Origin of the sequence: Streptomyces pluripotens (assembly GCF_000802245.2) — a bacterium.
Lineage (GTDB): Bacteria > Actinomycetota > Actinomycetes > Streptomycetales > Streptomycetaceae > Streptomyces > Streptomyces pluripotens.
Genome location: NZ_CP021080.1, coordinates 7,061,444 through 7,292,129, shown reverse-complemented (window position 1 = coordinate 7,292,129; position 230,686 = coordinate 7,061,444). Strand labels below are relative to the sequence as shown.

Sequence of the window (230,686 nt, the reverse complement as noted above, 5' to 3'; positions counted from 1 at the left end):
GCCGGCGCTGCCGGTGGAGGCCAGTTCGGCGAGGTGGTCTTCGTCGTCGTAGGTGAGGGTGTCGGTGCCGGCGCGGGTGGTGCGGGTGGTGACGTTGCCGTCGTTGTCGTAGGTGTAGGTGTTGGTGGTGTTGGAGGTGGGGTCGGCTGGGGTGACCTTGTCGACCTGGGAGACTGCGTGGGCCGGGTGGCTGGTGCCGGGGGTGGAGAAGGGGGTGTAGGTGGCGGTGGTGTCGTGGGAGGTGTCGCCGGAAGGGTCGTGGTCGACCTGGCCCTGGCGGGCGCCGGTGGCGTCATAGGTCCAGCTCTGCCAGTACGGGGAGGGTCCACCCACGGTGGCTGAGGCGCCGGGTGTGGGGGTGGTGGCGCAGTTGTCGGTGGCCGTCCACGCTGTTTTCAGACGCTGTGCCCAGTCGTAGGCGAAGCACTGGGTGTCGCTCTGACCGGTCTCCAGCTTGTCGGCGATCTTGGTGACGTTGCCGGAGGGCTGGTAGGCGTAGGTGGTCTTGTCGGCGATCGCGGCGCCGGACTGGGTGACGAGGGTGTCACCGGTGAGCCGGTGGGTCTGGTCGTCGTAGCTGAGGGTCTGCTGGGCGAAGTTGCCGGAGGTGCCGTAGGTGACCTGCTGGGGTGCGTCGAACTCGGTGTAGGTCAGGCCGCTGACGTAGGCCCAGCCGTTGGTGTCGCCGCCGACGCCGATGGGCCGGTCGTAGGCGTCGTAGGTGTAGGAGACCGTCTCCTTCGGGAGCTTGACGCTGGACGGGTCCTGGTCGGTGTAGGACTGCAGGGTGCCGGTGTGGTTGTAGCGGTTCTGGTGGAGGTAGGTGCCGGCCAGGGCTCCCTCGGCCGAGGGGACGACGAGTTCGGTGGCCTGGATCCATCCGTGGCTGTCGTAGCGAAGGATCTTGCTGGTGTAGGCGCTGCCCGAGGTGCCGCCCACGTAGCGGGTCGAAGAGGTGGGCTTGCCCTTCTTCAGGGTGTCGTAGGTCCAGGTGGCGAGTTCGTTGCCCGGCGCGGGGTCGACGCCGCCGGTGGTGTCGTACTCGGCCTTCTTGCGGCCCAGCTCGTCGTAGCTGTAGCTGATGGTCTTGCCGCGGTTGTCGGTGGTGGACTGCAGCTGGCCGGCGTTGTCGTAGGCGGAGGTGGAGGTGCCGGTGTCGGGGTCGGTCTGGGAGGTGCGGCGGCCCAGCAGGTCGTAGTGGCTGGTCCAGGTGTGTCCGTGGCCGTCGTCCTGGCCGGTCTGGTGGCCGGCGGCGTCGTAGGAGTAGGTGACGGTGTCAGCGGCCCCGGCGGGAGTGCTGCCGTGGTAGCGCAGCAGTTTGACGGTCTGGCCGCGGGCGTCGGTGTAGGTGGTGGTGGGTGTGGCGCCGTTGGGAGGGGTGAGGTCGACGCGGTCGGAACCGGGGTAGGCGGTGGTGGTGCGCCAGGTCTCGGTGGCGAAGTGGTAGGCGATGGAGGCGGTGACGCGGCCCGCGCCGTCGTACGCCGTGCCGGTCTGGGACGGGGTCTGGTCGTCGGCCGCGTCCACCAGCGTGCTGGAGGGGGCACCGCTGTTGTAGTAGGGGCTGGAACTGCTCACCGCCCAGCCGTGGCTGTCGTAGACGGTGTCGGTGATGACCCGGCCGCCGTCCACCGTCGCCGTCTGCGTCTCCCGTGGGCGCAGCATGGCGTCGTAGAGGGAGATGGAGGTGCGGTAGGTGTTGTTGTCGAGCAGGGTCTGGGTGGTGACCGTCGACGGGGCCTTCGGGTCGAGGTCGTAGCTGTATTTCGTGTTGGGGTTGTTGCTGGTGGCGAAGCCCGGGTTCCAGACGGCGGTGAGGCGGCCCAGCGGGTCGTAGGTGCTGGTGGTGGAGTAGCCGGCGGCGTCGGTGGTCTTCAGGTCCAGGCCGCGGCCCGGGTCAAGGACGGTGGTGGTGCTGAATCCGGCGGACTGGCCGGTGACCTTGGGCCGGGTGACCTTGATGGAGGTCGGTGTGGCGCCGGTGGCGGGGGTGTAGGCCGTCGTGGTGGTGCGGCCGTCGGCATCTGTTTCGGTGAGTTCGCGGCCGTAGGAATCGTAGGTGTTCTTCAGCGCGGTGATGTAGTGCGCGGTGCCGTCGCCGGTGACGGAGTCGGCCTTCTGCACCATGGTGACGTCGCCCTTGGTGGGCGGCGCGGTGTTGTCGGTGGAGTTGTCGAAGAAGGTCAGGTCGTCACTGATCAGGTCGCCTGGATAGGACGGGGTGGTGGAGCAGGAGACGGCGACCTGCTGGACCCGGCGCGGGACGGGCAGGGTGTTGCCCGAGGCGTCCTTGGCGTACCAGGTGCGGGTGCACTTGTCGTCCGCCGCGGTCGAGGTGTCGCCGCGGTCGTCGACTGACGTGGGCAGGCCAGTTGCGTCGTCGATGGTGTAGTCGGTCTCGGTGGTGCGCTGGGTGCCGTCGGCTTTGGTGGTGATGGCGCGGGTGCGCTTGATGTTGGTGCGGTGGGCGACGAGCGCGTCCAGGCCCTGTGTGGTCCGGGACTGGGTGGCGGTGGCCGGGGAGCTCCAGGGGTCGGTGATCTCGTCCGACAGCAGGGCGCCGCCGGCTCCGTTGAAGCCTTCGGTCTCGAAGGCCTGGCCCGCGAGCCAGTCCGAGTCCTTCTGGGGGTCGTCGCCGGCGTGGTCGTTCAGGGTGACGCTGCGGGTGCCGGAGGACGACTTGTCGCCGTCCATGCCGCGGAAGTAGGTCTGCCGCTGCAGCGTGATCTTCCCCGGGGAGGTGCCGGTACGTGTCTCCACCGTGCCGTAACCGCGCCATTGGTTCCAGGTCCGGTACTTGGTCTGGGTGAGCGGGTCGTCGTTGAAGTGCCAGGCCGGATCGCCGAGGTAGGTGTAGGACGTTTGGACGGGCAGGCCGCCCGCGGTGGGGTCCTGGGTGGTGACGGAGTTGACGACGAACTTGTTGAACCAGTCCAGTTGCGGGGAGGACTGGCCCGGTGGGGTCCAGTACGACGGATAGCAGCGGTAGGTGTTGTCGTCCTGGCTGGCGGGCAGCACCGTGGTGCCCTGGCGGTGGCACTGGGGGCTGGAGTAGTTGACGGTGATCGTTTCGCCGGACTCGGTGGTGATGGTGGTCAGGCGGTATCGGGTGATCGGCTGGTAGCCGTCCAGGCCGTCGACCCGGTTGGCGAGAGCCTGTCCGGCGAATTTCACCGGGGGCATGGCGAGGCTGCCGCCGTCCTTGCCGGTGTGGGTGATGGACGACAGCCACAGCGCGGGGGTGGTGGTGTCCCCGGTGGAGGGGAAGGTGTGGGTCAGGGACCAGGCGTCGACGTCCTGGTAGGCGGTGCCGACCAGGGTCTGGGTGCGTATGCCGGTCAGACGCTTGGTGGTGAAGAACGCCGGCCCGTGGTTGTCGCAGGTGCCCGTCGAGGAGCAGGTCTGGTCGACGGGGACGTCGGGCCAGTGCGAGGCGTTGGCCGTCGTCATCTTCGCAGCGGCGCAGTCGAAGTTGGCATCGGGCAGGCAGCGTTCAGAGGTGTCGAAGAAGACCTGCGCGGCGGCGGGCGAGGTGGTGTCGTAGACCTTCCCCGCCAACTGCCCGTACTGGATCTTGGCGAGGTAGCCGCCGCGGGTGTACGGGGTGGCGGTCGTGGCGTTGTCACGGCCGTAGTAGCCCGTCTCGGGCGTGTACCAGTAGCTGATGGCGTTGCCGTGGGCGTCGACGACGTAGTCGAGGTTCCACCGGTAGCCCTGCTGGCACCAGGAGGTGGCGAAGGTCGAAGCGTGGCACGGTTCGCCGGTGTCGTTGCCGTAGACCGGGGCGGTGAACACGGAGTTGGTGGTGGCGTCGCCGGAGGCCCAGCCGGGCAGGCGGTTGCGGCCGAAGTAGTAGTGGGTGCCGTCGGCGGTGGTGACGACGAAGTACTCGTGGTCGTTGTCACCGTTGACCGTGTCGGTCTTGATCTCGATCTTCTCGCCGTTGTCGCCCTGCGGGTGCCAGGTGTCCGTCTTGTCGTCGTGGACGAGGGTGTTGGACGAGCCGTTGAGCGAGAGGGTGAGGGTCTGGGCGGCATCCGACCAGCACTCGTCGGCGGTCTTCGGGGTGCCGTTCGCCGTGTCGTCGGAGCAGGACGGATAGGAGCGTTCGACGAATCCGGGTGAATAGTCCCAGCCGTCGCCGATCCAGGAGGACTGGGCGTTGGTTGATGAGGTACGTCCGTCCACGCTCTGCGAGCTGTAGCTCAGGCCGACGCTGGGGACCAGGCTGCCGGGGACGTCGGGCACCGTGATGGGGTACGAGTAGGAGAAGCCGCCGCCGGAGCCGCCGCCGGACCATTGACCGGACGGGGACAGCGAGGTGGCCGCGTAAGAACCGCCGCCGCCGGCGGTGCCGGCCACCGCCGCCAGCACCATCGACGGTGCGGTGGCGGACTTGCGGACCCCGCTTTCGGAGCGCGTGGTGGGCAGTGCCACGTCGGCTGAAACCGTCTGGGACTTGGTGTTGTTGGCGGAGGCCAAGGGGCTTTGGGTACGGCAGGCGGGCTTGTTGGGAGTGGTCAGCGCGCAGGTCGGCAGCCGCACCAGGTGAAGGCGTGTGGACCAGTCTCCGCCGTAGGCGTTCTTGAACGCCGAGTAGTCCAGGTTGAGGTGAGTGCTGCCACCGCGGGTCTTGGGGGCAGGCTGAACGGCGAGAACCACGCCGCGCAGTCCGAGCTTCTGTGCGGCCTTCTGGCCCAGCATGCGCACGTGCAGCTTCGTGCCCGGCCGTGCGCGGTGTCCCTTCTTGGCAGCCGTCAGGGTCACCGGCAGGTGGCCTGCGTGCAGGGCGGAGGCACCGCGGGCCGGCACCGCCACATTGGCACTGCCGGCAGCGGGCCAGGTTCTGCGTGCCTTGCCCGGGCTCCAGCGGGCCATCCGCGGCCCGGCATGGCCCTTGCCCTTGACGGGCGTCACCGGAACGGAGTGTTCCTTCTTCGCCTTGACGAGGTAATTGGGCCGGTGGTCTGCGGCGAGTGCGGCCTGAGCATTGACCAGCCCGGCCAGAAGCCCGAGTGCGGTGATGAAGGCGATCCAGAACCCGGGGACCCTCCGCACCCGCATCGCTCTTCCGTAAATCCGCCACAGCGAATTCCGACGCACCTCTGACCCCCCAATTCAGCGTGACTACCGAAGGGATATTCGATCAGCGTGAAGCCAGATTTCACAGGGCCCCCACAGTATGGATTACGCATAGAGATCACCATGAGCAACACCTGGAACAGTCAATAAATGCCATACCTGGCTTGAATACACCCATGAGATCACCCGCCAGTCCAAGGAATCCCCCAACACATCAGATCACCGACAAGTTGCGCATACCACACATGCGTTACGCGACGAAGCAGACAGATTTTCAGCCACCGGTTGTCCGTGTGACGCAATCGCGGATAGCCTCCTCGCGCCTATCGGCTCTTTTCTCATCGGACGCACCATGGGGGACAGATGTCCGGCGTTTTCCGCCCACGCCACGCGAACAGATCACCCAAAAGGAAATCGCGAATACCGAGCCGTTTTTTGGTCACGGCCGCTGTGGGCGCACTGGTACTGTCTGTGGCGCCCGCTCTGTCCGCCGCAGCGGACGCGGGCGGTACGCCACCGGTCTCCACGCCGGCCCCTGCCCTCCCCGAAGGCCACCCGGTCGGCCCCCTGGGCACCACGCGTGCCGCGGACGACTCAGGACTGACCAAGGGCCAGCAGGCGGCGCTTGCAGCAGCTCAGAGCAAGGCGGCCTCCACCGGTATCCCCGTGAAGGTGGAGGCGCTGACCAGCGAGACCGACACCGTCCAGGCCAACCCCTCAGGCACCGTCACCTGGACCACCAGCCTGCTGCCCGAACGCGTCCGCAAGAACGACGCGTGGGTGCCCGTCGACGCCACCCTCCAGCAGAACGGCGACGGCAGCTACAGCCCCAAAGCAGCGGCCGAACCCCTGACCTTCTCCGGCGGCGGCAACACTCCTCTGGTTTCCATGACCAGCGGCACGGCGAAGCTGGCCTTCTCCTGGCCCCAGGCACTGCCCAAGCCGACCATGTCCGGCGCCACCATCACCTACCCCGACGTCCTCAAGGACGTGGACCTCCAGCTCACGGCCAACACCCTCGGCGGGTTCTCCGAACTGATCGTCGTCAAGACCGCCGAAGCCGCCTCCAACCCTGCCCTGGCCACGCTGGAACTCACCACACACGCCACCGGCGTGAGAGTGTCCGACGACGGCCACGACAACCTGCAGGCCGCCACGCCGGCGGGACAGGTGATGTTCAGCGCGCCCCAGCCCATGATGTGGGACTCCTCCACCAGCGGCACCAGCACCCAACTGCTCGCCGCCCCCGGCGAGGCGGCCGGCTCCGCGTCCGCCGACAACGAAGGTCGGAACGGCGCCTCCGGGCCCGGCATCGGCGCCCGGGTGTCCCGGGTCTCCGACGACGTCACCGGCAGCACCCTGTCCCTGACACCAGACCAGGAGCTGCTCGCCGGTTCGACCACCCACTACCCGGTCTACATCGACCCCACCTGGAACCCGCACTACGCGTCTGGCAGGAAGCAGCACTACGTCGAGACCCAACAGGGCTGCCCGACGGCGAAGAACTACGACTCCACCCAGTACGGTGACCCTGGCGTCGGCTACAACAGCTGGTCCGGCTGCATCGGGATCGAGCGCTCCTACTTCCAGCTCGGCATCCCCTCCACCGTCTGGGGCACCCACATCGTCTCCGCCACGGTCAATGCCAAGGAGAACTACTCGGCCAGCTGCAGCCTCTCCTCCAGCATCAAGCTGTACCTCACCGACGCCATCGGATCCGGCACTACCTGGAACAACAAACCCGGCCTGTCAAGCTACCTGGCAGCCAAGAGCTTCGGTCCCGCCTGCAGCAGCGAACCCTCCGGCGGCTTCTCCGTCACCTCCGCCATCGCCAAGAAGGCCGCCACACACGACTCCAGCTGGACCTTCGCCCTGGTCAACAGCCACGACGGCAGCAGCAACGGCGCCTACTTCAAACGCTTCGCGAACAACCCGTCGATGTCGATCGAGTACAACCACGTCCCCGGCAAGCCGGGTAGTCTGGCCGCCAAGTTCGGCAGCCACTCGGTCGGCTGCGGCACCACCGCCCCGTACCCGGTCATCGGCAAGACCCTGGCCACCACACCACCGACGCTCAACGCCACGGTCAGCGACGGGGACAGGGACGCCCTGGCGGCGACCTACACGTACTGGGTCAACGGCGGCAGTTCCACCACGACTACCAGCGCCGCCGTCTCCAGCGGGTCGAACGCTCCCAAGCAGTTGTCCTCCAGTTTCATGAGCGGGCTGAAGACCGGTGACACCGTGGGCTGGAACGTCCGCTCCAGCGACGGCAAGGACACCAGCCCCACCTCATCCAGCTGCCATTTCACCATCGACCTCACCGCACCCGCCGCGCCCACCGTCAAGGACGAAGACGGAACATATCCCGAGGACTCCCCCGGCATCACTCCCGCCGGCACCCCGGGCCATTTCACCCTCAGCACCAACAGCGCGGCCAAGTTCCTCTACCGTCTCGACGTCAGCCCGCCCACCTCCAACACCCCCTCCTCCGAGGTGGCCACGGCCTCCCACAACGCCGCGACGATCTCCGTCACACCGACCGCTCCCGGAACACACACCCTGTACGTCTACGCTGTCGACTCCGCCGGGAACGTCTCCACCCAGCAGCAGTACCAGTTCACCGCCCTCGGCCACGCAGGCAAGACCTACACCAGCCTCAAGGACGCGTTCAACAACACCGCCGTCACCGACGACAGCGACCAGGCGGCCGCCGACGCCGACGGAGTCGGCGCCACCATGTCCCTGCAGGACCTCAAGGCAGCCGGCTGGCAGCCCGGCGGCAAGATCACCGTGGACGGCGCCACCTTCACCCTGCCCGACTTCGCCTCCGCATCCGGCGACAACGTCATGGCCGCCAACCAGACCATCCAGACGAACGGCAGCGGCAAAGCCCTGGTCTTCCTCGGGTTCTCCACCTACGGATTCGTCAGCTCCCAGCACGCCGCCGACGACTACTCCAGCCCCGCCGTCCCCGACGGCACCTCCGTCAGCGGCACCGAGTGCACCCTCGGCAACGGACAGTACGAAGACTGCCGGGCTGGCGGCCCCTACGGCTCCGTCACCTACGCCGACGGCACCGCCTCCGCCTACCACCTGACCGTCCCCGACTGGGTCTACGGCTCCAACGCCCTGGCCGCCGTCACCCTCCCCCACCGCAACCACACCAGCGGCACCCAAGAGACCCGCAGCACCAACATCTACGCCTTCGCTGTCCCCCTCAAACCCGACGCCCAGATCAGCTCCGTCACCCTGCCCGACCTCAGCGACGCCGCCCGCCAGGACGTCCCCGGACTCCACCTGTTCGGCATGGCCGTCCGCGACACCACCACCGCCCCCAACAGCGCGAAGTGGACGGGCGCGTGGAGCTCCCCCAACGAGGGCGCGTTCAACTACGAGGGCACCGACTACAAGGACCAGACCTTCCGCATCACGGCCGACCCCAGCGTCGCCGGCTCCCGCGTCCGTATTCGGCTCTCCAACGCCCTCGGCCGCACACCGCTGACCATCGACCACACCACCATCGCCACCCAATCCTCCGGCGCCGCCCCCACAACGACACCCGCCGACCTCACCTTCAACGGCGGCAGCAAAACCGTCACCATCCCGGTCGGAGGCGAGGTCTACAGCGACCCCACCGACTACGCCGCCACACCCGGCAAGCGCATCATGGTCAGCCTCCACCTGGACAATGACGTGCCCTACCTCGTACAACACAGCTGGACAAGCGCAGCCACCCAGTACGTCAGCGCCGTCGGCTCCGGCGACCACACCACCGACACCACCACCACCGCCTTCACCGGCACCGGCGTGCAATGGGGCTGGTTCACCGACATCCTCACCGGGATCGACGTCACCACCAGCGGTAACCAGCCCACCATCACCGTACTCGGCGACAACCTCACCGACCCCTTCGCCGCAGGGACCAAGCCCCTCAACGTGCCACGGATCGCCGACGACCTCACCGCCGCTCTCCGAACCAACGACCAAGGCCTCCCCCACTACGGCGTCGTCTCATCCGGCATCGAGAACAACCGCCTCACCAACGAACAGACCAGCCAAGGCGGACCGGCCGTGCTCACCCGCCTGGATCGAGACGTCCTCGCACTGCCCGGCATCAGCACGGTCATCGTCGACGAAGGCCTCAAAGACATCATCACGGGCACCGACGACACCAAACTCGAACAGGCCTACGGCAACCTCATGAACCAGCTACGCGGCTGGGGCATCAAAGTCATCTTCACCACTCTCACCCCCTGCCACGGCTACGCCCCCTGCACCACCGACGCAGACACCAACCGCGTCACCACCAACACCTGGATCACCGACCAAGTCGACTTCAGCACCCCCACCGTCACCTACCTCGACGCCGAACAAGCCGTCGCCACCCCCGACCCCACCAGCGCCGCAGACCCCACACCCCTGATCCTCAACACCGACACCGCCCCCAACGACTTCGACACCGGCGACCACATCAACCTCACCACCGACGCCTACAAAACCATCACCAACACCATCGACCTGACCACCCTCGCCCCCGACAACTAACCACCACCCACCACGCAGACAGCGCCCCCGCACGCAGACAGCCACGCGGGGGCACCGTCGCATCCGCTCAGGCCGATGTGCCGACTTCGCGGCAGTGAACCAGCCGGTGCACCCTGAACGGCTTCGCCCGTTGTCGCCCGTTCAGCGCGGGGCTTCGGCACCGCCGCCGTGGCGGACCCGTTCCAGGATCTGCTCGTGCAAGGCGGCCAAGCCTTCCAGCGGCGCCGGAACGGAGCCCCCTGTGAGGGCGTGCCACTCGTCTGCGTCCGTCTACTGGATGGCGGTGCCGGCACGCCCGTCGGACATCAGCCGGGTTGTGACGGTGCGGTCACCGGTGATGACACTGACCTCGTCCGTCATCGCGACGCCGGGTCCGGTCTTCACCTTGCTCACGAGCTGCTCCGGCTGCGGGGCGAGCGTTCATGGGCAACGGCTGCCCGGCATGTCGGTGAGCGTGGTCTTCTCGTTCACCGACGCTCGTAGGTGGACTTCACCGACACCCATGCACAGACATGGGTGCACCAGTACGATTTGGGCGGCGGCTGCCACTCGTCCGGGCCTTGGTCGCCCTTCGACCGGTTCGAGGCCGCGAAGAGGGCAAGCAGCTGCGGGTACGCCAGGTCATTCGCGAATGCCTTCCCTTCTCCTGCGTCCACGTGTTCGTGCCGATTGGTGGGGTGTCAATCCCCGAGTGTGGTAGTCGGGGCGGTCCACGGGTAGTCGGCGTCGGGCGAAGCGGCTTCTTGCCCCCTGGTCCCAAAACGCCGTTCCTCCTCCCGCTGCGCGGCCACGTCGGGGATGACGGCGATAGCCTCGGAGAAGCGGTGCTGCCAGACCAGCAGTTCGGCCAGGTCGGTTGCGGCCCGCTTGCCAGGCAGCGGACGCAGACGGGCGATGGCCTCCTCGACGCACCCGTCCTGGGCGAGCAGCCACGCGATGGTCAGCTCGCGGTCGTCCACCTCGCCGACCGGCACGGCCTCGACCTCGGCGATCGCTTCCCGGGCAGGTCCCGACTCTCCCCTCAGCCACCACCGGTTGGAACGAAGCCAGAACACCTCGTTCTCCGCGAGGAACTCGGGGCTGCGTCCTTCCGTGAGTCCAAGCGCTGTGCCGTGCTGGCCCTGTTCGGCGAGAAGGATCAAGGCCGCCTGGAGAAGGTTTCCGTCATAGAGGTCGTCGAACGTGTGCTCCACCGCCTTGATGGCGTCGTCGAACCTGCCCTGGCGGATGAGCAGTTCCATCAGCACGTTCTCGTACCAGCCCGGATGCACGGCGGCGATGAGGCCACGCAGATAGGACTCCGCCTCCGACCCGCCCTGCGTGCTCCAGCACCCTCACGTACGGAGTCACGACAGTCTGCTCTGGGAGTCGGCGAGTTCGCGCAGTTCCTCGATCCGACCGTGTCGGGCCAGCAACTCTGCATAGGACTCCACGTTGTTCTGCGGCCCATAGCGACGTGCGGCCACGTCCGCACCGAGCAGCCGGATCGCCTCGTCCACGCGGCCGGACCGTTCCATTACGCGAGCCCCTATGCGGGAAGGATCTCCCAGAGGTCACAGACGCCGGACTGTTTCGGGTCGCGCCGGAACTCCTCGGCGATCGGGGCCAGCAGCTCCAACACCCGCTCGTCGCACCCCTGGCCTTCGGTCATCTCCACCAGGCCCCCCAGCACCCGCCCGCCGCGGAGCTGCGGGCCGAGTGCGCCGATCGCCTCCTCCACCCGCCCAACCCGAACCAGCACCTCGGCATAGTCCCGCAACGCGTCGACCGCGTTCTCCTGCGGCCCCTGCGGACGCGCCAACTCCAACGCCTGGTCGACGCGGCCCCACCGCAACAGGACGTCCGCGCCCACCCGCACCGCCGGCTGCCAACGGGTGGCCGCGAACGGTTCCACCACCGTCCAAGCCCGCCCGAACTCTCCCACCTCGCACAGCTCCCGCACCGCGCCCGCAGCGCAGAACCAGTCCTCACGCTCCCGCGCTGCCTGTACCAAGGCCTCCAGGCCACCGCGTTCGCAGATCTCGTCCACGATCCGCGGCAGGACGCCGCCATGGCTGCCTACCCGCCGTGCCCACGGCGGCGCTCGGGCACCAGCGTCAGATCCACGGCCGAGACGACCGGCCCGTCAGCGCACAGCAGCGCGTCGGTCAGTCACGGCAGCTGTAGTTCCGATCATGGTTGGTCGTTGAGAGCGTGTCGGCGCTGGTGACAGGATTGCGCGGCGGCTTGATGGCGGCGGCGCCAGGCCATCCAGTGCAGGACGTGTTCCGCGTCCCGGACGGGTGGCGTGAGGACGAACGCCCTGAGGAGACGGACGAGTTCGGGGCAGGTCAACGGGATGAGACGGGCTGGGGCGGAAGGGCCGACCGTGGCGGCGGTGAGGGCCAGGACGGCGGACGCGATGAGCGAGAATAGCGACCACCGCATCCAGGAGTTCCAGCAGGTCACCTGCCCCTCGTCGAGGCCGGCGAAGGTCTTGCCGAGCTGGAAGGTCTCCTCGATCCGCCACCTGCGGCAGATCACCTCCACCAGCTGGGCCAGGGTGACGTTCCTGGGGGCCCAGCATCGGTAGAAGGAGATCTCGCCGGTGTAGCGGTGCCGGCGGGCGACCAGAACACTGACGCCGTCGTCTTCGTGTCCGTCCGGGCTGTCGTCGGCTCGGACGTCCGCCCAGGCCCAGTCGTACTCGCGGGTTCCCTTGGTGCCGTATCCGGTGCGCATGCGCATCCATCGGTGCGGCAGCACCCTGCCGATCATCTGTCGGGCGCTCTGCCTGCGGCCCGCGCCGTCGGTGACCGTATGCGTGTGGGAGACACCGACTGTGTAGCCGAGTCCGAACTCCCGCATGGCCTTGCGGAGTTCGCGGCCCGAGTAGACCTCGTCGCCGGCGAACCAGCGTGCCCGGACACCCAGCTCGAGCGCGTTCTTGACCATCGCGATGCTCTGCTCGGGCTTGGTCGCGAACATGACCTCCTCCGGGACGCCGGCCGCGTCGCGGCGTTCCTCGTCCGCGGCCCAGTCCTTCGGGAGGTAAAGGGCCCGGTCGATGACCACCCGCGCCGAGTCGGTCACCGCGGCCAGGTGCACGGCGACCTGGCAGAGCCCGACGCCCCTGATCGCGCCGGAGTACTGGCGGCCGGCGCCCACGCAGCCGGTCGAGGACTTCGCGTCCCCGGTCTCGTCCGCGACCAGCACCACGTCCTGACCTGCGAGTTCCCGCACCACCAGACGGGCGATCTCCTCCCGGGCCCGGTCGTGGTCAAACCGCGCGCGGGACAGCAGGTGCTGCAGCCGGTGGGGGCCTGGGTGCCCCAGCGCCTGAGCCAGGGTCCAGCAGTTCCGGGTGTCCACCTCCGTCAACAAGCCCGTGATCATCTCCGCCGCCGTCGAGCGGGCCTCAGGCCGTGCGAAACAGTCTGCGATCGCCTTCATCGCCGCCTCGAGAACCCGGTCCCAGACCGCCTGGGCTATCGTGACCTCCACGGCCACCTGCTCTTGATACGTCGTCACAAACGTTCATGATCATGGTGGCCGTACCCATGCCCGCATCCACCCTCACGAGCTGCTGACCAGCACAGACGTTGGAACTACAGCTGCCGTGTCAGTTCGAACAGTTCGTCACGCCGGGCGGTCAGACACTCGTAGAACTCGGCCCGGAAGCGTGACGCTTCCGCGAACGCTTCCTGCCGGACATCATGATGCACCGGACTCGCCGGTACGGCCTTCGTCTCGGTCACGTGCACTCCTTGGTCGGAGCACAGGATCAGGCGAAGGCCACCCCCACGTCCGGCGAACCCCTTGGTGAGTGACCCCGTTCGGGACGTTGTTCGAGACCAGAAGAAAAAGAACAAGCTAAGCACGATAGGTGTGACCAAGGCAGGGTTTTGTCACCGAGCCCGCCGGCCGAAGCGCGCCGGACTGAGTATTGCTGTCATCTCGCCTTGAAGCTGTCGGATTCTTACTTCTCCTCATTCACGCTGGCAGACCCACAGCGCAGGCAGAACGGCCGCCCCGATTGTCCGGCTACGGGGTTGGGGTGCGTCGCTGCGGTGACCGCTTTACGCTGGGAACACCGGTTGGAGTCGCCTGCCACCGAGCCGAGAGGGGGCGAGGCCGGTGGTGAAAGTGCTGGTGGCTGGTTTCGAGCGGTACGGCACGACCCCGGTCAATCCCGCTCAGGGTGTCGCTCGGGCTGTTGCAAAGTCTTTTGATCTTGCGTGGGAGCGCTGGTCAGGCAAGGCCGAGGAGGTCCAGTGGTCGGCGGAAGCCGTCGTAGGACATCTCGCGGAGTCCGGCCGCGATGTTCGCGTGGCCGGAGGCTCGCAGTGTGTTGATCGCGAAGCTGCGGAGGGTGGCCATGTTGTCCAGGCCGTGTCCGGTTCGGACCGTGGAGGCGTCCTCGGCGAAGGCGGTGTCTCGGACGAAGTGGAGACGGTTCTCGATGATCCACTGCGAACGGACGATCTTCGCGATGCGCTCGGGGGAGGCTTCGCGGCTGGCCAGGTCCGTGATGACGTAGACCGTCTCGCGGCTGCGTTTGCCGGTCTTGCGCTGAGTGCGGTGCCGGACGATCTTCGCGACCTGGACCGCGTGGGGGAAGTCGACGCCGAGGTCGGTGATGGTCAGGGCCTGCACGACGCGGGTCTCCAGGCGTCCGTGGGCATCGGTGCGGTCGTAGAACTTCGCACTCGCCTTCTCCCAGGGCAGGGTGGCGAGTTGGCGGTGCAGGTTCTTCTGGTTGCGCTTCACGGTGAAGGCGTAGTGCGCCTTCTTCTCCTCGACGAGGAACCGGGCGTGATCGCGCTGGCAGTGCAGGGCATCCGCGGAGACCGTGACGCCGGTCAGGTCGTAGGGCGCCAGCAAGGCGTCAAAGCAGGTGATTTCGTTCGTCTTGCCGGGGACCCGCAGTTGGGTGACGGTCAGGCCGGCGCCGGTGATCGCGGCCAGCAGATGGGCGGCCGGGATCTCGCCGTGGCGCGAGCCGCGGGCGCTCTTGCCATCCACCGCGAGGGTGTCCGCCCCAGCCGGATCGGATCCGAGCAGGTCGGCGAGCCCGCCGGGGCAGGCGGCGTTCAGGACGCGGCGGATGGTCGCCGCACTCGGCGCGATGCGCACGTTCAAGACCGTCGTGGCGCGGGCGCCGAGCCGGGCGAGCGTGTCCTGCGGGGCGCTCGCTGCCCACTGGCCGATCGCGGCGAAGGAACGGGCTCCGGTCAGCACCGCCGAGCAGGCCACCAGCAGCACGCTCACGAACGAGTGACGCTTCCCGCGCCGATGCCGGGGGTCGGCCAAGGTCCGCAGCCGCAGGGCCAGCGGTCCGATCAACCGGTGCTGACGGGTGGGCGACTTGATCAGGCAGACGGTGGCAGACTGACGGCACATCGAAGCTCCGGGCGGTGCGGGCGACTTGATCGGTCACCGGCATCAACCGGAGCTTCGTTGCGTACGGACCGGGCCGACCGCGCATCGTCATACCGTCGCGACCTGCGCACTCACGTGATCACCGGGACTTTGAAACCGCCCTGGAACACATGCGCACCTCGCTGGTCACCGACGCGCTCCGGGCCACCGCCCGGGTCCGCGGCAGCCTCGCCGGCGCCGTCTTCCACAGCGATCACGGAGCCCAGTACAGCTCCCATGATTTCGCCGGCATATGTGTCGAGTTGGGAGTGAAGCAGTCCATGGGTGCGGTCGGTACCAGCGCGGACAACGCCCTGGCTGATTGTTCAACGCGACCCTCAAACGCGAAACGCTCCGTGGCGCCCGCCGCTTCGACGGGGCCCGCGCCTGCCGCCTGGCGGACTTCCGCTGGACCAGCCGCTACAACACCCGCCGACGACACTCGGCGAACGGACAGCAGGCGCCGATCGCCTACGAACAGCATGCAGCTACCCTGACGCTTGCCGCATAACGACACGAACAGGTGTCCATTCCTCGGAGACAAGGTCCGTTCGCCGGCTTCGAGGACCAGCCCTGCGCCTGCCGGGAGGCGTCGGACGGCGACACCGCCGGTGTGCAGCGTCTCCACCTGGTCGCCACCGCGCCCGGCGCCGTCCACGATGTCGCTGAACGCGGTCGACCTGACCGGGGAACGGGTGCGGTAGCGGAACTCCCGCGCACACGCGAGGCTGCTCTGTCGTGCGGGTCCGGCAAGCGAGACGGAAAGGAGTACGCGAGGAACCCATGCCTTGACCCGTGTACGGGCCACCACCGAGGACGTCGACCGCGGTCGACACTGATCGCGCAGGTGGGCGTGGCCGGGTGGTGCTGACACCTGGCTCGCCGCGCGGCAGACGACCCGCCCCGGCGCGGGTCCCCTGCGCCGGGCGGCAGAAGGGGCGGCAGGCACCCGGCAGTTGGCGTGCGAAGGTGCCTCCGGGCGCCCCCCGTTCTCCCTTGTGATGCCCGTCGCCGGGGTGCGACAGTGGCACGGCGACGAGCCGCGGAGCTCACCTCGCCCGACCGACGGACCGAGCGACCCGGAAGCCAGGCATGGGAATCATCCTCACCCGGAGCCGGGGCGGGCCCCACCGGGAGAGCGGCTGTCGTGTCGCGGACGAAGCCTTCGACAAGGGTGTGCTCGGCACCGCGTGCGGACGCCGGATCCGGGCGCCCACCCGGACGACAGCGCGCCTCCGCACGTTCGCGGAGCGCGCCAGGGCATCGACCTGCATCCGGATGTCGCCCGGTCCCCCGCACTCCCGCACCGGTGAGGCCCGCCGATGTGCGGCGGCGGCGCAGCGTCGTGCCACCCTCGAAAGGAACCACCGTGCCGCATGCCAGAGCCTCGGACGGAATCCGCATCGCCTACCAGGTCCGTGGGGACGGTCCCCCGCTCGTCCTACTCGCCGGCCAGGCGAACGACCACCACTGGTGGGACGGTGTCCGCGGCGACTTCTCAGGCTCCCGGAGTACGGTCACCATCGACTACCGGGGCACGGGCGACAGCGACAAGCCTCAACTGTCCTACTCCACCGAGCGCTTCGCCGACGACGTGGTCGCGGTCCTCGACGAACTGGACGTGGACCGGGCGGACGTGTACGGCACGTCCATGGGCGGGCGCGTCGCCCAGTGGCTGGCCGTCCGCCACCCCTGTCGGGTACGTGCCCTGGTGCTCGGCTGCACCTCGGCCGGGGGGCGGCACGGCATCGACCGCGGCGACGGCGTCCGCAGGTCACTGATCCGGTCCGATCCGGCCGAGGCGCGACAGGCCCTGCTGGAGCTGATGTACACCCCGGCCTGGCTCGCAACGCACCCGGGCCCCTACCGCACGCTCGGCGACCGGAGCATGCCGGCGCATGCCCGGCGCGGGCACCTGGTCGCGAGCGACGGGCACGACGCGTGGGACGCGCTGCCCGGCGTCCTCGCCCCGACCCTGGTGCTGCACGGCACCGACGATCTGCTCAATCCCACCGCCAACGCGCCGCTGCTGGCCGCCCGTATCCCGGGCTCCCGGCTGGAGCTGATCCAGGGCGCCCGGCACGCCTACTTCGAGGAGTGCCGCGAGCTCGCCGGCCCACTCGTCCTCGAATTCCTCGACCAGAAAGTGCGCTCCCGGTGACCCGTATCGATGATCTTCCCGTCCGGAGCGAGCTGCGCGGCCAGACCCCTTACGGCGCTCCCGCGCTGGAGGCTCCGATATCGCTGAACGTCAACGAGAACCCCTACCCGCTGCCGGAGCCGCTGGTGCGAGCGATGGCGGAACGGGTACGCGAGGTCGCGGGCGGCCTCAACCGTTATCCGGACCGCGACGCACGGGAACTGAGGGCCGGGCTGGCCGGGTACGTGACCCGTGCCACCGGTCACCCGGTGGGCGCCCGGCAGGTGTGGGCCGCCAACGGGTCGAACGAGGTGCTCCAGCAGTTGTTCCAGGCGTTCGGCGGCCCCGACCGTCGCGCCCTCGGCTTCGAGCCGTCGTACACGATGCACGCGCTGATCGCCCGTAACAGCGGTACGACGTGGGTCCCCTGCATGCGGGACGAGCGCTTCGACATCGATCTGCGCGCCGCGCGCGACATCCTCGCCGAGCAGCGGCCCCACCTCGTCCTCATCACCTCTCCGAACAATCCGACCGGGGCCGCAATCCCCGCCGAGGCCGTGCTGGAGTTGTACGACGCGGCGCAGCGGGCCCGTCCGTGCATGGTCGTCGTGGACGAGGCGTACGGGGAGTTCTCCGACCGGCCGTCCCTGGTACCACTGGTCGAAGGCCGCCCCCACCTGGTGGTCACCCGTACGATGTCCAAGGCCTTCGGCGCTGCGGGGCTGCGCGTGGGCTATCTGGTCGCCGATCCCGGCGTGGTCGACGCGGTGCAACTCGTCCGGCTGCCCTACCACTTGTCGACCGTGACCCAGGCACTCGCCATGGTGGCGCTCGAACATTCCGACACGCTGTTGGGCTACGTGGAACGGCTCAGGTACGAACGCCGCCGGATCGTGGTCGAGTTGAGGGAAATCGGCTACGACGTCGACGAATCCGACGCGTCTTTCGTACAGTTCGGCCCGTTCGACGACACCCGTCGGGCCTGGCAGGCCCTACTAGACCACGGAGTCCTGATCCGCGACAACGGTGTACCGCGTCGGCTGCGCGCCTCCGTGGGAACACCGGCTGAGAACGACGCCTTCCTGCGGGCGGCCCGTGCGGTGCGGCACGAGGCGAGGCCGGCGGGCACCTCCCGCTGACGCCCCTCGCGCGTCATGGGCTCGCCCTCACCCGCCGTCGCAGGGAACAGACCGGTCCGCCGGGTACGAGGCCACACGGCGCAGCAGGCCGCCTCTCGACGCCGTGGTGTCCGTGTAGTCGAGGCCGAACTCCGCCGCGAATCCGGCGAACGGCTCCGACGCCATGAGGGCGCGGTGTACCTCCGACGTGTCCGCGCCGCCCAGCCCCGTGTTGACGTTGAACTCCAGCAGTTTGAAAGCCGATCCGACCCGGTCCAGGTCCGCACGCCCGGGCGTGGGAGGCCCCGCGTGACGCGATCGGGTGATCAGCGCCGTGCGTTCCTCGTCCATCCCGATGGCCGAGCACTACGTGCCGAGGTCCCCGCCGAACAACCGATCGGGCAGCGACACGACGATGCCGAACGGGTCCCTGGCGTCGAGGCCCAGGGATGCCATGGCGTCCCGGCCGCCGAAGAAGGGCCGGGACACCACGTCGTAGGCGGCATGGAACGACGGAGGTGTCCGTGTGGTGGACATCGTCCGCCGGTACCGCTCGGCGCGCTCGCAGCGTCGCACGAACTCATGCGTCACACGGTCCGCCATGGCGTTCCCCACCGTCATGCTCACTCTCCGTCGGTACGCCGCCGTGACGGTTCCCAGTAGGTGTCTCGGGCCAGTCACTCCGCGGTGATGGACACCGTGATCCCGTTCTTGACCTCCGCTAGCCGGTTGACCACCTCACGCGCGTCCGCGCCGTGGACGGTCGCGATCGCGATCGCGTCCGTCGACCGCCTGGGCCGCCCGACGAGGTCACCCGGACGGTAGGGCGTGGTGAGTTGCAGCAACCAGTCGCGCCGCGGAAGCGTGTGGTAGCCGCAAAAGCGGCCCGGCATCGGCGGGTAGATCATGGACCAGCCGGTCGCGGGCCCCTCCGACCGCTCGTGGCCCGCGGGAACGCGGCGCCCCAGCTGCGGCAGGACGCTGGCGAGGAGCAACGAGACCCCGTGTCGGTACTGGAAGGCGGCTTCCGTCCCGGCGCCGCCCGGCCGGCCACCCAGTTCGCAGAAGACCGGGTTCCCGCCGGCATCGAGGAACGCCTCCAGGTGTGTCGCGCCGCTGAACCAAGGGATGCAGCCGAGCACCTGGCGGTTGAACGCAAGGAGCGACTCGCGGTCGGGGCCCTCGTCCAGGGTGTGCGACCTTATCTGCCCGCCCAGCGGGAACGTCTCGTGCGAGTCCAGGTACTGCGAGACGGAGACGGCGACGGGGACTCCGTCGTCGACGACGCTGTCGATGTGGAACTGACGGCCCGCGATGAACTCCTCGGCCTCGTAACGGTCCGTGCCCGCGAATCCGGTGCGCTGGAGGCGGATCAGCTCGTTGCGGTCGCGGACGATGTGCACGTCCATGGAACCGGCACCGTGCACCGGCTTGACCACGATCCTGCAGAACCTGTCCAGCAGTTCCGCCGCCTGAAGAGGCTCTGAGATCTCCGTGAACTCCGGCACCCGGATGCCGTGCGCGGCGAAGTGGCGCTTCATCGCCACCTTGTCGCGGAGGAGCAGCGTGTGCCTCGTCCCGGTTCCGGCGACGCCCAGGGCCTCGCGCAGCCGCGCCGCGGGCAGGAGCAGCCGCTCCTGGGTCGCCACCACCCGATCGAAATCGCGCTCCCCGGCCAGCGCGGCCGACAGCACGGACTCCGGGGACGCATCGATGTCCACGGGGACACAGCGGCTCACCTGTCCGGGAGCCAACCGGGCGATGTCACGGGGTCGGGCGAACAGGGTGACGTCGAACTCGTCCCTCGGGAAGAAGGGACTGCCGTCGGCATACCGGTAGGCGTCGTAGCCGACATGGCTCAGTAGAGCCACCCGCTGGCGCGTCACAGTGTCGTCGCCTTCCTGTCGGCCCGAGTGCCGACACCGGGCGTGCTTTCCCGCTCCGCCGGTGCGGCGATCAGGGCGAGGTGCGCCAGGCCGGCGCCGGTCGCCAGTGCCAGCGCCGCGAACACCAGCAGCCCGCCAGGTCCGGATACCCGGGCCACCACACTGCCGAGCGCGGCCCCGACGGCTCCTCCCAGCGACATGAACGAGCTGTTCCAAGCCATGGTCTCCGCCGCTGTGTTCGCCGGAGTCAGCTCGCCGGCCGTCGCCCACAGGGCCACGAAGCTGGGCCCCAGCGCGACGCCCATCAGCGCCGCGGTCACCGCCAGGACCGCCGTCCCGGTGAAGCTGGCCGCCGCCACCAGCAGGGTCCCCACGCACAGGACGACCAGGGTGACGGGCAGGGTGGCCCTGGCGGACCACCGGGCGGGTAGCGCCCCGAGAACGAGCCCTCCGGCCACGCTCCCCACTGACATACAGCTCAGGAGCACGCCGCTCATCAGCGACATGCCGTGCCGCTGCGCCCAGACGGGAAAGGCCAGCTCGATCGCGCGGACCCCGAGAAAAAAGAACACCGCCGCCGCCATCGTCCTGCGCACCGCACGGCTGCGCAGCGGTCCCAGCCAGTGACGCTCGGTCTGCCGCGGCGGCCCGGACCGGCGCGGCACTCCGCGCAGGAGCAACAGGAGGGTGGCGACCGTGCACAGCAGCGCGGACGCAGCCACTCCGGCCCAGGGCGCCACGGTCACCACCAGGAAGGCGGCGATCGTCGGACCGACGATGAACCCGAGGTCCGTCAGCATGGTGTCCAGCGACAGAGCGGTCGTGCGGAGGGCGTCCGTCGTCATGTCCTGCCAGATCAGCCGGGTCGCGGTCTGGATGGGCGGCGCCGATGTCCCCGAGACGAACGCGACGGCCAGCGTGACGGCGAACGGTCCGCGCACGTGCTCGTTCAGCACCAGGACAGCGAGCGACATCAGGTACACCATGAGCGCGGGCGCCATCCCGTGGGTGTAGCCATGTCGGTCCATGAGCCTGCCCCTCAGCGGGAGGGTCACACCGGCTAGCGCGGTCACCGAGACGGCCACGGCCGCCTGGCCCAGGCCCCGGTAGTGCGCGACCTCCAGCAGCAGGGCGAGCGAGGACACCCCCGGCTTCAACTTCCCCGCGACCGCCGCGACCAGGGTCGGGCCGAACTTCGGCAGGTACCGCAACTGCCGGTACGAGGCCAGGACGCTCATCGGTGCCGGCCGACCGGTTCCATCACCAGCTGGACGCTCTCGCGGACCGCCGTCAACCGCTCGACCAGCGTCGCGTGGTCCGGCGCGGAGACACTCACCCTGACCGGAATGGTCCTCATGCTGTCGGTCGTCGGCACCACGTCGCCCTGCTGGTAGGCCACCACCAGCTTGTCCACGCCGGGCAGTCGCTCCACTGTGTCCAGGCCGCGGATCTCCACCAGCCGGCCGGCCGGCCCGTCGTTGCGGATGGCGTTGGCGCCACTGAGGCGGTCGTGCCGCACCGGCGCCTTCACGATCTTCGGTACCTCGCCCAGTCGGCACACCAGGGTCTGGCGGTGCGGGTCGAGGTCGCTGTGCGCGATCCACGCGTCGATCATGGGGTAGGCGGGCAGACGGGCGCCCAGTTCGATGAGGTAGGCGTCACCGCCCGAAATCTTGATCTCGGTGTGACTGGGGCCGAGATGCACGTCGAACGCGTCGAGCACCTGGCGCACGTAGTCGACGGCGGTCTGCCAGTCGGGATCGTCCTGGGGTATCTGCGCCCAGTCCCAGTAGGGGAACGAGTAGTCCCGGTCGTCGGGCTGCCGGTACTCCCAGATGTCCACCACATGGTGCTCGCCGTCGTGCGAGACGCAGTTCACGCCCAGTTCCCGGCCGCGCACGTACTGCTCGACCAGCCAGGCCTGCACCGGCCGTCCGAAGTGGTCGGTGCGGTGCAGGGATGAGAGGTCCTCGGCGTCCCCGGGCCCGCTCAGCAAGCGGGTGCCGTGCGACGCGGCCCCGGCCGTCTGCTTGACGAACGCGGGGAAGCCCACGGCGTGCGCGGCACGGGCGATGTCACTCGGGTCCTCGACCAACTCGTAGCGGGGAATGCGTACGCCCGACCGCGCGGCGGCCTCCCGCATCTCGGACTTGTCCCGCCGGGCGGCGGCGAGCCGCGCACCGTTGCCGGGCAGACCGAGTTCCTCGGCCAGCGTGTCCGCCTTGTCGACCGCGACGTCGAAGGCGGGGACCACCGCGCGGATGTCGGCGTCCAACTCGGCGAGTCTCGCCCGGATCTCGTCGAGTTCCGCGGCGTAGAGGCTGACAGTGTCACCCAGGGTGTGGTCGGGCCAGCGGGTCTGGATGTACTCCCGGGGCATCGTGTAGACGGAGATCACGGCCATTCCGCGCTCGGCCACCTGGGGTTTGAAGTTGATGCTCGCCCCGACGGGATCCATCAGCACAACAGCGGGTGTCCCGCTCAGTGGGCCGGTCATGATTGCTCCTTGGTGTCTCTCGATGCGGAGGGTCGGGGTGGCCGACTGCCCGCGCCGCCGGGCCCTTCCCAACGGTTTCTCTCGACCGGTTACTTGCCGAGGGTCTACGCCGGTGGCCCGGCCATGGCGTTCAATCCGGTGAGCGCGGGGACTCCCCTCGGCCCGCGGGTCGCCCATGTCTCCGCGATCGTGGGGAGCGGTCGCGTCCCGTACCGACTCCCACCGGAGACGGATGCACGGTCGTCACGTAGGCGCACACGGAGCCGTGGTGGTGCCGCGCGCACACCGCAGACGGTCACCGGACAGGCTGGAGACCGGCCCGGCACTACGGCGTGTACCGGGATCGGCCGCCACCTCCTTTTCCACCTACCGTCGTTGGCGGCAGTACCTGCGGCTCACATCGTGGCGGTCGCCGTACCTTCCGTACCTTCCTCGTGGGAGAAGTATCCGGTCGACGACTTTGTCCCGTCGCTCACGTGGGAGCCTTCCTGGATCTGGTACAGGGAGTTGAACTCCGCCTGCGCGATCGGAAGCTGCCAGAGGCCGGCCTCGCCGCGTACGGCCCTGGACGCGCTGCCGCGCACGACCTTCGCGGTCGGCTCGTTGTGCGCGGCGTGCGGACCGTAGTAGATGGGCAGGGCGTCGGCCGCGCGGTAGGAGGGGATGAAGACGCGGCGGTACATGTCGGAGAGGTTCTTCTCCGACGAGTGCAGGAGCAGGGGGTGGATGAACACCACCGAGCCCGCGGACCCCTCGCAGTCGGTGATCGCCGAGTCCTCCAGGCCCACTTGTGCCGGCGACGAGACCTTGCCCACGAAGTGGCCTCCCGACTCGTGCTTGAAGAGGCCGTGCCGGTGGGAACCGGCGACGACGCGCAGACAGGCATTCTCCCGGGTCGCGTCGTCGAGGTAGATCAGCGTGGCGACCAGATCGGTGTTCGTGTGGGGGTAGAACGCGAAGTCCTGGTGCCACTCGACGACGCTGCCCACGCGCGGCGGCTTCACGTTGAGCTTCGAGTACTGCAGCACGATGTCGGGACCGATCAGTTGCTCCACCGCGTCGAGGAGCCGGGTGTCCTGCGCGATGCCTGCGAAGAGCTCGTCCCGTGACGTCGGGGCCCAGATGCGCCGGGCTTTGGACCCGTCCTCCGGCTCCGCCTCGGCCACACTGGCGAGGTCGGCAAAGGAGAGCAGGCCGTCCACGACGGAGCGGGCCTTCTCCACCAGCTCGCTGTCGAACATCCCGTCAACGACGCAGAATCCGTTCTCACGGTAGAAATCGACCTGGCTCTGACTGAGGATGCTGCCCATCGAATTACCCTTCTGCACAACCATCTCGAAGCTCCCGCAGATTCGTACAGCTCAATTCGTACACGCCGCTTGCCGTATGCCGCAAGACGCGACCAGCCGCCCGGAGAGGCAGCTTGAGTCAGGCAATGCGCACGATTCTGCCGAGCTTCTGCCGGGCTTCTGCCGCTGCTCAATGCGCACTTCATGACCTAGTCTCGACGCAACGCTTGCCCCGCACTCCGCCGCTTGAGGTATCCACTATCGGAGACATCACCGCAGTACGAGCAGTGTCCGGGGAACTCGGTGTGGAGGCGACCCTGAAACGGGATCACTTCACCGCACCTGTCGCCGAGCGCGAGTGACGCCCTGGTATTACTCAGGTCGGCAACTGGCTTCGCCGCTCACGCACTGCCCAAAGGTAACGGAGAAAGCCATGAGATTGCCGACACCAAGAACGATCGTGCTCGGCGGGATCGGTGCCGACGCTCATTCGGTGGGTCTCACTCTGCTGAAGCACGCCATCAACGAGGCAGGCCATTCGATCCACTTTATGGGCACGCAGAACAACCTGGAGGACTTCTTCGAGAACGCGGCGGACGCGGATGTCGTCATGATCTCGTGCATGGACGGCCATCTGCGCCACTACCTGAGAAAGTTCCCGGACCTGACGCTCAAGTACCCGGGCATCGATGCGCTCTGGTACGCCGGCGGAAACCTCGACGTGGGCAGCGCGGAACGGATAACCGGTGAAGCGCGTCGTCTGGGCTTTCGACGAGTGTTCCCGACGTACGTCGACATCCCGACGGTTCTCTCGGTCCTGGACGAGGACCTGCTGACCAGGCCTGCCCCGGTGCGCGGCAAACCCGCCGCTCCCCGGTGGCCCACCCACCCCGGCACGGCGCCGCCCGACCAGCGGCTCACCATGACCGAGCTGCGACAGCAGCGAACCGGGGTGCTGGAGTCCTGGCCGACCGGCGCGCGCGCGAGGGACTTGGCGGACAACGCGGCGTTCCTCCTGCGGCAGCCGTCGTTCGCACAGGCGCACGCGCCGCGCCCCCGGGCGGAACGGCCGTTCCTGGTGCAACCGCGCTCGGGCGTGGCGCTCGCCGCCGCGCAGCGCACGGCGTTCACGGCCCTGCGCCGGGCCGGCGCGGACGTGCTGTCCTACCAGATCGACTCCCTCACCAGGAACAACGAGTACCAGAAGGCCGCCGACGGGATCGCGGAGAGCCGGGAGCGCGGCACCTCCACGCTCAACGGTTTTCCCATGGTGAACCACGGGGTCGACGTTCTCCGACAGATGATCACAGAGGTGCGGGCGCCGCTGCAGACCCGGCACAGCACACGCGACCCACGACTCCTCGCCGAGATCTCGTGCGCCGGTGGCGTCACCGGCTTCGAGGGTGGCGCGATCACGTACAACATTCCCTACTTCAAGGAGTACTCGCTGGCCCAGTCGCTCAGGCGGTGGCAGTACGTCGACCGGCTGGTCGGCCTCTACCGCGAGAAGTTCGGCGTGGTGATCGACCGTGAGTTCTTCGGCACCCTCACCGCGGTCCTGATCCCCCCGAGCCTGGCGATCGTCGTCAACGTGATCGAGGCCATGCTGGCGGCCGGCCAGGGCGTGGGCTCGGTTTCGCTCGGGTACGCCGAGCAGGGCCATCGGTCACAGGACATCGCGGCGATCAGGGTCCTGCGCGAGCTGGGGCAGAAGTATCTGGCCAACCTGGGATATCCAGGGGTTCAGGTCAACATCGTGTTCCAGCAGCACATGGCGGCGTTTCCACCGGAACGCGCGCGGGCGGCGCAGTTGATCGTGGCCTCGGCGACCACCGGTCGGCTGTCCGGCGCGTCTCGGCTGATCACCAAGACTCCGGTCGAGGCGACCACCATTCCCTCGGTGTCCGACAACCAGGAGGGCTTGCACCTGAGCCGCCTGGGCGCGCTCGAGGCGGATGGCGTCGAGGTGGACGAGCGGACGGTACGCGAGGAGGCGACCGTCCTGCGGGCCGAGGTGGACCAGATCCTCGAGAGTGTCCTGACGGCCGGCGGCGGCAGCCTCACGGACGGCGTGGTGAAGGCGTTCGCGCTCGGCCACCTGGACATTCCCTTCTCGCCCAGCGTCTACAACCGTGGCGAGGTACTGACGGCTCGGGACGTCCAGGGCGCGGTGCGCTACCTGAACACGGGTCGGCTCACATTCAGTGCCGACGTGATCGACTTCCATCGTAGCCGCATGAGCGAACGCCGCAGGACCGCGGAACCGCCCGTGCGAAGCGACTGGCAGCTGGTCGAACGTGACGTGCTGCAAGTACCGTCCGGCCACTACAGGAAATGGCCACTCGACGCGTGAGCGACGCGCACACGCGCCAGCGCCGACCGGAATTGCGGGCGAGTCCACCCGGCGTGGTGGTCGACCTGTTCCGCCCCGACCACGCGACATCCCGGCCCGAAGCGTGGAACCTCCCTCGGGTCGCTCTCGTCACAGAAATGGAAAGTCAGGATGGCAAAGGAATTCACGATCCCCAACTCGGCGATCGCGACACTGCTGTCGCGGGAGGTAGACCAGGACGCGGCTCTCGACGACTGGCCGACGGAGGCCCTCGCGACGACCGACGCGGAGATCCTGGCGCTGCGTGACGGAATACGGTCGGCCATCCGCGGGGACGCGGGCAGCGCCGTCGTGCGGGTGGACCCGCGGGGACTCGGCGACCACGACGTCTGCACCCTGTACTGGAACTTCTTCACGGCACTCTTCCAGCCGATTCCGCAGTACAGCTCCGGCGAACTCATCTATCCCGTCGAGGTGAGGGCCGGGGCCTCGGAGACTAGTCACTACTCGAATTCGAACAAGACGGGCAACTATCACACCGACGGCACCCTGCTGCCGCGGCTGCCCGACGCCGCGTTCCTGTTCGGCCTGTCCGCGGCGACGGGCGGGAAAACCCTGCTGATGGACGTCAACGCGCTGGTCGAGCAGCTCGACCCCGCGCACGTCGCCGAACTGAGCAAGCCCGTGCCCTTCGACGTCAAGGACCAGATGGCGGGCGTCAGGATCAAGCGTCAACCCGTCCTGACGCACACGGCGGGCGGCTACGTACTGCGTTATGTCCGCATGTACATCGAGCAGGCATTCGCCACGGAGAACACGCCCGTGCCGCCCGAACTCGTCGCGGCCATGGACGCGTTCGACAAGGTCTCCGCCGTCGCGGCGGAGGACGCGAAGTGCGTGCTGCTGGAACGTGGCGTCGGCCTGCTGTGGGACAACGGACGGATGCTCCACGGCCGACGGCCGTTCCAGGAGACCGGCTCCAGCCGCCGGCTGCGCCGCATCTACGGCGTCGAGAAGGCCGAACGTGCCAACTGACTCGAGCGAAGTTCACGCGCCGCGCCACACCGCGGCGCACAGCAAGATCGTCAATACGAAGGAGAGCGCACCGCATGCCACGTACCGTTGATCTCTCGCACCCGCTGGAATCGGGCATGCCGCACGCGCGCACCATCCCGGCACCCAAGTTCACGCCCACCAGCACGTGGGAGGAACACCGGATGCGGGTCATGCGACTGGACATCCCGACGCATATCGGCACCCATGTGGACGCCCCCTCGCACTTCGTCGAGGACGGCGCCACGCTGGACCAGGTGTCGCCGTCGGCGCTGGTCGGTCGGGCGTACTGCCTTGAGGTACCTCGGGAGGGCGCCGAACCGATCACGGCAGCCGACCTGAAGGCCGCCGTCGACCTCGAACCCGGTGACGCGCTGTTGATCCGCACCGGCTGGGACGACCGCTACAGTGAGCCGGCCTATGTCGACAGGCACCCCTACCTCACGGTCGACGCGGCCGAATGGGCCGTGGCCAAGGGCCTTCGGCTCATCGGCATGGACACGATGAGCCCCGAGATACCGATGAGCATGCGTCAGCCGGACTTCCCCTACGACGTGCACCGCACACTCCTGGGAGCAGGCACGCTGCTCGTGGAGAACCTGGTGCTCAGGGAAATCTCGGACCACTGGTGCACGCTGTTCGTCGGCGTTCTCAACGTCCACGGTGGCGACGGGGCGCCCGCGCGGGCGCTGGCGGTGCTGGACTGAAGGACGGGACGTCCTTGAAGACCGGACCGGCGTCCTCGCCACCTCACCGACCTGGGGTGCGCGGCGCACCGGGTCCGGCGACCGCCGGACTGCGGGCCGAGGCGTGGCCGGGTGCGTTCCGCCGCACCCGGCCGCCCCGTGCCGGGCACCGCGCGCGGCGGCGTCGCGGCCGTCAAGGACATCGTCTTCCCGTCCCAGGCTTCCGTGTCGCCTACCGCATTCCACGCCGCCGGAGGAGCAGTTGGACCCGGAATCGCGCTCCCCTTTCTGCCGGGCTTCTGCCGCCGGCGAATATGCGCTCCTCGATGAGTGTCGACGCAGCGCTTCACCCATATCTTCCTCTGCTTGAGGTGTTCAATGTCAGAGACATTGCCGATGGCCGCCAAGGACCGGCGATCATCCACCGTCGAAATCCTGGACTGCACGCTTCGTGACGGTAGTTATGCCGTGGACTTCCAGTTCACCGAAGGCGCGATCAGAAGTGTCCTGACCGGTCTTGAGGAGGCAGGTGTCCGGTTCATCGAGCTGGGCCACGGGCTGGGTCTCAACGCCGCCGAGTGCACGCCTCATCCCACTCGGGTCTCCGACGCCCGGTGCTTCGGCATCGCGTCCGAGGCACTGTCGAGTGCGAGTTGGGGGATGTTCTGCATTCCGGGCATCGCCGAGCTGGATCACCTCAGGCAGGCCGTGGCCGCCGGCATGCGGTTCGTCCGGGTCGGAGTGGACATCACCGATGTCGCACCGGCCGAGGCCTTCATCGCCCTCGCCAAGGATCTCGGCATCACGGCGTTCGCCAACCTCATGAAGACGAACGTGCTCGGCGCCGACGGTGTCACGGAGGCGGTCCGGCGCTGCGCGGAGTACGGCGCCGACACCGTCTACCTCGTCGACTCGGTGGGTGGATACCTGCCGTCGGAGGTAGGCGAGCTCTTCGAGAAGGTCGGGCAGTCGGTGACGGTTCCGCTGGGCTTCCACGGACACGACAACCTGAGCCTGGCCAACGCCAACTCGCTCGTGGCGGCGACGAGCGGCGCACGGTTCGTCGACACGACGCTCGACGGCATCGGCCGCGGGGCCGGCAACACCGTCACCGAGACATTCGGGGCGGCCCTCCACGCCCAGGGCCGTCGCACCACGTACGACTTCCGGGCGCTCGCGGAGCTGAGCGAGTCCGTCATCCGCCCCCTGGAGCGACTGCACGACGATCGCACGTACCAGCTCGTCGGCGGCATCACCCGAACCCATTCCAGCTTCTTCCCGCTGATCAGCAGGTGCGCGAAGACGGCGAATGTCGACGTCTTCGAGCTGATGGCTGCGGTCGCCGAAATCGACCGGGTCCACCCCGCAGAGGCCATGGTGCTGGAGGCGGCCAGCACCATGGCCGCGCGCTAGTCGTCGTCACCGAGAGCTCCGGTGACGCCTCGCACGGAGCTGTCCGCCCTCCCCCGCCCCTGACCGTTCGCATACCCGGCCCGAGAAGAGTTTCCGTGGAACCGAAAGCCCCAGTGATCCTGCTGATCGACCCCTGTGACACCGGGAATGGACGCGCATACCGAACCGCCATCAGCGATCTCGGTTTCGACGCGCTCTCGCTGTTCACAGGCCTGTCCGCACGCGCCATGCGGCAGGCCGACCTCGACGACGCGATGTCGCTCCGGGTCGGCGACGCGGAGGACGCCGTCCGGCGGGTCCGTGCAACCGGGTTCGACGTACGGGCCGTCGTCCCCGCCAGCGGGACGAGCCTCCACGTGGCCGACGAGATCGCGGCACGGCTCGGCCTGCCCGGCAACGACCCCGATCTGGGCTGGGCGCGGCGGAACAAGGTGGCGATGCGGCACAGGGCCGTGCGAACGCAGGTCCGCGTCCCGGAGTTCCGGCTGGTCCACTCCCCCGGTGAGGTGGCGGCGGCCGCACGGGGCATCGGCTTTCCCGTCATCGTGAAGCAGACGATGGGAACCGGATCCTACGGCGTTTCGGTCATCAGCGACGCTGCGGACCTGGACGAGACGGGCAAGGTGTGGACGGTCGACCCGTCCGGTCAGCCAGTCACCGAATGGCTGGTGGAGCGCTACGTACGCGGACGCGAGTACGCCGTGAACTTCTGCAGCTCCGACGGTGAGCACCGGCTGATCGACATCTGGGAGTACCGACGGCCCGACGACCGCGACTACGACTTTCCCCTGTGGGACATCGTCCAGATCGATGACAGCCATCCCGACCACGGCCGGGTGGAACGGTTTTGCCGGCAGGCGCTCGACGCGTTCGGCATCCGTCAGGGACCGGGACACATCGAGGTCAAGTGCAGCGGTGACGGGGACGACGTCTATCTGATCGAGCTCGCGGCCCGCTTCTCGGGCGGGCCCGCGGTGACGATGTGGTCGAGGCACTCCGACCTGCGGCCGTTCCACGACGCCGTGGAGTGCTTCCTCGGCCGCCGTCCGGGCGTAATCGACGGGGACCACAACTTCACAGCCGTGCTCGGCTCCGTCGTCATCCGCAACGACGACGCGCCCGGCACCCTGGTGGCCGTCCACGGCCTGGACGAACTGGGTGCCCTGCCAGGCGTCGCCGACGTGCTCGCGGGGTTCAGGCCCGGGGACCATGTGCCGATCACCGACCACAGCCTGTGCATCCCCGTCAGCGCCTCGGTGCACGGCCCGGACAGAGCGGCCGTACTGCGCACCATTGCCCTCGCCCGAGAGACGGTCAGGTTGGAGATCACACCCGACCCCGTCGATCCGACGGCGGTGCCACCGGGAGCCGGAGGCTGACAGGGGCGGACTCGACGGTTCACAGACCGGCGAGCGTGTCCATGTCGGCCCGTGTCCCGCCCACGGGCGCCCGGGACGCGGGCCGCCGGGGATCCGACCCCGCCGAGCCGGCATCCCCGGCGCTCCCGGGCGTCGTCCGGTCACCAGCGGGACCGAAAGCGACTACGCCGAAGCCCCGGGGTCCAGCCTGACGGTGTTGCGAAGGTCGCCGACGCCCTCGACACGTGCTTCCACGGTGTCCCCGTCCTGGATGACACCGGCGCCCGGGGTCCCCGTGGCAATCACCGATCCGGCTTCGAGAACCATCCCGCCGGAGAAGTAACCGACCTGCCAGTGGGGGTCGTACATCATCGCGGACACCTGGTTGGACGCGATCGTCCGGCCGTTGACGACGGTGGAGATCCGCACGGCGGAGAGGTCGGGTATCTCGTCCGGGGTGACGATCCAGGGGCCGAGGCTGCAGAAGGTGTCGAACGCCTTCGCCCAGGGAATGTGGCGGGCGTTGACCCGGATCGCGTCCTCGGCGGTCATGTCCAGCACCGTGGTGTAGCCGAAGACGACGGACGAGGCGTTCTCGGGCGCGACGTCGCGGCAGGTGGTTCCGATGACCACGCCCAGCTCGGCTTCGGCGGTGACGCGCTGCGACTGGCCGGGGAGCAGGATGTCGTCGCCGTACCCGATCACCGTGGAGGACGGCCGCAGGTAGGAGCCGGGGGCGTCGGTCGGCTGGCGGACTCCGAGGTCGTCGGCGTGGCGCACGTAGTTCAGGCCCACACCCCACAACTTCGGCGGGTACCGGTAGATCGGCCCGAACTCCGGCTCGTCGCGGGCGGCCGGCACACCGAGGTCCGGCAGCGAGGCGACCGCGGCCGCGAGCTCGGCAGCCTCGCCCTTGCGGATGACGTCCAGCAGGGTGGGGCCGTAGCTGGTTGTCACGGTGGCGTTGATGACACTCAGTGTGGCGATTCCGCCAGGCACCGACACCCCGACGTCCTCACCGGTCTCGGTGCGAAGAGTGCAGAGTCGCACTGTCTCATCCTTCCTGATGTATCCGGATCACGCTGCCGCGTTCTGTCCGGTGATGGCTTGCTGTCCGGAGATCGCGCTCTGTCCGGCCAGGCTGACGATGTTGAGCACCCTGAACATCGCCACGTCGTGATGGTCGATGCGGCGAAGGAGGCCCAGAATGACGAGGTGGTAGATGTCGTCGGCGCATTCCGCGGCCGTCAGACCCATCGTGGCCGCCACCTCCGGCACCGACCAGTAGCCGCCCGACTCCCGTGACGACCGGCGGGACATGGTCGCCACCAGGTCCCGTTGGCGGCCGCTCAGCGCGGCGACGGTCCGGTGGACCGACGCGTAGGCGTCCGGTCGTCGATGGCCGCCGTGGGGTCGTCGCGCGACGGTGAGCGGATCGGTGGTGAGCTGGTGGGCGAGCTGCCGCAGGGAGTAGACCAGAGTCCAGTGGGCAGCGGACTCGAGAGCGGCGGGAAGGCCGTCGAGCGCTCGGCAGATCCGGACGACGTCCGCGAGCATGCCGTCGTCGGGGCGGAAGGCCGGCTGAACGCGCTTCGTCTGGGCCAGCAGCAGCGCCACCGACGCCACCTCGTCCAGGTCCGCCGTCTCGGCGTCGGACGGGGGCACCGGAAGCGGCGCTAGAGGGAAGAAGGTGTCGAGGGGCATCTCGCCGGGCTCTCTCGTCGTGACGAGAATCCGCAGCCCGGGGCATGCGGCCGCGAGGTCGGCCGCGAGGTCCGCCGACTCGTCCCCCGGCCAGGCCCCGTCGAGGACGAGGAGGCTGTCCGAGTCCCCGATGGTATCGGCGAGGCGCCGACGGCTGTGGCGCCAGAAGTTCACGCCCTCGCGCGACCACGTGGGTCGCGCCGCAGCCACCACCGGTGCCCCGCCGCGGTTTCGGAGCTGGTCGTCGTCCAGGGACAGCCAGTGGACCGTGGTGCGCCCGGTCGTCTCGAGTGCGTGCGCCACCTCCCGTGCGAGCCGCGTCTTGCCGACGCCCTCGATCCCGATGATCGTGACCAGACGGTGGTTCTCGGCGCCGAGCATCGCCGTCAGCGCCGCGACCTCCTGTTCTCGGCCGATGAACGGGCCGCTCACGGCCGGCTCGGTCGACCCCGGCGGGAAGCCGAGCGAATGGTCGTTCACGAGCCGTGTCATCTGGGGAGCACTGAGGCCGAGGGCGTCGGCGAGCAGACGCAGGGAGTCCGCCCTGGGGTGCCGCACCCTACCGTTCTCCAGATCGCGTATCGCGCGAACGCTGAGGCTGCTGCAGCGCGCCAACTGCTGTTGGGACAGTCCGTTGCGCAGTCGCAGGTCGCGCAGTCGCCGCCCGAAGGATGTGGCCCCGCTCCCGCCGTCGTCGGCCCAGCCCTGACGGAGCCCCACCGGGGTGTCCAGCTGGGTCGACTCATCGGCGGCGACGGCCGGTTCGAGGCGCAGGGTCATCGGCGTCTCCCGTCCCGAGGACCGAGTGGTGATCCGGCCGATTCCTGACACCGATGGTGTTTCCATGGCACGTGCTCCTCGGGGCCGCAGCTGCGACCCGGTACGGGGCCGCGACGGCGGCCCCGGATCGGTATGACAGACAGGGCCGTGGCTACGGCCCCGGACAGGTCTCTCTCAGGGAATGCGGATCGGTCTCAGGGGCGCAGCAGGTTGAACATCTCGGCCCGCAGCGCCGCGTCCTCGCCGAAGGCCCCGCGGTAGGCGGTCGAGGTCATCTGAGCGGCCGCCTTGATGCCGCGCATCGTCATGCACAGGTGCTCGCCCCTGGCGATGACGGCCACGTCCTCCGCCCCGCTGAGCTGTGCGATGTCCTCGGCAATCTCGGAGACCAGCCGCTCCTGAACCTGGAGCTTGTGCGCGTGCCGATGGGCGATCCGGGCGAACTTCGACAGGCCCAGCAGGCGGTCGGTCGGCCGGTAGGCGATCGTCACCGAGCAGTTGAACGGCAGCAGGTGGTGCTCGCAGAGCGACCAGACCTGAATGTCCGAGACGATCACCAGTTGCTTGGTGTCGACCGACTCGAACAGGGTGCCGACCGAACCCGGCTCGTAGTTGATGAATTCGCGCCACCAGCGGGCGAACCGCGTCGGCGTATCGCGCAGTCCGTCCCGATCGGGGTTCTCCCCGATCTCCTTCAGGAGCTGCCGGGCGAGTCCGACCAAGGGGTCTTCCTCGCGCGGCTCCTCCGAGTCGACGTCACCCTCCTGCACCCAGGTCGTTACAGACATTCAGGCACCTTTCCAGACCAACCGGCACGGCCGTTGTTCGAATTCTGAACGGTCGGCTGGCCATCACCAGCCGACCGGGGTCCTCAGGGCCGGTACTCGGCCCAGGTCTTGGGGGTTTCGGAGATTCGCACGGATGTCAGCTCCGGGAACTCCTTCGACCACCGTTCGTAGAGCCACACCGCCAGGTTCTCGGCGGTGGGGTTGTCGTCCACCAGGTCGTTGAGGTGCCGGTGGTCGAGCGTCCGGTCGAGCCACGCCTTGAAGGAGGCCAACTCGCCGTAGTCACGCACGAAACCCGTCCGCGTCAGTTCAGTCCGGTCGGCGCTCAGCTCCAGCTCGATGACGTAGTTGTGGCCGTGCAGCCGACCACACTGATGTCCCTCCGCCAGACCGGAGAGCTGATGGCTGGCAGAGAACTCGAACTTCTTCGTGATGCGCAGCGTCATGTCCCCGATTCACCTTTCCGCTTGTTTCAGCCACGCGTTCAAACACCCCGCGTGTCGCCCCACAACAAGGTGTGCAGGCGTGTTGTGAGATTCCAGCCCCGTGCGATCACCGCGTCGGCCAGCCCGGCCATGTGCCGGCTGATCTCGGCCCCGGTCTGCCCCTTGGGCATGATCCAAACCGAACCGAGGGTGAACTCCTCGACCAGCGCGCCCACTTCGTCCAGGTCGTCGGTGTTGCGGCAGACGAATTTGAACGTGGTGCCTTCCGTGACCGCGAGGCTCCTCAGCGCGCTCGGCACGATCCGCCGTTCGACCGAGTCGCCCGAGTGGGCCAGCTTCGGGGAGACGTTGAAACGGACTTTGGCGGCCACCAGGGCCGGATCCGGGGCGTGCGTGCCGTTGGTCTCGATCTCGATCTCCAGGCCTCGTGCCGTGAGCAGCTCGACCAGCGGGATCAGTCGGTTCTGCTGACCGAGCGGCTCCCCGCCGGAGATGACGATCAGCCCGACACCGAACGCGAGGAGCTCCTCGGCCACCTCGCGGACGGAACGGCGGTGCAGCTCCTTGCGGGGGTCGTACGCGACCCCGGAGTCGCCCGCCCCGGTCCAGTCCCATGTGTAGGGCGTGTCGCACCACGTGCACGACAGGTTGCAGCCGCCAAGTCGCAGGAACGCGCATCTGCGGCCCATGGATCGGCCCTCGCCCTGGACGGTAGGACCGAAGATCTCATTGACTACGAGTTCCGTTTCCACCCGGCACCGCCCCCCTTCGTGTCGAAGCCACCGGTGCGGCGGTCGGCGCCGGTCACCGCGGTGTCAGCGCTTCGCGATAGTCCGTCGGGTCCGTGATGCCGAGATCCGCGAACGCTCCGCGTCTCTCCACGCACGCCGCACACGCACCGCAGTGGATGTCCTCACCGCGGAAGCACGTCCAGGTCTTGTCCCAGGGCACGCCGAGCCTCTGGCCGAGGGCGATGACTCCGGTCTTCGGCAGTTCGATCAGCGGAGCCAGCAGTTCGACCTCGGGCGCGAGCGAACCCTTGGTCGCCACGCGCTCCATCTCAAGGAACAGCCGCAGGAACTCCGGGGAGGTGTCGGACGGGCCCACGTCCTCGGCCATGACGCCGAAGGCGACGGCGTCGGCCCGCACGGTGACCGCCAGCGCGAACGCCACCGACAACAGCACGGCGTTGCGGTTCGGCACGATGTTGGGGTTCCCGCCGACCGGCCGGTCGGGGCGCGGCACGCTGACGGACGGATCCGTCAGCGAGGATCCGCGCATGACGCTGCGCAGCGAGCGCAGATCGACCTGCTCGTACGGCGCGCCGAGCCGCTCCGCTACGGCCGCGGCGAACTCGAGTTCCTTGCGGTGGCGCTGACCGTAGTCGACAGCCAGTACATGGAGCTCGTGGCCCGCGGTCGCGAGGTGATGCGCCATGGTGACCGAGTCGATGCCACCGGACACAACGGCAACGATTCTGCTCATGTCTCAGGCCACCTCCACCGAGTCGGGCGAGACGCCGAGCTTCTCCAGGACCGTCCGCCGCGCGTATGCCGGCGGCAGTCCTCGGCCACCACCGGCCGGAGCGGCCAGGGGCTCGATCAGCGTGTCGGGGTCGGTCTCGAAGAAGAAGACCAACGACAGCAGTTCCTCGTCGGGAGCCGCCGGGCTGGGGGGCAGCACACGGTGCTTCAGCGCCCGCCAGCGCCCGTCGGTCCACAGTTCCATCAGGTCACCGAGGTTGACGACGAGCGAGCCCGGGCTGTACGGCGGCGAGAACCAGCCGTCCTCCTCGTTCCACGCCTGCAGTCCGCCCACGCCTCGCTGCCGGCTCAGCAGCGTGACGGTACCCAGATCGGTGTGCGGCCCGTTGCGGAACTGTCCGCGGGCGACCTGCCCGATGCTCGCGTACGAGGGGTACCAGCTGGCGTTCTGCGTCCACGTCGCCATCCGCGCCCGCGAGGTGAAGAAGTCCTCCGGCAGGCCCAGGGTGACGGCGAGCAGCTGGTTGACCTGCTCCACCACCCGCGCCATGTGCGTCGTGTACGCATCCGCGGCCGCCCTCAACTCGGGCAGCTCGGCCGGCCAGCGGTTCGCCGGGTAGTTGAGGCGGTCGCGCCGCTCGTCGCCGGTACGATGGGCGGGCCCCACGTAGAACGACTCGTGTAGGTCCGGCGCGCTGGGGGCCTCCTCGCCCTCGCTCACCGGCACCCCGACCCCACCGGGTGGATGCATTTCGAGCCATCCGCCGTCGTACGCGGCCTCGATAGCGTACTGGGCCTTGACCTCCTTGCGCAGGGCGAAGAAGCGCTTGGCGGTGGCCCGGAAGTCGTCCATCACGGCTTCGGGCACACCGTGCCCGGACACGAGGAACATTCCGGTGCCGCGCAGCGCGGTGTCCAACTCCGCTGTGATGGAGGCGCGTTCGGTGTCGGACGCCGTGCGCCACGCCTCAAGGTCGACTTCGGGAATCTTGCCTGGCACAGCCGTGGCCTCTCACTTGCTCCGCGCGAGTACCGGGCCCACGCACGTACGGATGATGTCGAGACCCTCGTCCAGGTCGTCGTCGCTGATGGTCAGCGGGGGCAGCAGCTTCACCACGTCGCCGGCCGCACCGGAGGTCTCCATGAGCAGCCCCTCCTCGAAGGCCGCGACGCACACCGCGCGGGCCGCTCCGGGCGTGGCGAAGCGCAGTCCGGCCGCGAATCCCCGGCCCCGCACCTCCAGACCCGCCTCGGGGTGCTCGATGGCGATGGCGGCCAGGGACGCCGCGATCCGCTGCCCTCGTTCGCGGGTGGACTTCTCCAGCGTCCCGTCGCTCCAGAACGAGCGCAGTGCCTGGGCACCGGTCACGAAGGAACCGCTGACACCGCGGAACGTGCCACTGTGGTCGCCCGGCTTCCAGACGTCCAGCTCCGACCGGATGAGGGTGAGTGCCAGAGGAAGGCCGAAGCCACCGATGGACTTGGACAGACACACCATGTCGGGCGTGATCCCGGCGTCCTCGAAGCTGAAGAAGGATCCCGTACGGCCGCAGCCCATCTGCACGTCGTCCACGATGAGCAGCACCTCGTGCCGTGTGCACACCTCGACGAGGTCGCGCAGCCAGTCCGCGTCGGCGGACCTCAGCCCACCCTCGCCCTGCACGGTCTCCACGATGATGGCGGCGGGCCGGTCCAGGCCGCTGCCCCCGTCCGACAGCAGCCGGTCGAGATGGCGCGGGCCGGACTCCCCAATGCCCGGGTAGCCGTCGTAGGGCATCGGGGTCGTCAGGGTCAGATCCACACCGGCGGCCGCACGCTTCGCCCTGTTGCCGCTGACCGCGAGGGCTCCGAGGGTCATTCCGTGGAAGGAGTTGGTGAAGCTCACCACCGACTGCCGTCCGGTCACCCGTCGGGCGAGCTTCAGAGCCGCCTCGACCGCGTTCGCACCGCCCGGACCGGGGAACACCGTCTTGTACGGCAGCCCCCGCGGTGTCAGGACAAGGTCCTGGAAGGCCTGGAGGAAGTCCCGCCTCGCCACGGTGAACATGTCCAGCGCATGCGAGACGCCGTCCCGGGCGATGTAGTCCAGCAGGGCCTGCTTGAGGAAGGCGTTGTTGTGACCGTAGTTGAGCGCGCCGGCGCCCGCGAAGAAGTCCAGGTAGGGCCGACCGTCCTCGGAGAACAGCCGGCTGCCTTCCGCCCGGTCGAACACGACCGGCCACATCCGGCTGTAGCTGCGAACCTCGGAATCGAGATCGTCGAAGATTGTCATGTCGTCCTCCGTGCCTGGACCACGAACCAGTGCCGGTCGAGCCGGACACCACGGTCGCTGCCTGCCGACGCCGCATAGCGCTCGAACGGAACCCGGTCCGCCACCGTGTCGTAGTCCTCGAAGATCGGCACCTGGCGCAGGAACCTGTCGAGCTCGACCGGCGAGTGGTAGAACTCCTCGGTCCGGAAAGCCTTCTCCAGCACCACCGCGAAGCCGGCGGCGGTGAGCTCCTCGACCACTTCGTCCATCACCGGCCTGCCGTCCCAGCGGCCGTAGAGCTGGCCCCGGCCGAAGGTCTCCTTCAGCTCGCGGACGTCCGTCTCGCCGATGCCCATGTAGATCAGATGACCGCCGGGCTTGAGCACCCTGCGGAACTCCCCCGGGAACAACGGCCCACGCCGGCACGTGAGGACGTCGGCCTCGCCGTCGGGAAGGCCGGTACGCGAAGCGTCGCGCAGCTCGAACCTGACGTCGCCCAGGCCCGCCTCGGCGCGCTTGCGCTCTGCGGAGTCCCGCATGGACGCGGACATGTCGATGCCGAGCACGCTGCCGAACGCCGGGGCGATCCTCAGGAGGTTGCGCCCGTCGGCACAGCCGACATCGACCAGTCGGGCACCGGGACCGCCCAGGCCCCTCGCCAGCTCGTCGAACACGGCCTCCGGATCACCGTCCGGGAAGACGTCGGTACGCAGATCCCCGCTGGTGTATTCGCCGAACTCGTCAGCAACCCGCGAGTAGAAATCCGGGTTCATCATCACCTACCTAGGTTTGATCGAACCGGCAGAGCCATTACGCGGATCCGCTCGGCATGCGGGTCGTCCTGTGTTCGACCGCCGAAGGAGAATCCCGCGTTGAAGCGTTACCAGCCACGCGCTGTGATCGCGGTGCAGCGATTCTTACGCGGATCGGGATCGCCAACAATGTCCGTCCGTACGGACTTCTCGGGCAAGTCGGTGCACGTACACGTGCCGCAGGGGCAACGCACCGGGTCCCGGTCCTGGGTGCGGTGATCGAGGTGACGCCGCAGAATCCTGTCCGGTCGGTCACGCTCCGTCAGGTTCGTTACCCCGCACCGTCGATACCATTCCGACCACCTGCGAGGGGGATCCGGGGCGGGTCGTGCGCGGTCCCGCCTCGCGACTCGCGCATCGGCGCACGGAACCCGCGGCTGTCGAGCGGGGATCTCCCCTCGGGCCGACGCGGTCCGGCACGTGCCCGTACGCCACCGCGAGACCCTCGCAGGACGTTCCGCATGACCCGGAACCGCGCGGAAGGGGAGACCGATCCGGAAGCCGACGAGGCCGCCCCGCCCGGTCCGTTCAGGCCGCGACGGCTCCGTGGCGGGGGACGAGTGCAGGAGGCAGCCGACGAGCGGCCCCGCCGCCAGGACCACCATGTGCGGGGTACCGGGAGAGCCTTCGCAGAGACCGCCGCCCGGGGCGGGCCCGGTCGGCGCCCTCCCGGGAACTCCGGCGCCGCACGGCCGTACGCGAAGGCGATCGGGAGGGCAGAGCTACTCAAGCAACGCCTCTACGGCACACGGAGGATGACTCCCCTTCAGGAGCTGTCCCGTCAACGTCACCTATGCGTACGGGAATTCATTGTCCGCCTGTCCCGTGCCCGAGTCACGAGGGCGCGGCAGTCCCGTCAGCGCGGCGGCCGGCTCCGCTGTCACCACGACGTCCCGTTCGTCGTTCACGACGGCACGGCCGTGTCGGCGGGCCCGCTCGACCTCATGGATGCCGTGCGACGATCGAGCAGGTTCCGCCGACGGGTCCGCGGCGCCGCACGGCCGGTCGCGGGTCGGGGCACGGCTCGACGGCAGGCCCCCGCGCCTGCTCGTCCTCGCGGATCACGCTGTGGTCGGCACTCCGGATCCCGGCCGGCCCCACAGCCCCGCCGTCGCGCCGACCTCGCTGACGTGCCCGGACCGCCTCAGGCCGCCTCGGGCCACCTCGGGGCGGACCGCGCGCCGGAAGCGGCGCGCGCCGCCCCTTCGGTCAGCGGCGGATCAGATGTAGCCCGCCCTGACGGCGTGGGCCACGGCGTGGGCCCGGTTGCGCAGGTGCAGCCGCGCGGTCAGCCCGTGGATGACGTTCTTGACCGTGCGTTCGGAGTATGTCATCTTCCGCGCGATCTCCGCGGTGTCGAAGCCGTCAGCGACCAGCCGCAACACGTCCGCCTCCCGCGGTGTGAGCCCTGGGGCGGCGACACCGGGGCGTCCGGCGGAGTCCCGGTGCAGGGAGCTCACCTGGCTGATGAGCCGTCCGAGCAGGTCCGCGGGCAGGTCTCCGTCACCGCGGGCGGCCGCGCGTACGGCCTGCTCCAGGCGGGCGGCCGTCGCCTCGTGGCGCCACACGATGGCACCGATTCCGCACTCGATCACATCGAGCAACTCGTCCTCGCGCAGTGCGCCCACCACGAGGACGGCCCGGGCACCCTGGTTGCGCACCACCTTGCGCAGCCGGGTGAGGGTGGTCTCGTCCAGCGTGTCGCTGATGAAGAGGGTCACCGTGCCGGAGCCGGCGGCCGACGCGTCCCGCAGTTCCATGTCCGGGTAGCGGCGCAGCTGGGCCATGGCCCCCTCGCGCGAGATCGGGTCCCCGGCGTACACCGTCACGGGCACCCGGGCCGCCGACACGGTGGTGCCGTCCGCCGTGCCGGCATGTGTGGTCCGGATTGAGTTGAGCACTTTATCCCCTGTCCGCGAGCCCGCCACTTCTGTGGGGTCAGAGGCGGGCGAAGGTTGTCCACCCTCGTGTGGCGCCGTGACCAGCACAATCGTGGAGCACCACGACACGGACCACGAGATCGGTGGTCCGGAACCACGACACCGAGATTCGTGATGCAGGGACCGGCATTCCGGTTCCTCGTACAGTTAAGTGATCACGGTGGCCCTTCTCACGGTATGGGCATGACATCGATATCGGTCGAGCCCCCGTCATGGTGGGTGAGGACGTTCATGTCCATACAAGGAGGCAGGTATGGCCCGACCGGCATGTGCACTACGGGAAGCGGCACGGCTGTTGGCCACCGCGACCGAGCGCGCTCGTGCGGGCGCCGGCCGTCTGGTCCTGCTGCGCGGTGCCACCGGCACGGGCCGCACCACGGTCCTGGAGGCCGCCGCCGAGGACGGCATGCGCGTACTGCGCGCACGCTGCTACGTCGGCGACGCCGCGGTCCCCTTCGCCGCGATCCTGCAACTCCTCGGCCCCCTCGCGGTGTTCGCCGATCTGCCCTTAGACGGCGACGAGCGGGTGATCGGCGCCGGGCTGTGGCGGACGTTGCGCTCGTACGCCGAGGAGTCGCCACTGCTGATCACCGTGGACGATGTACACCTGGCCGATCCGGCCTCCCGCCGCTGGCTGGTGGAAACCGTCCGGCTCATAGACCGGCTGCCCATCGTCCTGGTGGCCACCGAACGCAGCCAGTACGACGTGGATCCGCCCGCACCCGGCCTCGCCCACTCCCTCTCCCCCGCCCTCGTCACCACCCACACCCTGACCCCGCTGTCGGACGACTCGGCGGTGGCGGCCGTCCGCTCGGCCTTCCCGGACGCCGACAACTCCTGGATCGCGGACTGTGTACGGGCCGGCGCGGGCAACCCCCTGCTGCTGCGCGCCCTGTTGGACGACCTCTCTGACGGAAGCCATCCCGTCGTGCCGGACACCTCGGCGGCGCTGTACCCAGGCGCGTTTCCGGCGGCCGTGCAGTGGTGGCTGGACTGCGCCGGGCCGGGCACAGCAGAGGTGGCGCGGACGCTGGCGATCCTGGACGAGGGCTGGAACCACAAACCCGCCCCCGGCACGGGGGGCCACTCGGCCGTCCACATACCCTCCCTCCTCGCCGAACTCTCCGACGCCGACCCGGCCCGGGTCACGGGCTGGATCACCGCGATGACCTGCCTCGGGCTGCTGCGCACCGACGACATGGGCCGCGCCCGCTACGCCCATCCGCTGCTGCGGGACGCAGTGCTCACCGGTGTGCCCGCGGCCCGACGGCGCGCCGCGCACCGGACGACCGCCGAGATGATGCTCCACCACGGTGCCTCCAGCGACCTTGTCGCCCGTCAACTACTACTCATCGACGCGGTGAACGCGCCCTGGGCACTGCCGGTGCTTCAGGACGCCGCTTCGCTGGCGTTGCATGAGGGGCAGATCGAGGACGCGGTGGCCTTCCTGCGCCGCGCCCTGAACGAGCCCCTCTCCGATGAGGTCAGACAGCGTCTGCTGACCGAGCTGGGGTCACTGGAGTACGCGGTGCCCGGGTCCTCGGCCGCGATCCTGAGGCTGACCGAGGCCCTGCGGCTGCCTGGTCCGCCGCAGGAACGAGTGCGTGCCGCGGTCGCCCTGGGGACCGCGCTGACCGGGCGGGGCAGGACCCGCGCGGCGGTCGAGGTGCTGCGCTCCCTCTACGACGGGCTCGCCGACCGTCCGGACCTGGTGCGCATCCTGCGGCAGGCGTGCCTGCAACTGTCCGACAAGGACCAGGCGGTGCGGCAGGAGGCGTACGAGCGGCTGGCCGACGTGGCCGAGCACTCGCCGGTGTCGATCAGCGCGGCCGGTCACGCGTTCCTGGTGAAGTACTCGGTCACGGCGGGGCTGAGGTCGGCGAAGGACGCGATGCTGCGCCTGCGCGGTCTGCTGGCGGAACCGACCGACCCGCTGTCCGAGCCGTACCTGCTGGGGACGGCCGCCGTGGTCGCCCTGTGGGCCGACGAACTCGACGAGGCCGAACTGCTGGTGGAGCGCGGCCTGGCCGGACAGCGGCCCGACGTTCTGCACCCCATGCACGAGGCGCTGCTCAACACCCGGATGGACATCGTCGCGGCACGGGCCGACTACGCGACCCTCCTGGCCGATCCGCCGCCCGTCTCCGCGACCCCGACCAACGCCCATGCGCACGCGGTGACCGCTCTCGTGGAGACGGGTCGAGCCCTTGAGGCCGAACACCTTTCCGACACCTTCGACTTGCGGACGGCGCCGGAGTCCTGGGAGCTGAACCGGTTCCTGTACGCACGCGGGCGGCTGCGCGCCGCGAACGGCGACCCGGCGGGAGCGCTGCACGACTTCCTGGAGTGCGGTCGGCGCGAGTCGGCCCGCGAAGCCTTCAGCCCGGTCGTCACTCCCTGGCGCACGGCCGCCGCCGAATGCCATCTGGCGCTGGGCGTGTCGCGGGAGGCGCTCGCCCTGGCCGCGGAGGAACTGCGTCTGGCCCGGGTGTGGAACACCCCCCGCACCGTGGGCCGGGCGCTGCGCGTGCTCGGCACCGCGACCGGCGGGCGCCGCGGTCTGGAACTGGGTCAGGAGGCGGTACGACTGCTGCGGGACGGCCCCGCCGGACCGGAGCTCGTTGCGGCGCTGCTGGCCCTGGGCCGTCAGCTGACCGCCTCGGGGGAGTCCTCGCGTGCCCGCGACATCCTGCGGGAGGCGGCCGTGCTCGCCGAACGCCACGGAGCCGTAAGACTGCGGGACCTGGCGGAGGAGGCGCTGCGGGTGGGCGGCGCGCGACGTGCGGCGACACGGACCGGCGCCGCCGCGCTCACCGACAGCGAGCGTCGTATCGCCGAACTGGCCGCGGAGGGACGCACCAACACGGAGATCGCGGATCTGCTGCATCTGGCCCGGCGCACCGTGGAGACCCATCTGACCCACAGCTACCGCAAGTTGGGTATCCGACGGCGCGGCGCCCTGAGTGCTGCCCTGTCTGGGAGCGACACGGCGGGCACGTCTCAGGTCGGCGACCTGGAGGACGCTCGGTGACCTCCCCTCGCAACCTCAGGAACCGTTGTACCGACCCTGCTGAAAGAGATCCGGGCCGCCTGCCCGCGCCTCGACGCCACGTTGGCGACTTCGCCGACATGATGCGCGATCTACGGGGCGAGGAACTGCCCGCATGGATGGACCGCGTCCTCGCAGACGACCTGCCCGCCCTGCATGGGACGCTGTGATCTTGATGGCGGGCTGGGGCCTGCCCCGGTAAGTTAGCGATCTTCGGGCGGTGCCAACTCCCGGAGTCCTCGAAGGCGAACGTCCATGATGAACCTCGACCGATCCCGCGCCCGACTTCGCCTCGACGCCGCAATAGATGGCCTGGCAGTCACCTTCCGGGGGATGACCGCCCACCCCGACGAGCATAACTGCGACTGCCACTGGGGCAGCGCGGACACGGCGGACCAGGTCGTCGTGCACCAGCGGGCCCGGCCTTCCTGCCCTTGCCGCGCTTCTTGCCGAACACGCTCCACCAGCGGTTGTCCCGGCAGATCCGCCACGCAGTCCAGTCCGCCATCATGGCCCCGCCGCCGCGCGCTTCGTCGGCCAGGAAGCGGCAGCCGAACTACGGGTCGTCACGGTGCGCGTCGAGCAGCATGTTCGTGCGATACGCCTCCTCCAGCATGGCGTCGGTCACCGGCTGGTCAAGCCGGCGGTGGTAGGGCCGTCTGGCGAGCTTCAGCACCCGGCACGCAACCGTGACGGGCACCCCGTCCCCGGTCAACTCCTTCACGAACGGGTAGATCCCTTCCCGGCAGATGCGCCTGCGACAGCTGGGCTGCGGCCCGTCGCAGGACCTCGTTCTCCTGGTCCAGCAGCTTGATCCGCCGACCCGCTGCCCGCAGCCCTGCGCTCTCCTGACTGGTCGTTCCGGATGTTCCGGGCATCCCTTCCCATAACCGGCTGACACCCACCCGCTGCCATCCCACCACCCCGTCACACGACCATCACGTGCCCCTGACGGAGCCGGACACCCTTCAGTCACGATTAGATTTCGGCCAGTCTCCGGCCCCTTGCATCGGCCCTGTGTAATCGATTTCAATCCCTCCTGCAACACGACGATGTAATCGATTCCATGAGGGGGCGGAGCCGCGATGGCAAGCATTAAGGACGTCGCTGCCGAGGCAGGGGTGTCCGTCGCCACGGTGTCGCGCGTCCTGAACGACCACCCGTCGGTCAGCGCGGACGCACGCACGCGCGTGCTGACCGCCGTCGAGGCGCTGGGCTACCGTCCGAACGCCGTCGCCCGGTCGCTACGCACCGACCAGACCCACGCCCTCGGCCTGGTCATCAGCGACGTACTCAACCCGTACTTCACCGAGCTGGCCCGCTCCGTCGAGGAGGAGGCACGCGCGCTCGGCTACAGCGTGATCATCGGCAACGCCGACGAGCGGCCCGACCTCCAGGACCACCATGTACGCACCCTGCTGGACCGCCGTATCGACGGCCTGTTGGTCTCCCCCACCGACGGCGGCTCGCCGCTAATGCTGGAGGCCGCGCGCGCGGGGACGCCGATGGTGTTCGTCGACCGGTGGATCCCGGGTGTCGACGTGCCAGTCATACGGACGGACGGACGGGCCGCCGTACGGGACCTCGTGGCGCATTTGCACGGGCTCGGGCACCGGCGGCTCGCGATCATCGCAGGTCCAGCGGCGACCACGACCGGCCAGGAACGCGTGGGGGCCTTCAGAGAGGCCCTGCGCGCGTATGGCATCGAACTGCCGGACTCCTACATCGGCCAGGGGGACTTCCAGGCCGAGAGCGGACGGCGGGTCACCGAGGAGTTCCTCCGGCTGCCCGAGCCGCCCGAGGTGGTCTTCGCCGCGGACAACCTGATGACGCTCGGTGCCCTGGACGCGATCCGCGCACGGGGGATGCGTGTCCCCCACGACATCGCCCTCGCGGCCTTCGACGATGTCCCGTGGTTCGTGCACACCGATCCGCCGATCACCGCGATCGCCCAGCCGACGGGTGAGCTGGGCCGGGCTGCCGTACGGGCCCTGGTCGATCGCATCGAGGGGCGGCCGTCCACGTCCGTCACCCTCCCCGCCCGCCTCGTCGTACGCCGCTCGTGCGGCGAGCCCTCCCAATCCCGAAGGAGCACACCGTGAGCAACCCGGACGAGTTGCTGCGAATCGAAGGCATAGGGAAGACCTTCCCCGGTGTGGTCGCGCTCGACGGCGTCGACTTCGACCTGCGCCGCGGCGAGGTGCATGTGCTGCTCGGTGAGAACGGTGCCGGCAAGAGCACCCTGATCAAGATGCTCTCCGGTGCCTACCGACCGGACTCCGGCCGCATCTTCGCCGGAGGGCAGGCGGTCCGTATCCACGGTGCCCAGGACGCCGAACGTCTCGGCATCGCCACGATCTACCAGGAGTTCAATCTCGTCCCGGACCTCACCGTCGCCGAGAACATCTTCCTCGGCCGCCAGCCGCGCCGCTTCGGCTTGATCGACCGCAAGCGGATGGAGGCGGATGCAGCACGGCTCCTCGACCGGGTCGGCATCCGCGTTTCCCCGAGAGCCAGGGTGCGCGAACTGGGCATCGCCCGGCTCCAGATGGTGGAGATCGCCAAGGCGCTGAACCTGGAAGCCCGCGTCCTGATCATGGACGAGCCGACCGCTGTGCTCACCTCCGAGGAGGTGGAGAAGCTCTTCCAGATCGTGCGCAGGCTGCGCGAGGAGGGCGTCGGCATCATCTTCATCACCCACCATCTGGAGGAGATCGCCGCCCTCGGCGACCGGGTAACCGTGCTCCGCGACGGCAGGAGCGTCGGCCAGGTGCCCGCCTCCACCCCGCAGAACGAACTCGTACGGCTCATGGTGGGCCGGTCCATCGAGCAGCAGTATCCGCGTGAGTCGGCCGGCCCCGGAGCACCCCTGCTCTCGGTGTCCGGCCTGACCCGCGACGGCGTCTTCCACAACGTCGGCTTCGAGGTGCGGGCCGGCGAGGTCGTCGGCATCGCCGGCCTGGTCGGCGCGGGCCGCACGGAGGTCGCCCGGGCGATCTTCGGCGCCGATCCCTACGACGCGGGGACGGTCGAGGTCGCCGGCCGCCGCCTGCCCCGCCATGACGTCAACGCCGCCACCGCGGCCGGGATCGGCCTGGTACCCGAAGACCGCAAGGGCCAGGGGCTGGTCCTCGACGCCTCCGTGCAGGAGAACCTCGGTCTGGTCACGCTGCGCGCGGCCAGTCGTGTCGGCTGGGTGGACCGCCGGGCTCAGCGCACCGCCGCCGCCCGGATCGCCGGGCAACTCGGCGTGCGGATGGCGGGCCTCGGCCAGCATGTGCGCACCTTGTCCGGCGGCAACCAGCAGAAGGTCGTCATCGGCAAGTGGCTCCTCGCCGACACCAAGGTGCTGATCCTCGACGAACCGACCCGAGGCATCGATGTAGCCGCCAAGGTCGAGATCTACCAGCTCATCAACGAACTGACCGCCGCGGGCCAAGCGGTGCTGATGATCTCCAGCGATCTGCCGGAAGTGCTCGGCATGAGCGACCGGGTGCTGGTCATGAATCAGGGCCGGATCGCGGGCGAACTTCCCGCGCACGAGGCGACCCAGGACACGGTCATGGCACTTGCCGTCACCGCAACACCAATGAAGGAAGAAGTGGAGGCCGGCCGTGACGACTGACACGCTCAAGCCCAGCCCCGGCGTGGGAAGCGCCACCGCGGTCCGTCGGGTCCTGCTCGACAACGGCGCGCTCAGCGCCCTCATCGTGCTGGTCGTGGCCATGTCGCTGCTTTCAGGCGACTTTTTGACCACCCAGAACCTGCTCAACGTCGGTGTGCAGGCCGCCGTGACCGCGATCCTGGCCTTCGGCGTGACCTTCGTCATCGTCTCCGCCGGCATCGATCTGTCGGTCGGCTCGGTGGCCGCGCTGGCCGCGACCGTCCTCGCCTGGACCGCGACCTCCCAGGGGCTGCCGGTCTGGCTGGCCGTGTTCCTGGCTCTCGGCACCGGTGTCGCGTGCGGGCTCGTCAACGGCACACTGATCTCCTACGGCAAGCTGCCACCCTTCATCGCCACGCTCGCGATGCTCTCGGTGGGCCGTGGCCTGGCGCTGGTCATCTCGCAGGGCAGCCCGATCGCCTTCCCCGACTCGGTGTCCGCACTCGGCAACACCCTCGGCGGCTGGCTGCCGGTGCCCGTGCTGGTCATGGTGGCAATGGGCCTGATCACCGCCGTGATCCTGTCCCGTACGTACATCGGCCGCTCCATGTACGCGATCGGCGGCAACGAGGAGGCGGCGCGGCTGTCCGGGCTGCGCGTGAAGAAGCAGAAGCTCGCCATCTACGCGCTGTCCGGCGCCTTCGCGGCCGTCGCGGGCATCCTGCTCGCCTCCCGCCTGGTCTCCGCGCAGCCACAGGCCGCCCTCGGGTACGAACTCGACGCCATCGCCGCTGTCGTCATCGGTGGCGCCAGCCTCTCCGGCGGCCTCGGCAGGGCCTCGGGTACCTTCATCGGCGCCCTCATCCTGGCCGTACTGCGCAACGGCCTCAATCTGCTGTCCGTTTCCGCGTTCTGGCAGCAGGTCGTCATCGGCGCGGTCATCGCGCTCGCCGTCCTGCTGGACACGCTGCGCCGCCGCGCCTCCTGAACTCCCCCCGATCCCCGCCCCGCCCACTGCAAGGAAGCAACCATGGGTACGAAGAATCTCGCCGTCGTCGCCGCAACCGTCGCAGCCCTCGCTCTCACCGCCACCGCCTGCAACTCAGCCTCCGGAGACAGCGGTTCCGGCGCCACCAAGATCGGCATGTCGCTATCGACACTCAACAACCCGTTCTTCGTGCAGCTCAAGAAGGGCGCCGAAGCGGAGGCCAAGGCCGAGGGCGTCGCCCTGACAGTGACCGACGCACAGAACGACGCGTCGCAGCAGGCCAACCAACTGCAGAACTTCACCGGCCAGAACGTGAAGTCGATCATCATCAACCCCGTGGACTCGGATGCTGCCGCGCCGTCGGTGAAGGCAGCCGGCAAGGCCGGCATACCGGTCGTCGCCGCCGACCGCACGGTCAACGGCGCCGACCTCGCCACCACCGTCGCCTCCGACAACATCGAGGGAGGACAGCTCGCCGCGAAGTCCCTGGCCGAGAAGTTGGGCGGCAAGGGGAAGATCGTCATCCTGCAGGGCACCGCGGGAACATCCGCCAGCCGTGAACGCGGCCAGGGCTTCACCGAGGGCCTCAAGGCCTACCCGGGCATCGAGATCCTCGCCAAGCAACCCGCGGACTTCGACCGCACCAAGGGCTTGGACGTCATGACCAACCTCCTCCAGGCGCACCCCGACGTGACCGGCGTCTTCGCCGAGAACGACGAGATGGCACTCGGCGCGATCAAGGCACTGGGCAGCAGGGCCGGCACGTCAGTCGCGGTGATCGGCTTCGACGGCACGCCGGACGGCCTCACGGCGGTCAAGGACGGCACCCTGTACGCGTCCGTCGCACAGCAGCCGAAGGAACTCGGCAAGCTCGCGGTGCAGAACGCGGTCAAGGCCGCGAACGGCGAAAAGGTCCAGAAGACGGTCAAGGTGCCGGTGAAGGTGGTCACGGCTGAGAACGCGGACACGTTCAGCGGCTGACACGGCATGGTGGCCGGGCGGGACACCGTCCGGCCACCCCGGCATGACCCGCACACGGTGCGACCGGCCGTCGTGCGGCTCCAACTCACCTGTACAGGGGACAGTTCATGTACGACTACGACCTGCTGGTCGTGGGTTCGGCCAACGCCGACCTGGTGATCGGCATCGAGCGCAGGCCCGGGGTCGGTGAGACGGTCCTCGGCTCCGACCTGGCCGTCCACCCCGGCGGCAAGGGCGCGAACCAGGCCGTGGCGGCCGCACGACTCGGGGCCCGTACGGCCTTGTTGGCCCGGGTCGGCGACGACGCGTACGGCCAGCTGCTGCTCGACTCGCAGCGGGCGGCTGGCGTCGACACGGCGGGCGTGCTGGTGGGCGGGGAGCCGACCGGCGTCGCGCTGATTACCGTGGATTCGTCCGGCGACAACAGCATCGTGGTGTCACCGGGCGCGAACCGCCGACTGATGCCAAAGGACATCCGGGCGGCGGCCGGCCTCTTCCGTGTCGCCCGGGTGGTGTCGGCACAGCTGGAGATCCCGCTGGAGGCGGTTGTGGAGGTCATCCGCAACCTGGCGCCCGGCAGCCGCTTCGTCTTCAACCCCTCTCCGCCTCGCCCGCTTCTCGCCGAAATCCTCGTGGCCTGCGATCCGTTGATCGTCAACGAGCACGAAGCGAAGGTGATCCTCGGCGACACGTACGCCAGCGTGGAACCGGAGGACTGGGCCCGGGCGCTGCTGGCCATGGGGCCGAAGTCGGTGGTCGTGACGCTGGGTTCGCGGGGCGCGCTGGCAGCATCCTCGGCAGGTGTCCAACGGATCCCGTCGGTGAAGGTCAAGGCCGTGGACACGACGGGTGCCGGCGACTCCTTCACGGCCGCACTGGCCTGGAAACTGAGCGCCGACGCGACCCTGGCGGAGGCAGCAGCGTACGCAGCGCGCGTCGGGGCAGCGGCGGTGACGAAACGGGGTGCCCAGGAGTCGTTCCCGACGGCGCAAGAAGTGGCCGCACTGTGAAGAAGGCAGGGATCCTCAACCGCCATCTCTCGGGGGCCTTGGCCGAGCTGGGGCACAGTGACGAGGTGCTGGTCTGCGACGCGGGCATGCCGATACCCGACGGCCCTCGGGTCGTGGACCTCGCCTTCCGGGCCGGAGTGCCGTCCTTCGCCGAAGTTCTGGACGGGCTCCTGTCCGAGCTGGTCATCGAGGGCGCGACGGCAGCGACGGAGATACGGGACGCCAACCCAGCGGCTTCGGCACTGCTCACCGGATGCTTTCCCGACCTGGCCCTCGTCCCCCACGAGAGGCTGAAGGAGCTATCGGCAGGCGCCCGGCTCGTCGTGCGGACGGGCGAGGCACAGCCGTACGCGAATGTGCTGCTGCGGTGCGGGGTCTTCTTCTGACCGCCCGCGACGGCTACTGGTGTGATGCGCCGGCCGCCCCAAGGGCGGTTTCGAATGCTGTAAAGTTTCGCATGTCGACTACCTGTGGGGGGGAAAGACACACATGCCGAAGATCGCCCTGTTCGGAGCGCCGGCTACGGGAAAGTCCACCCTGGCCCGGTGGCTCTCCGCAGAGCTGGACCAACCCCACACCGACCTTGACGACCTGCTGTTCACCCCAAACGGGCCGCTGCCGCTGGAGGAGTTCCGGCGGCAGGCAGGAGAGATCACCCGTACCGACGGATGGATCGTCGAAGGCAACTTCTCCAAGCTCGCCGACGTCGTATGGCACCGGGCCGACATATTGGTCTGGCTCGACTTCCCACTACCCCTGATCTTGTACCGGATCATCCGTCGCAGTCTGCGTCAGCTCTCAGGGCGAGAGGACAGCGCACAAGCCAGGCGCCTGACTTGGTCCAAGGCGTTTTTCGCCCGCCGATCCCTGCTCCGCAACGCCATCCGCAAATACCGGGCGAACCGCCCCCGCTACGTCCGCCAGGTCGCCGAGACGGCCGAACTCGGCGTTCAGGTGGTCAGGCTCCGCGGCCCGCGAGATGTCCGCCGCTGGAAGGAGCAGACAGCCAAGGGGCCAGCGGAGAGCCACTAGCGAGAAGCAGCCCGGCACACCACCGGCCCCTGACCAACATCTACGCCAACGTCACCGCCGACCGAAGAAGCCCCACCAGCGTAGCCCGCCCCACCGGAACACCCGAGAGAAACCCTCCCCCCGTGATCCCCCGCAACCGCCCCGTGATCAACGAATCCGACATCGCCCAGCAGGCCGGAGTACCCATCGCCACGTGGCGGCGTCGCGACGCCCCCGCCCTCCGGCAGCGTGTGCCGGCTCTCTTCCCCAGCAGCCGCGTACTGGTGTACGACCTCGCCCAGGCCCAGGCCTACATCGACGGGCGCCCCATCCCCGCTCTGCCCACCGGAGAACACCCCGACGACCGTCTCAACGACGAGGAGGCCGCCGCCGTGCTCGGCGTCGCGGCGAGCACCGTTCGCGCCTACGCGACCCAGGGCTACCTCCCGGCGGGCACCACCGTCTACAGCCTCCGCCTCTGGGCCCGCCGAGACATCGAGGACCGCCGCAACACCCCCACCCGGCAAGGAAAAGGAGGCGGGCGCCCCCCAGGCAAAGAGAGCAAGCTCCGCAAGGCCCACGCCTACGAAGGCGACCCCCGTCTGCGCACCGCCACCGCAGCACTCAAAACCGCCGAGGACACCCCCCGCACCCGCCTCGCGGCCACGCTCGCCGACCAGCACGGCGGATCCACCCGCACATGGGAACGGCTCCTCGCCCAAGCCGACCGCGACACCGGAACGGACCCGGACGCTCGACAGCCACATGGCGGCGCTACGACAAGGGCGTGCGCCGTTGGTGGCGAACGGTGAGGCCGTCGATCTGTTCGGCGAACGTGCCCTTTGGGTAGTGGGAGTTCTCGCAGTACAGACGCCGTACGGACAACTCAATACGGACGGGAGGGCCACCCAGCGCGGCATCGGTGGTCCGGGCATGGCTGCGGATGGGAGTCTTGGAGGGCGGGGTGACCTCTCCGACTGGGGTGGACCGGGCAGGGCTCACCGATCTCACCTCTGCTGGCGAACATCACCTTGCACGTCCTCAACGAGGCATGGAAGGTCGAGGGCCGCCGGCTGGGGGTACTGGTGAGGTACTGCGAGTACGTCGTCGTCCTGTCGCCGACCAGACAACGAGCCGAGCAGGCCCAGCTGTCGGCGACGGAGGTACCGGACCGGCTCGGGCTGCGGTTGCGCCCGGAGAGGTCCGGCATCACCTGCCTCATCCAGGGCGGGCAGGGCTTCGGGTTCCTCGGCTTCCACCACCGGAAGGTGGAGTCGTGGAAAGGGCGGGGCACGCACTACTCGCAGCGGTGGCCCCCGGCCGGAGCGATGCGGGTGCTGCGGGACAAAGTCCGTGCAGCCACCGTCATTGAGAAGACTGAACAACCGCTGTGCGCCGTGGTCGCTGACCTCAGAAGGTGTTGTCTTTCCGGACGTGATCGGCGCGTTTCCGCTGGTCGGGGATAGGACCGGTGGTTCCGTGGGAGTGGTGGCCTGTCGGGTCGTCGTTCCCCGGGAGGTCGCGGATGCCGTCAGTTGTTGGGCTGCTGGAACAGCACGAGGTCGCCGCTCGGCGTCGAGTCGACGGGCTGCGGGAGGAGGCCGACCGCATCCAGGCCGAGCTGGCCGCGGCCGAGCTGGAATGGCAGGAGTGGGCGATCGCTCGCAGGCGGGTCGATACGGTGCTGGCTCCGGACGACGGTGCCGCCGCCGAGGCGGAAGTCACCGCGGATCCGCGGGATGCGCAGGTGCCGTCGACGCCTGGGGATGCGGCGAAGTCGAAGTCACAGGTGCCGGTGTGGCGCCAGGGGCTGGCCTGGTCGGTGCTGTCGGTGGACTACCAGCGCATCCTCACGGCGCTCGCGGACCGGGCCCGGCTCCATCAAGGCCCTTTGAGCTGCCAGGAGATGGCCGCCGTGTTCGGCATGGACGTGGTGCCGGCGCGGGTGGAGGCCCTGCGGTCGAAGGCGAAACGCCTGGTGGCCCGCGGCTGGCTGGCCGAGCAGCAGCCGGGCCGGTTCACCCTCGCGGCAGGCGTGAGCGGGCCAGGCGGCGGGTCATGAGCCCGGTCATCGACCAGTAGACCATCGCCTCCGCGCTGGTGGTGCGGCGCTCGAAGTCGCGCACCAGGCGGCGGCTTCGCATCAGGTGGGCGAAGAGGCGCTCGACGATCCACCGCTTGGGCAGCACCACGAACCCCTTCTGGTCGTCGCTGCGTTTGACGATCGCCAGGACCAGGGCGAACGTGGCCAGGCAGTGCTCGACGAGGCTGCCGGTGTAGCCGCCATCAGCCCAGAGCAGTTCCAGCCGGTGGTGGGCGTCGGCGACCTGCCCGAGCAGCACCTGGGCAGCGGTGCGGTCGCCGACATCCGCGGCGGTGACCATCACGCCCAGCAGCAGGCCGAGGGTGTCGACCACGACATGCCGCTTGCGGCCGTTGACGAGCTTGCCACCGTCGAAGCCCCGGCTGTCCGCGCCGACGACGGCGTCCGCCTTGACGGACTGCGAGTCGATCACCCCGGCCGTCGGCTGCGCGTCCCGCCCCAGCTCCTCGCGGACTCTCGCGCGCAACCGGTCGTGGAACTCCTTGACCAGGGCGTGGTCACGCCAGCGGCGGAAGAATGCGTAGATGCGGTCCCACGGCGGGAAGTCGGCAGGCATCGCCCGCCACTTGATCCCGTTGTCCACGAGATACCGGATCGCATCGAGCATGACCCGGTGGCAATACGCCTCCGGCCGGCCGCCCCGGCCGCGCATCCAGCCCGGCACCGGCAGCAGCGGCAGGACCCTGGCCCACTCCGCGTCCGTCATGTCCGTCGGATACCGCCGCTCACGCGTCCCATTGTCGGCGGCATTTCCGAACCGGTGAGCCAGACAGTCACACTCCCAGGTGACCGCACTGGACTGCCCAGCCATCGGCACGCAAGACTGCTGCACCAGGGCCTCCTGCTGCTCGGTGATTCGACACCAACGAGCTGTTCAGGAGGCCCTGTTCGTATGCACCCAACACCCCGCGACCACCCGATCGGGACTCCCGTTCGACGCGCACCCCTCAAGATCGAAAAGACAACAGCTTCTCAACCCCGTGCTGCGGGACTGGGGAGCGTACTTCCGCAACGGGAACTCCGGGCGGACGTTCAACGCGGTCAACGGCTACGTCCACGAACGGCGGGCGATCCGCGCCAAGCGACAACACGGCCTGTGGTGTCGGAACTGGTCCACCCGTTTCACCTACGGGTGGACCACCCGGCTCCGGGTCTACCGCCTTACCGGAACCGTACGCAGGGCGACGGCGCATGCCAGGCGGTGAACGATGTCGGAAAGCCGTATGCGGGAGAACCGCAGGTACGGTTCGAAGCGGCGGGGACTGGAAACGGAGCCGAAGCCACCGCGCCAGTCCCCGACCCTCCTCAGGAGAGGTCCAGTGCCGTGTCGTCGATGACGAAGCTGGTCTGGAGGGAGGAGTCCTCGGAGCCGGTGAACTCCAGCGTCACCGTCTGCCCGGCGTAGGGCGTCAGGTCGAAGGTGCGCTGCGTGTAGCCGTTCGCGGCGTCGAGGTTCGAGTATGTGGCGAGGGTGCCCAGCACCTTCCCGGAGCCGTCGAGCACCTGGGCCGTAAGGGTGTCGTACGCTCTGGAAGTGGTCGTCTCCGAGGTGTCGACGTGCAGCCAGAACGAGTAGCCGGCGGTGCATCCGGCGGGGATGGTCACCGTCTGGGCGAGGGTATCGGTGTGGGTGGACCCGTAGCCGTCCAGCCAGGCGTACCAACTGCCGGAATGCGGCGTCTGGCTGGAGGCGTTGCTGATCACGCCGGAGGTAGCGGTCCAGGGCGCGGCGCTGCCGGTCTCGAAGCCGGGGTTGCCGAGGAGTTGCTGCGCGGTGCAGCCGCCTCCGGGCGGACTGGTGACCGTCCAGGTGAAGGAGACGCTGCCCGAGGCGCCGGTGGAGTCCTTGGCGGTCACGGTGACGTCGCTGGTCCCGGCGGTGGTCGGGGTGCCGGAGATCAGGCCCGTGGACGAGTCGGTGGTCAGTCCGGCCGGGAGGCCCGTGGCGCTGTAGGTGAGCGCCGCGCCGGCCGAGTCGGTGGCCTTGATCTGGAGACGCGCAGCGCTGCCGGCAGTGGTGGACTGATTCCCGGGGTCGGTGACCGTAACGGTGTTGCCGGTCTGCGTCGACCAGATGTCGGTGATCGGCGTGGCGGAGGAGGCGTTGCCGGTGGCGGCTAGGCCGTAGGCGTCCTCCAGCGTACGCAGCACGTTGTAGTGGTTGATCGTTTCGCTGTAGTCGCCCGCCTTGACCCCGGCGCCGTAGAAGATGGTCGGGATCTGATTAGAGGTGCTGCCGTCGTCCTCGTCCCACGTCACCGCGAGCAGGCTGTTGTGGCTCTTCGCCCAGGTCGCGTACGCGCCGAGGTTGTTCTTCAGCCAGGTGTCGCCCTGCTTCACGGTGCCGTCGTGCATGTCGTCGTCGAGGTTCGGGATCACGAACGAGACGTCCGGCAGCGTCGCGTAGTCCGTCGGGAACTGACCGAAGGTGTGCGCGGTGGAGGTCGGCACGTTGGAGAAGCCGAACCACGGGTTGTGCTTGCGTGCGTACGCGCCCGATGTGCAGCCGGTCCAGCCCTGTGACGGGAGCGATTCGTTGTAGCTGGCGAAGGACTTGCCGGCTTCCAGCAGCTCCGAGCCGAGGTTCGCCGCGGAGGAGAACCCCGGGGTGACGCACGAGTCGCTGGTGATCCCCTGGTTGCCGCCTGAGAACAGGTCGTAGTAGTTCGGCTGGCTCGGGTGCGTGATCGCGTGCGAGTCGGTGAAGTCGGCGCCCTGCGTGGCGAGGGAGTTGAGGTACGGGGCGTCGGTGGTGTCCCCGATGACGTCCCCGTAGGAGTGGTTCTCCTCGATCACGACCACCACGTGGTCGGGAGTGGGAACAGAGGCGGCCTGCGCCGGTGTCGCGGCGGTCAGACCGGCGGCGACGCCGAGGACGGCGGCGGCCGATACGAGCCGAGGTCGGCTGTGCATCAGGTCTCCTGACACTGAAGGGTGGGCTGGTCATGTCCATGAGGACAGTGCCGCCGTGTAGGAACCTCCACAAGCCCTTCAGGCAACAGTTCACGGACCGTTCGCACCGGGCCTCCGCGTTTACCGCGCGTTCCCGGTTCTCCGGGTCCGGCTTCGTCGTAGTGCAGGCGGCAGACCACCGCCGCGTGGAGGGCGGAGTTGGTCTGGCGGTCGCCACCGCGGTTGGGCCGGTGGCGCTGGGCCTTCCCAGAAGAGGCGTGCAGCGGGGCGACGCCGCACGCCTTGGCGCAGCGGGCCCCGTAGATGACCCGCTGCGGGTGGTCGCTGCAGGTGACCAGGAGCTGGGTGGTGTTCTCGATGCCGAAGCCGGTCCGTTCCAGCAGCGAGGGTGCCAGCTCGCGGACCAGAGGCTCGATCCTCGCGTCGAGGGCGGCGACCTCGTCGTTGGGCTCCAGGGAGCGGCGCTCAGGGGCTTGATCGCGATACGGGTGGCCGAGACGGGGTCGCGGAAGGCGTCCGCGTCCGGCCGCCAGGCGGCGCAGGTGCAAACGAGCCTCGTGCGCGTCAGGTTCCGTAACCGGTCGCGGAGTTCCTCAGGTGCGGAGAGAATCTGGCAGCGCAGCACCTGCAGAACCGCACAGCGGGCCCTGACGGCGGTGGAGCGGGTGATCCGCAGCACACGCAGGGACTCGACCATGCCGGTGCAGGTCTTGGGCATGGCCAAAACCCGTGCCGGTAGTCAAGTCCCGAACCGCAATGCCCAGTTCGGCTGAAACCCATCGGGTGCAACAGGTTGCCCACCACCGGGGCGCTGATCGGATGACCCGCCGTGCACCGTCGACCACAACGTGACCACGGCACTCCCACATCACTCGGGCAAGCCAGGTGTCAGCGACGGGGGCAGCCTGCTGAAGGTCGGTGCTGCGTTCGTCCCCGATGGCCCATGACTCCCGCACGGCCCGGCACCCGCCGTCGTGGCGCATTCGGTCGGTCCTATGCGGGCCGGTCGCGCGGCCGTCAATACCTCATCCGCTGTCAGTGATCAGTGTCATCAAACGTATGACGCATGTCAGCCGGGCTCTCCTTGCCGTTGTCCGCTCCCCGGGCGGCGACGCAGGATCGGCGGCGGCTCGCCCCGACCGCCCCGATCACGGCAGGTGACACAGCTTGAACCTGGATTCCGACTCCGTTGCAGTTCCGGCCCGTGCCCCAGGCGGCACCACCGGAGTCCGGCTCTACACCCGAGGGGGCATCAATCCCGAGTGGCTGGCCGGCGCCGTCCTTCCGGCCGTCCGGGTGCTCGACGAGGAACTGAACGCACCGGTGCTGTATGTGCGGCGGGGGTGGCTGCACGGACCGCACGTGGACCTGGTGGCCCGGCCGGCCGGGGGCGAAGGGGGTGCAGTGCTGCCCTGGGACGACCTCGCGGCGAAGCTGGACGCGGGGCCGCTGGCGCCGGAGAAGCAGCAGAGCGAGGAGGAATACCTCGCCCGCGCTCGGGAGTTCGGCAGGCTGGAACGGGTCGAGCCGCCCTATCTGCCGATGCACCCGCACGGCCGGCTCGAATGGCTGAACGCCACGCGGACCGCGACCTGGCCGGAGCCGCTGAACGCCCTGTGCGACCTGGCGCTGACCCGGATCAACCGGCCGTTGACGGCGGTGGTCGCGGAGGCCACCTCGGGGACGGGCACGCTGCCGACCCGGGTGGCCGAAGCAATGGTCGCGCTGGCGGCGGCCCACCACTCCGGCATCCCGTTCGGGGTGTTCTCGCTGCGCAGTCACGCCGAGGCGTTCCTCTCCTGGGCGGCGCCCCGCAAGGACGTACGGCCGGCCTTCGCGCGCCGTCTCGCGGGCGATGCACCGCTGCTGCGGGCCCTGGTGCAGCAGACGCTGGAGGACACCTGCAGCCCCTCGGCGGCCCGCTGGCGTCAGGCGTTCCAGTACTGCATGGGGGTCTTCGACTCGGCCGTCGCGCAGGAGGCGCTGACCCTGCGGACACTGGAGGAGCGGGAAGGCGGCTTCGACGAGCGCACGATGGGACCGCCCGGCCAGGAAGACGTCAGCGGCCAGCGGGGCAGCGACTTCCACGCGGCCGTGAACGCCTCCGGGGCGCTGGCAGGCACCACCAACTGGTTCGCCTCGTACCGGCTGTTGATCAACCTGTTCTACCAACAGCTCCTGCTGCTCGACGTGGCCCCGCTGCACCGCTACTACCTGTGTTACGCCATCGCGGAGACCGTGGACGAGGTGCTGGGGGAATCCTGGAGCGACCGCCTGTCCCGGGCGGCGGCCGGCCGGCCCGCCGGGTCCGCCGCGTGAGGCCCCGGTGTACCGGCGAGGACGCCCCCGCCGGTGAGCCGCTGTGGATGCTGCGCGTCAACCCGCTGCCCCGGACACGTCTGGCGGACTCCGTACTGGCCGCGCTGCTGGACGCGGTGTGCGCCGCGGAGAACGAGGTCGAGGCCACCGCGGAGGTCTGCTCCGCGGAGCTGCACCAACTCATCGGCGCAACCGCCGACCCCGGCGAGCGCGGCCCGCTGATCGCGCTGCGCCGGGACGTCCACAACGACCGCGTGCCGCGCACCGAGGACGATCCAGTGCCCGCGATGACCCGCTGGCGGGCGGCCCGCGACGCGCGGGACAGTCTGCGGGAAGCGCTGGACCGGGAGTACCCGCAGGCCGCGGACCGGGAACGGAAGCGGCTGGCCGGACTCCTCGCCGATGACGACCTGAGGCGCTCGCTCGCCCTGGTCGCCCCGGAGGTGGCCGCCGGCGCCGACCGCTACCGGGCCGCCCTGGAGGGCGGCGGGAAGCTGTCCGCCCGGCTGCGGAAGTCCGAACGCGGCCTGGTCCAGTACGTCACCCGCGCCATGGTCCGTACCAGTCCGCTCTCCCGGTTCACCGCAGTGGGACTGGCCCTTCCCGGTCCACAGGGCGTCGCGCTCGGTGACGTGACGCCCGTCGGCGCGGTCCCGGTCGTCGGACTCGACCGGATCATGCTGCACTACATTCTCGGCGGGCTCCGGTTCGAGGCCGCCCCGGACCGGCCGCTGGGCTCCGAGGACTGGGTACAGCTGCCGCCGACGTCGGAGTTCGGGCCAGGGCGCGAGAAGCTGATGTTCCTTCAGCCCGCCGGGGATGTCATCCGTCGACTCTCCGTCCCGGTCGCGGGACCGGTGCGTCCGCTGGTCAACGCCGTCGCCCTGGGTGCCAGGCAGGTGTCCGCCGTCGTGGCGGAGGTGGCCGGGGAGTTGCGCTGCCCGACCGAGGACGCGCTGACCGCCGTGCGCGGTGCCGTACGCGCGGGCATCCTCTGCCTCAGCGACGGCCCGGAGGACGGCACACTGCCCTTGGGCACGATGCTCGACCGCCCCGGCTGGCCCGGTGCCCCGCTGCTGGCGGAGGTGGACCGACTGCTCCCTGAGGTCGGCGCGGCCCCGGCCGAGCAGCGGGGCACCGTGCTCACCCGACTGCGCGGCACGCTCGCCGACCTCAGCCACCGTGCCGCCCGGCCCGCGCAGGTACTGGTCGAGGAGGACTACGTACTGCCGCCCCTGGCGGTGGACACCGCCCCCTGGGGCGCCGCCCTCGACGACATGGCGGCGGTCGTGGAACTCCTCTCCGTCTTCGACCGGCTGCACGACATCCGCGCGGTGCTCTCCGCGATCTTCGTGGAGCGGTACGGGGCGGGAGCCGAGGTACCGCTCGTCGAGCACGCCGAACGGATCGCCGCCGAGGTGTACCGGCGGGGCGGTTCGCTGGACGGCGACATCCCGCAGGACAGCGGCCCGGCCGACGGCTCCCTCGGCCGGCTGCACCAGCTGCGGCTGGACGTCCTGGCCCGGATGCGGGACATCCTCACGGCCGCCGGGCCCGACGCCCGGGAGGTGATGCTGTCCGCGCGGGAGACCCGCGGTCTGGTCGCCGGACTGCCGGACCGCTTCCGGCAGGACCCGCTGGCGTACGGGGTCCTCGTGCAGCCCTGGCGGGACCGGCTCGTCTTCAACGACGCCTACGCCGGGCACGGCATGCTCTACGGCCGGTTCCTCGGAGCCGACCGAGAGCTGGGCGGCCGGGCCCTGCCGTATCTGGCGGAGCGGCTGCGGCGGCAATACGGGGCGGACGGTCGGCAGGTCGCCGAAGACCGCGGGCTGCACCGGCTGAACGTCAACGCGCACGCCCAGGTCCTGCCGGACGGCATCGACGCCGACGGCTGGTCCGCCCTGCGCCTCGCCCACGACCCAGCCACCGACGCGCTGTGCGTCCGCGACGCGGAGGGCCGCGATCTGCGGGTGCTGACCCTGGGCAGCGGACACCCCGAATTCCTGCCCGTCCCGGTGCGCATCGCGGCCTGGCTGGTCAGCGGCGGGCGTCTGATGGAGGACTTCGTCGGCGACTGGCAGGCGTCGGCGGGCGGTCCGGGCACCACCACCCGGGCCTGCCCCCGGGTCGTGGTGGGGCGGGCGGTGCTGGCCCGGCGGCGCTGGTACGGCGGGGCCGAACTCGCCGAGGCCGTCACCGCCGGCCGGGAAGAGACCGACCGGCTCCGGGCGCTCGCCCTCTGGCGCACCCGGCACGGCGCACCCGCCGAAGTGGTCCTCAAGACACCGCTGGAGGCCACCTACGGAACCGAGGCGCTCCAGGCCGCCGCCGCGCTCGGCTTCGGCGCCGAGGAGCACCGGAAGCGGCAGAAACCCCAGTACACCGACCTGGAGAGCGCCGTGAGCGTACGTGTACTGCCCCGGCTCATGGACCGGCGGAGCCCCGGCTACCTCGAAGAGGCCCTGCCCGCCGTGGCGGACTCCCGGCACGCGGCGGAATGGGTGGTCGAGATCGCCCGGACCGCCGGCGCCCCCTTCACCTACGGAGGAAAGACCGCATGACGATGAGGTCACGGCCGTATCTTCACTACGCACCGGTCTCGGGAGGCGTCTATTTCAGCGGGCCGCACACCCAGTTCGTCGTCCTGGGGCCCAAGGTACTGCTCACGGTGGCGGACGTCTGCGTCCCCCTGCTGGAGACGGGCACCACGGAGGACGAGATGGTGACGGCCCTCGGCTCCGAGCGGGCCCGCCCCGCCGTGCGGAGGCTCACCGACGAACTGCGCGCCCGTGACCTGCTGCTGGACCCCGGACGGTTCAGCGCCGCCGCACCGGACGCGGAGACCCGGGAGCACTTCAGCGAAGCGCTCGCCCACCTGGAGGCGTTCAGCGACGACCCGTACGCCGCGTTCGCCGTGCTGCGCTCGGCCCGGGTCCTGCTGTACGGCCCTTGCGCGGCCGTGCTGCCCGCGGCGCGCGGGCTGGCGAGGGCGGGCGTGGGGCGGCTGGTGCTCGCCCCCACCGACCCGCACGACGCGGTGGCCACCGCCCGGCGGCTGGGCGCCACGCTGCTCACGGACGGAGTGGACGGCGCGGACACCGCCAACGGCGTGAACGCGGTGATCTGGTGCGCCGAGGGCACCGGTGCCGCCGACGCCGTCCCGCTTCTCGGGCTCCCCGACGGCGTACCGCTAGTGCCCGTACGGCTCGGCTCCACCGCACTGGTCGGCCCGGTGGTGACCGGCGGGTCCGGCGCGGACACCGCCAACGCGCTGGCAGCCCGTGCCGAGGACTGGGCCACGGCCCAGGAGACCGGGTCCGCGCCCCGACCCGGCGCCGACGCGCTGGCGGGGGCCCTGGCCGGACAGCTAGTGTTCGAGGTGCTGGCCGGTGTCGGTACCCCGGGCAGTGCGCATGTCGTGCACGGGGAGGATCTGTCCGCGGACGTACTGCGTACGGCGGCGGGTGACGAGGCGACGGAGCCCGCCCCGGCTTCGGCAAAGGCCGGGAACGCCTCGACGGCCGACCCGGCGCTGCAGGGTGTCGTCGCCCCGCTGCCCGCGCCCTGGACCGGGCTTCTGGAGCTGACCGAGGGCGGCGACCTGCCGCAGCTCCCGCTGGCCCTGCGCGAGGCGAGGCTGCCCGGCCGCCCGGGGGCCGGAGTCATCAGCTGGGCCGGAGACCAGCAGGGCGCCACCGTCGCGGTCGCCCTCGACGCACTGCGCCGACTGGCCGGACCGGACAGCGCGTCGGCGGTGGGCGCTGCAGGGACCACCGAGGAGCTGTGGCTGCTGGACGGCGCACTCCGGCTGCTGACGGAGCACGCCGTACCGAGCGAACGGCAGGTCCCCGAGCGCCTGCTGCCTGGTAGTCAGGTGGTGCGACGCGCCCTGGCCGAGGAGCACGGCCTCCCGGTGGCGGTGCGGCTGCTGGAAGTACCCGGCGTCGGCTGGGCGCTGGCCCGAGCGGTGCACGCCGAGACCGAAGAGCTGTACGGGCACGGATGGGGACCGACCGTGGACGAGGCCGTGCACGGTTGCCTCGGTACGGTGCTGGCCCGCCGCATCGCGGACCAGCTGCGGCCCGGCGCCGACGTCGCGGACGTGCACACCGGGGCCGTGCGCACGGCAGGGCCAAAGGCGCTGGCGCGGCTACGCGCGCAGATCGCCGCCCGCGCCGAGGCAGGCGTCCTTCCCGGGGAGCCGACGGGGACGCCGCTCCGTTCCGACCCGGTGCTCGGCACCCTGCCGGTCTTCTTCGGCCCGGTCTCACTGAACCCCGCCCCGGGCCCCGCCCACCTGGCTTCCCCCGAACCCCTGGCGCACGCCGAGGAGCCCGTACATGCCCGGTGAGATCATGACAGCCCCCGCCCCGCCGCCCCCCGTCCCCGGCCCGGACGCGGCGGTGCTGACCGGTCCTGACCTCGCCCGGCCCGCCGCCGGAGAGTGGGCGGAAGCGCTGCGCCCGCTGGCCGCCGCCCTGCCCGGCACGCTCTCCCTCAACCGCGGCTGGAACGCGGACTGGGAGCAGGCGCGGGTGGACGCCGCGTCCGCCGCCGGCCGGGCACATCTGTCGGTCCGGCTGTTCGGCGGCGAGGTGCTGATCGGTCCCTACTGGGTCCCCGGCGCGGAAGGCGGCTGCGCGGGCTGCGCGGAGCTGCGCTCCCGGGTGGTCGCCGGCCATCCTCTGGCGGCCGACCCCCTGCGGCCGGTCTCCCGCCCCGCGATGCGCCGCCCGTTCCTCCTGGAAATGCTGGCCCCCGCCCTCCGGAACTTGGACGAACGCCCGCTGGAGACCGGCGAGCTGTACGCGCTCGGCGGGCCTTCCTCGCGCCGCCATCTGGTACGGCGCAGCGCCCGCTGCCGGGTCTGTGCAGCCGACCCGGACGGGCTCGTCCTGGCCCCGCCCGCCCCGCTGGCGCCGCGCCGGATACCCGCCGGCCCGGACGGGCCGACGCGTGGCGCGGACGGAGCCCGGCTGCTCACGCCCGGCCGGCTCCGGGCACAGACGGTGGACCCCCGGTTCGGGCCGGTCGACCGGGTCGTGCGGGAGGCACTGCCCCCGTACGCCATGAGCCTGGCGTCGCTGCCGGACTCGCTGGCCATGGGCTTCGCCCGCGCGGGAACCTTCGCCGACGCGGAGCCGGTCGCCATTCTGGAGGCGTACGAACGGCTGGGCGGCTTCCCCCACGAGGCGGCCGTCGTCGGTCCGGTCAGCTACCGCGAGGTCGCCGACCGGGCGGTGGACCCCGGCACCCTCGGCCAGTACACCGAGGAGCAACTGGCGCATCCCGCCAGCCGGGTCACGCCGTACACCCCGGACACCCCGATGGACTGGGTGTGGGCCCGGGACCTGCACGGCGGGCCGTCGCTGCTGGTCCCGGCGGAGATCGGCTTCTACCAGTACGACCACAGGTTCCGGCGGGCATACGACACGGTGCGGCGCAGCGACTCGCGCGAGCGGACCTTCCACTTCCACGACTCCTCCAGCGGCTGCGCCCTGGGCTCGACGCCGGAGGAGGCAGTGCTGCATTCGCTGTTCGAACTGGCGGAGCGGGACGCCTTCCTCAATGCCTGGCACCGGGCGGCCCCGCTGCCGACGATCGCGCTCTCCTCCGTCGCCGATCCGGCCTCGCGGCGGCTGCTGGACCTGATCGGTGCACACGGCTTCGACGTCCATCTGCTGGTGGCGACCGACGACATCGACCTCCCGGTCATCTGGTCGCTCGCGGTGAACCGGGAACGGCCCTTCCCCGCCTGCTTCTCCGCCGCCGGCTCCGGCTCCGACCCGGTGGTCGTGGCGCGCACCGCCCTGTGGGAGCTGACGCAGCTGGTCACCGACCCGGTGACCTGGACCCGTGAGGACATCGAGCCGATGTTCGCCGACCCGTGGCTGGTGGACCAGTTGCACGACCACCTGAAGCTGTACTCGCTGCCGGAGGCACTGTCCCGCGTCACCTCGGTGCTCGGCGGGCCCGCGGTCGCCCTGCGGGACGCATTTCCGGCCTGGCCACACCGGTTGCGGGACGCGGCGGGCGACGATGTGCGCCGGGCACTGGACTTCACCGTGGGGCTCTTCGCGGACGCCGGCCTCGAACGTATCCTGACGGTGGATCAGTCCACCGTCGAACACCGGGACCTGGGGCTCGCGGTGGCCAAGGCGGTCGTGCCCGGCATCACGCCGATGTGCTTCGGCCAGCCCCAGCAGCGGCTGGCCGGTCTCCCCCGGCTGGCGGCCGCGCTCGCCGGCACCCCGGCGGAACACCGCACGGCGCCCTACGACCCCCACCCGTTCCCGTGACCGCGGAGGCAGCTGTGAACGTACCGGAAGCCTTCGCACCGCAAGAGGCGGGCCCGGTGCCGGAGGACGCGGACACCATGGCCCGCGACCGGATGTGGTACCTGTTCGCCGCCGGGGCCGACCGGCCCACGGTGCCGCCGATGCCCCCGGACGCCGAGCCGCCGTCCGGTGTGCCGGTCTCCGCGCTGCCGGTGGCCCCCCGGCTACCCGGCACCGCCCGGCTCGACGACCTCACCGTGCTGCCCCCGGGGACGGTCGAGCTCCTGGAGGACGCCCCGTTCCCGGCGGGCCGGATCACCGGCGTGCCGGAGGACCGGGCGCTGGCGCACGCGCTGGTCGCGGCGTTCGGGGTACAGCGACGCGAGCCGGAGAATCCGTTCAACGACCACCGGGGCTATGCCTCGGTGCGCGCCAAGTTCCCGGTGCAGGTCCTCGTCAACGACCGGGGCAGGCGGCAGGTGTTCGACCCGTACCGGCGGGCGCTGGCCGGCTTGTCCGGCGCCTCGTCCGCGCCCTCGTCGGCGCGGGAGGTGCTGCTGACCGGGCGTTTCACCCGGCTGCCCGCCACGTACCGCTGGTACCGGGGCTCCCTGGTGCAGCTGGAGCTCGGCATCGCGCTGCGCGCGGTGTGCATCGCCCTCCAACTGCTGGGGGTTGCGGCCCGGGTGCGGTTTCCCGGGCCCGGCGCCCGGGAACGGCTGGCGGAGTTCGGCCTGACGCCCAGCTGGGAGTGGACCCTGCCCTTGGTGGTCGAGCTGGCCGGCACCGCCCCGATCGGTCCAGGCCACGACCCGGCTCCGGCCGAGGCCGTGCCGGACGCGGTGATGGCCGATGTGGTGGAGATGAACCGCGCCCAGCGGTTCCCCGCCGCCCCGGCCCCGGTGGACACGGCCATCCCGCCCGGCACGCCGGACACCGGCCTGTCCTGGGCGGAGGTGCTGTGGCGCCGCACCTCGGGCCGGATGCCGCGCGGCTTGTTCGGGAACAACGCCCGGCCGCGCCCCGTACCGGGCGGGGTGCTGGACACCGCGCGCGACTGGCTGCTGACGCCCCCGCCGTATGCCGGGCTGCCGGCTGCGGCCGGGGCGCTACGGGTCACCGCCGTCACCCAGGCAGTGGCGGGCCACGCCGACGGGGTGTACGAGGTGACCCCGGCGGCGTACACACCGCGCGCCACCGACCCCGGCGTGCCGGCCCGATTGGAGGAGATCTACGGCTACCCGCTCGCACCGGGCAACGGGTGCGACGTGCGGCACGCGTCGGTGCTGTGGTTCCTGTCGTTCCGGCCGCGGGAACTGGCCGGGGAGCTCGGCACCACTGCCTGGACGGCGGCGCAGTACACCTGCGGCTGGGCCGTGCACGGACTGACCCTGGCAGCTGCATCGGCGGGCCTCTACGCGCGCCCGGTCCGGGCGTTCCGCGAGGCGCCCGCACGCCGCATCCTCGGGCTGCCGGCCGACGAGATGGTCGTACTCGCAGTGATCAGCGGGACGTCGCGGTTCAGCGGCCCGCTGCTCGACCTCCGGCAGTGACTAGAGAATGGAGACGACAACGGTGCAGTCCCCCACCACCGGGAGCACGGCGTCCCGGACAGCACGCTGGCTGACCCCCGAGGCACCGGCCTCCCGTGAACTGGGCCCCGCGGCCCGGTGGCGTTCCTGGCACCTTCATCTCGGCTCCATGGCGCGGTCCGCGCACGACAGGGTGATCACCGAGGTGATCGGCCCCGCGGTGGATCTGTTCCCCGACCGCCCCTGGTTTTTCATCCGCTACTGGCAGCACGGGCCGCACCTGCGGCTGCGGCTCGCAGGGCTGACCGCCTCCGAGACGGCGCGCACCGAACGGCTGCTCCAGGACCGGCTCGGCCGCGCGGCCCGGCTCCAGGAGGGCGAGGAGCCCATCGACCAGGACGCGTATCTGAGGCACGCCCGGCAGCTGTCCGTGCTGGAGGAACCGCACCGCGGCGCCCGGCTGGCCGGCCCCCGGGACCCGGGCGTGTACCAGGACGCCTATGTGCCGGAGACGGAACGGTACGGCGGTCCCGCCCTGATGCCCGCCACCGAGCGGCTGTTCCAGCTCTCCAGCGAACTGGTACGCGCCTTCCTACCCCGGCTGCCCGACTCGCGGTCGCGTTCGGCGATGGCACTGCGGGCGGCCATGTCCGCCGGTACGGCGCTGGGCGGCCCGACCGACCAGGCCATGTTCTACGCGCGCGGACTGGACGCGCTTCGGCAGATGGTGGGGGCCGGATTCCGGCTCTCCACCGAGCAGTTGGACCGGCTGTGCGGATCCGGCGCGGGCCCCGGAAAGCGCCCCGCCACCGCACCGCCCGCCGTGGACCCGGCCCAGCACGGCCCGTTCGGGTCCTGGCACACCCTGCTCTGCGACCTGGCCGACCGGGCCCGTACGGAAGGCACCGCCGAACACCCCGGGGAGGTCTTCTTCTCCCACGTCCACATGCTGCACAACCGGCTCGGGCTGACCATGGCCGAGGAACTGCAGACCTATGCCCGGCTGGTCCACCTCTTCCCGCTCGCGGAGCCCGGCACCGCCGACGCCGTTCCGCAGCCGGCACCCAAGGAGCACTGATGGCACGAACCCTGCTCACCGCAGCGGACCCTCCGGCCGCACCGTTCGTCGACGCACCGCCGGTGCCCGTCCGGACCGTGGGGATGTCCCGGTCCTACGACGGCAAGACCGCGCTGCACCCGATCGACCTGGAGGTCCGCGCCGGCGAACTGGTCGGCCTGCTGGGGCCCAACGGCGCGGGCAAGTCCACGCTGCTCAGCCTGCTCGTCGGGCTGCGGCGGCCGTCCTCGGGCCACTGCGAGCTGTTCGGCGGCGACCCGCGCAGGCCCGTGCACCGCAGGCTCATCGGGGTGACCCCGCAGGAGACCGGGCTGCCGCCCACACTCCGGGTCGGTGAGGTGGCCGACTTCGCCGCCGCCCACTACGAGAACCCGGTCCCCCGGGGCGAACTCCTGGACCGCTTCGGCCTGCTGGACAAGGAGCGCCGCCAGACCGGCGGGCTCTCCGGCGGCGAGAAGCGCCGCCTGGCAGTGGCCCTGGCCTTCGTGGGGCGGCCCCGCATGGTGTTCCTCGACGAACCCACCACCGGCCTCGACGTGGAGACCCGCCGCACCCTGTGGGAGGTGATCCGCGCCTTCCACAGCGAGGGCGGCACCGTGCTGCTGACCAGCCACTATCTGGAGGAGATCGAGCACTTGGCCAACCGTGTGGTGGTGCTCACCCGAGGCCGGGTCGCCGCCGACGACACGGTGGACGCGCTACGCGGGCTGGTGCACGCCCAGCGTGTCAGCCTGCTGGCCGACGAGGTGCCCCCGCTGCCCGGCATCCTCAGCTCCGAACGCGTCGACGGCCGAGTGCATCTGCTGACCCCCGACGCCGACGCGCTGGTGCGCGATCTGGTCAACAGCCGGGCGCCGTTCTCCGGACTGGAAGTCCGCTCGGCGACGCTGGAAGAGGCGTTCCTCACCCTCGCGGACGAGACCGGGGCCGACGACACCCCGGCCGGCGCGCCCGCGGCGACGACACAGTGGGGAAGCGGCCCGTGGCGATAAGCACGCCGGAGACGGCAAGCAGTTCCGATGAGGCGCCCGCCGGCCTGCTGCCCGGCGCGGCGGAACCGGACCAGGGGATGCGCGCGGCCCTGCGCACCCAGGTCCGAATGACCCTGATGCACGCGCGCTACCAGTTGCTGCGGACCATGCGCATCCCGATCGCGCTGGTGGGCACGGCGTTCTTCCCGAGCGCGTCGATGCTGTTCTTCGTCGTCCCGGCCGCCGGCGACGACCCCGTGGGCGCGACCTACGCGACGGCGGCGATGGTGGTCTTCACGACCATGATCAGCAACCTTTTCGGGCACGGCATCGGTGTGGCGGAGGAGCGCCAGCACCCGTGGGACCTCTACACCCGCACCCTGCCCAGCGGGCCGGGTGCGAAGTTCGCGGGGCGGCTGCTGTCCGGGCTGCTCACGATGCTGCTGTCGATGATCCCGCTGCTGGTCATCGCCGCCGTGGCGACGGAGGCCACCACCACGCTCCTGGGCTTTCTGACCGGCCTGGTCGTGGTGGTGCTTGTGTCGATCCCGTTCACCCTGATGGGGTTGGCGATCGGCTATCTGCTGCCGATCCGGGCGGCGTTGACGGTTGTCCAGCTGACGTTCTTCCCGCTCGCCTTCGCCGGTGGACTGTTCTCCGGGGCAGGCCAGGCGCCCGGGTTCATCGAGACGATCGCGCCCTTCACCCCGACTCGGGGCGCCGCCGAGCTGATGTGGGCGGCCGTGGGCGACTACCACTTGAACCCGGTCGCGGCCGTCTCCTTCATCGTGTGGACGGTGCTCCTGGCCGTGCTGTCGGTGTACGCGTACCGGCGCGACGAGGGCCAGCGCTTCCACTGACCCGGCACCGCGGCTCCAGGGACGGCGCGTAGCGGTCGGCCAGCTCCCGCAGCAGGGCCTCGGTCTCCGCCGGGTTCCGGGCGAGGCCGTAGACCCGGCAGTCCGGGCGGATGACGGCCGCCGTCGCGCCGAGCGACTCCAGCCAGGCCCGCAGCAGGTCGTCGACGGCGTCCCCGGGCCGCAGCCGGCGCAGCCGCAGTCGCCAGCGCTCCGCGCACGCGGGCAGGCCGAAGCCGTGCAGCGCGGCGGGATCGTCAGCCGTCAGCAGTACCGGGTCCGGGCCAAGGTGCCCGGCGGCCCCGAGCACCGACGGCGGCACCGGCAGCCCGGCACCGGGGCCCGGCGTGCCGTCGTCCCCGCGGTGGTACAGGCCCCCTTCCGGGGCGTGGACGCCGGGCTGTGCCGGGCGGGCGACGTCTGCGTCCGGCCGGACCGCCATCGCGTTGTCGCGGTGTGCTGCGGCGACCGGATCGGTCAGGCAGATCATCCGGCCGAGCGCCACCGACCGGTCGATGCTGGCCTGGGTGTGTGGGCGGCGCTCGGCCTCGTAACTGTCCAGCACCTCCGGACGCGCGGCACCGGCCAGCACCCGGTCCAGCTTCCACGCCATGTCTTCGGCGTCGCGTAGGCCGGAGCACATGCCCTGTCCGGCGAACGGCGGCATCTGGTGGGCGGCGTCCCCGGCGAGCAGCACCCGCCCGGCCCGCCAGCGGTCCGCGTTACGGGCGGTGAGGGTGTAGACGGCGTGGCGTTCCAGCGTGGCGGTGCCCGGTTCGACACCGAACAGCCCGAGCAGCCGCCAGGCGTTCTCGGCGGTACCGAACGTGTCGGGGAACTCGCCCGGTAGCCGCATGAACTCCCAGCGGCGGTGCCCCGGCCCGGCCGAGACCGCCACCCGGGGGCGCGCGGGGTCGGCGATCTGCACATTGCACGGCGGGAAGTCAGCCGCGCGGTGCGGTGTCACATCGCAGGCCATCCAGTCCAGCGCGAAGTCCCCGTCGCTCAGCTCGGCCCCCATCGCCTCGCGCACCATGCTGTTGGCACCGTCGCACCCGACGACCCAGCGTGCCCGCAGCACCCGCTCCGGGCCGCCGGCCGCACGGCGCACCGTGAGGTCCGCACCGGTGTCCCGGGCGGCCAGCCGGACCGCCTCATGGCCGCGCAGCAGCCGCAGGTTCGGGATCCGCTGGGCGCGCCGCTCCAATGCCTCCTCCAGGCCCGGCTGGTACATGGAGGTGGAGGCGGGCCAGCGGTGTGCGGGGTCGTGGCCCAGCCCGATACGGAGCAGGGTGCGGCCCGCGGCATCGACGACCACGTAGTCCTCGGAGGGCTCCCCGAACGTGCTCAGGTGGGGGCCCACCCCCGCTGCGTCGAGGATGCGGGCGGCGTCGGCGTCGAAGGCGACGGCTCGGGGCATCGGGTACGGCCGGGGCCATCGTTCGACGACCGTGACCTGCCATCCGCGCTGGGCGAGCAGGATCGACAACACCTGGCCGACCGGGCCGAACCCGACGACGAGCACATCGGCGGGGGCCTCTTGCGAGGCCGGGGGCGGCGCAGCGTTCAACTTTCTCTCCCTTCCCGGGAAGACCGGAAACGTGGTCACGCTAGCCCTCGTTCCACGCCGGACAGCCCCGCGGAACCCCCTCCGGGAAAGAACGTGATGAATGTCAGGGCGACCCGGGCAGCCGTTGTCCCGGCCGACCCCCGGCTGCCAGCATCAGCGCGTCATCGAAGCCCTCTGCACGAGCAAGGGAAGGGACCCCTACATGAGCACTCTTGCGAACGAGACCCCGGCCGGCGACCTCTTCGCCTCCTTCGACATCGCCGAGTTGGAGGTGCTGGAGGTCTCCGACAGCGTGGGCCTGCCGGAGATGGGCGCGAGCTCGTCCAGCATGAGCGTCGCCGCCGAGTCGACGTCGGCCAGCCTCTGCTGCTCGTCCTCCTCCTCCACCTGCTGCTGCTGCTGATCGCAGGTGCTCGCGTACCGGCCCGTCTTCCGTGCCGGTACGCGGGACCGTTCCGACGCACCTCCCGGAGAGGAGCCCTATGAGCGTTGGTCCCCCTGTGCGGATACCCCTGTCCTGGGCGCGGCACGAGCACTATGCCTTCCGCCTGCTGCACACCTGGACGGAACATCCGGACGCTCCGGCGGTGTACTGGTCGGGGCACTGCCTCACCGCGCGGGAGAGCCTGTCGTCCGTCCTCGACACGGCTGCCGCACTGCGTGACTCCGGTATCACCCCTGGCGGCACGGTCGCCCTCCTCACGGCGGCCAACCACCCCACGGCGCTCTTCGCGCGGTACTCCGCGCATCTGCTGGGCGCGGCCGTGGTGTCGGTCCGCGCGGCCAACCCCCGCAGCGACGCCGAGATGCTCCCACCCGAGGTCCAGGCCGAGGTGCTGCGGGACACCGGCAGCCGTCTCCTGGTCGCCGACGAGACCACGGCCGTACGCGCGGCCGCACTGGTGTCGCCCGCTCTGCGCGGCCTGGTACTGCCCGCCCCGGGCAGCACCGCCCCCCAGGCGGACAGCGCCCTGGCCAAGGTGGCCGAGGACACGGGTTTCGGCCCGGACGAGATGGCGCCCTACGACCCCGAAGCGCGTGCCCGGGTCACCTTCACCAGCGGGACGACCGGGCTGCCCAAGGGCATTGTCCAGAGCTACCGCACCTGGAACGCGACGGTCGGCATCTACCCGGCCGCCCCCGGCCCTGGCGGCCCCGGTCGCATCCTGGCCGTCACCCCGGTCAGCCACACGGTGGGCTCCATGGTGGACGCGGTGCTCGCGGCGGGCGGCTGCGCGGTGCTGCACGAGCACTTCGACGCCGACGAGGTGCTGGACGCCTTCGGCCGTCTCGACGTGACGGACACGTACCTGGCGGTGCCGCACCTCTACCGGCTCGCTGAACGGCTCTCCGTCGGCGGCCGGCTGGACCTGTCCGCGCTGCGCCGAGTGGTGTACAGCGGGACCCCGGCCGCGCCGCACCGGATCGCCGAGGCGCTGCGCTGGTTCGAAGGGCCGCTGTCCCAGCTGTACGGCTCCTCCGAGGCGGGCGGCATCTGCGGCCTGGACCAGCTGGACCACCAGGAAACGGAGCTGCTGGGGTCTGTGGGCCGGCCGTTCCCCTGGGTCGGGCTGCGCCTGCGCGACCCGGAGACCGGGAGGGACGTCCCCCGGGGCGCGAGCGGCGAGGTGTGCGTGCGGTCCGCGACGGTCATGGACGGCTACCTCGGCCTCGACCCGGCGGAGGGCAGCACCCCGGACGGCTGGCTGCGTACCGGTGACCTCGGCCACCTCGATGTGTACGGCAGGCTCCGGCTGACCGGCCGCCTGGGCCAGGTCATCAAGAGCGGCGGGCAGAAGGTGCATCCGGTCGCCGTGGAACGGGTCCTGACGGAGTATCCGGCCGTGCGGCAGGCGGTGGTGTTCGGGGTGCGGGACCACGACCGGGTGGAGCGGGTGCACGCGGCGGTGTCCCTGTACCCGGGGAGCGAGGGCGACGACGCCCGGCTGCGGGCTCATGTCGGGGCGCGGCTGGACTCGGCCCATGTGCCGGTCCACATCAGCCGGTGGCCGGAGCTGCCGCTGAACGACAGCGGCAAGCCCGATGTGCGGTATCTCCGCGGCCTCGCGCAGGCGGCGGACAGCGAAGTCGGCGTGCGGGAAAGCATCGAGGAGAGGGGAGCGGTATGACGTCCTGTCTGCATTTCGCCCGTGAGATGCGGCTCGGTAGGCTGTTCCGTCACGGGGACGGCCGACTCTTGATCACCCCGCTGGACCACTCCATCACCGACGGCCCGGTGGTGCCTCGCGGCAGCACCATCGACCGCCTCACCGGCCAGCTGGCCGCGGGCGGTGTCGATGCCGTGGTCGTCCACAAGGGCGTACTGCGGCACATCAGCCCGTCCCGCTTCGCCGGCATGTCGCTCATCGTGCACCTCAGTGCGAGCACTCGGCACGCCCCGGACTCGGAGGCGAAGTACCTGGTGACCGCGGTGGGGGACGCGCTGCGGCTCGGCGCCGATGCGGTGAGCGTCCACATCAACATGGGCTCGGCGGACGAGCGGCAGCAGATCGGGGACCTGGGCCGGGTGGCGGACCTGTGCGACCGCTGGAACCTCCCCCTGCTTGCGATGGTCTACCCGCGCGGCCCCGGCATCAGCAATCCGCAGGCCCCGGAGCTGGTGGTGCACGCGGCGACGCTCGCCGCCGACCTCGGCGCTGACGTGGTCAAGGCCCCGTACGCGGGGAGCGTGGCCGAGATGCGTGACGTGGTCTCCGCCTGCCCGATCCCGCTGCTGTGCGCGGGCGGCCCGCGCTTCGGTTCGGGCACCGACGCGCTGGCGTTCGTCAGGGACGCCCTGCTCGGCGGCGCCGCCGGGGTCGCGATGGGGCGCAACATCTTCCAGGCCACTGATCCCCGCCGGATGGCCGCCCAGGTGGCCGCCATCGTGCACGGCGAGCCCCGGCTGCACAAGGCTGACGACACAGAAGGGCAGTGTGATGAACGGACAGAAGCTGTGCTGGCTTGATATTCGTGGCGCCGGTGCCGCCGGACCCGCGGTCATCGAGGAGGCCCTGCACCAGCGGACGGACGGCATCGTCGCCGGTGACCTGCAGACCCTGGCCGACCTCCCACCCACCGTCCGTAGGGTGCTGCTGCCGGGCGGCGACGGCTGGTGGCGCGACGAGCGCTTCCCCGGCGCGGCCGACATCGTCATCCTGCCGCCCGGCTTCACCGCCCGCGCCGAGCTAGAACGGGCCCACCCCGAGGTGGAGTTCGGGCGCCTGGTGGAGATCACCGACGCCACGAGCCTGGAGGAGGCGTGCCACGCGGCGCGGACCGAGCGCTGGAGCGTCCTCGACTTCCGCGACCCGACCAAGATCCCGCTGGAGATCGTCATCGCCGCCGCCACCGGCTCCAAGGGCGCGATCGTGACCACCGCCGCCAGCCCCGAGGAGGCGGCGATCACCTTCGGGGTACTCGAGCTCGGCTCGGACGGCGTGATGATGCCCGGCCACTCCGTGGGCGACGCCACCGCGCTGGTGGAGGCGGCCCACTCCTCGGCCGGCGAACTGACGCTGACCGAACTGACCGTCACCGCGACGACGCACATCGGCATGGGTGAGCGGGCCTGCGTGGACACCTGTAGCCAACTCGGCGAGAGCGAGGGGCTGCTGATCGGCTCCTACTCCAAGGGCATGGTGCTGTGCGTCAGTGAGACGCACCCCCTGCCCTACATGCCGACCCGCCCCTTCCGGGTGAACGCCGGCGCCGTCCACTCGTACGTGGTCGCGCCGCACGGTCGCACCAACTACCTCAGCGAACTGCACGCGGGCGCCGCGGCACTGGCGGTGGACGCAGGCGGACGGACCCGCGTGGTGCCGGTGGGCCGGATCAAGGTCGAGACCAGACCGCTGATCTCAGTCGACGCGGTGTCACCGGAAGGGGTACGGGTCAACCTCATCCTCCAGGACGACTGGCACGTACGGGTGCTGGGCCCGGGCGGCGTGGTGCTGAACTGCACCGAACTCGCACCGGGCGACACGCTGCTGGGGTACGTACCCGAGGCCGACCGGCACGTCGGCTACCCCATCGACGAGTTCTGCCGCGAGCAGTGACCAGCAACCACGGCACCCCGCAACCTCCCACCGCCATCCCGGACCACGCGTCCGCCGTGGCGGTGATCGGCGGCGGTATCGCGGGGCTGACCCTGGCCCTCGCCCTCCGGCGCGAGGGGGTGGAGTGCACCGTCTTCGAGCGGAGCCCACGACCGGCCGAAGTCGGAGCCGGACTCCAGCTCGCGCCCAACGCCACCCGGCTGCTGCACCGCCTCGGCGTCGCCGAAGCGCTCCGCGCCATCGCGGTCCTCCCCCGTGCGCTGCGGATACGCGGCTGGGACGACGACCGCCCGCTGGCCACCACCGCACTCGGCGCCGCCTGCCTCCGCGGCTACAACGCCCCCTACTACACAGTTCACCGGGCCCAACTGCACCGCGTACTGCGGGAGGCGCTCGGCGCCGGACCGCTTCGTACCGGGCACCGGCTGACTGCCTTGACGGAGAACCCCGACGGAGTACACCTCGCCTTCGCCTCCGGCGCCCGCCACCGGGCCGACGTGGTGATCGGCGCGGACGGGGTCCACTCCGTGGTCCGGGCCCGGCTGGCCGGTGACGCGCCGGTGTTCTCCGGCAGCAGCGTCTACCGCGGTCTGGTCCCGGCCGACCGGCTCCCCTGGGCGGCCGGCGACCCAGAGATCCGCGTCTGGCCCGGCCCCGGGCGCCACCTGGTCTGCTACCCGGTCTCCGCAGGACGCGAAGTCAGCTTCACCGCCACTGTCCCCGCGGGCGCGGCGGGCGAGGAGTCCTGGACCGCCGAGGGCGACTCGGCCGAACTGACCGCCGCCTACCGGGGCTGGAACCCGACGGTCACCCGCCTCATCGCCGCCGCCGACACGGTACGCCGCTGGCCCCTGCACGACCGCGAGAGCCTGCCCGGCTGGGTGACCCCCCGGGTGGCCCTCCTGGGCGACGCAGCCCACCCCATGCTGCCCTTCCTGGCCCAGGGCGCGAACCAGGCGATCGAGGACGCGGTCACCCTGGCCGTGTGCCTGGGCCGGACCGCCGAGGCCGACGCACCGACAGCGCTGCGCCGCTACCAGGAACTTCGCCTGCCCCGCACCAGGTTGATCCAGCGCGGCGCGCGCGAGGCCACCCGTTTCCTGCATCACCGGGGCTCCCCCGGCCCGGGCCGCCTCCACCGGACCGGCGCCGCCGCGGATCCACACGGTCTGGCGGGGCTGCGGGCCATGGAATGGCTCTACGGACACGACGCGGAGGCGGTGGCGGCGGGAGCGATAGGGGAGCCGTCCACTGCACAGGCGGCGTCGTAGCCCGGCCCCGCCCGTCTCACAACCAACGCTGTTCCATGGCGATGCGGGCCGCGTCGAAGCGGTTGCGGGCCTGGAGTTTACGGATGGCAGTCGACGCAAGGTTCCGCACCGTGCCGACCGCCAGATAGAGATCCCGGGCGATCTCCTTGAGCGAGGCGCCCGAGGCGGTCAGCCGGAGCACATCGGCCTCCCGGGCGCTCAGCGGACAGTGCAGCGACACCGGCTGGGAGACCAAGAGACCAGGGTCCATAGTCAGACAGCCGACCGCAGCCCCACGTATCGCCCCTATCAGATAGGGTAGTTCGACCTGCAAGGACACCACGCTCAGCACCCCGGCGCGGATCGCCTGGTCGGTGGAGTTCGGCGAGGACTGACTCGATATCAGGGCCACCCCACACTGCGGCTGCGTCCTACGCAACTGCCCCAGGATGGCCAGCACGTCTTCGTCCACGGTGCCCGTCTCGACCACCGCGACTGCCGGCTCTAACCGCGCCACCGTCGGCAGCAGTTCGTCGCGCTGCTTCGCAGCCCCGACCACCGAGAAGTCGGCCACGGTGTCCAGGAACTTCGCCATCACCTCAACGGACAATGCGTGCTCTCCGGCCACAACGATGCGGATGCTCATGTCTGTCCCCCCATGGACGCGGAAGCAAGCATCGAGGGGCCACGTATGCCATCCGGGATGGCTCATAGTAGCCGCTCAATGATCCCATGAAGATAATGTGTGGACACGTGAAGTGTTCATGTAATGACGGGGAATCTAGGTGCACAGTACGAGAAAGTCGTGCACGGAAGACCGGAATGTAACGCGGTGAGCTCACCCACTGACAGAACGTATCGAATCCCCTGAAAGTGCGAGGTGTCGCTCCGCGCAACGCGACTCATCGCCGAGTGCCATGAGCGCCTGCGCCGACGTCTGAAATCGACTCGCAGCGAAGCCCCGAGACCCTAAAGGGGGCCGAGCCGAGAGAGCCGTGACGATTACCCGCACCTCACTCGACGTTAGCCTCAGCTCAGTTGGCCGGGGTAACCAACGTGCAGCGGTACCCGGATGACGCGCTTCGGCGGTCGGCCACGTCTCATCGAGCCGACTGACATCGTCCGGGCCGGACGTGAACTCGGGCTGCGCAACCCGAGCATGAACGCCGCGGCAGCCCGCCTCCGTGCGTCGTCCGGATCCGGCTGGTCCGCCGGCCGAGTCGTGCCTGGAGCATGGTGATCCGCATGACCTGCTCGTCGCCGAACCCGCCCAGGCGGCGCTCCCCGACCACCGAGGCAGAAACCGTCTGGGTCCACTTCCTTGCGGTGGCCAAGACGCGGATCATCGCACGCCCGGGCGTTGTGTGCGCCTCCTGGCCCGTTCGCCGCAGTGCCAGGTACCGCGACGATGCCATCCGGGCCGCCGCATCCGGGCGGAGTGACCCCAACCTGCCGTAGGCGTGCGCCGCCCCTGCGGCCCTGCCTCCGGCGGGGCAGAGCCGTTTGACGCGCATGCGTTCGGCTTCCGTGCTCCCCTGCCCACTTGCGTGACCGTACCCACGTAGAACTGACGGGTCGTCACCCCATGCGTGGTGGCATGTGACGGCGCACGACGCTGCGTGAGCTCTTCGCGCCTTGTTCGCGGCCGGGCGTCACTGCCGTACTTCCTACAGCCCGCCGGGATCCCCGGTGAGCGAGAACCGCAGTGGAGAGGAAGGCCTATGACCGCACGACCGCGGCACCGCCGCACCGCGTCCCCACGGCTCCTGCCGTCGCTCCGCACCGCCCTCGCCCTCGGCAGCTTCGGCATCGTTCTGCCGCTCCTCACACCGTCCGTCGGCCACGCGGCCTCCAACACCACCTGGGACCGGGTCGCCCGCTGCGAGAGCGGGGGCAACTGGAGCATCAACACCGGCAACGGCTTTTTCGGCGGACTGCAGTTCACACAGCAGACGTGGGTGGCGTACGGCGGGTCCGTGTACGCGCCCCGGGCCGATCTGGCGAGCCGGGCGGAGCAGATCACCGTGGCGGAGGCGGTGCTCGCCCGGCAGGGCCCCGGAGCATGGCCGGTCTGCTCGGTACGGGCGCATCTCACGCGGCGCGGCGGGCGGAGCGAGCCGGTCAAACGCCCCAGCGCTCCTCGGCACACCGCGCCCACCTCCCGCTCGCAGGGTGGTAACGGCCATCCCTTGGGCCGGACGTACACCGTGGTCCAGGGCGACACGTTGTCCGGTATCGCACTACGGGCTGCAGTAACCGGCGGCTGGCAGCGACTCTACGCAGCCAACCGAAGCGTCATCGGCCCGGACCCGGACCTGATCCGGCCGGGACAGCGGCTCACCCTGCCGTCCGCCGGTACGCAGCGGTAAATCGCGATCTCGCTGACCGCGTACAAGGTCTCGGGCCGGACCGATCCCCATCTCGATTGGTCCGGTCCGACGCACTTGCTGTCTCAGCCGGACTGGTCAGTGGAGACGAAACGCGGTCCGTCTGGGCTGGGCGGACGACGCCACCCGGGCCGACGCCACCCGGGTCACCGCCTGACAACTCCGGCACGTGCTGATCCGGTTGGTCAGGTCGGCCACTGGCGGCCGGACGATCCCGAATTCTGATCGTCATGGACAACGGTTACGGCACCGCCTGCCTCTCCCGCGCTGTGGCAGACCTCCCGGTGGTGCCGGCTTGAGGTCAACGTGTTGCCACCCGGCCTCTCTCGCCTGCACCGCGACTGTTTCAGTTGGAGCAACCGGTCACGGCGCCCGAGGGCGCGCAGTTGTCGGGACTGCTATTGGCGAAGACACCTCCGAGCGCGGTGGCCGTTCCCGAGTCCTTGTAGACGCCGCCGCCCTCTGTCGCGGAGTTCCCCGTCACGGTGACGCCGACCAAAGTGGCGGAGCCCTGAAGGCTGTGCACCCCTCCGCCGGGACCCACTGGTGCGGCGTTGTCTCTCAGGGATCCGCCGGTCATCGTCAGGGCGGACTCGTTGAGGATGCCGGCGCCGCCGTAAGCACCAGTGGCGTGATTGCGGGCGATGGTCACAGCTGTCAATTTGACCGGGGTGTCGCCGGCCCCGCCGAAGAAACCGGCGCCCGAGGTGGCGGTGTTGTCGCTCAGCGTGCCTCCGGACATGTCGACCGAGTTCTCCGAACCGTCGATGAAGATACCGCCGCCGAACGAGCCGCCGACGTTGCCCCGGATCGCGCTGCCTCGGATGATGAGGTGGTTGTTGATTCCGCCGGTGCCGATGCCGCCGCCGACGAAGCGGCCGATCGCGGAGGTCGCCCGGGTGCCGGGCGCGACCGCCCGGACGCTGCGGCACTACGACGAAATCGGCCTGCTGCGATGGGCCCGGATCGACGCAGGTGGTTCGCTACCAACGGGAAGTACCGCTCCTGGCCCGGCTCAGGATCGTTCGTGGGCCGCTTCTCGCGGCGCCTGGCTGGATGGGCGCTCCCGCCCACTGGTCACGGTCGGCTGGCGTCCCAGGTGGTGAACCTGACCGTGACACTCCGCACGCCGCGTGAGTCGGACCGGACGGTCTCGACCGTCAGGGCGCAGCGGTTGCCTTCGCTGGTGATGCCGCACAGTGTTGCTCCGGTGTCCAGGGAGGCTGCCGTCACGGTTTGGTTCTCGAAGCCTTCGGCGAGGCCGCAGGTGGGCCAATCGGCGGCTTTGGACAGTGCCAGCGAGGCGTACCCGTTGCCGGTGAACATCGAATCCTGTGCAGGGTCATTGCTGACCTGGAAGTCCCCGTACTCATACCCGAAGCTCCACAGTGTCGCGAAGCGGCTGTCGGCGTCGACGGCCTGGCCTCGGGGGATCACTACCCTGGTCGAGGCGATGACCTTGGGTTCGTGTCCGTTTCCGGCGTGGGCCGGGGCCGAAGAGGCCACGCCGGACGGACCGGAGTCCAGGGAAGCCGTCGGCGATCCTGGTGGCGTAGAGGGTCGGCCGATCCACATGCCGAAGAAGACCGCCGCAGTCAGCACGACGAATCCGGCGACGGCCCACGGTGCCCTGGTGCTGGTGCCGGGCCCGCCGCCGCTTTTCCGGGTGGTGCTCCCCGGGGGAGACGGTGGTGTCTCCCCCCAGGGACGCCGGGGCGGGATGGGGGGAAACTGCGCCGCATGTTCCTGCGCCGCCGGGGTGTTCTCCCGCCGGCTGATCTCGTGGCGCACATGATCCAGCTCGGCCAGCAGTACCGTCCGCCGGTGCGCCAGCGCGACCTCCCTGCTTTCCGTGCTGTCCTGCCCTGGCACTCCAGCATCGGCTTCGCCGCGTGCACGGCCCTCGGCAAGGTCACGGACCTGTGCTGCATGCACCTGGTCCAGCTCGGCCCGCAGCGACTCAAGCCGGACTTCCAGCTCGTACAGCTCCAACAGAATGCTGCTGCCACTGGCCTCCAGCGCTGCGCGGTACAAAGAAAACGTCAGCTGCCGCACCTCCGCGGTGGCCGGCACCACGTCGCCGGTACCGCGCTCACCCAACAACGCGTCCAAAAATGCTTTGCGCGGCAAGCGTTCCCCGCTCAAGTACCGCGCGATCGCGGAATGACTGAAGCCGTGCTTCTGGGTGAACTGACGCAACGACAGCCCGCAGCTGTCGAACAGACCCCGTATATGCCGGCCGAACTCGGCCCTGGAGTCCCGTCCTCCAGCACCACCAGGCTCAAGCGCGCCATCGGCCATCTGTCTCCCCCTGTCTGATCCCCTGCGGCGATTTTCCCCCCACCCGCACCAGCCTGTCTCAGTTACGCACCACACCGCGGCACTTCCAGCCTGGTCGTGGCCCGCAAAGGGGCCTGCACGCCCTACGCCTGCGGAGGTGCCGCGCATGGCACCCCCGCGCAGACACGAACGACGGAGACCGCAATGACCGAGCCCCATACCCGTCCCACGCCCCAGCAGCAGCGCCCAGCAGAGCAGGAGCACCACATCAGCGCAGCAGAGCAGATCCGGCGAGGCCTGCTCCACGGAGCCGCCGCCGCTCTTGCACGCCTGCTCATCGAAAGCTGGTGGCCCGCCGACCACTGACAGCCACCGGGCGCCCGACGGCAGGACGCCCGATCCTCCGGCGGTCCGGCCTCTTCCCCAACCCCCTCTTCAAGAGTGATCGCCGTGGAAAGCAAGTCGGCGACGGCCCGGGCGTGAGGAGAAAAAGGCCGTCGTCCTGGCCGTCACGTCTTGGTGCAGCTGCTGGGCGGTGGCCGCCCGCCGCCCAGCAGCAGCGCTGGGCTTCCTGGCGTCGACTGCGGCCACGACCGCGCGGCGCTGGTCAAGGCGGTCGTCCTTGCGCTATGCGCACCGGAGCGGTCCTGGCCGGAGTCGAGCAGCATCCGGTCGCCGCACCGCATACACCGCCGCACTGTTGACGCTGAGGCAGGACCAACCGATCAGCCGAGCCCACCGGGGCCTCGGTCGGCCCGGCCATCCGCGTCTGGTCGGCCAGACGCCGGCGAGCCGGGTGGGACCAGTTGAAGCCCAACACCGCGTAGACGGCGCGGTGCAGCACCGGGGACGGAGCCTGTTGGAGACTGATAGCCGAGGGCCGCCCCGAGCTCCGCACGGCCTGCGTCAGAGCCATCGAGCGGCGTCGGCTTTCCTCAGCCCCGCGAGCGGCTTGCGCTTCCGGCGGATACATCGCGCCAAATAGGTGTTGATGCACGCCAGGAAGGGATACAACGCCGACTGGTAGAACTGGCCACAGTGGTTCATCCGGCCCATGTGGAAGCCGTAGATCAGGGGCACACCATCTTCATTCCGGGCATCATCTGGCCAGTAAACGGGATTCCACCGGAATCGTCCCGGAGATGGGGAAAATCTCCATTTTCGATGCCGTCTCTCTCTGTTGCGACACATCAGCAACGATCCGCTTGCGTTCATCTTCCTGACCCCAGCTGACATCTCGGGCCATGTGGAAGGTCCGATACCCGGTGGGTATCGGACCTTCCACACAGGTATTGGACACTCGGATTGATGGTGCCGGACGATACCCGCATGTCACCTCTTCCCATCCCTTCTGCCTGGGTGGAACCCCTCCCTGAAGCCGCACCGCCATCCGACATGGCTTTGTACCAATTGCCCACGGGAACCTACGAAACCAGGGCAATCTTCGCGTTCAAGGGCGGCTCGTTCCGCGACAAGCGTCCTTTCGCCGCGACGTCGGTCCTGATTCAGCACCCGCAGGGAGACCTATTGATCGACGCCGGCTTCGGCTCCCAGGTTGATGCGCATATACAGGCTCTCCCGAGGATTGAACGCGCTCCTCACCAGTTGGGGAACACCGTGAGCGAGCAATTTAAGGCCAACGACTACGACCAAAGCTGTCTTCATGGCGTGTTGGTGACGCACTCTCACTGGGATCACGTAAGTGGTCTCGACGATCTCCAGCTTCCGATCTGGATTAATGAGGGTGAACTGCAATATGCAGGCCAGAGCAAAGGCGGACGAGTGTTCCGCGAGATCTCCGGCAGTCACAGGATTCACCAATACGAATTCAGGGGCGGACCTTATCTAGGTTTCCCGTCGAGCTACGACGTGTATGGCGATGGCTCAGTCGTCGTCGTCCCTGCCAGAGGTCACACGACTGGCTCAGTGATCACCTTCGTCGCCCTGCCGAGCGGTCAACGGTATGCCTTCATCGGCGACCTGACTTGGCAACTTGATGCCATCGTGCATCGAGCTGAGCGGCCACTCATGATGCGTATGCTCGCCGATACTGATCCCCAGCTGGTGCGTGAGGACATGCTCCGTATGATTGCCCTGGCGGGCACCATGCACATCGTTCCTTCCCACGATGTTTCTGCGTACGACGGGATCCCTCTGCTGCTCAATTGATCGACTTCGGTTTCGAAGCGCCCGATCGTCGAGCATCCCCGATGAGGGTCGTTATGTGGACCAAGCCGCGGGATGATCTTGGGGTTGATCAGGCTGGAGGACGGGGGCCGTGCAGGACACGTCGCCGTCGTACAACTGGCGCCGGTACCCGGTCGAGAACATCTCCCACTGCGGGTAGCTGTACCTCCGCGCCGGGCCCCCGCGTCAGCAAGCCAGTTCTTCAGTCGGCACTTGAAGACGACCGGCACGGTTCCGCGGGTGGTCGTCACTGACAAGCTCCGCCCCTGTACGTCAACCCGCTGGCCCCGGGCAACACCCCCGAGGATCCGAACAGCCGCAGACGCCGTCCTCTACATCTCCCCCGCCCCGCCCTCCCGCCCTCGCCAGCGGACGCCCCATCCTCCCGGCCCTGTCCGCCCCTTATCGGAAGAAGACCTTCATGAACGTCAACGCCCCCACCAGCGCCGCCATGCTTGAAGAGTTCCGGCGTCGGCCGCAGACCAACGGCGCGTCCTGTTCACCGGGGCGACCATCGTCACCATGGACTCCGAAATCGGCGTCATCGACGACGGAGACCTCCTCGTCGAGGGTGACACGATCACCGCCGTCGGCCGCGATCTCGACGCGGGTGACGCCGTGGCCGCCGACGCGATCCTCACCCCCGGGTTCGTCGACACCCACCGGCACGCTTGGGAGGCCCAACTGCGCCGGATCATGCCGGACGTCGACGACCTCGGCGGCTACGTCATGGCCACGTTGGCCGGCTACGCCCCGGCCTACCGGCCCGAGGACATGTACGTCGGCACCCGACTAGCCGCCCTGACCGCGATCGACAGCGGCATCACGACGATGCTCGACTTCTCCCACAACTCCCGCACCCGCGAACACTCCGACGCGGCCATCGAGGCCCTCGTCGACACGGGCATCCGCGGCGTGCACGCCTCCATGGGTCCGCACTTCGGCGAGTGGGACCGGCAGTGGCCCGGCGACCTGGCCCGTCTCAAGGACCAGTACTTCAGCAGCGACGACCAGTTACTCACGCTGCGCCTGGCAACCTTGGCCACGGAAGAGATCGCAGGACCGGCGCTCGCCTACGGCCCTGGCCTCGCCCATGTTGCACGGGAGTTGGGTATCGGAGTCAGCACGGACGCCGTCTTCGGTACGTCTTCCTCCGAGGCGGTCCTGCGTTGGGCCAAGGAGGGCATTCTCAGCCCCGACGTCACCCTCATCCACTGCACCGGACTGACCTCCGAGGCATGGAAGACGATAGGGGAAACGGGCACCACCGTGGCCCTCGCTCCGACTTCCGACGCACAGTTCGGCCTGGAGACCGCGATCCCCGCCGTCGACGAGGCCCTCGCCGTCGGCGTCCGTCCCGGACTGGGTGGCGCATCGGCCGATCGTTCCCCACGCAAACGACGTGGTGGCAACCAGACGCTCCCTTCCGGAGTTCTTATGCCCCACACCACCGCTCTCCCCGACACAGCCGGGACCGGCAGACCAGACCAACAGCCGACCTGGGAACACCGCGGCGAACACCGCCTCGCCGGCCACACTCGATGTCCTGATGGACAACCAGTTCTGCACCGTCCTGACGCTGCTGCACCCCATGACCACTGCGCTCGGCACCACGCCGAAGCAACACGCCTGAAGCACAAGGACGATTGGCTGCGCCCGTTACGCCGGATGGTTCCCCGCTGGCCCTCTCGGAGCGGTCACCTTTCGCCAGATGAGTACAAGGACTCATGACACCCACCGACCTGCGGGGGAAGGATCGCGGGATGACGACGCAGAGGAAGACGAAAGCCCGACTCGGCCTGCTGCCGTTGTCGGTGTTGGTCCTGCTGGCAACGGGGTGCGGAACCCAGCGGGCAGGGGATACCGCCGACGCGTACCGGCGTTCGTACCCGACTCCGACCGGGATGTCGACGCCGAGTACACCAGTGGACTTCCCCTGCCCCGGCGAGAGCCCCAAGCCAACGGCGCCCGCGGCCGCCACTACCCCCAACTCAACCGTGCCTCCGACCGACCACTACGCCGAAAACCACGGCTTCAGAGTTCCCATCCCGCTCCACGGCCAGAGCCGTTGCGACGGACTCACTGCCGTCGGACGCGTCAAGAATGCACTCGAACCGCTACGCAGGCGCGGCGACTTCGCCCCGAACAGCGTCCGCGACGCGCTCACCAAGCTCGGCTACTCCGCCGGGAAGGTGCAGGCGTACCAGGACGGGCCTACGGGGATCGACTTCCTCATCGACATTGGCGTCTCTCCCTGGTGTGTGGAGGGCACGATGAGCAGAAACTCCACCGAGGCGGACGCCTTCGGTGGCTATCCCGACGGCACCGGCTGCGAGCCCCCAAGCGGCGGCCACTGACCATTGTCTCCGCCGGTGGCAAACCACCAACGTTCGCTGTCACACGTGCACGCCACGGGGAACTGTTCATCCGTGTGCAGTGTGAGACCCGCACCGACCGTTGTCCCGTCGATGACGAGCTATGGCGGTGATCGAGCCGCTGTTGCCCAGGGTCTAGTGTCGGGCTCGGCATCGCGGTCAACGGCTGCTCCGGGACATCAGGTGCGTACGCCCGTGAACTCGGCCTAGTCCCCCAGGACTCCGTCCTCACCCTGCATCAGGGCGAGGACCTGGGCCGCCCAGGCGAGCTCACGGTGATACTGCGCGCGGGTGACCCGCGCGTCCGTGTCAGCGGCCGGGGAACTCGCATCAGGTGAAGTGCAGGCCACGGCGCGGGAACTGAAGGCGCGGAGCGGCACGCCATCCGGGTTCGGTCCCACGTCCGGTCCCGATGCCGAAACCGTTGAGGTGCAGGACCGGCCGACGGTGCAGATGCCGCAGCGCCCGTTCTCCAGCGGCGGAGCAAGGCCCCGATCAGGCAGGGCGTGCCTTCGGCCAGGGACTTGTCCGCACGTGTCCGTGATCGGCGGGGGAGCGCCGAGTTGCCGCCGCCCGGAGGTCACCGGGTCTGCGAACTCGCGGGCCCGCACGCCCTCCCTTCGCCCCGCCGGCTGCGATTCAGCGGGATCCGCGGGCCGCAGTGTCACGCCCTGGGCCAGGCGCAGGAAGTCCGGTAGGCGGCCGTGGCCGTCCGGGCGAACGACTGGATCAGCGGGTTTGCGTCGCCCTGGTTCCACGCCGCCACCACACGGCTCGGCGCCATGTCCATCACGGGTATCACGGCCAGTTCCCCGGGTGGGCTGTGTCCGAGCGGGGCCATACCGACCGTGCCGTTCCAGAGCACGGCCTGCAGACACTCCTGAACGGCGCGCACGACCGGGCCCTCACGGGGCTCGCCGCCGTTCCAGTACGACTGCCAGACGGGGTCCGTGCCGTCCGGGAACTGGAACCAGCTCCGGTCGGCGAGGTCGGCCAGCTCAAGGCGGCCACGACGGGCCAGCGGATCGTCGGCGCGCAGCACGGCGCCCACCGGGTCGACCCGTAGCTCCTGCACCGTCAAGCCCGTCTCGTCGAACGGGGCTCGGGTCAGGGCGATGTCAACGCGTCCGGTGCGCAGCCCGCAGGTGGGATCCGTCAGGCCGGTTTCACGGACGCGGATCTCGATATCCGGGTGCTGTCGGCGGTATGCGGCGGCCAGCCGTGTGGCACCTGGGTCGGTGCCGTCTCCCAGGATGCCGACGGTGAGGGTCGTGGCGCCGGTCACGGCGGCCACGCGCACCCGTGCCCGGTCGGCCTGGTCGAGCAGGGCACGCGCCTGCTCCAGCAGCACCACCCCGGCCGGGGTGAGGGTGACACCTGAGGCGGAGCGGTGGAACAGCGCAGCACCGACGTCGGCCTCCAGCTGTTTGATCGCCCGGCTCAGCGGCGGCTGGCTCATGTGCAGTCGGGCAGCAGCCCTGCCGAAGTGGAGGTCCTCGGCGACGGCCACGAAATAGCGCAGCGTGCGCAGCTCCATGAACAGCAACGATACTCGCCCGGTATAAGTACCACTCAATCCGTCTTGCACGTCCGCCTTCCCGTGCGGATGCAATCGGAGGGTGACTGGCGAACTGGTGACCGACCCCGCCGTTCAGGTCTCCGGCGCTGGAGCTTCGGTCGGCCGATCACCAGACCCTCGAAGGCGTCCCGCAGCTTCGAGGGTTCCTGGAATTTCGAAGGTTCCTGGAATACGGCGCACACGGCACGTCGGTCCGGCCCCAGGGTCTTTGCGTGCAGTGATCTCGTCCCTCATGAACGCTTGAGGAACCTCACATAGAAGGCCACGAACACCAGGACGATGCCGACGTTCACCATCAGCCGCCCCCAGAACTGGTGCCTGAAGAACAGAACGTCCACGCCGACCACGACGGCTACCAGCGCGAACACATAGAGCGCGACGACCGCCTGTCTTCCCATGCTTCCTTTCTACTACCTGCGGTCGCGGTAAGGACGAGCCGGAGCGGCACTTCTACACTCGGCCCGACTCCTCCCGGACCCGTGTCCGTCGACTCGCCGCCGCCCCTTAGACCGACCGAGCTGCCACCCAGGGGCTGGGGGGCGCTGGCTCCGCGGGAGCGGACCGGTCCCGGCCACGGGTCGGTCGGTCCCCGGTGACCGCTCGGCGGGCCACTGTGACCAGCTCCGCCGCCGGACCCACCAGGCGTCGCCCCATCGGCCAGACCGCGCGCAGATCGCGCGTGAGGTCGACGCCTGCGACATCGACACCGATCAGCCGGCCGTCGGCGATGTCCCCGCCGACGGCCAGCTCGCTCAGGACGGACGGTCCGGTGCCGGCGATCACCGCGCCGCGGACGGCGGCCGTCGATCCGAGCTCCACCAGGGGTCGGACGCGCTCACAGCCTGCCAGGTGAAGGGCACGGTCCAGGGTCTGCCGTGTGCCGGATCCGCTCTCCCGCAGCACCAACGGTGCGCGGGACAGTTCCCGTGCCGACAGTGGCTCGTGTCGCCGTGCCCACGGGTGAGCGGGGTCGACCACGACGACGAGCCGGTCCTCGGCCACCAGCTGTGTGGACATCGCGCGGGACAGGCGCGGCCCTTCGATGAACCCGATGTCGGCCTCGCCGGACTCGACCAACTCGGGCACCTGCTCGCTGTTGGTCACCTGCAGCCCGATGTACAGCTCCGGCCGCCGGCCGCGCAGCTCGCTGATCCAGGCCGGCAGCAGGTACTCCGCGATGGTCAGGCTGGCTGCGACGCGCAGTTCGGCCTCCCGCCGGTCGCGCAGCCTGCCGGCCCCGACAAGCAGTTCGTCGAGTTCGTCCAGGACCCGCCGGGCGTGTCCGACGACCGTCTGCCCCACCAGTGTCAGCCGGGAGCCCCGGCGGGTCCGGTCGACCAGAACCAGTCCCAGACCGCGTTCCAGCGTGGACAGCCGACGGCTGGCGGACGGCTGGGAGATCCGCAGCCGCTCGGCCGCTCGGCCCAGGCTACCCAGGTCGGCCACGAGGACGAGGAGCCGCAGCGACTCCAGGTCGGGCGTGCGTAGCGGGAGGCCCACGGCACGGGAACGGGTCACGGAAGAATCTGTCACAGCGGCAGCGTATGAGTGAGTCATGCGCTAGGGCTATGAGCTTCTGCTCGATCAGGGGCTACAAGGCGGGCGCGGGGCTGCCCAAAGTGGTGATCATGAAGGACGCCCAACCCTCCCGGTCAGGGACCACCCGCCCGGCCCGCATTGCCACCGCCCGAGGACCCGGCGGCGCCATCAGGGCCCAGTTCTCCGGGTTTGCCGCCCGTCTGCCTGGGCTGGCCCTCGCCGTCGGTGTCGCCCTCGTCGCGACCGCGCTGGGCCGACTGGTTCCCGTCGTCGGTGCTCCGGTGAGCGCGATCGTGCTGGGTGTGCTGGTGGCACTCGCAGTGCGGCCCGGGGAGCGGATGCGGCCCGGCATCGCCTTCGCCGGGCGCGGAGTACTCCAGGCCGCGGTGGTGGTACTGGGCGCGCAGCTGTCCCTGGGCCGGGTGCTGCGGGTCGGTGCCGCCTCGCTGCCGGTGATGATCGTGACCCTCGCGGTCTGTCTGGCGGCGGCGTACGGGATCGGACGCCGCCTGGGTGTCGTCGGCGACTTGCGCACCCTGATCGGTGTGGGCACCGGCATCTGCGGCGCCTCCGCGATTGCCGCGGTCACGCCAGTTATCGGCGCGGCCGAGGCGGAGGTGGCCTATGCCGTCTCCACGATCTTCGTCTTCAACGTGGCCGCAGTGCTAGCCTTCCCCGCCCTCGGGCATCTGCTGGGCATGGGCCAGCACGCCTTTGGCCTGTTCGCTGGAACCGCCGTCAACGACATGTCGTCGGTGGTCGCCGCCGCTACCACCTATGGGGGCCCCGCGGCCGACTACGCGGTGGTGGTCAAGCTGGCCCGCACGCTGCTGATCATCCCGGTCTGCCTGGGCCTCGCCGCTCTCGTCCGCCGTCGCGCGCGGACGGCAGACGGGCACGCCGGCGCGGCGGGTTCGGGGCGGGGTCTGACCAGCCGGGTGCGCGTCGGCAGGCTGGTGCCGTGGTTCCTCCTCGGGTTCCTCATCCTGGCCGCCGCGAACACGGCCGGTCTCGTCCCGTCCGACTCTCACGGCCCGCTCAGCGTGCTCGCCGTCTTCCTGATCACCGTCGCGCTGTCCGCGATCGGCCTGTCCACCGAACCTTCCAGACTGCGCCGGACCGGTCCCGCCCCCCTGCTGCTCGGGGGTTGCCTGTGGCTGGTGGTGTCCGCCACCAGCCTGGCCGTTCAGTTCCTGGCCACCCAGTACCTGTGACCGTCGCGGACGTAAAGGTGTGCGGGCCGGTGGGCACCGGCACGCCCCGTCGGATGGCAGCCCCTGGCCGGGTGCCCCGCCTTGCCCCGCTTCCGGGATGTCTTCGCCGCGGCCTGTGTCCACACCGCGCGTGAGCTCGACGTCCGTCCGCAGGGGTGATGGGCTGACGAAGCGTGCCGGTGTAGTCGAGGCACCGGACAGGGGCGGCACGACCGGCAGCGGAGCCGGCCCCCGCTGCCACCGCCCCCGGGAACCGGCGCGCCGTCGTCAGTGTCTCCCGCATCCCGCTGGCCGAAGCCGTGGGCGAACAGATGGTCGGCGACCGTCGAGCCCGTCACGCGATCTTGCCAACCGCCGGCCAGGATTCCCCGCTCAGGAGGCCGCGGTGCCGCCATCGGAGCCGGACGCGGGAGGGTCCGGGCGCAAGCTCCCTCCGCAACAGCCGTCAAGGACGACCCAGTCCCGGCATTGGGGGGTTTCCCTCAGTGAACACGGGAGAGCGGCTGCATAGGATCGCGGTGACTGATCGCCGCTTCAACTCGTCTCATACGGGGGAACTTTCATGCAACGACCGCAGACGCGTATTCTCACAGCAACGGCTCTTGCCGCTCTCACAGTCTGCGGGCTGTCCGCGTGCTCGGCCCTCGGCCAGAAGACCTTCGAGGACAATACCAAGGTGTCTGAGAGAGTTGCCTCGATCCGTCTCGACATGAGGAACGGCGGCGTGAAGGTAGATACTTCGGCCGACGCCTCCACAATCTCCGTACACCGCAGGGTCAACTACCACGGTGACAAGCCGAGTGCCCCGTCCTTCCGCGTCAGGGACGGTGTCCTGGTGCTGTCCGGCTGCGGCAAGAACTGTGGCGTCGACTACGTCGTCAAAGTGCCTGCTGGTCTTCCGGTGTCGGGACGCACGACCAACGGGGGGCTCACACTGACCAATGTGGGCACGGTCGATGTGCACACAAGCAACGGTCAGATCGCGGTGACGAACGCCACAGGCCCTGCAAAACTGCGCACGTCCAACGGCGTCGTCAACGTCAGGGACGTCAAGGGCGGCGGCATCGACGCGCAGACGTCCAACGGCGAGGTGACGATCCAGTCGGCCATCCCACAGGACATCAGAGCTCTTACGACCAACGGCGACCTCACGGTCACCACACCACCTGCCGGGTACCGGATCTCGGTGAACGACTCCAACGGCGACAAGAACGTGGCGTTCAAGAATGACCCGTCAGGCAAGTACCGCCTGGACCTGTCGACAAGGAACGGTGACTTGACCGTGAAGTCGGCAACCTAGTCGATCCGTGACCGGATCAAGTCGCCCGGCGGTTTCAAGCAGGTACCCGCGAGTCAACCGCTGACGGACGTTCTACTCCGTGGACCGCCACCCGCGAGTCACCAACCCCAGGGCGGTTCGGCAGGGGCCGCAACAGAGACGTTGAACGACGGCCGGCGTGGCCCCGGACTAGGTCCGGGGCCACGCCGACGTTGTCACGGCGAGCGGTGCCGCCGTTGACTCACGCCTTGCCGTAGACCACCGGGGAGCAGTCTTCCCAGGTCCCCTTGACCGCGCAGATCTTGAGGGCCACCGTGGTCTCCTCGGTGATGTTGCCGCTCTTCCAGGGGGAGCAGTAGCTCGACTTGTGGCCCCGGGTGCTGGCGATACGGTCCGTGTGCCAGGCGCCGCTCGGCTGGATGTCCATACGGACCTCGATGCCCACGCCGTCCGCCCTGGTGTCGCAGGCCCGGATCGCGTCGCCGGGGATGGAGCCGGACGGATCGGCGTTGAAGTAGCCGGTGCCGGCCACGTAGCCGCCGTAATACGCTGTCATCACCACGCTGGTGGAGGCGGCGGCCTGGCCGCTCATGCCGATGACGAGTCCGGATGCGGCCGCAACGGCCGTCATCGCCTTGGCGGTCAACTTCATTGTGTGCTTCATCGGCTCTCCTTGGTCAGGGCAGGCCGCGGTGAGGCGCTTGTGCATGGGTCCCCCCGCATGACTAGCTGCTGTGTCCGATCTCAACCGGACACGCGTTCGAATGCACCGGAGATCATAGTTTGCTACTTCCCGATGAGCAACCGGCGTCCGCGAACCGACCCACTGTGATCTGATCCGCCATCAGAGCAGGACGTTCTTGTAGAAGAGGTTCGAGCGCCGGTTACCTGCGGCGCCCGAGGCGAATCCGAGGAAGAGGCGGGACTGCCCGGCATCCGTGCGGTAGACCGCCAGACCCTCGGGCTCACGGAATTCGAGCGTGCCGCCCGCCTTGGTCAGGACCGGCCCCTGCGCGATCACGCCCGCGTTCAGGTTCACGCTGACCAGGTGAGCGTTGCCCGGCGCGGGATTGCTCGCGGAGTACGCATTGCCCGTCAGGCAGTAAAGGTATTGGCCATAGGCCGTGTAACCCTGCATGGTGCCCGGAATCGACGGCTGCTTGAAGTAGGCCTTGGGGCGGCTGAAGTCTCCTGCCTTCGCGTCCGCCATGGCGTAGACCGCAATGTGCTTCGCGCCGTACTTGTGGTGACGGAGGACCAAGTTCTCGTGGACCGGGTCGATGGAGCAGGTGTACTCGACGGCTCCCGGCACGGGGCTGTACTTGGCGATGGCTGACGACGCATGGGACAGCGAACCACCCTTCACGAACTTAAAGCGGGCGAGCCGGGTGCCGTATCCGTTCGCGTTCGCATCGACCTCGGTCCACAGCCAGCTCTCGGTACCACGCGGCTCCACACCGAACGCCACGCCGTGGCCGAAGCCACTGAGGTGCATGTACGAGACGTAGTTGCCGGCGAAGTCCAACTGGGTGATGCACAGGTCGCCGGCCTTGGTGTCGGTGCCGTTCCGCCGCTGCGCCACGAACAGGCGCTTGTTGATGCCGTCGAAGGCGAAGCCCTGTTGCACGGTGACGTCGTGCAGCCGCTTGTGCCGGAACAGGTCGTACGAGGGCTTGGTCAGATCGAAGCGCGGTGAGGCGGACACCGCCGCGGACGCCGTTCCCGCTCCGCAGCCCAGGCCGAACGCGGCGAGCCCGATCCCACCGCACCCACGCAGCATGCTCCGGCGATTCACATGTTCCTGCGACAAGAGCCCCCCCAATGAGATGAATGCTGAATACACCGATCTATGGGGGGATCCTAACCTCGCCCGAGCCCCCGTCAGTTCACCCGCCCTGCTCGCACAAGGGCTGTGCGGTCCTCGACCCTGTTCGCCCGCTTGGTCCCGTCATCCACCACGTACCGCACCGCGTCGATCACGATGCGGCGGCAGTAGCCCTCCGGTCGGCCTCCCCAGCCTTCCAACCAGGCCGGCGCGGGCAAGGCAGCCCGTACGACCGCACAGCCCCGCCGATTGACAAGCGGGCGCCGAGAGCGCGCAGTTCATCGACGGTGGACTGAGTGGCGCCGGGCGTGCCGTTCATGACCTCGTCGATGTGGCCACCGACCGACAGACCAGCCACCCAGGTGGCCCCCATCGCCGCCCCGTTTACACCGGGTCTGGCGCGCTGTGGAAGTGCGAGGCGACGATGTCGCGCCGCTCAACAACCCCGATCCGGCGGTACGCATCCGAAGTTTGAGACACGTTTTGCGCGGCCCACGCAACCGCGGCCCACTCCGTCGCTGTCTGACGGGAGGTGAGGGCCGTTAGGGCCGAAGGTCGAGGGAGCGGGGCAGTTCGTGGAACGGCGCAGGGGCGGCATAGGAATCGCACTCGTCACGGCTGTGGTGCTGGTGGGTGCGAGCGGCTGCGGCGGGGGCGGAACTGACAAGGCGAGCGGGGACGACTCCAAGGCGTCGGGCAAGCCGAGTGCGAGCGCCTCTCCCTCACCGACGAAGCCCGCGGGCCCGCCGATGCTGTTGGAGACGATCACCCCGCAGACGGGAACCACGGTCGGGGTGGCCATGCCGGTCTCGGTGGTCTTCACCAACCCGGTGGCGGCAAAGGCACGGGCCACGGTGGAGAAGCATATGAAGGTGAGCGCATCGCAGCCGGTGGTCGGCGCCTGGCACTGGCTCACGGACAGACGCGCCGACTGGCGGCCGAAGGCGTACTGGCCCTCCGGCACGACGGTGAGGATCGACGCCGACTTGACAGGCGTCCGCAACGGCAACGGACGCTACGGCGTGCACAACTACACGCACACCTTCAAGATCGGCGACGACGTACGCGCGCAGGTCTCGGTGACCGGTCACACCATGAAGGTCACCCGAAACGGCAGACTGGTGCGCACCCTGCCGATCAATGCGGGCAGCGCGCAGTATCCGACGTGGAACGGCACGATGGCCGTCATCGACAAGCAGGAGAAGGTCCACATGACCTCCTGCAGCGTCCACATCAGCTGCGACAAGGGCAGCCCCAACTACTACGACTTGACCCTGCCCTGGGACGTCCACCTGACCCAATCCGGCACGTACGTGCACTACTCGAACGGCGACCCCACTCCGGGCAGCGGCAGCGCCCGCGGATCGCACGGCTGCGTGCACCTGTCCAAGCCGGACGCCAAGTGGTTCTACGGCCAGGTCAAGCAGGGGGACCCCGTCACCATCACCGGCTCGTCCCGTGCCAAGGCCTCGGCCGCCAACGGCTACGCCGACTTCAATCTGGGATGGGAGCAGTGGCTCGCGGGCAGCGCGTCCGGGCAGGAGACGACCGGCACACTCTGAAGCACTGCGGTGCCGGCGCCGGTCAGCGCTCGATCACGCTGGCCGCGGGGACACCGCCGTCCTCGCCCTTCGGGGTGATCACACACGGATTGCCTGGAGCGCTGCACCCTCCAGTGGCCACGTCGCGTCCCGTTCCGCAGCGCGCCCTCCGCCTGCCCCATCCCAGCGGCGAGCGGCGTGTCACGTGCGCGACGGGGCGGCTCGCCCCGTGGTAGCGGCCGGTGACGGTGGTCACAGCAGGGTGCTCCTTGTGGTTTGCGGCGTCGGATGGGGCGCAGACGCCTTTCGGTCACCTCATGACGGCGCGCAGCGCGTCGCGTAATTGGCCGGGCTGAGGCTGGAGGGCGGCGTCGAGTTCGGGTGCGAAGGGCAGGACTGCGCCGTCCGGTCGGGTGACCCGCCGCGGCGGCGCCAGCAGCACGGCCTCCTCGCCCGCAGCCGCCAGCACTTCGGCGGCGAAGCCGCAAGCGCGGTTGGCGTCGTCATAGACGACGAGCCGGCCGGTGCGGCGCAGCGAGGCGCGCAGCAGTTCCCAGTCGACGGGGTGCACGGTGCGAGGATCGAGCACTTCCGCGGACAGTTCGCCGTCGAGCTCGTCGGCGACGCTCAGCGCGTGGGCGACCAAGTGGCCCACGGCCACCACCGTGACGTCGGTGCCCGTGCGGTGGATGCGGCCGCTGCCCAGTGGAACCGGTGGCGGGGTGCCGACGACGTCGTCCCGGGCGGCCATGGCGCCGGCGGGGGCGAACAGCACGACCGGATCGTCCTCCGCGATCGCCGACCGCAGCAGCCCGTAGGCGTCGGTCGGGGTGGCCGGTACGGCCGTCTTCACACCGGCGTGCGCGAACAGGCTGTAGGGGTGGTCGGAGTGCTGGCCCGCCCAGCCGGTGCGGGATCCCGATCCGGGAACCAGGAAGGTGACCGGGATGCTGGCCTGGCCGCCGGTCATCAGCCGGAATTTGTGGGCTTGGTTGACGATTTGTTCGAACACGAGGAAGAGCAGGGAGGGGATCTGGAACTCGACGACGGGGCGCATGCCGGATAGGGCCGCACCGATCGCGAAGGAGGTGAACGCCTGTTCCGACAAGGGCATGTCGAGTACCCGTTCGCCTCCGAAACGCCGGTGCAGCCCGAGGGTCGGTCCGGCCATGCCCGCCCTCACGTCCTCGCCCAGGACGCAGACGGAGTCGTCCTCGGTCATCGCGTCCGCCAGTGCCCGGTTCAGTGCCTTGGTGTAGGAGAGCCACGTCATGCGGGCACTCCGGGGCGGGGGGCGGGGCCGCCTGCGTACGTGTACGCGCCTGCGGTCGCCGGGTCCGGACGTTCTTGCTCCAGCGCCCAGTCGGCCGCCCGCCGGAGGATGCCGGCCACCTCGACGTCGATGGAGTCGGCCTCCTCCGGCCCGGGGCGGGCCCGGTCCAGTGGGTCGCGGGCTCGCCAGGAGTCCACCTCTTCGGAGGTCCGGTAGCACAGCCGCAACCGGCGCTCCATGGTGTGATGTCCTTCGAACCGGTAGGTCAGGCACTCCACGAAGCCGGGGCCCGCACCGGCCCGGGCGCGGGCCACCGCCTCGGCCACGGCGGTCCGCACCGCGTCGACGTCCATGCCGTCGACGGTGACGGCCGGGATCCCGAAAGCCGCCGCCCGGCCGGTGGCGCTGCCGGCGATGCCCTCGGCGGCGGCGAGGGTGGTGGCGTAGCCGTTGTTCTCGCAGACGAACACGACCGGAGCGCGGTGGAGTGCGGCCAGGTTGAGGGACTCCAGCAGGACGCCCTGGTTGAGGGCGCCGTCGCCGAAGAAGGAGATAACCACGGTGTCCTGCCCCCGGCGGCGGGCCGCCCAGGCCGCCCCGGCGGCGATGGCGGCTCCGGCGCCCACCATGCCGTTGGCTCCCAGGATGCCCAGCGAGAGGTCGGCGGCATGCATGGATCCGCCGCGCCCCCGGTTGAGTCCGGTTGCCCGGCCGGCGAGTTCGGCGAGCAGGCGGGCCGGGTCGGCGCCCTTCGCCAGGACGTGGCCGTGGCCGCGGTGAGTGCTGGTGATCCGGTCGTTCGGGCGTAGCGCGGCACAGGTACCGACGGCCACCGCCTCCTGGCCGATACAGGGGTGGACGCCACCGGGGATGGTGCCGCTCCGCTCCCATTCCAGTGCCAGCGTGTCGAACTCCCGGATCAGTCGCATCATGCGGTAGCGGGCCGCCGGGGTGGCGAGTGGTGGAACGGTGCCGGTCATGCGTCCCGCCACAGCACGGGGCAGAAATCCGGGTCGGCGTAGTCGGGCTGTCCCTCGGGGGTGCGGCGAACCACGGCGTCGTGGTTGTAGACGACGGGCTCGCCGTCCGGGCGCGTGAAGCGGCGGTAGCGGTTGTCACCGTCCTGCAGATGGAGGGAGACGGCGCGTCGGGGACGGTCGGACCGGTTGGGTCCGCTGCCGTGGTAGGTGCGACAGTGGTGGAAACTGACGTGGCCACGGGGAATCTCCACGGTGGTCCGGTGCACACGGGCGCCGTTGAACTCGGCGTTCGCCTCCAGCAGTCGCTCCAACTCGCCCGGGTCACGGGCGGCGAAGTGGCGGGTGGAGTCGTCGCCGCCGGGAGCCTCCTGCCACCGGTGGCTACCGTCGACCATGGTGATGGTGCCCATCTCCACGGTGCAGTCGTGGAACGGGACGAAGGCGGTGAGCATGCGATCCGAGGTGCAGGTCTGCCAGTAGTGCTTGTCGAAGTGCCAGGGCACCACGTTGCTCGGCTCGTCCGCCACCGGGGGCTTGTAGATGAGGGTCGCCTGGAACACCCGGATCTCCCGAACACGGGCCAGCCGGGCCGCGACGGCGCCGAGCAGGGGCTTGCGCAGGAGGGCGCCGATGGCGTTGCTCTCGTAGTGGATGTAGTCGTTGTGCCGCTGCACCGGCCCGTCGGAGGGCTGCCAGGCCGCCAGATGGGGCGGGCGGGTTGGCAACTCCCGGTCGCGGTGACCGGCGTAGTGGCGTCCGCTCGCCTCTTGCAGCGCGTCGAGTTCGGCGTCGGTGAAGATCCGCTGTGAGAGGAACCATCCCTGGTCGGCGTAGCGGAGGACGTCCGGCTCGCTGGGGAGCCGGACGCTCTCCCCGGCAGTCAGCGCGAACGGTGCGGAATCAGGTGCGGTGGTGTGCATGGATGCTCCTTCGCGCGGAGGCGGGACGACGGGGGCGGGTGTCACAGGTCGCCGCGCTCGCGCTCGACTGCCTCGTACAGCGCCTTGATGTTCGCCGAGCCGAAGGTGTCGGCCCCGCGGCGTTCGATGAGCTCCTGGAAGAAGGTGTTCCTGGGGTGGGTGGACCGGGTGAAGATCTGGAACAGTTGGCCGCCGTGGTCCTGATCGACCAGCAGATCGAGCTCGCGCAGCGTCCCGACCGGGATTCCGGTGGCGCCCAGCCGGTCGGCGAGGGAGTCGTAGTAGGCGCCCGGGGTCGTCAGGAAGGCGACGTCCCGCGCGGTGAGGGCGCGGACGGCGCCGGCGATGTCGTCAGTGCGGTAGGCGAGGTGCTGGACGCCGGCGCCGCCGTGGGCCTCCAGAAACCGGTCGATCTGACCCGGCTCCCGGGTGGGATCCGGTTCGATGAGGGTGAGGGTGATGCCGCCGCACGGGCTCTGCACCACCGTGGAGTCCATGGCCTGGTCGCCGACCTCCAGGTATTCGCGGAAGATGATCCGGAATCCCAGGACGCCGACGCTGTGGCGGACGGCCGGGTGCAGGGTGCCCGCCGGCAGGCAGACGGCCAGGTGGTCGATCTCTCGCAGTGGCCCGCCGGGGGCCGGTTCCGGGCCGCTGAGCAGCGGGTCGTCCGCGCCGACGAAACGCAGCGTGAGGTCGCCGAAGCCCTCGATGCCGGTGTCCCCGGTGGCGGTGGCACCACGTGCAACGGCGGCCCGGGCCTGCTCGGTCGCGTCCTCTGCGTCGTCGCACCGCAGGGCGAGCACCGCCACGCCGTCCCCGTGGCGGGCCACGAAGGTGTTGACGGGGTGGTCCGGAGCCGCTGCGGAGGTCAGCACCAGGGTGATGTCGCCCTGGCGGGCGATGACCCGGGTCAGGTCCTCGGGGTGCCGGCCGGGGGCGGCTGCGACGGTGAATCCGTAGCCGTCGCGGAGTTGTGCGGCGTACTTGCGGGCGTCCTCGCAGTGGAATTCGAGGTAGGCGATGCCGTTGACGGTCATGGGGTCACTCCAGGGGAGATGTCACGGCCCGGGATGCCCGGCGGCGCGAACACGAGGCTGATGTTGTGTCCGCCGAAGGCGAAGGAGTTGGAGAGGACCGCGGTCTGTGGGCCGGTGCGGGCGGTGGTGACGTGGTCGAGTCGGCAGGCGGGATCGGGGACGTCGAGGTTGCGGGTCGCCGGCACGGCGTGCCCGGCGACGGCGAGAGCGCAGAACGCTGCCTCGACCGCTCCGGAGGCACCGAGCAGATGGCCGGTGGCGCCCTTGGTGGAGGTGACGCTCGGGCCGTTGCCGGGGAACACCTCGCGCAGCGCGGTCGCCTCGGCAGTGTCCCCGAGTCGGGTGCCGGTGCCGTGCGCGTTGACATGGGTGATGTCCGCGGGGGTGAGGCGGGCGGAGCGGAGTGCGGCGCGCATGGCGGCCGCGGCGCCCTCGCCGTCCGGTCGGGGCATGGTGGGGTGGTGGGCGTCGGTGGAGGCACCCCAGCCGATGAGCTCGGCGTAGCCGGTGGCGCCGCGGGCCCGGGCGTGGTCCGGGCGCTCCAGGACCAGTACGCCGCTACCCTCCCCGAGCACGAATCCGTTGCGGCGGGCGTCGAAGGGACGGGATGCCATCCCGGGGTCGTCCCAGCGGGAGGCGAGGGCGCGGGAGTTGGTGAACGCGGAGGCGATGGTGGGGTGCAGCGGGGTCTCGCTGCCGCCGCACACCACGACATCGGCCTGTCCGGCGGCGATCAGCCGGAGTCCCTCCGTGACGGCCTGCGCTCCGGCGGCGCAGGCCGTCACCGGTGCGCCGCTGTAGCCCCGGATGCCGTGTGCGATGGCCACGCGGGCCGCAGCCATGTTGAACAGCATGCCGGGCAGCAGGTACGGGCTGACCGCGGGGCGCCCGCGGGCCTCTCTGCGGTGGGCGTACTCCTCGAAGGTCTCCAGTCCGCCGCCTCCAGTGCCCAGTACCACGGCGCACCGTTCGGCGTGGACGTCGCGTCCGACGGTGAGGCCGGCGTCGGCGAGGGCGTCCGCGGCTGCGGCCAGGGCAAGCAGGACGAAGCGGTCCACGCAGCGCGTCTCCCGGGGCGGGAGTACCTCGGTGGCGTCAAGGGGCGGGGCGATTCCAGCGTGGTCGAGCCAGCCGTGGACCGGGTGTCCCTCGGGCGGTGCGGTGATGCCACCGCACCCGGCCAGCAGGGCGGCGTGGACCTCGGTCGGTGTGCGGCCGAGCGGGGTGAACAGTCCGATCCCGGTGACCGCGGCGGTGTGGTGCACGGTGGTCATGCGGCGGCCGTCCGGGCGAGGTGCCGTTCGCGCAGCAGCATTTTGCGGACCTTCCCGGTGGGGCCGAGCGGGAGTTCCTCGTCGGCCACGACCAGGATGTCGCGGAGGGTGGCCGCGACGTCGGGGCCGAGTGCGTCGCGGATCGCGGGTGCGCGGTCATCCGATGGAGCGGCGCCCGGGGCGAGCTGGAGCAGCACATCGGTGGTGGTCCGATCCCCGCTGCGCACGGCAACGACCGTGCAGTCCAGCACCTCGGGGCAGGCGGCCAGGACGTGTTCCTCGCAGAGCGCGGTGTGCAGGCGCTGGCCGCCGGGCAGGTCGACGGAGTCGACCGCCCGGTCCACGTGGTAGTAGTAGCCCTCCTCGTCCCGGTACATCAGGTCGCCGGTCAGGAAGTAGCCCCGCACCCGGGTGCGGTACGTCGTCTCGGAGTCGTTCCAGTAGCCCAGGGCGAGCGTCGGGGACCGGGTGCCGAGTTCGCCCACCTCGCCGGGGGGCAGTTCGTCGCCGTCGGGCCCGAGGACGGCACAGTCGACGAAGGCGTGCGGGCGGCCCACGCAGCGGCCGTAGCGGGAGGAGTCCGCGGAGTGGCTGATGAAGAAGTGGGAGTGGCCCATCTCGGTGGAGCCCAGCCCGTCGACGAAGACCGATCCGGGGATCCGGACGCGGCCGTCGCGTGTGGCCTGCTCCCGGGTACCGGCGTTCACCAGGCGCCGGATGTGGGTTTCGTGGGCGCAGTCTCCGGTGTTCCACCACAGGGCGACGGAGTCCAGGTCACGGGCGCTGAGGTCGTGGCGTGCGAGGTCGGTCCAGGTGGTCGCGAAACCGTAGACACTGGCGGGGCGCCAGCGCTCGATGGAGTCCAACACGTCGGGGCCGGTCTGCCGGGAGAGCGGGAGGAGTTCCGAGCCGAAGCTGAGGGCGAGGTTGACCGCGATCAGGGTGGCGGCGTGCGGGGAGGGCAGCGCGCTGAGCATCCGGTGCGAACCCTGGGGGCGGGGCAGTCTGAGCCGGTGGCGGATGGCGGCGTAGAGGCTGTCGTGGGAATGGACCACGGCCTTGGGCAGCCCGGTGGTGCCCGAGGAGTGGGTGATGGCGATCGGATCACCACCCCAGTGGCGGTAGGGCGTGGGCGCCGTGTCGGGGTCGCCGGCGACGAGCGAGCGGATGTCGGCAAGTGGGGTGTGCCGGTGACCGGTGAGGGCGTTGAGGTGTTCGGCGTCCGCCAGCAGCCGGACGCCGGGTCCCAGGCGCTCGGCGAGGTAGCGGGCCGTGAGCGGGCCGTCCAGCAAGGGGTTGACCAGGGCGGGAATGGCGCCGAGCCGGGTCAGCGCGAGGAAGCCGAGGATGTTGTCCGAGGCGTTTGACGCCTGAACCGCGACGGGGTCGCGGCGGCGGATCCCGAGCTCGTGCAGGGCAGAGGCACGGATACGGACGGCGTGGTCGAGCCGCCGCACGGACAGCGGCTGCCAGGCCGGCAGGCCGTCGACGGGGGTGTCGAAGGTGAGCGCGGGGGCATCGGGGTGGAGATCCCGTTCGACACGAGTGGTCAGCACGTTTCCAGCCCCGACGGCCGGGTCGGCGGCGAGTGCGGCGCGCAGGCCGCGGAAGGGGGAAGTCAACTGAAGGCCGTTCCGTTCTCAGGATGGGCATGGGTGTAGAGGGAGGCCGTGGACACGCCGGGTTCGGCGGTCAACAGCAGGACGAGTTCGGCCTCACCGTCGTCCAGCAGCGCGGCGGCTGTGGCGCTCGGGGCGCCGTGCCCGGCGCCCAGGGAGATGACGGGGCCCCGCAGCTTCCATCGGGCTGCTATGTGGCCGAGCACGGCGTTGGGGTTGGACTGGAAGAACAGCAGCGGCGGCACGCGGCGGCCGGTGTCCAGGGCCTCGGCCACCACGCGGTCGGTGTCCAGGTCGCCGGTGACGCTGACCAGGACGACGGCGACCACGGGGCCGTCGTCGGCGAGGGGCCCACGCAGGTGCTGGCGCAGGCAACGCTCGGCCGCCAGGGCAATGGACGGGTTGAAGGGGGATCCGGTGAACCCCGCCACGGCGGGCGGTGGTCCGTCGCCGTCCGCGGTCCAGCGACCGTGGGCGAGCAGGTACGGCTCGGCCACGGTGGCACGGTCGGGCGGAGCGTCGGGCGTGGGTAGGTGCGGCGTCATACGGCGACCACCAGCGCGGTGTTGGCTCCGCCGAATGCAGCGTTCAGGGTGAGAGCGCACCGCGGCGGGCGGTCGGGAGCCGGGTCGTCGGGGTGCAGGGGCCGGATGCCGCAGTCCTCGTCGAGGCCGAGCCAGCCTGCGGTGGCAGGCAGCCGGTCCGACGCGTCGCCGCCGTCCGGGGGGTGGAGTGCGGCGACGGTGACGGCGAGTTCAAGCAGCGCGGATGCCTCCAGGGCGTGGCCATGGACGGATTTGGTGGCGCCGATCGGTGGGCGGGGGGGGCGGCGGCGACCGGGGCGGGGCGGGCCGAAGAGCGTGTGCAGCGCAGCGGCCTCGGACCGGTCGCTGAGCGCGGAGCCGGCGCCGTTGGCGTTGACGTAGTCGAGGTGTTCGGGGCGAAGTGCGGCGCGGCCGAGGGCGGTGCGGGCCGCGCGGGCCAGGCCGGCGCCATCGGGATCGGGCCGGCAGACGTGGTGGGCGTCTCCCGCCCGTCCCCAACCGGCCAGGCGGGCATGGGAACGGGCGCCGCGTGCCGTGGCGGACCGCGCGTCCTCCAGGACCACCGCCACCAGCGCGTCACCGAGCAGCAGTCCGCTGCGGGCGCGGCTGAACGGTCGGGCCGCGCCGTCACGTGCGAGCGCCCGGCCGGCTTCGAACAGGGCGTAGGTCCGCGGCTCCACCAGGTATCCGGCGGCGACGACGATCTGGCGGTGGCGCCCGGCCGCGATGGCCGAGGCGGCGTCGATCAGGGCGGTGGAGGCGGCCACACAGGCGCCGGTGTAGACGCGGGCCGCGGGGTCGACGGTCCGCACCACGGTAGCGGTGCGGCGGTCGGCGTGAAGGGCGAGGAACAGCGGGGCGTCCGGGGGGTAGCCGGCGTCGGCGCGAGCCTGGTCGACCACCTCCGCCAGTGCCGTCCCCAGGTCGGGGTCGCCGTCGAGCACGGCGGCCGGCGGGCCGGACCGGGGGAAGCGGTCGAGGGGTCGGAACAGCGCGCGGCCGGCCACCGTCCGGCGGTGCAGGGGGGCGAGGCCCTCTCCGGCCGCGCTGCGGACCGCCAGCCCGGTGATCTGGACCCTGGTCATGGTGCCGCGGCCTCCCGCAGGACCTCGGTGAGGACGCAGGCGGCGTCGTCCACCGTGCGGATCCCGTCGATCCGGTGGTCCGCCGGGTCCAGCTCGGCACCGCGGGACTCCTCAAGCTGGGCGAGCAACCAGGTCAGTTCGAGCGAACCCAGGTGCTCGCCGACCTCTTCGGGGCTTCGTTCCCCGTAGCGGGCCAGGAGCGCGACGATCTCGTCACGGGTCACCGGGGTCATGAGGCGCTCGCGACCTGGCCGTTTCTGGCGATGCGCCCGGCGACCTCGGAGGTGAACTCGTCCAGGGTCATCAGGGCGGTGCTCTCCATGTCGTCGAGCTCGAAGCGGATCGCGAACTCCTCTTCGACCTGTACCGCCAGGTCGGCGAGGGCGAGGGATTCGAGGTCCAGGCCCGCGGGACCCAGGTCGGTGTCTCCGGTGACGTCGGAGACGTCGTAGTTCATCGCCGCCAGGGCGGAGACGACGAAGGTGCGGATCTTTTCGTGCATGGCTGCTCCTGTGGCTGGGGAGGCGAGTGGAGCGCGGGAGCGCCGCGGCTGGTGTCTGGCCCGGCCGGACGCCCCCGCGGGTCTGGGGCGCGCGTCAGAGGGCGGCGGCGTGGGCGCGCAGGGTTTCCGGACTGCGTCGCAGCTTCCCGGTGGTGGTGCGGGGCAGCGCCGGCAGTGCGGTGAGCCGACGCGGCAGTTTGTATCCGGCGAGCCGGGCGGCCAGCAGTTCCCGCACCCTGTCGGGGTCGCTGCCGGGGCCGGCGACATAGGCCTCGATGGCCCCCTCGGTGAACAGGACGACGGCCTCGTGCACGCCGGGCAGGGCGGTCAGGGTCTGTTCGACCTCCGTGAGGTCGACCTTCAGGCCGCCGATCGACACCTGGGAGTCGCGGCGTCCGTGGACGGCCAGGCGTCCCGTGGCGGGATCGATCGACGCGGCGTCGCGGGTGTGCAGGAGCCCGTCGGACCACCGCTCTGGTGCGGTGCGGCCCAGGTAGGGCGAGGCCGGCATGGCGAGGTGAAGCTCCCCTTCCGCCAGGGTGGGGCGCATGCCGTGTACGGGGGCCAGCCAGGGGTGGTGACGGCCGGTGAGATCGGTGGCGATGACCCCGGTCTCGGTCATGCCGTACATGGTGCCCAGGGGCACTCCGTAGCGCTCGGTGAAGGCCTGCGCCAGACCAGGGCGGGTGGGTTCCCCGGCCACGATCATGCGCTGGAGCCCGGGTGGCCGGGGCGGGTCCGCACGGCCGGCGAGGAGCTCGGCGTGGAAGGGCACGCCCAGCACGGTGGTCGGTGCGTCCCGGCGGGCAACGGCGTCGAGGACGGCGAGTGGTGTGATCCGGGCGGGGACCACGAGTTCGGCGCCGGCGTGCAGGCTGTGCAGCAGACCGCCGACGAGACCGAGGACGTGGACGAGCGAGGACAGCAGGACGATCCGGTGCCCTTCGGCGGGGTACTCGGGGAGCCGGGCGTAGCAGTCGAGTTCGCGTTCCAGGTCGGCAGCGGTGCGGGCGATGGCCTTGGGGTATCCGGTCGATCCCGAGCTCAGCTGGACGACGCAGTGCGCGGTGGCGGCGGGGCGCCCGTCGGCCAGCGGGACCGCGGCGAGCGCCGTGCTGTCTCGGGGCGGATCGCGCAGGTCCCGCGGCAGATGGCTGCCGGGGGCAACGAGCAGTTGGGGCCGCAGCAGTTCGCGGGCCCGGGCCACCTCGGCGTCGGTGAGGCGGTGGTCAAGGAGCAGGGCCTGGCCACCGCCACCCCACACGGCGAGCAGGGTGGTGACCAAGTCGAGGCCCGGCGGCATGCGGAGCGCCACGGTGGTACCGGGAACGAGTCCGACGGCGTCGAGTTCGCAGCGCCGGTGGGCGACCCGGTCGCGCAGGGTGCCTCGGGTCAGCGGCTCGTCGAGGGAGAGGCAAGGGGTGTCGTCAGCACCGGCGAGCAGTACCCGGTCCACCCAGTCCAGCTGTTCGTTGAGAGGCAACACGGCTCCATCCCGCAGAGATCACGCGATGTCGGTGGTGGCGCACCACCAGGCGGCAAGCGGACGCACTGCGCCCATCGGGGGACATCAAGTGAAGATCGAGTGTGGGGCCTGCAGATCTCGGTGCCCGACCGTGGCACAGCCCCCGGGAGCCCGTCAAGGTCTATACCAATTCCGTTGAAGCCTCTAAGCTCGTTGCCTCCAGGACGAGTTGATGGGCCGTCATGGCCCCTTGAGAACGGTGCTGCCATGCCTGTGCTCACCCTCGACGAGCTGCGAGAACACGCCCGCCAACGCCTCCCCGGACCGGTCTGGGACTTCATCGAGGGCGGTAGCGGAGACGAACACACCCTGCGCGCGGGAGAGGCCGCGTACCGCGAACTGTGCCTGCGGCCACGGGTCCTGGTCGACGTGGCCGACCCGGACTGTGCACTGGAACTGCTGGGCACACCGCTGGCCTCCCCCTTCGGGGTCGCCCCCATGGCCTACCACCGACTGGTCCACCCCCAGGGCGAGACCGCGACCGCCGAGGGCACCGCACGGGCCGGAGCGCTGCTGGTGGTCGGGATGTTCGCCAGCCGTCCTCTGGAGGACATCGCCTCGGCCGGCGGGCCGCGCTGGCTCCAGGTGTACTGGCTGCGCCGCCGGGACGCGCTCGCCGGGCTCGTGGACCGGGCCGAGGCCGCGGGCTTCGGTGCGCTGATGCTCACGGTGGACGCGCCGCAGGTCGCCCGCCGCCGACGCGACGTCCGCAACGCCTTCGCCCTGCCTGCCGATGTCACCGCCGTCAATCTCGATCCCGGACTCACCGAGCGCACCCACCGTGCGACGGCCGGCTCTTCCGGTATCGAGGCGCACGCCCGAGAGCAGTTCGACCCGACGCTCACCTGGGACGATCTCAGCTGGCTACGGGAGCGCACCCGACTGCCGCTGGTCCTCAAAGGGGTGCTGACCGCCGAGGACGCCCGGATCGCGGTGGAGTGCGGCGTGGACGCGCTGGTGGTCTCCAATCACGGCGGGCGGCAGCTGGACCGGGCGGTGCCCGCTCTTCAGGCGCTGCCCGAGGTCGTGGCGTCGGTACCGGAGAGCTGTCCGGTACTCATCGACGGCGGCGTGCGGTCCGGCGCCGATGCCGCGATCGCACTGGCGCTCGGCGCCCGCGCCGTGCTGGTCGGCCGACCGGTGCTGTGGGGGCTGGCCCATGCCGGGGCAGAGGGGGTGGGGCAGGTTCTCGGGCTGCTGCGCTCCGAACTGCTGGAGACCATGGCTCTGTCGGGCTGTCCGAGCCTCGCCGGCCTCGGTCCCACCGCGGTGAGCCGACGCCCCCCGCTACGCGATCACCCCTGGCCCCCTTCGCACGGAGAGCCGTCCCGCACCGCATCCACGACCTCAGGAGGCCTCCGGTGACCACCGCATCCACCGACCAGACCTTCCCCGGCTGGGACTGGGAGGACCCCGCAGGACTGGACGAGCTGATGGGCCGGTTCACCGAGAACCTGGCCTCCTGCTCCTCCCTGGAGAAGGTGTGCGAGCAGGTACCGCGCAGCCACGCCGACTTCGCCGGACTCGGCCTCACCGGCATCGAGTTCGCCGCCTTCCGTACCGCGCACCCACAGGGCCTGGGCACCGATCTGCTCCCCCTGCACACTCCAGACACCGCGACCACCCCCGGATCCGTGTACCTGGTGGAGGGGGCCCACCACTTCACCCAGCTCGACATCAGCGACCCACTCCCCTTCGACGCGTGCTCGGTGGACTGGGTCTACGCGGAGCATCTGGTCGAGCACGTCCCGCTGGGCACCGTCACCTCCTGGCTGCGAGAGGTCCGTCGAATCCTGCGGCCCGGCGGAATCCTGCGGCTGACCACACCGGACCTGGAGCGCTACGTCCGCGGCTATCTCGACGACCGCGGCGCGTTCTTCACCCGACACCGCCGCAGGCTACGCACCCTGCGGGTGGGCCCCCCGATGCCCGAACGCAGAGCATTCATGCTGAACCAGATCTTCTACCACTTCGGACACCGGTGGATCTACGACGAGGACGAGCTGCGCCATGCCCTGGACTCGGCCGGCTTCGAGGGCTGGGACATCCGCCGCCGCAGCTATCGGGAAGGACTGCGGGAGGACGTGGCGGCGCTGGACACCAGCTTCCGCCGGGACGAGACGCTCTACCTGGAGGCCGCGGCACCGAGCGGGCCTGGGGCCGGGGCGGACTGGTGACCCCGTTGCACCCGCAGTGGCAGCAGCTGCGGCGGGAGCGTGCCCGCGCCGGCACTCCCCCGCTGTACCGGCTCCCGCTGGAGCGGGCGCGGGCCGAGGACCTTGCCGCGCTCCGGGCCTCGGCCGGCGCCGCCGAACGGGTCGCCCGGGTGGAAGAGCACCTGATCGCGGGGCCCGGCGGACCGCTCGTCGTCCGCCTGTACCGCCCCACCGAGGACACCGGTCTGCCGGTGCTCCTCTACCTCTACGGCGGGGGCTGGACACTGGGCTGCCTGGACACCGCGGACGGCGTCTCCCGGGCCCTGGCCAACGCGGCGGGCTGCGCGGTGGCCGTGGTGGGATATCGGCTGGCTCCCGAACACCCCTTTCCCGCTGGGCTGCGGGACTGCCATGCCGCGCTCCGCTGGCTGCATGAGCGGGGCGCCGCCCACAGCCTGGACTCCAGTCGCCTCGCGGTCGGCGGGGACAGCGCGGGTGGCAACCTGGCCGCGGCGCTGACGCTGCTGTGGCGGGACGCCTCCGCACCACCACTGCGGCACCAGCTCCTGGTCTATCCCAACACCGCATACCGGCCCCCCTCTTCGTCAGCGGCCGGCGATGAGGAGGATCCCCTGCTCTTCAACCGGCACTCGGTGGACTGGTACTGGTCGCACTATCTGGCCGACCCCGCCGACGGGCACGATCCGCTGGCCTCCCCGCTGCTCGCCCCAGATCTCGCCGGGCTGCCACCTGCCACGGTGATCACTGCGGAGTACGACCCGCTGCGCGCCGAAGGAGAACGGTACGCGGAACGGCTGCGGGCCGCCGCGGTCCCCGTCGGACTGCGGCGCTTCGCGGGCATGGCGCACGGCTTCTTCACCATGGCCGGCACACTGGACGACGCGCGGGACGCCCAGGTACTCGCGGCCACGCGGCTGCGGTCCGCCTTCGACAGCGCCGGCGTGGAGACCCGCCGATGAGCACGCCGTCCCCGGCCCCCACCGGGCTGCCGCTGGCGGAGCTGCATGGCTCCCTAGCCGATCCTCTGCTGGACCAGATGACCTTCCTCAACGAGGTCACCCTGCGCTATCCCGATGCCGTGTCCTTCGCGCCCGGCCGCCCCTACGAGGGGCTCTTCGACACGGCCGACATCAGCGCGTCGCTCGACTCCTACGTCGCCCATCTCCGCGAGGACTGCGGGCTCGACGGCGACGCCGTCCGCTCTCGACTGTTCCAGTACGGCCGCACCAAGGGCCTGATCAACGATCTCATCGCCCGGCAACTGCTGGCGGACGAGGCGATCCGCGCCGACCCCGAGGACATCGTCGTCACCGTCGGCGCACAGGAAGGCATGCTGCTGGTACTGCGCGCGCTGTGTGCGGGGCCCGACGACGTGCTGCTCGTCTCCTCCCCGTGCTACGTCGGGATCACCGGTGCCGCCCGGCTACTGGACATCCCGGTGGTGCCGGTGCCCGAAGGAGCAGCGGGCGGGATGGCCCCCGAGGCACTGGCCGCCACGGTGCGGGCCGAGCGCGCCGCCGGCCGCCGGCCGCGGGCCTGCTACCTCGTCCCGGACTTCGCCAACCCGTCGGGGGCGTCGCTGCCGGTGGCCGCGCGGCGACGGCTGCTGGACCTGGCCGAGGATCTGGACCTACTGCTGATCGAGGACGACCCCTATGGTTTCTTCTCCCTCGACGACCGGTCCCGGCCGACGCTGAAGGCACTGGACACCCGGCGCAGAGTGGTCCACATCGGGTCGTACGCCAAGACCTGCTTCCCCGGCGCACGCCTCGGCTACGTGGTCGCCGATCAACGGGTGACCGGCCGGAGCGGTGCGGCCGGAAGGCTCGCCGACGAACTGGCTCGGCTCAAATCCATGACCACGGTGAACACTTCGGCCCTGAGCCAGGCCGTCATCGGCGGGATGCTGCTGCGCTGCGGCTTCCGGCTACGTGCCGCCGGGGAGCCGGTGCGGCGCTTCTACGCCGGCAACCTGCGTGTGCTACTGGGCGAGTTGGAGCGGGTCTTCCCCGCTGACCGGCAGGCCATCCACGGTGTCTCCTGGAACGCACCGTCCGGCGGGTTCTTCCTGGTCCTGACGCTGCCTTTCGAGGCGGACCCCGAGGCGATGGAGGAGTGCGCACGGGACTTCGGAGTCCTGTGGACCCCGATGGCCGCCTTCTACCCGGCAGGAGGCGGTGCACGCCTGGCTCGGCTGTCCTGCAGCTATCTGACGCCGGACCGGATCCGGCAGGGTGTCGGTCGGCTCGCTGCCTTCGTCACCGTGCGCACCGGCCGGGGCCCCGCTCCCGGCCGGTGACAAGCGGGCAGGGCAAACAGGTGCCGGCCTCGCTCAGCGGATCCGCACGGCGAACAGCCGCGCGGACCAGGCCACCGCCAGCGCGGCCAGCCCAGAGGTCAATAGCAGGCCGTTGAACACGGCGGGCGCACCTGCGTCGCCTCGGAACAACGCACGCATACCCTCGACGGCCCAGTAGAGCGGATTCCACTCGGCCGCGGTCCGCAGCCACCGGGGCCCCAGGGCAATCGGCAACAACGTGCCGGACAGCAGGGCCAGCGGCTGCGCCAGGGTGTTCACTACCGGCCCCAGGGCGGCGTCGTCACCGATCAGCAGGGCCAGCCCGTAGGAGACGCTGGAGGCCATCAGCACGATCAGTCCCAGCAGCAGGAAGGCCAGCACCAGATGGGCCGGCGACACCGACAGCCCGAAGGGCAAGGCGAGCAGCGTGACCAACAGCGCCTGCACCAGCAGAGCGACCACCTCGCGCAGTGCGCGCCCCAGCAGCAGTGCCGCACGGCTGACGGGCGTCACCCGGGACCTTTCGATGATGCCGGCCCGCAACTCCCCGAGCAGCGAGAAGCCGGTGAACAAGCCGCCCATCAGGGCCAGTGCGGTGAGCAGGCCGGGGACGTAGACTCGGTAGGCGTCCGCCTGGCTCTGTGCCCCCTCGGTGACCAGGGCGGCCCTGAGCAGCGGAGCGAACAGCAGCAGGTAGCAGACGGGTTGCAGGATGCCGACCAGGATCCAGACGGGCGTCCTGCACATGATCAGCACCTGGCGCTGGAAGATGAGCCAGGTGTCCCGCGACAACTTCACAGTGGCCTCACGGAGTGCGGTGACGGAAGAGACGGAAACGGCAGCGGCGGGAGGGGCACAGGCGTCGCTCAGCCGAGGTCGAGCGAACGGCCGGTGCGGGCCAGGAAGACATCGTCCAGACTCGGCCGGCGCAGTTGGACGAGAACCGGATCGACACCGGCGTCCTGGAGCACCCGCAGGAGCTGCGGCAGGGCAGCTGCCGCGTCCGGGACATACACGCGCAGCTCCCCCGCGTCCCGGGCCTCCCCCGAAGTGTCCTCGGCTCCGGGAACCCGCTCCAGGCGGTTGACCCAGGACAGTTCACGCAGCACGGCCTCGGCACCGCCGAGTTCCGCAGGGTGCAGCGTCAGGCCGACCGCGTCACCGGAGATCTCCTTCTTCAACTGTTCGGGGGTCCCCTCGGCGACGACGCGGCCGTGGTCGACGATCCCGACGCGGTCGCACAGCCCGTCGGCCTCGTCCAGGTAGTGGGTGCACAGCAGCACCGTCATCCCCTCGTCGCGCAGGCGCCGCACCTCGGCCCAGACCTGAGACCTGCTCTGCGGGTCCAGGCCCACAGTGGGCTCGTCGAGGAACAGCAGCCTGGGCCGGTGGATGACGCCCAGCGCCAGATCGACCCGCCGCCGCTGTCCGCCGGAATAGGTCTTACAGTGGCGGTCGCCGAACTCGGCCAGGCCGAAGGCGTCAACGGCGGCCTGGGCCCGGTCGGCGGCCTCGGTCTTGGCGATCCCGTACATGCGGGCCTGCATCACGAGTTCCTCGCGAGCACTGACCCCGTCCGTGGTGCCGCCACCCTGGGCCACGTACCCGATGCGCCGACGCACTTCACCGGGATCGGTGAGCAGGTCGACTCCGGCGATCTCGGCGCGACCGCCGTCCGGGCGGATCAGAGTGGCGAGCATCCGCAACGTCGTCGTCTTGCCGGCGCCGTTGGGGCCGAGAACACCGAAGATCTCGCGCGGCTGCACGGCCAGGTCGATTCCGCGAACGGCATGGACCGGCTTGCCGCGTCCTCGGCGGAAGGTGAAGGACTTGCGCAGCCCCGTGGTCAGGATCAACCCAGTCTCCCGGTGGTGAAAGGGGGTTGGGGGTGGTGTGGCGGGACTCCGCCGGCCCGCTCGGCCAGCGTCACCCTAGGGGACCGCAACACGCCGGGGCAATGGTCTGGACCAAAATGCGGCAGCGTTCGTCAGCCGGGCACGTGGGCGCAGTGCGCCCAGCGCTCCAGCAGGTCCGCGGCGCGGGAGGCTCCGCCCAGACCGGCGAGGTGACTGGCCATCAGTCGCGCGGCACGAGCCGGACCCGGCTCGTCCAGAACGGCCCGCAGCGCCGCGCCGATCCGCTCGGGGCCGGCCGCTGCGAAATCCAGCCGCACGCCGGCGCCCAGCGAGGCGACGCGATCCGCGGTGATCGGCTGGTCATGGCGGATGGGGGCCAGCACTAGCGGAACGCCGTGAGCCAGCGCCTCGCACACCGTGTTCATGCCGCCGTGGCAGAGCACCGCATCCACCTCGCCGCGCCGCAGCAGTTCCAGCACTGGCACCCGCGGCAGGCCCAGCACATCCTCCGGCATGCGGTCCAGCACCGGTGGCGGTGCCGCCACGATCGCCTGGACGCGGTCGGCCAGTGCGGTCAGTGCCGCGCTGGTGCGCATCAGGAAGTCCTCCGCCACCGACGCCGACAGCGTGCCGAGCGTGACCAGTACCCGGCGGCGACCGGATCGCAGCCGTTCCCAGGGGAACCCGGCGTCGTTCTCCCGGCGCACCGTCAGCAGCGGTCCCACCGCGACGCACTGGGGCGGCAGCGGCTCCATGTCCGCACCGGGGGCGGGCATCCCCGGTACCGCCGCGCCCAGCAGTGCCGGCGAGGTGCAGGCGAGGATCAGTCCCGGCGCATACCTCGGGTCCACGTAGTCGTCCTCGGGTAGTCCGGCGCGTCGCCACAGCCCGCGCAGCAGTTCCTCCTGCCACCGGGCCAGCTCCGGTTGCTCCCCCGGCGGTCGCCCCAGCTCCATCGACGAAGGAGCGAAGCCCGCCCAGGGCACCTGGTGAAGATGCGCGGCCAGCGCCCCGCCCGGGCTGTGCTGGTCGACCAGCACCACGTCTGGCCGCCACTCCCCCACCGCCCGGCGCAGTGCGGGCAGGGTGAAGCGGGCGTACGGCACGACGAAGTCCCGCCACAGCGTGCGGATCGCGGCTGTCCCGCCCACCGCCTGCTCCCGGAACAGCCTCGACCCGGTGGGCCGGATCTCCGCGCCAGGCCCCAGGACGGGGCGCAGCACTGGCTCCGGCCCGGCCCAGGCAACGGTGTGGCCGCGACCGCGCAGCTCATCGGCGAGCGCCAGCGCAGGATGGAGATGGCCGGTCAACGGGGGCGTCACCAGCAGGATGCGCAGCGGACGGGAGGAAGAGGACACGTAGCCTCCAGAGCAGTGAACGGGTCTGCGTCGAACGCGAGTTCATCACAGCGCAGCGATCAGGAAGAGACGGTGAAGATCTTGTGTGATCCCCGAGCAGTGGGAATACTGACCCGGGTGACCGCACTGAAGGGAGTCGCCGCCTACCTGCCTCCCGTGGTCGAACCAGTGGAGAAGGTGGGTGAACGACTGGGGCTGACGCCGCGACAGCGTACGCTCCTACGCCGGTTCCACGGCCTCGATCAGGTCCGCTTCGAACCGGATGGCGATCTCACCGACCTCCTGACCAAGGCGGCACGCGAGCTGACGTCACTGCACGGCCGGGAACACCTGGTCCGCTACGTGCTGTACGCCCGCAGCATGCCGGTCGGGGTGCCGTACCCGACCAATCCACCGCATGAGCTGCTCGGCCGTCTGGGGCTGGAGCACGCCCGTGCGTTCACGGTCACCCATCACGCCTGTGCCGGCTCCCTGCTGGCCGTGGACGTGGCGGGGCGGCTCCTGGCCGCCGAACCGGACCCGGAGGCCCTCGCCCTGATCGTCGCGGGTGAGAAGACCTTCACCCGGGATGCCCAACTGGTCCCGGAGACCGCGGTTTTCGGTGAGACGGCGGCGGCCTGTCTGGTCGGTGCCGATGGGGAACGCGACCGGGTACTCTCCTATGTCGTCGATCTCCGCGGCGAGTTCGACGGAAGGTTGGCGGAGGACCGGGACCTCCTCGACCGCTACCAGCGGGCCTACCCCTCGGCCATGATCGGGGTGCTGGAGGAGGCACTGGCCCAGGCCGGAGAGACCTGGGACTCCGTGACCCTGTTGCTCCCGCACAACGTCAACCGGATCTCCTGGCGCCGGATCTGCAAGGCCGTCGGGTATCCGATGGACCGGGTGCTGCTGGAGAACGTGGCCTCCGTGGGCCACAGCTTCGCGGCCGACTTCCTGCTCAACCACCACACGGCCACCCGGCGCGGTCTGCTGAGTCCGGGTGACCGCTACCTGGTCGCGGCCTCCGGCCTCGGCGCGACGTTCGCCGCGATGGTGCTGGAGCACTGACCCGCCCACAAACCCACCGGGACGCCGTCGTCCCCTCGTACGCATCAGCTCCCGTCCGCCGTCGGCGTGTGCGCCGGCGACGGACCCGCCCCCAGACGGGATGATCAGCATGACCGAGACCTCAGCCCCCGAAGCACCCGACACCTCGGCCTCCGGCCCCGACCGGCAGGTGGAGGACGGCATCGTGCGCTTGCTGCCGCGCATCCTCAAGGGCGAACCCACCGAGCCCGTCACCTCCGCCACACCGCTGTTGGAGGGACTCGGGCTCACCTCCGGACTGACCCTCGAACTCATCCTGGAACTCGAGGACGAGTTGGACGTCCAGATCGACGTCGAGGACATCGGGCCGGACGACTTGGCCTCGGTGGGTGCCCTGGCCCGATTCCTCGCCGCGCACATCATCGACGAGGGGTGACGACGTGCGCGCCGTCACCCCTGCGGCCGACGCGCCGGACGCGCCGGAGGCGATCGGTCCGGCTCGCCTGGTCGACGCGGTGAGCCTAGACATCGCCGGCGACTCACCCACCGCCTTCGACCCCGATCTGCGGGTGTTCACCGGCGATCTGGTCCGCGCCCACGGTCTGCCGCTGGACGAGGACGCCTTCGCCGCCGGACGCGGTCAGTCCTTCGCTGAGATGGGCGAGGCCGCCATCGACGCGCTGGTTCCGGCAGACCGCCCGGTGGACCTGCTGATCCAGGTCTTCGCGGCACCGGACGTCCAGCCCGGCCGGGCCACCTCCGTCCACCTGAGCGCCCACTGCCCGGGACGGCCGTTCGCCTTCGCGCTGTGCGAGCAGGGCACCGCCGGGGCGTTCAGCGCCCTGCGGCTGGTGCCGACCTATCTGGTGAGCGGCGGGTTCTCCCGGGCCCTGGTGTTGGTCATGGAGCAGGCGGCCCTGCACTACCGACCACCCGCCGGAACCCCCGTTCCGGACCGGCACACCGCCGTCGGGCTGCTGTGCGAACGCGGCAGCGGCCTCGCGCTGGCCCCGGCCGGAGCCACCACGGCCGGCACCCCCGAGGAGGCCGCCGGCCAGGCCACCGCGGCCTGGCGCCGCGCCCCGACCAGCAGTCCGGCACCACTGCTGCTGTTCGGCGCCGGACTCGAGGATGCCGTCGGCCCGCCGGACGCCGAGGTGCTGCGTGCCCGGCGCCGGAGCCCCTACACCGGGCTGTGGAGCGCTCTGGTCCAGACGCTGCCACGGCTGCGCGCCGAACGGCGCACGCTGCTCGCTGTGGACTACGACCCGCTGCTCGGACACCTGGACATGCTGTGGGTGGCCCCCCGGTGACCGCACCGCCCGTGCCGACGGCTCGCGACATCGAGGTGTGGTCGATCCCGCTGCGGCAGCCACCGCGCACCGTGGACCGGCTGCGCGCCGTCCTCGACCCGCACGAGGCCCGGCGTGCCCGGGGCGACCCCCGGTACGCCGTCGCCCACGCCGCCACCCGGCAGATCCTCGCCGCCCGGCTCGGGCGTCCGGCGCACACCCTGCGACGCACGCTCGGGCCGAACGGCAAACCCCGGCTGACCGGGGCCGGGGCCCGGCTCCGGTGGAATCTCAGCACCGGGGACGGCTGGGCCCTGCTGGCCGTGCTGAACCCGGACACCGGCCCGTCGGGAACGGACGTCGGAGTGGACGTGCAGCGCACCGCGCCCGAGGCCGCCGCGCTGCGCCTGTCCCGCCGCTACTACCCCGAAGCGGAGGCGGAGCAGATTCGGCGGGCTCAGGGCCGGGCGGGTGCAGCCGGCGCGGCGTACACCTGGATGTGGGCCTGCAAGGAGGCGTATGTGAAGGCCTTCGGCAGCCGGCTGACCCAGGGGCTGCGCACCTGCGCTCCGCCGCCGGGGTCAGCGGGCCTGATGCGGGGGCCGCTCGGAGAATGCTGGATCGCGGCCTGTCCGGCAGACGGCACCGACTACCGCGCCGCCGTGGCGCTCACCGGCCCGGTGCCCCCGCAGCCCCTCCCCCGGCTCTGGGCCCCCGACGCCATTTAGTTTGTTGCGGCCGGGTGAGCCCGCTCAGACACCGCCCGAAGCGAGGGCGTCCTCGACAATGCACCCCTCCACCCCGCACAGCAGCCGCTCCATGTGGCTGCGGGGTACCCGCGACGCGTCCGCGACCACCACCAGCTCAATGGCGCCGGGCGCATCCACCACGTCCAGGGCGAGCGTCTGGTGCGGGCGGGGCGGCACCTCATCGCCCCAGCGCAACACCGTGGCCTCTCGCGCCTCGGACAGCGGCGGCACCCGGTCGGGCGCCGGTGGGCGGAACAATTCCGGCTCCCGAGTGTCGTTGACGAAGCACGAGTGGTCCGCGAGGTCCGGCAGCACGGCTCGCAGGCCCTCGATGTCGCGGTCCAGGCGCCGCTTGTCGTAGCTCGCGCAACGGTAGCTGGCCAGTGCCCCGGCCTGCACCCGGCCCACCAGGTCAGCGAAGCCGAGGCCCGCCTGGGGGACGTGGAAGAGGGCCTCCTGGGCCAGTGTGGTGACGGTCTGCGCCATCCCGGGCTGGAACCGGTTGTTGACCACGACCTGGAGCAGCACCTCGGGGGAGCCCCCGATCAGACTGATCTGCCGGGCGACGGCGGCCAGCACCACCGTCTGGATGCTGACGCGGCGGGTCCGGGCGACGTGGTCGACGGCCCGCAGGAGCGCCAGGGAGTGCAGGACGAGGTGCAGATAGCGTGCGTCCGGGTCGCGCGCCGCTCGCTCCGGGAAGATCCGGCGGGGTCCGTCACGCAGCTTGGCGAGCCAGTACCGGCGTGCGGCGGCGTCCTGCCGGCGGCCTCGCGAGGACTTCTGCCGGGCCGCCTCGTCCAGTGGCTGGACGGCGGGGAAGGCCTCCCAGAGCCTTCCGGGTGCGGCGCCGTCCAGGAGAGCGGCCACGTCGCGCGCCAGGCGGCGCAGCCCACCGCCGTCGGCCGCGGTGTGGGAGAGCACCATGACCAGGTGCCGCACCAGTCCGGCCGACTCGACGAGGCCGATCCGGATCGGCCAGGCGGCAGCGGTGTCGAACCGTTGGGCGGCGAGTTCGGCGAGCAGCCGCTCCCCCCACTGGCCGGTGGCGTCGGTCGCGGAGCGGCACACCGTGACGGGGACCGTCCCGACGGCGTCGAGCAGTTGCTCCAGCTCTTCGTCCTGGCCAACCCGCAGGCGGGTGCGCAGCGCCTCGTGGTGCCGGACGGCTTCGGTGAGCGCGGCGAGCACCGCAGAGCGGGGGCGGGCCGGTTCCACGGCGAACCCCACGGACACGTTGTACCGGGCTGCCTCGGCACCGAGCGCTGCGACGGCGTCCCAGATCGCCTGCTGCCCCCACGTGGCTGGTGCGGTGCCGGAACGCTCGGCGGTGATGGCGAGTTGCACTCGCTCCGGCTCGTTCATCCGTCACTCCTCACCCGCGGCGCCATCCGTGCGCCTCATCTTCCCCTCCCTCCCCTTAGCGGTCTAGACCTTTGCGGAACAGCTGGCACTTCCGGCACCCCAGGCGGCAGGGAACGCACGCTCGGCCGCGCCGTCCTCACGCGGCTCTCCACGGCGCCTACCCCTGTCTGTGGCCTTGTCCGTGCCCGCCCGTCGCTTCGGCTGCGCGTGGACGGTCTCCGCGGTGCGGCGGGCCGAGAGCAGACGGCCGCGCGCCCCTTGCCCGGGCTCGGCGAGGGAGCGGGACAGCCTGGCCGCACGAGAGCGGGACGGCCTGACCGCAGTGGCTCCGGACGTCGTGCGGCCGTGGGGGTAATGCGGGTGTGGATACGACGGAAGGAGTTGTCGGAGGTTCCGGCGCTGCCCCCCGCGGCGGCCGGGGGCGTTCCCGCAGGGAAGCCCGGCGGTGCGGGTGCGTGATCGGCTCGCTCAGGTCTTCGCCGACGCACGAATGAGGCAGCAGCGACGCCGCCGTGGCCTCGCCGTGTCGGGTGAACAATTCGCTGTGCCTGGTGACGGGGCGTCCGTAGGGTTTCCGCATGGCGGATGAGAGTGAGCAAGCCGTGCAAGCGGCCATCGATGGGGAGATGCGCCTCCTCGACCCCGAGGTGCGTGCCTCTCCGGCCCGCGTCCTGGAGCTTCTGGATCCGGAGTTCACCGAGATCGGGGCTTCTGGACGCCGCTGGGACGTGGCGTCGATCCTCACGGTGACGAGCGGCGCCTCGGTGTCCCCGGAGTCTCCGGTCAGGGTCAGCGAGATGTCTGGAGTCGCCCTCGCTCCGGACGTCGTTCACCTGACGTACTTCGCCGTCCACCAGGCCCGTCGGACATGGCGGAGTTCTGTGTGGCGTCTGACGGAGACGGGGTGGCGGATGTACTTCCACCAGGGCACTTTGACCAGCTGAGCGGATGCTGGCGAGGCGGTGGGAATCAGTTCCGGTCGCACTGATCCAGGCACCCCTCTCGATGCATGAAGATCTTCCAAACGGCCGGCTCCAGGGCGGAATCGGCCCGGTGGTCGTGTTCGTAGTCGACTCCGGAGCGTCGGTGCTGGCGTCGCGGCGCGGGAAGTCGGGCCCGCGGTCCACCTCCTCAACGGCGAGCGTGCAATAATGACTGACCAGTCAGTCATTATCGGAGGTGCGCGATGCCCAGGCAGGTGGACCGTGAGGCACGTCGGGGGGAGATCCTCGCCGCGGCAGTGCGGGTCTTCGCCCGACACGGCTACGCCGACAGCCGGATCGAGGACATCGCCCGCGAGGCCGGCATGGCCAAGGGCAGCGTCTACCTGTACTTCAGCAGCCGCGAGGACCTGCTACGCGCCGCGTTCGACGGCATGTCGACCCGTTCCGAGGAGCTGATCGCCGAGGTCGGCCGCCACCCCGGGGACACCTCGGAGCGGCTGGCTTTCCTGGTGCGTTCGGTCCTGGCGCTGCTGACCCGGGAACGGGACCTCGCCCGCGTCCTGCTGGACGTCTGGTCAGCGGGGGCGCGAAAACCCGCGTGGGTCGACATGGCCGCCTTCTACCAGGACTACCGGGCGGCCGTCGCCGCGCTGCTGGACGCACGGGACGAGGACGGCACCGAACCGTCCGTCGCGCCGTACGAGCACGCCACCGTACTCGTCGGAGCCATCGAGGGCTGCGTCCTGCAGTGGCTCTTCGACCCCTCCGTCGACCTGGCCACCCTCGCCGAACCGATCGTCACCCTGCTGGTGCCACGGACACGCTGACAACCACTCACCTCCGCGGGCCGCGGAGACACGCGGAAGAAGGCCCGCGGAGGAGAGTCGCCCGTACGAAGAAAGAGACCGAGAGGGGAACCGGATCATGTTCAACCCACTCAAAGGCGGACCGCCCTCGAAGGGGGCGCGGCGCGCCGTTCTGCGTGCACCGATCAAGCTCTACCACCTGGGCCTGGGAGGGCTGATGGGGCAGCGCATGGTGTTGCTCACCCACACGGGCCGCAAGTCCGGCCAGCCGCGGCAGGTGGTCCTGGAGGTGGTCGCCCGCCTTCCCGAACCGGGCACGTACCTGATCGCCTCGGGCTACGGGGAGCGCTCGCAGTGGCTGCGCAACATCCTCGCCACACCCAAGGTGGAGTACCAAGTGGGGCGCCGCAAGTACCGGGGTACCGCCGTACCACTGCCGCCAGAGGAGTCCGGACGGGCCCTGGCCGACTACGCCCGTACACATCCGAAGTTGGCCGAGCGCCTCATGCGCTCCGTCGGCCACGACCCGCGCACTCCGGCCGACTTCGAGGCGTTGGGTGCGGACCGACGCAAGGGTGTGCCGCTGATCGCCTTGCGCCCCTCAGCCGCGTCCTAGGCGTACTGCCCTGAGAGGCTGGTGCCACCGCGCGGGGCTTCGATACACGGACCGACCTGCCGCCCGGTCAGGCCCAGCGGCCACCGGCCTCGGGCGTGCGCAGTGTCGGGACGCGCAACTTCGGGCGGCCTCAGCAGTCCTGCTGGGCAGTCGGTAGTCCAGCGCACCCCCGCACCCCAGGGCGAACGGGCCCCGTGGCGCTGGTCGGAGGGCTCGGGTCGCGGGAGTAACGGCCGCCCCCATACCGCGCGACTCCCCGACCAAGCCCCGACGCAGGACGGTCACCGCACTCTCATACGACAGCGGACGGCGCGGGGCGCCCGAAACCGGGCCGGCGCTGAGCCGGCTCTTGCACGACGCGTCGCCTGTCGCGGCAAGAACATGCCGCGCATGACCCAACTGGGGTTGTTTCTTTGGTAGTTCCGTTGCTCAACCTCTTGACCGGACCCAGTCCGCGAGTATGGTCTAGACCAAGCTCCCTTTTGGTCCAGACCTGCTTCCACCCCCATCGGTGATCCACAGTGTCGACCAAGGTCTGGGCGCACACGCCGCGCGCGGCCCGAAGTGCCGGGCCCCGCGGGCGCAGACTTGGACACGTCGAAGAATTGGAGTGTCATGGCCATGCAATCAAGACGGGTGGCTGCCGCGATCGGAGTACTGGTCGCTCCACTGGTCGCCATCAGCCTCCCTGCGGGAACGGCCTACGCTCACGGCTGGGTGACCTCACCCGCGAGCCGGCAGGACCAGTGCGCCACTGGCGTCGTCAACTGCGGCGAGATCAAATACGAGCCGCAGAGCGTCGAAGGCCCGAAAGGGCTGCACAGTTGCAGCGGCGGCAACGCGCAATTCGCCGAACTCGACGACGACAGCAAGGGCTGGCACGTCGCACCGGTGAACAGTACACAGACGTTCACCTGGCACTTCACGGCACGGCACGCCACCGCCAACTGGCAGTACTTCATCGGCGACAAGAAGATCGCCGAGTTCGACGGCCACGGCGCGCAGCCACCCGCCGAGGTCAGCCAACAGGTGAACTTCGGCGGCTTCACCGGCCGGCAGAAGGTCCTGGCCGTCTGGAACATCGCGGACACTGCCAATGCCTTCTACTCCTGCATCGACGTCAACATCGGAGGCACCGGTGATGGCGGAGGCGGCGGCAACACCCCCGGCTCCTGCACCACGCCCCTCTGGGACCCCGAGAGCACCTACACCGGCGGTGACACGGTGTCCTACGAGGATCACAACTGGCGCGCCAAGTGGTGGACCACCGGCGAAGAGCCCGGCACCACCGGCGAGTGGGGCGTATGGGAGGACCTCGGAGCCTGCTAGGAACTGTCCAGCCGGTCCTGTGGCGGGGCCGCGGAGGACCTTGTCGGCCCAGCGGGGGTGAGTTTCGGGTTGAGCAGGTTGGTCAACACCCCGGTGGTGATCACACGGACCGCCGACCGCGGCTCGTCCTCCGCCCCGACGGTCAACGCGCCTTCGTCGCGCAGCGTCGCCCCCGCCATGAACAGGAGATAACCGACGCCGAGGTACTTCAGCGCCTCGTAGGCGACGACGCTGGCGTGCAGCAACGCGGCGAGACCGGTCATCGTCGCCACCAGATGGGGCACAATGCCGAGGGTGCAGCCGAGCGCGGCCACCATGCTCGCCCGGCGGCCGTGGGACAACCCGGTGGCGAGGGTGTACACCACCCCGGTGCCGGGGGTGATCACCACGATCAGAGCCGTCAGTAAGAAGGTGAGACTCAACAGAACCCTCCGTCAGGTTGAAGATCTTCCCACCCTTATGCCGTCATGGTCCGGAGGCCAGGTCCAAAGAGCTCCGGCTTGGCTGGGCCATAAAGGTCACGACGAGGGTTTCGCACGGCGTGGCCCGGCCGTGCGGTCTGATCGTGAGGATGGCGGAGGGACGACGCCGCAGGAAGCAGTCGGGCGGGCCGAGCATCCGGCGCAGTTCGGTGACCTCCTCGTACGTCGGCAGCGTGCCTTCCAGCGCCTTGATGGTCTCCAGGTCCCGGCCGGCATTGTTGGTTCTGAGCGCTGCCGGCACCGGAGCGGCTGTCGGCTCCGGTGCCGTCGTGTACGCGGGGTGGAGATCCGCGAGCTTGCTCCGCAACTGCGCGCACACGGCCCGGGCGTAACGGCGACCCGAGTCGGGGATCGCTGGCTCGTGGCCCGTCTTCGCGCCGCCGGGCGGATCTGCGTCAGCTGACGGCCGTGGAGCTGAGGACGGGGTTGGGCGAGGAGTAACACGACGTCGGCACGTCCGCGGTGAAGAAGAGGATCGGCACCCGGGCCGTGAAGGTGAGACCGGGGTTGTCGTACGCGGTACCCGCGAGTTGGGTGTCGACCGTGCCACCGGACGCGCCGGCGACCAGGTCCAGCGTCAGGGTGGGGAGCGTGAACGTGCTGCCACCGCTGATCGGTCCGGGTACGGTCATGACGATGTCGCCACCGCTGACGGCGACGCTCGGGGTACCGGAGCCGGTCCCGGAGCCTCCGGAGAGGCTCTCACCGGTCAGGGCGGCGTTGGCCGGAACTACGGCCCGAAGCTTGATGTCCTTGATCGACTTGACCGTGTAGCCGTTTACCGAGCCGGGCACGGTGATTGGCGCGGGGGCGAGGGTGATGTTGAAGGCACTGCCGGACAGGACGGTGCTGGGTGCGGTGGCGTCGACCCCGGCGCTGAGATCGAAGGTCTGCGCCGAGACGATCGGCGGCTTCGCCTGGCAGTCGAAGGCAACGGGGGTGTCGGCGGCCGACGCGGGCGTCACCGTGAGCCCGGCGAACGCCAGGCAGCCGGCCGCGGCCACGAGCGGACGTACCAACACGGATGAGGTTCTCATGTCCATCCTCCTCGGAGGTTCGCGGAGCGGTGCGGAATCGTCCGTGGATCACGCCTAACCGGCCGGGCCGCCGCGGCTGTGCACGGCAGTTCGTCCGGGGTCCGTGGAGCGTCCGGTGGAAGTCCGTCCCAGCCGGGTGGTGAACTCCGGTACGGAGCCGGAGGCGCAGATTCATATTGCATGGACATGTCAGCACAACCTGGTTGTGGTGTACAGGGATGTGACGCGATTGCCAGCCGGGCTCCGTTCGCCCGCGGGGTCCCGCCTCATCCACAGGGGGTCGGCGCGCCACCTCCACGGAGGGGGCGCGCCCCGCGGAGAACGCCGCCCGATGAGCCGAGGACGTACTGTCTGCCGATGTGGCCGTCCGGGAGAACAACGCCCTGCGCCACGGCGGCCCCTGGCCGTCCACCGTCGGATCCGACCTGCACGGCCGCACGCTCGGACTGCTCGGCCTGGGCAAGACCGGCAGCCTGGTGGCCCGGGTCGGACTCGCATTCGGCATGGACGTCATCGCGTGGAGCCAGAACCTCACCGAAGAGCGCGCAGCAAAGGCCCCCACCGTCCGCCCAGACGACGATCACGTCCCCGTTGCCCTCGCCGGTGTAGTCGCCGGAGGCCATGAGTCTGGCGTGGATCCAGGTGGAACCAGCGTTCGCCCGCCAATGACGATCACGTTCCCCTGAACCGGCCGCCGACCGAAGCGAGTGAGAGAACCGCTCCAACGACGTGCGCTACCTGCTGGTGCTGCGCGTTCGTGCCCCCCGTACAGAGTCGGTACCGGGACAGCCGCTACGTCGAGAACGCCGAAGGCCCAGGTCACCGGGAACAAAAACGGCGAACACTCCGCAGATCCTCCCCCGACGTACCGTTCGTCTGTGTCGGTATGCTGATCGACGCCTGAGACGATCGGATCGCCCCCTGGTTCCCGAAAGCGGGATACGCCGGCAGCGGGGCCGCCTCCCAGTCTCCGGCGACCTGACGCAGCAGCAACCGCATGGTCTCCGCGAGGGCAGGGAACTCCTCCAGCATGCTCGCCAACTCCCAGCGGTGCCGCAACACCTGGCGCCTCGTCGGGACCGGGCGTCGAGTCCGATGAAGCGGCTTATCCACCACGGAGCGTGGCAGCAGACGCGCCGTCGCGTCCACCGTCCAGACCGCTGTGGCCTGCCGCACTCCGGCCTGCCACACCTCATCCTCGGCCAGCGCCGGGTACACCGCTGCGACCTCCGCGCGATATGCATGCTCGATCTCCGCGGCCGTCTCGGCTGGCAGAGTGAAAACACACCAACAGCTCGAGAACGGCATCCGGCAGTAGGCGGCCGTCAGGAACACCGACTGATAGCAGGCTGCCTCGACGTCGATCAGCCGCAGTCCCTCCGAGGTGAGCAGGTTGTTGTCGGGGCAGGTGCCACCCGCGGTGAGGGCCGGGTCCTGCTCCCCGCCTGCTGTCCCGATCCGGGTCAGTTCCTCCATCAGGCCGGGCGGAGCCGCCATTCCGGCTCCATCGAGCAGCGCGAGTAGGGCAGCGGTGTTCTGCGCGATCCATGGCTCATCGCCCCAGGACTGCAGGCCCTTGTCGTACCGAGTCCACAACCGTGTGAGGTCGGCCCGCCGGACCCATATGTTGGACGCCGCAGCTCGATACCTGACCCGCCAACCATTCCGAAACGATCAGAACTCGTCTACGCGAGGGCCCAGTAGCGCCGGGACTGGCGACCACCGCAGACCGCGAGCGCTACGGCCGGATGGGCATCCTGATCGGGGAAGGCGGTTACTCCCCACTGGGCGTTGTGGCCCAGCTCGGGCAACCTGCGCGCAGTACCTCAGCGACGCACAGCCCCGCTCCCCACCGCACGGACGGTGGACCGGCCTAGGAGCCGGCCACTTTCCCGCAGGTGATGGTGCCGTCCACAGTGATCGAGTCGCCTGCCCCATCCGTCGGCCCCAGCTTCATTCCCGCCACGGTGGCGACCCAGGTGCCACCGGTCTTCCGGCTGGTGATCCCGGACGCGGCAATATGGACGTACGTCTTCTTTCCCGGGGTGACCAGCGTGGCCATCGCACCGTCGCTGGTGATGCCGGCAGTGAATGCCGGGGGAGTGGAGGCCTTCGCGTCGTTGACGTCCGGAGCGGTGATGGCAGTGAGCTTTCCTTCCACCACAGTGCAGCCCACGCTCTTGATGGTGAACTCCCCGCTGTCGCCACCGCTGTAGGTGAGATGGGCACTGCCCCTTCCCGCATCCGACGGCTCCGCCGCCGTCGCGTCAGCCGTGACCCGTACCGCGGTACCCGCTGTGGGAGTGTCCGCAGTCTTCTTCCCGGAGCCGTCGTCCGAGGAACAGCCCGCCAGCGAAAGCGAGGTGGCAGCCACGGCTATGAACGCCACGGCTATGGAGCGAAACTGCTGCATCGGCGTCACCTCTCGGCACGACTGTCAGGGAGCACAGCGTACCCGCGGCCCACGGCATACGGCTCGGGCCCCGACGGCAGGTCGCGGGCACCAGCTCCACTGCGAACAAGGCGAGTTGGTCGTGGGGTTATGTACGGCAACCGGATCCCGCTGACGTGCGCGGCACGGGAAGCAGGCAACGGCTGATCCCACCCTGGCACCAGCCCCGCCGGCTCCGTGGCCGACGGCGCAGCCGGTTGCGTCATCGGCGTCGTCGCTCTCCGGGCAGGCGCACCGCTCGCCCGGCCCGTTCGAGGGCCACACCGCTCGCCGGGACCCGAGCCTGCGGCTACCCGCGGGGCACGGGAGCGATCCGCACGTCAGTACCTGCATCCCGCAGCGTCGCGACCTCCTCGCCGTCCAAACCGGAGTCAGTGACGATCTGGTCGAACGCGTCTAGGGGAGCGAGCAGGTAGGGGGCGCGCCGGCCGAACTTGGCGTGATCGACCAGCAGTACCGAGCGCTCGGCGCACTGCATGAAGGTCCGCTTGACCTCGATGGTCGCCTCGGACCGGTGGTAGCAGGCACCGGCACTGACCGCAGTGGTGGACATGAACAACAAGTCGGCCCGCAGGTTCCGGATGGCCTGGGCGGTCTGGTACCCGAGGCATGCCTCCTGGAGCGGGAAATAGCGGCCGCCGAGCGTGATCACTTCGATTCCCTTGGCGGCCCCGAGGACTCGCACGAGGGGGAAGAAGTTGGTCACCACCGTGAGCGGAGCGGCTGCGGCCAGGTGAGGGTGGAGCGCGAGGGCCGTGGTGCTCTCGTCGACGAAGACGGTCTGTCCCCGGTGGAGGGACTCGGCGGCAACGGCGGCAATGGCTTCCTTCTCCGCGTTGAGCGCCGCCGTGCGCTCGCGCACACCTGCCTCCAGCAGAGCGGAGGGGGAGGCCGTCGCGCCGCCCCGGACCTTGGTGAGCCACCCCTCCTCTGCCAGGGCGTCGAGGTCCCGGTGCACCGTCATGACACTGACCTGGAGGGCACGCGCGAGGTCGTCGATGCGTGTGAAGCCCTTGCGAAGCACCTCACGACGTATCACGTTGCGTCGCTCGCTGAGGCCGAGACCAGGCCGTTCGGTGTCGTCCGCCGCAACGGATCGCTTGTCATCCATGCACCTCAAGGTACCTGTCGGACCGCTGGCCGGGGACGGGTTGCAGAGACGTGCATTGCGAAGACATAACAGAGAACCTCGCAAGCCTTGTCAGATTTAACACACAGGGAGTTAGATTTCACACAACCCGCTGGGTGGTGCCGCCGAACATCGGACCTCCCCGGACAACCATCCCCCGCTTCACAAAGGCGGCGGGAACCGGTCTGGCCACGCGGGCTCGTCATCCATCCGGCCGGAGCCGCAGACACCGCTCCCCACGGCCCGCACGCCATGTGCCGCGCCCCGGCCACGCCCCAGCCGCTCCGGCGGCGGCGAAGGAGAACCCGATGTTCAAGCACCGTGCACTGAAGGCAGCCACCTGCGCGACGGCGGTCGCCGCCCTCGCCACCCTGACCGCGTGTAGCGGCGGCACGTCGAACTCCGGCAAGGAGAAGACGAAGATCGCCTTCCTGATGCCGGACATCGCCTCCACCCGATACGAACTGTTCGACAAGCCGCTGTTCGAGGCGAAGCTCACCTCACTCTGTGCCACCTGCGAAGTGGTGTACGCCAACGCGAAGGCCGACCCGGCGACGCAGCAGAGACAGGCCGACTCCGCGCTCGCGCAGGGCGTCAAGGCGCTGGTGATCGATCCGGTCGACTCAGCGGCCGCGGCGACCATCGTCGGCAACGCCAAGGCACAGAACGTGCCCGTGATCGCCTATGACCGTCCCATACCGGGCGGCAAGGCCGACTACTACGTCTCGTTCGACAACGAGAAGATCGGCCAGATGATCGCCCAGTCCCTCGTGGAGCACCTGAAGCAGAAGGGCGCCAAGGGCGGGCTGCTTGAGGTGAACGGCTCCCCCACCGACGCCGCGGCAGGCCTGATCAAGAAGGGCATTCACAAGGCCGTCGACCCGAGTGGCCTCACGTTGCTCGACGAGTACGACGCCCCCGGCTGGGACCCGACCAAGGCGCAGAACTGGGTCAGCAGCAAAATCACCCAGTACGGGAGCAAGATCGCGGGAGTGGTCGCGGCCAACGACGGCACGGCCGGCGGCACGATAGCCGCCTTCAAGGCCGCCGGCGTCGACACTGTGCCTCCCGTCACGGGCAACGACGCCGAGCTCGCCGCCGCGCAGCGCATCGTCGCGGGAGAGCAGTACAACACCATCTCCAAGCCCATCAAGACCGTGGCGGAGGCAGCGGCCGAGATCGCCTACGCGTTCGCCCAGGGCAAGGCCCCTGCCGCGCAGACGACACTCTTCGACACACCAGCCCGGCTGTTCGATCCGACGGTGGTCACCGTGGACAACCTCGACCAGGTCCTGATCAAGAACGGCCCCTTCAAGGTCTCCCAGATCTGTACCCCTGCCTATGCCAAGGCCTGCCGCAAGGCCGGCATCCACTAGTCATCCTCCCGTCCTGCCAGACCGCCCGGCGGGGGCGGTCTGGCAGGCCCAGACCCATGCGAGGCAGGCCCATGCCCATAACCGCAGCCGCCGCAGGCGCCCTGGCACCCACGCTGTCCCTGCGCGGGATCAGCAAGACCTTCGGCGCGGTCGCCGCCCTCACCGACATCGACCTCGACGTCCACGCTGGCGAGATCGTGGCCCTGGTCGGGGACAACGGCGCCGGCAAGTCCACCCTGGTCAAGGTGCTCGCGGGCGTCCACGTCCCGGACGCCGGCGGCACCATCTCCTTCCAGGGGCGCCCGGTCACCCTCCCCAGCCCGAGCGCCGCCCAGAAACTGGGCATCGCCACCGTCTACCAGGACCTCGCACTGTGCGAGAACCTCAACGTCATCCAGAACCTGTTCCTCGGCCGCGAGGTGCGCCCCCACCGCCTCGCCGAGGTGGAGATGGAGACCCGGTCCTGGGAACTCCTCGGCCAGCTCTCCGCGAAGATCCCCAGCCTGCACACCCCGGTCGCGTCCCTGTCGGGAGGCCAGCGCCAGACCATCGCCATTGCGCGGTCGCTCCTGGGGGATCCCAGGGTCGTCATCCTCGACGAGCCCACCGCAGCCCTCGGCGTCGCCCAGACCGCTGAGGTCCTCAACCTGATCGAACGCCTGCGTGAGCGCGGCCTCGGCGTGATCATGATCAGCCACAACATGGCTGATGTGAAAGCGGTCGCGGACCGCGTGGCCGTCCTCCGCCTGGGCCGCAACAACGGCGTCTTCGACGTGGCCTCCGTGACCGCGGAGGACGTCATCGCGGCCATCACGGGAGCGACCGACAACGTGGTGGCCCGTCGGGCCGCGACCCGCGCCACGGCCCCGGCCCACACCGGAGAGGTGACCCCATGAACAACGCCACCACCGACATCCGGCCCGTCGCCGTCGACCTGCGCGACGAACGGCTGCAGGTCCGCGGCGGCGTCCGGGGGACGGCCCGCGGACTCGTCGACCGCCTCCGCTCCGGAGACCTGGTCGCCTTCCCCGTGGTCGCCGGACTGATCATCATCTGGACGGTACTCGACACGTCCAACCCGACCTTCCTCTCCAGCGCCAACCTGGGCAACCTCGCCATGGAGAGCGTTCCGGTGGGCGTCATGGCCCTCGGAATAGTCTGTGTGCTACTCGTGGGCCAGATCGACTTGTCGGTCGGCTCCGTCAGCGGTCTGGCCGCGGCCGGCATGGCTGTCTTGTTCGTCAACCAAGGCTGGCCCTGGCCCGTGGCCGTGCTCGCCGCCCTCACCTCGGGGGCACTGATCGGCTGGTTCTACGCCCAGGTGTTCAACCGGCTCGGGGTGCCCACCTTCGTGATCACCCTGGCGGGGCTGCTCAGTTTCCTCGGCATCCAGCTCGGTGTCCTGGGTGACCGCGGCTCCATCAACATCCCCTTCGACTCCACCCTGGTCCACTTCGCGCAGACCGCTTACGCCCCCGCGTGGCTCTCCTACCTCCTCGCCCTGGGCGCGGCGACCGGGCACTTCCTCAGCGGTCGCGCCCATGCCAGGGAGCGTTCCCGGGAGGGCCTGTCCGCCCACCCGCTGCGGCTGATCGCCCTGCGGTCGGGTGCACTGCTGGCACTGCTGGAGTTCGCAGTCTGGTATCTCAACCGGGCCAGGGGCATCGGGTGGATGTACGTCGCCTTCGTCGCCCTCGTGGTCAGCGTGCACTACGTCCTGAGCCGCACCAAGTGGGGTCGTGCCCTGTACGCCGTCGGCGGCAACGCCGAGGCGGCGCGCCGGGCCGGCATCAACGTCCGGCGGGTGTACACGGCTGCCCTGGTCGGCTGCACCACGCTGGCGGCGTTGGGCGGGGTCCTCGCCGCCGCCCGCTTGGCCTCGGCGAACCAGAGCAGTGGTGGGGGCGACGTGAACCTGAACGCCATCGCCGCGGCGGTCATCGGCGGCGCGAGCCTCTTCGGCGGCCGGGGCACAGCCTTCTCGGCCTTGCTCGGCATCACGGTCATCCAGTCCATCTCCAGCGGTCTGACGCTGCTCAGCCTGAACTCCGCCTACCGCTTCGCTGTCACCGGGGCCGTCCTGCTCCTCGCGGTAGCGCTGGACTCGGTCGCCCGCAGGTCGCGCGTCTCACACGGACGCGGTTGAGGGACCGACGGCCCGGCCGGCCGCGCTCACGGCCACCGGGAACCGCCCCCGACTGCGGTCCCTCAACCAGGCGGACCGGTCCGGCCGGGGGGGACCGCCACCCGCCGAACGCCCGTCCGGCCGGTCAAGCTGGAGGGGTGGGACAACTTGCCCACCGGAGGACTCGCCGCCGCGCAGCGGCGCGCACGTCCCCCCTTCACTCAGTGGCACGCTGAGACAAGGAGCCATCCCCATGTCAGTGCTCGCGGTCGACGTCGGCACTTCCATGATCAAGACAGTTGTCCTGGACGACGAGGGCACCGAGGTGGCGGTCGCGCGCCAGGCCACCTCGGTGCAGCGTCCTCGGCCCGGCTGGGCCGAGCAGGACATGACCGCGGTGTGGGAGGCCGTCGTGACCACCATCCGGTCGGCCCGGCGCCACGTCGTGGACAACGTGCGCTTCATCGCGTTCACCGCACAGGGCGACGGCTGCTGGCTCGTCGACGACAAGGGCGACCCGACCGGCCCGGCGATCCTCTGGTCGGACGGGCGCGCCGCCCCCGTCGTCGAGGGCTGGCGGGCCTCCGGGATCCTCGACGAGGCGTTCCGCCGTACCGGGTCGCTCACGTTCCCCGGACTGCCCAACGCCATCCTCGCCTGGTTGGCCGCACACGATCCGGACCGTCTGGCCCGCTCCTCCACGTCCTTGTACTGCGGCGGGTGGCTCTTCCTTCGTTTCACCGGTCTGACGGCCGTCGACGAATCGGATGCCTCGGCGCCCTTCCTCGACCCCCGCACCCGGCGCTACTCCCCCGAGATCCGCACGCTCTTCGGCCTGGACTGGGCGGAACAGCTGCTGCCGCCGGTGCGGGGCAACGGGCATCGGGTCGGAGACCTCACCGCCCGGACCGCGGCCGAGTTGGGGTTGCCGGCCGGGCTGCCCGTGGTGATGGCCCCGTACGACATCGTCTCGACGGCGACCGGGGTCGGCGCCACCGCCCCGGGCCAGGCCTGCACCATTCTGGGCACCACCTTGTGCACCGAAGTGGTGCGCGAGCGTCCCGACACCACGGGCGAGCCCGCCGGGCTGACCATCGTCCAGGACTCGCACGGCCGTCTCCTTCGCGCCTTCCCCACTCTGGCGGGCACCGAAGTGATCACCTGGGCGGTGCGAACGCTGGGGCTGGACACACCGGCAGAGCTCGGTGAGCTCGCCGTCCAGAGCCCGCCGGGCGCCCGTGGCCTGGTCTTCCTGCCCTACCTCTCGCCGGCCGGTGAACGCGCCCCCTTCCTCGACCCGCACGCCCGCGGCACCTTCTGGGGCATGAGCCTGGACCACCAACCGTGTGACGTCGCCCGGGCCGTCCTCGAAGGGCTCACCATGGTGATCCGTGACTGTCTGACCGCCTCCAGCGCCGCGACCGACGAGCTACGCCTGTGCGGAGGCGGCGCGGCCAGCGACGCGTGGTGCCGACTCATCGCCGACGTCACCGGGCTACGCACCGTGCGGTCCGCTGACAGCGAGGTCGGCGCCAAGGGTGCCTTCCTGAGCGGTCTGGTGAGCCTCGGCGCGGAACCCGACATCACCACCGCCGCCCACCGCTATGTACGGATCCGGGCGGCCGACGAACCGGATGAGGAACGCAGCAGGTTCTACGCCTCCCACTTCGACACGTTCCTCACCCTCCGTGACCTCTCGGCCACGGGTTGGCGGATCCTCGCCGGCTCCCCGGCCACACCCGACACATCCCTTTCCCCGGCCGCTACGACTCCCCCGGCCACTACGACGTCCGCCGGAGACCAAAATGGCTGAGCCGAACGACCTCCCCGAGGTGTGGCTGGGCATCGACCTGGGCACCCAGAGCGTCCGCGTGCTCGCCGTCGACGCGGCGGGCGGCACCCGCGGTTCCGGTGCCGAGCAGCTACGCAGCCACCGTGACGGGCCCCGGCACGAACAGGACCCCGAGCAGTGGTGGAGCGCGGTACGCACCGCGTGCCGCCGCGCGCTCGACGGTCTGGCCGGTGCCCCGGTGCGCGGTGTGGCGGTGTGCGCCACCTCCGGCACGATCCTGCTCGCCGACCACACCGGACGTGCCCTGACACCGGGCCTGATGTACGACGACTCACGCGCCGTCGAGGAGGCGTCCCTGGCCGCCGAAGCGGTCGCCGCTCCATGGGGGCGGCTCGGCCACCGTCCGCAGCCCTCCTGGGCGCTGCCCAAGCTGCTGTGGCTGCTCGGCTGCCACCCCCGCGTCCCCACCGGGGCCCGGCTGGTCCACCAGGCGGACTACATCGGTGAGCGGCTCACCGGCGGCCCAGTGGCCGCGGACTCCAGTCACGCTCTCAAGACGGGTTACGACACGGAGCACGAGACGTGGCCCACCGCGCTCTTCGAGGAACTGCGGGTTCCGGTGACACTGCTGCCGGACGTCGTACGGCCCGGCACGGTGCTCGGGGCCGTGTGCGCACAGGCCGCCGAGGCCACCGGCATCCCCGAAGGCACCCCCCTGGTCGCCGGCATGACCGACGGCTGCGCGGCACAGATCAGTGCCGGTGCCCTGGAGCCCGGCGCATGGAACTCGGTGCTCGGGACGACCCTCGTCCTCAAGGGGGTGACCCCGCGCCGTCTGCACGACCCCCTGGGTGTGGTGTATTCGCACCGCGCCCCGAACGGGAACTGGCTGCCGGGCGGCGCGTCCAGCACCGGCGCGGGGGTGCTCTCCCGTGCGTTTCCCGGGCGGAACCTCGCGCCGCTCGATGCCCGGGCCGAACGGTACGAGCCGTCCAGTCTGGTGACCTACCCCCTGGCTTCCAGGGGAGAACGCTTCCCCTTCCTCGCCCCGGAGGCCGAGGGGTTCACGCTGGGGGACCTGCACGGCTCGGTGGAGGCCGACTACCACGCCTCGCTGCTGCAGGGGGTCGCCTTCGTCGAGCGCTTGTGCTTCGACTACCTCGGTCTGCTCGGCGCACCTCTCGACGGCCCCGTGACCCTCACCGGCGGCGGGGCGCGCAGCCGGTACTGGTGCCAGCTACGCGCCGACGTCCTCGCCCGCCCGGTCGGGCTGCCGGACAACGCCGAGGCAGCGCTGGGCATGGCGGTTCTCGCCCGCGCGGGCACCGCCGCCCCGCTCACCACCGCCGCCCGCGACATGGTGCGGCTGCGCACCGTGGTCGAACCGCGGCCCAGACACACGCAACGTCTGCTGGAGAGCCATCTCAGGCTGGTCGCCGCGCTGGAAGAGCGCGGTTGGCTGCCCGCGGCCGTCGCCGATCACGCACGAAGGAGAGTCCACCTGTGACCGATCTCGTACTCGTCCGCCACGGAGAGACGATCTGGCACGCCGAGAACCGGTACACCGGCCGCAGCGACATCCCGCTCACCCCGCGCGGACACGAGCAGGCCGAGCAGCTCGCAGCCTGGGCGAAGCGGGCCCGCCCCGACGCCCTGTGGGTCTCCCCGCTCCTGCGTGCCCGCGACACCGCCAGGCCCGTCGCCGAAGCCATCGGTCTGGAGCCACGGGAGGATCCCAGGCTCAGGGAGATCGACTTCGGGCGTGGCGAGGGACTGACCACGGCCGAGATGCGCGAGGCGTTCCCCGGGCGGCTGGCCGCCTTTCACTCCGACCCTTCGGGCCATCACCTGCCGGACGGGGAACGTCCCGCCGACGCCGTCGAACGGGGACTGGCGTGCCTGAGGGAGATCAACCGCCGCCACCCGGACGGACGGGTCCTGGTCGTCGGCCACAGCACGCTCAACCGGCTGCTCCTGTGCCGTCTGACCGGCGTACCGCTGTCGGAGTACCGGCGGCTGTTTCCCCTGATGCGCAACTGCGCGATCACCGAGGTCCGCTTCCAGGGTGCGGACCGGGCAGCGCTGCTGCAGTTCAACACCCCTGCCGAAGCATTCGCCGACTTTCCGGCACCGGCTGTCGGCCCCGAGGAGGAGACCCCGTGACCGTTACGATCCTCGCCGCAGGCGACCACTTCGTCCGCGCCAGCCTGCTCGCCGACGCACTGGGCGCCGAACACCGCGGGCCACGCGGGGAACTGGAGATCCGCGAACTGCACCTGCCCTGGCCCGTCGAGCCGTTCGGCGACGTCGGCGAGGTACACGAGGCGTCCGGCACGGAGGAACAGCTCATCGAGGCCCTGCGGGGCGCACGGATCTGCGTGACCCAGATGGCTCCCCTCACCCGCCGGGTCCTCCAAGCTTGCCCGGACCTCGGGCTGTTCGCCGTCGGGCGGGGCGGACCGGTCAACGCCAACCTGGAGGCCGCCACGGAGCACGGGGTGGCCGTGACCTTCGCCCCGGGCCGGAACGCGACCGCCACCGCCGAGCACACCGTCGCCATGCTGCTGGCCGCCGTGCGCCGCATCCCGCACACCCACCACGAACTGGTGCGGGGGATCTGGCGGGGCGACTACTACCAGTACGACGAGGTCGGCCTGGAGCTGGCAGGCACCACCGTGGGGCTCGTCGGCTACGGCGCCATCGGGCACCGCGTCGCCCGTATCCTCCGGGGGTTCGGCGCCCACGTCCTGGTCCACGACCCGTACCTACGCCCGGATACCGACGACGCGCCGGAGAACGTGAGCCTGGACGAGCTCCTGGCGCGCTCCCGGGTCCTGTCCCTGCATGCTCGGCTGACAGCGGAGAACCGGGGCATGATCGGCGCCGAGCAGATCGCCGCCATGCCCACGGGCTCCGTGATCGTCAACTGCGCGCGCGGCGGGCTGCTCGACTACGAGGCGGTGTGTGACGCCCTCGACCGGGGTCACCTGTTCGCCGCGGCCTTCGACGTCTTCCCTGAGGAGCCCGTCCCGGCAGGCTCACGGTTGCTGCACACCCCCGGCGTGGTCATGACCCCCCATCTCGCGGGGGCCAGCAAGCAGACCGCGCACCAGGCCGCCCGGATCTGCGCCGCGGAAACGCTCCGGTACCTGCGGGGCGAACCGCTCGCCCACTGCGCCAATCCAGAGGTTCTCGCCGGCCGCACGGGAACCGGCGGCACACCTTAGGCGAACGGTACCGGCGGGAACGCTCCACCGCCCTCGGGCGGGTCCGGTTCGACCGAACGGTCCTCAGCCGGGAGGGCCGGTGGCCGACGGCCTTTCCCCGGGTTCGCGAGGCCCGGGGTCCCGGGCACTCACCGGACGGCGGACCGGTGCCGGGCGGTTCGCGCCCGGCAGAACGCGGTGCCACGATGAGGGTGACGGAGCGGCCCGTGTCCGGAAGGCTCATCGTGGACGTCGACACCGCCACAGACCACGGCGTGCATCACACCGGCGCGAGGACCGGCCGGGTGGACGCGGTGGTGTTCGACATCGGAGGGTCGATCTACGACGACGAACGCTTCGTCGAGGCCCTGTACCGTGCGGTGCACGAACTGGCGGGCGAGTTCGACGAGAGCGAGTTCTGGTCGCTGTACGAGGCGGAGCGCAAGGGCGGGGCCGGCCTGCGTACCGCGTTCGCCCGCAGGTTCCTGCCCGGCGGTGACGTCTCCGTGCTGCGCGCTCGCATCGCCAGGCACTGGGCCTATCCGGTCGAGTCCCTGTATCCCGATGTGGCACCGGTGCTGCATGCGCTGGCCGTCGATTACCGGCTCGGGATCCTGTCCAACTCGCCGCCTCAGGTGCGGGACGCGTTGCGGCGCGACGGTCTGGCACCCTTGTTCGACGCGATCGTCCTCGGTGGTCAAGACTCCGCCGAGAAGCCGGCCGAGGAGGCCTTCCGCACCGTGCTCCAGCAGCTCGGCGTCGCGGCCGAGCACACCGTCCACGTCGGCAACCGGCTCGACGCCGACGTCCGAGGTGCGAGGCGAGCGGGGCTGCGCGCCGTGTGGATGCTCCGCGGTGAGGCGCCGCCTGCGCCCGGCCGGGACGACCTGGCGCAGGCAGACGCGGTCATCACCTCGTTGTCCGGCCTGCCGGTTGCTCTGTCCCGGCTGGCCGGGCACACCCCGCCGCAGCGGGCGTGCCGGACGACTGTCTCCGCCCTGGACATCACGGGTCAGTACCGTACGCGGCAGCGGCTCGCGGTCATGAACGCCGCGAGTGTCCGTCTGGGAACGTCCCTGGACGTGACCGAGACCGCGCGTGAGTTGACACGGGTGGCCATCGGCCATTTCTCCGACTTCGCCGCCGTCGACCTGTTCGAGGACGTCCTGCGCTCCGGCGCCTCCCCCGGCAGGCACGACGAGCCTGCGTTGCTCCGTGTCGCCCAGGACTCCGTCCTGAAGGAATGCCCGGAGTCCGCGGTACGGCCGGGTCAGGTGTCCCGGCACCATCCGCTCTCACCCGTGACACAGACACTGACGGCAGACACACCATCGGTGCACTGGACCGACGACCGCGACGTCCGTCGATGGCTCGACGCCGATCCCCACCACGCCGAGATCCTGCGGGTTCACCGAGTCCACTCCCTGATCACCGCACCGCTGCTCGCCCGCGGCACTCGGCTCGGTGTCGTGCACTACATACGCCACCGCACACCGGACGCCTTCGACACGGACGACGTCCAGCTCGCGCAGGAGATCACCACCCGGGCCGCGCTCGCCATCGACAACGCCCGCCGCTACGCACGCGAGCACGACACGTCCCTGGCCCTGCAGCACAGTCTGCTCCCGCGCCACGACGCACGGCTCTCGGCGGCGGACGTCGCCACGCGCTACATCCCGGCAGAATCCACCGCGGGGGTCGGAGGTGACTGGTTCGACGTCATCCCCCTGTCAGGCGCGCGCGTGGGCCTGATGGTGGGAGATGTGGTGGGGCACGGCATCGAGGCGTCCGCAACCATGGGGCGACTGCGCACCGCGGCCCTGACCCTGGCCGACATCGACGTCCCCCCGGACGAGCTGCTGACCCATCTCGACGACCTCGTTCTCCGCCTCGACGGGGAACCGGCCGCGCACGGGACGTCCGCACAGCACACTCCGGTCGCCGGAGCCACCTGCCTCTACGCGGTGTACGACCCGGTGTCCCGGTACTGCACCATGGCCCGTGCCGGACATCCGCCACCGGCCATCATCTCGCCCGACGGCGCGGTGCTCTTCCCTGATCTGCCGAACGGTCCGCCACTGGGCGTCGGCGGGCTCCCCTTCGAGAGCACGGGCCTCGAACTGCCCCGGGGCAGCATCATTGCTCTCTACACCGATGGCTTGCCGCACTCCGTGGGCCGTGACCTCGACGATGGTCTGCGGCTACTCGGCGACCTGCTCAGCGGACCGGTGACGTCGCTGGAAAGCCGCTGTGACGACGTACTGCGCGGTCTGTCACCGGGCAACCACGAGGACGACGCAGTGCTCCTGCTGGCGCGTACCCGGGCGCTCTCCGCCTCCTCCGTCGCCACCTGGGACGTCGCAGCCGATCCTGCGGAGGTGTCGCGGGTCCGGCACCTCGTCACCGAACGGTTGTCACGTTGGGGACTGGAAGACCTGTCGTTCACCACGGAACTCGTGGCCAGCGAACTGGTCACCAATGCGATCCGCTACGCCCGCCCCCCGCTGACCCTGCGTCTGATCCGTGACACGGTACTCATGTGCGAGGTGTCCGACGCCAGCAGTACGACACCCCACAGGAAGCGGTCACGGGCGCTGGACGAGAGCGGACGCGGTCTTCTCCTGGTCGCCCAGCTCACCCGCCGCTGGGGCACACGGTATACGCCGAGCGGCAAGACGGTCTGGGCCGAGCAGGAGATCTGAGCAGGGTCGCGCCCGTCGCTGCCCGCCCGTTCACGGTGGACCGCACTGCCGCCTCGCCCGCATCACGCGTTCCCCGGACCCGGCGACGAGGGTACGGCTCTCCCCCCGGTGACAAGTGGTGACAAGTGCGGCGTGCGGCGCCGCGCGACCGGAAGGCCCCGTGTCGAACCGGCTCGTCCGGCCGTGACCCTGGTCACGGCCGGGTACGGGGGAGGAGATCAGCCCGGAAGGGGAAGCACCGTGACCGCGCAGTGCCTCCAGCCCGCCGGAGTGACTGCTGTGGTGCGTGCGTCCGACGGCACGAGAACCCGTGCCGCCGGACGGTGTCCGCGGTCACAGCGCACCGGACGACCCGGTACGCCCGTGACCGGTCAGGTGAGCGCGTAGCCCAGAATGCCCTCCTGGTGCTGGCCCTCGCACTGCATGTTGATGGAGTCGAAGTGCTCGCCGCTGCCCAGGACGGTGCAGCGCCGGATCGGCCGGGTGGACACGCCGGAGGGTTTGCTGGCGTAGATCCAGCCCAGACGCGTCACATACCGCTGGCCCTCACAGTTGACGTCCTGCGAGGTGAAGGTGTCCTTGCCGACCTGGCACATGTACAACGGCCGGGTGCCCGCCACCGGTTTCATGTAGAGCTTGCCGAGGACGCCTTCCTCCTTGAATGCCGAAGGCACGTTCCAGGTGGTGCTGCGGTGGTCGGTCTTGCCGTCGTTGTAACGGGTGAGGTCGCGGGTCGCGGACTTCACGGCCGGCTCACCGGCACAGGTGAGTTCCAGTGCCCATTCCCCGTATCCGCTGGGCAGTTCCAGGAGATGCACTGGGCCGAAGGTGACCCGGCACTGGCCGGAGGAGAAGCCGTATCGGCCGGCCTGGCCGTAGGCGGTGGCGAAGGCCATCTGGTAGGCGATGTTGTCCGGGCCGGAGCCGAACCCCTGGACGGTGATGCGCACCGGGCCGACCCGCGTCGCGGTTGCGGTGGCCAAGGTCGCTCCGGCCGCGGTACCGGTGTCTGCTGGCGCGGCGTGCGCGGGCAGCGCACCGGCGAACAACAGCGCGCCAGTGGCGAGCAGCGAACCGGTGATGCGGCGGAATAAACTCATCTTTCCCCCATCTCGTACAGCGATGATGGTCATGGTGTGGTCGAGGTGGTCCGAGACGGATCCGCTACGTGCCCCCACGCGGCTCCCCTCGGGACGCGTCGACCACCCTGCCGACTCACGGACGCAGAGCGAACATGTTTCCCACGAGTTTCGCTGTCGGGATTGTCACCCTGGCAGGTGGTTTCAGGAACCGGATGACACATCGGCCTCGTACTCCAGTGCGGTTTTGTGATCGATCCAGTCGGTTCGTCGGCGGAGTGTCGTCGGTAGTGGCTGCGGCGGGCTGTCGCCTGGTGTTCTCGCCGCCAGTCGGACCAGTGCAGCAGCCTGGCCGTTGACATGGCTGGCGTGTTGAAGACGGCGGCGAGTAGGTGTCGGATCTCCGAGACGGTCAGCTTGATCGGGGGGTGACCGCGGGCGAGTTGGGCCGGATTCGTGGCATGCCTCAGGCGCAGGGAGTTGGGCGGATAGCCCTGAGGCGTGTCCAGCACCGAAGCTCAGCCACGGTGTGACCGCCTCCGACCCTGGAGCCGTGTCGTGATCATGCTGGCCAGAGCGACCAGCAAAGTGGCCAGGGCGCGGGCAGCCAGCGCCCCCGTGACGGGCTCGTATACGGGGCCGGGGCCATGTGGTTCGCCTGTCCGAGTCCGGGGTGTCCCGGTCCGACGGGGTCCGCCGGACCGGTCCCGGCGCTTCAATCCTGTCCTACGCACCGCTCGAACGCGTCGAGGTAATCGTTTCTCCCCAGAGGGAAGGACTCCAGGGTCGATTCAGGGATGGCGAACCCCTCAGTGAGTGTGAGCGCGTGCGGGACGAGTTTTCCCACCACCCGGTCCATCTCCTCGGTGAGCGCCCGGACCTGGGCAGCGGTCATCCGCTCCTGGGCCAACAGAACTCCGCTGTGGGCGCTGACGTGGCGCAGCGCGAACAACCGGTGCAGCAGACCCAGCAGGCGGCCGGCCTCGGCGTCCTCGGCCTGGACGGCCGCTGTATACAGGGCCTGACCCGCCTGCCGGCGGGCGAAGGCGCCGACGGCTTCGAGAGCCGCACCGGTCGCACCGTTCCAGCGGCCCATCGGGTCGCGGGGCGGTCCGCCGCGCAGTTGGGCGCGGGCTTGGGACAGCCAGATCCGTTCGACATCGCCCAGCAGTTCCTGAAGGAAGGCGGAATCGCCGGGGCTCTGGCCCGCCGGGGCGATATCGGAGGCCTCCGGCGGCGTGTGCCCAATGATCATTTCCCCGGCGGCCTTGGTCCATACCACCAGGTTGTCCCCCTCGGCGGTGATGGTGCCCTCGTTGGCGGCGGGCATGCCGGCGATGCCGTTCAGCAGGAACAGGCCCTGTGCCCCGCAGCGCTCCCGGCACTCCGTCATCACATCCCTGGCCTGCCAGGTGATCCAGCCCTTCGCCACCGCGACCAGTCGCTCGCACTCCTCCCGGTCGTTCTCGTCGTGCCGGGTCCAGCGCTCGACGACCTCCCGGTGCCACAGCGTCGCGGCGTACAGGGTGGCCGTGGCCTCCAACAACCGTGCGTGATGGCCTCGGTAGGCGAACAGCGGAACCTTGCGCCCCGGAGTCAGCCCCGCGGTGTGGCGGGTGTGGGCGTAGCGGGTCGCCAGAGCCAGTGCGAGACGCGAGGCGCCGACACCGGCCGCGCTCATGCACAGTTTTCCGGCCGTCACCCTGCTGATGCCGGTCAGGAACCTCAGGCGTCGGCTGCCCACCTCGCTGCTGAAAACCCCGTCCTCCGACACCCGGCCGTGGGCGCCTCCCAGCAGCGCGTTCGACGGAAGGCGCACCCGGTCGAAGGAGGTCAGGCAGTGGTCCACCGGCGAGCCGGTCTTCTCCGGCAGTCGACGTGCCCGTACCCCCTCACGGAAACCGTGTTCGTCGCTCAGGGGCACCAGGAACAGGAAAACGCCCTCGTCGCGGCCCGCGATGATCAGACGAGCGGCGACCACGGCGGTCTTGGGGCCACCGGTCAGGCTGGTGTTCGGCATGAACTTCTGCGCACCCGGATTCGGGGTGTGCAACACGAACTCCCCGGACGTCGCCTCGTGGGTGGCGGTGGTCTCCAGCTGAACCGCACTGTTGCCATGGGCGAGTTCGGTGCACAGAAAGGTTCCTGTACGCCGCATCATCAACAGGTCGCTCAGCTCCTCGGGACGGGATTCGTGGTCCATGAGACTGCCGAGAAACAGGTTGTAATGGATGCCCGCCAAGGTCGTCAGACCGCCGTCCACCTGCGCCGACCACTCGTGCAGGCTGGTCAGCGCCCGAATGTCACCAACCAATTCCTCGGGCGAGACAAGGGATTCGTTGACGATCCGCAACCGGTCGTACGACAGTGCGGCCCGCTGGGACTTGTTCAGGCCCTCCTGCCATCGGAAGGCGTCGGTGCCGAACAACTTTGCCCATGGCTGGTGCAGTTGCTCGAATCGTGGGCCGAACAAGGCGTCGACCAGGGCAGGAACCGTGGGAGAGGGAGCGAGTCGTAGCAAAGAAGACGTCACGGTACGACATTTCACCACGGGTTGAGATGCCGCCAGTCATTGAGTCTTTCCCCGTAACGGAGCACGACGTTGTGTGATCGTTCAGATGGTGCGGTCGTACTCGAGCTGGAGCAGGACGAGGGCTGCGGCGGCGATCTTCGTGATGCGGCTGGGGTCGAGGCTGACTCTGCGCAGGGCTTTGAAGGTGGTCTTGAGCAGGGAGCTGGCACGCTCGCAGACGCCGTGGATGCCGCGGATGACCTTGTTGTAGGTCTGCTGGGCCTCGGTCAGCCCGCCTCCGGCGGGCTTCTTGTGCGGGTGGCGGAAGCCGTCGCCGACGTTCTCGTAGCCGAGGTCGACGAGGGTCGGCATGTCCAGTTCGGCAGCTGTGCGGTTGAGGGCGTCGATCAGACCGTGGTGGCGGGCGCAGGTGGTGTCGTGCTCCCTGCCCGGACGGACCGGTGAGACCCAGATCGGCCAGCCGTCCGGGGTGGAGATGACCTGCACGTTCCCACCGTGATGCCGGTGTTTCCCGGACCACCACAGGTCCGCGCCGTTGGGGCCGGGGGCGGCGACGCGATCGGTGCGGATGACGGTGCCGTCGAGGTTCAGGTGCGTCAAGCCGGCCGCCTTCGCGCGTTCCAGCGCAGTCGCAGGATCCGGCGCCTCGGCTGCCAGAACGGTCAGTCCCTCATGCAGGTAGCGGTATGCGGTGGAGACCGACAGGCCATTGTCGCGGGCGAGTTGGGAAAGGCGGGCGTTGTCGATGAACCAGCGCAGGACGAGCACTGCCTGCCGGAAGCACCCCAGCGCCCGCCTGCCCCTGCGGGTTCCGGCCGCGATGCGGTGGTCGCGCAGCAGCAGGGCCAGGTGCTCGGCGGTGGACCGCTTCACATCGAGCACCGCGGTATAGGTGATACTGGTCGACACGTGAGGCCCCTCGGTCAGAACAATCCGTCGCAAGATCGTTCCTACCAGGGGCCTTACGCCTGCCCGGACTTGGGGACCGCACGGGCCGTAGCGGAAACATCGCGATCACAGAGAGCGACCGGCGCCTACGGGGAAAGACTCACTGGCACCGCTGCCCGCATTCCGAACAAACATCAGGAACCCGCCCGACACCCGTGATCAGAATTCACGCGGTGGACCGAGGCTGAAGCCGTGCGCGACGACTACTCGCCACCGTAGAAACTCCAAGCGTAGTCGTCGTTGCGATCACTAGTCCACACCTTCTGAATCCCAGTGCCCCACTGCGGAGTCATAACCAGATAAAGCTTGGTCTCCCGGTCCTGTACGGTAACCCAGCCACCGCCCACGTCGACGTAGTCCCAGTTCTGGAAATTGCCGCCGTTGCATTGCCCCCAGTAAACATTGCCCGTGATTCCGTGGCGATCGCTATCGAGGCACTCATTCGTGTAAGCCAACTTGATTTGGGACCCGACCCGATCCCACAACTGTCCCCTGTTACCCCAGCCGCACAGAGTGCCATACGTGGTGCCTCCACCGGAGGCGGTGATGCAAAAACCGGCCTTGTTGCTGATCCAGGTGTTATCACCGGCGCTTGCGCTCGTCGCGAACACCCCCATGGTGGCTGTGGCAACGAATGTCGTCAGCGCAACCTGAAGCGTCCTCTTTAATGTCCGTTTCACGTATTATTACCCTTGCTCGTGGAGGGATGAATGGCGTACGCGAGGCTAGCGTAATGTCGAGGATTCATCGAACCGCCACATTCCCAAACGTTTAAAGGGTGCGGCAATGCAACGAGGGTAGTTGCTGTACAGGTGCCGTGGCGGCCTACGGCTTCACATTCATGGAAGGAATGGGCGACTCGTGCATGCACCTTGTTTCTGATTTTCTGCACTTCTGTACCAGGCGGATGGATCCTGAAAGGCAAGGGATGGATCCGAGACTGTGAGGGAATCTCATGCATCCCCACTGGTGTCGACACGTGACGCCCCTCGGTCAGGAGAATCTGTCGCAAGATCATTCCTATCAAGTGCCTTATGTTTGCCCGGACTTGGGGACCGCGCGGGCCGCAGCGCAAGCATCGCGATCGCAGCGAGCGGCGGACGCTTACTGGGAAAGATTCAGTAGCCCAGCTTCCACTTCTGGTTTCCACCGCCGTTGCACCCAAGTGTGTACATGTTTCCGAGTGCATTGCTGTCTACACAGGTCCACCAGTAGAGGCTCAGGAACTCAACCTTGTCCCAGCCCGTCCCCCTAGCCTTAAACCACTGGTGGTTGCTGGTAGTGCTGCACGAAGGGTGCCCCAGATAGCCCCCGTCCTCTACGCTCAGGCACGTGTTGGTTCCCAGGTTCCGCAGGGTGACTACGTCATAGTCATCGTGACGGATGAAGATCGGCTCCCAGAACTGGTAATAATTCTTATCGTCACAAGGAGACGTGTGCAGGTATCCGTCTTGGAGACTCATGCAGCGCCCGGTTGCCCAGTTGCGCAGGAAATTCGTCCCGACGTAAGCGGACGCGGGGGTCGTGCTCATCAGCGAGACCACCAGGGACAGCCCGGCAACGAGAGCCGCCCCCCATCCGCGACGAGCGAAACGTCTGCGGACCGAAGCCCGGGTTGGGGTCTGCGCGTTACTCGCGGCATCCGCCTTCGGCTCTTCCGTGTTCACCATGCCTGACTCCTCTTCGTCTTTGTCTTCCTGGGTCTTCAGGGGGAACTGGATCACGTTCTGGCCGGAGTAGCTCGCGTGCCCCGGCTTTTCATACAGCGGACGACCAGCGCCTTCTGCGCCCGGAACCGCAGGTCGTCGTCCTGCACGGGGGTGCCGTAGGCGGACAGTGGCAGCCCCATCAGCCCGTCGTACCCGGTGACCGGCGCTGCCGCAGAGGCCGGGATGACCGGCGGGGTCAACGTCGCAGCCCCCGCACCGCTGGCCAGGCCCGCGGAGCAGCCGGTGGCCAGGAGGCCGACGGCGAACGCGGTGGCGCAACCCGCATTCACGGCAGGCCGCGATCCGACCGGAGCGTTCATCGGCGTGCTCCTCGGTGGGGGTGGGGGGCGGGGGCGGGGGCGGGGGCGGGGTTGATCGCCCTGGTTGTGCAAAGTCCGTGGGCGCGCTGAGGTCGAAGGCGATGCCGGTCCGAAGGGTTGTCCTGCATCCGCCAGTTTAGGAAGATCGATACATGACAAGCTGTGAACCACAGCGACGTTCTGATGGAACATCAGTGCCACGGTCGGGAACTGCGGCAGCGGCCGATGCAGGCCGGTCGGCGCTGGACAGCGCACTGGAGCGGAGGTCGACGGGATGATCAGGGCTTTCTCCCTGGACACCCGCGTCCCGGGTGCCGTGCCGCGAGGAACCGATGCCTTCCTGCGTGCTTGGGAGAGGCATTTCGGTGACGGCTTCCCGCAACCGACGTTCAGCCCGGCCACAATCGGTGACTTCCGCGTCAAGGCCCGCGCCACCAGGTTGCGCGACGTGGCGATCACCGATATCGACGGGGCGTCGGCGGTTTGGACCGCGCTCACCCCGGGCGGCATGGGGGACTTGGTGCGGCTGCACGTGGTGCGGCGCGGGGTGTGGACGTTGGACGGCTCGCCCGATCGCGGTGAACACGCCGTGGCGGCCGGGCAGTTCCTCCTCCAGCGCTTCGGGCAGCCATTGCGCGTCCAGACGGCACCCCACACCGCAGCGAAGATCGTCGTCCTGCCCGCCGCGATGCTCACCCCACTGCTCGGAAACCGGAGCGTCACCGGCCCGGCGGACACGCCGGAGGTGCGCCTGCTGGTGGCCCACGCGGACATGGTCCACGACACCATGCCCGACCTCAGCCCGGCCGGTGTACGAGCCGCCCACGGCACCCTGATCGAGCTGGCCAAGGCGGTGGCGATGCGCCGGTTCGACGACACGGAACCCCGGCTGGCCCCCGTGCTCGCCCAGGCCGCGAAGAGCCTCGCGGACAGTCGGCTCGCCGAGCCCGAGCTTTCTCCGGCAACCCTGGCGCACGAGCTCAACGTCTCCTTACGCACCCTGCACCGGGCGTTCGCCGCGACCGGAGAGTCTGTGAGCGCCTACATCCGCGACCGCCGGCTCGAAGAGGCCCGGCTCGCTCTCACCACGCGGTCCAACCGTCTGAGCGTCTCCGAACTGGCCGCTCACTGGCAGTTCGCGGACCGCAGCCACTTCATCCGGGCCTTTAAGAAGCGTTACGGCCAGACGCCCACCGAGTACGCCCGCTCGACCCGGTCCGCCGAGAACTGAACCGACACGACACGATCGGCTCTGCTTACCAGTAGCAACCGACTCTCACTCACCAGCCCTACTTACCGACCACCGGAGCCACTTACCAGCGCCTGACTAAACCGTCACCACTTACCAGCCCACTTACCAGGCCGTCGGCGCCTACTTACCAGCCGCTAGCGGCCCCGCTCGACTAGTACTCCAGCCGGTGGTTTCACGGTGAGTGAGCGCGGGCTGCGCGGGTGCGGTAGTGGCTGGCCCGGGCGCGGACTTGGTGGCGGGTGCGCCAGCGGTGCCAGCGAGTCTTTCCCCGTAGGCGCCGGTCGCTCTCTGTGATCGCGATGTTTCCGCTACGGAAAAGCCCTGCGCAGAGTCAGCCTCGACCCCAGCCGCATCACGAAGATCGCCGCCGCAGCCCTCGTCCTGCTCCAGCTCGAGTACGACCGCACCATCTGAACGATCACACAACGTCGTGATCCGTTACGGGGAAAGATCATTCCAGGGAGTGGCGTTCCGGACGGTGACATGAGTGGGATCGGTCGTGTACGCCAACGCGGCGACGTCCAGGGTGCTGAAGCCATTCAGGGTCAACGACGGGGTGTGGTGGTGGATGCGGAGGGCTCCCGGGGGCCGTGGGACCGTGCCGCCCCAGGCTTGCCGCCCTGGACGGCGATCGGCGCACGCCCAGTGAGTACTCCAGTGCGGTTTCATGATCTATCCAGCAGGCTCGTGGATGGATCGCCGTCGGTAGCGGCTGCGTCGGGCTGTTGCCTGGTGGTGTCTGCGCCAGATCGACCAGTGCAGCAGTCTGGCAGCTGTCACGGTCGGCGGGCCGAGGACAAGGGCGCACAGGTGGCGGATCTCCGGGACGGTCAAGGAGATCGGTTCGCTGTCGCGAGCCGGGCGGTGCGGACCGGTGGACCGCTTCGGTGCCGCGTCGGCGGCGATGGCGGTCAGGAAGGCCAGCGCGAGCATGCCTCCCCTGGGTTCCCTCGATCGGCCCGCTCGACCGGTGTGCATCCTGCTGGGATGCGCTTCACCGTCAGCATGCCCGACTTCGGGACCCTCGCTGGACGCCGTCGGGATCAGATGAGGGTTCGCCAGTAGGACCAGAAACGGGTGGCGATCAGCATCACGATGGTCAGGTACCAAGTGACGGGCACAACCCAGCGGAACTCCCGGGTCCAGGCAACCACGGCCCGCGGCGCGGTGAGGACGCCCTGCGCCAGATTACGGGCGGTCACGTACCAGAACTGTGCGATGGTCACCGCCCAGGTGAGGCAGCACCACAGGCAGAGTGTGCCGATCTCGTACAGGGCCTGGGCCATCAACCACATGCAGAAGCCCACGCCGAGCAGCGTGACGAGGTTGAGACCGAGCCAGAACCAGCGGCGCAGGCGGGCACCCGCCAACAGCGCGCACCCGATGGTGATGACCGCGGGATAGAGGAGCAGACCGAGTAGCGGGTTGGGGAAGCCGAAGAGGGCGGCCTGATCACTGCTCATCACGCTCGTGCAGGACAGCACCGGGCTCAGGTTGCACGACGGCGAGAAGGTCGGGTCCTGCAGCAGCTGAAGTTTGTCGATGGTGATGACGAAAGAGGCCAGTGCTCCCAGCGCACCGGTGACGATCAGGAGCCAGGCGAAGGCGGGTCCGGCCCCGGCCTCCGTCTGCGAAGGGGCCGGCCGCTGTGGTCCGCTCTTCTGGAGCCCGTTTGCGGCGTGGCGTGAATGGATGGTGCCGTGATGCGTCATGAGAGGTGTTCTGCCTCGCTGATGTGTGGGGAAGGGGTGGGTCTGCGCCGAAGGACAGCCACGGACCCGACGGGTGCCGGACCGGGTCCGGGCACGCCGACCCGCTGGCCGGCGGGGCTGCACCACCTGCCGGTCCACATTCGAAGCGGCGGCGAAGCGGCTGTTGCAGGGGGGCCGGTCACCGGATGTCGGGAGGGCTGCGCGGCAGTGCGAAGCTGCGCCCCGCGGGAAGTCGGCGCGGGGAAGTAGATGTTGGAGCACGGTTCCTGACCAGCGCTGAGGGGCGGTGGCGGGGCTCGCTACCGACCGGGCGGGACCGCCCGAGTCCGGTGGCCGTAGGGCCTGACGGTCCCGTAGGAGGGCGCTTCGAACGGCGGGGCCGCAACGATCGCTCAGGCAACGAGCCGGAGACCGGTTATCTCCTCGGGACGGATCCTCACCGCGCAGTCCATGGGTTGTTCCACCCAGGGCTGCAACAGCCGACTGTAGCGGTTGAGATCCTCCCGGCCGGTGACCGGGTACACGTATCCGACGGCCACCACGCTCCAGCCCAGATGGGTGACCGGGTCGATGTCGTCCGCCTCGTACGCCACGACCACCCCACACCCGGCACCGGTGCGCATGCGGGTGGCCAGGGCGGTCCACTCGTGCGTGCGCACGATGATGTCTCCGCCGTCCAGAATGTGGTTGACCGGCCGGATCGCGGGCAACGCGCGCCGCGTGAAGACGATGCGCCCCAGCGAGACACTGCCCAGCAGCCGCAGTGCCTCGCCACGTTCCACGAGCAGAGACCGGCGCGATCCTGGGTATGCCGTGCTCCGCTCCGCGACCCCGCAGGAAACGTGTGCGTCGTTCAGGTCGTTCACGCGACTGGTTCCTCTCGCCCCGGTGACTCCCGGCACCGCGCGCCGCGTCAGGGGGACACCAGCCCCCGCGGCACCGGAGCCTGCCCGCACCAGTCTGGGCATTGACTCGAAGAGGGCTCCAGGGCCATCCGGCCTCTTTCCCCAGGGACCACCGGCCCAGCCTCCTTCAAGCTGCTGCGCGCGGCTGTGCGCGCAGGCAGGTGGCGGACGGTGTTGTGCGGGCTACAGGTGGCTGACGACGAGGGAGGGGGCGCGCGGGACCCGTCCCGGTGCTGGGAGCCGACCGGGCCGCGGGTGAGCTTGAGCCGAGAACGATCAGGACGGGGTGCCCCGGTATGCTCGCCGGCCCGAGCCGCCCCCTCAGGCGGCGTGCGGCTGCCAGGCCTCCTGGAATCGCCGGCGAGCCCGGTAGAGGCGGGAGCGGACGGTGCCCACGGGCAGTGACAGCGTCCTTGCCATCTCGTCCTCATTGAGGCCGTAGAACCGCAGTGCGAGGACCTGGCGGTGCGGTTCCGAGAGCCGGTCGAGAACATCGTTGATGTGCACGGCGTCCAGGGGGTTCTCCAACGGCCCGGAGTCCACCTGCAGGCTGGCCGCCTCATCGCGCAACCGCTTGGCGGTCCGGACGGCCTCGCGGGTGGTGACGGCACGGATCCAGCCGTAGAAAGCGGCGGGTTCGCGTAGTGACCCGAGGCCGCGGTAGATGGCCAGCAGCGCCTCCTGGACGGCGTCGGAGCCGTTGTCACCGGCGATGGAGAAGCACACCCGGGCGACATACGGCGTGATCTCGGTGAGCAGGTCGTTCATCGCCCGGTGGTCGCCGGCCTGGGCTCGGTCCACCAGCGCGGCGACACGGGCACGGGGTTCGTTCTCGGGTTTCATCGTGGGGGTGCTCCTTGGCGGAGGGAGGCCCGGTACGTGGTACGCGAGCGGCTCCCGTGCGAGCGGCGAGCGGCCGGTGACAGGCGGCGTGCAGAGCGGGCCGGTGGCAGGCCGGCCCGCTGCCGCAGGCGTCAGGCCGTGGCCACGGGGACGGGCTGCTCCTCGCCGGCGAGGGCGAGGAGCGTGGCGCGGACGTCGTCGCGCAGCTCCGCCGTGAACGCCGGGCTGAAGCAAGCGGTGTGGTGCGGGAACTCAATGGCGAGGCACCCGTCGAAGGAGACGACACAGGCCATGAGGGGGCTCCGACCGGCCTGGGGGAAGTAGTGCTCGCGGGCCGGCACCAAGCGGATGTCCGTCATGCGCAGGCCATCGGGGAGCCGGGGCCCGGGCACCACGCCCATGTTCGTGACGATGACCGTGCCGAGTTGGAGCGCGGGATACCGGGGGGCGTCCGGCATGATCCGCATCTCCTGGAAGTGATCGCCTCGGTCAAGGAAGTTCCGGAGCCCTAGGCCCACTTGGCGGGCCAGTTCCAGCGGATCACTGTCGTCGCTCACCTCCACCGCGCTCAGGTGGGCAGTGACCGCGGCGACCATGACGTCCGGGGACAGCGGTGGTGTGAGGCGCGAGCGCAGGTCTACAGGGGACAAGCACCGCAGGGCGCGCGGGCCGGTGCCGTCGAGTCGGCTCCGGGCCGCGATCAGGACGGCGGCGCCGACCAGGCCGTGCACGGACACACCGGCGGTACGGGCCAGCCGGCGCAACCGGCCGGTCTCTCCGGTGTCCAGGAGCAGCCGCTGGACCTCGATGCGGTGCGGCTCGCGCGAGCCGTCGCCGGCGGTGGGCACGTCATAGGCGAGGAGTTCCACCGGGCCGCGGGTGTCGTCGATCCGGCGTTGCAGGTACCCGGCGGTGACCTGCGGGTCAGTGACCGGGAGCAGGGTGCTGACGGGCGCCGGGAGGGCAGAGACCGGCCCGGAGGCGGTTCGGTCCGCCCGGGCAGGCCCGGCGTACTCCCGGTACCGGTCCCACACGGCGTTGAGCAGGGCGATGGCGCTGTGGCCATCGGTGATGACGTGGTCGATGACCAGGACGAAGAGGTGACGTTCCCCTTCCGGGGTGCTGACGAGGGTGGCGCGGGCCAGCGGACCGCCCACCGGCAAAGGGTCGTTGAGCTCCTGCGTGTACGCCTCCTCCCCGCCGGTCCGTGTACGCAGCCGCGGTCGGTCGTCCTCGGGCAGGAGCGCGAGGGCGTGGCCGGAGCCGGCGGGGACGATCCGGGTGAGCAAGGTCGGCCCCTCGGCCGTGATGCTGTCGAACGCCGCGGCCAGCGTCGCGGTGTCGACGGGCCCGTCCAGGGCGCAGGACACCACGGCCCTGCTTCTCTGGGCTACGTACAGATTTTCCACGGGGCAGAGCTCGCGTCGCATGCACACAGCCTTTCTGTCCGCCGGCTCGCGCACCGGGAGGGGTCGGCCGGCGGTTTCTTTGTGCTTTCTTTCGGAATTCCCTGCGCACGCCGGACGGGCGTGCCGCGAGACAGGCCTGATCGGACAAACACTATTCACAGAGCGGAAGTCAGCCGGAGCACTCCTTGCCTGACTGCCCGGTACCGGCCGCGTCACCCGTCGGTCCGGAAAACGTTCGCTCGCCACAATTCCGCGTTCGGTGCGGATTCCTACCGCTGTCCGCGTTCAACACGACAGCCCGCCACCTGCCGAAGGAACCGCTCGGCCCACCCCTCCGTCCGTCCCACACGACGTCAACCGACACCGAAGCCTCCCCCGGCGATCGCGCGCGCCGGGCGATGAGGTCCCGTCACGGGCCTGTGACCGGCTCGTACGGCACTGCTCGCGCCTCGGCGTGACGCAACCACCGAGGGTCCGCCGCCTTCCCGTTGGCCGCATATTTTCACATCGCCACTGTGAACAGGCAGATGAACAAAGCAAGTTGACTCATTCATGTCGTGACGGGTGCACTTGCGGCCGCTGGTTCCGCACCCGAAACGGCTCCCCGCACGGACCTGAGCGGGAGTGTGGGGCCAGGCCGACAGGGCGTCCCCTGCCGCTCCGCAGCACCTCATGCGCCCCTTGTCCTGCCGGCACCACGTCCCCTCGCCCGCCCTCCTGGGCCCCGCGAGCACCGCTCCGCACGCTCGACCGTGCTTGGCAACAAGGCCTCGGCGAAGGATGTCCTAAATCAATTCACGCCACCGGTAAACACTGCCGGAGAAGGCACGGGCTCTTTCCCTTGAATTCTCCCGAAGGCATTCGGACCTGACCGGAACGCCTTGACTGGCCCGCTCCCGGTCATGCAAAGTGAGGCGGCGGATGGTGATCGTTCCCCTATCCAGGCGTTCCCCCGCTTGGGTGTTTCCCACTCTCCCCCTGCGCATCTCGGCTTTCCCGCTGCATTCACCGCCTTGTCGGTGCGTCCGCTATCCGGCGCTCAGCCGGTACTACCCAGTGATTCGTGTGAAACCGCTCGCCATTGAGGGTTGGTGCCATGTCAGTCCACGAGCACGAACGTCGGCCGCTGTCGGCTGCGCAGGAGGGTCTCTGGTTCGCCGGGCGGCTCGCGCCGCAGGCCGCCGCCTACAACACGGGGGAGTACGTGGAGATCCACGGCCCCATCGACCCCAGCCTGTTCGAGGCCGCGCTGCGCCGCACCGTCGCCGAGGCCGACACCTTTGCGTTGCGCTTCACCGATACCCCCGACGGCCCGCGCTGCGCGCAGGCCGCGGCTCCGGACGACTGGCCGCTGCACCGGGTCGACGTCAGTGCGGAACCCGATCCGGGAACCGCGGCCGAGGACTGGATCCGCCAGGACCTGACCGTACCCGTCGGCCTCACCTCGGGCCCGCCGTTCTCACACGCGCTGATCACCCTGGCCGCCGACCGGTTCATCTGGTTCCTGAAGGCACATCACATCGTCCTGGACGGCTACAGCTACAAGCTCGTCGCCCGCCGTCTCGCCGAGACGTACACCGCGCTGGCTGCCGGACGCGAACCAGAGCCGGCCGGATTCGAACCCGTGGACCGGCTAAAGGCCGAGGAGGCCGCCTACATCGCCTCGGAACGGCACGCACGCGACCGCGAGCATTGGGGGGCCCGGTTGGCCGAACTCCCCGATCCGGTACGGCTCGCCGGGCGTTCTGCCCCACCCGAGGCGCCCTTCCTGCGCAGTACACACGACCTGACGCCCGACGAGACCGACGCACTCGCTGCGGCCGCGGGCCGGCTGCGAGTCTCCCGCACCGACCTGCTGGTCGCCGCGATCACGGCGTATGTGCACCGCATGACCGGCGCGGAGGACCTGGTCCTCGGCCTAGCCACCATGAGCCGACTGGGATCGGCGGCGCTGCGTACGCCGGGCACGGCCTCGGACGTCCTGCCACTGCGGGTGACCGCCCACCCCACCAGCTCGGTCGGGGACCTCACCAAGACCGTGGCCGAAGAACTGCGCGCGCTGCGGCGGCACCAGCAGTACCGCGGCGAGTTCCTGCGCCGCGACCTCGGGCTGCTGGGCGCAGGGCGCCGCCTGCACGGGCCGGTGGTGAACATCGTGCCGTTCTCCGAGGACCTGGTCTTCGCCGGCCATCCCACGACCTCCCACCACCTGTCCGGCGGCGCGGTGGACGACCTGCAGATCAGTGTGCGGCCGGCGGCCGAGGCGGGTGGTCTGTGGCTCGCCTTCGACGCCAATCCCGCGGTCTACCAACAGCGTGAACTCGACACACATCTGGAGCGGTTCCGGCACGTACTGCACCACCTCGCAAAAGCTCCCGCGCAGTTGCCGCTCGCCGAGATCGCCCTCTTGCTGCCCGGCGAGGAACCGGAGACCGCACCCGCACGTACCTACTCCATCACCACCACCCTCACCAGGCGCTTCGAGGAACAGGCAGCCCGGGTGCCGCACGCACCGGCAGTCACCTTCGAGGGCGAGAGCCTGGAGTACACCCGTCTCAACACCGAGGCCAATCGGCTGGCGCGACTGCTGGTGGAGCGCGGCGCCGGACCTGGCAGGGTCGTCGCGCTCGCCCTCCCCCGTGGGATACGGCTGGTCGTGGCCCTGCTCGCCGTTCTGAAGACGGGAGCCGCGTATCTGCCGCTCGACACCGGGCACCCCGCCGAGCGGCTGCGGCTGGTCACCGAGGACGTCCTGCCTACGGTACTCGTCACCGACACGGACACCGTGGGGACGCTCCCCGTGCTCCCCGTCCCCACCGTCGTCATGGACGCCGCGCAGACCGCCGATGCTCTCAGCGGCCGGCCGGGCGGTAATCTCACGGACGCAGAGCGCACCGGGCCCACCGGCCCCGGTGACATCGCGTACATCATCCACACCTCGGGCTCCACCGGCCGCCCGAAGGGTGTACCGGTCCCGCATGCGAACGTGCTGCGGCTGTTCGCCTCCAGCGCGGAGCACTTCGCATTCGGTGAGGGCGACACCTGGACGCTGTTCCACTCCTACGCCTTCGACTTCTCGGTGTGGGAGATCTGGGGTCCGCTGCTGCACGGCGGGCGGCTCGTCGTCGTTCCGCACTCCGTCAGCCGTTCGCCGCGCGAGTTCCTCACACTGCTGCGGGCCGAACGGGTCACGGTCCTCAACCAGACGCCCTCCGCGTTCGAGCAGCTGATGCAGGCGGACCTGGACGGCGAGCCGGGCGCCCCGGCGCTGCGGTACGTGGTGTTCGGCGGCGAGGCGCTGCAGCCACAGCGGCTGCGGCCGTGGGCGGACCGGTACGGCCTCGACGCCCCGGAACTGATCAACATGTACGGGATCACCGAGACCACCGTGCACGTCACCTTCCAGCGGCTGACCCGCGCCCACCTCGACGATCCGCGCCGGCCCAGCGTGATCGGCGCTCCGCTCGCCGACTTGTGCGTCCACCTGCTCGACGCGGCGGGCAAGCCGGTGCCACCGGGCGTCACCGGCGAGATGTACGTGTCCGGTGCGGGGCTCGCCCCCGGCTACCTCGGCCGGCCGGAGCTAACCGCCGAGCGGTTCGTCGACGACCCGTTCGGGCCGCCGGGCAGCCGGATGTACCGTACGGGTGACCTCGCCCGGCGCACGCCCGACGGCATCCTGGAATACGTCGGGCGCGCCGACGAGCAAGTGAAGATCCGCGGCTTCCGCATCGAACCGGGCGAGGTCCAGGCCGTACTGGCCGAGCACACCGGGGTGGCCCGGGCAGCTGTGGTCGCGCGCCCTGGGGCGGACGGCGACGCACAGCTCGTCGCCTACGCCGTTCCCGCCGACGGACACCGGCCCCGCCCCGCGGAACTGCGCACCCACCTGGCCGAACGGCTACCCGGCCACATGGTCCCGGCGGCCTGCGTACTGCTCGACGCACTGCCGCTCACGGCGAACGGCAAGCTCGATGTCCGGGCACTGCCCGAGCCGGAGTTCACCGACGCAGCGGCCGGACAGCGGCCTTCGACCCCCGAACAGGCCCTCGTGTGCCGCCTGTTCGCCGAGGTTCTGCGGCTGCCCGCCGACGCGGTGGGGGTGAGCGGCAACTTCTTCGACCTGGGCGGACACTCACTGCTCGCCGTACGCCTGCTGGCCCGACTGCATGCCGAGACCGGCCGGGAACTGCCGATCAGCGTGCTCTTCGACACACCCACGCCCGCCGCCCTGGCGGTCCGGCTCGCTGAGGAAGCAGGCCGAGCGCCCCGGCTGCCCGCTCTGGATGCGCGGGAGCGTCCCGCCCGGGTTCCGTTGTCCTTCGCCCAGGAACGGATGTGGTTCCTGAACCGGCTGGACGGCTCGGCAGCGACGTACAACATCCCGCTCGCCGTGCCCCTGGAACACGAAGTGGATGTGACGGCCCTGCGGGCGGCGCTCGCCGACGTCGTGGACCGGCACGAGAGTCTGCGGACGGTGTTCGTGGACGACGGACAGGCGGCGCGGCAGCGGATCCTGCCGCCCGGCCGAACCCGGCCCGAACTACGGATCGTGGACTGCCCGGCCGAGGAGGTCGCCGCGCAGGTGACGGCCGCCGCCCGCCACCCCTTCGACCTGACCCGCGACGGCGCGCTGTGGGCCGCACTGGTCGGCACGGGCTCCACGCGAACCCTGTTGCTCGTCCTGCACCACAGCGCGGCCGACGGCTGGTCGCTGCGGCCCCTCGCCGACGATCTCAGCGATGCCTACGAGGCGCGCCGGGAAGGCCGGGTCCCGCACGGCAAGCCGCTGCCGGTGCAGTACGCCGACTACGCGCTCTGGCAACGCGAGGCCCTGTCAGCCGCACTCGACGGGCCGGGGCGCCTCGCGCAACTCACGGCGTTCTGGCGGAAGGCCCTGGCCGGTCTGCCCGCCGAGACCACGCTGCCCGCGGACCGGCCGCGGCCCGCCGTCCGGGCAAGCGAAGGCGCCCATGTGACCGCTTCGGTGGGCGCCCCTGTGCACCGCGGACTGCTCCGACTGGCCGAGTCGGAAGACGTCACCCTGTTCATGGTGCTGCACGCCGCCGTGGGGGCCCTGCTCTGCCGCTGGGGCGCGGGCGACGACCTGGCGATCGGCACCCCGGTGGCCGGACGGTCCGAGCCGGCGCTGGACGACGTGATCGGGCTCATCGCCAACACCCTGGTGTTGCGCACCGACGTCTCGGGCGACCCGGACTTCCCCGAACTCCTGGCCCGCACCCGGCGGTTCGACCTCGCTGCGCTGGACCACCAGGAGCTGCCGTTCGACCTGCTGGTCGACGCGCTGAACCCGCCCCGACACCCTGGACGACACCCCCTGTTCCAGGTCATGTTGGCCCTGCAGAACAACGAGCCGGCCGTGCTGCGTCTCGGCGGGCAGCACGCTGCTCTGCGGCCGACCGCGACCGGCACCGCCAAATTCGATCTCTTCGTCGACGTCCTCGAGCGGCGCGACGAGCACGGCGCGCCCAAGGGGCTCGATCTCCATGTCGAATACGCCACGGACCTGTTCCTCGCGGAGACCGCAGCAGGTTTCACCGAGGCGCTGTCGGCGGTCCTGGAGGTGGTGTGCGCCGACCGCGCGGTGCGGGTGAGCACCCTGCCCGCTCCCCCGCCGCGCGTCGCTGCCGGACAGCCCGGGGCACAGGACGACCTGGCGACGAGAGCGCTCGGTGTCTCGGGGGTCCGTGACGCGGTCGCCCTGGCGCCGGACGCCCTGTACGTGGTACCCGGGCGCGGGGGCGTCGCCGACCAGGTGGAGCAGGCGTTCGCCGGAGCACGCGTCACCGCCGTCAACGCGTTGCCCCGTACTCCGGACGGCGCCCTGGACAGCGACGCGCTGCGCGCCCTGCCACTGGTCGACGGCACCGAGGCCGTTCACTGGAAGCAGGAGTTCGCCGGCCTCACGGGCGTCCGTGAGGCGGCCGTGCAGGTGGAAGAGATTCCCGAAGAGCTGGGCCGCATCCACACCGGTCCTGCACGCACGGCGGCGCACGAGGAGCCGGAGGCACCGCTGCCGACCGGCTCGGTCCCGGCCCTGAGTGAGGGCAGCCCCCTCCCTGAGCCTTCGGTGTCCACCTGGGCGCAGGCCCTCACCCGGGCCGCTGCTGCCGGACCGCACGGTGAGATCGTGCATGTGCGCGCCGACGGCAGCGAGACCCGTCGCAGCTACGACTCCCTCGCCGAGGAAGCCTCCCGGGTCCTGGCGGGACTGCGCCGCCAGGGTCTGCGCCCCGGTGACCAGGTGATCCTGCAGTGTTCCGACACCGAGGACTTCGTGGCCGTCTTGTGGGGCTGCATCCTGGGCGGGTTCGTCGCCGTGCCCCTGACCGTGCCCGGTTCCTACGCGGTGCCCTCGGCCGCCGTCACCAAGCTGGAGGGCATCTGGCGGATGCTGCACCGGCCATGGATCGTCGCCTCACCAGCCGATGCGGCCGGGCTGCGCGCACTGGCCGACCGCGACGCCTGGCCGGACCTGCGGCTGACGACCGCGGATGCCCTGCGCGAGGCACCCGAGGACCACGACTGGCACCGGGCGCGGCCGGACGACCTGATCCTCATGCTGATGACCTCGGGCAGCACCGGGCTACCCAAGGCCGTGCGGGTCACCCACCGGGGTGTGCTGACCCGCTCCGCGGCGACCGAGGCGATGAACCGGCTCAGCCAGCACGACGTCAGCCTCAACTGGATCCCGCTGGACCATGTCACCGGCGTGGTCATGTTCCACCTGCGCGACGTGTACCTCGGGTGCCGGCAGGTCCACGCGCCCACCTCCTGGATCCTCCAGGACCCCCTGCGCTGGGCCGACCTGGCCGACCGGCACCGGGTGACCGTCACCTGGGCGCCCAACTTCGCCTTCGGGCTCTTCGCCGAACAGGCCCACCGGTTCGCGGGGCGCACCTGGGACCTGTCGCCCATGCGGCTGGTGATGAACGCGGGCGAAGTGGTGGTGGCCTCCGCCGCGCGCCGCTTCCTGCACGTGCTGCGCCCGTTCGGCCTGCCACAGGACGTCATGCACCCGGGCTGGGGCATGTCGGAGACCTGCTCGGTGGTAACCGACAGCGTCCTTCCCGACCAAGCCCCGGATCACGACGAGTCGTTCGTCAGCTGCGGGCTGCCGTACCCCGGCTTTGCCATGAGGATCACCGGAGACCGGGACACCCTGCTCACCGAGGGTGAGGTCGGGCGGCTCCAGGTACGCGGCACCTCGGTGACCCCGGGTTACCACGACAACGCGAAGGCCAACGCCGAGTCGTTCACCGGGGACGGCTGGTTCGACACCGGCGACCTGGCCTTCCTCCGGGACGGCGAGCTGTACATCACCGGCCGTGCCAAGGACGTCATCATCGTCAACGGCGTCAACCACTACAGCCATGAGATCGAGGCGTGCGTCGAGGAACTGTCCTGCGTAGTACGGAGTTTCACGGCCGCGGTCGCGGTGCGCAGCGATCCTTCGGCAACCACCGACGAACTGGCCCTGTTCTTCCGCCTCGCCGAGGGCGAAGACCCGGCCACGGCCCTGCGCGAGATCGGCGGCAAGGTGACCCGGGAGAACGGTGTCTCCCCGGCCTTCCTCGTCCCGGTCGTCGCCGAGGACATCCCCAAGACGGAGATCGGGAAGATCCAGCGCACCAAACTGCGCAAGAGTTTCGAGGCGGGCGACTTCGACGAGGCGGTCCGCGCGGCGCAACTGCTGCTGGGCACGGCGGCCACTCTGCCCGACTGGTTCCTGCGCCCGGTGTGGCAGCGGGCCGACGCCCTGCACCCGCCCCTCCCCGCCCGGGGCAGGCACACCCTGGTGCTCGGTGACTCGGTAACGGCCGTGGACATCGTCGAACGCCTGCGCACCTCGGGCGGCTTGTGCACGCTGGCCGCCGAGGGGCCGGCGTACGAACGGATCGACGCCGCCACGTACCGCGTGGGGCCGGACGGCTTCGGCTCACTGCTGGACGCGCTCGCTGGTGACGAGCGTACGCCGGACGCCGTGCTGTACCTCGCCGCCGCATCAGCGGAACCCGCCGAGACCTTGCTGGCCCTCGCCCGCGCGTTGATCGGCCGGCACGACCCGCACCGCCCCCTGCCCCTGCTGTTCGCGACGTCGGGCGCACAGGCAGTCACCGCACAGGACCGGCCGGGGTGGACTCATGCCACGGCCGTGGGGTTGCTCAAATCGCTGCGGGAGGAACAACCGTGGCTGCGGCCGGTTCATGTCGACCTGCCTCCGGGCGGCGCGCCGGACGCCGGCGTGCTGCTCACCGAGGCCGCGTCCACGCCCGTGGACACGGAGGTCGCCTACCGGAACGGACAGCGGTACGTGCGCCGTCTGGCGCCGCTGCCCGACCCGCTTCCGTCGCGCACCCCACCGGCCGACGCGGGCTTCCACCTGGTCACCGGCGGCCTGGGCGGTGTGGGCACGGAGCTGGCGGAGCACCTCCTCAAGACCCCGGGGGCGAAGGTGTTGTTGCTCGGACGCTCCGCGTCCGGCGAGCCCGGTCGCTGGGGTGGACCGGGCAACGTACGGTACGCCGCGGCGGACGTCACCGACGCCGCTCAGGTGCGGTCCGCGGTCCGGGAGGCCGCCGAGGCCTGGGGCGTGCCGCTGACCTCGGTGCTGCACCTCGCGGGCACCTTCGACGAGCGGCCGGTGCACGACCTGGATCCGATCGGCTGGCGGGCGGCGCTGGAGGCGAAGGTGCGGGGCGCGCTGATCCTGCACCAGATCGCGGCGGAGCACCCGGTGGACTCCTTCATTCTGTTCTCCTCCGTCAACGGATACTTCGGCGGTGCGATGAACGCGGCGTACGCAGCCGCCAACGCCTTCCTCGACGCTCTGGCCGTGCACCGGCGTAGCCTCGGGCTGCCCGGTCAGAGCCTGGCGTGGAGCATGTGGCGGGAGCGAGGTATGAGCCGCGGGTACGGTCTCGCCCCGCTCACCGAGGCCCGCGGCTACCGCGTACTGGACCCGGCAGCGGCGCTGCGCTCCTTCGACTTCGCGCGCTCCCTCGACGAGCCACACCTGTTGATCGGCGCGGACCGGACGGCACCGTGGGTCCGCAGCCATGTCGTGGCCCCCGTACGGCAGGTACGCCGACTCGCGGCGCGGGTGGCCCTCGACGAGGGCACCGACCTGGGTGCCCTGTACCTCGCGGCGACCCGCGGCGCGCCGGCCGGTACCCGGGTGCTGAGATCCGCGGGTACTGCTCAGCAGCGGTCGGCCGGCGCAGAGGACGGCCAGGACCTCCAGCAGTTGGAAGCACTGCTCGCCGACGTGTGGTGCACCGTGCTCGGCCGCGACCGGGTGGACCGTGACGAGAACTTTTTCGATCTGGGGGGCAACTCCCTGCTCCTGGTGGGCGCGCAGGCGGCGATCGACCAGGAACTGGGGCGCGCGGTCACGGTGGTGGACCTTTTCGCGCATCCGACGGTGCGCGCACTCGCCCGGCATCTCGCGGCCAGCGGCCCTGTGGCCGCGCCCCGGCCGGAGACGGCGCCGGCCGGCCTGGACCGTGCCAGGCAGCAGGCACAGCGGCAGCGGGCGGCGCGCGGCGCCCGTCGCTCCGTACGGCAGCGCGCGCAGGAACGGAAGGACCGAGCCGATGGATGAGAGCGCGAACCCGCCGGAGGAGGAACTGCCCGCCGTCGCCGTGATCGGGATGGCGGCGCGTTTCCCAGGCGCGGACGACGTCGACGCCTTCTGGGAGAACCTCGCTGCCGGCCGCGAGTCGGTACGGCCCGTCACCGACGAGGAGTTCCTCGCGGCGGGCGGCGACCCGCACGACCTCGACGACCCGGATCTGGTACGCATGGTGTCGGTGGTGGAGGGGATCGACCTCTTCGACGCGGGTTTCTTCGGCTACAACCCCTCCGAAGCGGCGGTCGTCGACCCGCAACAGCGTCTGCTGCTGGAGACGGCGTACCACGCACTGGAGGACGCGGGCTGTGTACTCCAGGCGCAGGCGACGGTGACGGGGGTGTACGCGGGCGCTGGCGACAGCCGCTACTACCCGGCGCACCTTCACCCCCGGTACGCCGGACAACCGGGCTCAGTGGACCTGGTGCACGCCGCGACCGCCAACTCGCTGGGCACACTGGCCACCCGGGTCTCGTACGAACTGGGGCTGACCGGGCCCAGTCTCTCCCTGCAGACGGCGTGTTCGACCGCGCTGGTCGCGCTGCACACCGCCTGCCAGGACCTCCTCGACCTTCGGTGCGACCTCGCGCTGGCCGGAGCGGTCTCCCTCAACCCGTCGGCGTTCCTCGGCTACCGGCACGTGCCGGACGGGCCGTTCTCGCCGGACGGCCGCTGCCGGGCGTTCGCGGCCGACGCGGCCGGGACCTCCTCCGGGGACGGGGTCGGCGCCGTGGTGCTGAAACGGCTGGAGGACGCGCTCGCCGACGGGGACCGGATCCGTGCGGTGATCCGTGGTTCCGCGGTCAACAACGACGGCCGCCGCAAGGTGGGCTTCACCGCTCCCAGTGCGGCCGGGCAGACCGAGGTGATCCTCGCCGCACAGGCCCAGGCCGACGTCGACGCGGGAACCATCGACCTGGTCGAGGCACACGGCACCGCCACCCGCATAGGCGACCCGATCGAAGTGGCCGCGCTCACCGAGGCGTTCCGACAGAGCACCGATCGCCGCGGGTTCTGCGCTCTGGGCTCGGTCAAGACCAACATCGGTCACCTCGGCGCGGCAGCCGGTGTCGCCGGATTGGTCAAGGCCGTTCTCGCCCTGGAGCACCGGCAGATCCCGCCCAGCCTGCACTTCGACGTCCCCAATCCGCTCATCGACTTCGCGTCCGGGCCGTTCCGGGTGCCCACCGTCCTGGAGGAGTGGCCGGAGCGGCGGCATCCCCGGCGGGCCGCGGTCAGTGCCTTCGGCGTCGGCGGCACCAACGCCCACGTCGTCCTGGAGGAGGCACCGGCCGTCCAGGATCCGCCCCGGCCACCGGAGACACCGCACCGTCATGTGCTCCCGCTGTCCGCACGGACGGCTGGAGCCCTGCGCGGTCAGGCCGAGGCACTGGCCCGTCATCTGGACAACCGGCCGGACCTGCGTCTGTCCGACGTCACGTACTCCCTGCGCACCGAACGCCCGGTGCTGCGTCACCGGTTGGCGGTGACCGCGGCCAGCACGTCCGAAGCGGTCGCCGCGCTGCGCACACCGCAGCCGCCGCTCCCGCCGGTTCCCGACGAGCCGCCGCGGGTGGTGTTCCTGCTGCCGGGCGGCGGCACCCAGTACGTCGGCATGGGTGCCGGGCTGTACCGCGACCAGGAGGTCTACCGCGACGCGGTGGACCAGTGCGCCCGTGTGCTCCGGCCGGTGACCGGGGGTGATCTACGCACCGCACTGTTCGAGCGCGTCGAGCCGGCAAGCACCGAGGCCTTCCTGGCACTGCTGGTCACGGAGTACGCGCTGGCCCGCACCCTCATGGCGGCGGGGGTGCACCCGGACGCGCTGATCGGGCACTCGCTGGGCGAGTACACCGCGGCCTGCCTGGCCGGTGTGATGGAGCTCGACGAGATGCTGCCGGTGGTCGCCGAGCGCATCCGGCTCATATCCGCCTGCGGCGGTGCCACGGTCGGCGTCGCCGCCCCGGCGGCCGACCTCGCGCCGCTCCTCGGCCCGGATCTGTCGCTGGCCGCTGTGAACGGACCGGCCGCCTGCACGGTCGCCGGGCAGGCCGGCGCGGTGGACCGGCTTGAGGCAGAACTCTCCCGCCGGGGGGTGCCGTTCCGACGACTGCGGATGCCGGCCGCCGCGCACTCCCACGTCCTCGACCCGATCCTGGACACTTTCGCCGCCCAGCTGCGGACCCTGCGTCTGCGACCGCCGACCCTCCCGTACGTCACCAACGTCACCGGTACCTGGGTCACCGATGCCCAGGCCACGGACGTACGCCACTGGGTGAACCACACGCGTCGCACGGTCCGCTTCGCCGACGGTGTCGGCGCGCTGTGGGAGCGCGGTCGACCGGTGCTGGTCGAGATCGGTCCCGGTGACAGTCTGACCAAGCTGGCGCGTGCCGCGCTGGAGGACGAGGAGCCGGTGACGGTCACCACCATGCGGCACGCCAAGGCCGACGGCCCCGACGGTTTCGTCCTCACCGGGGCGCTGGGCCGCCTGTGGGCCGCCGGGGTGGATGCCGCCCTCCCGCAGGACAGGGAGCCGCATTCTCGGCGGGTAGCACTGCCCGGGTACGCCTTCGACCGGCGCCGGTACTGGATCGACGCCCCCGGCGCCCGCTCCGGCTCCGGCTCCGGTGTGCGGGAGCCCCTCGCGGACTCCGGCGTCGTGCGGCTGCCGCGTCCGCACCTGGCCACCGAGCACCGGGCGCCCCGCAGTCCACAGGAGCAGGCGGTCACCCGGCTGTGGGAGGAGGCGCTCGGCATCGAGGGCATCGGCGTCGACGACAACTTCTTCGACCTGGGCGGCGATTCCATGCGGGCTGTGCTCCTGGCCGGCCGGCTCCGTTCGGCCGGGGTGCTGGACGTGCCCGCAGCCGCGCTGATCGCCACACCCACGGTCTCCGGGCTCCTGGCCGGTACCGGGGAGCGTGACGCGGCCCCTGAGGCGCTGCGCCCGCTGCTGCCGCTGCGCGCCGAGGGCGACGCTCCCCCGCTGTTCTGCGTCCATCCGGGGGCGGGGGTGGCCTGGCGCTACAGCGGGCTGCTTCCTCATCTCGGCATTAACCAACCGGTGTTGGGGATCCAGGCGCACGGCCTCGACGGCGCCGGGGCGCCCGCGCCGGACGCACAGGCGATGGTGGCGTCGTACGTGGAGTTGGTCCACCAGGTTCAGCCCTGTGGTCCCTACCGCTTGTTGGGGTGGTCCTATGGCGGGTTTGTGGCACACGCGATGGCCTGCGCCCTCCAGGAACAGGGTGAGCAGGTTGAGGTGCTCGCCATGCTCGATGCGCCGCAGACCCAGGGCACTGTCCATGACCCGGCGCAGGCGGAACATCAGGTCGCGGCGCTGCTCATGCGGGTGGCCGGGCTGCCGGCCGGCGAGGTACCCGACGTCGCCACCGTGCTGCGGAGCATCCCCGAGCACACCGGCGAGGTCCCGTCGCCCGTGACCCGTGCCGAGGCAGCCGCGATCGCCGACGTGATGCGCAACAGTCTGCGCATCGTGCCGCAGTTCCGGCCCGGTGTCTTCCACGGCGACGTACTGTTCTTCAGCGCCACCCAGGACCCGTGCACCGACGGGGGCGACCTCGCGCTCGCGCCGGACAAGGCCGGTGCCTGGCGGCCGTACGTCGACGGCACGCTCACCGACCACGCTGTGCCCTGCGGCCATTACGAGATGACCGAGCCTGAGCCCATGGCCGTGATCGGCGCGGTGCTGGCCAAGTCCCTGCGCTCCCTGTCCGTGTGAGTCCGCCCCCTCCTTCTCGCCTCCCCGACCGAACGTTCAGGAGATCTGCCTTGTCCAAGGACCTGTTCGACCTCGGCGACGCCCCGGAACTCGGCACGTCGCCCCAGAGGATGTACGCCTCGCTCATCCGGCAGGAGCGCTACGGCGAGCCGATCAACGCCTTCCGGACCGAGGTGGTGGACGTGCCGCCCGTACAGCCGGGCCAGGTGCTGATCAAGGTGATGGCCGCCGGTGTCAATTACAACAACGTGTGGGCGGCCCTGGGTTCACCACTGGACGTGATCGCCGCCCGGCAGAAGTCGGGCGCCACGGAGGACTTCCACATCGGGGGCTCCGACCTGTCGGGCATCGTGTGGGCCGTCGGGGAGGGCGCGCGCGGGGTGAAACCCGGCGATGAGGTGGTCGCCCTGGCCTGCCGCTGGGACGAGTCCGCCGAGGACATCCGGCTCGGCGCCGACCCGGTCACCTCCTCGTCACTGCGGGTGTGGGGGTATGAGGAGAACTACGGCTCGTTCGCCCAGTTCGCGGTCGTCGACGACTACATGTGCCACCCCAAGCCGGCCCGGCTGTCCTGGGCCGCGGCGTCCTGCTACATGGCGACGGCGGCGACCGCCTACCGCCAGTTGTTCGGTTGGCACCCGCACACCGTGCGGCCCGGGGACCCGGTACTGATCTGGGGTGGCGCCGGCGGGCTCGGCAGCATCGCCATCCAGTTGGTGCGGCACGCCGGTGGCATTCCGGTAGCCGTCGTCTCCAGCGAGGAGCGCCGCGAGTTCTGCATGCAGCTGGGCGCCCAAGGCTGCATCGACCGACGGGATTTCGACCACTGGGGGCGCTTGCCGGACACCTCGGACGAGCAGGCGATGAGCGCATGGCTGTCGGGGGCACGTGCCTTCGGTCGCCGCTTCTGGGAGGTGCTCGGCGAGCGCCGCGCCCCGCGGATCGTGCTGGAGCACTCGGGGGCCGACACCATCCCGACCTCGATGTACCTGTGCGACAACGCGGGCATGGTGGTCATCTGCGGCGGTACGACCGGCTACAACGGCGACATCGACCTGCGGTTCCTGTGGATGCGGCAGAAGCGGCTGCAGGGCTCGCACGTCGCCAGCCTGCGGGAGGCACGCGAGGTGACCCGGCTGATCGACCAGGGCGCGATCGACCCTTGTCTGTCCCGGACGTTCGGGTTCGAGGAGATCGGGCTGGCTCACCAGCTCCTTCGAGAGAACCGGCATCCAGCGGGCAACATGGCGGTGCTGGTCAACGCGGAGGAATGACGGTACGTGAGGGGCCCGGCAGCTGGAGGCGGCCCTGTCGTCCCTTGCCGCTGCGGCCCCGTTCCCCCCTCTCGTCAGCCGGTCCGGTCGGGAGGCGAGCCCGGCCGCCCGAAAACGGGGCGGATTCGCGTCGCGGGGATGCCTCGACCGGCCTCCCGGACCTCAACCGGAGCGCCGGTGAACGGCGTCGGGCCCGGACCCGCGCATCGGTCGGCGCGGGTCCAAGGGCTCCGCGGGCCTCTGGTGCGGCGGCCTCCGTGCCGGGCCCGTCAGATACGGTCGCGCAGCAGCTTCTTGATGATCTTGCCGGCCGGATTGCGCGGCACCTGCTCGATGAACTCGATCCGCCGGGGCCGCTTGTAGGGGGCGAGGTTCTCGCCCAGGTGGGCCAGGAGTTCGCGGTCGCCGATGCCGTCCTCGGCGACGACGTACGCCAGTGGAACCTCGCCGTAATCCTCGTCCGCAAGGCCCACGACCGCCGCGTCCCGAACCGCCGGATGGCTCATCAGGACCCGTTCGATCTCGGACGGGTAGACGTTCTGCCCGGCCCGGATGATCAGGTCCTTGCTGCGGTCCACCAAGTGGATGCGGCCGTCCTCGTCGATGAACCCGAGGTCCCCCGTGCGCGCCCAACCGTCGAGGAAGACCTCCTCGGTGGCAGCGGAGTCGTCCCAGTAGCCCTGCATCAAGCCAGGTCCGAGGACGACGATCTCCCCGATCTCTCCGCGCGGCACTTCCCTGCCCTCCTTGCCGACGGCCCGCGCCGACATCCCCGGGATGACCCGCCCGCAGGGGATGCGCGCAGTCACGTCGCCGGGCGCGGGATGCTCCTCGGGACCGAGGGTCACAAAGGGGCCGCCGACTTCCGTCATGCCGTACACCTGTCGGAAGCCGCAGCCCAGGCGGGCGACGGCGTCGGCATAGACGTCGAGGGGCATCGGGGCGGCGCCGTAGAGCACCTCGCGCAGGGAGGAGAGGTCGGTGCTGCGGGACGCCTTCGCTTGGAGCATGAAGCGCAGCATCTGCGGCACCAGCCACACGTGCGTGGCACGGTGCCTTTCCACCGCCACGAGGGCCTTCTGGGGCGTGAAGCCGGGCAGGAGGACGACGGTCGCGCCGGCGGCGAGATAGGTGAGGGAGACGACCATGCTGCCGTGGTAGAGCGGGCAGCAGTTGACCATGATGACGTGGTCGTCGGGGCGGGCCACGGCCAGCCAGCCGAGGCCGATGGCACGGAACGAGCCCTCGTCGACGGTGACCCCCTTGGCCCGGCCGGTGGTCGCCGAGGTGTGCAGAATGGCGACGGGATCGGAGTCAGGCAGAAGAGGCAGTTCGGTCGGCGCGGCGACCGTACCCAGCGCGGCGAAGGCCGGCTTGTCGAAGGCCATGCGGATGCGGACGCAGCCCGGCAGCACGGTGTGCCGGTCCAGGAGCTCCGACTCGCCCAGCACCGCCACCGCGCCGACGCGTTCGACGATCCCCGCCACCTCCGGCACGGCGAGGCTGTGGTTCAGCGGCACGAACAGGGCTCCGAGGCGGGCCAGCGCGAAGTAGCTCTCCAGCACCTCTATGCGGTCCTGGGACAGGACGGCGACCCGGTCGCCGCGCCGGATGCCGAGCTCGGCGAGGCCCAGGGCGAGTTCGGTGGTGCGCTCGGCCAGCTCGGCCCAGGTGACGCCCCGACGTTCGTCCACCAGGGCCAGCCGGCCAGGAAAGCACTGGCGGTTGCGCTCCAACAGCTGGGTCAGCCACATCACGCGCCGCCCGAAGAACCGGCGACGGTGCGGTCAGCCAGGAACTCCTCGTAATCGCCGATGGTGCGCAGCGTCTCCATGTCCGCGGCCGTGATCTCCACGCCCGTGCGCTGTTCGACGAGCAGCACCAGCCGCACCAGGTCACCGGAGTCGATGCCGCTGCCGGCCAGGTCGACGTCGTCACCGAGGGTGTCGGCGTACTCGGTGGTACCGGTGAGTTCGACCAGCAACTCCCGGATGGTGCTCATGATGTTCCCCTTTCGTCGGTCTACCGCACGTGTCACGTCCGCGTCTCACCCGGAGAAGAGGCGTGCAGGGGGCCGCGCTATCCCCGCCGGCGCGGGTGACATGTGTCACGCGGACGGCCGCGGACGCCGCGGGATAGCGAGCCGGGTCCACCGCCTCTTTGTCTCAGTGAGGGCCACAGGCGAGGGAGTGATGCACGTGATCGGCCAGGGCACAGCGACGGCGGACCAGGTGTCCCGGTCACCAGGGGCCGACAACGGGCTCCTGGACCGTTTCGAGGCACTGCTCGCGGCGGGCGAGACGATCGAGCCGCGCGACTGGATGCCCGACGGCTACCGCCGGATGCTGCTGCGGCAGATCGGGCAGCACGCGCACTCCGAGATCATCGGAATGCAGCCGGAGGGCGCCTGGCTGACCCGCGCCCCGTCCCTGCACCGCAAGTCGGTGCTGCTGGCGAAGGTCCAGGACGAGGCAGGACACGGCCTGTACCTGTACGCCGCCGCCGAGACCCTCGGCGTGGACCGGGCCGAACTGCTGGACGCACTGCACCGGGGTCTGCAGCGGTATGCGGCCACCTTCAACCATCCGGCCCTGACATGGGCGGACACCGGGGCCATCGCCTGGCTCACGGACGGCGCGGCAGTGGTCAACCAGGCGCCGCTGTGCCAGACGTCGTACGGCCCCTACGCCCGCGCGATGCGTCGCGTCTGTCAGGAGGAGGCGTTCCACGTCCGCCAGGGGTACGACCTAATGCGGGCCCTGTGCGAGGGCACGCCCGCACAGCGGGAGATGGCTCAGGACGCGGTAAACCGCTGGTGGCTGCCCGCGGTGGCACTGATGTTCGGCCCGCCCGACACGATCACCACAGGCGCGCACGAGCGCACGGCGGCGGTCGGCGCGGCCGTCTCGCGCCAGGCCATCGCGTGGGGCATCAAGCGGCACACCAACGACGAGCTGCGTCAGCGTTTCGTCGACCAGTGCGTGCCACAGGCCGAACGGCTGGGGCTGACCCTGCCTGATCCGGGAATCCGCTGGAACGCGGACCGGGGCCACTACAACTTCGGGCCCATCGACTGGGAGACCTACCGGGACGCACTCGGTGACGACACGCACACCGCCCGGCAGCGCATGGCGCACCGGGTCGCAGCGCACGAGGACGGCGCCTGGGTGCGACAGGCCGCCGCCGCGTACGCCGCCCGGGAGGAGGGGTGATGAACAGCGCGGAAGAGAACACCGTGGGCGGTGCGGAGGGGGCGCTGGCCTCCTGGGAGGTGTTCCTGCGCCCACGCCGGGGCCTCGCTCATCTGCATGTGGGATCGGTGCGGGCCGGCGACGCGGACATGGCCTTGGAACGGGCCCGCGACCTGTACACCCGGCGGGGCGATCCGCTGTCGCTCTGGGTGGTGCGTTCCTCCGCGGTGCACGCGGCTTCGCCCACCGAACGGGACCCCTTCTTCGCAGGTGCCCGCCACAAGCCCTACCGCTACCCCGAACACTTCGCCCCGCTCGCGGAGGGAGGCGACCACGATGACTGAGGACGCGGCCCTGCTGGCCTCCCGCCTCGGCGACGACGCACTCGTGCTGGGGCAGCGTCTGTGCCAGTGGATCACCCGGGCGCCGACGATCGAGGAGGACCTCGCGCTGTCGAACATCGCTCTCGACCTGATCGGTCACGCCCGCGCCCTCCTCACACTGGCCGGCGGGCTCGACGGCACCGGCCGCACCGAGGACGACTTCGCCTTCGCACGCTCCGACCGCGAGTTCGGCAACACCCTGCTCGCCGAACTCCCCAACGGCGACTTTGCGGTGACCATCGCCCGCCAGCTCGTCTACAGCCACTACGCGGTCCTGTACTACGAGGCGCTCGCCGGCGCCGCGCTTCCCGAACTGGCTGCGGTCGCGGCCCGCGCCGCCACGGAGGCCGGCTACCACCGGCGGCACGCCGACGGCTGGACCGTACGGCTGGGCCTGGGGACCGCGGAGAGCGCCCGGCGGATGCAGGCTGGGCTCGACCATGTCTGGCCGTACACGACCGAGTTGTTCGACGAGGACGAGGTGGTGCGGCGGCTGGACGAGGCCGGCACCGCCCCCTCGCCCGCCCCGCTGCACGCCCCCTGGCAGGAACGGGTGGGTGAGGTCGTCGGGCAGGCGGGGCTGAGTCTGCCCACCCCGCGATGGCGGGCACACGGTGGCCGGCAGGGCCTGCATTCTGAGGCGTTCGGCCCTCTGGTGGCCGAACTCCAGTCGGTGCAGCGGCAGTTCCCCGGAGGCACCTGGTGACTGATCCCCTGCCGACCGACGTGGTCGCGGCCCGCGTGTGCGACCTGCCGGACCCGGAACTGCCAGTCGTGTCACTCGGCGAACTCGGCGTGATACAGCGGGTCTCGAAAGCGGTGGACGGCCACCTGGAGGTCGTGTTCACACCCACCTTCCTCGGCTGTCCCGCCCTCCCCGCGATCGCCGAGGCGATCGCGGCTGTCCTGGCGGAGTGCGGGCACCCCGACGGCAAGGTGCGCCAGGCTGCGGCCCCGGCGTGGAGCACGGACCGCATCTCCGCGGCCGGGCGGCGCAAGCTCGCCGAGCACGGTATCGCGCCGCCCCGCCCGGTGAACGCGCCCACACCAGTACGCCTCGGTCTCGGCGCGCCCTGCCCACATTGCGGCTCCGCTGCCACCCGGCCGCACAGCACGTTCGGTCCGACCCGCTGCCAGTCGATCCTGCGCTGTACGGCGTGCGGCGAGACCTTCCCGTACCTGGCCACGGTGTGAGGCGCCCATGACCAAGCTCCAGACCCGCCGCAGCGGCTGGTTCCGGCTCCGGGTGAGCCGCGTCGAGTCCCTGCTGGCGGACACCGTGGCGGTGACGCTGCACGTCCCCGCGGAGCTCGCCGCCGTCTTCACCGCCGAGCCCGGTCGGCATGTCGTCGTCCGGCATCGGCCGTCCGGCGGCCGAGAGGTGCGCCGGGCCTATTCGGTGTGCCCGCCGCCCGACGCCCCGGGTGCGCTGCGCCTGGTGATCCGACGCCACTCACCCGACGGCTTCGGCGTCTACGCCGGGACCGTTCTGGCACCAGGGGACGAGGTGGAACTGTCCCCACCCACCGGCCGGTTCGGGCTCCCGGCGACCCCGGGCGCTCATCAGGTACTGATCGCCGGCGGCACCGGCATCACTCCGTTGGCCGCGATGGCCGCGGGAGCACTGCGTCGCTCCCCAAGCTGCCGGGTCTCCCTGGTCCACGCGGTACGCACCTCGAGTACGGCTCTGCTGGCGGACGAACTCGCCTCCCTGAAGGACGAGTTCGTGGACCGTTTCACCGTGCTGTACGTCCTCTCGCGTGAGCGGCGGGAGAGCGGCCTGTTCACCGGCCGCATCGACCGGGAAAGGCTGCTCCGACTGCTCACCCTGGTGGACGCGCGGGCCGACGACACCACCGCGTTCAGCCTGTGCGGTCCGGTGGGGCTGGTGGAGACGGCCCGTACGACGCTCGCGGGCTGGGGAGTCCGCCCGGACCGGGTGTGCTGGGAGGTGTTCTCCGCTGCCGAGCCCGATCCCCATGCACCCGTCCTGCGAGGCCGGGACGCCCCCGCAGGACGGGTGCGGGCGCTGATCGGCGGCCGTTCGACCGTGGTCGCGATGGAGCCCGGGGACCAGGTGGTCCTCGACCCGGTGCTGCGGGCCCGGCCCGAGGTGCCGTACGCGTGCCGGGACGGCGTGTGCGGCAGCTGCCGCGCCAAGGTCGTGGCGGGCTCGGTTTCCCTGGGCCGCCAGCACGCCCTCGACGACCGGGACCTCGCGGCGGGCTACACCCTCGCGTGCCGCGCCCGCCCTCGCACCGACGACATCACCCTCGACTTCGACGCCTGACGCAAGCTCTCGCACGACTTGCAGGAGAGGAACAAGCCAGTGACCACCACGGGACGACACCGGGGCAGAATCGCCCTGGTCACCGGAGGCAGCCGGGGCATCGGCCGGGCCATCAGCCGCCGTCTGGCGGCCCAGGGGGCGCTGGTCGCCGTCCACTACGGGCACGATCACGCGGCTGCCGAGCGTACGGTCAAGGAGATCGAGGCCGACGGAGGCCGCGCGTTCGCCGTGCACGCCGAACTCGGTGTGGTGGGTGACGCAGCCACCTTGTGGACCGCCTTCGACCGCGAACTCGCCGCACGCGACGCCCCACCGGGACTCGACATCCTGGTCAACAACGCGGGGATCACCCTGCCCCGCACGATCGAACAGGTCACCGAGGACGACTACGACCGGGTCTTCGCCGTCAACACGAAGGCGCCGTTCTTCATCACCCAGCAGGCGCTCGTGCGGCTGCGGGACGGTGGCCGGATCGTCAACGTCTCGTCCGGGGCCACTCGCATCGCCTACCCGGCGATCGTGGCGTACTCGATGACCAAGGCGGCCCTGGACCACCTCACCCTCTCCCTGGCCCAGCACCTCGGCCCGCGCGGCATCACCGTGAACACCGTCGCACCCGGCTTCACCGAGACCGAGATCAACCCGACCCTGCGCGATCCGCAGATCCGGCAGGCACTCGCCGGTGCTTCCGTGTTCAACCGTCTGGGCGCCCCCGCGGACATCGCCGACGTGGTGGCCTTCCTCGCTGGCGACGACGCCCGCTGGATAACCGGACAGTGCATCGACGCGACCGGCGGCGTCCACCTCGGCCTGTGAACCGCCGCAACCACAGTCCCTCCCCGAGCACGGTAGCCCCAAGGAGCACTCCATGAACGACGGCACGTCCGCGCTCGCGGATCTGTCACCGGACGACCCGCTGGCCCAGCCGTTCGAAGGTGCAAGCCCCTACGACGACTACGTGCGCGCCACCCTCCTCAACAGCCTCCAGGCCCCGCTCACCGAGTCGGCCGACGAGATGGGCTTCCTCGTCACCACCCAGGTGATGGAGCTCTGGTTCACCCTGATCGTCCACGAGTGGCGGGCAGCCCGGACCGCCTTCGCCAAGGACGACCTCGACATGGCGATGGACGCGCTTCAGCGCAGCCGTCGCGCCGTCGAGGCCCTGAACGGGTCCTGGCGGCCCATCGCCGCGCTGACCCCAGCTCAGTTCAATGGTTTCCGGTCCGCGTTCGGCCGGGCCTCGGGCTTCCAGTCGGCGATGTACCGGCACCTGGAGTTCCTGATCGGGGACAAGTCCGGTGCGCTGCTGCGTTCCCACCAGGGTGAACCATCGGTGCACGGGTCCCTCCACGAGGCGTACCACGAGCCGTCGCTGTACGACGAGGTGCTCAGGTTCCTGTACCGGCGGGGCCTGCCGGTTCCCGAGACGGTGCGTGAGCGTGACGTCACCGCCCCCTATGAGGCCGACCCGGGTGTGGTCGAGGCGTGGCGGCGCGTGTACGCGGGCTCGCAGCACGATCCGCTGCTGGCCTTGGGAGAGCTGCTCACCGACATCGCCGAGCTCGTTGCCCGCTGGAGGTTCGACCACATGATGGTGGTACGGCGCGCGATGGGCTCCAAGTCCGGCAGCGCCGGCTCCGCCGGCTTGGCCTGGCTCCAGGCACGTGCCGCCCGACCGGTGTTCCCCGAGCTGTGGACGGTCCGCGGTGGCCTCTAGGGAGATCTCGGCCTTCGCCGCCGAGGAGGAACAGCGCGTCCTGAGCCTGAAGCCCGTACTGGCCCCGGTCCACGGTCGGTACGGCGACCATCCCCACCAGGTCTACGACGCCTGGCCGTCCCAGGACCCGAGGGCACCGCTGGTACTGCTGCTGCACGGCGGGTACTGGCGCTACGACCGGATGCATCTGACCCCGTTCGCCGCCTATCTGGCCGAGCAGGGTTTCTCGGTACTGCTGCCCGGCTTCCGCAGGTCCGGCGGCGCCGGCGGCTATCCGGAGACCTTCGACGACGTGGCCCGCATCGTTGACACGCTGCCCGCTGGACGTCCCTACGTCCTGGCCGGACACTGCTCGGGCGGTCACCTCGCCCTGTGGTGCGCGGCCCGCGCCCTGCTGCCGGTCGGCTCTCCGTGGTACACGACACGGCTGCCTCCGGCCGTACTCGCGCTGGCCCCGCTGACCGACCTCAAGGCCACCCGCCTGGACCGGCTCAGCGATGACGCGGCCCTGCACCTCCTCGGCGGACCAGACCTGTTCGAGGAGCGGCTCGCGTACGTTGACCCTCTCACCCTGCTCACCGGGGCAGGCACGACCGGGGTACGGACCGTGCTCCTGCACGGCGCCGTCGACGAGGAGGTTCCGCTGAAGCAGTTCGCGGACTACGCCGCCGTCCACCGCGATCTGGAGAACGTGGTCCTGCCCGACACCGGGCACTACACCCTGATCGAGCCGGGTGCGCCGGGCGCCCTGGCCGTCGCAGATACCCTCCGGCGGCTGTACGGCGAAGCCGCGCTCACTTCCCCGGTCACCGCGGGGAGAGCCGTGACGACTCGCCCGGCCGCCAGTGGAGAGGACGTGACCGCTGACCCGGGCGCCGAAGAGGAGGCCCCCCGATCGTGACCACCGCCCCGCACGCGCTCGCCGTCCGCGCCGCCGCTCTCGACGCCGCCGCCCCTCTCGGCCACGTCCGGGAACGCTTCCTGTTACCCGACGGGGTCGTCTACCTCGACGGCAACTCGCTCGGGCCGCTGCCTGCCTCCGTACCACCCGTACTGGACGACGTCGTGCACCGCCAGTGGGGCACCGGTCTGATCCGCTCCTGGAACGGTCACGGTTGGTGGGACGCACCGGCCAGGGTCGGGGACCTGGTGGGACGGTTGATCGGTGCGGCCCCGGGACAAACACTCGCCGGGGACTCGACGAGCGTGCAGCTGTACAACGCGCTGAGCGCGGCGGCGGCCCTGCGCTCAGGCCGGCCCCTGATGGTCACGGATCCCGACCACTTTCCCACCAACCAGTACCTCACCGACGCCGTCGCGCGCCGGCTCGGCCTGAGCGTGCACCGGGTAAGACCGACCGGCCTCCCGGCCTTCTTGGCCGCCGAGGGCGACCAGGTCGCCGTGGTCGGTTACTCACCCGTCGACTACCGCACCGGGGAACTCCACGACATGGCGGTGCTCACCGAGGCGGCCCAACGCGCCGGTGCCCTCGTACTGTGGGACCTGTCCCACGCGGCCGGGGCCCTGCCGGTACAGGTGGACGACCTCGGGGTGGACTTCGCGGTCGGCTGCGGCTACAAGTTCCTCTCCGGCGGCCCAGGTGCCCCCGCCTTCGTGTATGTCGCCCGGCGCCACCACGCCGACTGGCGGCCACCGGTGACCGGCTGGAACGGCCACGCTGATCCCTTCGGCCTGCACGAGGAGTACGTGCCGGCCCGTGGCGTCGGCAGGGGCCGTATCGGCACACCGCCGGTGCTGTCGCTGCTCTGCCTGGAGGCCGCGCTGAGTGTCTTCGACGACGTCGACCTGACACAGGTGCGCGCCAAGAGCCTCTCGCTGACCGGGTTCTTCCTGCACTGCACGGACGTGCTGCTGGGCGGCCTGGGCTTCGAGCGGGTCACTCCGCCCGAACCGGAGCGCCGCGGCAGCCAAGTGTCCCTGCGCCACCCGCACGCCTACGGCCTGGTACGGGCGCTGGAGGATCGGGGCGTGATCGGCGACATGCGCGCGCCCGACCTGCTGCGGTTCGGGGTCAATGCGCTGTTCACCACCCACCGGGACGTCCTGGAGGCGGTGACGTGCCTGCGTGAGGTCACGGCGAAGGGCGCCTACGTCTCCGCGGCGCAAGGGGCGGGCACGGTGACCTGACCGCACCGGTGCCCAGCACCCGGCGTCGTCCGGCGCCTGGCCCTCTGCGGCCGGGAAGCCGCACCTTTCACCCGGACGGCGTAATCTCATGGCCAAGAAGGGGCCCGGGCGCATGAGCGCGCCTCACCGGGTGAGACATTGGACATGGACGAATCATTACCGGGTGGACCGCTGCCACCGCCGCGGCGCCCGTTCCCCTCAGATGTCGCGTTCACCGCCGACTTCGCTTCGGAGGCGCAGTGGGTCGCCGGCCGCTCATGGGCCTATCCGGGGGGTGGTCCGGTCAATCCGGACGACGACAAGCTGGACTACTTGGTGCCCGACGCCTACTACAGCCGTTCGGGCGTCTTCCGGGCCACGCGCCGGCCAGACGGGTGGTGGAGCACGGGGCTGCTGACCACCGAGGGCAGCCAAGAGGGATTCATGGTCCGGCCGGGGGACGTGCTGGAGGCCCGCGTACGGCTGCCCCAGGAGATCGGTGCCTGGCCGGCCATCTGGACCTGGCGGGACGGCGACCAGGAGATCGACGTCTTCGAATACCACCCGGACAACCCCGACCTCCTGGAACTCACCAACCATGTGCATGACGCCAACCGCTACCTGCGCGACGACGCCGTCTATCCTGGCGCCTGGGTGGACTTGCGCACCGAGTTTGGGCACCGCTCCGTGGTCTGGTGGCTCAACGGCAGGCAGGTCTTCGCGGACGGCCGGGGCGTGGGACGTTTCTGGCGTGCCTACCTCATCGTCAACCTCTCGGTGTGTGCCGGGCGTTATCACCCGCCACCGGCCTACGAGACCGAGGAGATGTCGTTCGAGGTGAGCAGCCTGATCGTACGACGTCCGCTCTGGGCCGGCCGAGTTGAGCAGGAGGCGAGCTCGGTCGGCGACCCCGGGACGAGTCCGGCGACGGAAGGGGATCGGCCGCAGACCTGACTGCCGTTCCATCCTGACCAGCCAGGCAGCAGGCCGTCGCGAGCCAGGTCCCCGGGAGGGAAATCGCCCGGTGGTGTTCACCTGGTCTACGATGCGGTGCAGGTTCGCCGGGCAAGGGGCCCGGATCTGTTGGGGGTTGGAATGGTTGCAGGTCGTGTGGTGCGTTTCGACGGTTCGCGTGGTTACGGATTCATCGCGCCCGACGATGGTGGGGACGATGTGTTCCTTCATGTAAACGACATGCTGATTCCCGAGGCGTACGTTCGCCCGGGTGTGCTGGTGGAATTCGAAGTGGAGAACGGCGACCGAGGGCCGAAGGCTTCCGGTGTCCGGCTCGCGACGGGGGCGGACGGCAAGCCGCTCACCCCGGACGACGACTCCCTGTGCGACGTACTCAGCACGAATGAGTTCACCCGCGAGGTCACCGAGGCCCTGTTGGCCGCGGCCCCCTCGCTCACCGGGGACCAGATCCTGCAGGTCCGCAACGGGCTGACCCAGTTCGCGAAGAACCACGGCTGGATCGAGGGCTGACCCACCAGGCGGTCACGTCCGTCTGCACCATCGAGGTGCCGCCACCGCCCCGGTGCAGTGCGCCCCGCTCCAGGACGTGAAGATGTCCAGGTGTGGCCGGCCGACAGGTCGGCTCCCTCATCCGCGTGCAGACCGGGACGCCCGACCGGTCACTCGGCCGCTCCGGTCACGTCCGCTGCCAAGCGCTGTTGCCTCGACTCACGGCAGACGCGTTCTCCCCGGTCGACGGTCATGTCCAACTGCACGAGCACCGCCGGGACCGCGATGCTCGGCATCAGATGCCGTTGCAGGTCCGCCACCCGCTCCATCAGATCGGCGTGGCCGGTCATCACCCGGGACAGTTCCTGCACTCCGGTGAACGCGCCGATCAGCATCCGCGCCGCCTCCCCCACCTCCACATGAGGAAGCAGTTCGCCGTTCTGCTTCGCCTCCGCAAGCGTGACGGTTTTGCGCTCGATCCACTCGGCCATCGGCACCCGCCGGTCCAGCCCGTCGTGCAAGGCTCCCTGTTCCACCGCCAGCCGGACACTGCCCCGCACCAGGGGATCGCCCTCACGGAGTAGATGGGCGAGGAGAAACAGCTCGTCCAGGCCCTGCTGGAGTTTCAGCCCGCGCGGCGGTGTCCGTGGCGTTGCGCTGAGCCGGCCGGCCAGCACCGCCTGGGCCAGCTCCTGTTTGGAGGAGAAGTGGAAGTACAAGGCTCCCTTGGTGACCCCGGCCCGGTTCAGGATCCCCACGATGGTGGCTGCCTCGTAGCCGACCTCGGCAAACACCTCCGCGGCCGCAACCACGATCACCCGTCTCGTCCTGATCGCCCGTTCCTGTTGCGCCACCGGCCACCTCCGCCGCCCGGCCCTTGCGGGCGGTCCCGGAAAAAAATCCCCGGGCCACAAGGAGCCGGGGAATCAAGAGATCATCTCCAGTCGACCGTAAAACCAACCCACTGGTATGTCAATGCCGGCCACGGTCGGCGCGAACTGAACACTTGACGGTCACACACAAGGCCGCTCTTCCTACCAACTGCTCGCGAACCACCGAAGAATGGCGGCGAACCTCTGTTCCACCCGCTACCCATTCACCAGGTTCCGGGAGGAATAACAAAACCGGTAGGTCCGTATCTTCTGTTGCCCTTTCAGTAACCAGAATCGGCGACGGGCACAAGGGACCTCCAGACCACGGCACGCTGGGACCCCGTGCACCTCTTACGGATTCGTGACGCGCGGTCGTGCCGGCCAGCCACTGCGCCGACGGGGATCTAGCGTGGCGGTATGCGCGTACTGGTCACCGGCGGTGCCGGGTTCATCGGTTCCCATGTCGTCGAAGCGCTCGCCGCACGCGGGCACGAGGTGCTCGTGTTCGACGTGCGGGAGGATCCGCATGCCGACGTGCGTGATCCAACGGCCGTCACTCGGGCGCTGGCCGGGGTGGACGCCGTCTGCCATCAGGCGGCGATGGTCGGACTGGGCGACGGGATCACCGACGCGGCGGAGTACGTCTCCCGCAACGATCTGGGAACGGCCGTCCTGCTCGCCGCGATGGCGCAGGCAGGCGTACCGCGCCTGGTGCTGGCCGGGTCGATGGTGGTGTACGGGGAAGGACGCTACGTGTGCTCGTGGCACGGTGCCGTGCGGCCGGGCCCGCGGGATGTCGCCGATCTGGACGCCGGCCGCTTCGAACCCCTTTGCCCCGTGTGCGGGGCGGACCTCTCCCCCGGCCTCGTCGAGGAGGACGCGTCCGTCGATCCCCGCAATGTGTACGCCACGACCAAGCTCGCGCAGGAGCACCTGGCCGCCGTCTGGGCCCGCGCGGCGGGTGGGTCGGCGGTGTCGCTGCGCTACCACAACGTGTACGGACCCCGCATGCCCCGCGACACCCCGTACGCAGGTGTGGCCTCCTTCTTCCGGTCCGCGCTCGCCCGCGGCGAGGCGCCGCGGGTCTTCGAGGACGGGCGGCAGCGGCGGGACTTCGTGCACGTGCGGGATGTGGCCGCCGCGAACGTTGCGGCGCTGGAAGCCGATCCGCGCACCGGGGCGCTGACCGTCTACAACACCGGCAGTGGTGAACCGCACACCGTCGGCGAGATGGCGCGGGCACTGGCCGCCGCTCACGGCGGGCCCGAGCCCGTCGTCACCGGCGAGTACCGGCTCGGAGACGTACGGCACATCACCGCCGACTCTTCACGGCTGGTGGCCGAGTTGGGCTGGAAGCCGGAAGTCGCCTTCCACGACGGAATGCGGGAGTTCGCTCGGGCCGGACTGCGCGGGGACTGATCAGGGCGCCGTCGGCAGTGTCACCTCGAAGCGGCAGCCACCGGGGATGTTGCGTACGGTGGTCCGGCCCTGGTGCGCTTCCACGATGCCCCGGACGATGGCGAGACCGAGCCCCGCGCCGGCCGGCGGGGTCCGGGCGTGGGTACCCCGCCAGCCGGTGTCGAAGACGCGGCCCAGATCCTCGTCGGGGATACCGCCGCAGCCGTCGGTCACCGACAGCACCACCCCTTCGGGCGACTGCTCCGCCGTGATGGCGACCGTTCCGTCGGGCGGAGTCCGGCGGATCGCGTTGACGAGGAGGTTTCCCAGGACGCGACTCATTTCCTTGCTGTCCACCTCGACCGGTACCGGTTCGACGTGGTCGCCGATGAGCCGCACCCCGTGCTCGCGTGCCAGGGGATCCGCGCCCGCCAGCGCGTCGCCGACCAGGTCGTACAAGGAGATCCGGGAAGGGCTCAGCGGAAGCGTGCCGGCGTGGATGCGGGACAGTTCGAAGAGGTCGCCGACCATGTCGTTGAGTCGTTCGACCTCGGTGCGGATCTGCTTGAGGTAGCGGTCGGGGTCGGTGGCCACCCCGTCTTCCAGCGCTTCCGCCATCGCGCGCAGCCCCGCCAAGGGAGTGCGCAGGTCGTGCGAGATCCAGGCGACGAGCTCCCGCCGGGAGGTCTCCAGCGCGCGTTCGCGTTCCCGGGACTGGGCCAGCCGGGCGCTCGTGGCCGCCAGCTCGCGGGCGAGGGCGTCCAGTTCCGCGGTAGCCGGGCCGTCGGGGGCGTAGAAGGCGCCGCCGTCACCGAACGAGCGGGCAGCAACGGCCAGTTCATGACTGCGGGCCACCACCCAGCGGCCCAGCACCAGGGCGGTGGCGAGGGAGACGACGGCCGCCATGGCGACGACCGTCGTCACGACGCTCAGGTCGTGCGGAGACAGGAACATCGCCCAGGCGACGGCCAGGGTGCCGGCGAGCATCGCGACGACTCCGACCGCTGCGACCACGGTGAGGGAGGTCGTGAGCGAGCGCCGCCGGACCAGGCGGAGTGCACCCGCGCCGACCAGGCCGGTCGCCGCAGCACCGAGGAAGGAGTAGAGGGCGATGAGGAGGGTGTCGTGCACGTCAGCCCTCCTTGCCGTCCGGCTCGAAGCGGTAGCCGACGCCCCACACGGTCTGAATCAGCCGGGGCCGGGCGGGATCGTCCTCGACCTTGCCGCGCAGCCGGCGGACATGGACCGTGATGGTGGACAGATCGCCGAAGTCCCAGCCCCACACCTCGCGCATCAGGTCCTCCCGGCCGTACGCCCGTCCCGGATGCCGCAGGAAAAAGGCAAGCAGGTCGAACTCACGTAGGGTGAGGGCGAGTTCCGTGCCGCTCTTGGTGGCCCGGCGAGCCACCGGGTCGAGGGTGAGACCGGCCGCGGTCAAGGTTGCCGCCGGACCGGCCGGTCGGGAGCGGCGCAGTACCGACTCCACCCGCAGGACCAGCTCACGGGGACTGAACGGCTTGGTGACGTAGTCGTCGGCACCGACCTCCAGGCCCAGGATGCGGTCGTCCTCGTCACCGCGGGCGGTGAGCATGATGACCGGAACGGGGCCGCGGCCCCGCAGACGCCGGCAGACCTCCAGTCCGTCCATGCCAGGCAGCATGAGGTCCAGCACTACCAGGTCTGGCCAGCATCCGGCGGCGCGGGTGAGGGCCGTCGGGCCGTCGTCGGCCCGGTCGACGACATAGCCAGCGCGGTCCAGGTATCCGGCGACGACTTCGGCGACGGTCGGGTCGTCGTCGACGACCAGGACCCGGGCGGACCGGCCGGCCCGTTCTACCCCCGTGGGCTCGTGAAACTGCTGCATGCCTCCAGCCTGGCACTGCGTCGGTGCCGGTGTCGCCGCAGGACGGCTTGGGTTCTTCGATGTCCGCGTTTCGTAAGGACCAGAAGTCCGATATGCGCCATTCGTATTCGTAGGGTGAAACCGTGACCACTCCACCAACCCCGCAGGGCGTCGACGTGGTGCTGCCCTGCCTGAACGAAGCCGGCGCACTTCCCTGGGTCCTTGCCCGCATTCCCACGGGCTGGCGCGCCCTCGTCGTTGACAACGGTTCCACCGATGGCTCGGCGGAGACCGCCCGCGCTCTCGGTGCGACCGTCGTGCACGAGCCGCAGCGCGGCTTCGGCGCCGCCTGCCACGCCGGGCTGACCGCCGCCACCGCCGACATCGTGTGCTTCTGCGACTGCGACGCCTCGCTCGATCCGTCACTTCTCGTCCCCTTTGTGCACGAGGTTCACACCGGTGCCTTCGACCTGGTACTCGGCCGGCGCCGGCCGCAGGGCCGGGGCGCCTGGCCCGCGCACGCCCGGGCCGGGAACGTGGCGCTCGCTCGGATGCTGCGCCGCCGTACCGGGTTGCGCCTGCACGACCTCGGTCCGCTGCGTGCCGCCCGGCGCGACCGGCTGCTGGCGCTGGGCCTGACCGACCGGCGCAGCGGCTACCCGCTGCAGATGGTCGTCCGCGCGGCCGACGCCGGCTGGCACATCGCCGAGCACGACGTGCCGTATCTGCCACGTACCGGTGCCTCCAAAGTGACCGGTACCTGGCGGGGCACCTGGCACGCGGTACGGGACATGGGTCGCGTCCTGGCCGAACCGCCGGCCGAGGGGAGGCCCGTACGGTGACCACGCTTGTCGTCATCGCCAAGGAACCACGGCCGGGCCGGGTCAAGACCCGGCTGACCCCCCCGTTCACTCCGGAGGAGGCCGCCGAGCTCGCCGAGGCGTGTCTGGCGGACACCCTGCGGGCCGTGGCGGCGGCGCCGGCCGCCCGCCGTCTCCTGGTGCTCGACGGGACGCCAGGGCCCTGGCTGCCGCCGGGCTTCGAAGTGGTCCCGCAGTGCGCGGGCGGCCTCGACGCTCGGCTGGCAGACGCGTTCGCACACTGCTGGGGCCCCACCCTACTGATCGGCATGGACACCCCGCAGGTGACGCCGGATCTACTCAGCGTGGCCTTCGAGGGCGTCGACGCCTGTTTCGGGCCGGCGGAAGACGGCGGATTCTGGGCCCTGGGGCTGGCCGAGCCCGACCCCGCGTTGCTGCGCGGGGTGCCCATGTCGTCGCCGCGGACCGGGGCCGTGCAGCGGGAGCGGCTCGTCGCCGCCGGGCTGCGGGTGCGCGACCTGCCAAGGCTGCGTGATGTTGACACCGCCGACGACGCCCGTGCGGTGGCCGCCTTGGCCCCGCACGGCCGCTTCGCTGCCCGGCTGGCCCGGTGCGGGACGGCGGCGGGCCGATGAGGACCACCGTCCCCCCGTGGGCCGCTGCGGGTTCCTATGCCGCAGCCCTGCATGCCGGACGGGGCCCACTGTTCCTGCGCCGGGACGACGGCTGGCTGCTGCCGCTGGAGGTCGAACGCTGGTGTGCGCGGCCCGACGCGGTGGATCTGGAGGTGCTGGACCGGTGTGAGGGAGCCGTGTTGGACGTGGGGTGCGGGCCCGGGCGGCTGGTGTCGGAACTAGCCGCCCGTGGCCGAATCACCCTCGGTATCGATGTGAGTGATGCGGCCGTCGCCCACACGGTACGGACCGGGGGCCGGGCGCTGCGGCGTTCGGTCTTCGATCCGCTCCCGGGCGAAGGCCGCTGGGACACTGTCCTGCTCATGGACGGCAACCTCGGCATCGGCGGCGACCCGGACGCGCTCCTCGAACGGCTGGCCCGGCTGCTGCGGCCCGGCGGGTTGCTGATCGCCGAGACCGCACCGGTGGATGTTGACGAACGGGCGTGGGTGCAGGTCGTCGACGATGCCGTCACCGGCGCGCACACCGCCGGCGAGTCCTTTCCCTGGGCGCGGCTCGGCACGCCCGCCCTGCTCCGGTACGCGAGGGGCTGGGAGCAGGCTGGTCAGTGGTCGGCCGGCGGCCGGTGCTTCGTCGCCCTGCGCACCCGCAGGGCCAGCAGCAACGCCGAGCCGCCGAAGAGCACCGCGCTGATCAGCAGCCACCTGCCGAGGTAGGGGTCCGTGGACTGCCCGGTGGCCAGCTGGTAGCGGCGGTCAGCCGTCCCACTGATCAAGGGGAACCACACGAGCAGGAGCAGGCCGGACAGAGCGGCCGGAACGCGGACGTACGGCGTCCAGTCACGGTGGCGGGTCGCGTCGAGACCCTGGACGACGGCCCGGTCCGCCACCGTGTACAGCGGCAGCAGGACGAGGTCGTGCAGCAGGGCCGCGCCCACGAGCCACAAGGCCACGCCGAACCAGTCGCCGGCGAGCAGTCGCACGCCGGCGTAGGCGGCGAGCGCGAAGGACGAAGCGAGCAACAGCAGCTGGAAGGGGCTGCCGACCGGAAGGCGACGGGGCATCACAGATCTCCGAAGGTCAGCCGGGCCACCCACTTGGTGTTCATCACACCGGGAGCGGCGGGCACGATGACGCGCGCCGGGTAGCCGTGGTCGGGGGACAGATCCTCGCCGTTGACGTACAGGGCGAGCAAGGAGCGCGGGTCCGCCGCTTGGTTGGAGCGCAGGGCCGTGTGGCGGAACGCGCCGTGCCGCTGCAGGGATTCCACGAACACGTCAGGCGGGGTGTCCTCGTACCCCACGAGCGCGGCGAGATCACGCAGCCGCACCCCGCGCCACCACTGGTCCGCCGTGGACCAGCCCTCGACACAGGCGATGGGCAGCGCGGAACTGTGCAGGGGCAGGCGCAGCAGTTCGGCGCGGGTGAGCCGGACCGTGCCGGTGCGGCCCGTGACGACGAGGCGCCAGGCGTCCTGGTGCGTGTCGGCCGGGGTGATCCCGGCATATGCGGCGGTCTTGTTGATCTGGAAGCCGTTCGGGCCGGTGCCGGGGTCGGGGCCGCCGTGCGGCGCGAGGAGCGCGGTACGGCGCAGGACCCCGCCGATGCTCTGTCCGGCCGTCGTCACGAAGAGCAGCAGCGAGCCGCCGGCCACGAACCACAGAGCCCCGCGTCGGCTGACGGTCGGAAGATCGGGCCGCGGGGACACCAGTTCTCCTGTGCGCCTCCCGCGCCGGCGCACGTTCCGGACGGCCGCGGGCGCCTTGAGCACGGCATGGGCCACGAAGGCGGCGAAGAAGACCCAGGCACCGTAGAAGTGCAGCGGGTAGAAGGATCCAGGGAAGACGTACTCCAACTGGACGTTGAGCACTCCGGTGGTGAACTCGAACAGCCCGCCGCCGACCAGGAGCAGCAGTGAGACCCGCTCAAGCGCGTGTGCCAGGGATCGGGCCGGCGGCAGGGCGAACAGCTTCGGCACCACGGACCACAGCTTGGCGAGCAGCACGGGAATCAGGGTGATGCCGAGTGTGACGTGGACGCCCTGAGTGAGCCGGTACAGCCACACCGGGCCGGTCGGCCACGCGAAGAGGTAGAAACCCAGGAGGCCCTTGTCCGGGGTGGTGTCGTTGACCGGGGACAGACCCGGGTTGTAGGCGGCGTAGGAGACCAGGCCGGTCACGAACAGCACGGTGACACCGACGAGCAGTACGAGGCCCAGTACCGAAGTGAACCAGGGACCCCGCAGGGGACTGCGCCAAAAGCCCGGGGAGGAAGGGAGGCGTGGAAGGTCTCGCATGTCTCGACGGTAGGCCCGGGACACCCGGTGAGCAGGTGCGCAACCCATGACGAAACGCTGACGTCCGGCCCGGATGGCGGTCTCCGGCGGGCCGGGCGGCCTAGCGTTCCGGGTGTGATCCGCGTCTTTCCTTCCCTCCGGACCCGTGTCCCCGATGTTTCCGGCCAGTCGCACCGCTCACGGCGTGACCTGTACGCCGCTGCAGGCGCTGCCCTGCTCGTGCTGGCAGCCGTGCTGGTCGGCCGGCACATCCAGTTCACCCAGCACACGCTGTTCGTGCACTGGCCGCCCGTACTGGCCGAGTGGGACCCGCACCTCGGCCCAGGCACCCCGGCGGCACTGTCCACCGCACTGGCCACGGTGGCGTACGGTCCCGCCCTCGCCGGGCGCCTCCCGTGGCGGGCGATGCTGGCAGGCGCCTGGGCGACAGCCCTGGCCTGGATCGTCTCCCTGGCGCTGATCGACGGCTGGCATCAGGGCATCGCGGTGAGGCTGACCACCCACAACGAATACCTCCAGGTCATCGGCCGCTTCCACGACATCCTGGCCACATTGGGGGATTTCACCCACCACATCGTGCGGGGCACCCCCGATCCATGGCCGGCCCACGTCGCCGGCCATCCCCCGGCCGCCACGCTGACCTTCGTCCTGCTGGACCGGATCGGGCTGGGGGGTGGCGGCTGGGCCGGGATGTGGTGTGTCACCGTCGGGGCGACGGGCTGCGTGGCAGTACTCATCGCCATCCGTGCGCTGGCCGGTGAGACACTCGCCCGGCGTGCCGCGCCGTTCCTGGTCCTGGCCCCCGCCGCGGTATGGCTGGGCACCTCGGCCGACGCCTATTTCGCGGCCACCGCCGCCTGGGCCGTGGCGCTGCTCGCCGTGGCCCTGACCCGGCGCTCCGGCTGGTGGGCGGCAGCCTCGGGCCTGCTGTTCGGGCTGACCTGCTACCTCTCCTACGGGCTCACACTCTTCGCGTTGATCGGTGCGGCCGTACTCGCCCTGGGCCGGACCGGGTTGCGGGAACGCCCTGCGCTGCTGCTTGCCCTGCTCGCCGGACTGTCCGTGTTCCCGCTGGTGTTCACGCTCGCCGGCTTCAACTGGTGGGAGGCCTACCGCCTCCTGGTCACCCGCTACTACCAGGGTGTCGGCGGCACCCGCCCCTACGGTTACTGGGTGTGGGCCAATCTAGCCTGCACCGTGCTCATCACCGGTCCCGCCACGGCCGCGGGCCTGCGCCGGACGACGGCGGCACTGCTCCGACACCGGCGCTCCGCTCCCGTGGAGCAGGGCGAGGACGCCGCCTCCGGCACCGCCCGCGTCCGCCTCGCGGTGCTCGTGTCGGCTGCGCTGTTCGCCTTGCTGGTGGCCGACCTGTCCGGCATGAGCAAGGCGGAGACGGAACGCATCTGGCTCCCCTTCGCGCTGTGGCTGCTTCCCGCCTGCGCGCTGCTCCCCCGCCCCCGTGCCTGGCTCGCCGGTCAGGCGGTACTCGCCCTGCTCCTGAACCACCTTCTCCTGACCGGGTGGTGAGCTTCCCGGAGCGGTCGGAGACCGTGTAGCCCTGGCAGACGTTCCGTGGCCGCTGAACGGTCATTCCACCGTTCGGCGGCCGCTTCTGCTGGTGTTCTTCTTGGGGCTGGTGCCGGCAAGCGAGTCGCGCAGTTCGGCGGCCGTCCGCACCGCCCAGTCCGAGCCGTTTCTCCTACGTCGCCATGCCGCCGAAGCGTGCCGGCAGGTCGGGCTGATCCGAGCGCGCTGCCGGAACGGGGTGAGTCGGCCGGCGTGGCCGGACCCGGTCCCGCAGCCGGTGGCGGCCCGCGCCTGCTCAGGTGCCCGGCCGTCCGATGGTGAGGGGCTTGCTGTAGACCGTGGTGCTGTGCCGCACCGTCATGCCGATCTGTTGGTAGAGCGGAAGTGCCCCGGTGGCCGTGTGCGTCCACAGGGTGCAGGTCCGCTTCCCCTGCTGGTAGAAGGTGCGGAACGTCTCCTGCAGCAGCAGACGGGCGATGCCCCGGCCGCGGTGGTCGCGGCGTACGGCGACCCGCTCGACGTATCCTTCGTCACTGTCCGGGACGTCCGAGGACAGCACTACACCGACCATCTGGTCACCGGCGAGGGCCAGTGGTGACGCGGCCGGTTCGAACGCGGTGTTTTCCACCGTGAGCCGGGCCCATTGCGCGAAGGTCTTCCGCCGTCGCTGCCACTCGTCGAAGGCGTCCTCGGTGACCTGGTACGCCTCTTGTTCGTCCCCGGCCCGGAAGGGCCGCATGGTGATTCCCGCCGGCGGCTCAGGAACCTCCGGCTCGACGGGCATCGCGATCTCCAGCAACCATTCTGTGACGAGCGGAAAGTACCCACCGGCCTGCAGGAGCGCTCTCGCCGGATGGTCGCCGTCGGAGACCGACTGGGACAGCCGGTCGGTTCCCTGCTGTCGGGCCCGCGCTTCGCACCAGGCGAGCAGCGCGCTGCCGAGGCCCCGCCCGAGGTGACCGGGGTGCACGCGGATGCTGGCTCGCCGGCCTTTCACCCAACCCCAGCCGGCCGGCTGCCCCTTCGGTCCCGTCACGAGCACGGTGTCCGGATCGGGTTCCGCATCGGTCAGGCCGAGATCCTCGGCGACACGGTCGATCCCAGTCAGCGCACGACCGTGCCGTTGGTGCTCGCACTCCGCGATCAGACGGTGAACCGCTCCCGCGTCGGCCGTGGTCGCCGGGCGGCTCCGGTAACCGACGGGCAGGCATGCGAGGAGTGTGGGGAGTTCGGACATGGGTGAACCCTGCGCCATCCCCGGTTCCGTGTCGACCCGGTTGGAGCCGCGGAAAGGCCCCCCGCGGTCAACCGGCGTCGGGCAGGACGTCCGGGTGGCTTCCTCCGGCCGCCTGCCGCCGCACCTTGCGGGCGTTCTCCCCCCGGACCGCGGACAGCCACCGCCAGGGCCTGATCTCGTCCAGGGTCAGACCGGGGCAGGCCAACAGGTGCGGCACACGGCAGCTGGTGCCGGGTGGGGGTTCGGCGAAACCTCCGTTCCAGGCCACTCCGTTGCCGTCGAGGTGCCACCGGTGTCCGCCTGGTACCAGATGCGCCGGCAGGACGAGTCCGGGTTCGAGGAGGACATGCCGGTCCGTGTAGGTGGGGCGGCGCTCGCCGGCGAGTCCGCAGTGGGGGCACCGGGGCGGACCGGGCGGTTCCGGTCCGGTGGCGCCGTCGACGGCGGCTTGGGCGCGGTCGGTGTTCTCCCACGGGCGGGGTGTGCCGGCGGCGGGCTGCCGGACCCCGTCCGGGCCGGGCAACGGGATGATGCTGTCGTCGTGTACCCCCATGCTGTCAACGGTCCTCGGCGAGACGGGGTCGCGGGAGGGCGCGGTGAGGGCGCACCGGGAGCGTGCGGCCGGCATCGGGCGTCGCTCCCTGCCCAGGCGCTCGGGAGCTACTGGGTGCCCGGGTCCACAACCGGTCCGTCAGCCACAGGTGGCCGCGTGCTGCGTCGGTGCCGCGCGGCGCCACGTCACCCCACCGCGTCAGGCTCCGGCAAGAGGCCGGCGGCGAGGGCGCGTGACATACGGCCGGCGGGGCACACCCATGGCACCCCGGGCGTAGTCGCAGGGCCTGACCGAGCATCGTCCGTGTTCGAAGGGCGCTCCCGCCGGACCTTGTTCACCTCCCTTTCAGCACCCGTTGGGAACGGTGACGGCCATCGGGTGCACCGTGGCGCGCGGTGTGCTGCAGGGGCACTCCGGTGATGGGGACGGGACGAATGACACCGATCAGCCGAAGAGGGTTCGTGGGGCTCGGCGCTTCCGTGGCGGCGGGCGTGACGCTGGGTGCCGGCGCGCGTACGGCGACCGCGGCACCGGCCCCGGCAACCGGCACGATCAAGGACGTGAAGCACGTGGTGATCCTCATGCAGGAGAACCGCAGCTTCGACCACTACTTCGGGCGTCTGAGGGGTGTGCGCGGCTTCGACGACCGCAGCGGCATCACTCTGGCCGGAGAGCACTCGGTCTTCGACCAGCCGAACGGCCTGGGCCGGCAGTACCCGTGGAAGCTGAGCGCGACCCCCTCAGCCGGCGGCAAGGACGGCGAGACACTCGCCCAGTGCAACGGCGATCTGCCCCATTCCTGGTCCTCGCAGCACTCCGCCTGGAACAAGGGCCGCCTGGACAGCTGGGTGTCGGCCGTGGGCAACGTCCGCACCCTCGGCTACCTCGACCGCTCCGACATCCCTTTTCACTACGCACTCGCCGACAACTACACCGTCTGCGACGGGTATTTCTCCTCCACCCTCAGTGCGACGGGCCCCAACCGCACGTATCTGTGGAGCGGCAAGGTCGACTCCTCCAGCTACGACGGCGGTGATGAGTCCGGGCTGACCTGGCAGAATTATGCCGAGGCGCTCCAGGCCGCCGGAGTCACCTGGAAGGTCTACCAGAACGCGGCGGACAACTACGGGGACAACGGCTGCGCCTACTTCAAGCGCTTCGCGAACGCCAGGGCCGGCGATCCGCTGTACGACCGCGGCATGTCGTCGGTACCTGCGGTGACCGGCTCCACCCCGGACGACATCGCCGCCGCCATCAGGGCCGATGTCGTGGGGGGCACTCTCCCCCAGGTCTCCTGGGTCGTCCCCAACCAGGCCTTCTCGGAGCACCCGTACGCCCCGCCCGGCGACGGCGCCCACTTCGTCAACCTCGTCTACCAGGCCCTCTCGGCGGATCGGGACGTCTTCGACTCCACGGTCCTCTTCCTCAACTACGACGAGAACGACGGGTACTTCGACCACGTGCCCCCGCCGGCTCCGCCGGCCGGGACGCCGGGCGAGTTCCTCAACGGGGTGCCGTACGGTTTCGGGTTCCGCGTACCGATGATCGTCATCTCACCGTGGACGCGCGGCGGCTGGGTCTCCTCGGAAGTGTTCGAGCACACCTCGGTGCTACGTTTCCTGGAGACCTGGACGGCCGCCCTCGGCAAGCCCGCCACGTGCTCCACCATCAGCGACTGGCGGCGCAGGGTGAGCGGCGACCTGACCGGTGTCTTCGACTTCGCCAACCCGGTCCACGGCCCGGTCTCCCTGCCCGCGACTCGTGTCATCGGCATCAACACCTGTGCCCCACTGCCCAATCCGGTGCCGACGGACAACACCCTGCCCGCCCAGGAGACAGGTACCCGTCCGGCACGTGCACTGCCGTACCAGCCGGGCGGGTACCTGGACCGTCTGGAGTTCGGGGCCTCCGGCAGAATCCTGGCCTGGCTCACCATGACCAACCAGGGCGCACCCGCGTCCCGGGCAGCCCACTTCTCCATTCATCCCAACGCCTACCGCGACACTTCTCCCTGGCAATACACCGTCGACCCGGGCAGTACGGCCTCCGACTACTTCAACATCGGTTCGGGCTACGGTGACGGCAGGTACGACCTGACGATGGTCGGCCCCAACCGCTTCCTGCGCCGCTTCCAGGGCGATGCGACCAAAGCGGGCAGGACGGCTGAGGTGAGCACCCGGTACGCCGTGGAACCCGGTACGGGCAAGCTCGCCATCTACTTCAGCATGCGCAACTCGGGTTCCACGCCGGTGAAATTCACCATCACGTCCCATCGCTACCGCAGTGACGGCCCCTGGACCTACACCGTCGCCCCCGGCGCTTCGACAGAGGACTTCTTCAACGCCGTCGCCTACACGCACGGCTGGTACGACTTCACGGTGACCGTCGACTCCGACGCCTCCTGGTCGCGCCGTTTCACCGGCCATCTGGAGACGGGCACCGCCAGCGTCAGCGGCTGACCTCGGCGCGGGGCCCGGGCGGATGGCGGGGCCAGTGCAAGCGGGCCGGCCCCGTCACCGACGCCCGGGCCCCGCGCTCTGCACGGGGCCCGCCTCCCGCACGGCAAGCGACGGCGGGCAGGGGCTATCTGGGGCGGGATCAACGCACAGGCAGCCCGGACACCGCAGTTGCTCAGGCTGTGCGCCACACGAACACCTCGGTGCTGGGACCCGCTCGGAGAAGCAGCCGGCCGGAGCCGTCCGGGTGAGCAGCCGCCGCAGGTCCGCCTCGAAGGCCCCGCGGTGCGGGCCGAACAGGTGAGGCGCAGCGGAGGGCATCGAGAACGTCCAGGCGACGACGTCGTCCACGGTGCGCACGAGGCCCTGCCCGCCCGGGACGACGTGACGCTCGGGTCCCAGAAATCCGGCACGGTCGAACACCGCCGCCTCGCCTCCGGGTGTGCCCTGGGGAAGCAGGCCTCGGCCGGCACGTCGGACGGGCCCAGGTACCGCTTGACCAGCACGCCGATGTCCACGTAGGGCACGGGCGGGTACGGCAGGCCGTCGACCGTACGGGACCGGGTCTTCAGATCTGACACGTGCACGAGCGCTCCACCGGGCCGCAGCATGCCGTGCGCTGTCTGCGCCACCTTCTCACGGTCCATCCGGTGGAAGGACTGGGCGAAGACCGCCACGGTGAACGTACCCAGCCCGTCCAAAAGGTCCTCGGCCCGGATCCCGACCCAGCGCGTGCGGCCCGCCGCCGGTGTAAGGGCGGCCCGCCGCCGGGCTGCGGCAAGCATCCCGGGGTCCGGGTCGACGCCGACGGACTCGCGGAACAACTGGGCCAGAGCAAGGGCGGCACTGCCGGGTCCGCAGCCCACGTCGAGCAGGCGTCCCTGCCCGTCGACGGGCAGCACCTCGGCCAGCAACTGCACCAGCCCGGGCGCGTAGGGCAGCCGGCCCTGCTCGTAAGAGACCGCTCCCGCGAACAGCGTCTCGTCCCACTCCCGGTCCCCCATCGCGGTCTGCCCTTGCGACCCACGTCCGTCTGTGTCTCTGGCCCGGGACCGCAGGGTACTTGGCTGCCACCGGCCCGCCCTCGCCGAGATGCGGCCCGTCCGGGTCCACCGTTTACTGAAGCGCACGAGACGCCGGAGGAGCGAGCGTGAGCGGAACCTTGGCCCAGACACCGCCCCCGGAGGAGTCCGAGCAGCAGCAGATGCTGCTGCGCCCCGCCTATTTGAGGCTTCTGCTGCTGTCGGTGCTGCTGGGTGTGCCCATCGCCTTCGCCTGCTTCTTCTTCGTCAGCATCCAGCACTGGCTTCAGCACCAGGTGTGGCAGGAACTCCCCCGTACGGTCGGATACGACCGCGCCCCCTGGTGGTGGTCGCTGCCCGCGCTCGCGCTGGCCGGGCTGATCCTCGCCCCGATCGTCACCCGCATGCCTGGACGCGGCGGACATGTGCCCGTGCGCGGACTGGGCGGCGCACCCACCGCGCCACGTGAGCTGCCGGGAGTGGTGCTGGCCGCCGTACTGACCTTGCCGCTGGGAGTCGTGCTGGGGCCGGAGGCACCGCTGATGGCCGTGGGCTCCGCGCTCGCGCTGCTCGGTATCCGCCTGGCGAAGAGGGCGGCCGATCCCCGCTCCAGAGGGGTCGTCGCCACCGCAGGGTCGACAGCGGCGATCTCCACCATTCTCGGCGGACCGCTGGTCGCCGCGGTCATGGTGGTCGAGGCGGCGGGGCTGGCCGGGCCGGAACTCGCGCTGCTGCTCCTGCCCTGCCTGACGACCAGTGCGGCCGGAGCTCTGGTCTTCACCGGGTTCGGTCACTGGACCGGTCTGTCGATCGGCGCGCTCTCGCTCCCCACCGTGCCGCCCGACGCGGTCCCGGACGCCGGAGACTTCCTCTGGGGTATCCCGGCGGCCGTCCTCGTCGCCCTGGTCGTCACCCACGCGCACCGGCTCGGGGAGTACACCAACCAGTGGACCTCGCAGCATGCCAAGGCCGTCCGTACGATCCTGTGCGCCGTGGCGGTGGGGGTCTGTATCGCCGTGTACACCCTGCTCACCGATCGTCCCCCGACCGAGGCGGCACTGTCGGGGCAGGCCGGGCTCGCCCAGTTGGCCGCCGACCCACGGTCCTGGCCCGTCGGCGCCCTCATCGCACTCGTCCTGTGCAAGGGGATCGCCTGGGGAATCTGTCTGGGCTGTCTGCGGGGCGGCCCGATCTTCCCGTCCCTGCTGGTGGGCACCGCGACGGCCGTGGCGTGCGCGGGGCTGCCCGGCTTCGGGGACACTCCGGCACTCGCGCTCGGTATCGCCGTCGCCGCCACGGTCGTCACCGGGTTGCCCCTGACCAGTTCGGTCTTGGCCGGTCTCCTCATGGGGCACGACGCGTACAACCAAATGCCCCTCATCGTCATCTCTGCCGTCATCGCCTTTCTCACCAGTCGTCTCTCGCAACGACGGAAGAGGGAGAAGACGGGCTCCGCCGCGCACGGCGAAGCGTGAGGTTGCCTCCGGGCCGCGTGTTCGAGGGCCATCGTGCCCGGTACCACCCCGGGCCACTCTCCAGTCCGGGCTGGCACCGGGCCGTTTCCGATCCGTCGATCCGCAGACCACCGACACCGGTCACGACACGGATGGCCGTGGTCGGCGCGGCCCGGGCAGCCTGTGTACCGTGACCATATTGCTTTAAATTTGCATCAAATCGACATCTCCGCCTCGGGAGGACGCCATGCGCGTCGCGATCACCGGCTCCAACGGACTCATCGGCTCCGCCCTCACCCGTTCCCTCCTCACCGACGGGCACCAGGTCGTCCGCCTCGTCCGCAACAGTCCGGCAGCCCCCGGGGACGGCAGCGAATCCGCGCACTGGGACCCGCTCGCCGGGCACGTCCAGCCCGGAGCGCTGGACGGCGTCGACGCCGTCGTCCACCTGGCCGGTGCAGGCATCGGGGACAAACGATGGACCGCGACGTACAAACGGGAGATCCGTAGCAGCCGCGTACGAGGGACTGCGACCATCGCCCGGGCCTGCGCGGAATCCGAGGATCCGCCCCGTGTTCTGGTGTCCGCGTCCGCGACCGGCCACTACGGCGACACCGGCGCGCGCACCGTGGACGAAACCGGGCCGGCCGGAGACGACTTCCTTGCGTCCGTCTGCGTCGACTGGGAAGCCGCGGCGCACCCGGCCCGGAGGGCCGGTATCCGTGTCGTGCATCCACGCACGGGTCTGGTGGTCTCCACCCGAGGCGGTGCCTTCGGCCGGCTCTTCCCGCTCTTCCGCCTGGGCATCGGTGGCCGCCTCGGCTCCGGCGACCAGTACTGGCCGATCGTCTCACTGACCGATCACATCGCGGCGCTCCGCTTCGTCCTCGCCAGCGACGCCCTCTGCGGGCCGGTCAACTTCACTGCCCCCGAGCCACCGACGAACCGTGAGGTGACCAGGGCGATGAGCCATGTCCTGGGCCGCCCGGCACCCGCGCCGGTTCCCGCCTTCGCGCTCCGCGTGGCACTCGGCGAGTTCGCCGCGAGCATCACGTGCAGCGCACGTGTGGTGCCGGCCGCCCTGCTGAGAACGGGCTTCGTCTTCCGCCACCCGACGGTCGAAGAAGCACTCGACGCGGTGCTCCGCACCAGCGACTGAAACCCGCGCAACACGGGAGCCGACCGTTGGCGGGGGAACCGACGGTTCACGCACTGCTGGTTTCGGACACATTGGCCTGCGCCCCTGTTTCTCGGCCCGCCGCAGTCGGCCGGGCCGACGTCACGGGGCATCATCGACATGATTCCGGACGCCGGAGTCGAAGGAGGATGCCGTGTGCCGTCTATTCGGGCTGATCAGCTCTCCCCTGCGTACGCGCGCCACGTTCTGGCTACTGGACGCCCCCGACAGTCTCAGCACGCAGAGTCACCGTGACCCCGACGGAACCGGGCTCGGCTTCTTCGCGGCGGACGGTACGCCGCAGGTGCACAAGGCGCCCATCGCCGCCTATGAGGACCGCGCCTTCGCTCAGGAGGCTCGGGAGGTGGAGTCGGCCACCTTCCTCGCTCACATCCGCTATGCCTCGACCGGAGGCCTGGATGTGCGGAACACACACCCCTTTGCGCAAGAGGACCGGTTGTTCGCGCACAATGGCGTGGTCGAAGGGCTTGACGCACTCGACCGCCACCTGGGCGAGGACCGTTCCCTGGTGCATGGCGACACCGACTCCGAACGTCTCTTCGCCCTGGTCACGCGGGAAACGGCGGCACACGGGGGCGACGTGTCCGCCGGTATCGAGTCCGCGGCACGGTGGGTTGCCGGGAATCTGCCTGTTTATGCCCTCAACATCATCCTCGTCACCGACGATGAACTGTGGGCCCTGCGATATCCAGCCACCCACAGGTTGTACGTCCTCGAGCGTCCGGCGGGCGGTCACCACGGCGGCCGGCATCTCGACCACACCGGCCTCAACGGCCGCCTACGCGTCCACTCGGCCGGGCTGAGCAGTCGTCCCGCCGTCATCGTGGCGAGCGAGCCCATGGACGAGAACCCGCGCTGGCGGCTCATGGAACCCGGCGAACTGCTCCACGTAGGCCACAGCCTGCACACCACGTCCCGTATCGCCGTGCCTGATCCTCCGACCCGCCTCCTCACCCTCGCTGACCTGCGCCCCGAGGCAGCCGCCTCGCAGCGGTCCGGGTAGGGCACCCGACGCGAGCGGTAAGGGGCCGCTGGGCCCCGCGGGGCCGCCACGTGACCATGAGCCGCCTCACGCGGCGAAGACTTGCGCAACCTCTAAACTGTCGTCCGTGGAGACGACCGAGGTGACCGGCTGGCAGATCGCGGTGCTCGACGGAGGGCCCGCGCACGGACTGCGGGTCAAGGTCTCCGGCAAGCCGCGCGTCATCCAGGTGACCTACCCCTGCCAGGTGGAGGCCACGTCCCCCGACGGCGTACGCGCCGAAGCGGTGCACCTCTACCGGCGCGACTACACCATCACCGACGAACCTCTGCGGTACGGCTTCGACGTCGCCAGTCCCTGATCGGGTCCCGGCCGCCCCTGCGCCGAACCGCGAGCGGGGCTTCGCCGGTTGCTCCGTACTGGCGGTACCCCTCGCCCGCAACGGGCCACTCAGGCGTCGGAGTCGGGCTTGCCCCGCGCGGCCGCGTAGGCCTGGGAAGGGGTCATGGAGATCCCGTTCAGGGTGACCGTCTTGTAGGGGCTGACCTTCGCGCAGGTCTTGGCCTGCCCGGCGGTCGAGGCGTGGGCGTTGTCGACCGCGGCCTTGGTGTCGGCGGGCGCGGGCGAGGAGGAACCCCCGTGGTACCGGGTACCGCTCGGCCAGTCACTGCCGATCACCAGGGTCAGGCCCGTTCCAGTGCCCTGTTTCAGCTGCGCGCCGGACAGGCCGAGCGCCGCGGCGACCGTCTTCGCCTCGGCCTGCCGTCCGGCACCGTAGGTGAGAGTGGTGGTCGAGGCCAGGCTCGGCGCGTTGGCCGTGGTCGTACGGAGGCTGAACCCCCGGTCGGTCAACACGGTCGCAACGGCCGAAGCACGGCCGGTAATGGACGTACCGTTCTCGACCGTCACGGCGATCTCGGACGCGGGCACCGCCGGGGCGGTCGCCGTGGCCTTGGCCGTCGCGGAGGCCGCCACGGACTTCTTCCCGGAGCCCGTGGTCAGGGACTGGTCGTCTGCGATCGTGGAGAACAGGGTCCTCGCGCCCGGGCCCACCACCACGCGGTTGCTGTCGGCAGGATCGGGGGCCGTCTGCATCGTCGCGAAGGTGATCCGCTTGGCGGGCACCTTGTCCAAATCGGCCGCCAGCCCGATCAGCTTCTTCACCGTCCCCAGGCCGTCGTCCACGGTCAGCGCCTTGGTGGCCGCGTCGGCGAGTGCGTAGACAGCCGTGGGGTCCGTGAGGGTGCCCGCGCTCTTGAACTTGCGGATCATCGCACCGAGGAAGAGGTGCTGGGAAATCGTACGACCGAGGTCGCTACCGTCGCCGAAGCCGTGCCGCGAACGGACGAACTCCAGGGCCGCCACCCCCTTGAGGGTGTGGGTTCCCTTGGACAGCTTCAGATGCGAGTAGGTGTCGTAGACGTCGTCGCTGACGCACACGGGGACTCCACCGACCGCATCGGACATCTTGACGACGCCGGAGAAGTCGAGCTTGACGAAGTGGTCTATCGGGATACCGGTGAGCTGGTGAACGGTAGCGACCTGACACGCCGGACCGTACTGCAGCGCACTGTTGATCTGACCGTAGTACCCGGGCGTGGACTGATCGGTCCCGCTGTTCCTGCAGGCCGGGATCCGGGTCATGGTGTCGCGGGGAATGCTCATCACGGTGGCGTTGGAGCGGTCCGCGGATATGTGCACGACCATCTGCACGTCCGCGTTGCTACCGGTCTGCACCCCGGTCTTGGAGCAGCCCCCGCCGAGCTTGCAGTCGGCCTTGCTGGTCCGACCGTCCGAGCCCATGACCAGGATGTTGATCGGGGTACGGCCGAAGGCATCGGCCTTCTCGGTGCCCCCCTTGCCGTCGAGCGAGACGCTGTGGATATTGCCGTTCAGATGCTGGTAGAACCACCAGCCGACGCCGGCGGTGACCAGGATGAGGAGGGACATGCATATCCCGACGATCTTCAGCGCCCTCCTGCCACGCCGCACCGGACGGACCCGGCGTCCCCGTCTGCCTCCGTGCGAGCGGGAGCCCATCGGGGCCGCGGGGCCGCCCTGCTGACGCCCCCCACCGCTCCTCGCCGCACGCTGTGCGGGCACCCGCGCGTCACGGCTGCGCGTGGCCGGGCCGGCGGGACCGTCCCACGGGTCGCTCATCTCCCACTCCATGAACGGTCGGGCCCCCAGGCCCGGCCGTTCATGGGTACGGCCGGCCGTGCGTGGCGGTGGACGAACGGGTGAAACAGCAGTTCACCCGGGTTACGTAGTTGCGCAATCTAACAAACGCGTCGGCCGAACAGCACAGCTCCCGGCACAATTCACAGGTGAGGCATCTCATGGAAACGCCGTGCCCGGCCCAGACGGGGGCTGGATCAGCAGAACGGGGGAGGTCTGTGCGTCCCGGACGCCGAGGGGCCAGCAAGCCCATCGGCTGATCACCTCCCGCTCGCACCGGGCCGGGGCGGCGGGCCGTGGCTGCGGCGGGCCGGGAGCGGGTCCTGGGCCGGACCCAGTGCCCGGACCGGCTCCACTGCCTGGTGCAATGTCCTGATCGTGTTGCGGAACCTCGACGGGACGTCACCGGAGACCAGCGGCCACGCTGCGGGCGCGCTCTACGGATCTAGGCTTGCGCCCACACGCAAACCAGGAGTCGGTGTCCGGCGGACCCGACCCGATCGGAGGTCAACACCGTGGGCATAATCGGCTGGATCATCCTCGGCCTGCTGGCCGGCGCCATCGCCAAGACGCTGCTGCCGGGCCGCGACCCGGGCGGTCTGATCGGCACCACTCTGATCGGAGTCGCGGGCGCCTTCATCGGCGGCTGGCTGTCCGCCCGCTTCCTCGACCGCCCGGTGCAACAGCATTTCTTCGACCTCTACACCTGGGGCGCGGCCGTCGTCGGCTCCCTGGTGCTCCTCGTCGGATACCGCCTCCTGTTCGGTAATTCCCGCAACTGACCGACCCGCTCGGTACCGGGGGGGCGTCGCCGCCGGCGGGATGCCGGCGGCGAGCGGTGCACCATGCACCGCTCGCCCACTGCGCACCGCGCGGTGCATGGTGCACCGCCCACAAGCAGGTCCTCCGTTGCCGGAAGGATCGGATCGTGCCCCGCGGGACGGCGCTGCGGCAGTTTCACGAAGGAGGCCAGGAAGGCCCTGGCTCCGGGGTCGTCCAGGCGGTAGGTGGCGTTCGTGGCAATAGCAGGGGGTGTCGCTGGTGATGGTCGTGGCCGTGCAGTAGCCAGCCCGGGCACGTCGCGGCTCTGTCACGGTCACTGCGGCAGCCGGAACGGGCGGGCCCCGCTGAGAGGTGTCCGTGTCATGGTCGCCGCCTCCTTGTGGACCCGGGTCAGGAGGGAACCAACGGCAGATCGTCGGTGTAGGCGTTCACCGGCTGGGCCATGGTCCTGGCCTCCCTGACGTCGAGCGCCGCCTGCGCGGTCGTGGTACCGAGGGCGCCCCGGGGATGCCAGGTACCGGTCACGGCCACCCACGTGTTGGCGGGTGGGGCCTCGGTCCCGTACATCCGCACCTTCACGGTCTGGGAGTCGGCCGCGCAGCAGGTGAAGATGATCCGCGTCAGGTACCAGCCGTCGCCCTCCTCGGCTGGGGTAACGAAGCCCGTCAACCGCATGGTGCGGTTCTTCACGGCCAGGCTGTGGTCCTGTTGGACGCGCTGGATGAAGTCCGTGAGGGTCAGCGGCACGGGGTCGGCCGCGGACAGCGGAGTGAATCCCTTCTGCACGGTGACAGGCTTGCTGCCCGATCGTGCGGCGGTGTACGCGCCCAGGGCGGGCGGGGCGTACAGGAGCAGGCTCACTGCGGGGAGGAAGAGCAGCCAGGCTACGCGCGGGGCGCTGGAGTGGTCGTGGCCGTGGTCGTGGTCGTGGTCGTGGTCGTGACCAGCTCCGGGAGTACGGTCCCCGCCGCGCCGAGCGACCACCCCCGCCAGGCCGAGCATCAACAGGACCGTTCCGGAAGCGATCAGCAGGGGCCGCAGTCCGGCCTTGACGTAGCGCAGGTAGGTGTCGGTGAAGAGAGTCGTGTGCAGCAGGCCGGTGCCGATCAGGGCCAGGAGCAGGGTCTGAACGGGGCGCCTCACAACAGCGCGCCTCCGATCACGACGCTCGCGACCACCGCCACCCCGGTGGTCGCCGTGGAAAACCGCCAGGCGAAGGCCCTGCCGAACGTGCCCGCCTGAAGGGCGATGAGCTTCAGATCGACCATCGGACCGACCACCAGGAACGCGAGCCGGGCGATGGGCGGGAAGCCGGTGAGCGAGGCCGCGACGAAGGCGTCGGCCTCCGAGCACACCGCCAACACCACGGCGAGTGCGGCCAAGAAGGGCACCGACAGCCAGGGCGAGCCGGTGAAGGTGTCGAGGACGGAGCGCGGCACAGTGATGTTGAAGGTGGCCGCGGCCATGGCGCCGAGGACGAGAAAACCACCGGCGTGCAGGAAGTCGTGCTGGAAGCCGAGACGGAACTCGTTCCAGCGGCTGCGGCCACGCTGGTGGCCGGTGTGCCGGTGCCGCAATACGGGCCGCAACCACTTCTCCTTGCCCAGCCAGAGCCAGAGCCAGCCCATGGTTGCCGCCGTGACGAGCGAGGCGGCCAGCCGGGCGACGACCATCGCGGGGTGGTCAGGGAAGGCGACAGCGGTGGCCGTCAGTACGACGGGGTTGACCGCGGGCGCGGAGAGCAGGAAGGCGAACGCGGCGGCCGGTGTGACGCCCCGGCGGATCAGGCTGTGGGCGACGGGTACGGAGGCGCACTCGCAGCCCGGCAGGACCACGCCCGCGGCTCCGGCGACGGGCACGGCGAGAGCGGGCCGCTTCGGCAGCGCCCTGGTGAAGAGGTCGGCCGGTACGAAAGCGTTGATGGCACCGGACAGGACCGTTCCGAGGAGGAGGAAGGGGAGCGCCTGGACGGTGATCGCCAGACAGACGGTCCGCCAGGCCTGGACGGCCGGCTGGTTCAGCCACTGCGTGCCTGCCAGGAGGAGCAGGGCCGTGGCACCGGCTGTGATCGCGAGAGCGGCGCCGAACGACCGGGGCGGGGTGCGGCGCACGGCTGGAGCGGCGGCGGGTGCGACCGTCGCACCCTCCACCACACCCATCCATTCATCCGTCTTTTCCATGATCACTCCGGATGTCGGTGTCCGAGTGACGATAAGCGAGGACGGCGACGCGGCCTCGCGTACACGCCGCAGGAGCCGAGCAGGCACCCCAATGCACTCCGACGGTGGCTCTGGCCGCAATGTGCAACGCGCACCGACCGAAGTGGCGGGCCCACCGAGCCCTCAGCGCGCCACACGACCACCACGGCCGCACGGTCTTGTCTCCCCCGCGCCGGTCAGGGCCCTCATCGCGCCGCCCCCGCCGGTCCCGGTGCGCGTCTCCCGACGGGCATGCGGCCGCGCCGCCCGCCGGGACATCGACCGGGGGCGGCGCAGGGTCACACGCGGTGCTCCAAAGCTGTGATCAGCCGACCGTCAGGGAGAACGGTCCGGCCAGCACCGAGTAGCCGTCGTCGGCGAGGTAGTACGCGTCATAGCTGCCTGCGCCGCTCAGTTTGCCGGTGGAGAAGGTCAGCGCACCGCTTGCATTCGGGGCGTAGGCCCAGGTGAGGGAAGCCTGCTTGCCCGGGGTGACACCTGCCGGATAGATGCCGATCCAGTTCTTCGCGTGCACCTGGGCTGCGGACGGCACCGAGTAGCGGAGGGTGATGTTACCGCCGTTCGTCACCGCATTCAGGTCTCCGCCGAGCGTCGGTGACGTCGCCGCGGAGGGCGCGAAGGCCGCATTGAGCGGGGTCGCGTACCTGTCGTTCGCCGTGAGGCCGGGCAACCCAAGAGCCGCCTCGATGGTACGGGCGATGCCGTAGTGGTCGTAGTGGTCCGAACTGCTGGTCCCCGCCGGGACTGTACCCTGCGAGCCGACGACCGTGGTGACCACATGGTTGTACGCTTCGCCCTCGCTCTCGTCCCAAGTCAGGATGAGCAGCGAGCGCTGCTGCTTCCAGGCCGGGGAAGCCAGAACCGGCGCAAGCGTCTGCTTCAGCCAGCCGTCCTGTGTACGCAAGCTGGTGGCACTTCCGTTGCCTGAGGCCTCGCCGTCGTAGTAGTCGTCGGCCGCGATCCAGGAGAAGTTGGGCGTGGTGGACGCCGACTGCAGGTCGGTGGTCAGCTGCGTGGTGTCGAACAGGTGGGCCGCGCAGCGGGCGGCATCACCACTGATGTCCGTGTAGTTGATGAACGGCGCGTCGTCAGGCTCGTAGTAACTGTCATGGTCGTTCTTGGTGTTGCAAGGAGTACCCATACCCTGTTCATAGGCCTTCCAGGACTTGCCGGCGGCCTCCACGGTGTCACCCAGGTTGCGCTGCGGGGAGTTGATGTTGGGCCAGTACGTGGCGCCCTTGGTGTACGTGTCGCCACCAGCGACGGCGAGGTAGTTCTCGTCGCTCGGGTGGTAGACGCCGTGGAAGTCGGTGAGGGTGGCGCCCTGGCCCATCAGGCTGTGTATGAAAGGGGTGTCCGCCGGGTCGTTCATGACCTCGGAGTAGTCGGTGTTCTCCATCATGACCATGAACACGTGGTCGTAGCCCGGGACCCGGGAGGCGGGGGGCGCGACCGGGGCGGGCGCCGTCACCGGGGTGTCCAGCGTGAGGGAGAGGTTGTCGAGATAGCCGGTCTCATTGCTCGTCGAAAGGAACTGCACTTCGACCTGGATGGACCGGGTGCCGGCCGGGACCGCGCCGGTGGTACTGCGCGAGAGGAACTTGGTGGCCAGGCCGCGGTCTGTCGCGGAAACGGTCGGCAGTGTGGCGTTGGCCCCGACCGTGCGGCCCTGTGCGTCGTGGAAATGCAGGCTTACCGCGACGTGGCCGCCGTAGACGGTCCAGCCGCCGAGCCACCCGGAGAGGTCGTAGTGGACCGCACCACCATCAATGGCCTCGGCGGCCGAGGAGACGTCCACCGTCTGCGCCATCGCGCCGTCGCCGAAGTTCCCGGGTCCGAAGAAGGCCTTGCCGGGCGTGCTGCCGTCGTTGGGCAGTCCGAAGGAGGCGACGGAGTGACACATCACGTTGATGCCGCCGGCCTCGGTGGTCCAGCCGGGCACCGTGGTGGCCGCAGACCAGTCGCCGGTGCAGTAACCGCCGCTCTCCGCGTCGCCGTTGACGATCAGATTGCCGCTGCTCCCGGCCGCCTGGGCTGTGGTCGGAGCGGAGACCGTCAGAGCGCCGAGAAGAGCGAGGAGCCCGCCGAGGGATCTCCAGCGCAGTTGCATGCGTGTACCTCGTCCCATTGGTGAGGATGCCGTGAAGGACGGAGCTCCACGGCCTGACTGTGCACAACGAACGGAACATGACTACGCGACGTCGCTGACGAGCGGAAGAACCACGACCAAACTTGACCAGACAAGTTCGGGGAGGATGAAAACGCGACGACCGTACCCCGGCCGCCCGTTGAGCACGGTTGGACCAGCCGGCCGAGCGATCCGGCGATCCCGCCGCAGCCCCTCACCGGCAGTGGGAGGACAGCACCGGAACGGGTCAACCCGGACCGTACGACCGCGGGCCGCCGGCACCGACGGGCGCGGGAACGGATCCGACAGCGGCTCATGTGCGTCGTCCCGTGAGTTCCTGTGAGCCCGGCGGGGTCCCCGACCAGAATCCAGTCCGGCCCGCCGCTGGGTCTGTCTGTTGTGCCCCCTGGCGGTGTTCGCACCACGTCACCAGTTGCCGCAGCCGTCTCGACGAACTCGTTCGCGTCTTCAACTCGCTGGGCGAACGGGCGACCGGCAGCCTGCCCATAGTGGAGGACCACTCCATCGCGAAACGCCCGCGAGGCTGAGATCGCCCGGCTCAAGGCAGACGACACCAAGCTCCGGGAGCGGCTGGCCCAGTCAGAGCAGACGATCGAGGTGTTCGCGGACCTCCGCACCCCCGCCCTGGCCCGGCTCGCCGCCCAGCACAAGGAAATCGTCCACCGGCGTCAGACCGCTGCTGCCGCAAGCCGCGTCGCCCGGCTTCCCGCTGCCCGATCGCCAACCACCGTCATCGGGCCGTGCAGCTGAGATGCGGCCGCGTCATGGCCCGATGCAAGGGAGCCAAGGGCGCGATGTCGAACAGGCCAAAGAGCGTAACCGGCAACAGCCCGACCGGACGCAGCAGCCACGCAGGATCCTCCTGCAGCCGCGGCCAGTTCACGATCCAGTTCGCGATGACGTCCAGCACCATCACACCGCTCGCCAACCGGACGCCCTCCGGACGCGCAAGTCCCACAAGGACAGCAACCAGCGGATCGAGCACCACCAAGCTGACGAAGAACACCTGCAGCGGGACCGGAGCGAAGGAGGCATAGACATGGATCCCGCCCCTGACCAGATCCAGGCAGTGGGCGCCGGTCCCCTCCAGAAAGCCGATCACATACACCGCGAGGGTCCACCTCGCCCACCGCGGCTGACCGCCCCATCGCTCTCGCGCTCGCCCCCGCATCAGGCCAGCTTATGCTGCCCACCGCATGTCAGCGACGGGCGGCAGGACGGCCAGCGAGAGCGGGGAAACCTTGCCGAGTGCACCCTGCGTCCGCTGCCGCCCGGCCGCACGTCATGTGCGTGACGAGTCCCTGAACGGTCCCGTCACGTGTCAGTCCTTGTTCCCGCCCAGCTTCCCGACGAAGTCCTGAGCCTTGTCGACGGCCGTGTCGATGGTCCCGCTGTGCTTGCCCTCGGTCCGGTCGTCAATGAAGTCGCCCACCTTCTCAAGGCCTTCGGAGATCTTGTCGCCGTGGGTCTCGGCGATGTCCTCGGCTTTCTCCTTGAGGCTCTTCAGGGCGTCGAACATATCCGTTTCCTCTCCTTCCCCGGCTTGGTCGGGCCGGGCCGAACCATGATCCCACGCGCAGGGACGCGACAGGGCGACTCCGGGGGTGTGGCCGCCCCAGACCGCGCGCCCGGATTCCCCTGAGCGGCGTAATGACGGTCCTCCGGAGGGGCGAGGGGCCGTGACGGGTGTGACCGTGGTGGAAGGGATGCCCGAGTGCATCACTGACGAGGAGGCGCCATGGCGGACCTAGGCAGCGCGGTAGGGGCGGCGACCGCCTCCGGCGCGGACGGCGCCAACGCGCCGCAGGGCCGACCCGGCGATGCCTTCGAGCAGATCAGCGCCGTCGCGGACGCCGTGCTGTACGAGGGCTATCTGCTCTATCCGTACCGCCGTTCCTCGCCGAAGAACCGGGTCCGCTGGCAGTTCGGGGTGCTGTTGCCCAGGGACTGGGTGGAACAGGAGGGACCGGTCACACCCGGGATCTCCGGCTCCGCGGACTCCTGGTACCAGCAGACGGAGTGTCTGGTGCGCATCCGGCGCGAGGACGCAGTCGTACGCGTGCGGGTGCGCTATCTGCAGATGCAGCACAAACAGGTGGAGGCTGCCGACGCGGACGGAACCCACCACCCGGTGGGCTCCCTACGGACGGACGACGGCGTCACCCACCTGTCGTTCGAAGAGGCGGTACCGCGCCAAACCGAGGTGGTGCTGCCACTGGCGGAGTTGCTGCGCGATGGACGTACGGTCGCCGCGGGCGCGCCGGCCGGAACCGAGGCCGAGCCGCTCGCGGCGGGCGCGGGGCGGACGGTGAGGCGTCGGTGGGAGGTCCGGGCCGCGACGACGGTCGTCGCCGAGCCGCTCACACCGGGCCTGTGCCGACTGCGCGTGCGCACCGAGAACACCTCCGGCGCCCCGGATCCTCAGGCTTCTCGGGGTGAGGTACTGCATCGGTCGCTGATCGCCACGCACTGTCTCCTCGGCGGCGAGGGCGTGGAATTCATCTCAGTGATCGACCCGCCCTCCGGTCTCGCGGAGCAGGTGCGCGACTGCCGCAACGCATTCACGTTTCCCGTGCTGGGCGGCGCGCCGCCCAAGGCCCCAGGGGACGACGGCGACGGGGCGACCGGTGACGTCATGCTGTCCGCCCCCATCATCTTGCCTGACCATCCGCAGGTGGCCCCGGAGAGCCCGGGTGATCTGCACGACGCGGCGGAGATCGACGAGATCCTCACGCTGCGCACCATGCTGCTGACCGACGAGGAGAAGGCCGAGGCCCGGGCCACCGATCCACGGGCCGCCCAGATCCTCGACCGGGTCGACACCATGCCTCCAGAGGTGTTCGCCCGGCTGCACGGCACCATTCGCTCCCTCACTCCGGCCGGACGACCCGAGGCCTACGGCAGCCCTGGGTCGCCCATTCCTGGGCGGCCGGCCTGGTGGCAGGAGGGCGCCGATGAGGGGTTGTCCCCGGCGACCGACACCGTGCTCGTAAACGGGGTACCGGTCGGCGGCGGCAGCCGGGTGCAGCTGCGACCGCGGCGCCGCGGCGCCGACGCGCAGGACATGTTCCTGGACCAGCGGACCGCGCAGGTCGCCGCGGTCTTCCACGACGTGGACGGCAGCGTGCACCTGGCCGTCACCGTCGACGACGACCCGGCCGCCGAACTACACGGCTGGTACGGCCGTTTTCACTACTTCCAGCCCGACGAGGTCGAACCACTCGGACGCGCGGACGCACCGGATCCGGCGGGCCCGCCGGGCCACCCACCCCCGCCGCAGTCCCCGCGGCCACATCATCCGGCCGGTGAGTCGGAGAAGGGACGGTCCGATGGACGCTCTTGACATGTTGATGCACGACCACCGGATGGTCGAGCAACTGTTCCGTGACTTCGGCGCCTCAGCCTCCGAGCGACAGCGCCGTGGCGTGGTGGAACTGCTGGTGCGCGAGTTGTCCAAGCACGCGGCGCTGGAGGAGATGTATGTCCTTCCCCTGGCCAAGAAGGTGCTTTCCGACGGCGACCAGGTGGTCGCCGAGCAACTGAGCGGGCACCAAGGTGTCAAACAGACCCTCCTCGCACTGGACCGGCTCGGCGAGGGTGACCCACGTACCGGCGACCTGGTGGCAAAGCTGCGCCGCGAGGTCGGGGAGCACATACGTGCGCAGGAGGACGTCCTCATACCGCGGTTGCGGGAGACCGTGTCGCAGGAGGACCTGGACCGCCTGGGCGTGCTGCTCACCAAGGCGAAGGCAGCGGCGCCGACGCGTCCGCATCCACACGCCCCGGAGGAACCGCCCGTCCTGACCCTCGCGGCCCCGGTGGCCGCGGCCTACGACCGACTCCGAGACCGACTGCAGCGGAGGCCGAGGACATGACCACACAGCACGGCACCACCGAAGCGAGCCCGGAACCCGGCCGGCCGGAGGCGCACGCGAACGGGTTCGACGAGATCCACATCCTCTGGATCTCCGAAGGCATGAGCTGCGACGGCGACACCGTTTCGCTCACGGCTGCCGGGCAGCCCTCCATCGAAGACCTGGTGCTCGGCCTGATCCCGGGTCTACCCAAGGTGAACCTGGTCAACAAGGTGCTGTCACCGAGCCTGGGCGGCGAGGACTTCCTCGCCCCCTACCGGGCTGCGGCGCGCGGCGAACTGTCCCCGTTCATCCTGGTCATCGAGGGCTCCATCCCGAACCAGAACATCATCGAGGGCGACGGCTTCTGGACGTCCTTCGGCAACGACCCGGACACCGGTCAGCCGCAGACCCTGAACTGGTGGATCGACCAGCTGGCCCCCAAGGCCTGGGCGGTGGTGGCCGCCGGTACCTGCGCTGCCTACGGCGGCATCCACGCGATGGCGGGCAACCCCACCGGTTCGATGGGCCTCGCGGACTACCTGGGCTGGGAGTTCAGGTCGCAGGGGGCGCTACCGGTGGTGAACGTTCCCGGCTGCCCCATCCAGCCGGAGAACTTCATGGAGACCCTGGTCTGGGTCCTCTACCACGCGGCCGGAACCGCACCTCCGCCTCCCCTGGACGACATGCTGCGTCCCCAGTGGATCTTCGGCAAGACCGTGCACGAGGGCTGCGACCGTGCCGCGTACTACGAGCAGGCCGACTTCGGCAAGGACTACAACTCCCCCAAGTGCCTGGTGAAGACGGGCTGCTGGGGACCGGTCGTCAACTGCAACGTGCCCAAGCGTGGCTGGATGGCCGGCATCGGCGGCTGCCCGAACGTCGGCGGCATCTGCATCGGCTGCACCATGCCCGGCTTCCCGGACGCGTTCATGCCGTTCATGGACGAGCCGACCGGCGGCACGCTGTCCTCCACGCTGATCAAGCCGTACGGCGCCGTCGTCCGCCGGCTGCGGGCAGTGACCAGCATGGCCGTCAACCGCGAACCCAAGTGGCACCACAACAAGCGGGAGCTCACCAGCGGTTACGACCCGCACTGGCGTGCCTGACCCGCGCCACCACAGACCCATGCGCAACCGAGACGAGGGACAGAAACCAACATGACGACAACCGGCGACCCAACCCGGGTCCGGGAGCGCAAGCCCGCACAGATCGTGGACATGTCCTGGGACCCGATCACCCGGATCATCGGCAACCTGGGCATCTACACCAAGATCGACTTCGCCAACCAGGAAGTCGTGGAATGCCGCAGCACCTCGTCGCTCTTCCGGGGCTACTCGGTGTTCATGAAGGGCAAGGACCCCCGCGACGCGGGGTTCATCACCTCGCGCATCTGCGGCATCTGCGGCGACAACCACACCACGTGCTCGAACTACGCCCAGCAGATGGCCTACGGCGTCAAGCCGCCCAAGATGGCCGAGCACATCACCAATCTGGGCGAAGCCGCCGAGTACATGTTCGACCACACGATCTTCCAGGACAACCTGGTGTTCGTGGACTTCTGCGAGGCGATGGTCAAAGCCACCAACCCCGGTGTGCTCGCCCGCGCCGAACGCACCGACGCACCCCGCGGGGACGTCCACGGATACCGGACCATCGCCGACATCATGAAGGCCTTCAACCCCTTCGAGGGCGAGGTCTACAAGGAGGCGCTGAAGGTCAGCCGGGTCACCCGGGAGATGTTCTGCCTGATGGAAGGCCGACACGTCCACCCCTCCACGCTGTACCCGGGCGGGGTCGGCACCATGCCGCAACCCAACACCTTCACCGACTACCTCAGTCGACTCATGCGCGTCATCGACTTCGTCAAGAAGGCCGTGGCGATGAACGACGACGTCTTCGACTTCTTCTACGAGGCCCTACCGGGCTACGAGGAGGTCGGCAAGCGGCGCATCCTGCTCGGCTGCTGGGGCGCCTGGCAGAACCCGGACGTGGTCGACTACCGCTACGAGACGATGAACGAGTGGGGCAAGGCGATGTACGTCACCCCTGGAATCGTCGTGGACGGCAAACTGGTCACCAACAACCTGATCGACATCAACCTCGGTCTGCGCATCATGCTGGGCAGCTCCTTCTACGAGGACTGGGTGAACGAGCAGCCCTTCGTCACCCACGATCCGCTCGGCAACCCCGTGGACATGCGGCACCCGTGGAACCAGACCACCGTGCCGGTGCCCCAGAAGCGGGACTTCGACGGCAAGTACAGCTGGGTGATGAGCCCGCGCTGGTACCACCCGGACAGCGGTGAGCACCTGGCCCTGGACACCGGCGGCGGACCGCTGGCCAGGCTCTGGTCGACCGCGCTGAGCGGCCTGGTCGACACCCCGTACGTCAAGGCGACCGGCAGCAGTGTGCGCATCTCCCTGCCCAAGGGCGAGTCGCTCCCGGAGACGACGCTGGAGTGGCACATCCCGAAGTGGAGCAACACCATCGAACGGGACCGTGCCCGGCCCTACTTCGTCGCCTACGCAGCCGCCATGGCACTGCAGTTCCTGGAAGAGTCGATGGGCCTGCTCCGGGCCGGCGAGACCAAGGTGTTCGAGAACTTCGAAGTCCCGGACGAGGCCATCGGCTGCGGCTTCCACGAGGCGGTGCGCGGTGTCCTGTCCCACCACCTGGTGATCAAGGACAAGAAGATCGCCAACTACCACCCGTACCCCCCGACCCCGTGGAACGCCAGCCCCCGTGACATCTACGGCACACCGGGCCCGTACGAGGACGCGGTCCAGGGCCAGCCGATCTTCGAGGAGAACGGCCCGGACGACTTCAAGGGCGTCGACATCATGCGTACCGTGCGCAGCTTCGACCCCTGTCTGCCCTGCGGTGTCCACATGTACATGGGCAAGGGCAAGACCCTGACGACCGTGCACACCCCGACGTACGGGGCGAACCATGGCTGACCGCCCCGCTGCACCGGCAGCGGGGCGGCTCGGAGCCCCGGCCGTGGAGGCGCGGCTCACTCGGCTCGAGGAACTGCTGGTCCGTCTGGAGTCAGCGCCCGGACCGACCAGCAGCACAGCAGTCGAGGCGGTACGGGTGCTGACCGAGGTCTACGGCGAGGCATTGGCCCGGGTGCTCGACCTGGGCGGGGAGCCGCTGTTCGCGGTGCTGGCCGGGGACGAGTTGCTGGGCCACCTGCTGGTGCTGCACGACCTGCACCCGGAGCCGGCCGAGCGGCGAGCCGAGCGGGCGGTCGAACGGCTCCGCCCGGCGGTGCGCGAGCGCGGCGGCGACGTGGAACTGGTCGCCGTCGACGGGCAAGTAGCACGGGTGCGGGTGAGCGAGGCCGGGGGCTGCGGAGCCGGTTGCGGCGGCGGGCCCACCATCGCCGACGCGGTCCGGGAAGCGGTGCTGGCCGCTGCACCGGAACTCACCGCGGTCGAGCCGGTGCCGATGCCGGACCGCGCGGCCGCACCGGCGTTCGTACCACTCGACTCGCTGCTGCTCAACGGCGCACCACGGGTACGGGAGGCGCCGTGAGCGCGGGTGGAGCACTGGCCCGCGTCATCCGCTCGGCGGCCGCCGGCCGCGACCGCCCCGAGCGGTGTGACCTGTGTGACGCTCCAGCACCGGACGGACACCGCCACCTCTACGACACCGGACGCCGGGAAGTGCTGTGCGCCTGCGGGGCGTGCGCGGTGCTGTTCGCCGGGGACGGTACCGGCAGCGGCCAGTACCTGCTGGTCCCCCGTCGGCGGGTGCGGCTGGCACCCGTGGACACCGGACCGCTCGGCGTCCCGGTCGGGCTGGTCTTCTTCGTGCCCCGCGCGGACGGCACGGTCACCGCGCAGGGCCCGAGCCCGGCGGGGGCCATGCGCTGGGAGGTCGACGCGGACCGCTGGCGGGAGATGTGCACCAGGTGTCCGCAGCTCGCTTCCCTGGCACCCGAAGTGGAGGCACTGCTGGTGAACACCGTGCGCGGCTTCGACCACCACTGGATCGTGCCGGTGGACGACTGTTTCCGGATGGTCGCCGTCGTCCGCCGGGAGTGGCGGGGCCTCGCCGGGGGCGGCCGGGTGTGGCCCGCCGTTGAGCAGTTCTTCACGGAGCTCACCGAGCGGCCGTAGGAAACCCGGGAGACCGTGGGAGAAGAGGCCGCACAAGCGGCGGAAGGGAGAACGACATGGGAACGATCAGGGTCGGCCGGCCCCAGGCGCACCACGACACGTCACGGCACGTGCCTGGAATGCACCAGGGCAACAAGGGCCCCTACGCGCACCAGAGCGGACACCACAAGGACGGCACGTCCGACGCGCGCCGCTCCACCGGAATCCACTCCAGGCAGCACGACGCCATCTCGAAGATCATGCCGAACATCTCGCCGGGATGATCCGGAACCGGGAGACGCAGCACCAGGAACGAGGAAGCGGAAAGGCACCGGGATGAGAAGGTACCGAGCACGATCATCGGCGGCGGCGCGGATGCGGACCGAAGTGACGGCACGACGGGTACTGAAGGCACAGGCCCTCGTGCTGGGTGCGGCCGCGCTCGCACTGCTCGTCCGGGAGCTCCCGGGCATCCGGCGTGAAGTGCGCATCTGGCGCATGATCGACGTGCGCTGCGGCGCCAAGCGCCCACGCTGAGCCGACCGTGCACGAACTGTCGATCGCGACCGCAATCGTGGAGCGGGCCGAGGAGATCGCCCGGGCCGAAGGCGCCGAGGACGTCTCCGCGGTGACCGTACGGGTCGGCGAACTGGCGGGCGTGGTACCTGACGCGCTCCACTTCGCCTTCGAGGTGGCCCGTGACGGTACTGCCCTCGCCGGAGCACGGCTCCTCGTGGAACAGGTGACGGCACGGGCCTGGTGCGACGGGTGCGCCCAGGAGTTCACGGTGGGTATGCCGCCCTTCTTCTGGTGTCCCCGCTGCGACCGGCCGTCACAGGAACTACGTAGCGGACGGGAGCTGGAGATCACGGGGGTCGAGGCGGTGGCGGCCCCGCTCTGAGCGCGGGGCCGGCCGCCCGGCGCATCAGCAGATGCGGGGCAGTTGCTCCCCCAGGGGCAGATCCATCACGCGCGTGCCGCCGAGGCCGGTGGCGACGACGACCATCCCCGGGTGGTCCGCGACGCACTCACCGATGAGCGCGGCCCCGCTGCCCTGCGGGTGCGCACGCATCACCGCGAGCACGGCCTCAGCGTGCTCTGGGGGCACGAACGCGACGAGCCGGCCCTCATTGGCGACGTACAACGGATCCAGCCCGAGGAACCCGCAGGCATTCACGACCTCGTCCGGGACCGGGATGGCGCGCTCACGCAGCCGGACCCCGGTTCCCGAGGCGCGGGCGATCTCGTTCAAGGAGGCCCCCAGCCCGCCCCGGGTGGGGTCACGCAGCACGTGGATGTCCTTGGTGACCTCCAGCATGGTCGCCACGAGGTCCGCCAGGGGCGCGGTGTCGGAGGCGATCTCGACACCGAACTCCAGCCCTTCGCGCACACTCATGACGGCGACACCGTGCAGGCCGATCGGACCACTGACCAGGACCGCGTCGCCGGGCCTGGCACGCTGCGGACGGATGTCCACGCCGTCGGGCACCAGTCCCACTCCGGCGGTGCTGATGTAGACGCCGTCGCCGTGCCCGGACTCGACCACCTTGGTGTCCCCGGTGGCGATGGTGACGCCGGCTCTCTCCGCGGCGGCGCCGACAGCACGGGCGACCCGCTCTACCACGGCCAGGTCCACCCCTTCCTCCAACACGAAGGCCGTGGAGAGGTATGCGGGCCTGGCACCGCTCATCGCCAGGTCGTTGACCGTTCCGTTGACGGCCAGGTCGCCGAGGCTGCCGCCGGGGAAGAACAGCGGCCGTACGACGTAGGAGTCGGTGGAGAAGGCAACCCTGGCACCGCCCAGGTCCAGGACGGCGGAGTCGGTGAGGGCGGCCAGGGTGGGATTGCCGTACGCGGGGGTGAAGACCTGTTCCATGAGTTCGGCGGACAGCGCGCCGCCTCCACCGTGGCCCATCACGACGACCCCTTGGTCGCGCAGCGGGGCGGGACACGTCCACTCGGCGGGGTCGACCGCCGCCCCGGGGACCGTGTCGGCGCCGGCGTCCTCGGGGACTTGGGGGGTTCGAGGGGTTCGGTGGGTTTCGGTGACGAGGTCAGCCAACGGGGTTCATCTCCTCCTGCGGGATGCGGGATCCTTGTGGTGCCGGGCCGTCGGTCATCCGGCGGTACAGGTAGTAGGCCGCGCAGGCGCCCTCGCTGGAGACCATGGTGGCGCCGAGCGGGTTGCGCGGGGTGCAGGCAGTACCGAACGCCTCGCACTCGGTCGGTTTGATCAGCCCTTGCAGGACCTCACCGGCCCGGCACGCGGCGGGTTCCTCGGTGCGGATGCCGGTGACGCCGAAGCGGTGCTCGGCGTCGTAGGCGCGGAAGGCGTCGCTCAGGCGCCAGCCGCTGGCCGGGATAGGGCCGATGCCACGCCAGTTGCGGTCAGCGACCTCGAAGACCTCCTCGATCATCCGGAGCGCCGCCGGGTTACCCTGCTCCTGCACCGCCCGGGGGTAGGCGTTCTCCACCCGGTGCTCGCCGCGTTCGAGCTGGTGGACGGCGCGGCGGATGCCTTCGAGGATGTCCAGCGGTTCGAAGCCGGTGACGACGAGGGGCACGCGGTGCTTCTCGGCCAGATCGGGGTACTCGGCGGTGCCCATCACGCTGCACACGTGCCCGGCGGCCAGAAAGCCCTGCACCCGACAGCTCGGGGCCGTCATGATGGCCTCGATCGCCGGGGGGACTCGTACGTGGGAGACCAGCAAGCTGAAGTTCTCCAGGCCCAGGCGGCGGGCCTGGTGGACGGCCATGGCATTGGCGGGTGCGGTTGTCTCGAAGCCGATGGCGAAGAAGACTACCTGGCGGTCCGGGTTCCTGCGGGCGAGGTCGAGCGCGTCGAGCGGTGAGTACACCACACGAACGTCTCCGCCTTCGCCCTTGACCCGGAACAGGTCCCGGTCGCTGCCGGGCACCCGGAGCATGTCGCCGAACGAGCAGAAGATCACGTCGGGTCGGGAGGCGATCTCCAGTGCCTGGTCGATGACGTCGAGGGGTGTTACGCACACGGGGCAGCCGGGGCCGTGGATCAACTCCACCTCCTGCGGGAGGAGCTGGTCGATGCCGTGGCGAATGATGGAGTGGGTCTGACCTCCGCAGACCTCCATCAGCGCCCAGGGCCGGGTAACCGTGGCGCGGATCTCATCCAGCAGCCGGCGGGCCAGGCCGGGGTCGTTGAACTCGTCGATGTACTTCACCGTGCCTCGCTCCCGCTCTCCTGCCGCGCTGCCTGTTCCCACGCATCCCCGAACTCCTCTTCCAGCAGGCCCAGCTGCTCGAAGAGCTGTAGGGACGCCCGGGCCGACTCCTCGTCCAGGCGCTGCAGGGCGAAGCCGACGTGGACGATCACGTACTCCCCGATCCGCACGTCGGGCAGGTACTCCAGACACGCCTGCTTCCGTACTCCGCCGAAGTCGATCAGCCCGGTCAGGGGATCGGCGCTGTGGTCGATGGACACGACCTTGCCGGGCACTGCCAGACACATGGGTCACTCCGTCTCGTGGTTGGTTGCTGTTCCCGCGACCATCAGCTGGCCGAGCGCGAGTCCGCCGTCGTTCGGGGGTACTTCGCCGTGCCGCAGGACGGTGAAGCCCTCCCCTGCCAGCAGGGCCGTGCACTGCTCCTCCAGCAGGGCGTTGGCGAAGACTCCCCCGGTGAGGACCACCGTGGTCAGGCCCGTACTCGCACGGGCCCGTTGGCAGATCTCCGCCACGGCCCGCGCGACGCCCCGGTGGAACCGGGCCGCCAGCACCGGTGCGGGGATGCCGCTGCGTCGGTCGGTGAGCAGTGCGCGCAGCACGGGCGCCGGGTTGATCTCCCAACCGCCCGCCCGGCTCGCGCGGCCGGGAGGCCGGGCGCGCGACGCTCCGCCGCCGGCCCCTTGTTGCGCCGGACCGGCCGAGAGCCCGAAGGAGTAGGCCGTGGTGTCCTCGTCCCTGGCCTCCCATGCCGCCGCCTCCAGCTCCATGGCGGCCTGTGCCTCGTAGCCCACGCGGTGGCAGACGCCCACGAGGGACGACACCGCGTCGAAGAGGCGTCCCATGCTTGATGTCGGAACGCAGGCGAGCCCGCGGTCCAGCTGGTGCCGGAGCAGGGTGCGTTCGGCCTCGGTGCAGGCCATGACGCTGGGCAGGTCCCGCTCCCAAGGCAGCCCCGCAGCCCACAGCCGGGCCAGCGCCAGTCGGCACGGGTTGGCGACTCCGGCGTCTCCGCCGGGCAGCGGGGCGGGGGTCAGGCGGGCGAGGCGGTGGTAGCCGGTGTAGTCGGCGAGCAGGATCTCGCCGCCCCACACCGTGCCGTCGTCGCCGTAGCCGGTGCCGTCGAACGCGACGCCGATCACGGGCGTGGTGCCGTCGAGGCCGTGCTCGGCCATCGCCGAGGCGATGTGGGCGTGGTGGTGCTGAACCAGGCTGACCGGGTCGCCCGGCAGTCGCAGTGCCCGCCGGCGGGCCCAGGCGGTCGAGTGGTAGCCGGGGTGCCGGTCGGCGGCGATTCGGGCCGGGACGACACCGGTGAGCCGGGTGAGCTGCCGTTCGGCCCGCTCGGCGGCCTCCAGGGTGGCCAGGTCCCCCATGTCGCCGATGTGCGGTCCGAACCAGGCCTGCTCGCCGTCACCGAGGCACGGCACGTTCTTCAGGTCACCGCCCACCGCGAGTGTGGGCGCGACCGGCAGGGGGAGGCTCAGGGGCCGCGGAACGTAGCCGCGGGAGCGGCGCAGGACCTGTTCGGTGCCGTCGGGGCGCACCCGCAGCAAGGAGTCGTCGCAGGGAGAGGCGATGGGCCGGTCGTGAGCGAGCCAGGCGTCGGCCAGACCGGCCAGCCGCGTCAGTGCCTCCGCATCGTCGGTGACGATGGGTTCGCCGGAGCGGTTGCCGCTGGTCATGACCAGCATCCGGGGGCCGGGAGGGTCGCCGGGTAGGCCGAACAACAGGCTGTGGACAGGGGTGTAGGGGAGCATGACTCCGACGTACGGGCTGCCCGGGCAGACCTGGTCGGCCAGCCGGGGACCGGTTTCCGGGATGCGGCGGCGCAGCAGGACGACGGGACGGCGGGCACTGGTGAGGGCGGCCCGTTCGGCGTCGGAGATCGGGGCGATCCGCTCGGCCGTGGCGAGGTCGGCGCACATCACCGCGAACGCCTTGCCGCCCCGCTCCTTGCGGTCGCGCAGAGTGGCCACGACTCGTGCGTTGGTGGCGTCACAGGCCAGGTGGTAGCCACCGATGCCCTTCACGGCGACGATCCGTCCTGCCGCGAGCAGGGCCCGGGCTGCAGCCAGCGCGTCGGCGTCTCGAGTTGGGCGGACCCCGTGGCCGTCGGCGGGGATCAGCCGGAGCCGGGGGCCACAGCCGGGGCATGCGACGGGCTGGGCGTGGAAGCGGCGGTCGGCAGGGTCACCGTACTCCCGGGCGCAGGCCGGGCACATCGGGAAGTCGGCCATGGTGGTGGCCACGCGGTCGTACGGCATGGCGGTCGCAATGGTGAAACGGGGGCCGCAGTGGGTGCAGTTGAGGAACGGGTGCCGATGGCGCCGGTCGTCCGGGTCGGACAGTTCCCGCAGGCAGTCGCTGCAGGTCGCGGTGTCGGGCGGAAGCTGGGTTCGCCCGGTGGCACGCTCGGTGGAGCGGATGGCGAACGGTGCGGTGCCGCCGGTGGCGGGCAGGTCCTCGGTGGCGATGCCGGCCACCGTGGCCAGGGGCGGGGGCCGGTCGGCCAGCAGGCCGCAGAAGCGCTCCACCCTGTCTGCGGGGCCCTCGACCTCGATGAACACGCCGTCGCCGGTGTTGCCGACGAATCCGGTCAGGGAGAGACCCACGGCCAGGCGGTGCACATAGGGGCGAAAGCCCACCCCCTGTACGGTTCCGCGCACGGTGAGCCTGCGGCGTAGCAGACCGGTGGCGGGGGCGGTCATGCGAGGGGTGCGGGCGCGGTGGGCTGGTGGCCGTGCGGGTGCGGGGCGAGCGGCGGACGGTGCGGCGGGGCCGTGTCGCGGGCGGCCAGGGCGTGGTCCAGGAGAGCGCCGACGCCTGCTCCGGTACGGGCACACGACTGTACGATCTCCACGCCCGGATTGACCCGGTGCACGTTGGCGCGGAAGGTGTCCTCGTCGAAGCCGGCCGCTTCGGCGAGGTCGGTCTTGGTGACGACGACCAGGTGCGCGGAACCGAAGGCGGTCGGGTACTTCAGCGGTTTGTCCTCGCCCTCGGTGACCGCCATCAGCACGATCCGCAGCGTCTCCCCCAGGTCGTAGGAGGCGGGGCAGACGAGGTTGCCGACGTTCTCCACGAAGAGCACGGCCGTCTCCGGCGGCAGCCAGCCCGCCAGCCGGGCCCGCACCTGACGGGCCTCCAGATGGCACAGTCCGTCGGTGAGCAATTGTTGGACGGGCGCGCCGGAGCGGGCCAGCCGGACGGCGTCGTTCTCGGTAGCGAGGTCCGCGGTGAGCGCGGCCACCGGCACGTGCCGTTCCACCGCCCGGGCGAGGACCCGGCCGAGGAGCTCGGTCTTGCCGCTGCCGGGGCTGGACAACAGGTTGACCATGGTCACGCCCTGCCGGGCGAGGTCGCCGCGCAGGTCCGCGGCCAGGTCGTCGTTCTTCGCCAGGACGGCCTGCTTGACGTCTGACCGACACATGCGCGCTGCTCCTCGGGTTCGGCTGCGGGGCCCGGGCCGCAGCCGTGCGGCCCGGTGGTCTCACTGATCTTCGGCTGTCCCCTCCCCCGTGCCGGGCAGCGCAGCCGGGCGTAGGGCCCCGGATTCCATCGGGCGGCCCAACGCGGGCGGCGGGACATCCGGGTCGGCGAGCAGGACGGGGACCAGGGTGTGCAGCGCGTCCACGGCCCGGTCAACCGCCTTCTGCACCGGTGTGCTGAGCCCGGGGAGGAGATCCTCGTCCCCAGCCGGGAGCAGTTCCGGCTCACAGGCCAGGACGAGGACCCTGGGCAGCGGTTCGTCGCCCAGGTGCGCGGCCAGGGCCAGCACTTTCGCTGGGTCCATGCCGTGGGCTTCGGGTGGGACGGTGCCGTCAGGGGGGTCAGCCTCGATCAGGGTGAGGCTGCCGGGGCGGTGGCCGCGCGCGGCGGTATCGACCAGGACGGCAGTGGCATAGCCGTCCAGCAGGTCGTAGGCGAGGTCCATGCCCCGGATTCCGTAGTCGTGCACCCGAGCCCCGGGAGGCAGCGGGCGCCGGCCGAGAGCGCGGATCACCTCGGGGCCGAAGGCGTCGTCCGCGAGGAAGATGTTGCCGACGCCGGCCACGAGCAGCCGGGGCGTCACCGTAGGTCTCCGGCGGGCGTGGCGAGGGGGCGGGGTGAGCCGGCTGGGGTCTTGCGGACGAAGGCCGAGCGCAGTGCGTGATAGGGGGCCTGCGGGTCGAAGAAGATGGCGTGCATGCGGGCCAGTTCGGCCTGCCGGTGATCGGTGAGGAGGCGTTCCCCCTCGTCCGAGGCAAGGGCGGCGGTCTTGTCGGCGATGTGTCGGTCCAGGTCCGGTGCGTTGGCGAGTCCGGCTGCCAGTCGCTCGGTCTCTGCGGCGAATCGGGCGGGCGGAACCGGGAGGACCCGGTCCACGAGCCCGAGCCGTCGGGCGGACGCGGCACTGACGGGCAGGGCCTCGGTGATCAGCCGGTGGGCGGATTCCTGTCCCACGCGACGGGGCAGGGTGTACGTCCAGAACTCCGAACCGTACAGGCCCATGCGCCGGTAGTGCGGGTTGAGCACGCTGCCGGTGCGGCACCACACCCGGTCGGCGGCGAGGGCGAGCATGGTTCCGCCCGCCGCCGCGTTGCCGCCGAGTGCGGCCACCACCAGCCGGTCTGTGGTGCGCAGCACGGCCTCGACCAGGTCATCCATGGCGTTGAGGTTGCGCCACGACTCCACGGCGGGGTCGGGGGCGGCCTCGATGACGTTCAGATGGATGCCGTTGGAGAAGAAGTCGCGTGTTCCGCCGAGCACCAGGACGCGGGTGGGCACGGTGAGCGCCTGCTGGTAAGCGGCGAGTAGGCGACGGCACTGGTCGGTGCTCATCGCGCCGCCGGGGAAGGAGAAGGTCAAGAAGCCGACGTCGCCGTGTTGCCGGTAGCGGATGTCGGTCCAGGTACGGCGGTCGGCGGGCAGTGCGAGGGGGACGGTCGCTTCGGGCAGTCGCGGTGTGCTACCGCCCGTGAGAGCGTCGACGACGGAGGCGGCCGGGCGCCGGAAGGGTGCGGGGTCGCCGGAGTTCTTGCGGGGACGCAGTTCCGGGATCCAGACCGCGCCGTCCCGGGTGGCCCGGCAGACGGCGCCTGCGCGCTGTGCCAGCAGTTCGCCCGGACGGCCGCGCAGCCGGTCCTCGGGGTGTCCACCGTGCAGGAACACCTCGTGGCCGAGGAGTTCGTCCAGGACGCCTGGTTGCGAGTCGGCACCGCGTAGTCTGCGCAGGACTGTCGCGGTGTCGTCGTGCTCCCAGTCGATGCGCCGCCGCTCCTGGCGGAATGCGTCCCGCCAGACGACGCTGATCGATTCGTCGGTCTGCGTGAGCGGTTTGTGGGAGCCTTCGGCAAACCGCCGTACGGCGGTGCGGACGGCGGCCACGGCGGCGTCAGAGGCCTCGTTGCGGTAGAGGTCGCTCTTACCGACGGGCGGCACCGGGAAGGAGTCGGCGGCCCAGATCGGGCCCGCGTCCATCGCCGCCTCGGCCTGGAGAACCGTTACCCCCCAGCGCGGTGCCTGCTCGGCAATGGCCCAGTCCAGCGAGGACGGGCCACGGTCGCCGGGCGGCCCGGGATGCACGATCAGACAAGTGTGGTTCCGCCACACGTCCTCCGGGAGGGCCGTCTTGAGCAGCGGTGCGATGATCAGCTCCGGCCGGATCTCATGGACCGCGGCCCGGACCGGGTCAGCGCCGTATGAGGCGAGTACGACGTCCACGCGGTGCCCGAGGTCGGAGAGTTCGGCGTACAGGCGCTGGGAGAGACTGTTGAACGCACTGGCGACGAGCAGAATATCCACAAAGAGGGATGTTCGCCCCTCATGAGGTCGCGGCGAAGAACCACGGCGGCGTTTCGTGAGCGCCGATCGGGCTCCTTCCGCCATCCGGAGGCGCTTCACCAGCCCTCGGCCGCCCGAGCACTGCCTTGCACTGCCTTCCCAGCGGTCGACGCGCCACCGCCGTACGGACGCCGGGCCTGGCGGCGTACCCGCGCCGGGCCGCGACCGGGGCCGCGTGACAGGCGCCCCTCTGGTCAGCCACCGGCGCGGCGGCGTTGCCTGCGGGCCGGCGTCGCCGAGACCGTGCGCCAGAAGACGGCTTGATCAGCGGCGGCTCCGGGTCGACTCCAGGTCGCCTCCATGGCCCCCGAAGGGAGCGGCGACCCCGGCGGCAGCGCGGTCCGTCAGGCGGCGAGGTGACGGCCCGGCCCGAGCCGGTCGAGGAGCAGATCGAGATGAATTTCGGCCACGGGCGCAAGGAGGTCGGGGTGGCGCAGCAGAGCGGCAGCCCGCAAGTCACCGTCGTCGGGGGCGGTCAGACGCCGGAAATCGACCGGGATGCCGACGGTGTGTTCGCCGTCCACCAGGGCGCCGACCGCTCGTCCGGCCAGCTCGGGATCGGTGAGCAGGCCGGCCGCCCAACTGGCCACCACTTCGTCCACCCAGGTGCGCCAGCCCTGCTCCTCACCCGAGCCACCGTCGACCGGACCGGCCCCGGTGATGAGGTCGAGGCCCGCCGCGCCCCCGGGGCCCGTCATGGTGACGAGGGCGGCATCGGCCTCGGTCGGGTACCGCAGCCAAGCGGCAACGGTGACGGCCTGCAGGACCTGCGTTTCGCACAGGGCTGCGGCGAGCGCACCGTCGCACGGCGGATACGCGACCGTCAGCCAGCGTGACGTCGCGGCTATGAGGGGGGACAGATCAGTGAGCACGGCCGGACCGTCCGAGGTGCGAGGGAATCAGGGCTCGACGCAACGGTAGCCCCGCACCAGGCCCAGCAGGCCGGGGTGCGAACCAGGTCATATGTGTCCTAGCCCACGCCGGGGTCGCTCGCCGCCCGGCAGTACCGCGTGCCAGCGCATGAGACCAAGGCGGCAGGACCGGGCATGCGGGGTACTCGGTCGTGGCTGGTTCGCCTGCGGCGACCGAGGGATCGAGTCGAGCGGACTCTCTGACGAAGGGAGCGGACCCATGCGGCACGACGAGATGATCGGAAAGGTTCAAGCGCTCGCCCAGCTACCCGACCGGGGTACCGCCGAGCGAGCCACGCACGCGGTCCTGAGCACGCTGTCAGAACGCCTCCCGTCCGGCTTGGCCCGGCATGTGGCCGCCCAACTGCCGCCCGGCCTGGCGGCGGCCATGCGGGAGACAGCCGACAGCTCGGGGACCGGCTCCGGTGCGATCGGTGAACGGTTCGGGCTGACCGTCTTCGCCGGACGCATCGCCGACCGGGCCGGCACCCGCGAGGACACGGCCCTGCGGGAGGCCGCCGCCGTACTGGAGGTGCTGGACGCGGCACTGGCCCCGGAGCTGACCGAACGGATGGCAGGCGCCCTTCCGGCCGACATTCGCGAGTTGCTGCCGGTGGGTCGCACGACTGAGAACACCGCAGGGCCCCGTTGAAACCTGGCGGTACGGGCACTCGGCCGTGCTCCGCCGGTCACCGACCGTTCTTGTCACACGACGGTCTCGGTCCCCGGACCGGCGGCGGTCGCGGTCCGCACGACCAACACCTCCGTCCGGTGGAACCCGGGCGCGGGCGCGTTGCGCCGGCTCCTCCTCCCCGCCCTGCACTTACGGTTCTCTAGGTGTGACCCTCCGTCAGCGACGGGTGGCGGCAACGAGGCGGGAGCAGTCGTGGGCGATGCGCGTCGGCGGACGGCCGGCCCCGGAGGAAGGCGTGGGGCGGAGGGTACGGTACTGGGCAGCCGCCCGGGGTACTCCGTGCGGCTGCCGCCCGCCTCGCGCCCCGAGCCGGAAGCATCGACGGCCGAACGGACCGTGCTGTGGCTGCGGATCGCCGCGGCCTACGCCTGGCGGCTCATCCTCGTCGGGATCGTCGTCTACGGCGTCTTCAGCATCCTCGGCAGCTTCCAGCTCATCGCCGTGGCCCTGTTCCTCGCCCTGGTCGTCACGTCCGTGCTGCGCCCCCTGGCCGATCTACTCAACCGGGTGCTGCCGAGACCGCTGAGCGTTGCCGTGGCGATCGTGGGGAGTCTGCTGCTCCTACTGGCCCTGCTCGCGCTGGTGGGCAATGCGGTAGCCGGCGAGTGGGCACGGCTGTTGAGTGAACTCCGCGGTGGCGTGCACCGCATCGAGGAATGGCTGCAACGGCCTCCCTTCCGGCTCAGTCCGGGCAAGCTCTCCGATCTCCAGCGTCAGGTGACGAACTACGTATCCGCACACCAGTCGACTCTGCTCAGCAGCGCCCTCAGCGAGCTGGGCCGGGTGGTCGAATTGATCACTGGCGGCGCACTGGCGCTCTTCGCCTCGGTCTTCTTCATCCATTCCGGCGAGCAGTTGTGGAGCTGGATGCGGGACCAGCTGCTGCCGAGCGGCGCGCGCCCTGCCTGGGAACGGGCGGGGCGGGCAGCCTGGCGCACCTTCGCCGGGTACGTACGCGGCATCATCATCGTGGCCGCGACCAACGCCGTGCTGGTCGGCGTCGCTCTGCTGTTGCTGCGGGTTCCGCTCGCACTACCGCTGGCGCTGCTGGAGTTCTTCGCCGCGTTCGTGCCGCTGGTGGGCTCACCGGTCGCTCTCGCGGTAGCCACGGTCGTCGCGCTCGCCGGCCGCGGACCGCTCACCGCCGCGGCCGTGCTTGCGCTCATCGTGGTGATCGGCCAGCTGGAAGGACACGTACTGCATCCACTCGTGCTGAGCTGGGCGGTACAACTGCACCCGCTCGTCGTCGCCGTGTCCGTCATCGGTGGCAGCATCGTCGCGGGCGTGATCGGCGCCGTGGTGGCCGTCCCCTTCGTCTCGGTCATCTGGGCGGTGTTGCGCGCGCTACGCGCGCTGCCCCCGTGACGGTTCAGCGAACGCCGGCACCCGGCATCCGGATCTGCATCGCGAGCGACTTCCTGCCGAAGGCGAGGAAGACGGAGGCGGTCAGCCAGCGTCGGCCATCGGGGCGGCCGACCGAGCCGCGCGTCCGGCTCGGCAGGGCCCGGGGTACTCCCGGGCGAAGCCCCCTGAGGGCACCCGGCCGCCGGGTCAGCCGACGGCGAAGTCCCGCAGCTGGTCCACGGAGCCGTTGAAATGGTCGTGGTCGCCGACGGTCTTGCCGCTGGAGGTGTACTGCCACATCGTGTACGCCGCCCACCCCGACGGCAGTGGGCCCACCGTCGAGGCATAACGGGCGATCCACAGCGGGTTGGTGCGGCCGAAGCCGGCGTAATTCCCCGTGCACTGGGTCCACCAGCTGGTGGCCGTGTAGATGACCGCGTCCCGGCCGGTGCGGGACTTGTAGCGGCCGAGGAAGTCGCTGATCCAGCTGACCATCGCGCTCTTGGACTTGCCGAAGCAGGCGTCGCCGTAGGGGTTCCATTCGATGTCGAGGACACCGGGCAGTGTCTTGGCGTCCTTGGACCAGCCGCCGCCGTGGTCCACGAACCAGTCTGCCTGCGTCGCGCCGCCGGTCGTGTCCGGGGTCGCGAAGTGGTACGACCCACGGATCATGCCGACGCCGTACGAGCCGTTGTACTGCTGCGCGAAGTAGGGGTTGGTGTAGTACGTCCCCTCGGTGGCCTTCGCGTACGCCCATTTCGTACTGCTGCCCCAGAGAGTCGTCCAGTCGACGTCGCCCTGGTAGCTGGAGACGTCCACGCCTTCGGTATGTGTCCCCCTGATGGCGGCACGTGGAGCGGCACCGCCGCCCTCGTCGTGGGCGAGAACGCCCATGCCCATGTGGGCGCTGCCCCGCACAGGCACGTCGGGGGCCGCCGCTGGCAGGGCCGCCGAAGCGGACAGGAAGAGAAGGAGGCCGGTCAGGACGCCCGTGACGGCCAGGCGTGAGCGGCTGCGGTGGAGGGATATGGAACATCGCACGGAATCCATCTGACCCGTAGTCGGGCGGTACCGCACTCCGGGTACCGCCCAACGCCGCCGTCTCGGGCTGTGTTTGACCCATACGGGTGACCTGTCCGGCCGCGGGCGGCACCGCACGCGCCTCCCCCGCGGCCGGCCACCGAGGGTCAGCCCTCGATGCGGTGCAGGTTCCAGAAGGAGGTGAGGTCGGTGCTGGTGGCGGCCTGGGCCGCGGCCTTGAACTCGGCCGTGGTCGAGACGCCGTACCAGTGGGCTGCCGCGTAGTCCTTCAGCAGCTTGGCCATGGCTGTATCGCCAAGTACGCGCCGCAGGTCGTGCAGCGCGCACTTGCCGTAGCCGTAGACGACGGTGGAGTACCGGGAGGGATGCGCGTCCCAGTAGGCCATCGAATTGGTGATCTTCTCGGCGCTGGAGCCCCAGGAGACGTTGTTCCAGCAGTTCGCGCCGGTCTTGCCGAGGGCAAGGTCGGTGGCGTAGTCGGTGAACGCCTCGTCCAGCCAGGGGCTGTGGTACTCGTCGTCGCCGACGATGCCGTACCACCACTGGTGGCCGATCTCGTGGGTGAGCGCGGTGGTGCTGACCAGGTCGAGGACGAAACCGGGGTATTCCATGCCGCCGAACCAGTAGTTGTTGTCGATGACGGCGTCCAGTTCGCCGTAGGGGTAGGCGCCGAAGCGTGCGGCGTGGGCGTCCACGGCCCGTTCGGCGGTGCTGAGCATCGACTGGGCGCTGGAGGAGCTGATGCCCGACACCGCGTACACGTTCACGGCGACCCCGGCGGACGAGGTGCCGGATATCTTGGTGAAGGGCCCGGCGGCCCAGGCGAAGTCACGGACCTTGGTGGCGGTGGCCGTGGTGACCGTACGACCGCTGGAGCCGGGAGTGTCGGTGGAGGTGCCGGTGGCTGGTACCAGCAGGGTGCTGGGGTGGTCGAGGGTCACCTTGTAGTCGGCGGCCAGCGAGTAGAACGACTCGCCGTTGTTGGTGTACGGATCCAGGTGCCAGCCCGCACCGTCACGAATCGCGAGGACGGGCAGTGCGTTGCCGATGAAGCTGAACGCTCCGTCGTGGCCGAAGCGGTCGGCGCCGCTGGGCACGCTGATGCTGAGGTCGAAGCCGATCGTGGTGCTTTGGCCCTGCCCCAGCGGTGCCGGCAGGTCGACCTTGAGGGCGGTGCAGGCCACGGACAGGGCACCTGCAGTGCCGCCACTGACCCCGCTCACCTTGATCGGCATGCTGTTGCAGGTGCCGTGGTAGTTGTCCCACAGCCGCAGGTAGACCTCGCTGAGGGCGGTGGCGGAAGCATTGGTGAAGGTCACGCTCTCGTGCCCGGTCCAGACGGTGCCGCTGGTGTCACTGCTGAGACTGATGGTGTACGAGGGCGTTGCCGGGGTGCGGGTGGAGTCGGCGGGCGGAGGAGTGCTACCGCCGGACGTCGTGAGGGCGATGTCGTCCAGGACGAAGCTCGTCTGAAGGCTGTAGTCCTCCTCGCCGGTGAAGGACAGGTCCACCGTCTGACCGGCGAACGACGATACGTCGAACGACTCCTGCACGTAGCCGGTGTGCGCGTCCAGGTTCGAGTAGGTGGCCAGCGTCGTGTCGCCGATCTTGGCGGTGAGTCTGTCGTACGCGGTGGACGACGTCGTCTCGGCGGTGTCGATGTGCAGCCAAAAGGTCAGGCTGGCGGCGCTGCACCCGGCCGGGATCGTCACGCTCTGGGTGAGGGTGTCGGTGTGGGCACTTCCGTATCCGTCCAACCAGGCGTAGGAGCTGCCGCTGTGAGCGCTCTGGCTGGAACTGTTGGTGATCACTCCGGTGGAAGCGGCCCAGGGTGATGTTCCGCTCTCGAAGCCACCGTTGGCGACGACCTGGGCCGGACTGCAGGAGGCGGAGGTCGTGGACGGCTGGGCGGCGGCGGGTGTGCCGGGGAGCACGAGGGCAGCCAGTGCGGCGACGGTGACCGCAGCGGCGCCGAGGGATTTGTGGGGGGTCGATCTCACACGCTACTCCTTTGCGGCGGCCGGGATTCCGGCCTGCTCGATGGCCACCTGGCCGGCTCGGTGCGCCGGAGGGGCCGTGGACGGGGCTTGCGCGATCGGCGTGCTGGGGAGCGTGTCGTGTCCTCGCGGGTTCGGGGACGCGACTGCCGAAAGGGTGACAGATTTGACTGGTCCATGCCAGAAGTGGGGCGGAAGCGGGTTGCTGCGCTCGCCGGGACGGTCCGGGCCATGCCGCCACCGTGGCGCGGCTGCGCGGCCCGGCGGCCAGCACACGGGCCGATCGGCCGGCGCGCCGCGGCCACGCGTTCGGCCGGACGCCGGACGGCCCAGATCGACGCCGTCGCTCTTCCTTCACTGACCGCGACAGTCGGGGCACCGTCGGCCGTGCCGACGGTGCCCACCCCGTGCGGCCCAGCTGACCCCGGTCATCCCCCCGTCACGGCCAGTGCCGGGGTCAGCTTCGCCCAGGGGTTCGGCATCTCACCCGTGACCGGACCGCACACCGCCGCGCCCCGCTCGCGCGTGGTGCGCACGGCGAGCGGGACGAGGGCCTCGGGGACGCCGTACACCAGATGGCAGAACCGCTCCGGCGGAAGGCGGTCGGTCCAGGCCGGCCGGGTGAACGCCGAGACGTACGTGGACCAGTGCCCCTCGAAGGTGACCGTGAGGTCAGCCAGGCGGGCGTAACCCGGCGCCGGGTGGACTCCGGGGTTGAGGACGACCGAGCCCGCCCCGAGCCGCCGCAGGTCCCGGACCAGGCGGCGGCAGGCGGACAAGCCTTCCGGGGTGGCGCAGACCCGGTCGAGGAAGCAGCCGTCAACCGCGTACCAGGCCTGATGGCGGCGCACGTCCTCAGCGACCTCGGCCCGGTCCCGGACGCCGTAGTCGGTGTCGGCGTAGCCGAGTAGGCGGGCACCGGCGGCGCGCAGCGCCCGGGCGGCCGCCGCGAACGCGGGGTCAGGAGCGACGCCGGGGCCGTTCGCCGGGTTGAGGACGACCGCGTAGGTGCGGGCCGCCGCCGTGATCAGCCGGTGCCAGGCTCCGGGATCCTCGGCCGGGTGCACGTACAGCGGTACCAGCAAGCTCACGGCAGGCGCCCGCTCCGTGCCGTGACCGCCCACAGCGCGTCGAGAGCGTCGTCCAGGTCGTGCTCGGGCCGCCAGCCCAGGGCGCGCTCGGCGGCAGTGATGTCGGAGCACTGCCACGACACCCGGGCAGAGCGGGCCGAGCCGCCCGTGGACTCCTGAAGCCTCCCCCGGAATCCGGCTCGGCGGGCCAGGCCGTGCACCAGCTCCCGTACGGCGACGGCCGTTCCGCCACTGATGTTGAGTACGGACGGCAGGTGTCCCGGGGCCGTCACCGTGAGGGCGACCGCGCGGGCGAGGTCGCGTACGTCGACGAAGTCACGGTACGCGGACAGGTCCCCCAGTTGCAGCACCGCGTCGGGCTCCGGACCGGCCGAACGGAGCAGGGAGGCCATCCGGCCGGGCAGGTTCGCGGCGGGGGCGCCGGGACCGACCGGGTTGCCGACCCGGAGCACCACGGCGTCCAGGGCGGCGGAGGTCACCGCGACCGTGCCCGCGAGCTTGGTCGCGCCGTAGGGCGTGACCGGACAGGCCGGTGCCGCCTCGGCGACCGGTACGTCCGGGGTGCCGGGCCCGTACTCGGCAGCAGAGCCGAGGTGCACCAGGCGTGCGGTGGGCGCTGCCTCGCGCAGCGCGGCGCACAGCACGGCGGGGCCTCTGGCGTTGACCTCGGCCAGGGTCACGGGGTTGCCACCGGTGGCACCCGCGCAGTTGACCACGACGTCGGGCGCAGCCGCCGTGAGGGTCTTCGTGAGTGCCTCCGGCCGGTCAGTGGCCAGGTCGACGCGGAACCCCGCGGCGAGGGAGCGGCCGGCGGCGAGGATCTGCGCGCCCGGCAGGGCGCGCAGATCCTCGGTCACATGGCGGCCCAGGTATCCGGTGCCGCCCAGGACAAGAATGCGCATGCGGTACTCAGGCTCCCTTGAGCAGCAGGGACTTGCGGGTGGTGAACTCGGCGTTGGCCCGGTCGTAGTCGTCGGGTCGACCGATGTCCAGCCAGTAGCCCTCGAATTCGTAGGCGTGCGGCGGGGTGTGGGAACGCAGCAGGTCGAGGACGAGTTCGTCGAAGCCCAGCGGCAGCCCCGGTGTGTAGGCGTCCAGGGCCTCGCGGCTGAGGCCGTAGACCCCCATGGAGACCCGGTAGTCCATACTCGGCTTCTCGGTGAACGCGACGACCTTGCTGGCGTCGGTGGTGAGAACTCCGAAGTCGATGTGCACCTTGCGGGCGTACGTGGCGATGGTCAGCGGCGCCCCCGAGTCCTGGTGCCGGCACAGGACGTCGGCGTAGTCGAGGTCGGTGAGGACGTCGCCGTTCATGACGAGGAACGACTCCGGTAGCCGGTCGCGCAGGTTGAGCAGTGGCCCCATGGTGCCGAGCGGGCTCTCCTCGGTGGCGTAGTCGACGTTCATGCCCCATTGCGAGCCGTCGCCGACGTAGGCGCGGATGATCCCGCCGAGGTGGCCGATCGCAATGGTGCAGCCGGTGAAGCCGGCCGCCGACAGCTGGCGCAGCACGATCTCCAGGATGGCGTGCTGATCACCGATGGGGACCAGCGGCTTGGGCAGTGCGGTGGTGTAGGGCCGCAGCCGGACGCCCTTGCCTCCCGCCAGAATCACTGCGTGCATGAGGCTCCTCCTTCGTTCAGTGGGGGACGTGCCCGAGGGTCAGATGTTGTAGATGCCGGTCTTGTAACGGGCCAGGTTGGCCGGATCGCGGAAGAACTCCACGGTGTGCGCGAGGCCCTGCTCCAGGGTGTGTGCGGGTTGCCAGCCGGTGGCCTCGGCCAGCCGGCCGGCGTCGGCTACGAGCCGCATCACCTCGGAGTTGGCCGGCCGGATGCGCTCGGCGTCCTCACGTACGTCCAGGGCCGAGTCCATGACCTTGCCGATCAGCGCGACGAGGTCCCCTACCGAGATCTCGCCGCCGGTACCGGCGTTGAAGGTGTGGCCGACGACGTGACTGGCGGGAGCGGTGCCGACCGCGAGGAACGCCTGCGCGGTGTCCTTGACGAAGGTGAAGTCGCGGGTGGGACGGAGGTCGCCGAGGGTGATGGTGCGCTCGCCCGCCGCGACCTGCCCGATGACGGTGGGAATGACGGCGCGCATCGACTGGCGCGGCCCGAAGGTGTTGAACGGCCTGATGGTGGCGACAGGCGTACCGAAACTCGCGTGGTAGCTGTCCGCCAGCCGGTCCCCACCGGCCTTCGAAGCAGCGTATGGGGACTGGGTGTTGATGGGATGGTCCTCGGTGATGGGCACGGTCTGCGCGGTGCCGTAGGTCTCGCTGGTCGAGGTGTGTACGAGCCGCGGCGTGCCGAGGGCGCGCACCGCCTCCAGCACATTGAGGGTGCCGGTGACGTTGGTCTCCACGTAGCTGTGCGGAGCTTGGTAGGAGTACGGGATCGCGATCAGCGCGGCCAGATGGTAGGCGACGTCGGCACCTTCGAGCAGGCCACGGACGGATCCTGGATCGCGGACGTCTCCCAGGACGATCTCCACGTGGTCGAGGACGTCCGGGGAGAGGGTCTCCAGCCAGCCGTAGGAGGAGAAGGAGTTGTACTGGGCCATGGCTTTGACCCGGTGTCCGGAGGCGACCAGGGCCTCGGTGAGGTGGGATCCGATGAAACCCTCGGCTCCGGTGACTGCGGCAAGCGGTTCGGAGGTCAACAGACAGTTCCTTCCAGTGTGTTGGATGAGAGCAGAAACGGCATCAGGCGTGCCGGGCGGGGCGGCCGAGAAACCGCAGCACGCACGCCACGAGGCACAGGGCGGCAGTGCCGCAGCACAGTGGCAGCACGACGGAGCCCGGTGGCAGGTGGAGCAGCGTGACCGCGGCGGCCACGCCCGCGGCGGCCAGACAGATCACGACAGGTGGCCAGGCGGTTCCGAAGGCCTGGAGGAGCAGCGCCGTCCACAGGGTGGCCGCGAGCAGGAGCAGCGCGGCCGGCGCGGCGCCGGTGACGTATGCGGCGGGCAGCAGGGTCAGTAGGTAGGCCAGCAGGCACAGACCTAGCACGGCCGCCGAGCGCAGGAGGAACCCAGCGGGGGTGGCGCTTGCGCGCAGGGCGGCCACGGACAGGCCCCGATATCGGTACAGGAGCCATTCGGCAGGTCCCATACTGACCGTCAGCACGATCACCGCATGGGGCTCCCGCCGCCCTTCCAGTAGCACCAGAACGCCCGCGGCCAGTCCGAACAGCCCGTACGGCAGGGACCGCAGCAGCGGGGGCCGGCTTCCGTCGGGTGCGGCCGGTGCAGCGAGACGGGCCCGCAGGGCGAGGCCGGTCACGATGAGTACAGCCAGCAAGGCAAGCAGCGGCGGTCCGGCCCTCAGCAGGGTGCCGGGCTCCCACCAGGGCAGGACGGCGGCGCCCGCGATCAGCGGGGTGAGCGCGGCGAGCAGCAGCCGTTCTCGGCCCAGTACGAGCAGGGCGCCCGCCGCCGCCAGGTACACCGACTGCGCTGCGGCCGTCAGACTGACCAGGACACCGCCGGCCAGCGGGACGGCGGTGGCGGTGGCGAGTGCCGCACCCAGGGGCGCACCGGTGAGGAGAGTACGGGCGGCCTCCCGGTGCCCGGTCGCCAGCTGCAGGTGGGCGCGGTGACCAAGCGCCTGGCCCCATGACCAGGAGACGAGCCCGGCCAGGATCAGCGCGTCGGCGTGCCGCCCTGGGTGCCACAGGGGTGCGGTGAGCAGGTACGCCAGCCCCGGAAGCGCGAACAGCACCCCGCGCAGCAGGCAGCGGACGTGGTCCGGGCGCCAGGGGTCGGCTCCACCCACGGGCTCCGGGAAGGTCCGGGGCACCTGCTCGTAGAGCGCGGTGGCCAGGGAGAAGAGGTTCGGATGGCCGTACCGTTCCCGTATCTGCTCTGCGGTCATGCCCTCGGCCTCCAGCAGGGCGGCCACCTCGTACGGGTGGACGGCCGGGCCGACGCGGTCGGCGAGTTCGGCCGCGAGCGCGCTCACCTGGGCCTCGTTGTCACCGCGTCCGGGCAGCCGCAGGGTCGTCGTGTCATCATCGCGAGCGGGTGTTCCGGCGAGCCGCAGGGTGAGCGTGTCGTGTTCGGTGCCGCCCGGTTCCAGCGCCATGGGTCCACTCATCCGGCCAGACTCCCCGCGACGATCCTGAGGTCCTGACCCGGCTCGACGGTTGCGGGCAACGCCCAAGCGGGCATGGCCAGTTCCAGGTACACGGAGCGGAAGGTTTCGATGGTCTGACACAGCGTGAACCGGTCGATCACACGCAGCCGGGCCGCCTCCCCCATGGCCCTGCGCCGCTCGACGTCGCCGAGCAGTTCCAGGGCCGCAGCGGCCATCCGGGCCGGGTCGCGGGGCGGCACCACGAGACCGGCGTCGCCGACGGCCTCGCGCACGCCGCCCACATCGGTGGAGACGGTCGCCCGACCGCAGGACATGGCCTCGATGAGGGTGAACGGGAAGCCCTCGCTGATGCTGGAGAGCATCACCACGTTCCCGGCCGCGTAGGCGTCCTTGATGTCGTCGACGCGTCCCTCGAAGGTGACGGCGTCCGCGTGCCCCAGCTCGGCGGCCAGTGCCTCGCAGCGCTCCCGGTAGACCTCACCCCCTCGGGGTGTACCGCCGAACAACCGCAGCCGGGCGGCGGGCAACTCGGCCCGAACCAGGCAGAAGGCGCGGATCAGCGTTTCCAAGTCCTTGATGGGGTCGACCCGCCCCGCCCAGCTGAGCGTGGGCTCGTCCGGTTCGGGGCCGGCGGGCGGGAAGGCGGCGGGGTCCACCCCGTTGTAGACGGTG

195 protein-coding genes and 10 pseudogenes (2 of these 205 cut by a window edge) are annotated in these 230,686 nt (G+C 70.3%); 103 read left to right on the top strand and 102 right to left on the bottom strand.

Annotation, left to right across the window (positions count from 1 at the left end; genetic code table 11):
- Nucleotides 1–5,064 carry the 5' portion of an RHS repeat-associated core domain-containing protein gene (locus LK06_RS34990; RefSeq protein WP_159025361.1) on the bottom strand. It extends 1,908 nt beyond the left edge of the window, so 5,064 of the gene's 6,972 nt are visible here — the first part of the coding sequence; its start codon is at nucleotides 5,062–5,064; the stop codon falls past the left edge of the window.
- A 489-nt stretch (nucleotides 5,065–5,553) separates the two neighbouring features.
- On the opposite strand from LK06_RS34990, the gene LK06_RS32195 reads away from it, so the two are divergent.
- Nucleotides 5,554–9,630 carry an SGNH/GDSL hydrolase family protein gene (locus LK06_RS32195; RefSeq protein ID WP_159025360.1) on the top strand — a complete coding sequence of 1,359 codons (4,077 nt, stop codon included), beginning with the start codon at nucleotides 5,554–5,556 and terminating at the stop codon, nucleotides 9,628–9,630.
- A 270-nt stretch (nucleotides 9,631–9,900) separates the two neighbouring features.
- Here LK06_RS32195 and LK06_RS34985 read toward each other — a convergent pair whose 3' ends face one another.
- From LK06_RS34985 to LK06_RS32165, 7 genes are all read right to left on the bottom strand, one after another.
- Nucleotides 9,901–10,023 (bottom strand): hypothetical protein, encoded by a 123-nt coding sequence (locus LK06_RS34985; RefSeq protein WP_267894082.1) that lies wholly within the window; start codon nucleotides 10,021–10,023, stop codon nucleotides 9,901–9,903.
- Nucleotides 10,024–10,310: 287 nt separating this feature from the next.
- Entirely contained in the window at nucleotides 10,311–10,901 is a 591-nt protein-coding gene (locus LK06_RS32180; protein WP_043434205.1) for a hypothetical protein, read from the bottom strand.
- Between the two features lie 75 nt (nucleotides 10,902–10,976).
- Nucleotides 10,977–11,147, bottom strand: coding sequence for a hypothetical protein (locus LK06_RS33580; RefSeq protein WP_159025359.1), 171 nt, complete (start codon nucleotides 11,145–11,147; stop codon nucleotides 10,977–10,979).
- Between the two features lie 11 nt (nucleotides 11,148–11,158).
- Entirely contained in the window at nucleotides 11,159–11,659 is a 501-nt protein-coding gene (locus LK06_RS32175; RefSeq protein ID WP_043410451.1) for a hypothetical protein, read from the bottom strand.
- Nucleotides 11,660–11,802: 143 nt separating this feature from the next.
- Nucleotides 11,803–13,140, bottom strand: a complete 1,338-nt coding sequence (locus tag LK06_RS32170) for an IS701 family transposase (protein WP_086083615.1) — start codon at nucleotides 13,138–13,140, stop codon at nucleotides 11,803–11,805.
- A 77-nt stretch (nucleotides 13,141–13,217) separates the two neighbouring features.
- A complete protein-coding gene (locus LK06_RS33575) occupies nucleotides 13,218–13,367 on the bottom strand; it encodes a hypothetical protein (RefSeq protein WP_159025358.1) in 150 nt (49 codons plus the stop codon).
- 493 nt (nucleotides 13,368–13,860) lie between these two features.
- Nucleotides 13,861–15,012: an ISAs1 family transposase gene (locus LK06_RS32165; protein ID WP_234367568.1), complete on the bottom strand. Its 1,152-nt coding sequence runs from the start codon at nucleotides 15,010–15,012 to the stop codon at nucleotides 13,861–13,863.
- A 143-nt stretch (nucleotides 15,013–15,155) separates the two neighbouring features.
- Between LK06_RS32165 and LK06_RS34795 the strand changes: the two are divergent.
- From LK06_RS34795 to LK06_RS34785, 3 genes and pseudogenes are all read left to right on the top strand, one after another.
- Nucleotides 15,156–15,541: pseudogene (locus LK06_RS34795) on the top strand (transposase); the annotation flags it as partial.
- An 858-nt stretch (nucleotides 15,542–16,399) separates the two neighbouring features.
- Nucleotides 16,400–17,191, top strand: a complete 792-nt coding sequence (locus tag LK06_RS34790; protein WP_039649917.1) for an alpha/beta fold hydrolase — start codon at nucleotides 16,400–16,402, stop codon at nucleotides 17,189–17,191.
- Nucleotides 17,188–18,309 carry a histidinol-phosphate transaminase gene (locus tag LK06_RS34785; RefSeq protein ID WP_043435813.1) on the top strand — a complete coding sequence of 374 codons (1,122 nt, stop codon included), beginning with the start codon at nucleotides 17,188–17,190 and terminating at the stop codon, nucleotides 18,307–18,309. Before LK06_RS34790 ends, LK06_RS34785 begins: the two co-directional genes overlap by 4 nt.
- Nucleotides 18,310–18,336: 27 nt before the next feature.
- Here the strand turns inward: LK06_RS34785 and LK06_RS32145 are convergent, their stop codons facing one another.
- The 6 genes from LK06_RS32145 to LK06_RS32120 all read right to left on the bottom strand — a co-directional run bounded on the left by LK06_RS32145 (nucleotide 18,337) and on the right by LK06_RS32120 (nucleotide 24,005).
- Entirely contained in the window at nucleotides 18,337–18,639 is a 303-nt protein-coding gene (locus LK06_RS32145) for a hypothetical protein (RefSeq protein ID WP_039649914.1), read from the bottom strand.
- A 15-nt stretch (nucleotides 18,640–18,654) separates the two neighbouring features.
- Nucleotides 18,655–18,909 (bottom strand): hypothetical protein, encoded by a 255-nt coding sequence (locus tag LK06_RS32140; protein WP_043435815.1) that lies wholly within the window; start codon nucleotides 18,907–18,909, stop codon nucleotides 18,655–18,657.
- 56 nt (nucleotides 18,910–18,965) lie between these two features.
- A complete protein-coding gene (locus LK06_RS32135) occupies nucleotides 18,966–20,174 on the bottom strand; it encodes an ATP-grasp domain-containing protein (RefSeq protein WP_039649910.1) in 1,209 nt (402 codons plus the stop codon).
- Complete coding sequence (locus LK06_RS32130; RefSeq protein WP_052319109.1) at nucleotides 20,171–21,412, bottom strand: MFS transporter; 1,242 nt, start codon at nucleotides 21,410–21,412, stop codon at nucleotides 20,171–20,173. The genes LK06_RS32135 and LK06_RS32130 overlap by 4 nt, the downstream gene beginning before the upstream one ends.
- On the bottom strand, nucleotides 21,409–22,671 hold the full coding sequence (locus LK06_RS32125; protein ID WP_043435819.1) for an ATP-grasp domain-containing protein: 1,263 nt from the start codon (nucleotides 22,669–22,671) through the stop codon (nucleotides 21,409–21,411). Before LK06_RS32125 ends, LK06_RS32130 begins: the two co-directional genes overlap by 4 nt.
- 395 nt (nucleotides 22,672–23,066) lie before the next feature.
- A complete protein-coding gene (locus tag LK06_RS32120; RefSeq protein WP_199806274.1) occupies nucleotides 23,067–24,005 on the bottom strand; it encodes a phytanoyl-CoA dioxygenase family protein in 939 nt (312 codons plus the stop codon).
- A 388-nt stretch (nucleotides 24,006–24,393) separates the two neighbouring features.
- Between LK06_RS32120 and LK06_RS32115 the strand changes: the two genes are divergently transcribed.
- The 5 genes from LK06_RS32115 to LK06_RS32095 all read left to right on the top strand — a co-directional run bounded on the left by LK06_RS32115 (nucleotide 24,394) and on the right by LK06_RS32095 (nucleotide 30,823).
- A complete protein-coding gene (locus LK06_RS32115; RefSeq protein ID WP_078859129.1) occupies nucleotides 24,394–26,313 on the top strand; it encodes a methylaspartate mutase subunit E in 1,920 nt (639 codons plus the stop codon).
- Between the two features lie 150 nt (nucleotides 26,314–26,463).
- Nucleotides 26,464–27,327, top strand: a complete 864-nt coding sequence (locus LK06_RS32110) for a TauD/TfdA family dioxygenase (RefSeq protein WP_043435821.1) — start codon at nucleotides 26,464–26,466, stop codon at nucleotides 27,325–27,327.
- Nucleotides 27,328–27,401: 74 nt separating this feature from the next.
- A complete protein-coding gene (locus LK06_RS32105; protein WP_052269782.1) occupies nucleotides 27,402–28,052 on the top strand; it encodes a cyclase family protein in 651 nt (216 codons plus the stop codon).
- Between the two features lie 357 nt (nucleotides 28,053–28,409).
- Complete coding sequence (locus LK06_RS32100; protein ID WP_078859130.1) at nucleotides 28,410–29,444, top strand: beta/alpha barrel domain-containing protein; 1,035 nt, start codon at nucleotides 28,410–28,412, stop codon at nucleotides 29,442–29,444.
- Between the two features lie 95 nt (nucleotides 29,445–29,539).
- Nucleotides 29,540–30,823 carry an ATP-grasp domain-containing protein gene (locus LK06_RS32095; protein WP_063891061.1) on the top strand — a complete coding sequence of 428 codons (1,284 nt, stop codon included), beginning with the start codon at nucleotides 29,540–29,542 and terminating at the stop codon, nucleotides 30,821–30,823.
- 162 nt (nucleotides 30,824–30,985) lie between these two features.
- Here LK06_RS32095 and LK06_RS32090 read toward each other — a convergent pair whose 3' ends face one another.
- The 10 genes from LK06_RS32090 to LK06_RS32045 form a co-directional block, all read right to left on the bottom strand.
- Nucleotides 30,986–31,852: a fumarylacetoacetate hydrolase family protein gene (locus tag LK06_RS32090; RefSeq protein WP_039649903.1), complete on the bottom strand. Its 867-nt coding sequence runs from the start codon at nucleotides 31,850–31,852 to the stop codon at nucleotides 30,986–30,988.
- Between the two features lie 27 nt (nucleotides 31,853–31,879).
- Nucleotides 31,880–33,286, bottom strand: a complete 1,407-nt coding sequence (locus tag LK06_RS32085; protein WP_043435824.1) for a helix-turn-helix domain-containing protein — start codon at nucleotides 33,284–33,286, stop codon at nucleotides 31,880–31,882.
- A gap of 194 nt (nucleotides 33,287–33,480) precedes the next feature.
- A complete protein-coding gene (folE, locus tag LK06_RS32080; RefSeq protein ID WP_039649899.1) occupies nucleotides 33,481–34,074 on the bottom strand; it encodes a GTP cyclohydrolase I in 594 nt (197 codons plus the stop codon).
- A gap of 83 nt (nucleotides 34,075–34,157) precedes the next feature.
- Nucleotides 34,158–34,520 (bottom strand): 6-pyruvoyl trahydropterin synthase family protein, encoded by a 363-nt coding sequence (locus LK06_RS32075; protein WP_039649896.1) that lies wholly within the window; start codon nucleotides 34,518–34,520, stop codon nucleotides 34,158–34,160.
- A gap of 38 nt (nucleotides 34,521–34,558) precedes the next feature.
- The gene (locus LK06_RS32070) at nucleotides 34,559–35,272 is read right to left on the bottom strand and encodes a 7-carboxy-7-deazaguanine synthase QueE (protein ID WP_039649893.1); all 714 of its coding nucleotides are present in this window, start codon (nucleotides 35,270–35,272) and stop codon (nucleotides 34,559–34,561) included.
- Nucleotides 35,273–35,324: 52 nt separating this feature from the next.
- Nucleotides 35,325–36,005, bottom strand: coding sequence for a 7-cyano-7-deazaguanine synthase (locus tag LK06_RS32065; protein ID WP_039649891.1), 681 nt, complete (start codon nucleotides 36,003–36,005; stop codon nucleotides 35,325–35,327).
- Nucleotides 36,006–36,008: 3 nt separating this feature from the next.
- Nucleotides 36,009–37,004, bottom strand: a complete 996-nt coding sequence (locus tag LK06_RS32060) for an isopenicillin N synthase family dioxygenase (RefSeq protein WP_039649889.1) — start codon at nucleotides 37,002–37,004, stop codon at nucleotides 36,009–36,011.
- 12 nt (nucleotides 37,005–37,016) lie between these two features.
- Nucleotides 37,017–38,276, bottom strand: a complete 1,260-nt coding sequence (gene ectB / locus LK06_RS32055) for a diaminobutyrate--2-oxoglutarate transaminase (RefSeq protein ID WP_043435827.1) — start codon at nucleotides 38,274–38,276, stop codon at nucleotides 37,017–37,019.
- Entirely contained in the window at nucleotides 38,273–39,031 is a 759-nt protein-coding gene (locus LK06_RS32050) for a class I SAM-dependent methyltransferase (RefSeq protein WP_039649885.1), read from the bottom strand. The genes ectB and LK06_RS32050 overlap by 4 nt, the downstream gene beginning before the upstream one ends.
- Before the next feature lie 1,256 nt (nucleotides 39,032–40,287).
- The gene (locus LK06_RS32045) at nucleotides 40,288–40,968 is read right to left on the bottom strand and encodes a helix-turn-helix transcriptional regulator (protein WP_039649882.1); all 681 of its coding nucleotides are present in this window, start codon (nucleotides 40,966–40,968) and stop codon (nucleotides 40,288–40,290) included.
- A gap of 292 nt (nucleotides 40,969–41,260) precedes the next feature.
- Between LK06_RS32045 and LK06_RS32040 the strand changes: the two genes are divergently transcribed.
- Nucleotides 41,261–44,038, top strand: coding sequence for a helix-turn-helix transcriptional regulator (locus tag LK06_RS32040; RefSeq protein ID WP_052319112.1), 2,778 nt, complete (start codon nucleotides 41,261–41,263; stop codon nucleotides 44,036–44,038).
- Between the two features lie 574 nt (nucleotides 44,039–44,612).
- Here LK06_RS32040 and LK06_RS33915 read toward each other — a convergent pair.
- Nucleotides 44,613–44,780: a hypothetical protein gene (locus LK06_RS33915; RefSeq protein ID WP_167747954.1), complete on the bottom strand. Its 168-nt coding sequence runs from the start codon at nucleotides 44,778–44,780 to the stop codon at nucleotides 44,613–44,615.
- 361 nt (nucleotides 44,781–45,141) lie between these two features.
- On the opposite strand from LK06_RS33915, the gene LK06_RS32025 reads away from it, so the two are divergent.
- The 10 genes and pseudogenes from LK06_RS32025 (at nucleotide 45,142) to LK06_RS31980 (ending at nucleotide 53,712) form a co-directional block, all read left to right on the top strand.
- The gene (locus tag LK06_RS32025) at nucleotides 45,142–46,158 is read left to right on the top strand and encodes a LacI family DNA-binding transcriptional regulator (protein WP_039649881.1); all 1,017 of its coding nucleotides are present in this window, start codon (nucleotides 45,142–45,144) and stop codon (nucleotides 46,156–46,158) included.
- On the top strand, nucleotides 46,155–47,681 hold the full coding sequence (locus LK06_RS32020) for a sugar ABC transporter ATP-binding protein (protein WP_039649879.1): 1,527 nt from the start codon (nucleotides 46,155–46,157) through the stop codon (nucleotides 47,679–47,681). Before LK06_RS32025 ends, LK06_RS32020 begins: the two co-directional genes overlap by 4 nt.
- Nucleotides 47,671–48,645 (top strand): annotated as a pseudogene (locus LK06_RS35425) (ABC transporter permease); the annotation flags it as partial. The gene LK06_RS32020 and the pseudogene LK06_RS35425, both read left to right, overlap by 11 nt.
- Before the next feature lie 138 nt (nucleotides 48,646–48,783).
- A pseudogene (locus LK06_RS35420) lies at nucleotides 48,784–49,629 on the top strand (D-ribose ABC transporter substrate-binding protein); the annotation flags it as partial.
- Between the two features lie 107 nt (nucleotides 49,630–49,736).
- The gene (locus LK06_RS32010) at nucleotides 49,737–50,639 is read left to right on the top strand and encodes a ribokinase (RefSeq protein ID WP_039649877.1); all 903 of its coding nucleotides are present in this window, start codon (nucleotides 49,737–49,739) and stop codon (nucleotides 50,637–50,639) included.
- Entirely contained in the window at nucleotides 50,636–51,025 is a 390-nt protein-coding gene (gene rbsD, locus LK06_RS32005; RefSeq protein WP_039649875.1) for a D-ribose pyranase, read from the top strand. The genes LK06_RS32010 and rbsD overlap by 4 nt, the downstream gene beginning before the upstream one ends.
- A 103-nt stretch (nucleotides 51,026–51,128) precedes the next feature.
- Complete coding sequence (locus LK06_RS32000; protein WP_039649873.1) at nucleotides 51,129–51,671, top strand: P-loop NTPase family protein; 543 nt, start codon at nucleotides 51,129–51,131, stop codon at nucleotides 51,669–51,671.
- A 122-nt stretch (nucleotides 51,672–51,793) separates the two neighbouring features.
- On the top strand, nucleotides 51,794–52,462 hold the full coding sequence (locus LK06_RS31995; protein WP_234367567.1) for a helix-turn-helix domain-containing protein: 669 nt from the start codon (nucleotides 51,794–51,796) through the stop codon (nucleotides 52,460–52,462).
- Nucleotides 52,463–52,681: 219 nt separating this feature from the next.
- Nucleotides 52,682–53,116: a hypothetical protein gene (locus LK06_RS31985; RefSeq protein WP_086083613.1), complete on the top strand. Its 435-nt coding sequence runs from the start codon at nucleotides 52,682–52,684 to the stop codon at nucleotides 53,114–53,116.
- Between the two features lie 59 nt (nucleotides 53,117–53,175).
- The gene (locus LK06_RS31980) at nucleotides 53,176–53,712 is read left to right on the top strand and encodes a hypothetical protein (protein ID WP_086083062.1); all 537 of its coding nucleotides are present in this window, start codon (nucleotides 53,176–53,178) and stop codon (nucleotides 53,710–53,712) included.
- Here the strand turns inward: LK06_RS31980 and LK06_RS31975 are convergent.
- Complete coding sequence (locus LK06_RS31975) at nucleotides 53,669–54,460, bottom strand: IS5 family transposase (RefSeq protein WP_086083551.1); 792 nt, start codon at nucleotides 54,458–54,460, stop codon at nucleotides 53,669–53,671. The genes LK06_RS31980 and LK06_RS31975 overlap by 44 nt on opposite strands.
- Nucleotides 54,461–54,539: 79 nt before the next feature.
- On the opposite strand from LK06_RS31975, the gene LK06_RS34980 reads away from it, so the two are divergent.
- Nucleotides 54,540–54,959, top strand: a complete 420-nt coding sequence (locus tag LK06_RS34980; RefSeq protein WP_324618361.1) for a group II intron maturase-specific domain-containing protein — start codon at nucleotides 54,540–54,542, stop codon at nucleotides 54,957–54,959.
- Between the two features lie 100 nt (nucleotides 54,960–55,059).
- Here the strand turns inward: LK06_RS34980 and LK06_RS35415 are convergent, their stop codons facing one another.
- Nucleotides 55,060–56,667 carry an alkaline phosphatase family protein gene (locus LK06_RS35415; protein ID WP_063891038.1) on the bottom strand — a complete coding sequence of 536 codons (1,608 nt, stop codon included), beginning with the start codon at nucleotides 56,665–56,667 and terminating at the stop codon, nucleotides 55,060–55,062.
- On the bottom strand, nucleotides 56,667–57,215 hold the full coding sequence (locus LK06_RS31960) for a transposase (RefSeq protein ID WP_052269779.1): 549 nt from the start codon (nucleotides 57,213–57,215) through the stop codon (nucleotides 56,667–56,669). The genes LK06_RS35415 and LK06_RS31960 overlap by 1 nt, the downstream gene beginning before the upstream one ends.
- 619 nt (nucleotides 57,216–57,834) lie before the next feature.
- Here LK06_RS31960 and LK06_RS31955 point away from each other — a divergent pair.
- From LK06_RS31955 to LK06_RS31920, 8 genes are read left to right on the top strand one after another with little or no spacing between them, the layout of a single operon-like run.
- Nucleotides 57,835–58,986, top strand: a complete 1,152-nt coding sequence (locus LK06_RS31955; RefSeq protein ID WP_052269778.1) for a hypothetical protein — start codon at nucleotides 57,835–57,837, stop codon at nucleotides 58,984–58,986.
- The gene (locus LK06_RS31950) at nucleotides 58,983–61,550 is read left to right on the top strand and encodes a lantibiotic dehydratase family protein (RefSeq protein ID WP_043433515.1); all 2,568 of its coding nucleotides are present in this window, start codon (nucleotides 58,983–58,985) and stop codon (nucleotides 61,548–61,550) included. The genes LK06_RS31955 and LK06_RS31950 overlap by 4 nt, the downstream gene beginning before the upstream one ends.
- On the top strand, nucleotides 61,547–63,340 hold the full coding sequence (locus tag LK06_RS31945; protein ID WP_159025357.1) for a hypothetical protein: 1,794 nt from the start codon (nucleotides 61,547–61,549) through the stop codon (nucleotides 63,338–63,340). Before LK06_RS31950 ends, LK06_RS31945 begins: the two co-directional genes overlap by 4 nt.
- Nucleotides 63,330–65,288 carry a TOMM precursor leader peptide-binding protein gene (locus tag LK06_RS31940; RefSeq protein WP_039649869.1) on the top strand — a complete coding sequence of 653 codons (1,959 nt, stop codon included), beginning with the start codon at nucleotides 63,330–63,332 and terminating at the stop codon, nucleotides 65,286–65,288. The genes LK06_RS31945 and LK06_RS31940 overlap by 11 nt, the downstream gene beginning before the upstream one ends.
- Before the next feature lie 14 nt (nucleotides 65,289–65,302).
- Nucleotides 65,303–66,820 (top strand): nitroreductase family protein, encoded by a 1,518-nt coding sequence (locus LK06_RS31935; protein WP_039649867.1) that lies wholly within the window; start codon nucleotides 65,303–65,305, stop codon nucleotides 66,818–66,820.
- Between the two features lie 22 nt (nucleotides 66,821–66,842).
- Entirely contained in the window at nucleotides 66,843–67,877 is a 1,035-nt protein-coding gene (locus tag LK06_RS31930; RefSeq protein WP_234367566.1) for a thiopeptide-type bacteriocin biosynthesis protein, read from the top strand.
- The gene (locus LK06_RS31925; protein ID WP_199806272.1) at nucleotides 67,877–68,869 is read left to right on the top strand and encodes an ABC transporter ATP-binding protein; all 993 of its coding nucleotides are present in this window, start codon (nucleotides 67,877–67,879) and stop codon (nucleotides 68,867–68,869) included. Before LK06_RS31930 ends, LK06_RS31925 begins: the two co-directional genes overlap by 1 nt.
- On the top strand, nucleotides 68,860–69,708 hold the full coding sequence (locus LK06_RS31920; RefSeq protein ID WP_234367565.1) for an ABC transporter permease: 849 nt from the start codon (nucleotides 68,860–68,862) through the stop codon (nucleotides 69,706–69,708). Before LK06_RS31925 ends, LK06_RS31920 begins: the two co-directional genes overlap by 10 nt.
- On the opposite strand, the gene mhpA is transcribed toward LK06_RS31920, so the two are convergent.
- Entirely contained in the window at nucleotides 69,632–71,275 is a 1,644-nt protein-coding gene (gene mhpA / locus LK06_RS31915; RefSeq protein WP_078858840.1) for a bifunctional 3-(3-hydroxy-phenyl)propionate/3-hydroxycinnamic acid hydroxylase MhpA, read from the bottom strand. The genes LK06_RS31920 and mhpA overlap by 77 nt on opposite strands.
- A 202-nt stretch (nucleotides 71,276–71,477) precedes the next feature.
- Between mhpA and LK06_RS32895 the strand changes: the two genes are divergently transcribed.
- From LK06_RS32895 to LK06_RS31890, 5 genes are all read left to right on the top strand, one after another.
- Nucleotides 71,478–71,678, top strand: a complete 201-nt coding sequence (locus LK06_RS32895) for a thiazolylpeptide-type bacteriocin (RefSeq protein ID WP_107067952.1) — start codon at nucleotides 71,478–71,480, stop codon at nucleotides 71,676–71,678.
- 79 nt (nucleotides 71,679–71,757) lie between these two features.
- Nucleotides 71,758–73,404 (top strand): class I adenylate-forming enzyme family protein, encoded by a 1,647-nt coding sequence (locus LK06_RS31905; RefSeq protein WP_078858839.1) that lies wholly within the window; start codon nucleotides 71,758–71,760, stop codon nucleotides 73,402–73,404.
- Nucleotides 73,401–74,243 carry a 2-amino-3,7-dideoxy-D-threo-hept-6-ulosonate synthase gene (locus tag LK06_RS31900; RefSeq protein WP_039649863.1) on the top strand — a complete coding sequence of 281 codons (843 nt, stop codon included), beginning with the start codon at nucleotides 73,401–73,403 and terminating at the stop codon, nucleotides 74,241–74,243. The genes LK06_RS31905 and LK06_RS31900 overlap by 4 nt, the downstream gene beginning before the upstream one ends.
- On the top strand, nucleotides 74,215–75,333 hold the full coding sequence (locus LK06_RS31895; RefSeq protein WP_043433512.1) for a 3-dehydroquinate synthase II family protein: 1,119 nt from the start codon (nucleotides 74,215–74,217) through the stop codon (nucleotides 75,331–75,333). Before LK06_RS31900 ends, LK06_RS31895 begins: the two co-directional genes overlap by 29 nt.
- On the top strand, nucleotides 75,330–76,604 hold the full coding sequence (locus tag LK06_RS31890; protein WP_234367564.1) for an FAD-dependent oxidoreductase: 1,275 nt from the start codon (nucleotides 75,330–75,332) through the stop codon (nucleotides 76,602–76,604). Before LK06_RS31895 ends, LK06_RS31890 begins: the two co-directional genes overlap by 4 nt.
- Nucleotides 76,605–76,620: 16 nt before the next feature.
- Here the strand turns inward: LK06_RS31890 and LK06_RS31885 are convergent, their stop codons facing one another.
- Nucleotides 76,621–77,229, bottom strand: coding sequence for a response regulator transcription factor (locus LK06_RS31885; RefSeq protein WP_039649859.1), 609 nt, complete (start codon nucleotides 77,227–77,229; stop codon nucleotides 76,621–76,623).
- Nucleotides 77,230–78,304: 1,075 nt separating this feature from the next.
- Between LK06_RS31885 and LK06_RS34975 the strand changes: the two genes are divergently transcribed.
- Complete coding sequence (locus LK06_RS34975; protein WP_052269775.1) at nucleotides 78,305–78,952, top strand: LysM peptidoglycan-binding domain-containing protein; 648 nt, start codon at nucleotides 78,305–78,307, stop codon at nucleotides 78,950–78,952.
- A 364-nt stretch (nucleotides 78,953–79,316) separates the two neighbouring features.
- On the opposite strand, the gene LK06_RS31870 is transcribed toward LK06_RS34975, so the two are convergent.
- The gene (locus LK06_RS31870; RefSeq protein WP_052318915.1) at nucleotides 79,317–79,712 is read right to left on the bottom strand and encodes a hypothetical protein; all 396 of its coding nucleotides are present in this window, start codon (nucleotides 79,710–79,712) and stop codon (nucleotides 79,317–79,319) included.
- Nucleotides 79,713–79,827: 115 nt separating this feature from the next.
- On the opposite strand from LK06_RS31870, the pseudogene LK06_RS32890 reads away from it, so the two are divergent.
- Nucleotides 79,828–79,950 (top strand): annotated as a pseudogene (locus tag LK06_RS32890) (MerR family DNA-binding transcriptional regulator); the annotation flags it as partial.
- A gap of 97 nt (nucleotides 79,951–80,047) precedes the next feature.
- On the opposite strand, the gene LK06_RS31860 reads toward LK06_RS32890, so the two are convergent.
- Nucleotides 80,048–81,271 (bottom strand): helix-turn-helix domain-containing protein, encoded by a 1,224-nt coding sequence (locus tag LK06_RS31860; RefSeq protein WP_159025356.1) that lies wholly within the window; start codon nucleotides 81,269–81,271, stop codon nucleotides 80,048–80,050.
- A 183-nt stretch (nucleotides 81,272–81,454) separates the two neighbouring features.
- Between LK06_RS31860 and LK06_RS33565 the strand changes: the two genes are divergently transcribed.
- On the top strand, nucleotides 81,455–81,616 hold the full coding sequence (locus LK06_RS33565) for a hypothetical protein (protein ID WP_159025084.1): 162 nt from the start codon (nucleotides 81,455–81,457) through the stop codon (nucleotides 81,614–81,616).
- A 540-nt stretch (nucleotides 81,617–82,156) separates the two neighbouring features.
- Here LK06_RS33565 and LK06_RS33560 read toward each other — a convergent pair.
- Nucleotides 82,157–82,330 carry a hypothetical protein gene (locus LK06_RS33560; protein WP_159025355.1) on the bottom strand — a complete coding sequence of 58 codons (174 nt, stop codon included), beginning with the start codon at nucleotides 82,328–82,330 and terminating at the stop codon, nucleotides 82,157–82,159.
- Between the two features lie 228 nt (nucleotides 82,331–82,558).
- Between LK06_RS33560 and LK06_RS31855 the strand changes: the two genes are divergently transcribed.
- From LK06_RS31855 to LK06_RS34760, 4 genes and pseudogenes are all read left to right on the top strand, one after another.
- Entirely contained in the window at nucleotides 82,559–83,419 is an 861-nt protein-coding gene (locus LK06_RS31855; protein ID WP_199838669.1) for an MBL fold metallo-hydrolase, read from the top strand.
- Between the two features lie 439 nt (nucleotides 83,420–83,858).
- Nucleotides 83,859–84,802: pseudogene (locus LK06_RS31850) on the top strand (amidohydrolase family protein); the annotation flags it as partial.
- Between the two features lie 398 nt (nucleotides 84,803–85,200).
- Nucleotides 85,201–85,794, top strand: a complete 594-nt coding sequence (locus LK06_RS31845) for a hypothetical protein (protein WP_078859001.1) — start codon at nucleotides 85,201–85,203, stop codon at nucleotides 85,792–85,794.
- A gap of 197 nt (nucleotides 85,795–85,991) precedes the next feature.
- A pseudogene (locus tag LK06_RS34760) lies at nucleotides 85,992–86,150 on the top strand (phenazine biosynthesis protein PhzF); the annotation flags it as partial.
- A gap of 326 nt (nucleotides 86,151–86,476) precedes the next feature.
- Here LK06_RS34760 and LK06_RS31835 read toward each other — a convergent pair.
- The 3 genes from LK06_RS31835 to LK06_RS31830 form a co-directional block, all read right to left on the bottom strand.
- Nucleotides 86,477–87,349 carry a LysR family transcriptional regulator gene (locus LK06_RS31835; RefSeq protein ID WP_043434754.1) on the bottom strand — a complete coding sequence of 291 codons (873 nt, stop codon included), beginning with the start codon at nucleotides 87,347–87,349 and terminating at the stop codon, nucleotides 86,477–86,479.
- 272 nt (nucleotides 87,350–87,621) lie between these two features.
- Nucleotides 87,622–87,789, bottom strand: a complete 168-nt coding sequence (locus LK06_RS33910; RefSeq protein WP_167747953.1) for a hypothetical protein — start codon at nucleotides 87,787–87,789, stop codon at nucleotides 87,622–87,624.
- Nucleotides 87,790–87,895: 106 nt separating this feature from the next.
- A complete protein-coding gene (locus LK06_RS31830) occupies nucleotides 87,896–88,948 on the bottom strand; it encodes a LysR substrate-binding domain-containing protein (RefSeq protein ID WP_374208123.1) in 1,053 nt (350 codons plus the stop codon).
- Between the two features lie 11 nt (nucleotides 88,949–88,959).
- Between LK06_RS31830 and LK06_RS31825 the strand changes: the two genes are divergently transcribed.
- Complete coding sequence (locus LK06_RS31825; protein WP_234367562.1) at nucleotides 88,960–90,144, top strand: YeiH family protein; 1,185 nt, start codon at nucleotides 88,960–88,962, stop codon at nucleotides 90,142–90,144.
- A 676-nt stretch (nucleotides 90,145–90,820) separates the two neighbouring features.
- Entirely contained in the window at nucleotides 90,821–91,444 is a 624-nt protein-coding gene (locus tag LK06_RS31820) for a DUF4097 family beta strand repeat-containing protein (RefSeq protein WP_234367561.1), read from the top strand.
- Nucleotides 91,445–91,664: 220 nt separating this feature from the next.
- Here the strand turns inward: LK06_RS31820 and LK06_RS31815 are convergent, their stop codons facing one another.
- Together LK06_RS31815 and LK06_RS31810 are read right to left on the bottom strand one after the other, a co-directional pair.
- Nucleotides 91,665–92,087, bottom strand: a complete 423-nt coding sequence (locus LK06_RS31815) for a hypothetical protein (RefSeq protein ID WP_234367560.1) — start codon at nucleotides 92,085–92,087, stop codon at nucleotides 91,665–91,667.
- Between the two features lie 180 nt (nucleotides 92,088–92,267).
- Complete coding sequence (locus tag LK06_RS31810; RefSeq protein ID WP_174673965.1) at nucleotides 92,268–93,203, bottom strand: phage baseplate protein; 936 nt, start codon at nucleotides 93,201–93,203, stop codon at nucleotides 92,268–92,270.
- A 620-nt stretch (nucleotides 93,204–93,823) separates the two neighbouring features.
- Here LK06_RS31810 and LK06_RS31805 point away from each other — a divergent pair.
- Nucleotides 93,824–94,810, top strand: coding sequence for a L,D-transpeptidase (locus LK06_RS31805; RefSeq protein ID WP_043434724.1), 987 nt, complete (start codon nucleotides 93,824–93,826; stop codon nucleotides 94,808–94,810).
- A 289-nt stretch (nucleotides 94,811–95,099) separates the two neighbouring features.
- Here LK06_RS31805 and LK06_RS31800 read toward each other — a convergent pair whose 3' ends face one another.
- From LK06_RS31800 to LK06_RS31750, 11 genes are all read right to left on the bottom strand, one after another.
- On the bottom strand, nucleotides 95,100–96,062 hold the full coding sequence (locus LK06_RS31800; protein WP_039649846.1) for an alpha-ketoacid dehydrogenase subunit beta: 963 nt from the start codon (nucleotides 96,060–96,062) through the stop codon (nucleotides 95,100–95,102).
- Nucleotides 96,059–97,042: a thiamine pyrophosphate-dependent dehydrogenase E1 component subunit alpha gene (locus tag LK06_RS31795; protein WP_043434743.1), complete on the bottom strand. Its 984-nt coding sequence runs from the start codon at nucleotides 97,040–97,042 to the stop codon at nucleotides 96,059–96,061. Before LK06_RS31795 ends, LK06_RS31800 begins: the two co-directional genes overlap by 4 nt.
- A complete protein-coding gene (locus LK06_RS31790) occupies nucleotides 97,039–97,962 on the bottom strand; it encodes a phytanoyl-CoA dioxygenase family protein (RefSeq protein ID WP_052269774.1) in 924 nt (307 codons plus the stop codon). Before LK06_RS31790 ends, LK06_RS31795 begins: the two co-directional genes overlap by 4 nt.
- Before the next feature lie 41 nt (nucleotides 97,963–98,003).
- Entirely contained in the window at nucleotides 98,004–99,002 is a 999-nt protein-coding gene (gene hppD / locus LK06_RS31785) for a 4-hydroxyphenylpyruvate dioxygenase (protein WP_039649844.1), read from the bottom strand.
- Complete coding sequence (locus LK06_RS31780) at nucleotides 98,999–100,276, bottom strand: beta-ketoacyl-[acyl-carrier-protein] synthase family protein (protein WP_043434721.1); 1,278 nt, start codon at nucleotides 100,274–100,276, stop codon at nucleotides 98,999–99,001. The genes hppD and LK06_RS31780 overlap by 4 nt, the downstream gene beginning before the upstream one ends.
- Entirely contained in the window at nucleotides 100,273–101,898 is a 1,626-nt protein-coding gene (locus tag LK06_RS31775; RefSeq protein ID WP_039649841.1) for a class I adenylate-forming enzyme family protein, read from the bottom strand. The genes LK06_RS31780 and LK06_RS31775 overlap by 4 nt, the downstream gene beginning before the upstream one ends.
- Nucleotides 101,895–102,392 carry a hypothetical protein gene (locus tag LK06_RS31770; protein ID WP_159025081.1) on the bottom strand — a complete coding sequence of 166 codons (498 nt, stop codon included), beginning with the start codon at nucleotides 102,390–102,392 and terminating at the stop codon, nucleotides 101,895–101,897. Before LK06_RS31770 ends, LK06_RS31775 begins: the two co-directional genes overlap by 4 nt.
- A gap of 44 nt (nucleotides 102,393–102,436) precedes the next feature.
- Nucleotides 102,437–103,525, bottom strand: a complete 1,089-nt coding sequence (locus tag LK06_RS31765) for a beta-ketoacyl synthase N-terminal-like domain-containing protein (RefSeq protein WP_039649839.1) — start codon at nucleotides 103,523–103,525, stop codon at nucleotides 102,437–102,439.
- Nucleotides 103,522–103,758: a hypothetical protein gene (locus tag LK06_RS31760; protein ID WP_039649836.1), complete on the bottom strand. Its 237-nt coding sequence runs from the start codon at nucleotides 103,756–103,758 to the stop codon at nucleotides 103,522–103,524. Before LK06_RS31760 ends, LK06_RS31765 begins: the two co-directional genes overlap by 4 nt.
- Nucleotides 103,755–104,027, bottom strand: a complete 273-nt coding sequence (locus LK06_RS31755) for a phosphopantetheine-binding protein (RefSeq protein WP_039649834.1) — start codon at nucleotides 104,025–104,027, stop codon at nucleotides 103,755–103,757. The genes LK06_RS31760 and LK06_RS31755 overlap by 4 nt, the downstream gene beginning before the upstream one ends.
- Nucleotides 104,028–104,121: 94 nt before the next feature.
- Nucleotides 104,122–105,510: a class I adenylate-forming enzyme family protein gene (locus LK06_RS31750; RefSeq protein ID WP_234367559.1), complete on the bottom strand. Its 1,389-nt coding sequence runs from the start codon at nucleotides 105,508–105,510 to the stop codon at nucleotides 104,122–104,124.
- A gap of 249 nt (nucleotides 105,511–105,759) precedes the next feature.
- Here LK06_RS31750 and LK06_RS31745 point away from each other — a divergent pair, with 249 nt between their 5' ends.
- The 4 genes from LK06_RS31745 to LK06_RS31730 are packed head-to-tail and all read left to right on the top strand — an operon-like array spanning nucleotide 105,760 to nucleotide 110,028.
- Nucleotides 105,760–106,917 (top strand): alpha-hydroxy acid oxidase, encoded by a 1,158-nt coding sequence (locus LK06_RS31745; protein WP_063837856.1) that lies wholly within the window; start codon nucleotides 105,760–105,762, stop codon nucleotides 106,915–106,917.
- A complete protein-coding gene (locus LK06_RS31740; RefSeq protein WP_052269771.1) occupies nucleotides 106,914–107,729 on the top strand; it encodes a class I SAM-dependent methyltransferase in 816 nt (271 codons plus the stop codon). The genes LK06_RS31745 and LK06_RS31740 overlap by 4 nt, the downstream gene beginning before the upstream one ends.
- Nucleotides 107,726–108,688, top strand: a complete 963-nt coding sequence (locus LK06_RS31735; protein ID WP_199806269.1) for an alpha/beta hydrolase — start codon at nucleotides 107,726–107,728, stop codon at nucleotides 108,686–108,688. The genes LK06_RS31740 and LK06_RS31735 overlap by 4 nt, the downstream gene beginning before the upstream one ends.
- Nucleotides 108,685–110,028: an aminotransferase-like domain-containing protein gene (locus LK06_RS31730; protein WP_039649829.1), complete on the top strand. Its 1,344-nt coding sequence runs from the start codon at nucleotides 108,685–108,687 to the stop codon at nucleotides 110,026–110,028. Before LK06_RS31735 ends, LK06_RS31730 begins: the two co-directional genes overlap by 4 nt.
- Before the next feature lie 33 nt (nucleotides 110,029–110,061).
- Here LK06_RS31730 and LK06_RS31725 read toward each other — a convergent pair whose 3' ends face one another.
- The 3 genes from LK06_RS31725 to LK06_RS31715 form a co-directional block, all read right to left on the bottom strand.
- Nucleotides 110,062–110,826, bottom strand: a complete 765-nt coding sequence (locus tag LK06_RS31725; RefSeq protein WP_039649827.1) for an ABC transporter permease — start codon at nucleotides 110,824–110,826, stop codon at nucleotides 110,062–110,064.
- A 68-nt stretch (nucleotides 110,827–110,894) separates the two neighbouring features.
- Nucleotides 110,895–111,884 carry a daunorubicin resistance protein DrrA family ABC transporter ATP-binding protein gene (locus LK06_RS31720; protein ID WP_039649825.1) on the bottom strand — a complete coding sequence of 330 codons (990 nt, stop codon included), beginning with the start codon at nucleotides 111,882–111,884 and terminating at the stop codon, nucleotides 110,895–110,897.
- Between the two features lie 131 nt (nucleotides 111,885–112,015).
- Entirely contained in the window at nucleotides 112,016–113,242 is a 1,227-nt protein-coding gene (locus LK06_RS31715) for a glycosyltransferase (RefSeq protein WP_052319005.1), read from the bottom strand.
- A gap of 117 nt (nucleotides 113,243–113,359) precedes the next feature.
- Here LK06_RS31715 and LK06_RS31710 point away from each other — a divergent pair, with 117 nt between their 5' ends.
- The 4 genes from LK06_RS31710 to LK06_RS31695 all read left to right on the top strand — a co-directional run bounded on the left by LK06_RS31710 (nucleotide 113,360) and on the right by LK06_RS31695 (nucleotide 116,291).
- The gene (locus LK06_RS31710; RefSeq protein WP_043409706.1) at nucleotides 113,360–114,292 is read left to right on the top strand and encodes a 3-oxoacyl-[acyl-carrier-protein] synthase III C-terminal domain-containing protein; all 933 of its coding nucleotides are present in this window, start codon (nucleotides 113,360–113,362) and stop codon (nucleotides 114,290–114,292) included.
- A 109-nt stretch (nucleotides 114,293–114,401) separates the two neighbouring features.
- On the top strand, nucleotides 114,402–114,707 hold the full coding sequence (locus tag LK06_RS31705) for a phosphopantetheine-binding protein (protein ID WP_039649942.1): 306 nt from the start codon (nucleotides 114,402–114,404) through the stop codon (nucleotides 114,705–114,707).
- A gap of 4 nt (nucleotides 114,708–114,711) precedes the next feature.
- The gene (locus LK06_RS31700) at nucleotides 114,712–115,584 is read left to right on the top strand and encodes a hypothetical protein (RefSeq protein WP_052269769.1); all 873 of its coding nucleotides are present in this window, start codon (nucleotides 114,712–114,714) and stop codon (nucleotides 115,582–115,584) included.
- Nucleotides 115,581–116,291 (top strand): 4'-phosphopantetheinyl transferase family protein, encoded by a 711-nt coding sequence (locus tag LK06_RS31695; RefSeq protein ID WP_159025080.1) that lies wholly within the window; start codon nucleotides 115,581–115,583, stop codon nucleotides 116,289–116,291. The genes LK06_RS31700 and LK06_RS31695 overlap by 4 nt, the downstream gene beginning before the upstream one ends.
- A 24-nt stretch (nucleotides 116,292–116,315) precedes the next feature.
- Here LK06_RS31695 and LK06_RS31690 read toward each other — a convergent pair whose 3' ends face one another.
- Entirely contained in the window at nucleotides 116,316–117,677 is a 1,362-nt protein-coding gene (locus LK06_RS31690; RefSeq protein WP_043434718.1) for a condensation domain-containing protein, read from the bottom strand.
- 578 nt (nucleotides 117,678–118,255) lie between these two features.
- Between LK06_RS31690 and LK06_RS31685 the strand changes: the two genes are divergently transcribed.
- From LK06_RS31685 to LK06_RS31670, 4 genes are all read left to right on the top strand, one after another.
- On the top strand, nucleotides 118,256–118,621 hold the full coding sequence (locus tag LK06_RS31685) for a nuclear transport factor 2 family protein (RefSeq protein WP_043409652.1): 366 nt from the start codon (nucleotides 118,256–118,258) through the stop codon (nucleotides 118,619–118,621).
- Between the two features lie 242 nt (nucleotides 118,622–118,863).
- Nucleotides 118,864–119,448: a TetR/AcrR family transcriptional regulator gene (locus LK06_RS31680; protein ID WP_043409656.1), complete on the top strand. Its 585-nt coding sequence runs from the start codon at nucleotides 118,864–118,866 to the stop codon at nucleotides 119,446–119,448.
- 97 nt (nucleotides 119,449–119,545) lie between these two features.
- Nucleotides 119,546–120,043 carry a nitroreductase family deazaflavin-dependent oxidoreductase gene (locus tag LK06_RS31675; RefSeq protein WP_039649818.1) on the top strand — a complete coding sequence of 166 codons (498 nt, stop codon included), beginning with the start codon at nucleotides 119,546–119,548 and terminating at the stop codon, nucleotides 120,041–120,043.
- 615 nt (nucleotides 120,044–120,658) lie between these two features.
- Entirely contained in the window at nucleotides 120,659–121,372 is a 714-nt protein-coding gene (locus LK06_RS31670) for a lytic polysaccharide monooxygenase (protein WP_086083609.1), read from the top strand.
- Between the two features lie 56 nt (nucleotides 121,373–121,428).
- Here LK06_RS31670 and LK06_RS31665 read toward each other — a convergent pair.
- The 3 genes and pseudogenes from LK06_RS31665 to LK06_RS31655 all read right to left on the bottom strand — a co-directional run.
- Nucleotides 121,429–121,794, bottom strand: a pseudogene (locus LK06_RS31665) (LysE family translocator); the annotation flags it as partial.
- Between the two features lie 43 nt (nucleotides 121,795–121,837).
- Nucleotides 121,838–122,173: a hypothetical protein gene (locus LK06_RS31660; protein WP_159025079.1), complete on the bottom strand. Its 336-nt coding sequence runs from the start codon at nucleotides 122,171–122,173 to the stop codon at nucleotides 121,838–121,840.
- Nucleotides 122,174–122,249: 76 nt separating this feature from the next.
- The gene (locus LK06_RS31655; RefSeq protein WP_039649813.1) at nucleotides 122,250–122,891 is read right to left on the bottom strand and encodes a hypothetical protein; all 642 of its coding nucleotides are present in this window, start codon (nucleotides 122,889–122,891) and stop codon (nucleotides 122,250–122,252) included.
- A gap of 365 nt (nucleotides 122,892–123,256) precedes the next feature.
- Between LK06_RS31655 and LK06_RS31650 the strand changes: the two are divergent.
- Nucleotides 123,257–123,460, top strand: a pseudogene (locus LK06_RS31650) (NAD(P)-dependent oxidoreductase); the annotation flags it as partial.
- Between the two features lie 250 nt (nucleotides 123,461–123,710).
- On the opposite strand, the gene LK06_RS31645 reads toward LK06_RS31650, so the two are convergent.
- From LK06_RS31645 to LK06_RS31635, 3 genes are all read right to left on the bottom strand, one after another.
- Nucleotides 123,711–124,487 carry a hypothetical protein gene (locus LK06_RS31645; protein ID WP_234367558.1) on the bottom strand — a complete coding sequence of 259 codons (777 nt, stop codon included), beginning with the start codon at nucleotides 124,485–124,487 and terminating at the stop codon, nucleotides 123,711–123,713.
- A 277-nt stretch (nucleotides 124,488–124,764) separates the two neighbouring features.
- Nucleotides 124,765–125,304 (bottom strand): hypothetical protein, encoded by a 540-nt coding sequence (locus LK06_RS31640; protein ID WP_174673964.1) that lies wholly within the window; start codon nucleotides 125,302–125,304, stop codon nucleotides 124,765–124,767.
- 328 nt (nucleotides 125,305–125,632) lie between these two features.
- Nucleotides 125,633–126,454, bottom strand: a complete 822-nt coding sequence (locus tag LK06_RS31635) for a DeoR/GlpR family DNA-binding transcription regulator (protein WP_052269767.1) — start codon at nucleotides 126,452–126,454, stop codon at nucleotides 125,633–125,635.
- A 326-nt stretch (nucleotides 126,455–126,780) separates the two neighbouring features.
- On the opposite strand from LK06_RS31635, the gene LK06_RS31630 reads away from it, so the two are divergent.
- The 8 genes from LK06_RS31630 (at nucleotide 126,781) to LK06_RS31595 (ending at nucleotide 137,673) form a co-directional block, all read left to right on the top strand.
- Complete coding sequence (locus LK06_RS31630) at nucleotides 126,781–127,848, top strand: ABC transporter substrate-binding protein (RefSeq protein ID WP_043434715.1); 1,068 nt, start codon at nucleotides 126,781–126,783, stop codon at nucleotides 127,846–127,848.
- Nucleotides 127,849–127,919: 71 nt separating this feature from the next.
- Nucleotides 127,920–128,744 carry an ATP-binding cassette domain-containing protein gene (locus LK06_RS31625; RefSeq protein ID WP_174673963.1) on the top strand — a complete coding sequence of 275 codons (825 nt, stop codon included), beginning with the start codon at nucleotides 127,920–127,922 and terminating at the stop codon, nucleotides 128,742–128,744.
- On the top strand, nucleotides 128,741–129,994 hold the full coding sequence (locus LK06_RS31620) for a sugar ABC transporter permease (RefSeq protein ID WP_043434712.1): 1,254 nt from the start codon (nucleotides 128,741–128,743) through the stop codon (nucleotides 129,992–129,994). The genes LK06_RS31625 and LK06_RS31620 overlap by 4 nt, the downstream gene beginning before the upstream one ends.
- Before the next feature lie 232 nt (nucleotides 129,995–130,226).
- Nucleotides 130,227–131,786 (top strand): FGGY-family carbohydrate kinase, encoded by a 1,560-nt coding sequence (locus LK06_RS31615; RefSeq protein WP_052269766.1) that lies wholly within the window; start codon nucleotides 130,227–130,229, stop codon nucleotides 131,784–131,786.
- Entirely contained in the window at nucleotides 131,779–133,272 is a 1,494-nt protein-coding gene (locus LK06_RS31610) for an FGGY-family carbohydrate kinase (RefSeq protein WP_039649805.1), read from the top strand. Before LK06_RS31615 ends, LK06_RS31610 begins: the two co-directional genes overlap by 8 nt.
- On the top strand, nucleotides 133,269–133,928 hold the full coding sequence (locus LK06_RS31605; RefSeq protein WP_043434709.1) for a histidine phosphatase family protein: 660 nt from the start codon (nucleotides 133,269–133,271) through the stop codon (nucleotides 133,926–133,928). The genes LK06_RS31610 and LK06_RS31605 overlap by 4 nt, the downstream gene beginning before the upstream one ends.
- A complete protein-coding gene (locus LK06_RS31600; protein WP_039649801.1) occupies nucleotides 133,925–134,992 on the top strand; it encodes a 2-hydroxyacid dehydrogenase in 1,068 nt (355 codons plus the stop codon). The genes LK06_RS31605 and LK06_RS31600 overlap by 4 nt, the downstream gene beginning before the upstream one ends.
- 206 nt (nucleotides 134,993–135,198) lie before the next feature.
- On the top strand, nucleotides 135,199–137,673 hold the full coding sequence (locus LK06_RS31595; RefSeq protein WP_052319004.1) for an HAD-IA family hydrolase: 2,475 nt from the start codon (nucleotides 135,199–135,201) through the stop codon (nucleotides 137,671–137,673).
- A 371-nt stretch (nucleotides 137,674–138,044) separates the two neighbouring features.
- On the opposite strand, the gene LK06_RS31590 is transcribed toward LK06_RS31595, so the two are convergent.
- From LK06_RS31590 to LK06_RS31565, 6 genes are all read right to left on the bottom strand, one after another.
- Entirely contained in the window at nucleotides 138,045–138,851 is an 807-nt protein-coding gene (locus LK06_RS31590; protein ID WP_052319003.1) for a hypothetical protein, read from the bottom strand.
- 616 nt (nucleotides 138,852–139,467) lie between these two features.
- Complete coding sequence (locus LK06_RS31580; protein ID WP_043409677.1) at nucleotides 139,468–141,285, bottom strand: acyl-CoA dehydrogenase family protein; 1,818 nt, start codon at nucleotides 141,283–141,285, stop codon at nucleotides 139,468–139,470.
- A gap of 81 nt (nucleotides 141,286–141,366) precedes the next feature.
- Nucleotides 141,367–142,194 carry an HARBI1 family protein gene (locus tag LK06_RS31575; RefSeq protein WP_043434706.1) on the bottom strand — a complete coding sequence of 276 codons (828 nt, stop codon included), beginning with the start codon at nucleotides 142,192–142,194 and terminating at the stop codon, nucleotides 141,367–141,369.
- 242 nt (nucleotides 142,195–142,436) lie between these two features.
- On the bottom strand, nucleotides 142,437–142,913 hold the full coding sequence (locus LK06_RS33555) for a hypothetical protein (protein ID WP_159025354.1): 477 nt from the start codon (nucleotides 142,911–142,913) through the stop codon (nucleotides 142,437–142,439).
- Between the two features lie 438 nt (nucleotides 142,914–143,351).
- Nucleotides 143,352–143,957, bottom strand: coding sequence for an RICIN domain-containing protein (locus tag LK06_RS31570; RefSeq protein ID WP_052269763.1), 606 nt, complete (start codon nucleotides 143,955–143,957; stop codon nucleotides 143,352–143,354).
- Complete coding sequence (locus tag LK06_RS31565) at nucleotides 143,954–144,262, bottom strand: hypothetical protein (RefSeq protein WP_043407421.1); 309 nt, start codon at nucleotides 144,260–144,262, stop codon at nucleotides 143,954–143,956. Before LK06_RS31565 ends, LK06_RS31570 begins: the two co-directional genes overlap by 4 nt.
- A gap of 274 nt (nucleotides 144,263–144,536) precedes the next feature.
- On the opposite strand from LK06_RS31565, the gene LK06_RS31560 reads away from it, so the two are divergent.
- Together LK06_RS31560 and LK06_RS32880 are read left to right on the top strand one after the other, a co-directional pair.
- Nucleotides 144,537–145,493, top strand: coding sequence for a helix-turn-helix domain-containing protein (locus LK06_RS31560; protein ID WP_043434128.1), 957 nt, complete (start codon nucleotides 144,537–144,539; stop codon nucleotides 145,491–145,493).
- Nucleotides 145,494–145,829: 336 nt separating this feature from the next.
- A pseudogene (locus tag LK06_RS32880) lies at nucleotides 145,830–145,928 on the top strand (IS5/IS1182 family transposase); the annotation flags it as partial.
- 258 nt (nucleotides 145,929–146,186) lie between these two features.
- Here LK06_RS32880 and LK06_RS31555 read toward each other — a convergent pair.
- From LK06_RS31555 to LK06_RS31535, 5 genes are all read right to left on the bottom strand, one after another.
- Entirely contained in the window at nucleotides 146,187–146,447 is a 261-nt protein-coding gene (locus tag LK06_RS31555) for a hypothetical protein (protein ID WP_052270172.1), read from the bottom strand.
- A gap of 110 nt (nucleotides 146,448–146,557) precedes the next feature.
- Nucleotides 146,558–147,226 carry a vitamin K epoxide reductase family protein gene (locus LK06_RS31550; protein ID WP_039655470.1) on the bottom strand — a complete coding sequence of 223 codons (669 nt, stop codon included), beginning with the start codon at nucleotides 147,224–147,226 and terminating at the stop codon, nucleotides 146,558–146,560.
- A 392-nt stretch (nucleotides 147,227–147,618) separates the two neighbouring features.
- The gene (locus LK06_RS31545) at nucleotides 147,619–148,083 is read right to left on the bottom strand and encodes a pyridoxamine 5'-phosphate oxidase family protein (RefSeq protein WP_039655548.1); all 465 of its coding nucleotides are present in this window, start codon (nucleotides 148,081–148,083) and stop codon (nucleotides 147,619–147,621) included.
- A gap of 369 nt (nucleotides 148,084–148,452) precedes the next feature.
- Entirely contained in the window at nucleotides 148,453–148,974 is a 522-nt protein-coding gene (locus LK06_RS31540; RefSeq protein ID WP_039655471.1) for an RNA polymerase sigma factor, read from the bottom strand.
- A gap of 131 nt (nucleotides 148,975–149,105) precedes the next feature.
- Nucleotides 149,106–150,347 (bottom strand): phthiocerol/phthiodiolone dimycocerosyl transferase family protein, encoded by a 1,242-nt coding sequence (locus LK06_RS31535; protein ID WP_411572780.1) that lies wholly within the window; start codon nucleotides 150,345–150,347, stop codon nucleotides 149,106–149,108.
- Nucleotides 150,348–151,479: 1,132 nt separating this feature from the next.
- On the opposite strand from LK06_RS31535, the gene LK06_RS31530 reads away from it, so the two are divergent.
- From LK06_RS31530 to ccrA, 3 genes are all read left to right on the top strand, one after another.
- A complete protein-coding gene (locus LK06_RS31530) occupies nucleotides 151,480–160,008 on the top strand; it encodes a non-ribosomal peptide synthetase (RefSeq protein ID WP_043407418.1) in 8,529 nt (2,842 codons plus the stop codon).
- Entirely contained in the window at nucleotides 160,001–163,780 is a 3,780-nt protein-coding gene (locus tag LK06_RS31525; protein ID WP_039655550.1) for a type I polyketide synthase, read from the top strand. Before LK06_RS31530 ends, LK06_RS31525 begins: the two co-directional genes overlap by 8 nt.
- 110 nt (nucleotides 163,781–163,890) lie before the next feature.
- Nucleotides 163,891–165,054, top strand: a complete 1,164-nt coding sequence (gene ccrA, locus LK06_RS31520; protein ID WP_078858945.1) for a crotonyl-CoA carboxylase/reductase — start codon at nucleotides 163,891–163,893, stop codon at nucleotides 165,052–165,054.
- A gap of 269 nt (nucleotides 165,055–165,323) precedes the next feature.
- Here the strand turns inward: ccrA and LK06_RS31515 are convergent, their stop codons facing one another.
- Both LK06_RS31515 and LK06_RS31510 read right to left on the bottom strand, forming a co-directional pair.
- Complete coding sequence (locus LK06_RS31515) at nucleotides 165,324–166,808, bottom strand: class I adenylate-forming enzyme family protein (protein WP_039655474.1); 1,485 nt, start codon at nucleotides 166,806–166,808, stop codon at nucleotides 165,324–165,326.
- The gene (locus LK06_RS31510; RefSeq protein ID WP_039655475.1) at nucleotides 166,808–167,056 is read right to left on the bottom strand and encodes an acyl carrier protein; all 249 of its coding nucleotides are present in this window, start codon (nucleotides 167,054–167,056) and stop codon (nucleotides 166,808–166,810) included. The genes LK06_RS31515 and LK06_RS31510 overlap by 1 nt, the downstream gene beginning before the upstream one ends.
- Before the next feature lie 190 nt (nucleotides 167,057–167,246).
- On the opposite strand from LK06_RS31510, the gene paaA reads away from it, so the two are divergent.
- The 11 genes from paaA to LK06_RS31455 all read left to right on the top strand — a co-directional run bounded on the left by paaA (nucleotide 167,247) and on the right by LK06_RS31455 (nucleotide 176,247).
- A complete protein-coding gene (gene paaA / locus LK06_RS31505; RefSeq protein ID WP_078858943.1) occupies nucleotides 167,247–168,266 on the top strand; it encodes a 1,2-phenylacetyl-CoA epoxidase subunit PaaA in 1,020 nt (339 codons plus the stop codon).
- Nucleotides 168,266–168,589, top strand: a complete 324-nt coding sequence (gene paaB / locus LK06_RS31500; protein WP_052270174.1) for a 1,2-phenylacetyl-CoA epoxidase subunit PaaB — start codon at nucleotides 168,266–168,268, stop codon at nucleotides 168,587–168,589. Before paaA ends, paaB begins: the two co-directional genes overlap by 1 nt.
- Entirely contained in the window at nucleotides 168,582–169,334 is a 753-nt protein-coding gene (gene paaC / locus LK06_RS31495; protein ID WP_039655476.1) for a 1,2-phenylacetyl-CoA epoxidase subunit PaaC, read from the top strand. Before paaB ends, paaC begins: the two co-directional genes overlap by 8 nt.
- Nucleotides 169,331–169,822: a 1,2-phenylacetyl-CoA epoxidase subunit PaaD gene (gene paaD / locus LK06_RS31490; RefSeq protein ID WP_234367557.1), complete on the top strand. Its 492-nt coding sequence runs from the start codon at nucleotides 169,331–169,333 to the stop codon at nucleotides 169,820–169,822. The genes paaC and paaD overlap by 4 nt, the downstream gene beginning before the upstream one ends.
- A 7-nt stretch (nucleotides 169,823–169,829) precedes the next feature.
- On the top strand, nucleotides 169,830–170,918 hold the full coding sequence (locus tag LK06_RS31485) for a 2Fe-2S iron-sulfur cluster-binding protein (protein ID WP_039655478.1): 1,089 nt from the start codon (nucleotides 169,830–169,832) through the stop codon (nucleotides 170,916–170,918).
- Nucleotides 170,919–170,957: 39 nt separating this feature from the next.
- Complete coding sequence (locus tag LK06_RS31480) at nucleotides 170,958–171,734, top strand: SDR family oxidoreductase (RefSeq protein WP_039655479.1); 777 nt, start codon at nucleotides 170,958–170,960, stop codon at nucleotides 171,732–171,734.
- 52 nt (nucleotides 171,735–171,786) lie between these two features.
- Complete coding sequence (locus LK06_RS31475) at nucleotides 171,787–172,635, top strand: tryptophan 2,3-dioxygenase (RefSeq protein WP_039655480.1); 849 nt, start codon at nucleotides 171,787–171,789, stop codon at nucleotides 172,633–172,635.
- Nucleotides 172,625–173,536, top strand: a complete 912-nt coding sequence (locus LK06_RS31470; RefSeq protein ID WP_159025200.1) for an alpha/beta hydrolase family protein — start codon at nucleotides 172,625–172,627, stop codon at nucleotides 173,534–173,536. The genes LK06_RS31475 and LK06_RS31470 overlap by 11 nt, the downstream gene beginning before the upstream one ends.
- Nucleotides 173,533–174,783: a kynureninase gene (locus LK06_RS31465; RefSeq protein WP_039655481.1), complete on the top strand. Its 1,251-nt coding sequence runs from the start codon at nucleotides 173,533–173,535 to the stop codon at nucleotides 174,781–174,783. The genes LK06_RS31470 and LK06_RS31465 overlap by 4 nt, the downstream gene beginning before the upstream one ends.
- Before the next feature lie 144 nt (nucleotides 174,784–174,927).
- A complete protein-coding gene (locus LK06_RS31460; protein WP_052270175.1) occupies nucleotides 174,928–175,716 on the top strand; it encodes a LamG domain-containing protein in 789 nt (262 codons plus the stop codon).
- Nucleotides 175,717–175,857: 141 nt separating this feature from the next.
- Nucleotides 175,858–176,247, top strand: coding sequence for a cold-shock protein (locus LK06_RS31455; RefSeq protein WP_039655482.1), 390 nt, complete (start codon nucleotides 175,858–175,860; stop codon nucleotides 176,245–176,247).
- A gap of 149 nt (nucleotides 176,248–176,396) precedes the next feature.
- On the opposite strand, the gene LK06_RS31450 is transcribed toward LK06_RS31455, so the two are convergent.
- Nucleotides 176,397–177,080, bottom strand: coding sequence for a ScbR family autoregulator-binding transcription factor (locus tag LK06_RS31450; protein ID WP_039655483.1), 684 nt, complete (start codon nucleotides 177,078–177,080; stop codon nucleotides 176,397–176,399).
- A gap of 435 nt (nucleotides 177,081–177,515) precedes the next feature.
- Between LK06_RS31450 and LK06_RS31445 the strand changes: the two genes are divergently transcribed.
- Nucleotides 177,516–178,517, top strand: coding sequence for an NAD-dependent epimerase/dehydratase family protein (locus LK06_RS31445; protein WP_043434125.1), 1,002 nt, complete (start codon nucleotides 177,516–177,518; stop codon nucleotides 178,515–178,517).
- On the opposite strand, the gene LK06_RS31440 is transcribed toward LK06_RS31445, so the two are convergent.
- Entirely contained in the window at nucleotides 178,518–179,627 is a 1,110-nt protein-coding gene (locus tag LK06_RS31440; RefSeq protein ID WP_039655485.1) for a sensor histidine kinase, read from the bottom strand. It abuts the gene before it with no gap.
- A 1-nt stretch (nucleotide 179,628) separates the two neighbouring features.
- The gene (locus LK06_RS31435; RefSeq protein WP_039655486.1) at nucleotides 179,629–180,360 is read right to left on the bottom strand and encodes a response regulator transcription factor; all 732 of its coding nucleotides are present in this window, start codon (nucleotides 180,358–180,360) and stop codon (nucleotides 179,629–179,631) included.
- A 122-nt stretch (nucleotides 180,361–180,482) separates the two neighbouring features.
- Here LK06_RS31435 and LK06_RS31430 point away from each other — a divergent pair, with 122 nt between their 5' ends.
- Genes LK06_RS31430 through LK06_RS31420 form a run of 3 tightly spaced genes read left to right on the top strand, consistent with a single transcriptional unit; the run spans nucleotide 180,483 to nucleotide 182,511 of the window.
- On the top strand, nucleotides 180,483–181,181 hold the full coding sequence (locus LK06_RS31430; RefSeq protein WP_039655487.1) for a glycosyltransferase family 2 protein: 699 nt from the start codon (nucleotides 180,483–180,485) through the stop codon (nucleotides 181,179–181,181).
- Nucleotides 181,178–181,795, top strand: a complete 618-nt coding sequence (locus LK06_RS31425; protein WP_039655488.1) for a TIGR04282 family arsenosugar biosynthesis glycosyltransferase — start codon at nucleotides 181,178–181,180, stop codon at nucleotides 181,793–181,795. Before LK06_RS31430 ends, LK06_RS31425 begins: the two co-directional genes overlap by 4 nt.
- Entirely contained in the window at nucleotides 181,792–182,511 is a 720-nt protein-coding gene (locus LK06_RS31420) for a class I SAM-dependent methyltransferase (RefSeq protein ID WP_043434142.1), read from the top strand. The genes LK06_RS31425 and LK06_RS31420 overlap by 4 nt, the downstream gene beginning before the upstream one ends.
- On the opposite strand, the gene LK06_RS31415 is transcribed toward LK06_RS31420, so the two are convergent.
- Together LK06_RS31415 and LK06_RS31410 are read right to left on the bottom strand one after the other, a co-directional pair.
- The gene (locus LK06_RS31415; RefSeq protein WP_043407408.1) at nucleotides 182,400–182,858 is read right to left on the bottom strand and encodes a hypothetical protein; all 459 of its coding nucleotides are present in this window, start codon (nucleotides 182,856–182,858) and stop codon (nucleotides 182,400–182,402) included. The genes LK06_RS31420 and LK06_RS31415 overlap by 112 nt on opposite strands.
- A complete protein-coding gene (locus tag LK06_RS31410; protein ID WP_043434123.1) occupies nucleotides 182,858–184,090 on the bottom strand; it encodes a molybdopterin-dependent oxidoreductase in 1,233 nt (410 codons plus the stop codon). Before LK06_RS31410 ends, LK06_RS31415 begins: the two co-directional genes overlap by 1 nt.
- A gap of 117 nt (nucleotides 184,091–184,207) precedes the next feature.
- Between LK06_RS31410 and LK06_RS31405 the strand changes: the two genes are divergently transcribed.
- Nucleotides 184,208–185,620 (top strand): hypothetical protein, encoded by a 1,413-nt coding sequence (locus tag LK06_RS31405; RefSeq protein WP_411572789.1) that lies wholly within the window; start codon nucleotides 184,208–184,210, stop codon nucleotides 185,618–185,620.
- Nucleotides 185,621–185,915: 295 nt separating this feature from the next.
- On the opposite strand, the gene LK06_RS31400 is transcribed toward LK06_RS31405, so the two are convergent.
- Nucleotides 185,916–186,857, bottom strand: coding sequence for a GNAT family N-acetyltransferase (locus LK06_RS31400; protein ID WP_043434138.1), 942 nt, complete (start codon nucleotides 186,855–186,857; stop codon nucleotides 185,916–185,918).
- Between the two features lie 67 nt (nucleotides 186,858–186,924).
- The gene (locus LK06_RS31395) at nucleotides 186,925–187,410 is read right to left on the bottom strand and encodes a DUF6083 domain-containing protein (RefSeq protein WP_043434135.1); all 486 of its coding nucleotides are present in this window, start codon (nucleotides 187,408–187,410) and stop codon (nucleotides 186,925–186,927) included.
- Nucleotides 187,411–187,844: 434 nt separating this feature from the next.
- Here LK06_RS31395 and LK06_RS31390 point away from each other — a divergent pair, with 434 nt between their 5' ends.
- The gene (locus LK06_RS31390) at nucleotides 187,845–189,869 is read left to right on the top strand and encodes a phosphocholine-specific phospholipase C (RefSeq protein ID WP_043434121.1); all 2,025 of its coding nucleotides are present in this window, start codon (nucleotides 187,845–187,847) and stop codon (nucleotides 189,867–189,869) included.
- A 172-nt stretch (nucleotides 189,870–190,041) separates the two neighbouring features.
- Here the strand turns inward: LK06_RS31390 and LK06_RS31385 are convergent.
- Nucleotides 190,042–190,870 (bottom strand): annotated as a pseudogene (locus tag LK06_RS31385) (class I SAM-dependent methyltransferase).
- A gap of 146 nt (nucleotides 190,871–191,016) precedes the next feature.
- Here LK06_RS31385 and LK06_RS31380 point away from each other — a divergent pair.
- The 4 genes from LK06_RS31380 to LK06_RS31365 all read left to right on the top strand — a co-directional run bounded on the left by LK06_RS31380 (nucleotide 191,017) and on the right by LK06_RS31365 (nucleotide 194,883).
- Nucleotides 191,017–192,363, top strand: a complete 1,347-nt coding sequence (locus LK06_RS31380; RefSeq protein ID WP_374208124.1) for a chloride channel protein — start codon at nucleotides 191,017–191,019, stop codon at nucleotides 192,361–192,363.
- Between the two features lie 226 nt (nucleotides 192,364–192,589).
- Complete coding sequence (locus LK06_RS31375; protein WP_039655495.1) at nucleotides 192,590–193,501, top strand: TIGR01777 family oxidoreductase; 912 nt, start codon at nucleotides 192,590–192,592, stop codon at nucleotides 193,499–193,501.
- A gap of 172 nt (nucleotides 193,502–193,673) precedes the next feature.
- Complete coding sequence (locus LK06_RS31370; RefSeq protein WP_043434115.1) at nucleotides 193,674–194,543, top strand: class II glutamine amidotransferase; 870 nt, start codon at nucleotides 193,674–193,676, stop codon at nucleotides 194,541–194,543.
- 106 nt (nucleotides 194,544–194,649) lie between these two features.
- On the top strand, nucleotides 194,650–194,883 hold the full coding sequence (locus LK06_RS31365; RefSeq protein WP_174673962.1) for a hypothetical protein: 234 nt from the start codon (nucleotides 194,650–194,652) through the stop codon (nucleotides 194,881–194,883).
- 89 nt (nucleotides 194,884–194,972) lie between these two features.
- Here the strand turns inward: LK06_RS31365 and LK06_RS31360 are convergent, their stop codons facing one another.
- Complete coding sequence (locus LK06_RS31360; RefSeq protein ID WP_234367556.1) at nucleotides 194,973–196,682, bottom strand: LCP family protein; 1,710 nt, start codon at nucleotides 196,680–196,682, stop codon at nucleotides 194,973–194,975.
- A gap of 533 nt (nucleotides 196,683–197,215) precedes the next feature.
- Here LK06_RS31360 and LK06_RS31355 point away from each other — a divergent pair.
- The gene (locus LK06_RS31355) at nucleotides 197,216–197,482 is read left to right on the top strand and encodes a GlsB/YeaQ/YmgE family stress response membrane protein (protein WP_039655499.1); all 267 of its coding nucleotides are present in this window, start codon (nucleotides 197,216–197,218) and stop codon (nucleotides 197,480–197,482) included.
- A gap of 391 nt (nucleotides 197,483–197,873) precedes the next feature.
- On the opposite strand, the gene LK06_RS31350 is transcribed toward LK06_RS31355, so the two are convergent.
- The 5 genes from LK06_RS31350 to LK06_RS31330 form a co-directional block, all read right to left on the bottom strand.
- Nucleotides 197,874–198,626, bottom strand: a complete 753-nt coding sequence (locus LK06_RS31350; protein ID WP_043434112.1) for a TIGR03943 family putative permease subunit — start codon at nucleotides 198,624–198,626, stop codon at nucleotides 197,874–197,876.
- A complete protein-coding gene (locus tag LK06_RS31345) occupies nucleotides 198,623–199,663 on the bottom strand; it encodes a permease (RefSeq protein WP_234367555.1) in 1,041 nt (346 codons plus the stop codon). The genes LK06_RS31350 and LK06_RS31345 overlap by 4 nt, the downstream gene beginning before the upstream one ends.
- 343 nt (nucleotides 199,664–200,006) lie before the next feature.
- Nucleotides 200,007–201,812 carry an alkaline phosphatase family protein gene (locus LK06_RS31340; RefSeq protein WP_039655501.1) on the bottom strand — a complete coding sequence of 602 codons (1,806 nt, stop codon included), beginning with the start codon at nucleotides 201,810–201,812 and terminating at the stop codon, nucleotides 200,007–200,009.
- Between the two features lie 769 nt (nucleotides 201,813–202,581).
- Nucleotides 202,582–202,959: a hypothetical protein gene (locus LK06_RS31335; RefSeq protein WP_234367554.1), complete on the bottom strand. Its 378-nt coding sequence runs from the start codon at nucleotides 202,957–202,959 to the stop codon at nucleotides 202,582–202,584.
- Nucleotides 202,960–203,172: 213 nt separating this feature from the next.
- Entirely contained in the window at nucleotides 203,173–203,370 is a 198-nt protein-coding gene (locus LK06_RS31330; RefSeq protein WP_039655503.1) for an antitoxin, read from the bottom strand.
- A gap of 219 nt (nucleotides 203,371–203,589) precedes the next feature.
- Here LK06_RS31330 and LK06_RS31325 point away from each other — a divergent pair, with 219 nt between their 5' ends.
- The 9 genes from LK06_RS31325 (at nucleotide 203,590) to hypA (ending at nucleotide 210,712) form a co-directional block, all read left to right on the top strand.
- On the top strand, nucleotides 203,590–205,194 hold the full coding sequence (locus LK06_RS31325) for a hypothetical protein (RefSeq protein WP_234367553.1): 1,605 nt from the start codon (nucleotides 203,590–203,592) through the stop codon (nucleotides 205,192–205,194).
- Nucleotides 205,181–205,726, top strand: a complete 546-nt coding sequence (locus LK06_RS31320) for a hemerythrin domain-containing protein (protein WP_039655504.1) — start codon at nucleotides 205,181–205,183, stop codon at nucleotides 205,724–205,726. Before LK06_RS31325 ends, LK06_RS31320 begins: the two co-directional genes overlap by 14 nt.
- Nucleotides 205,723–206,814 carry an NADH-quinone oxidoreductase subunit B family protein gene (locus LK06_RS31315; protein ID WP_039655505.1) on the top strand — a complete coding sequence of 364 codons (1,092 nt, stop codon included), beginning with the start codon at nucleotides 205,723–205,725 and terminating at the stop codon, nucleotides 206,812–206,814. Before LK06_RS31320 ends, LK06_RS31315 begins: the two co-directional genes overlap by 4 nt.
- Nucleotides 206,815–206,865: 51 nt before the next feature.
- Entirely contained in the window at nucleotides 206,866–208,665 is a 1,800-nt protein-coding gene (locus LK06_RS31310) for a nickel-dependent hydrogenase large subunit (RefSeq protein WP_039655506.1), read from the top strand.
- Nucleotides 208,658–209,245, top strand: a complete 588-nt coding sequence (locus LK06_RS31305) for a NifU family protein (protein ID WP_039655507.1) — start codon at nucleotides 208,658–208,660, stop codon at nucleotides 209,243–209,245. The genes LK06_RS31310 and LK06_RS31305 overlap by 8 nt, the downstream gene beginning before the upstream one ends.
- A complete protein-coding gene (locus tag LK06_RS31300) occupies nucleotides 209,242–209,832 on the top strand; it encodes a DUF5947 family protein (protein WP_043435431.1) in 591 nt (196 codons plus the stop codon). Before LK06_RS31305 ends, LK06_RS31300 begins: the two co-directional genes overlap by 4 nt.
- Before the next feature lie 56 nt (nucleotides 209,833–209,888).
- A complete protein-coding gene (locus LK06_RS31295) occupies nucleotides 209,889–210,095 on the top strand; it encodes a hypothetical protein (protein WP_039655509.1) in 207 nt (68 codons plus the stop codon).
- Between the two features lie 103 nt (nucleotides 210,096–210,198).
- Complete coding sequence (locus tag LK06_RS31290) at nucleotides 210,199–210,348, top strand: hypothetical protein (RefSeq protein ID WP_217350004.1); 150 nt, start codon at nucleotides 210,199–210,201, stop codon at nucleotides 210,346–210,348.
- A 7-nt stretch (nucleotides 210,349–210,355) separates the two neighbouring features.
- On the top strand, nucleotides 210,356–210,712 hold the full coding sequence (gene hypA / locus LK06_RS31285) for a hydrogenase maturation nickel metallochaperone HypA (RefSeq protein WP_043435428.1): 357 nt from the start codon (nucleotides 210,356–210,358) through the stop codon (nucleotides 210,710–210,712).
- A 24-nt stretch (nucleotides 210,713–210,736) separates the two neighbouring features.
- Here the strand turns inward: hypA and hypE are convergent, their stop codons facing one another.
- The 8 genes from hypE to LK06_RS31245 all read right to left on the bottom strand — a co-directional run bounded on the left by hypE (nucleotide 210,737) and on the right by LK06_RS31245 (nucleotide 219,709).
- Nucleotides 210,737–211,726 carry a hydrogenase expression/formation protein HypE gene (gene hypE / locus LK06_RS31280; protein WP_234367644.1) on the bottom strand — a complete coding sequence of 330 codons (990 nt, stop codon included), beginning with the start codon at nucleotides 211,724–211,726 and terminating at the stop codon, nucleotides 210,737–210,739.
- 139 nt (nucleotides 211,727–211,865) lie between these two features.
- The gene (gene hypD / locus LK06_RS31275; RefSeq protein ID WP_039655511.1) at nucleotides 211,866–213,011 is read right to left on the bottom strand and encodes a hydrogenase formation protein HypD; all 1,146 of its coding nucleotides are present in this window, start codon (nucleotides 213,009–213,011) and stop codon (nucleotides 211,866–211,868) included.
- Nucleotides 213,008–213,298: a HypC/HybG/HupF family hydrogenase formation chaperone gene (locus LK06_RS31270; protein WP_039655512.1), complete on the bottom strand. Its 291-nt coding sequence runs from the start codon at nucleotides 213,296–213,298 to the stop codon at nucleotides 213,008–213,010. Before LK06_RS31270 ends, hypD begins: the two co-directional genes overlap by 4 nt.
- A gap of 3 nt (nucleotides 213,299–213,301) precedes the next feature.
- Complete coding sequence (hypF, locus tag LK06_RS31265) at nucleotides 213,302–215,722, bottom strand: carbamoyltransferase HypF (RefSeq protein WP_043435425.1); 2,421 nt, start codon at nucleotides 215,720–215,722, stop codon at nucleotides 213,302–213,304.
- Nucleotides 215,719–216,444, bottom strand: coding sequence for a hydrogenase nickel incorporation protein HypB (gene hypB, locus LK06_RS31260; RefSeq protein ID WP_039655514.1), 726 nt, complete (start codon nucleotides 216,442–216,444; stop codon nucleotides 215,719–215,721). The genes hypF and hypB overlap by 4 nt, the downstream gene beginning before the upstream one ends.
- 60 nt (nucleotides 216,445–216,504) lie before the next feature.
- A complete protein-coding gene (locus tag LK06_RS31255) occupies nucleotides 216,505–217,086 on the bottom strand; it encodes a hydrogenase maturation protease (RefSeq protein WP_043435419.1) in 582 nt (193 codons plus the stop codon).
- On the bottom strand, nucleotides 217,083–218,798 hold the full coding sequence (locus LK06_RS31250) for an enoyl-CoA hydratase-related protein (RefSeq protein WP_039655516.1): 1,716 nt from the start codon (nucleotides 218,796–218,798) through the stop codon (nucleotides 217,083–217,085). Before LK06_RS31250 ends, LK06_RS31255 begins: the two co-directional genes overlap by 4 nt.
- 383 nt (nucleotides 218,799–219,181) lie before the next feature.
- On the bottom strand, nucleotides 219,182–219,709 hold the full coding sequence (locus LK06_RS31245; RefSeq protein ID WP_039655517.1) for a ubiquitin family protein: 528 nt from the start codon (nucleotides 219,707–219,709) through the stop codon (nucleotides 219,182–219,184).
- Nucleotides 219,710–219,968: 259 nt separating this feature from the next.
- On the opposite strand from LK06_RS31245, the gene LK06_RS31240 reads away from it, so the two are divergent.
- Nucleotides 219,969–220,400 carry a DUF2267 domain-containing protein gene (locus LK06_RS31240; protein WP_039655518.1) on the top strand — a complete coding sequence of 144 codons (432 nt, stop codon included), beginning with the start codon at nucleotides 219,969–219,971 and terminating at the stop codon, nucleotides 220,398–220,400.
- A 234-nt stretch (nucleotides 220,401–220,634) separates the two neighbouring features.
- The gene (locus LK06_RS31235) at nucleotides 220,635–221,807 is read left to right on the top strand and encodes an AI-2E family transporter (RefSeq protein WP_039655519.1); all 1,173 of its coding nucleotides are present in this window, start codon (nucleotides 220,635–220,637) and stop codon (nucleotides 221,805–221,807) included.
- Between the two features lie 186 nt (nucleotides 221,808–221,993).
- On the opposite strand, the gene LK06_RS31230 is transcribed toward LK06_RS31235, so the two are convergent.
- From LK06_RS31230 to pelF, 8 genes are all read right to left on the bottom strand, one after another.
- Complete coding sequence (locus tag LK06_RS31230; RefSeq protein ID WP_039655561.1) at nucleotides 221,994–222,815, bottom strand: lysozyme; 822 nt, start codon at nucleotides 222,813–222,815, stop codon at nucleotides 221,994–221,996.
- Between the two features lie 158 nt (nucleotides 222,816–222,973).
- The gene (locus LK06_RS31225) at nucleotides 222,974–224,827 is read right to left on the bottom strand and encodes a M1 family aminopeptidase (RefSeq protein WP_039655520.1); all 1,854 of its coding nucleotides are present in this window, start codon (nucleotides 224,825–224,827) and stop codon (nucleotides 222,974–222,976) included.
- Nucleotides 224,828–225,252: 425 nt separating this feature from the next.
- Nucleotides 225,253–225,915, bottom strand: a complete 663-nt coding sequence (locus LK06_RS31220) for a spherulation-specific family 4 protein (protein ID WP_039655562.1) — start codon at nucleotides 225,913–225,915, stop codon at nucleotides 225,253–225,255.
- Nucleotides 225,912–226,817, bottom strand: a complete 906-nt coding sequence (locus tag LK06_RS31215; RefSeq protein WP_039655521.1) for an NAD-dependent epimerase/dehydratase family protein — start codon at nucleotides 226,815–226,817, stop codon at nucleotides 225,912–225,914. Before LK06_RS31215 ends, LK06_RS31220 begins: the two co-directional genes overlap by 4 nt.
- Nucleotides 226,818–226,824: 7 nt before the next feature.
- Nucleotides 226,825–227,538 (bottom strand): nucleotidyltransferase family protein, encoded by a 714-nt coding sequence (locus tag LK06_RS31210; RefSeq protein WP_039655522.1) that lies wholly within the window; start codon nucleotides 227,536–227,538, stop codon nucleotides 226,825–226,827.
- Between the two features lie 39 nt (nucleotides 227,539–227,577).
- A complete protein-coding gene (locus tag LK06_RS31205; RefSeq protein WP_039655523.1) occupies nucleotides 227,578–228,579 on the bottom strand; it encodes a GDP-mannose 4,6-dehydratase in 1,002 nt (333 codons plus the stop codon).
- Nucleotides 228,580–228,622: 43 nt separating this feature from the next.
- Complete coding sequence (locus LK06_RS31200) at nucleotides 228,623–230,014, bottom strand: hypothetical protein (RefSeq protein WP_039655524.1); 1,392 nt, start codon at nucleotides 230,012–230,014, stop codon at nucleotides 228,623–228,625.
- Nucleotides 230,011–230,686, bottom strand: partial view of a GT4 family glycosyltransferase PelF gene (gene pelF, locus LK06_RS31195; RefSeq protein ID WP_039655525.1) — the end only. Its footprint extends 833 nt past the window's final position; 676 of the gene's 1,509 nt are visible here — the last part of the coding sequence; its start codon lies off the right edge, out of view — the gene reads right to left on this strand; the stop codon is at nucleotides 230,011–230,013. Before pelF ends, LK06_RS31200 begins: the two co-directional genes overlap by 4 nt.

Coding starts and splice junctions, on each gene's coding strand:
- LK06_RS33580 (WP_159025359.1), bottom strand. CDS start 11,147: ATGGAACGGTCCGGCCGCGTGGACGAGGCGATCCGGCTGCTCGGTGCG.
- LK06_RS32165 (WP_234367568.1), bottom strand. CDS start 15,012: ATGTGCCGTCAGTCTGCCACCGTCTGCCTGATCAAGTCGCCCACCCGT.
- LK06_RS32145 (WP_039649914.1), bottom strand. CDS start 18,639: ATGGACGAGGAACGCACGGCGCTGATCACCCGATCGCGTCACGCGGGG.
- LK06_RS32140 (WP_043435815.1), bottom strand. CDS start 18,909: ATGACGGTGGGGAACGCCATGGCGGACCGTGTGACGCATGAGTTCGTG.
- LK06_RS32130 (WP_052319109.1), bottom strand. CDS start 21,412: ATGAGCGTCCTGGCCTCGTACCGGCAGTTGCGGTACCTGCCGAAGTTC.
- LK06_RS32125 (WP_043435819.1), bottom strand. CDS start 22,671: ATGACCGGCCCACTGAGCGGGACACCCGCTGTTGTGCTGATGGATCCC.
- LK06_RS32120 (WP_199806274.1), bottom strand. CDS start 24,005: ATGGTTGTGCAGAAGGGTAATTCGATGGGCAGCATCCTCAGTCAGAGC.
- LK06_RS32115 (WP_078859129.1), top strand. CDS start 24,394: ATGAGATTGCCGACACCAAGAACGATCGTGCTCGGCGGGATCGGTGCC.
- LK06_RS32110 (WP_043435821.1), top strand. CDS start 26,464: ATGGCAAAGGAATTCACGATCCCCAACTCGGCGATCGCGACACTGCTG.
- LK06_RS32105 (WP_052269782.1), top strand. CDS start 27,402: ATGCCACGTACCGTTGATCTCTCGCACCCGCTGGAATCGGGCATGCCG.
- LK06_RS32100 (WP_078859130.1), top strand. CDS start 28,410: ATGTCAGAGACATTGCCGATGGCCGCCAAGGACCGGCGATCATCCACC.
- LK06_RS32085 (WP_043435824.1), bottom strand. CDS start 33,286: ATGACCCTGCGCCTCGAACCGGCCGTCGCCGCCGATGAGTCGACCCAG.
- folE (WP_039649899.1), bottom strand. CDS start 34,074: ATGTCTGTAACGACCTGGGTGCAGGAGGGTGACGTCGACTCGGAGGAG.
- LK06_RS32075 (WP_039649896.1), bottom strand. CDS start 34,520: ATGACGCTGCGCATCACGAAGAAGTTCGAGTTCTCTGCCAGCCATCAG.
- LK06_RS32065 (WP_039649891.1), bottom strand. CDS start 36,005: ATGAGCAGAATCGTTGCCGTTGTGTCCGGTGGCATCGACTCGGTCACC.
- ectB (WP_043435827.1), bottom strand. CDS start 38,276: ATGACAATCTTCGACGATCTCGATTCCGAGGTTCGCAGCTACAGCCGG.
- LK06_RS32050 (WP_039649885.1), bottom strand. CDS start 39,031: ATGATGAACCCGGATTTCTACTCGCGGGTTGCTGACGAGTTCGGCGAA.
- LK06_RS32040 (WP_052319112.1), top strand. CDS start 41,261: ATGGCCCGACCGGCATGTGCACTACGGGAAGCGGCACGGCTGTTGGCC.
- LK06_RS32025 (WP_039649881.1), top strand. CDS start 45,142: ATGGCAAGCATTAAGGACGTCGCTGCCGAGGCAGGGGTGTCCGTCGCC.
- LK06_RS32010 (WP_039649877.1), top strand. CDS start 49,737: ATGTACGACTACGACCTGCTGGTCGTGGGTTCGGCCAACGCCGACCTG.
- LK06_RS32000 (WP_039649873.1), top strand. CDS start 51,129: ATGCCGAAGATCGCCCTGTTCGGAGCGCCGGCTACGGGAAAGTCCACC.
- LK06_RS31980 (WP_086083062.1), top strand. CDS start 53,176: ATGCCGTCAGTTGTTGGGCTGCTGGAACAGCACGAGGTCGCCGCTCGG.
- LK06_RS31975 (WP_086083551.1), bottom strand. CDS start 54,460: ATGACGGACGCGGAGTGGGCCAGGGTCCTGCCGCTGCTGCCGGTGCCG.
- LK06_RS35415 (WP_063891038.1), bottom strand. CDS start 56,667: ATGCACAGCCGACCTCGGCTCGTATCGGCCGCCGCCGTCCTCGGCGTC.
- LK06_RS31945 (WP_159025357.1), top strand. CDS start 61,547: ATGACGATGAGGTCACGGCCGTATCTTCACTACGCACCGGTCTCGGGA.
- LK06_RS31940 (WP_039649869.1), top strand. CDS start 63,330: ATGCCCGGTGAGATCATGACAGCCCCCGCCCCGCCGCCCCCCGTCCCC.
- LK06_RS31925 (WP_199806272.1), top strand. CDS start 67,877: ATGGCACGAACCCTGCTCACCGCAGCGGACCCTCCGGCCGCACCGTTC.
- LK06_RS32895 (WP_107067952.1), top strand. CDS start 71,478: ATGAGCACTCTTGCGAACGAGACCCCGGCCGGCGACCTCTTCGCCTCC.
- LK06_RS31905 (WP_078858839.1), top strand. CDS start 71,758: ATGAGCGTTGGTCCCCCTGTGCGGATACCCCTGTCCTGGGCGCGGCAC.
- LK06_RS31900 (WP_039649863.1), top strand. CDS start 73,401: ATGACGTCCTGTCTGCATTTCGCCCGTGAGATGCGGCTCGGTAGGCTG.
- LK06_RS31895 (WP_043433512.1), top strand. CDS start 74,215: ATGAACGGACAGAAGCTGTGCTGGCTTGATATTCGTGGCGCCGGTGCC.
- LK06_RS31885 (WP_039649859.1), bottom strand. CDS start 77,229: ATGAGCATCCGCATCGTTGTGGCCGGAGAGCACGCATTGTCCGTTGAG.
- LK06_RS34975 (WP_052269775.1), top strand. CDS start 78,305: ATGACCGCACGACCGCGGCACCGCCGCACCGCGTCCCCACGGCTCCTG.
- LK06_RS31870 (WP_052318915.1), bottom strand. CDS start 79,712: ATGTCCGGAGGCACGCTGAGCGACAACACCGCCACCTCGGGCGCCGGT.
- LK06_RS31860 (WP_159025356.1), bottom strand. CDS start 81,271: ATGGCCGATGGCGCGCTTGAGCCTGGTGGTGCTGGAGGACGGGACTCC.
- LK06_RS33565 (WP_159025084.1), top strand. CDS start 81,455: ATGACCGAGCCCCATACCCGTCCCACGCCCCAGCAGCAGCGCCCAGCA.
- LK06_RS31855 (WP_199838669.1), top strand. CDS start 82,559: ATGGTGCCGGACGATACCCGCATGTCACCTCTTCCCATCCCTTCTGCC.
- LK06_RS31845 (WP_078859001.1), top strand. CDS start 85,201: ATGACGACGCAGAGGAAGACGAAAGCCCGACTCGGCCTGCTGCCGTTG.
- LK06_RS31835 (WP_043434754.1), bottom strand. CDS start 87,349: ATGGAGCTGCGCACGCTGCGCTATTTCGTGGCCGTCGCCGAGGACCTC.
- LK06_RS33910 (WP_167747953.1), bottom strand. CDS start 87,789: ATGGGAAGACAGGCGGTCGTCGCGCTCTATGTGTTCGCGCTGGTAGCC.
- LK06_RS31830 (WP_374208123.1), bottom strand. CDS start 88,948: ATGACTCACTCATACGCTGCCGCTGTGACAGATTCTTCCGTGACCCGT.
- LK06_RS31825 (WP_234367562.1), top strand. CDS start 88,960: ATGAGCTTCTGCTCGATCAGGGGCTACAAGGCGGGCGCGGGGCTGCCC.
- LK06_RS31815 (WP_234367560.1), bottom strand. CDS start 92,087: ATGAAGCACACAATGAAGTTGACCGCCAAGGCGATGACGGCCGTTGCG.
- LK06_RS31810 (WP_174673965.1), bottom strand. CDS start 93,203: ATGCTGCGTGGGTGCGGTGGGATCGGGCTCGCCGCGTTCGGCCTGGGC.
- LK06_RS31800 (WP_039649846.1), bottom strand. CDS start 96,062: ATGACGTGGCTCTCCTACACCAAGGCACTGAACCGGGCACTGGCGGAC.
- LK06_RS31795 (WP_043434743.1), bottom strand. CDS start 97,042: ATGACCGGCACCGTTCCACCACTCGCCACCCCGGCGGCCCGCTACCGC.
- LK06_RS31790 (WP_052269774.1), bottom strand. CDS start 97,962: ATGCACACCACCGCACCTGATTCCGCACCGTTCGCGCTGACTGCCGGG.
- hppD (WP_039649844.1), bottom strand. CDS start 99,002: ATGACCGTCAACGGCATCGCCTACCTCGAATTCCACTGCGAGGACGCC.
- LK06_RS31780 (WP_043434721.1), bottom strand. CDS start 100,276: ATGACCACCGTGCACCACACCGCCGCGGTCACCGGGATCGGACTGTTC.
- LK06_RS31765 (WP_039649839.1), bottom strand. CDS start 103,525: ATGACCAGGGTCCAGATCACCGGGCTGGCGGTCCGCAGCGCGGCCGGA.
- LK06_RS31760 (WP_039649836.1), bottom strand. CDS start 103,758: ATGACCCCGGTGACCCGTGACGAGATCGTCGCGCTCCTGGCCCGCTAC.
- LK06_RS31755 (WP_039649834.1), bottom strand. CDS start 104,027: ATGCACGAAAAGATCCGCACCTTCGTCGTCTCCGCCCTGGCGGCGATG.
- LK06_RS31745 (WP_063837856.1), top strand. CDS start 105,760: ATGCCTGTGCTCACCCTCGACGAGCTGCGAGAACACGCCCGCCAACGC.
- LK06_RS31730 (WP_039649829.1), top strand. CDS start 108,685: ATGAGCACGCCGTCCCCGGCCCCCACCGGGCTGCCGCTGGCGGAGCTG.
- LK06_RS31705 (WP_039649942.1), top strand. CDS start 114,402: ATGACCGAGACCTCAGCCCCCGAAGCACCCGACACCTCGGCCTCCGGC.
- LK06_RS31690 (WP_043434718.1), bottom strand. CDS start 117,677: ATGAACGAGCCGGAGCGAGTGCAACTCGCCATCACCGCCGAGCGTTCC.
- LK06_RS31685 (WP_043409652.1), top strand. CDS start 118,256: ATGGCGGATGAGAGTGAGCAAGCCGTGCAAGCGGCCATCGATGGGGAG.
- LK06_RS31680 (WP_043409656.1), top strand. CDS start 118,864: ATGCCCAGGCAGGTGGACCGTGAGGCACGTCGGGGGGAGATCCTCGCC.
- LK06_RS31675 (WP_039649818.1), top strand. CDS start 119,546: ATGTTCAACCCACTCAAAGGCGGACCGCCCTCGAAGGGGGCGCGGCGC.
- LK06_RS31670 (WP_086083609.1), top strand. CDS start 120,659: ATGGCCATGCAATCAAGACGGGTGGCTGCCGCGATCGGAGTACTGGTC.
- LK06_RS31655 (WP_039649813.1), bottom strand. CDS start 122,891: ATGAGAACCTCATCCGTGTTGGTACGTCCGCTCGTGGCCGCGGCCGGC.
- LK06_RS31640 (WP_174673964.1), bottom strand. CDS start 125,304: ATGCAGCAGTTTCGCTCCATAGCCGTGGCGTTCATAGCCGTGGCTGCC.
- LK06_RS31635 (WP_052269767.1), bottom strand. CDS start 126,454: ATGGATGACAAGCGATCCGTTGCGGCGGACGACACCGAACGGCCTGGT.
- LK06_RS31630 (WP_043434715.1), top strand. CDS start 126,781: ATGTTCAAGCACCGTGCACTGAAGGCAGCCACCTGCGCGACGGCGGTC.
- LK06_RS31625 (WP_174673963.1), top strand. CDS start 127,920: ATGCCCATAACCGCAGCCGCCGCAGGCGCCCTGGCACCCACGCTGTCC.
- LK06_RS31620 (WP_043434712.1), top strand. CDS start 128,741: ATGAACAACGCCACCACCGACATCCGGCCCGTCGCCGTCGACCTGCGC.
- LK06_RS31615 (WP_052269766.1), top strand. CDS start 130,227: ATGTCAGTGCTCGCGGTCGACGTCGGCACTTCCATGATCAAGACAGTT.
- LK06_RS31610 (WP_039649805.1), top strand. CDS start 131,779: ATGGCTGAGCCGAACGACCTCCCCGAGGTGTGGCTGGGCATCGACCTG.
- LK06_RS31565 (WP_043407421.1), bottom strand. CDS start 144,262: ATGAACGCTCCGGTCGGATCGCGGCCTGCCGTGAATGCGGGTTGCGCC.
- LK06_RS31560 (WP_043434128.1), top strand. CDS start 144,537: ATGATCAGGGCTTTCTCCCTGGACACCCGCGTCCCGGGTGCCGTGCCG.
- LK06_RS31555 (WP_052270172.1), bottom strand. CDS start 146,447: ATGCTCGCGCTGGCCTTCCTGACCGCCATCGCCGCCGACGCGGCACCG.
- LK06_RS31550 (WP_039655470.1), bottom strand. CDS start 147,226: ATGACGCATCACGGCACCATCCATTCACGCCACGCCGCAAACGGGCTC.
- LK06_RS31540 (WP_039655471.1), bottom strand. CDS start 148,974: ATGAAACCCGAGAACGAACCCCGTGCCCGTGTCGCCGCGCTGGTGGAC.
- LK06_RS31530 (WP_043407418.1), top strand. CDS start 151,480: ATGTCAGTCCACGAGCACGAACGTCGGCCGCTGTCGGCTGCGCAGGAG.
- LK06_RS31525 (WP_039655550.1), top strand. CDS start 160,001: ATGGATGAGAGCGCGAACCCGCCGGAGGAGGAACTGCCCGCCGTCGCC.
- ccrA (WP_078858945.1), top strand. CDS start 163,891: ATGTACGCCTCGCTCATCCGGCAGGAGCGCTACGGCGAGCCGATCAAC.
- LK06_RS31515 (WP_039655474.1), bottom strand. CDS start 166,808: ATGTGGCTGACCCAGCTGTTGGAGCGCAACCGCCAGTGCTTTCCTGGC.
- LK06_RS31510 (WP_039655475.1), bottom strand. CDS start 167,056: ATGAGCACCATCCGGGAGTTGCTGGTCGAACTCACCGGTACCACCGAG.
- paaA (WP_078858943.1), top strand. CDS start 167,247: ATGCACGTGATCGGCCAGGGCACAGCGACGGCGGACCAGGTGTCCCGG.
- paaB (WP_052270174.1), top strand. CDS start 168,266: ATGAACAGCGCGGAAGAGAACACCGTGGGCGGTGCGGAGGGGGCGCTG.
- paaC (WP_039655476.1), top strand. CDS start 168,582: ATGACTGAGGACGCGGCCCTGCTGGCCTCCCGCCTCGGCGACGACGCA.
- LK06_RS31485 (WP_039655478.1), top strand. CDS start 169,830: ATGACCAAGCTCCAGACCCGCCGCAGCGGCTGGTTCCGGCTCCGGGTG.
- LK06_RS31475 (WP_039655480.1), top strand. CDS start 171,787: ATGAACGACGGCACGTCCGCGCTCGCGGATCTGTCACCGGACGACCCG.
- LK06_RS31460 (WP_052270175.1), top strand. CDS start 174,928: ATGGACGAATCATTACCGGGTGGACCGCTGCCACCGCCGCGGCGCCCG.
- LK06_RS31455 (WP_039655482.1), top strand. CDS start 175,858: ATGGTTGCAGGTCGTGTGGTGCGTTTCGACGGTTCGCGTGGTTACGGA.
- LK06_RS31445 (WP_043434125.1), top strand. CDS start 177,516: ATGCGCGTACTGGTCACCGGCGGTGCCGGGTTCATCGGTTCCCATGTC.
- LK06_RS31435 (WP_039655486.1), bottom strand. CDS start 180,360: ATGCAGCAGTTTCACGAGCCCACGGGGGTAGAACGGGCCGGCCGGTCC.
- LK06_RS31420 (WP_043434142.1), top strand. CDS start 181,792: ATGAGGACCACCGTCCCCCCGTGGGCCGCTGCGGGTTCCTATGCCGCA.
- LK06_RS31415 (WP_043407408.1), bottom strand. CDS start 182,858: ATGCCCCGTCGCCTTCCGGTCGGCAGCCCCTTCCAGCTGCTGTTGCTC.
- LK06_RS31410 (WP_043434123.1), bottom strand. CDS start 184,090: ATGCGAGACCTTCCACGCCTCCCTTCCTCCCCGGGCTTTTGGCGCAGT.
- LK06_RS31400 (WP_043434138.1), bottom strand. CDS start 186,857: ATGTCCGAACTCCCCACACTCCTCGCATGCCTGCCCGTCGGTTACCGG.
- LK06_RS31395 (WP_043434135.1), bottom strand. CDS start 187,410: ATGGGGGTACACGACGACAGCATCATCCCGTTGCCCGGCCCGGACGGG.
- LK06_RS31390 (WP_043434121.1), top strand. CDS start 187,845: ATGACACCGATCAGCCGAAGAGGGTTCGTGGGGCTCGGCGCTTCCGTG.
- LK06_RS31375 (WP_039655495.1), top strand. CDS start 192,590: ATGCGCGTCGCGATCACCGGCTCCAACGGACTCATCGGCTCCGCCCTC.
- LK06_RS31360 (WP_234367556.1), bottom strand. CDS start 196,682: ATGAGCGACCCGTGGGACGGTCCCGCCGGCCCGGCCACGCGCAGCCGT.
- LK06_RS31345 (WP_234367555.1), bottom strand. CDS start 199,663: ATGGAAAAGACGGATGAATGGATGGGTGTGGTGGAGGGTGCGACGGTC.
- LK06_RS31340 (WP_039655501.1), bottom strand. CDS start 201,812: ATGCAACTGCGCTGGAGATCCCTCGGCGGGCTCCTCGCTCTTCTCGGC.
- LK06_RS31330 (WP_039655503.1), bottom strand. CDS start 203,370: ATGTTCGACGCCCTGAAGAGCCTCAAGGAGAAAGCCGAGGACATCGCC.
- LK06_RS31325 (WP_234367553.1), top strand. CDS start 203,590: ATGGCGGACCTAGGCAGCGCGGTAGGGGCGGCGACCGCCTCCGGCGCG.
- LK06_RS31320 (WP_039655504.1), top strand. CDS start 205,181: ATGGACGCTCTTGACATGTTGATGCACGACCACCGGATGGTCGAGCAA.
- LK06_RS31315 (WP_039655505.1), top strand. CDS start 205,723: ATGACCACACAGCACGGCACCACCGAAGCGAGCCCGGAACCCGGCCGG.
- LK06_RS31310 (WP_039655506.1), top strand. CDS start 206,866: ATGACGACAACCGGCGACCCAACCCGGGTCCGGGAGCGCAAGCCCGCA.
- LK06_RS31305 (WP_039655507.1), top strand. CDS start 208,658: ATGGCTGACCGCCCCGCTGCACCGGCAGCGGGGCGGCTCGGAGCCCCG.
- LK06_RS31295 (WP_039655509.1), top strand. CDS start 209,889: ATGGGAACGATCAGGGTCGGCCGGCCCCAGGCGCACCACGACACGTCA.
- hypE (WP_234367644.1), bottom strand. CDS start 211,726: ATGGGCCACGGTGGAGGCGGCGCGCTGTCCGCCGAACTCATGGAACAG.
- LK06_RS31270 (WP_039655512.1), bottom strand. CDS start 213,298: ATGTGTCTGGCAGTGCCCGGCAAGGTCGTGTCCATCGACCACAGCGCC.
- hypF (WP_043435425.1), bottom strand. CDS start 215,722: ATGACCGCCCCCGCCACCGGTCTGCTACGCCGCAGGCTCACCGTGCGC.
- hypB (WP_039655514.1), bottom strand. CDS start 216,444: ATGTGTCGGTCAGACGTCAAGCAGGCCGTCCTGGCGAAGAACGACGAC.
- LK06_RS31240 (WP_039655518.1), top strand. CDS start 219,969: ATGCGGCACGACGAGATGATCGGAAAGGTTCAAGCGCTCGCCCAGCTA.
- LK06_RS31215 (WP_039655521.1), bottom strand. CDS start 226,817: ATGCGCATTCTTGTCCTGGGCGGCACCGGATACCTGGGCCGCCATGTG.
- LK06_RS31210 (WP_039655522.1), bottom strand. CDS start 227,538: ATGCACGCAGTGATTCTGGCGGGAGGCAAGGGCGTCCGGCTGCGGCCC.
- LK06_RS31200 (WP_039655524.1), bottom strand. CDS start 230,014: ATGAGTGGACCCATGGCGCTGGAACCGGGCGGCACCGAACACGACACG.